The organism is Sulfurospirillum multivorans DSM 12446 (genome assembly GCF_000568815.1).
Classification (GTDB): domain Bacteria; phylum Campylobacterota; class Campylobacteria; order Campylobacterales; family Sulfurospirillaceae; genus Sulfurospirillum; species Sulfurospirillum multivorans.
Genome location: NZ_CP007201.1, coordinates 1,886,084 through 2,116,769 on the forward strand (window position 1 = coordinate 1,886,084; position 230,686 = coordinate 2,116,769).

The 230,686-nt window shown below is 41.1% G+C and carries 240 protein-coding genes and 1 pseudogene (2 of these 241 cut by a window edge); 107 read left to right on the forward strand and 134 right to left on the reverse strand.

Annotated elements, in window-relative coordinates:
- The 8 genes from yidC to glmS all read right to left on the reverse strand — a co-directional run.
- A protein-coding gene (gene yidC / locus SMUL_RS09825) for a membrane protein insertase YidC (protein ID WP_038533978.1) crosses the window boundary here: on the reverse strand, positions 1-1,009 show its 5' portion. The gene continues 554 nt to the left of window position 1, outside the view; only the first 1,009 of its 1,563 coding nucleotides appear in the window; its start codon is at positions 1,007-1,009; its stop codon lies off the left edge, out of view.
- A 34-nt stretch (positions 1,010-1,043) separates the two neighbouring features.
- Complete coding sequence (yidD, locus tag SMUL_RS09830; RefSeq protein ID WP_025345099.1) at positions 1,044-1,382, reverse strand: membrane protein insertion efficiency factor YidD; 339 nt, start codon at positions 1,380-1,382, stop codon at positions 1,044-1,046.
- Positions 1,379-1,717, reverse strand: coding sequence for a ribonuclease P protein component (gene rnpA, locus SMUL_RS16980; protein ID WP_084613117.1), 339 nt, complete (start codon positions 1,715-1,717; stop codon positions 1,379-1,381). The genes yidD and rnpA overlap by 4 nt, the downstream gene beginning before the upstream one ends.
- Positions 1,705-1,839, reverse strand: coding sequence for a 50S ribosomal protein L34 (gene rpmH, locus SMUL_RS09835; RefSeq protein WP_014769624.1), 135 nt, complete (start codon positions 1,837-1,839; stop codon positions 1,705-1,707). Before rpmH ends, rnpA begins: the two co-directional genes overlap by 13 nt.
- A gap of 103 nt (positions 1,840-1,942) precedes the next feature.
- On the reverse strand, positions 1,943-3,517 hold the full coding sequence (locus SMUL_RS09840; protein WP_025345100.1) for an AMP-binding protein: 1,575 nt from the start codon (positions 3,515-3,517) through the stop codon (positions 1,943-1,945).
- Positions 3,518-3,605: 88 nt separating this feature from the next.
- Complete coding sequence (locus tag SMUL_RS09845) at positions 3,606-4,799, reverse strand: glutamate mutase L (RefSeq protein WP_025345101.1); 1,194 nt, start codon at positions 4,797-4,799, stop codon at positions 3,606-3,608.
- The gene (locus SMUL_RS09850) at positions 4,796-6,160 is read right to left on the reverse strand and encodes a methylaspartate mutase (protein WP_025345102.1); all 1,365 of its coding nucleotides are present in this window, start codon (positions 6,158-6,160) and stop codon (positions 4,796-4,798) included. The genes SMUL_RS09845 and SMUL_RS09850 overlap by 4 nt, the downstream gene beginning before the upstream one ends.
- Positions 6,157-6,576 (reverse strand): methylaspartate mutase subunit S, encoded by a 420-nt coding sequence (glmS, locus tag SMUL_RS09855; protein ID WP_025345103.1) that lies wholly within the window; start codon positions 6,574-6,576, stop codon positions 6,157-6,159. The genes SMUL_RS09850 and glmS overlap by 4 nt, the downstream gene beginning before the upstream one ends.
- A gap of 203 nt (positions 6,577-6,779) precedes the next feature.
- On the opposite strand from glmS, the gene SMUL_RS16690 reads away from it, so the two are divergent.
- The 19 genes from SMUL_RS16690 (at position 6,780) to SMUL_RS09930 (ending at position 16,828) form a co-directional block, all read left to right on the forward strand.
- On the forward strand, positions 6,780-7,739 hold the full coding sequence (locus SMUL_RS16690) for an IS110 family transposase (RefSeq protein ID WP_025345104.1): 960 nt from the start codon (positions 6,780-6,782) through the stop codon (positions 7,737-7,739).
- Positions 7,732-8,052, forward strand: a complete 321-nt coding sequence (locus SMUL_RS09865) for a hypothetical protein (protein WP_025345105.1) — start codon at positions 7,732-7,734, stop codon at positions 8,050-8,052. Before SMUL_RS16690 ends, SMUL_RS09865 begins: the two co-directional genes overlap by 8 nt.
- Before the next feature lie 175 nt (positions 8,053-8,227).
- The gene (locus SMUL_RS09870; RefSeq protein WP_025344220.1) at positions 8,228-8,422 is read left to right on the forward strand and encodes a hypothetical protein; all 195 of its coding nucleotides are present in this window, start codon (positions 8,228-8,230) and stop codon (positions 8,420-8,422) included.
- Positions 8,419-8,958, forward strand: a complete 540-nt coding sequence (locus SMUL_RS09875) for a hypothetical protein (RefSeq protein WP_025344221.1) — start codon at positions 8,419-8,421, stop codon at positions 8,956-8,958. The genes SMUL_RS09870 and SMUL_RS09875 overlap by 4 nt, the downstream gene beginning before the upstream one ends.
- A 131-nt stretch (positions 8,959-9,089) precedes the next feature.
- Positions 9,090-10,481, forward strand: coding sequence for a hypothetical protein (locus tag SMUL_RS09880; protein ID WP_148295267.1), 1,392 nt, complete (start codon positions 9,090-9,092; stop codon positions 10,479-10,481).
- Position 10,482: 1 nt separating this feature from the next.
- Positions 10,483-10,677 carry a hypothetical protein gene (locus SMUL_RS09885; protein WP_025344223.1) on the forward strand — a complete coding sequence of 65 codons (195 nt, stop codon included), beginning with the start codon at positions 10,483-10,485 and terminating at the stop codon, positions 10,675-10,677.
- 9 nt (positions 10,678-10,686) lie between these two features.
- The gene (locus tag SMUL_RS17100; RefSeq protein ID WP_148295268.1) at positions 10,687-10,938 is read left to right on the forward strand and encodes a hypothetical protein; all 252 of its coding nucleotides are present in this window, start codon (positions 10,687-10,689) and stop codon (positions 10,936-10,938) included.
- A gap of 17 nt (positions 10,939-10,955) precedes the next feature.
- Complete coding sequence (locus SMUL_RS17185) at positions 10,956-11,123, forward strand: hypothetical protein (protein ID WP_158506019.1); 168 nt, start codon at positions 10,956-10,958, stop codon at positions 11,121-11,123.
- 29 nt (positions 11,124-11,152) lie between these two features.
- Complete coding sequence (locus SMUL_RS09890) at positions 11,153-11,956, forward strand: DNA cytosine methyltransferase (protein WP_025344224.1); 804 nt, start codon at positions 11,153-11,155, stop codon at positions 11,954-11,956.
- Entirely contained in the window at positions 11,957-12,124 is a 168-nt protein-coding gene (locus tag SMUL_RS17190; RefSeq protein ID WP_158506020.1) for a hypothetical protein, read from the forward strand.
- A gap of 3 nt (positions 12,125-12,127) precedes the next feature.
- A complete protein-coding gene (locus SMUL_RS09895; RefSeq protein ID WP_025344225.1) occupies positions 12,128-12,505 on the forward strand; it encodes a D-Ala-D-Ala carboxypeptidase family metallohydrolase in 378 nt (125 codons plus the stop codon).
- Positions 12,506-12,515: 10 nt separating this feature from the next.
- Complete coding sequence (locus SMUL_RS09900) at positions 12,516-12,836, forward strand: hypothetical protein (protein WP_025344226.1); 321 nt, start codon at positions 12,516-12,518, stop codon at positions 12,834-12,836.
- A 10-nt stretch (positions 12,837-12,846) separates the two neighbouring features.
- Complete coding sequence (locus tag SMUL_RS09905; RefSeq protein ID WP_025344227.1) at positions 12,847-13,410, forward strand: hypothetical protein; 564 nt, start codon at positions 12,847-12,849, stop codon at positions 13,408-13,410.
- A 2-nt stretch (positions 13,411-13,412) separates the two neighbouring features.
- Entirely contained in the window at positions 13,413-14,324 is a 912-nt protein-coding gene (locus SMUL_RS09910; protein WP_025344228.1) for a hypothetical protein, read from the forward strand.
- Positions 14,321-14,443 (forward strand): hypothetical protein, encoded by a 123-nt coding sequence (locus SMUL_RS17685; RefSeq protein ID WP_280938036.1) that lies wholly within the window; start codon positions 14,321-14,323, stop codon positions 14,441-14,443. The genes SMUL_RS09910 and SMUL_RS17685 overlap by 4 nt, the downstream gene beginning before the upstream one ends.
- Positions 14,444-14,489: 46 nt before the next feature.
- Positions 14,490-14,702, forward strand: a complete 213-nt coding sequence (locus SMUL_RS09915) for a hypothetical protein (RefSeq protein ID WP_025344229.1) — start codon at positions 14,490-14,492, stop codon at positions 14,700-14,702.
- 138 nt (positions 14,703-14,840) lie between these two features.
- Positions 14,841-15,593, forward strand: coding sequence for a hypothetical protein (locus SMUL_RS09920; protein ID WP_025344230.1), 753 nt, complete (start codon positions 14,841-14,843; stop codon positions 15,591-15,593).
- Between the two features lie 10 nt (positions 15,594-15,603).
- The gene (locus SMUL_RS09925) at positions 15,604-16,473 is read left to right on the forward strand and encodes a hypothetical protein (protein WP_025344231.1); all 870 of its coding nucleotides are present in this window, start codon (positions 15,604-15,606) and stop codon (positions 16,471-16,473) included.
- On the forward strand, positions 16,466-16,828 hold the full coding sequence (locus SMUL_RS09930; RefSeq protein WP_025344232.1) for a hypothetical protein: 363 nt from the start codon (positions 16,466-16,468) through the stop codon (positions 16,826-16,828). Before SMUL_RS09925 ends, SMUL_RS09930 begins: the two co-directional genes overlap by 8 nt.
- 474 nt (positions 16,829-17,302) lie before the next feature.
- Here SMUL_RS09930 and SMUL_RS09935 read toward each other — a convergent pair whose 3' ends face one another.
- Genes SMUL_RS09935 through SMUL_RS09945 form a run of 3 tightly spaced genes read right to left on the reverse strand, consistent with a single transcriptional unit; the run spans position 17,303 to position 18,421 of the window.
- A complete protein-coding gene (locus SMUL_RS09935) occupies positions 17,303-17,500 on the reverse strand; it encodes a hypothetical protein (RefSeq protein ID WP_025344233.1) in 198 nt (65 codons plus the stop codon).
- A gap of 4 nt (positions 17,501-17,504) precedes the next feature.
- Entirely contained in the window at positions 17,505-18,104 is a 600-nt protein-coding gene (locus SMUL_RS09940) for a hypothetical protein (protein ID WP_025344234.1), read from the reverse strand.
- On the reverse strand, positions 18,104-18,421 hold the full coding sequence (locus SMUL_RS09945; RefSeq protein WP_025344235.1) for a hypothetical protein: 318 nt from the start codon (positions 18,419-18,421) through the stop codon (positions 18,104-18,106). Before SMUL_RS09945 ends, SMUL_RS09940 begins: the two co-directional genes overlap by 1 nt.
- A gap of 182 nt (positions 18,422-18,603) precedes the next feature.
- Here SMUL_RS09945 and SMUL_RS09950 point away from each other — a divergent pair, with 182 nt between their 5' ends.
- From SMUL_RS09950 to rraA, 5 genes are all read left to right on the forward strand, one after another.
- Complete coding sequence (locus tag SMUL_RS09950) at positions 18,604-18,963, forward strand: hypothetical protein (protein WP_025344236.1); 360 nt, start codon at positions 18,604-18,606, stop codon at positions 18,961-18,963.
- Complete coding sequence (locus SMUL_RS09955; protein WP_025344237.1) at positions 18,963-19,307, forward strand: hypothetical protein; 345 nt, start codon at positions 18,963-18,965, stop codon at positions 19,305-19,307. The genes SMUL_RS09950 and SMUL_RS09955 overlap by 1 nt, the downstream gene beginning before the upstream one ends.
- Positions 19,307-19,540, forward strand: coding sequence for a hypothetical protein (locus SMUL_RS09960; protein WP_025345106.1), 234 nt, complete (start codon positions 19,307-19,309; stop codon positions 19,538-19,540). Before SMUL_RS09955 ends, SMUL_RS09960 begins: the two co-directional genes overlap by 1 nt.
- A gap of 340 nt (positions 19,541-19,880) precedes the next feature.
- Positions 19,881-20,240, forward strand: a complete 360-nt coding sequence (locus tag SMUL_RS09965; RefSeq protein ID WP_025345107.1) for a hypothetical protein — start codon at positions 19,881-19,883, stop codon at positions 20,238-20,240.
- Positions 20,241-20,254: 14 nt separating this feature from the next.
- Positions 20,255-20,734 (forward strand): ribonuclease E activity regulator RraA, encoded by a 480-nt coding sequence (gene rraA / locus SMUL_RS09970; protein ID WP_025345108.1) that lies wholly within the window; start codon positions 20,255-20,257, stop codon positions 20,732-20,734.
- Here the strand turns inward: rraA and SMUL_RS09975 are convergent.
- Positions 20,715-21,155 carry a hypothetical protein gene (locus SMUL_RS09975; protein WP_025345109.1) on the reverse strand — a complete coding sequence of 147 codons (441 nt, stop codon included), beginning with the start codon at positions 21,153-21,155 and terminating at the stop codon, positions 20,715-20,717. The genes rraA and SMUL_RS09975 overlap by 20 nt on opposite strands.
- Positions 21,156-21,228: 73 nt before the next feature.
- On the opposite strand from SMUL_RS09975, the gene SMUL_RS09980 reads away from it, so the two are divergent.
- Positions 21,229-21,651 (forward strand): hypothetical protein, encoded by a 423-nt coding sequence (locus SMUL_RS09980; protein ID WP_025345110.1) that lies wholly within the window; start codon positions 21,229-21,231, stop codon positions 21,649-21,651.
- Positions 21,652-21,695: 44 nt separating this feature from the next.
- Here SMUL_RS09980 and SMUL_RS09985 read toward each other — a convergent pair whose 3' ends face one another.
- A complete protein-coding gene (locus SMUL_RS09985) occupies positions 21,696-24,269 on the reverse strand; it encodes an ATP-dependent Clp protease ATP-binding subunit (RefSeq protein WP_025345111.1) in 2,574 nt (857 codons plus the stop codon).
- A 239-nt stretch (positions 24,270-24,508) separates the two neighbouring features.
- Here SMUL_RS09985 and SMUL_RS09990 point away from each other — a divergent pair, with 239 nt between their 5' ends.
- The 10 genes from SMUL_RS09990 (at position 24,509) to SMUL_RS10035 (ending at position 33,850) form a co-directional block, all read left to right on the forward strand.
- The gene (locus SMUL_RS09990; protein WP_025345112.1) at positions 24,509-25,840 is read left to right on the forward strand and encodes a S41 family peptidase; all 1,332 of its coding nucleotides are present in this window, start codon (positions 24,509-24,511) and stop codon (positions 25,838-25,840) included.
- A 12-nt stretch (positions 25,841-25,852) separates the two neighbouring features.
- On the forward strand, positions 25,853-26,566 hold the full coding sequence (gene purC / locus SMUL_RS09995; RefSeq protein ID WP_025345113.1) for a phosphoribosylaminoimidazolesuccinocarboxamide synthase: 714 nt from the start codon (positions 25,853-25,855) through the stop codon (positions 26,564-26,566).
- 21 nt (positions 26,567-26,587) lie between these two features.
- Positions 26,588-26,833, forward strand: coding sequence for a phosphoribosylformylglycinamidine synthase subunit PurS (gene purS, locus SMUL_RS10000; RefSeq protein ID WP_025345114.1), 246 nt, complete (start codon positions 26,588-26,590; stop codon positions 26,831-26,833).
- Positions 26,827-27,498 carry a phosphoribosylformylglycinamidine synthase subunit PurQ gene (gene purQ, locus SMUL_RS10005; protein ID WP_025345115.1) on the forward strand — a complete coding sequence of 224 codons (672 nt, stop codon included), beginning with the start codon at positions 26,827-26,829 and terminating at the stop codon, positions 27,496-27,498. The genes purS and purQ overlap by 7 nt, the downstream gene beginning before the upstream one ends.
- A gap of 4 nt (positions 27,499-27,502) precedes the next feature.
- Positions 27,503-28,591 carry a hypothetical protein gene (locus tag SMUL_RS10010; protein WP_025345116.1) on the forward strand — a complete coding sequence of 363 codons (1,089 nt, stop codon included), beginning with the start codon at positions 27,503-27,505 and terminating at the stop codon, positions 28,589-28,591.
- 13 nt (positions 28,592-28,604) lie between these two features.
- The gene (locus tag SMUL_RS10015; RefSeq protein WP_223809818.1) at positions 28,605-29,258 is read left to right on the forward strand and encodes a lysophospholipid acyltransferase family protein; all 654 of its coding nucleotides are present in this window, start codon (positions 28,605-28,607) and stop codon (positions 29,256-29,258) included.
- Between the two features lie 145 nt (positions 29,259-29,403).
- Positions 29,404-31,275 (forward strand): molecular chaperone HtpG, encoded by a 1,872-nt coding sequence (gene htpG / locus SMUL_RS10020; RefSeq protein ID WP_025345118.1) that lies wholly within the window; start codon positions 29,404-29,406, stop codon positions 31,273-31,275.
- A gap of 412 nt (positions 31,276-31,687) precedes the next feature.
- A complete protein-coding gene (locus SMUL_RS10025; protein WP_025345119.1) occupies positions 31,688-32,248 on the forward strand; it encodes an HAD hydrolase-like protein in 561 nt (186 codons plus the stop codon).
- Between the two features lie 16 nt (positions 32,249-32,264).
- On the forward strand, positions 32,265-32,864 hold the full coding sequence (locus SMUL_RS10030) for a hypothetical protein (RefSeq protein ID WP_025345120.1): 600 nt from the start codon (positions 32,265-32,267) through the stop codon (positions 32,862-32,864).
- Positions 32,861-33,850 carry a DNA-processing protein DprA gene (locus SMUL_RS10035; RefSeq protein ID WP_025345121.1) on the forward strand — a complete coding sequence of 330 codons (990 nt, stop codon included), beginning with the start codon at positions 32,861-32,863 and terminating at the stop codon, positions 33,848-33,850. The genes SMUL_RS10030 and SMUL_RS10035 overlap by 4 nt, the downstream gene beginning before the upstream one ends.
- Positions 33,851-33,927: 77 nt before the next feature.
- Here the strand turns inward: SMUL_RS10035 and SMUL_RS10040 are convergent, their stop codons facing one another.
- The 7 genes from SMUL_RS10040 to SMUL_RS10075 all read right to left on the reverse strand — a co-directional run bounded on the left by SMUL_RS10040 (position 33,928) and on the right by SMUL_RS10075 (position 41,661).
- Positions 33,928-34,926, reverse strand: coding sequence for an IS110 family RNA-guided transposase (locus SMUL_RS10040; protein ID WP_025345122.1), 999 nt, complete (start codon positions 34,924-34,926; stop codon positions 33,928-33,930).
- 304 nt (positions 34,927-35,230) lie between these two features.
- Entirely contained in the window at positions 35,231-36,967 is a 1,737-nt protein-coding gene (locus tag SMUL_RS10050; protein WP_025345124.1) for a thioredoxin domain-containing protein, read from the reverse strand.
- 9 nt (positions 36,968-36,976) lie between these two features.
- Positions 36,977-37,369, reverse strand: coding sequence for a rhodanese-like domain-containing protein (locus tag SMUL_RS10055; protein ID WP_025345125.1), 393 nt, complete (start codon positions 37,367-37,369; stop codon positions 36,977-36,979).
- Between the two features lie 225 nt (positions 37,370-37,594).
- A complete protein-coding gene (locus tag SMUL_RS10060) occupies positions 37,595-39,625 on the reverse strand; it encodes an ATP-dependent helicase (RefSeq protein WP_025345126.1) in 2,031 nt (676 codons plus the stop codon).
- A 68-nt stretch (positions 39,626-39,693) separates the two neighbouring features.
- Entirely contained in the window at positions 39,694-40,230 is a 537-nt protein-coding gene (locus SMUL_RS10065) for a hypothetical protein (protein ID WP_025345127.1), read from the reverse strand.
- Positions 40,227-40,871: a CDC27 family protein gene (locus SMUL_RS10070; RefSeq protein ID WP_025345128.1), complete on the reverse strand. Its 645-nt coding sequence runs from the start codon at positions 40,869-40,871 to the stop codon at positions 40,227-40,229. The genes SMUL_RS10065 and SMUL_RS10070 overlap by 4 nt, the downstream gene beginning before the upstream one ends.
- Complete coding sequence (locus tag SMUL_RS10075; RefSeq protein WP_025345129.1) at positions 40,864-41,661, reverse strand: ATP-binding protein; 798 nt, start codon at positions 41,659-41,661, stop codon at positions 40,864-40,866. Before SMUL_RS10075 ends, SMUL_RS10070 begins: the two co-directional genes overlap by 8 nt.
- 123 nt (positions 41,662-41,784) lie before the next feature.
- On the opposite strand from SMUL_RS10075, the gene SMUL_RS10080 reads away from it, so the two are divergent.
- A complete protein-coding gene (locus SMUL_RS10080) occupies positions 41,785-42,153 on the forward strand; it encodes a NifB/NifX family molybdenum-iron cluster-binding protein (RefSeq protein WP_025345130.1) in 369 nt (122 codons plus the stop codon).
- Here the strand turns inward: SMUL_RS10080 and SMUL_RS10085 are convergent.
- From SMUL_RS10085 to SMUL_RS10095, 3 genes are read right to left on the reverse strand one after another with little or no spacing between them, the layout of a single operon-like run.
- On the reverse strand, positions 42,150-42,653 hold the full coding sequence (locus SMUL_RS10085; protein WP_025345131.1) for a hypothetical protein: 504 nt from the start codon (positions 42,651-42,653) through the stop codon (positions 42,150-42,152). The genes SMUL_RS10080 and SMUL_RS10085 overlap by 4 nt on opposite strands.
- Before the next feature lie 11 nt (positions 42,654-42,664).
- The gene (locus SMUL_RS10090; protein WP_025345132.1) at positions 42,665-43,177 is read right to left on the reverse strand and encodes a hypothetical protein; all 513 of its coding nucleotides are present in this window, start codon (positions 43,175-43,177) and stop codon (positions 42,665-42,667) included.
- 32 nt (positions 43,178-43,209) lie between these two features.
- Complete coding sequence (locus tag SMUL_RS10095; protein ID WP_025345133.1) at positions 43,210-44,538, reverse strand: ATP-dependent DNA helicase; 1,329 nt, start codon at positions 44,536-44,538, stop codon at positions 43,210-43,212.
- A 60-nt stretch (positions 44,539-44,598) separates the two neighbouring features.
- Here SMUL_RS10095 and SMUL_RS10100 point away from each other — a divergent pair, with 60 nt between their 5' ends.
- Positions 44,599-46,605: an SH3 domain-containing protein gene (locus SMUL_RS10100; RefSeq protein ID WP_025345134.1), complete on the forward strand. Its 2,007-nt coding sequence runs from the start codon at positions 44,599-44,601 to the stop codon at positions 46,603-46,605.
- Positions 46,606-47,133 (forward strand): cysteine hydrolase family protein, encoded by a 528-nt coding sequence (locus SMUL_RS10105; RefSeq protein ID WP_025345135.1) that lies wholly within the window; start codon positions 46,606-46,608, stop codon positions 47,131-47,133. It begins immediately after the preceding gene.
- Positions 47,134-47,153: 20 nt separating this feature from the next.
- On the opposite strand, the gene SMUL_RS10110 is transcribed toward SMUL_RS10105, so the two are convergent.
- On the reverse strand, positions 47,154-47,342 hold the full coding sequence (locus tag SMUL_RS10110) for a DUF1737 domain-containing protein (RefSeq protein WP_025345136.1): 189 nt from the start codon (positions 47,340-47,342) through the stop codon (positions 47,154-47,156).
- 36 nt (positions 47,343-47,378) lie between these two features.
- Entirely contained in the window at positions 47,379-48,380 is a 1,002-nt protein-coding gene (gene rhuM, locus SMUL_RS10115; RefSeq protein ID WP_025345137.1) for a virulence protein RhuM/Fic/DOC family protein, read from the reverse strand.
- Between the two features lie 182 nt (positions 48,381-48,562).
- On the opposite strand from rhuM, the gene tpx reads away from it, so the two are divergent.
- Positions 48,563-49,123 (forward strand): thiol peroxidase, encoded by a 561-nt coding sequence (tpx, locus tag SMUL_RS10120; protein ID WP_025345138.1) that lies wholly within the window; start codon positions 48,563-48,565, stop codon positions 49,121-49,123.
- Positions 49,068-50,306, forward strand: coding sequence for an NnrS family protein (locus tag SMUL_RS10125; RefSeq protein WP_223809689.1), 1,239 nt, complete (start codon positions 49,068-49,070; stop codon positions 50,304-50,306). The genes tpx and SMUL_RS10125 overlap by 56 nt, the downstream gene beginning before the upstream one ends.
- Positions 50,307-50,353: 47 nt before the next feature.
- Here the strand turns inward: SMUL_RS10125 and SMUL_RS10130 are convergent, their stop codons facing one another.
- From SMUL_RS10130 to SMUL_RS10160, 7 genes are all read right to left on the reverse strand, one after another.
- Positions 50,354-50,560: a heavy-metal-associated domain-containing protein gene (locus SMUL_RS10130; protein WP_025345140.1), complete on the reverse strand. Its 207-nt coding sequence runs from the start codon at positions 50,558-50,560 to the stop codon at positions 50,354-50,356.
- 22 nt (positions 50,561-50,582) lie between these two features.
- A complete protein-coding gene (locus SMUL_RS10135; RefSeq protein ID WP_025345141.1) occupies positions 50,583-52,742 on the reverse strand; it encodes a heavy metal translocating P-type ATPase in 2,160 nt (719 codons plus the stop codon).
- Positions 52,743-52,835: 93 nt separating this feature from the next.
- The gene (locus SMUL_RS16695) at positions 52,836-55,208 is read right to left on the reverse strand and encodes an HD domain-containing phosphohydrolase (protein WP_025345142.1); all 2,373 of its coding nucleotides are present in this window, start codon (positions 55,206-55,208) and stop codon (positions 52,836-52,838) included.
- Positions 55,209-55,305: 97 nt separating this feature from the next.
- A complete protein-coding gene (locus SMUL_RS10145) occupies positions 55,306-56,613 on the reverse strand; it encodes a DNA recombination protein RmuC (protein WP_025345143.1) in 1,308 nt (435 codons plus the stop codon).
- A 34-nt stretch (positions 56,614-56,647) separates the two neighbouring features.
- Positions 56,648-56,932, reverse strand: coding sequence for a hypothetical protein (locus SMUL_RS10150; RefSeq protein WP_025345144.1), 285 nt, complete (start codon positions 56,930-56,932; stop codon positions 56,648-56,650).
- Positions 56,932-57,849 carry a 16S rRNA (cytosine(1402)-N(4))-methyltransferase RsmH gene (gene rsmH, locus SMUL_RS10155; protein ID WP_025345145.1) on the reverse strand — a complete coding sequence of 306 codons (918 nt, stop codon included), beginning with the start codon at positions 57,847-57,849 and terminating at the stop codon, positions 56,932-56,934. The genes SMUL_RS10150 and rsmH overlap by 1 nt, the downstream gene beginning before the upstream one ends.
- Positions 57,850-57,876: 27 nt before the next feature.
- Positions 57,877-59,181: an adenosylmethionine--8-amino-7-oxononanoate transaminase gene (locus tag SMUL_RS10160; RefSeq protein WP_025345146.1), complete on the reverse strand. Its 1,305-nt coding sequence runs from the start codon at positions 59,179-59,181 to the stop codon at positions 57,877-57,879.
- Positions 59,182-59,285: 104 nt separating this feature from the next.
- Between SMUL_RS10160 and SMUL_RS10165 the strand changes: the two genes are divergently transcribed.
- From SMUL_RS10165 to ftsZ, 3 genes are read left to right on the forward strand one after another with little or no spacing between them, the layout of a single operon-like run.
- Complete coding sequence (locus tag SMUL_RS10165) at positions 59,286-60,746, forward strand: peptidylprolyl isomerase (protein WP_025345147.1); 1,461 nt, start codon at positions 59,286-59,288, stop codon at positions 60,744-60,746.
- Complete coding sequence (gene ftsA, locus SMUL_RS10170; RefSeq protein ID WP_025345148.1) at positions 60,747-62,123, forward strand: cell division protein FtsA; 1,377 nt, start codon at positions 60,747-60,749, stop codon at positions 62,121-62,123.
- 15 nt (positions 62,124-62,138) lie between these two features.
- Positions 62,139-63,257 carry a cell division protein FtsZ gene (ftsZ, locus tag SMUL_RS10175; protein ID WP_025345149.1) on the forward strand — a complete coding sequence of 373 codons (1,119 nt, stop codon included), beginning with the start codon at positions 62,139-62,141 and terminating at the stop codon, positions 63,255-63,257.
- A 55-nt stretch (positions 63,258-63,312) separates the two neighbouring features.
- Here the strand turns inward: ftsZ and SMUL_RS10180 are convergent, their stop codons facing one another.
- Genes SMUL_RS10180 through SMUL_RS10190 form a run of 3 tightly spaced genes read right to left on the reverse strand, consistent with a single transcriptional unit; the run spans position 63,313 to position 65,871 of the window.
- Positions 63,313-63,783, reverse strand: a complete 471-nt coding sequence (locus SMUL_RS10180) for a DUF4149 domain-containing protein (protein ID WP_025345150.1) — start codon at positions 63,781-63,783, stop codon at positions 63,313-63,315.
- Complete coding sequence (prmC, locus tag SMUL_RS10185; protein WP_025345151.1) at positions 63,780-64,601, reverse strand: peptide chain release factor N(5)-glutamine methyltransferase; 822 nt, start codon at positions 64,599-64,601, stop codon at positions 63,780-63,782. The genes SMUL_RS10180 and prmC overlap by 4 nt, the downstream gene beginning before the upstream one ends.
- On the reverse strand, positions 64,591-65,871 hold the full coding sequence (locus SMUL_RS10190) for a M48 family metallopeptidase (RefSeq protein WP_223809690.1): 1,281 nt from the start codon (positions 65,869-65,871) through the stop codon (positions 64,591-64,593). Before SMUL_RS10190 ends, prmC begins: the two co-directional genes overlap by 11 nt.
- A gap of 158 nt (positions 65,872-66,029) precedes the next feature.
- On the opposite strand from SMUL_RS10190, the gene SMUL_RS10195 reads away from it, so the two are divergent.
- On the forward strand, positions 66,030-67,640 hold the full coding sequence (locus tag SMUL_RS10195; protein WP_025345153.1) for a methyl-accepting chemotaxis protein: 1,611 nt from the start codon (positions 66,030-66,032) through the stop codon (positions 67,638-67,640).
- 93 nt (positions 67,641-67,733) lie between these two features.
- Positions 67,734-69,692 carry an ABC-F family ATP-binding cassette domain-containing protein gene (locus SMUL_RS10200; RefSeq protein WP_025345154.1) on the forward strand — a complete coding sequence of 653 codons (1,959 nt, stop codon included), beginning with the start codon at positions 67,734-67,736 and terminating at the stop codon, positions 69,690-69,692.
- 14 nt (positions 69,693-69,706) lie between these two features.
- Here SMUL_RS10200 and SMUL_RS10205 read toward each other — a convergent pair whose 3' ends face one another.
- From SMUL_RS10205 to purH, 6 genes are all read right to left on the reverse strand, one after another.
- Positions 69,707-71,296, reverse strand: a complete 1,590-nt coding sequence (locus SMUL_RS10205) for a methyl-accepting chemotaxis protein (protein ID WP_025345155.1) — start codon at positions 71,294-71,296, stop codon at positions 69,707-69,709.
- Positions 71,281-71,604 carry a hypothetical protein gene (locus tag SMUL_RS10210; RefSeq protein WP_025345156.1) on the reverse strand — a complete coding sequence of 108 codons (324 nt, stop codon included), beginning with the start codon at positions 71,602-71,604 and terminating at the stop codon, positions 71,281-71,283. The genes SMUL_RS10205 and SMUL_RS10210 overlap by 16 nt, the downstream gene beginning before the upstream one ends.
- 83 nt (positions 71,605-71,687) lie before the next feature.
- Entirely contained in the window at positions 71,688-71,984 is a 297-nt protein-coding gene (locus tag SMUL_RS10215; RefSeq protein WP_038533292.1) for a metal-sulfur cluster assembly factor, read from the reverse strand.
- 3 nt (positions 71,985-71,987) lie between these two features.
- On the reverse strand, positions 71,988-73,250 hold the full coding sequence (locus SMUL_RS10220) for a hypothetical protein (protein WP_025345158.1): 1,263 nt from the start codon (positions 73,248-73,250) through the stop codon (positions 71,988-71,990).
- A gap of 4 nt (positions 73,251-73,254) precedes the next feature.
- A complete protein-coding gene (locus SMUL_RS10225; RefSeq protein WP_025345159.1) occupies positions 73,255-73,611 on the reverse strand; it encodes a hypothetical protein in 357 nt (118 codons plus the stop codon).
- Between the two features lie 136 nt (positions 73,612-73,747).
- Complete coding sequence (gene purH, locus SMUL_RS10230; protein ID WP_025345160.1) at positions 73,748-75,280, reverse strand: bifunctional phosphoribosylaminoimidazolecarboxamide formyltransferase/IMP cyclohydrolase; 1,533 nt, start codon at positions 75,278-75,280, stop codon at positions 73,748-73,750.
- Positions 75,281-75,383: 103 nt separating this feature from the next.
- Here purH and SMUL_RS10235 point away from each other — a divergent pair, with 103 nt between their 5' ends.
- Both SMUL_RS10235 and SMUL_RS10240 read left to right on the forward strand, forming a co-directional pair.
- On the forward strand, positions 75,384-75,818 hold the full coding sequence (locus tag SMUL_RS10235; RefSeq protein ID WP_025345161.1) for a disulfide oxidoreductase: 435 nt from the start codon (positions 75,384-75,386) through the stop codon (positions 75,816-75,818).
- A 2-nt stretch (positions 75,819-75,820) separates the two neighbouring features.
- Positions 75,821-76,447, forward strand: coding sequence for a DsbA family protein (locus SMUL_RS10240; protein ID WP_025345162.1), 627 nt, complete (start codon positions 75,821-75,823; stop codon positions 76,445-76,447).
- Positions 76,448-76,456: 9 nt separating this feature from the next.
- On the opposite strand, the gene SMUL_RS10245 is transcribed toward SMUL_RS10240, so the two are convergent.
- Entirely contained in the window at positions 76,457-76,939 is a 483-nt protein-coding gene (locus SMUL_RS10245) for an acyl-CoA thioesterase (protein WP_025345163.1), read from the reverse strand.
- A complete protein-coding gene (locus SMUL_RS10250) occupies positions 76,940-77,692 on the reverse strand; it encodes a DnaJ domain-containing protein (protein ID WP_025345164.1) in 753 nt (250 codons plus the stop codon).
- A gap of 76 nt (positions 77,693-77,768) precedes the next feature.
- On the opposite strand from SMUL_RS10250, the gene SMUL_RS10255 reads away from it, so the two are divergent.
- From SMUL_RS10255 to SMUL_RS10265, 3 genes are all read left to right on the forward strand, one after another.
- Positions 77,769-78,908 carry a MalY/PatB family protein gene (locus tag SMUL_RS10255; protein WP_025345165.1) on the forward strand — a complete coding sequence of 380 codons (1,140 nt, stop codon included), beginning with the start codon at positions 77,769-77,771 and terminating at the stop codon, positions 78,906-78,908.
- 64 nt (positions 78,909-78,972) lie between these two features.
- On the forward strand, positions 78,973-79,593 hold the full coding sequence (locus tag SMUL_RS10260; RefSeq protein ID WP_025345166.1) for an NlpC/P60 family protein: 621 nt from the start codon (positions 78,973-78,975) through the stop codon (positions 79,591-79,593).
- Positions 79,590-80,363 (forward strand): NlpC/P60 family protein, encoded by a 774-nt coding sequence (locus SMUL_RS10265; RefSeq protein ID WP_025345167.1) that lies wholly within the window; start codon positions 79,590-79,592, stop codon positions 80,361-80,363. Before SMUL_RS10260 ends, SMUL_RS10265 begins: the two co-directional genes overlap by 4 nt.
- 61 nt (positions 80,364-80,424) lie before the next feature.
- Here the strand turns inward: SMUL_RS10265 and SMUL_RS10270 are convergent, their stop codons facing one another.
- From SMUL_RS10270 to SMUL_RS10280, 3 genes are all read right to left on the reverse strand, one after another.
- A complete protein-coding gene (locus tag SMUL_RS10270; protein WP_025345168.1) occupies positions 80,425-80,676 on the reverse strand; it encodes a CPCC family cysteine-rich protein in 252 nt (83 codons plus the stop codon).
- A 96-nt stretch (positions 80,677-80,772) separates the two neighbouring features.
- Positions 80,773-82,974, reverse strand: a complete 2,202-nt coding sequence (purL, locus tag SMUL_RS10275; protein ID WP_025345169.1) for a phosphoribosylformylglycinamidine synthase subunit PurL — start codon at positions 82,972-82,974, stop codon at positions 80,773-80,775.
- Positions 82,975-83,035: 61 nt separating this feature from the next.
- Entirely contained in the window at positions 83,036-84,922 is a 1,887-nt protein-coding gene (locus SMUL_RS10280) for a putative bifunctional diguanylate cyclase/phosphodiesterase (RefSeq protein ID WP_025345170.1), read from the reverse strand.
- Between the two features lie 145 nt (positions 84,923-85,067).
- On the opposite strand from SMUL_RS10280, the gene tatB reads away from it, so the two are divergent.
- The 15 genes from tatB to SMUL_RS10350 all read left to right on the forward strand — a co-directional run bounded on the left by tatB (position 85,068) and on the right by SMUL_RS10350 (position 95,987).
- On the forward strand, positions 85,068-85,493 hold the full coding sequence (gene tatB / locus SMUL_RS10285; protein ID WP_025345171.1) for a Sec-independent protein translocase protein TatB: 426 nt from the start codon (positions 85,068-85,070) through the stop codon (positions 85,491-85,493).
- Positions 85,493-86,254, forward strand: coding sequence for a twin-arginine translocase subunit TatC (gene tatC, locus SMUL_RS10290; RefSeq protein WP_025345172.1), 762 nt, complete (start codon positions 85,493-85,495; stop codon positions 86,252-86,254). The genes tatB and tatC overlap by 1 nt, the downstream gene beginning before the upstream one ends.
- Before the next feature lie 3 nt (positions 86,255-86,257).
- Entirely contained in the window at positions 86,258-87,277 is a 1,020-nt protein-coding gene (queA, locus tag SMUL_RS10295) for a tRNA preQ1(34) S-adenosylmethionine ribosyltransferase-isomerase QueA (RefSeq protein WP_025345173.1), read from the forward strand.
- 346 nt (positions 87,278-87,623) lie between these two features.
- On the forward strand, positions 87,624-88,070 hold the full coding sequence (locus SMUL_RS10300) for an HNH endonuclease (protein WP_025345174.1): 447 nt from the start codon (positions 87,624-87,626) through the stop codon (positions 88,068-88,070).
- 2 nt (positions 88,071-88,072) lie between these two features.
- Positions 88,073-88,588 (forward strand): SMI1/KNR4 family protein, encoded by a 516-nt coding sequence (locus tag SMUL_RS10305; RefSeq protein ID WP_025345175.1) that lies wholly within the window; start codon positions 88,073-88,075, stop codon positions 88,586-88,588.
- A 332-nt stretch (positions 88,589-88,920) separates the two neighbouring features.
- Positions 88,921-89,919 carry an IS110 family RNA-guided transposase gene (locus SMUL_RS10315; protein WP_025345177.1) on the forward strand — a complete coding sequence of 333 codons (999 nt, stop codon included), beginning with the start codon at positions 88,921-88,923 and terminating at the stop codon, positions 89,917-89,919.
- Between the two features lie 436 nt (positions 89,920-90,355).
- Positions 90,356-90,634: a hypothetical protein gene (locus SMUL_RS10320; RefSeq protein WP_025345178.1), complete on the forward strand. Its 279-nt coding sequence runs from the start codon at positions 90,356-90,358 to the stop codon at positions 90,632-90,634.
- A complete protein-coding gene (locus SMUL_RS10325) occupies positions 90,591-91,793 on the forward strand; it encodes an IS256 family transposase (RefSeq protein WP_025343245.1) in 1,203 nt (400 codons plus the stop codon). The genes SMUL_RS10320 and SMUL_RS10325 overlap by 44 nt, the downstream gene beginning before the upstream one ends.
- Before the next feature lie 37 nt (positions 91,794-91,830).
- On the forward strand, positions 91,831-92,691 hold the full coding sequence (locus SMUL_RS10330) for an IS110 family RNA-guided transposase (RefSeq protein WP_084613120.1): 861 nt from the start codon (positions 91,831-91,833) through the stop codon (positions 92,689-92,691).
- 56 nt (positions 92,692-92,747) lie between these two features.
- Positions 92,748-92,882 (forward strand): hypothetical protein, encoded by a 135-nt coding sequence (locus tag SMUL_RS17690; protein WP_280938037.1) that lies wholly within the window; start codon positions 92,748-92,750, stop codon positions 92,880-92,882.
- Complete coding sequence (locus SMUL_RS10335) at positions 92,882-93,325, forward strand: hypothetical protein (RefSeq protein WP_025345180.1); 444 nt, start codon at positions 92,882-92,884, stop codon at positions 93,323-93,325. The genes SMUL_RS17690 and SMUL_RS10335 overlap by 1 nt, the downstream gene beginning before the upstream one ends.
- 25 nt (positions 93,326-93,350) lie before the next feature.
- On the forward strand, positions 93,351-93,518 hold the full coding sequence (locus tag SMUL_RS17195) for a hypothetical protein (protein WP_158506027.1): 168 nt from the start codon (positions 93,351-93,353) through the stop codon (positions 93,516-93,518).
- Between the two features lie 2 nt (positions 93,519-93,520).
- Positions 93,521-94,042, forward strand: coding sequence for an RNA 2'-phosphotransferase (locus SMUL_RS10340; protein ID WP_223809691.1), 522 nt, complete (start codon positions 93,521-93,523; stop codon positions 94,040-94,042).
- A 355-nt stretch (positions 94,043-94,397) separates the two neighbouring features.
- The gene (locus SMUL_RS10345; RefSeq protein ID WP_025345182.1) at positions 94,398-95,183 is read left to right on the forward strand and encodes a transporter substrate-binding domain-containing protein; all 786 of its coding nucleotides are present in this window, start codon (positions 94,398-94,400) and stop codon (positions 95,181-95,183) included.
- 135 nt (positions 95,184-95,318) lie between these two features.
- Positions 95,319-95,987: an amino acid ABC transporter permease gene (locus SMUL_RS10350; protein WP_084613121.1), complete on the forward strand. Its 669-nt coding sequence runs from the start codon at positions 95,319-95,321 to the stop codon at positions 95,985-95,987.
- Positions 95,988-96,081: 94 nt separating this feature from the next.
- On the opposite strand, the gene SMUL_RS10355 is transcribed toward SMUL_RS10350, so the two are convergent.
- The 9 genes from SMUL_RS10355 to SMUL_RS10395 form a co-directional block, all read right to left on the reverse strand.
- Positions 96,082-96,363, reverse strand: a complete 282-nt coding sequence (locus SMUL_RS10355; RefSeq protein ID WP_025345184.1) for a flagellar basal body rod C-terminal domain-containing protein — start codon at positions 96,361-96,363, stop codon at positions 96,082-96,084.
- A 70-nt stretch (positions 96,364-96,433) separates the two neighbouring features.
- A complete protein-coding gene (locus SMUL_RS10360; RefSeq protein WP_025345185.1) occupies positions 96,434-97,120 on the reverse strand; it encodes a substrate-binding periplasmic protein in 687 nt (228 codons plus the stop codon).
- Positions 97,105-98,136, reverse strand: coding sequence for an HD-GYP domain-containing protein (locus SMUL_RS10365; RefSeq protein ID WP_025345186.1), 1,032 nt, complete (start codon positions 98,134-98,136; stop codon positions 97,105-97,107). Before SMUL_RS10365 ends, SMUL_RS10360 begins: the two co-directional genes overlap by 16 nt.
- On the reverse strand, positions 98,129-99,442 hold the full coding sequence (locus tag SMUL_RS10370) for a response regulator (RefSeq protein WP_084613122.1): 1,314 nt from the start codon (positions 99,440-99,442) through the stop codon (positions 98,129-98,131). The genes SMUL_RS10365 and SMUL_RS10370 overlap by 8 nt, the downstream gene beginning before the upstream one ends.
- Positions 99,346-101,037: an ATP-binding protein gene (locus SMUL_RS16700; protein WP_025345188.1), complete on the reverse strand. Its 1,692-nt coding sequence runs from the start codon at positions 101,035-101,037 to the stop codon at positions 99,346-99,348. The genes SMUL_RS10370 and SMUL_RS16700 overlap by 97 nt, the downstream gene beginning before the upstream one ends.
- A gap of 128 nt (positions 101,038-101,165) precedes the next feature.
- Complete coding sequence (locus SMUL_RS10380) at positions 101,166-102,560, reverse strand: MBL fold metallo-hydrolase RNA specificity domain-containing protein (RefSeq protein WP_025345189.1); 1,395 nt, start codon at positions 102,558-102,560, stop codon at positions 101,166-101,168.
- A gap of 61 nt (positions 102,561-102,621) precedes the next feature.
- Positions 102,622-104,514: an AMP-dependent synthetase/ligase gene (locus tag SMUL_RS10385; protein WP_025345190.1), complete on the reverse strand. Its 1,893-nt coding sequence runs from the start codon at positions 104,512-104,514 to the stop codon at positions 102,622-102,624.
- 59 nt (positions 104,515-104,573) lie between these two features.
- Positions 104,574-105,134, reverse strand: coding sequence for a hypothetical protein (locus tag SMUL_RS10390; protein WP_025345191.1), 561 nt, complete (start codon positions 105,132-105,134; stop codon positions 104,574-104,576).
- On the reverse strand, positions 105,134-107,101 hold the full coding sequence (locus SMUL_RS10395; RefSeq protein ID WP_025345192.1) for a TonB-dependent receptor plug domain-containing protein: 1,968 nt from the start codon (positions 107,099-107,101) through the stop codon (positions 105,134-105,136). The genes SMUL_RS10390 and SMUL_RS10395 overlap by 1 nt, the downstream gene beginning before the upstream one ends.
- 111 nt (positions 107,102-107,212) lie before the next feature.
- Here SMUL_RS10395 and SMUL_RS10400 point away from each other — a divergent pair, with 111 nt between their 5' ends.
- The 6 genes from SMUL_RS10400 (at position 107,213) to SMUL_RS10425 (ending at position 112,609) form a co-directional block, all read left to right on the forward strand.
- On the forward strand, positions 107,213-108,232 hold the full coding sequence (locus SMUL_RS10400) for a sensor histidine kinase (protein ID WP_025345193.1): 1,020 nt from the start codon (positions 107,213-107,215) through the stop codon (positions 108,230-108,232).
- A complete protein-coding gene (locus SMUL_RS10405; protein ID WP_025345194.1) occupies positions 108,229-108,936 on the forward strand; it encodes a response regulator in 708 nt (235 codons plus the stop codon). The genes SMUL_RS10400 and SMUL_RS10405 overlap by 4 nt, the downstream gene beginning before the upstream one ends.
- Positions 108,933-110,264: a TrkH family potassium uptake protein gene (locus SMUL_RS10410; protein WP_025345195.1), complete on the forward strand. Its 1,332-nt coding sequence runs from the start codon at positions 108,933-108,935 to the stop codon at positions 110,262-110,264. The genes SMUL_RS10405 and SMUL_RS10410 overlap by 4 nt, the downstream gene beginning before the upstream one ends.
- A complete protein-coding gene (locus SMUL_RS10415) occupies positions 110,261-110,923 on the forward strand; it encodes a potassium channel family protein (protein WP_025345196.1) in 663 nt (220 codons plus the stop codon). Before SMUL_RS10410 ends, SMUL_RS10415 begins: the two co-directional genes overlap by 4 nt.
- A gap of 131 nt (positions 110,924-111,054) precedes the next feature.
- Positions 111,055-111,420, forward strand: a complete 366-nt coding sequence (locus SMUL_RS10420) for a methionine-R-sulfoxide reductase (RefSeq protein WP_025345197.1) — start codon at positions 111,055-111,057, stop codon at positions 111,418-111,420.
- Positions 111,421-111,532: 112 nt separating this feature from the next.
- Positions 111,533-112,609 (forward strand): CNNM domain-containing protein, encoded by a 1,077-nt coding sequence (locus tag SMUL_RS10425; protein WP_025345198.1) that lies wholly within the window; start codon positions 111,533-111,535, stop codon positions 112,607-112,609.
- Between the two features lie 29 nt (positions 112,610-112,638).
- Here SMUL_RS10425 and SMUL_RS10430 read toward each other — a convergent pair whose 3' ends face one another.
- The 10 genes from SMUL_RS10430 to SMUL_RS10475 form a co-directional block, all read right to left on the reverse strand.
- The gene (locus SMUL_RS10430; RefSeq protein WP_025345199.1) at positions 112,639-113,220 is read right to left on the reverse strand and encodes a histidine phosphatase family protein; all 582 of its coding nucleotides are present in this window, start codon (positions 113,218-113,220) and stop codon (positions 112,639-112,641) included.
- Positions 113,213-114,319 carry a DVU_1551 family NTP transferase gene (locus tag SMUL_RS10435; RefSeq protein ID WP_025345200.1) on the reverse strand — a complete coding sequence of 369 codons (1,107 nt, stop codon included), beginning with the start codon at positions 114,317-114,319 and terminating at the stop codon, positions 113,213-113,215. The genes SMUL_RS10430 and SMUL_RS10435 overlap by 8 nt, the downstream gene beginning before the upstream one ends.
- Positions 114,320-114,322: 3 nt before the next feature.
- Positions 114,323-115,357 (reverse strand): XdhC family aldehyde oxidoreductase maturation factor, encoded by a 1,035-nt coding sequence (locus tag SMUL_RS10440; RefSeq protein ID WP_025345201.1) that lies wholly within the window; start codon positions 115,355-115,357, stop codon positions 114,323-114,325.
- Positions 115,354-116,658, reverse strand: coding sequence for a DVU_1553 family AMP-dependent CoA ligase (locus SMUL_RS10445; RefSeq protein WP_223809692.1), 1,305 nt, complete (start codon positions 116,656-116,658; stop codon positions 115,354-115,356). Before SMUL_RS10445 ends, SMUL_RS10440 begins: the two co-directional genes overlap by 4 nt.
- Positions 116,655-117,992, reverse strand: coding sequence for a radical SAM (seleno)protein TrsS (trsS, locus tag SMUL_RS10450; protein ID WP_025345203.1), 1,338 nt, complete (start codon positions 117,990-117,992; stop codon positions 116,655-116,657). The genes SMUL_RS10445 and trsS overlap by 4 nt, the downstream gene beginning before the upstream one ends.
- 4 nt (positions 117,993-117,996) lie before the next feature.
- Positions 117,997-118,443 (reverse strand): DVU_1555 family C-GCAxxG-C-C protein, encoded by a 447-nt coding sequence (locus SMUL_RS10455; protein ID WP_025345204.1) that lies wholly within the window; start codon positions 118,441-118,443, stop codon positions 117,997-117,999.
- A complete protein-coding gene (gene trsM, locus SMUL_RS10460) occupies positions 118,436-119,167 on the reverse strand; it encodes a DVU_1556 family methyltransferase (RefSeq protein ID WP_025345205.1) in 732 nt (243 codons plus the stop codon). The genes SMUL_RS10455 and trsM overlap by 8 nt, the downstream gene beginning before the upstream one ends.
- Position 119,168: 1 nt before the next feature.
- Positions 119,169-119,375: a DVU_1557 family redox protein gene (locus SMUL_RS10465; RefSeq protein WP_025345206.1), complete on the reverse strand. Its 207-nt coding sequence runs from the start codon at positions 119,373-119,375 to the stop codon at positions 119,169-119,171.
- A 1-nt stretch (position 119,376) separates the two neighbouring features.
- Positions 119,377-121,740: a pyridine nucleotide-disulfide oxidoreductase/dicluster-binding protein gene (locus tag SMUL_RS10470; protein WP_025345207.1), complete on the reverse strand. Its 2,364-nt coding sequence runs from the start codon at positions 121,738-121,740 to the stop codon at positions 119,377-119,379.
- 81 nt (positions 121,741-121,821) lie between these two features.
- On the reverse strand, positions 121,822-124,542 hold the full coding sequence (locus tag SMUL_RS10475; protein WP_025345208.1) for a molybdopterin-dependent aldehyde oxidoreductase: 2,721 nt from the start codon (positions 124,540-124,542) through the stop codon (positions 121,822-121,824).
- A gap of 479 nt (positions 124,543-125,021) precedes the next feature.
- Between SMUL_RS10475 and SMUL_RS10480 the strand changes: the two genes are divergently transcribed.
- Positions 125,022-126,911, forward strand: a complete 1,890-nt coding sequence (locus tag SMUL_RS10480; RefSeq protein WP_025345209.1) for an FIST N-terminal domain-containing protein — start codon at positions 125,022-125,024, stop codon at positions 126,909-126,911.
- Positions 126,908-127,576, forward strand: a complete 669-nt coding sequence (locus SMUL_RS10485) for a response regulator transcription factor (protein ID WP_025345210.1) — start codon at positions 126,908-126,910, stop codon at positions 127,574-127,576. The genes SMUL_RS10480 and SMUL_RS10485 overlap by 4 nt, the downstream gene beginning before the upstream one ends.
- A gap of 91 nt (positions 127,577-127,667) precedes the next feature.
- On the opposite strand, the gene SMUL_RS10490 is transcribed toward SMUL_RS10485, so the two are convergent.
- The 6 genes from SMUL_RS10490 to SMUL_RS10515 all read right to left on the reverse strand — a co-directional run bounded on the left by SMUL_RS10490 (position 127,668) and on the right by SMUL_RS10515 (position 131,335).
- Positions 127,668-128,123, reverse strand: a complete 456-nt coding sequence (locus SMUL_RS10490; protein ID WP_025345211.1) for a hypothetical protein — start codon at positions 128,121-128,123, stop codon at positions 127,668-127,670.
- Between the two features lie 10 nt (positions 128,124-128,133).
- Positions 128,134-128,646 (reverse strand): cytochrome b, encoded by a 513-nt coding sequence (locus SMUL_RS10495; RefSeq protein ID WP_025345212.1) that lies wholly within the window; start codon positions 128,644-128,646, stop codon positions 128,134-128,136.
- Between the two features lie 11 nt (positions 128,647-128,657).
- Positions 128,658-129,101 carry a hypothetical protein gene (locus SMUL_RS10500; RefSeq protein ID WP_025345213.1) on the reverse strand — a complete coding sequence of 148 codons (444 nt, stop codon included), beginning with the start codon at positions 129,099-129,101 and terminating at the stop codon, positions 128,658-128,660.
- Between the two features lie 87 nt (positions 129,102-129,188).
- A complete protein-coding gene (locus SMUL_RS10505) occupies positions 129,189-130,409 on the reverse strand; it encodes an ATP-binding protein (RefSeq protein ID WP_025345214.1) in 1,221 nt (406 codons plus the stop codon).
- Positions 130,399-131,058, reverse strand: a complete 660-nt coding sequence (locus SMUL_RS10510) for a response regulator transcription factor (protein WP_025345215.1) — start codon at positions 131,056-131,058, stop codon at positions 130,399-130,401. Before SMUL_RS10510 ends, SMUL_RS10505 begins: the two co-directional genes overlap by 11 nt.
- Positions 131,059-131,062: 4 nt before the next feature.
- Positions 131,063-131,335 carry a metal/formaldehyde-sensitive transcriptional repressor gene (locus SMUL_RS10515; protein WP_025345216.1) on the reverse strand — a complete coding sequence of 91 codons (273 nt, stop codon included), beginning with the start codon at positions 131,333-131,335 and terminating at the stop codon, positions 131,063-131,065.
- Between the two features lie 69 nt (positions 131,336-131,404).
- Between SMUL_RS10515 and dmeF the strand changes: the two genes are divergently transcribed.
- Positions 131,405-132,325, forward strand: a complete 921-nt coding sequence (gene dmeF, locus SMUL_RS10520; RefSeq protein WP_025345217.1) for a CDF family Co(II)/Ni(II) efflux transporter DmeF — start codon at positions 131,405-131,407, stop codon at positions 132,323-132,325.
- 47 nt (positions 132,326-132,372) lie between these two features.
- Here the strand turns inward: dmeF and SMUL_RS10525 are convergent, their stop codons facing one another.
- The 8 genes from SMUL_RS10525 to SMUL_RS17695 all read right to left on the reverse strand — a co-directional run bounded on the left by SMUL_RS10525 (position 132,373) and on the right by SMUL_RS17695 (position 141,341).
- Complete coding sequence (locus SMUL_RS10525) at positions 132,373-132,864, reverse strand: hypothetical protein (protein ID WP_025345218.1); 492 nt, start codon at positions 132,862-132,864, stop codon at positions 132,373-132,375.
- Positions 132,861-134,450 carry a PepSY-associated TM helix domain-containing protein gene (locus SMUL_RS10530; protein WP_025345219.1) on the reverse strand — a complete coding sequence of 530 codons (1,590 nt, stop codon included), beginning with the start codon at positions 134,448-134,450 and terminating at the stop codon, positions 132,861-132,863. The genes SMUL_RS10525 and SMUL_RS10530 overlap by 4 nt, the downstream gene beginning before the upstream one ends.
- On the reverse strand, positions 134,443-134,742 hold the full coding sequence (locus tag SMUL_RS10535) for a hypothetical protein (protein ID WP_025345220.1): 300 nt from the start codon (positions 134,740-134,742) through the stop codon (positions 134,443-134,445). Before SMUL_RS10535 ends, SMUL_RS10530 begins: the two co-directional genes overlap by 8 nt.
- A gap of 14 nt (positions 134,743-134,756) precedes the next feature.
- A complete protein-coding gene (locus SMUL_RS10540; protein WP_025345221.1) occupies positions 134,757-136,772 on the reverse strand; it encodes a TonB-dependent receptor in 2,016 nt (671 codons plus the stop codon).
- A 123-nt stretch (positions 136,773-136,895) separates the two neighbouring features.
- Positions 136,896-137,882, reverse strand: a complete 987-nt coding sequence (locus SMUL_RS10545; RefSeq protein WP_025345222.1) for a helix-turn-helix transcriptional regulator — start codon at positions 137,880-137,882, stop codon at positions 136,896-136,898.
- A gap of 128 nt (positions 137,883-138,010) precedes the next feature.
- Positions 138,011-139,078 carry a mechanosensitive ion channel family protein gene (locus tag SMUL_RS10550; protein ID WP_025345223.1) on the reverse strand — a complete coding sequence of 356 codons (1,068 nt, stop codon included), beginning with the start codon at positions 139,076-139,078 and terminating at the stop codon, positions 138,011-138,013.
- Positions 139,075-140,952 (reverse strand): glucosylglycerol-phosphate synthase, encoded by a 1,878-nt coding sequence (ggpS, locus tag SMUL_RS17470; protein WP_280938038.1) that lies wholly within the window; start codon positions 140,950-140,952, stop codon positions 139,075-139,077. Before ggpS ends, SMUL_RS10550 begins: the two co-directional genes overlap by 4 nt.
- Entirely contained in the window at positions 140,925-141,341 is a 417-nt protein-coding gene (locus tag SMUL_RS17695; RefSeq protein ID WP_280938039.1) for an HAD family hydrolase, read from the reverse strand. The genes ggpS and SMUL_RS17695 overlap by 28 nt, the downstream gene beginning before the upstream one ends.
- Before the next feature lie 160 nt (positions 141,342-141,501).
- On the opposite strand from SMUL_RS17695, the gene SMUL_RS10560 reads away from it, so the two are divergent.
- Both SMUL_RS10560 and SMUL_RS10565 read left to right on the forward strand, forming a co-directional pair.
- Positions 141,502-141,870 carry a nucleotidyltransferase family protein gene (locus tag SMUL_RS10560; protein WP_223809694.1) on the forward strand — a complete coding sequence of 123 codons (369 nt, stop codon included), beginning with the start codon at positions 141,502-141,504 and terminating at the stop codon, positions 141,868-141,870.
- Positions 141,863-142,234 (forward strand): HepT-like ribonuclease domain-containing protein, encoded by a 372-nt coding sequence (locus SMUL_RS10565; protein ID WP_025345225.1) that lies wholly within the window; start codon positions 141,863-141,865, stop codon positions 142,232-142,234. The genes SMUL_RS10560 and SMUL_RS10565 overlap by 8 nt, the downstream gene beginning before the upstream one ends.
- A gap of 69 nt (positions 142,235-142,303) precedes the next feature.
- Here the strand turns inward: SMUL_RS10565 and SMUL_RS10570 are convergent, their stop codons facing one another.
- The 6 genes from SMUL_RS10570 to SMUL_RS17765 all read right to left on the reverse strand — a co-directional run bounded on the left by SMUL_RS10570 (position 142,304) and on the right by SMUL_RS17765 (position 148,824).
- A complete protein-coding gene (locus tag SMUL_RS10570) occupies positions 142,304-143,152 on the reverse strand; it encodes an IS982 family transposase (protein WP_025344064.1) in 849 nt (282 codons plus the stop codon).
- Positions 143,153-143,302: 150 nt separating this feature from the next.
- Positions 143,303-143,677: a HepT-like ribonuclease domain-containing protein gene (locus SMUL_RS10575; protein ID WP_025345226.1), complete on the reverse strand. Its 375-nt coding sequence runs from the start codon at positions 143,675-143,677 to the stop codon at positions 143,303-143,305.
- Entirely contained in the window at positions 143,670-143,981 is a 312-nt protein-coding gene (locus tag SMUL_RS10580) for a nucleotidyltransferase family protein (protein WP_025345227.1), read from the reverse strand. Before SMUL_RS10580 ends, SMUL_RS10575 begins: the two co-directional genes overlap by 8 nt.
- 169 nt (positions 143,982-144,150) lie before the next feature.
- Positions 144,151-144,714, reverse strand: coding sequence for an SIR2 family NAD-dependent protein deacylase (locus SMUL_RS10585; protein WP_223809820.1), 564 nt, complete (start codon positions 144,712-144,714; stop codon positions 144,151-144,153).
- Positions 144,715-144,919: 205 nt separating this feature from the next.
- A complete protein-coding gene (gene nosZ, locus SMUL_RS10590) occupies positions 144,920-147,514 on the reverse strand; it encodes a Sec-dependent nitrous-oxide reductase (RefSeq protein WP_025345228.1) in 2,595 nt (864 codons plus the stop codon).
- Between the two features lie 26 nt (positions 147,515-147,540).
- A complete protein-coding gene (locus tag SMUL_RS17765) occupies positions 147,541-148,824 on the reverse strand; it encodes a c-type cytochrome (RefSeq protein WP_025345229.1) in 1,284 nt (427 codons plus the stop codon).
- A 344-nt stretch (positions 148,825-149,168) separates the two neighbouring features.
- Between SMUL_RS17765 and SMUL_RS10600 the strand changes: the two genes are divergently transcribed.
- A complete protein-coding gene (locus SMUL_RS10600) occupies positions 149,169-150,017 on the forward strand; it encodes an IS982 family transposase (RefSeq protein ID WP_025345230.1) in 849 nt (282 codons plus the stop codon).
- A gap of 52 nt (positions 150,018-150,069) precedes the next feature.
- Here SMUL_RS10600 and SMUL_RS10605 read toward each other — a convergent pair whose 3' ends face one another.
- The 6 genes from SMUL_RS10605 to SMUL_RS17700 all read right to left on the reverse strand — a co-directional run bounded on the left by SMUL_RS10605 (position 150,070) and on the right by SMUL_RS17700 (position 158,601).
- A complete protein-coding gene (locus SMUL_RS10605; protein ID WP_025345231.1) occupies positions 150,070-150,765 on the reverse strand; it encodes an SIR2 family NAD-dependent protein deacylase in 696 nt (231 codons plus the stop codon).
- Positions 150,766-150,778: 13 nt separating this feature from the next.
- Complete coding sequence (locus SMUL_RS10610) at positions 150,779-151,570, reverse strand: alpha/beta fold hydrolase (RefSeq protein ID WP_025345232.1); 792 nt, start codon at positions 151,568-151,570, stop codon at positions 150,779-150,781.
- 29 nt (positions 151,571-151,599) lie between these two features.
- Positions 151,600-155,016, reverse strand: coding sequence for a methionine synthase (gene metH / locus SMUL_RS10615; protein WP_235674120.1), 3,417 nt, complete (start codon positions 155,014-155,016; stop codon positions 151,600-151,602).
- A gap of 140 nt (positions 155,017-155,156) precedes the next feature.
- Positions 155,157-155,942 (reverse strand): formylglycine-generating enzyme family protein, encoded by a 786-nt coding sequence (locus SMUL_RS16705; RefSeq protein WP_025345234.1) that lies wholly within the window; start codon positions 155,940-155,942, stop codon positions 155,157-155,159.
- Between the two features lie 234 nt (positions 155,943-156,176).
- Positions 156,177-157,295: an ABC transporter substrate-binding protein gene (locus SMUL_RS10625; RefSeq protein ID WP_025345235.1), complete on the reverse strand. Its 1,119-nt coding sequence runs from the start codon at positions 157,293-157,295 to the stop codon at positions 156,177-156,179.
- A gap of 124 nt (positions 157,296-157,419) precedes the next feature.
- On the reverse strand, positions 157,420-158,601 hold the full coding sequence (locus tag SMUL_RS17700; protein ID WP_025345236.1) for a methyl-accepting chemotaxis protein: 1,182 nt from the start codon (positions 158,599-158,601) through the stop codon (positions 157,420-157,422).
- Positions 158,602-158,801: 200 nt separating this feature from the next.
- On the opposite strand from SMUL_RS17700, the gene SMUL_RS10635 reads away from it, so the two are divergent.
- Together SMUL_RS10635 and SMUL_RS10640 are read left to right on the forward strand one after the other, a co-directional pair.
- A complete protein-coding gene (locus tag SMUL_RS10635; protein WP_025345237.1) occupies positions 158,802-159,422 on the forward strand; it encodes a LysE family translocator in 621 nt (206 codons plus the stop codon).
- 12 nt (positions 159,423-159,434) lie between these two features.
- Positions 159,435-160,310 carry an EamA family transporter gene (locus SMUL_RS10640; RefSeq protein ID WP_025345238.1) on the forward strand — a complete coding sequence of 292 codons (876 nt, stop codon included), beginning with the start codon at positions 159,435-159,437 and terminating at the stop codon, positions 160,308-160,310.
- Positions 160,311-160,336: 26 nt separating this feature from the next.
- On the opposite strand, the gene SMUL_RS10645 is transcribed toward SMUL_RS10640, so the two are convergent.
- On the reverse strand, positions 160,337-162,274 hold the full coding sequence (locus tag SMUL_RS10645; protein ID WP_025345239.1) for a sulfatase-like hydrolase/transferase: 1,938 nt from the start codon (positions 162,272-162,274) through the stop codon (positions 160,337-160,339).
- Between the two features lie 170 nt (positions 162,275-162,444).
- On the opposite strand from SMUL_RS10645, the gene SMUL_RS10650 reads away from it, so the two are divergent.
- Positions 162,445-163,761: an ammonium transporter gene (locus tag SMUL_RS10650; RefSeq protein WP_025345240.1), complete on the forward strand. Its 1,317-nt coding sequence runs from the start codon at positions 162,445-162,447 to the stop codon at positions 163,759-163,761.
- Between the two features lie 12 nt (positions 163,762-163,773).
- The gene (locus SMUL_RS10655) at positions 163,774-164,112 is read left to right on the forward strand and encodes a P-II family nitrogen regulator (protein ID WP_025345241.1); all 339 of its coding nucleotides are present in this window, start codon (positions 163,774-163,776) and stop codon (positions 164,110-164,112) included.
- A gap of 36 nt (positions 164,113-164,148) precedes the next feature.
- Here SMUL_RS10655 and SMUL_RS10660 read toward each other — a convergent pair whose 3' ends face one another.
- The 10 genes and pseudogenes from SMUL_RS10660 to SMUL_RS10700 form a co-directional block, all read right to left on the reverse strand.
- Complete coding sequence (locus tag SMUL_RS10660) at positions 164,149-165,402, reverse strand: McrC family protein (RefSeq protein WP_025345242.1); 1,254 nt, start codon at positions 165,400-165,402, stop codon at positions 164,149-164,151.
- Positions 165,399-166,040: pseudogene (locus SMUL_RS17825) on the reverse strand (McrB family protein); the annotation flags it as partial. The gene SMUL_RS10660 and the pseudogene SMUL_RS17825, both read right to left, overlap by 4 nt.
- A gap of 859 nt (positions 166,041-166,899) precedes the next feature.
- Complete coding sequence (locus SMUL_RS17200) at positions 166,900-167,052, reverse strand: hypothetical protein (protein WP_158506028.1); 153 nt, start codon at positions 167,050-167,052, stop codon at positions 166,900-166,902.
- Positions 167,053-167,057: 5 nt separating this feature from the next.
- Positions 167,058-167,783: a hypothetical protein gene (locus SMUL_RS10670; protein WP_025345244.1), complete on the reverse strand. Its 726-nt coding sequence runs from the start codon at positions 167,781-167,783 to the stop codon at positions 167,058-167,060.
- Positions 167,780-169,525, reverse strand: a complete 1,746-nt coding sequence (locus SMUL_RS10675; RefSeq protein ID WP_025345245.1) for a molybdopterin-dependent oxidoreductase — start codon at positions 169,523-169,525, stop codon at positions 167,780-167,782. Before SMUL_RS10675 ends, SMUL_RS10670 begins: the two co-directional genes overlap by 4 nt.
- A gap of 44 nt (positions 169,526-169,569) precedes the next feature.
- A complete protein-coding gene (locus SMUL_RS16710; RefSeq protein ID WP_025345246.1) occupies positions 169,570-171,243 on the reverse strand; it encodes a bifunctional diguanylate cyclase/phosphohydrolase in 1,674 nt (557 codons plus the stop codon).
- A gap of 71 nt (positions 171,244-171,314) precedes the next feature.
- Positions 171,315-173,366, reverse strand: a complete 2,052-nt coding sequence (glyS, locus tag SMUL_RS10685; RefSeq protein WP_025345247.1) for a glycine--tRNA ligase subunit beta — start codon at positions 173,364-173,366, stop codon at positions 171,315-171,317.
- An 89-nt stretch (positions 173,367-173,455) separates the two neighbouring features.
- The gene (locus tag SMUL_RS10690; RefSeq protein WP_025345248.1) at positions 173,456-173,659 is read right to left on the reverse strand and encodes a hypothetical protein; all 204 of its coding nucleotides are present in this window, start codon (positions 173,657-173,659) and stop codon (positions 173,456-173,458) included.
- 73 nt (positions 173,660-173,732) lie between these two features.
- Positions 173,733-174,665: an endonuclease/exonuclease/phosphatase family protein gene (locus SMUL_RS10695; RefSeq protein WP_025345249.1), complete on the reverse strand. Its 933-nt coding sequence runs from the start codon at positions 174,663-174,665 to the stop codon at positions 173,733-173,735.
- A complete protein-coding gene (locus SMUL_RS10700; RefSeq protein WP_025345250.1) occupies positions 174,665-175,312 on the reverse strand; it encodes a carbonic anhydrase in 648 nt (215 codons plus the stop codon). The genes SMUL_RS10695 and SMUL_RS10700 overlap by 1 nt, the downstream gene beginning before the upstream one ends.
- Positions 175,313-175,428: 116 nt before the next feature.
- On the opposite strand from SMUL_RS10700, the gene ppnP reads away from it, so the two are divergent.
- Positions 175,429-175,740 carry a pyrimidine/purine nucleoside phosphorylase gene (ppnP, locus tag SMUL_RS10705; protein ID WP_025345251.1) on the forward strand — a complete coding sequence of 104 codons (312 nt, stop codon included), beginning with the start codon at positions 175,429-175,431 and terminating at the stop codon, positions 175,738-175,740.
- Here ppnP and SMUL_RS16715 read toward each other — a convergent pair.
- The 11 genes from SMUL_RS16715 to SMUL_RS10760 form a co-directional block, all read right to left on the reverse strand.
- Positions 175,712-178,318, reverse strand: a complete 2,607-nt coding sequence (locus tag SMUL_RS16715) for a bifunctional diguanylate cyclase/phosphodiesterase (protein WP_025345252.1) — start codon at positions 178,316-178,318, stop codon at positions 175,712-175,714. The two genes, ppnP and SMUL_RS16715, sit on opposite strands and share 29 nt — an antisense overlap.
- A gap of 44 nt (positions 178,319-178,362) precedes the next feature.
- Positions 178,363-179,508: a BaiN/RdsA family NAD(P)/FAD-dependent oxidoreductase gene (locus tag SMUL_RS10715; protein WP_025345253.1), complete on the reverse strand. Its 1,146-nt coding sequence runs from the start codon at positions 179,506-179,508 to the stop codon at positions 178,363-178,365.
- An 18-nt stretch (positions 179,509-179,526) separates the two neighbouring features.
- On the reverse strand, positions 179,527-180,228 hold the full coding sequence (locus tag SMUL_RS10720) for an SIMPL domain-containing protein (RefSeq protein ID WP_025345254.1): 702 nt from the start codon (positions 180,226-180,228) through the stop codon (positions 179,527-179,529).
- A 13-nt stretch (positions 180,229-180,241) separates the two neighbouring features.
- On the reverse strand, positions 180,242-180,721 hold the full coding sequence (locus tag SMUL_RS10725; RefSeq protein ID WP_025345255.1) for a tRNA (cytidine(34)-2'-O)-methyltransferase: 480 nt from the start codon (positions 180,719-180,721) through the stop codon (positions 180,242-180,244).
- Between the two features lie 2 nt (positions 180,722-180,723).
- The gene (gene purU, locus SMUL_RS10730; RefSeq protein ID WP_025345256.1) at positions 180,724-181,566 is read right to left on the reverse strand and encodes a formyltetrahydrofolate deformylase; all 843 of its coding nucleotides are present in this window, start codon (positions 181,564-181,566) and stop codon (positions 180,724-180,726) included.
- A gap of 3 nt (positions 181,567-181,569) precedes the next feature.
- Positions 181,570-182,694 carry a tRNA nucleotidyltransferase/poly(A) polymerase family protein gene (locus SMUL_RS10735; protein WP_025345257.1) on the reverse strand — a complete coding sequence of 375 codons (1,125 nt, stop codon included), beginning with the start codon at positions 182,692-182,694 and terminating at the stop codon, positions 181,570-181,572.
- Positions 182,691-183,068: a CiaD-like domain-containing protein gene (locus SMUL_RS10740; RefSeq protein WP_025345258.1), complete on the reverse strand. Its 378-nt coding sequence runs from the start codon at positions 183,066-183,068 to the stop codon at positions 182,691-182,693. Before SMUL_RS10740 ends, SMUL_RS10735 begins: the two co-directional genes overlap by 4 nt.
- Before the next feature lie 4 nt (positions 183,069-183,072).
- A complete protein-coding gene (locus tag SMUL_RS10745; RefSeq protein WP_025345259.1) occupies positions 183,073-183,321 on the reverse strand; it encodes a tetratricopeptide repeat protein in 249 nt (82 codons plus the stop codon).
- A gap of 1 nt (position 183,322) precedes the next feature.
- Positions 183,323-184,396 carry a 3-isopropylmalate dehydrogenase gene (gene leuB / locus SMUL_RS10750; RefSeq protein WP_025345260.1) on the reverse strand — a complete coding sequence of 358 codons (1,074 nt, stop codon included), beginning with the start codon at positions 184,394-184,396 and terminating at the stop codon, positions 183,323-183,325.
- Positions 184,393-184,881 (reverse strand): 3-isopropylmalate dehydratase small subunit, encoded by a 489-nt coding sequence (locus tag SMUL_RS10755; protein WP_025345261.1) that lies wholly within the window; start codon positions 184,879-184,881, stop codon positions 184,393-184,395. Before SMUL_RS10755 ends, leuB begins: the two co-directional genes overlap by 4 nt.
- A gap of 192 nt (positions 184,882-185,073) precedes the next feature.
- Entirely contained in the window at positions 185,074-185,862 is a 789-nt protein-coding gene (locus SMUL_RS10760) for an ABC transporter ATP-binding protein (RefSeq protein WP_025345262.1), read from the reverse strand.
- 101 nt (positions 185,863-185,963) lie between these two features.
- Between SMUL_RS10760 and SMUL_RS10765 the strand changes: the two genes are divergently transcribed.
- Positions 185,964-189,080 carry an efflux RND transporter permease subunit gene (locus tag SMUL_RS10765; protein ID WP_025345263.1) on the forward strand — a complete coding sequence of 1,039 codons (3,117 nt, stop codon included), beginning with the start codon at positions 185,964-185,966 and terminating at the stop codon, positions 189,078-189,080.
- On the opposite strand, the gene SMUL_RS10770 is transcribed toward SMUL_RS10765, so the two are convergent.
- A complete protein-coding gene (locus SMUL_RS10770; RefSeq protein ID WP_025345264.1) occupies positions 189,060-189,692 on the reverse strand; it encodes a LysE family translocator in 633 nt (210 codons plus the stop codon). The genes SMUL_RS10765 and SMUL_RS10770 overlap by 21 nt on opposite strands.
- Positions 189,693-189,800: 108 nt before the next feature.
- Between SMUL_RS10770 and SMUL_RS10775 the strand changes: the two genes are divergently transcribed.
- The 3 genes from SMUL_RS10775 to SMUL_RS10785 all read left to right on the forward strand — a co-directional run bounded on the left by SMUL_RS10775 (position 189,801) and on the right by SMUL_RS10785 (position 191,608).
- Positions 189,801-190,121 carry an ArsR/SmtB family transcription factor gene (locus tag SMUL_RS10775; RefSeq protein ID WP_025345265.1) on the forward strand — a complete coding sequence of 107 codons (321 nt, stop codon included), beginning with the start codon at positions 189,801-189,803 and terminating at the stop codon, positions 190,119-190,121.
- Positions 190,118-190,882 (forward strand): exodeoxyribonuclease III, encoded by a 765-nt coding sequence (locus tag SMUL_RS10780; protein ID WP_025345266.1) that lies wholly within the window; start codon positions 190,118-190,120, stop codon positions 190,880-190,882. Before SMUL_RS10775 ends, SMUL_RS10780 begins: the two co-directional genes overlap by 4 nt.
- An 81-nt stretch (positions 190,883-190,963) precedes the next feature.
- Positions 190,964-191,608 carry a LysE family translocator gene (locus SMUL_RS10785; protein WP_038533315.1) on the forward strand — a complete coding sequence of 215 codons (645 nt, stop codon included), beginning with the start codon at positions 190,964-190,966 and terminating at the stop codon, positions 191,606-191,608.
- Here the strand turns inward: SMUL_RS10785 and SMUL_RS10790 are convergent.
- Positions 191,605-192,048, reverse strand: a complete 444-nt coding sequence (locus SMUL_RS10790; protein WP_025345268.1) for a PAS domain-containing protein — start codon at positions 192,046-192,048, stop codon at positions 191,605-191,607. The two genes, SMUL_RS10785 and SMUL_RS10790, sit on opposite strands and share 4 nt — an antisense overlap.
- A 192-nt stretch (positions 192,049-192,240) precedes the next feature.
- Between SMUL_RS10790 and SMUL_RS10795 the strand changes: the two genes are divergently transcribed.
- The 10 genes from SMUL_RS10795 to SMUL_RS10840 all read left to right on the forward strand — a co-directional run bounded on the left by SMUL_RS10795 (position 192,241) and on the right by SMUL_RS10840 (position 202,075).
- Positions 192,241-193,854 carry a methyl-accepting chemotaxis protein gene (locus tag SMUL_RS10795; protein ID WP_025345269.1) on the forward strand — a complete coding sequence of 538 codons (1,614 nt, stop codon included), beginning with the start codon at positions 192,241-192,243 and terminating at the stop codon, positions 193,852-193,854.
- An 87-nt stretch (positions 193,855-193,941) separates the two neighbouring features.
- On the forward strand, positions 193,942-194,754 hold the full coding sequence (gene nudC / locus SMUL_RS16720) for an NAD(+) diphosphatase (RefSeq protein WP_025345270.1): 813 nt from the start codon (positions 193,942-193,944) through the stop codon (positions 194,752-194,754).
- 55 nt (positions 194,755-194,809) lie between these two features.
- Positions 194,810-195,727 (forward strand): protein-methionine-sulfoxide reductase catalytic subunit MsrP, encoded by a 918-nt coding sequence (gene msrP, locus SMUL_RS10805; RefSeq protein ID WP_025345271.1) that lies wholly within the window; start codon positions 194,810-194,812, stop codon positions 195,725-195,727.
- Positions 195,724-196,269 (forward strand): ferric reductase-like transmembrane domain-containing protein, encoded by a 546-nt coding sequence (locus tag SMUL_RS10810; protein WP_025345272.1) that lies wholly within the window; start codon positions 195,724-195,726, stop codon positions 196,267-196,269. Before msrP ends, SMUL_RS10810 begins: the two co-directional genes overlap by 4 nt.
- A gap of 271 nt (positions 196,270-196,540) precedes the next feature.
- The gene (nrfH, locus tag SMUL_RS10815) at positions 196,541-197,068 is read left to right on the forward strand and encodes a cytochrome c nitrite reductase small subunit (protein ID WP_025345273.1); all 528 of its coding nucleotides are present in this window, start codon (positions 196,541-196,543) and stop codon (positions 197,066-197,068) included.
- A 10-nt stretch (positions 197,069-197,078) separates the two neighbouring features.
- Positions 197,079-198,623, forward strand: coding sequence for an ammonia-forming cytochrome c nitrite reductase subunit c552 (locus tag SMUL_RS10820; protein WP_025345274.1), 1,545 nt, complete (start codon positions 197,079-197,081; stop codon positions 198,621-198,623).
- 39 nt (positions 198,624-198,662) lie between these two features.
- The gene (locus tag SMUL_RS10825) at positions 198,663-199,784 is read left to right on the forward strand and encodes a cache domain-containing protein (RefSeq protein WP_025345275.1); all 1,122 of its coding nucleotides are present in this window, start codon (positions 198,663-198,665) and stop codon (positions 199,782-199,784) included.
- Between the two features lie 81 nt (positions 199,785-199,865).
- Positions 199,866-200,711, forward strand: coding sequence for a sensor histidine kinase (locus tag SMUL_RS10830; RefSeq protein ID WP_025345276.1), 846 nt, complete (start codon positions 199,866-199,868; stop codon positions 200,709-200,711).
- A 3-nt stretch (positions 200,712-200,714) separates the two neighbouring features.
- Positions 200,715-201,407 (forward strand): response regulator transcription factor, encoded by a 693-nt coding sequence (locus SMUL_RS10835; protein ID WP_025345277.1) that lies wholly within the window; start codon positions 200,715-200,717, stop codon positions 201,405-201,407.
- 68 nt (positions 201,408-201,475) lie between these two features.
- Positions 201,476-202,075: a LysE/ArgO family amino acid transporter gene (locus SMUL_RS10840; protein ID WP_025345278.1), complete on the forward strand. Its 600-nt coding sequence runs from the start codon at positions 201,476-201,478 to the stop codon at positions 202,073-202,075.
- Positions 202,076-202,116: 41 nt separating this feature from the next.
- Here SMUL_RS10840 and SMUL_RS10845 read toward each other — a convergent pair whose 3' ends face one another.
- The 3 genes from SMUL_RS10845 to SMUL_RS10855 form a co-directional block, all read right to left on the reverse strand.
- Positions 202,117-203,727: a methyl-accepting chemotaxis protein gene (locus tag SMUL_RS10845; protein WP_025345279.1), complete on the reverse strand. Its 1,611-nt coding sequence runs from the start codon at positions 203,725-203,727 to the stop codon at positions 202,117-202,119.
- 245 nt (positions 203,728-203,972) lie between these two features.
- On the reverse strand, positions 203,973-205,583 hold the full coding sequence (locus tag SMUL_RS10850) for a methyl-accepting chemotaxis protein (RefSeq protein ID WP_025345280.1): 1,611 nt from the start codon (positions 205,581-205,583) through the stop codon (positions 203,973-203,975).
- A gap of 75 nt (positions 205,584-205,658) precedes the next feature.
- Positions 205,659-206,246 carry a DUF2179 domain-containing protein gene (locus SMUL_RS10855; protein WP_025345281.1) on the reverse strand — a complete coding sequence of 196 codons (588 nt, stop codon included), beginning with the start codon at positions 206,244-206,246 and terminating at the stop codon, positions 205,659-205,661.
- A gap of 150 nt (positions 206,247-206,396) precedes the next feature.
- Here SMUL_RS10855 and SMUL_RS10860 point away from each other — a divergent pair, with 150 nt between their 5' ends.
- Genes SMUL_RS10860 through SMUL_RS10870 form a run of 3 tightly spaced genes read left to right on the forward strand, consistent with a single transcriptional unit; the run spans position 206,397 to position 209,515 of the window.
- Positions 206,397-207,257, forward strand: coding sequence for a phosphate/phosphite/phosphonate ABC transporter substrate-binding protein (locus SMUL_RS10860; protein ID WP_025345282.1), 861 nt, complete (start codon positions 206,397-206,399; stop codon positions 207,255-207,257).
- A complete protein-coding gene (locus SMUL_RS16725; RefSeq protein WP_025345283.1) occupies positions 207,241-208,713 on the forward strand; it encodes a GGDEF domain-containing protein in 1,473 nt (490 codons plus the stop codon). Before SMUL_RS10860 ends, SMUL_RS16725 begins: the two co-directional genes overlap by 17 nt.
- Complete coding sequence (locus SMUL_RS10870) at positions 208,703-209,515, forward strand: phosphate/phosphite/phosphonate ABC transporter substrate-binding protein (RefSeq protein WP_038533320.1); 813 nt, start codon at positions 208,703-208,705, stop codon at positions 209,513-209,515. The genes SMUL_RS16725 and SMUL_RS10870 overlap by 11 nt, the downstream gene beginning before the upstream one ends.
- 20 nt (positions 209,516-209,535) lie before the next feature.
- On the opposite strand, the gene SMUL_RS10875 is transcribed toward SMUL_RS10870, so the two are convergent.
- From SMUL_RS10875 to SMUL_RS10895, 5 genes are all read right to left on the reverse strand, one after another.
- Positions 209,536-209,733, reverse strand: coding sequence for a YwbE family protein (locus SMUL_RS10875; RefSeq protein WP_025345285.1), 198 nt, complete (start codon positions 209,731-209,733; stop codon positions 209,536-209,538).
- A 164-nt stretch (positions 209,734-209,897) separates the two neighbouring features.
- Positions 209,898-211,688: a DNA helicase RecQ gene (gene recQ / locus SMUL_RS10880; RefSeq protein ID WP_025345286.1), complete on the reverse strand. Its 1,791-nt coding sequence runs from the start codon at positions 211,686-211,688 to the stop codon at positions 209,898-209,900.
- The gene (locus SMUL_RS10885; RefSeq protein WP_025345287.1) at positions 211,689-212,192 is read right to left on the reverse strand and encodes a PaaI family thioesterase; all 504 of its coding nucleotides are present in this window, start codon (positions 212,190-212,192) and stop codon (positions 211,689-211,691) included. It abuts the gene before it with no gap.
- Positions 212,189-212,662: a hypothetical protein gene (locus tag SMUL_RS10890; protein WP_025345288.1), complete on the reverse strand. Its 474-nt coding sequence runs from the start codon at positions 212,660-212,662 to the stop codon at positions 212,189-212,191. The genes SMUL_RS10885 and SMUL_RS10890 overlap by 4 nt, the downstream gene beginning before the upstream one ends.
- Positions 212,663-212,677: 15 nt before the next feature.
- The gene (locus SMUL_RS10895) at positions 212,678-213,991 is read right to left on the reverse strand and encodes a DEAD/DEAH box helicase (RefSeq protein ID WP_025345289.1); all 1,314 of its coding nucleotides are present in this window, start codon (positions 213,989-213,991) and stop codon (positions 212,678-212,680) included.
- Positions 213,992-214,174: 183 nt separating this feature from the next.
- On the opposite strand from SMUL_RS10895, the gene SMUL_RS10900 reads away from it, so the two are divergent.
- Together SMUL_RS10900 and SMUL_RS10905 are read left to right on the forward strand one after the other, a co-directional pair.
- Entirely contained in the window at positions 214,175-215,008 is an 834-nt protein-coding gene (locus tag SMUL_RS10900; protein ID WP_025345290.1) for a PhnD/SsuA/transferrin family substrate-binding protein, read from the forward strand.
- The gene (locus SMUL_RS10905; protein WP_025345291.1) at positions 215,008-216,945 is read left to right on the forward strand and encodes a diguanylate cyclase domain-containing protein; all 1,938 of its coding nucleotides are present in this window, start codon (positions 215,008-215,010) and stop codon (positions 216,943-216,945) included. The genes SMUL_RS10900 and SMUL_RS10905 overlap by 1 nt, the downstream gene beginning before the upstream one ends.
- On the opposite strand, the gene SMUL_RS10910 is transcribed toward SMUL_RS10905, so the two are convergent.
- The 7 genes from SMUL_RS10910 to SMUL_RS10945 form a co-directional block, all read right to left on the reverse strand.
- Complete coding sequence (locus SMUL_RS10910; protein WP_084613125.1) at positions 216,942-218,222, reverse strand: ArsS family sensor histidine kinase; 1,281 nt, start codon at positions 218,220-218,222, stop codon at positions 216,942-216,944. The genes SMUL_RS10905 and SMUL_RS10910 overlap by 4 nt on opposite strands.
- A complete protein-coding gene (locus SMUL_RS10915) occupies positions 218,158-218,829 on the reverse strand; it encodes a response regulator transcription factor (RefSeq protein WP_025345293.1) in 672 nt (223 codons plus the stop codon). Before SMUL_RS10915 ends, SMUL_RS10910 begins: the two co-directional genes overlap by 65 nt.
- Entirely contained in the window at positions 218,826-219,200 is a 375-nt protein-coding gene (locus SMUL_RS10920; protein ID WP_025345294.1) for a Spy/CpxP family protein refolding chaperone, read from the reverse strand. Before SMUL_RS10920 ends, SMUL_RS10915 begins: the two co-directional genes overlap by 4 nt.
- A complete protein-coding gene (locus SMUL_RS16985; RefSeq protein WP_025345295.1) occupies positions 219,201-220,304 on the reverse strand; it encodes a cytochrome b/b6 domain-containing protein in 1,104 nt (367 codons plus the stop codon). It lies immediately after the preceding gene.
- On the reverse strand, positions 220,301-220,756 hold the full coding sequence (locus SMUL_RS10935) for a diheme cytochrome c (RefSeq protein ID WP_025345296.1): 456 nt from the start codon (positions 220,754-220,756) through the stop codon (positions 220,301-220,303). The genes SMUL_RS16985 and SMUL_RS10935 overlap by 4 nt, the downstream gene beginning before the upstream one ends.
- A gap of 9 nt (positions 220,757-220,765) precedes the next feature.
- On the reverse strand, positions 220,766-221,182 hold the full coding sequence (locus SMUL_RS10940; protein WP_025345297.1) for a DUF1924 domain-containing protein: 417 nt from the start codon (positions 221,180-221,182) through the stop codon (positions 220,766-220,768).
- 90 nt (positions 221,183-221,272) lie between these two features.
- Entirely contained in the window at positions 221,273-222,223 is a 951-nt protein-coding gene (locus SMUL_RS10945; protein ID WP_025345298.1) for a hypothetical protein, read from the reverse strand.
- Between the two features lie 158 nt (positions 222,224-222,381).
- On the opposite strand from SMUL_RS10945, the gene SMUL_RS10950 reads away from it, so the two are divergent.
- The 6 genes from SMUL_RS10950 to SMUL_RS10975 all read left to right on the forward strand — a co-directional run bounded on the left by SMUL_RS10950 (position 222,382) and on the right by SMUL_RS10975 (position 228,945).
- Positions 222,382-224,292, forward strand: coding sequence for a propionyl-CoA synthetase (locus SMUL_RS10950; protein WP_025345299.1), 1,911 nt, complete (start codon positions 222,382-222,384; stop codon positions 224,290-224,292).
- A 2-nt stretch (positions 224,293-224,294) separates the two neighbouring features.
- Entirely contained in the window at positions 224,295-225,176 is an 882-nt protein-coding gene (gene prpB / locus SMUL_RS10955; RefSeq protein ID WP_025345300.1) for a methylisocitrate lyase, read from the forward strand.
- 55 nt (positions 225,177-225,231) lie between these two features.
- Positions 225,232-226,359, forward strand: a complete 1,128-nt coding sequence (prpC, locus tag SMUL_RS10960; RefSeq protein ID WP_025345301.1) for a bifunctional 2-methylcitrate synthase/citrate synthase — start codon at positions 225,232-225,234, stop codon at positions 226,357-226,359.
- 13 nt (positions 226,360-226,372) lie between these two features.
- The gene (gene prpD / locus SMUL_RS10965; protein WP_025345302.1) at positions 226,373-227,827 is read left to right on the forward strand and encodes a 2-methylcitrate dehydratase; all 1,455 of its coding nucleotides are present in this window, start codon (positions 226,373-226,375) and stop codon (positions 227,825-227,827) included.
- 240 nt (positions 227,828-228,067) lie between these two features.
- Positions 228,068-228,550: a hypothetical protein gene (locus tag SMUL_RS10970; RefSeq protein WP_223809696.1), complete on the forward strand. Its 483-nt coding sequence runs from the start codon at positions 228,068-228,070 to the stop codon at positions 228,548-228,550.
- A 56-nt stretch (positions 228,551-228,606) separates the two neighbouring features.
- Complete coding sequence (locus SMUL_RS10975; RefSeq protein ID WP_025345304.1) at positions 228,607-228,945, forward strand: zinc ribbon domain-containing protein YjdM; 339 nt, start codon at positions 228,607-228,609, stop codon at positions 228,943-228,945.
- On the opposite strand, the gene SMUL_RS10980 is transcribed toward SMUL_RS10975, so the two are convergent.
- The 4 genes in view from SMUL_RS10980 to flgG are tightly spaced (at most 23 nt apart) and all read right to left on the reverse strand, a layout consistent with a single transcriptional unit that may run on beyond the window.
- Positions 228,942-229,265: a branched-chain amino acid transporter permease gene (locus tag SMUL_RS10980; protein ID WP_025345305.1), complete on the reverse strand. Its 324-nt coding sequence runs from the start codon at positions 229,263-229,265 to the stop codon at positions 228,942-228,944. The two genes, SMUL_RS10975 and SMUL_RS10980, sit on opposite strands and share 4 nt — an antisense overlap.
- Positions 229,255-229,929, reverse strand: a complete 675-nt coding sequence (locus tag SMUL_RS10985; protein WP_025345306.1) for an AzlC family ABC transporter permease — start codon at positions 229,927-229,929, stop codon at positions 229,255-229,257. Before SMUL_RS10985 ends, SMUL_RS10980 begins: the two co-directional genes overlap by 11 nt.
- 23 nt (positions 229,930-229,952) lie before the next feature.
- Complete coding sequence (locus SMUL_RS17260; protein WP_169730526.1) at positions 229,953-230,123, reverse strand: hypothetical protein; 171 nt, start codon at positions 230,121-230,123, stop codon at positions 229,953-229,955.
- Positions 230,124-230,129: 6 nt separating this feature from the next.
- Positions 230,130-230,686: the 3' portion of a flagellar basal-body rod protein FlgG gene (flgG, locus tag SMUL_RS10990; protein WP_025345307.1), read on the reverse strand. 232 nt of this gene lie beyond the right edge of the window; 557 of the gene's 789 nt are visible here — the last part of the coding sequence; the start codon falls outside the window, past its right edge; the stop codon is at positions 230,130-230,132.

Genomic DNA, 230,686 nt, shown 5'->3' on the forward strand with positions numbered 1-230,686 from the left:
TCGTCATACCTACAATTGCCCAACCCCAGTTACCAAAAATACCATGAAGGAATGCAAGCAGTGAGAAGAGTGGTTTTGAGATAAACGTAAAGAAACCGTACTCAATAACATCCGTCAGTTCAGGGTTAATCGCATGAAGCTTGATATGCTCTTTGGGTCCTAGGTAACCACTGAGTTTAAAATCGTCATTGCCTTTGACAAATAAAAGAGGATCTTTATCTTTGCCCACAGAGACAACACTCTCTAAGCCTTTGTCTAACTCATAAAAAAACGTCGTGTAGTATTTATCCGCACCTGCTACGATTTTAGCATTTGCAAAATGCTCATCGCCTTTTGCACTACCATCATCAATCGTCTTAATACTGCCATCTGCTTTTTTAATCAATGCGCCATGGAAGGTATAACTATCAACCGCAAGGCTTGGTCTAAAACCAGGAGAGATGAAGTACTCTTTTGGCGTTGAAAGCTTTACATGTAAATCATATCTGCCTGATGGAAAGAAGGTAATCGTTTTTGTCACAACAACATTACTGAGTGTTTGTGTTAAAACAATACTACCACCATTTTCATTCACATCGACAGTATCTTTGTCTGCGCTGTACGACATAACAAACGCATCTTCGTTAACAGCTTTGTCACTAAATCGAATTTCAAGGGGTAAAAGTACTTGAGAAGCATCGATAAGCTGAAAACGCCCACCGTTATCGTCTTTATATTTGCCCTCTTCAAGATAAAACTTTGCAATTCTGCCAAGTCTGTCGATCTGAACCTCATACCCTGCCGCTTTAATCGTTGCAATCGTCTCGCCCAATTTTGATGGGCTCGTAGGCGCACCTGCAATATCAACGCTGCTGGCAGATTTTACATCAGCAGGTGCACTAGTTGTAGTGGTTGGCGTTGCATTTTGTTCAAGTGAAGTGGTTTCAATCGGAGGATTTTTGGGGATAAAAAAATGATCATACAGAGCAAAAAATAAAAATGATAGTACAGTGGCAAGTATAATGCGCATCTGAGGAGTAAGTTTATCTGTCACGAGATTCCCTTTAATTCGTTGTTTTAAAAGCTTTTATAACATAAAAACTTTGCTTGTTTTTTGGCACAAACCAAAAAGTAATACGATGCGCGTGTGGTTGTTTGAGAGAAAGAGGAAGAGGAGATGCAAATTTTTTAGTCACGACTGGATAGTCGATTCCGCCAGCAAAAAGCTGATTACACCTCAAAATGCGTATAAAACTATAAAAGATAGCTTTTAAAAAACTATTGTGTAGAAGTTGCTCTTTCGCATATTGCGAACACGTAGGATAATACCTACAACTTCCATAGCCAATCAGTGTAAAAAACTTCTGATAAAGCTTTATCAACATCAGCGCTAAAGAGTTCATTCTTTAACACAGTTTAATTTTTTCACAGACCATAAAATGCCTTTTTTTAAAACATCATACGGAATGTGATTAATCTTCTCTTTTGCTACAAAAACATACACGCCATTTTGTAAAGTGTGTTGAATTTCTAAAAAGATAGCCCGAAGTCTTCTTTTGGCTAAATTTCGCTTGATAGCATTACCGACTTTTTTACTTGCCGTAAAGCCAACTCTTTTTGCTGTATCGTTATTGTAAAAGACTAAGGCACCATCATAATGCCATTTTTTTGCATGGTTGTAAACGTATGAATACTCTCTCGTTGCCTTGAGAGTTTCATAATCCTTTAAACGGCCAATCTGCTTCTACCTTTAGCACGACGTGCTGCGATAACTTTACGTCCGCCCTTAGTTTTCATTCTAAGTCTGAAGCCGTGAGTGCGTTTTTTAGGTGTACTATGTGGCTGATACGTTCTTTTCATCAAAAGTTCCTTTACCAAAAAATAATTTTAAGGTATGGATTTTACCTTAGCTTTACTTAAAATTGCATAAGCTTCGATTAAGCCCTGCCTTACATGTAAGCCTTTAGCGTAGCTCCATGACCATTTTTTTCAAAACCTCTTTATCAATTTTTGCTTCACTGGGACTGGTTTGAGGAAGCTTCTCTTTATAAACAATAATAGAAGGAATCATGTGGTTTGGCAAATGTTTTTTCAATTCAAACACAATCTCATTTTTAGAAATTTCTCTCGCAGCGCTGTAAACCATCACAATCTCTTCTTCTGTTTTTTCATTTTCAATGGAAAAAACAGCGCATTGTGCAATTAACGGCAATTTATCATGAACAACACTTTCAATTTCATAAGGGCTGATTCTAAAACCACTGACTTTGATCATATCATCCTTGCGCGAAACAAAATAGAGATAGCCCTCTTCATCTCTGTAAACAAAATCACCGCTGGCAACGACGATCTCATCGGTCAGATCACCCTCTAAATTAACGACTTTATCTAAAATTTCAATACTTTTATAACGTTTTTGCGTATCTTCTTTGGATTTCCAATACCCTTTATAGATGTAGCCACCACGATGAATCAACTCGCCAATTTCACGAGGCTTACACTCAAGCCCTTGCTCATTAATCACATGAATTTCAACTCCAGGAATCGGCTTGCCAATCGAATTGGGGCGAATTTTAAGTTGTGCAGGATCAAGATAGGTTGAACGAAACGCTTCAGTAAGCCCATGCATAGAGTAAAACTTAGCACTTGGGTAGCGCTCTTCTATATCGGCAATCATTTTAGGCGTAATTTTTCCACCCGAAGAGGTCACAATGCGTACATTGGCTAAAAGCTTTGCATTGGGAATACGCTTAGGATCGCTTTCAAACATTTGCGTAATGTGAGGAGGCATCAATGGAAGAACGGTGACACCATCATTGATAAGATGGTTGAAAAAATCTGCTGGAAGCACTAAAGAATGAAGCGCTAACGTCGCATGATTATAAATGGAACAAAAAAGTTGGTTAAGACCATAATCTAAGATAAACGGCAATGTCCCCGAAATAACATCATTCTCTTTAAGTTCCAAATAGTTGGACGCCACTCTGGCACTATCGATGAGATTGCGGTGCGTAATGACAATGCCACGAGGAAAACCCGTCAAACCAAAACTATAGGTAATTGCCGCATTTTTATAGTCGCCAATATTACATGTAAACGCATCACTGCAACATTTATAGATCTCTTCAAAGGAGACAATGTCGCGCTCACTGGCTTCATACGTGATAATTTTTCCTTGAAAGTTGATCTCATCAATGCTTTTGATCTTCGATTTATCGGTAATAATACATGCCATACCACAATCATTGATGATGTGTTCCACTTGCTCTGGTTTCAAAAGTCTTGAAATAGGTACGAAGATATATTCGGTTGAAAGAAGTGCCAACATTGCAATAATCTGTTCACTGCTTTTATGCGAATAAATACCGATGCGCGAACCACTTGGAAGGGCAAGTTCACTCAGATAGCGCGCGATTTGATTGACTTTACGAAACAAATCAGAATAAGTTAGTTTTTTAGTGCCATCAATCACTGCGACTTTATCAGGACATGTCACAGCCGCTTTTTCAATCAGCGCACGAATACAATTTATAGACATTTTGGCTCCTTTGATTCATAATTTTTATACGAGGTAAAAGCAAAGCTCTTACCTCTACGTTCGCCACTGGGGCACTAAAGCTTGCCTCTTAGGAGGCAGAATTTTCATTATTTTCCATTCCCAATGTCCAGATTGCGTAGTCGTAATCCATAACAATATTGGGAATAGCATGAAGATTCATCACTTTTTTATAGAAAAATTGCATAATGATCTGAACTTCCTCATAGGAGAGCACTTTGGTAATACCGCCTGTTAATACGATGGTATTGAGCAGTTCAAGATGCAGTGTCACATACAAAGGATGAAGTCTTGAGACTTTATACAGTACCAAAAAGATGGAAAGTTGCATCAAAATGCGCAATGACTTCTCGCTCTCCTCTTCTAAAATATTCTCCGTCACATTCAGATACGCCAATAACTCATAAACAAACTCATTGTTTTTAGCTGCAAAAATAAGCGTTTCACGAGACTTAAAGACACCAAGTTTTTTAAAGACTAAACGGTCATAACCGCTTTCACTGACAATGTTATCGCGCACCAAATCGCGACTGTAATGAATGTCTGTCGTAGCTCCACCGATGTCTACGACAATGAACGGATTGACCACTTCAAAGTTCGCATCAATCAGTGGCAAAGAACGGTTCACAATGTACGGTGTTGAGTAGATTTGATTGCCGGTGATTTCGTAGAGATGTTTGATGTCTTCTTTACCCACAATGTCCGCTTGATAGAGGTTTGTGAGGTACTCTTTTAGCTCGCCACCGTTTACATGTAACTTTTCCGTGATGATATTTCCAATCATTTTAAGCTCTGGAATGTGCGCACTTAAAAAGGAGGCGTCTTGTTTGGTTCCCACATAAACAATGTTGCTGTACTGAACGTTTTTGAGGTAGTCAAATAGCTTTTCATCAAACACATTGCCAATGCCATCAATTCCACCCACGATAATCACAACATCTACCAGTTCACTAGGCGCTCTGCACTCTTCAATTTTACTGTATAAAATCGTATCGATGATGTTAATGCCCGAATTAAACGCTATATTTTTAGCAAACTTCAAACTAAACGAGTTCGTAAGCCCAATAATCAGTGTACTTAAACCACCATTAGCAGAAGAGCAGATAAAAATATCCTCTTTCTTATAGTTTGCAAAAATATTGCCACATTTGGTGATCAAATCATCGTAAATATCTTTCTTAAAATCCCTAAAATACTGGCTAATACCGCTTGTCTGGCAGACTTTAAAGTAGGTGCTCCCTACATCGATGAGAAGTTTACTCATAGCATCGCCCCTATGTCATGGATAATTTTATTAATCACTTCCGTTTGGCTTTCAGGCAGATTAACTTTTGATTTTTCATAGGCAAAACAGCGATCAGGCAGTGGGAGTTTCCCTTTTTCAATGATGCGGATATTACCAGAGTCATCGCGAATCGTGATCACTTCGTTGTGATTGATAATATGCGGTGAAAAAGGTACATCGATCAAACCGTTTTTGATGGTATTGAAGACTTTACGCCACAAGGTATCGGCAGGGTCATTAAAAACAGCGTCCATAATGGCACGCACTTCAAGCTCCAAGTTCTCCTCTTCCTCAGCATCATGAACAACAGGCAATCCTTTAAGCGTGCGAAGCGTGTATTTAGTATTGGCAACCGACTGGGCATTGCACTGCATGGTCGGAATGCCAAAGGCTTCATCACGGGTTTTAATAATGATCTTATCGGCTCGCACCATCGCGGCTATCACGGTATTGGTGTTGATAAGCGAATCGGAGAGGTTTTTATCTCTTGGAAAAGCACCCATCCATTGATGGTACACAAGGTTAATGATAGCGTCACTTCCACCAAGCATATCGGCATATTCGCGTGCTAGCTTTTTCAGAACATTAGAAGTCACAATGTCTTGCATCATGGAGCCATTTTGAGAGAAGCTGACCGAAAATGACTTTACGCCCTCTTCGATGGAAAGGAGCATTTCGATGAGCTGAATGACGATGACAATGCACGGAGGAACGAGTGTCGCAGTGAGTGGTCCAAAAGACTCACGATTGATTGGCTCATTGAGCGTTGAGTACTTTGCGCAGACTTTATCGACATACTTCCAGTATAAAAAAGCTTTATCAAGCGGGAAATTTTTTGAGTACGGGAGCATATAGGTAATCGGGCCTCCTTCGATCTCGAAAATGCCCGAAGCGAGCGCCGTTTCCACTAAAAGCCTCGCATCAGGTGTGCCGTGACGAAGACTGACGGGTTTGTTAAAGTGCGTCATCATTTTACGTGTCGTGCGGTAGCCGTGATTGACCAATGGGTAGCCGTTGAGCATATCCATCTCGTTCTCTTCGGAGAGTGTAAGCATCTTTTTTGCCATCGCGTAGTCATTGAGTCTCGTGTTACTGTCAATCGTAAGAGGCAGAACATCGATGTCCGCTTTCATAAACTCTTCATAAAGTTCAAACATCTTTTTATAGGTTGGAAAACCGCCACGAGGCTGAACCAAAAGCCTGTCGCGCTTTTTAAAATGATGGGAGATAAACATCTCTTTATTGGCATTGCGAATAAAATCTTCAATTTCATCAAAATCAAAACTATCGGCATACTCATTGCGGGTGATGACATCACGCTCTTTTTGGAGTAGGCTCATGCTCGCTCCTTCGCAAAACGCTCTATCTCATCGAGTCCCGTATTGAGATCAATTTGATGAAAGACAAGATCAAATCCATACGATTTATACTTGGGAATGATGTCGCTTTGCGCTGCTTCACCCACAGCTAGATTGCCCCCAATCACAAAAATAACCTCTTTGAGATCATACTCGGAGCGCAAAAATTGCAAATCACGACACCAGCCCTCCGCTTCACCATTGAGCGAAGAAATCAGCAGTATGTCTGCATCTGTTTCGACAACAGCGTCAATAAACTCTTCTAATGAAGTATTGACACCAAGGTTAAACACCTCAAAACCTCTCGCTTGTAATGATATATCGATGAGCCTGTTTGCGACAACATGGATATCATTACCCACCACACCTGTGACTACTTGTAAGATACGTTTAGACATTTAATTTAATACCTTTTATTTAAACTGTATTATTTATTTGTTGTTTGTCGATTTTACACGTTCAACCCCTTGTGACTACTTAGTGCTTTGACACTTTATGAAAGATAGGGGTTTTCGTGTACTAACTTTTAATAATAATCTAGTGACTAGATCACGTTTACAAGTATAAAGAAGTACACATTATACATAAAAAAGGATTTACCATGCGTAAAGTTGTTTTTGTTGGTGTAGATGTTGCCAAGGATAAGTTGGATATTTCTTTTACATGTGATGGTCAAAAATATGACTCTCTCACGATTCTAAATAATGAGGGTTCAATATTAGGCTTTTTTGATTATTTAAAAACTACTTATAAAAAAAGTGAGTTTTTCGTTGGCTATGAGGCAACCTCCAACTATATGCACTTACTTCAAAAGCTTCTTTGCCAACAAGATTTCAAGCAGATTATGATCAATCCTTATATGATGAGTCATTATCTAAAACATTTAAACTCACGCACTAAAAGCGATCTCGCAGATAGTAAAGGTATCGCTAAATTCATCCAAACCCTAGATCAAGAAGATTTTAAAACAATCTTCAATCAAAATGATAAAACACTCCGTAAATACACATCATCAATTAATCTTCTCCGTAAGCTTGATACTCAATTAAAAAACTTTATCCATTCCCAAAAAGAAAACCCTATTGACTCCTTAGATTTGTTTCTCGTCTCTTTAAAACTAACAATCAAAGAAACAAAAAAAGGTTTAGAGAAAGAAGCCGAAAATGTTTTAAAACAACTTTTCCCTCACGTTATTGAACTTAAAGAACAGATCAAAGGCGTAGGCTACGCGCTCCTTTTAGAGTTAGTTCCTATTTTCCTAAAATCTGAAAATTACACCTTAAAACAACTTCAAAGCTTTGTAGGTCTTAGCCCTCGTATTTTTCAGAGTGGTACTTCTGTTCATAAGAAAGAATCAATGAGTAAACGTGGTAGCTCTTTAGTCCGAAAACTTTTATACCTTTCTGCTATGTCTGCCGTTCGTTATAACGACATTATCAAAGAAAAATACAATCGCCTAGTTGAAGGCGGTAAAAATAAAATGGTCGCCTTAGTTGCATGTATGTCTCACCTCTTCCGTGCCGTTTATGTCAAATTTCACCAAGGATTAGTAAATGTCTAAATGTATCCTTTTCAACCGAATCCCACGCCAAATGGCACATTTCTCTCTTTGCCCTGAGAGTTACGATTTTTGTATCCCTCTCGACAAATTGAGGCTTAAATTCGTAGCGATCAATGATTTAAAAGTACGTAGAGTTGAACTTTTTCTACGTCACCAAGATAGGGATTTACCAATAGGCAAAATTGAACTTTACCATTCAGGAACGATTCATAACTACGAGCACACCTTTGAAAGTGCCAAATTATTAGCCGAAGAGATTGTCATGCGTTTTAATAGTTTTGAGCCTAACGGTCAACAACAATTTCAATTTTAAAAAGGAGTCAACAATTTTTAAAGTCATTATGAATAATAACATCATGGACACATGCAGAACGTATTCTCAGGCGCTTAGTAAAGCTAAAAAGATCAAAGCTCTTTTTTGTAAAAACCATACTTTTGAGGTTCTCGTTGAGGATTCCAAAGGTTCCATCTTGGATAGGTTTTAGTGTATGAAATTTGAAGTATCAAAAACAGATTATCAAATTTTGGTTTCTGTTTTAAGCTTATTAAATAGAGGAGGTTACGGCACCACAATTACACGTGAAGATATTATTAGGGAAAGTGGCGTTTCACCATCAATGGTGACAAGAAAAATACACAATCTATATTTAAAAGAAAAACAACTAAAGGAAAGAATCGTATGAAAACAACAGAAAAACAAGATAGAGATTTTGACAAAAAATTTGACCTTGAGCATGAGGCTTTTTTGGCTTCAAATGGTAAAACAATCCCAGTAACCATTCACAAACCAGTAAACAATGGAGAAGCAGCCAACAACGTCGGTCTCAAAGACATGTCACCAAAAATCGGTGAAGATGAAATGACGATGGATAAATTTAACGAAATGATGGCTCTTTACAATGCAAGAGTAAACGCAAATCAAGTCACTCTCTCCGCTCAGATTAGCGCACGTGAAGTTCAAAAAGGTAAAGAACGTTCAGATAAAGCAACGGGTGCTCCAATCCTTGACAGTGAAGGCAATCAAACCTTTTATCCTAGCCGTTACAAAATCACACTCATTTTTAAAGGTGGCACTCTCGTTCAAAACGTCTCTGAGGCAATGTATAACGAGCTAGAACTCAATAGCACGTACATGTTTAAAGGCTCACTAGGCTTTGTTAAAGACTTTGGTCAAGATGTTCTCTCACCTATTTGGCAATCATGGGAGAAAGTAGCGTAATTCAGAGGGCTTAGCGCCCTCTTTTCGTTTCTTGAAACTCTAGTGTAGAGCTTCAAAAAGCGAAAACAAACTTCGCCCCCACAATGGTTTATCAAGGGGGGTTAGGTGCGACAAATATCAAAAGGTCTAAAATGCAAAAACTGGTCAAACTTTGGCAAAATATCGACACCCTAAAATATCACCTCTACCCGTCTCTACTCTTGCAAGGTAAAGACGTTACAGCCTATAACGCTCTACTCGATACATTACTCTCCACAAAGCTCCAAGCACAAAGCCAAAAAAACGAGAATAAAAGCTTCTCCCAATACCAACACTCCTTTGGCGGTGACTTTTTTCAAATTATGCCCTCTACGGTGCGTGGATTTAGTGTATCCATTAAAAACCACGACATTACAATCCACTTAAAAAAGATGGTAACCACAATAGACCCTAACCCATTCTGTAAAGTAGAATTTCGTGCCTCATTCCTCCAACGTTACGGTTATATCTCCGCTATTCAAAAAGTCAACAAGTTTTTAAGAGATTTTATAATCTCCCACTACACAATCAAGATCAGCGAAATACATTTGCAGTGTGATATACAAGGTCATAACTTCACCGTCTTAGACTTTCACCGTACCAAATCAAAAACACGCAATAATCGTTACTACGATGATGAAATAGGCTGTGATAGCTTCTATTATTCAGGACGTAACTTCCAAGGCTTTATGAAAGGCGGTGGCGATTATTTAATGCGTGTCTACAATAAAACTAAAGAGATTAAAAAGTTTCCAAACAAAGGCTTTATCGAAGGATTATGGCGCACAAACAAAGATTACGACGAAACAAAAGAAGTCTTTAGAATCGAATTTCAGATCAGAAGAGAAAAGCTTAAAAACATGGTCATTGACGGTCAAATCCTAGACGGCTTTGAAATAATCCTCAATAACCTTAACAATCTTTGGGGTCGTTGTCTAGAAGATTTTAGCCTCCGTGACATTAGCGATCAAGATACAACCGAAATAATGTTAGGTTTTAAAACACTTAAAAATGGCACTCAAAAAATGCTCACCACTGACGCAGTACGTCAACGCTTTACACGTAGTGAAGTGCATCCTCTTTGGGCTGTTATTGGCACGTTTAACGGTCATTATCAAACTGCAAAAATTGACACTTTTGTCAAACCGTTTACAACTGATTTTATTTACGTTCATAACGCATTTAAAGCGTTCCTTTCCACATCACTTTCACACTTTGGCGATCTTCGTCCAGCTACGATTGAAGAGGCATTAACTAAAGTTCAAGAGTACACACAATCTAAGCATGAAAAGACAGTCTTAGAAGACGTTTATAGTAAACGCCTTGATCGTTTCAATAAGCTTGAAATTTACAATCCTGACGATGAGAAACTATACGCAAATAAACACTACTTTGTTAATCGTGTATTTGACACCATAGATCAAACGTATAACGCTCTGCATGATGTTGGTGTAGGGCAAAATGATGAATTTATTGAAAAAATATCCCAATGTTATGGAGCTTAAAATGAGTTTTAAAATTGGTTATAAATTAAGTTTTCGAATAAAAGGTTCTGATGATTTTTCTGTTATATATATGTTTCATTATCCTTCTGACCCATTGCCTGTTTCTAATTTACTTCATTCTGAATTAGATGAATTAAATTTTGTTTCTGACGAACTCAACAATATATTTTTGAGTATGAATAAATTATCAAAGTAGTTTAAATAAATGAAATGTCTAGTTTGCGGTAAACCTATTATCTTTAACGATAAATGCTATCGTTGCTCCTTTGGACGTCCTAAAACTTACTGTTCAGATCATTGCAGAGATTTTACAAAATACTTTAACGCTATGGTCAAACACTTAGATCAAATCGAATTAGACGACGAACATAAACGTAAAATAAGAGGCGATATTTCTAGGGTAGGTAATTCCCTTAAGTTTCCAACGATTGTTGATTTTAGTACCAAAAGACCTTGAGAAGAAATGGAGCATCTATGATTTTTCTAACAAAACAAAAAAATCGGTTAAAACTCTCTTTTTACCGTTGGCTACGTAACTATCTTTTAGTAAGTTACTTTCAAAATGTAGGTGCAAATATCGAACGATTTTGCTTGATCTGTGATCTCTCTGATGAGATCGAATTTTTAGAAGGAAGGATTTAAATAATGATTTTAATTGTAGGGTGTGCACAATGAAACTAGTTTTATCTCTATGCTCAGGTATCGGCTTACTAGATCGTGCATTCAAAGAAGCAGGCTTCTGCGTCGTAAGTTCAGGTGACATTATTCTCGGTAAACATTATGACATCCGTAACTTTACAGGTGTTAAAGGTAAATTTGATGGAGTGATCGGCGGTCCACCATGCCCTGACTTTTCACCCTTAAAACGTGACCGCCCTGTATTGGAAGAGTCTTACGGTTTTGAAATGCTTATGGAATATAAAAGAATCGTTTTAGAGTGTGACCCCTTCTGGTTTCTTTTAGAAAATGTTTCAGGTGTACCTAACGTTAAAATAGATGGATACTCACATCAAAGATTAGACATTAATCAATCTTGGTATGAAAACGTGACTCGGCTGCGCCACATTCAATTCGGTCACAAAGATAATAAATACCTACAAATTGAAAGAAAAATTGTGACTGATCGATCACATAAATTACAATCATGTGCTTTAGCAAATGATAGCCGTTCTTTTAGAGAGCTTTGTAGATTGCAAGGCTTAGAAGATGACTTCGACTTAAAAAGTTTTAATGTGCAAGGTAAAAAACGTGCAGTTGGAAACGGTGTTCCACTTTGTATTGGTCGAGCACTTGCAAAGGCTGTGACTGATCTGGAAGAAATAAGTGTGACGCAACAGGATAATAAAATCTGTGCATGTGGTTGTGGTCGTATTGTGACCCATCGAGGTGGTTATTATGACTATTCATGCCGTAAACGAGCCCAAAGAAATAGAAATAAATTTGCTGTGACTGATCAACAACAAATAGGAGCATAAATGACTTACCTAACAAAACAAAAAAATCGGTTAAAGCTTTCTTTTTACCGTTGGCTACGTAACTACCTCTTAATTAGTTACTTTCAAAATGTAGGTGCAAATATCGAACGATTTTGCTTGATCTGTGATCTCTCTGATGAGATCGAATTTTTAGAAGGAAGGATTTAAATAATGATTTTAATTGATTGGTCAAAATTAAAAAATTTCAAAGAAAGTGAATTTACATGTAATTGCGGTTGTGGTCTAAATAATATCAATGATGATGTTGTTCTAATGTTGGATACTGCTCGTGAGTGGGCACATATTCCTTTTAAAATTAATAGCGCTTGTCGCTGTGAAAAACATAACAAAATGGTGGGAGGTGTAACAGATAGTGCACATTGTAAAGGATTGGCGGTGGATATTTCCGCTCGTGATGATAGGTCTCGATTTATTATCGTTTCGGCTCTTATGAAAGTAGGTTTCACTCGTGTTTTAATTTATGACACGTTTGTTCATGTTGATATGGATTTGTCAAAACCAAATCCTATTTTAAAATTAATGAAATAAAGGAAAAAAAATGAAATTAAGTGATATTCAATGGTCAACGGTTCTTAAAAATGTTGGTGGTATTGTTACCACTTTTAACCCTGCAATCGGTAGTGGTTTGGTGGTAGCTAGTGAGGTCGTAGACAAGCTTAACGGTGATTCTATGCTATCAGATAACGAAGTCTTAAGAAACAACGTTGTTGGGCTTTCAGCATGTGCTGATATTATTGCAGATTACCTACAAAAAAAAGAGTTAAATCAAGAAGTAAATGACGATAACCTTAAACTCGTTATGGTCTCTCTACAATCGCATGACGTTCTCTTTGATAAAATCTATGCGATTATGAAGTAAGGATGGTTTTATGTCATATTTAATTAGGGTGCAATATTTTTCTAAGGATACGGTTTCCCCTATCGATAATCAAACGCATTTTGCTGGTTCTTTAGGTTGTTTTGTTCAAGATGGTTCCAATATGGAAAGTCCAATTTTTGTTTTTAGTGCTGATTTTATGAATGAAGATGGTTCATTGAAATATACTTTTATTAATACTTTCACTATTTCTGATGTAAATTATACTCTTAGTGTTGTATTTGATGATGCTTATGGATTTCAATGTGTTTTTGATTATCCTCATTATTTTCTTGTTGACAACTCAGCTCTTGTTTTTCTTGCTGGTCTGTTAGGTTCTAGTGGTGGCACAACCGATACCTCTCTCTTAACTTCTCTCAACGGAAATTTTGGAAGTTATCCTGATGGCGCTCAGGTTGTTGTGCAAGGTCTTACAACAAGAACCTATACAGTCCAATCAAGCTCTTTAGGTTGGGATTCACCATCAACGGGTAGTTTGATCATTACATACCGTTTAAAGGACGCTGACGATAACTTCCTAGAAGCTCCTCATGTCCTTTTAACTTTAAAGGCTTAGTCATGTCTAATGCTTATGCAAAAGATGTACTTTTTAATGGTAATACTGGCGGTGGCATGGTGGCTGGTGGGGGTTCTTCCTCCTCCGCTAATAATGCTTCTTATCAGGGGCGTTATACTGCCTCTAACAACGTTTCCTATGCTCGTTCGTCTTCTGTTTCGCCTTTGACGTCTTCTGAAACTACTGTTGTTTCTCAATCAGGTACTGGCGTTGGTACTGTGAAACAATATTCCTCTACTAATATTACTAATTTTAATGTTGCTGATTATGTTAAAAATTTAACTAATGCTAGTGGTGGGTCGTCTTACACGTATTACACTGATGAACAAAAAGCACAAATGTCTGCACCTGATCGTTTGCTTATTGAACAATACGAAGCAATGCAAAAAGTTTCAGAAGATCAAAATAAAAATAAACAAGCTGTAAAAGATCAAACTAAAGAAGTGGTTAACGGTATTAATTACCAACAAGGCGATACTCTTCCCTCCGTTCTCTCTCAAAACGCTAAAGCATTAACGCAAGCTATTAACGCTTTAACGACTACGTTTACAGATCAGTTCACTTTGCTAAATAACTACATGATGGGAGGTCTCATTTATCAACAACAATTCTTAGATATTAAAACGGCTGAAAGTGGTCTAAAAATTGAATCTATGGAGTACAACAAAACTCAACAAACGGTGTATGATCTTGATGGTAATGCTCTTGGTCAAGCTACACCTAGAGACCTTGGTGTACAAAAAGATGCTGTTGTCGGTATTGATCACACGGATAAAATCAATTTTGAGATACCTGATGAGCTTGAATCTGATTTGTCTTCTGATGATCTTGATATTTCTACTATTTTGGGTTATGATGATGGTGCTGATATTTTTAAAGAATTTTATACTCGTATGGGAGGTACTGGTCTATGATTAGTAATAAACAAAAAAATAAGTTTTATTCTTTTCTTGATTGGATTGGTGTTATTATTGTTGTTGTTGGCTTGGCTTATATTCTTTTTTCTAAGGGTGGTTTTTTAGGTGGTTTTTAGCCTATAAAATAATTTCACATAAGTTTTATTTGTCAAGGATTGTAAGATGTTGCAAAAGATTAAAGAGCAGTTTTTTGGTTGGTTATATGTTTTTGTCTTTTTTTCTTTGTTGTTTACAGTTTTTTTTGGTCGCGATATTTATGATTATTATTTTGCACCAAACCCAGTTCAGCAATATGTTGATTCTTATGAAAAGGCTTTTGGGAAAAAAATGCAAGTTCCTGAGCTTTTAAAACAATACGTTAAAGATAAGCAATAAGCCATTAATTTGGCTTTTTGTTTTTTCTTAAAATTTACACCCACCCTCTTTAACCTCCCTATTTTTCATACTTCCCAATTTGTGTTAGTCAATTTTCCAACTTAATTCTTAACATTCTCGAAAAAAAGAGGTGTTAAAATGGGTCAAGTTAAAAACATTGGTCAAAATACAGCTGAGGAGTTTTTTGAAACAATTCTTTACATGACTGCGTATCAAGAAACGCGCACGATTATGCAAGAATATACCAAGGATATTGATAGTCCTGTTTTAAAAGAGGCTATCGAATCTGCTATGTCTGTAGCTGTTTTTGGTGCTGTTTTTTTTGCTGTACAAAAACAAGAACAAATGATTGCTTGGATTTTTGATAAAGCTGAAGTTCTTATGCTTGTTCTTATTGGTAAAGCGCGCAATTTATTATCTAAAGTTAAAAAATTTAAAGGTACTAAGCTTTATCGTTTGCTTAATTTTATGCAAGGTAATAATTCTGAAAATTTAATGACTGCTCAAATTGTTGCTACTCATCAGGGGTTTAAGTCTAATGCTCGTGTTCATTCTAAATATGCTACTAATCCTATTGGTGCATATCAAATGCAAACCGATACTAAAAATTCGTTGTATCAACGCGAAAACCTCCATATGAATTTCGGCAATGCTATGGCCTCACGCTACAATCAAACTCTCCTATTCAAACTCTTCACAAAGTCATTCACTGCTCAGGATGAACTATTGATTAAAAAAATCCTAGGCAGAGAAACGGGCGCCGCTGTATCTATCGAAGATTTAAACCAAGTCGGTGATTTCCTTTTTGTCAAAGACACCAACGGCAAAGTAACTGGGCTTTCTGAGGCGTTTTTACAGCTTGTTAATACTCTTGGTTATGTGAATAAGTAAGGATATTTCCATGAATTACGTTGAAACTATTTCACATGAGAGTGAATTTGTTGGTTTTTTTAATGGCATTCCTCTTTATGGTAATGCTAGTCAAGGTTATTATTTTCCTCTTTTTACTATTTATCCTTTTGTAGATTCTGAGCAGGGTTCACAATTTATGGTGTCTGGTATTCGTTCCGACCCTTATGATGTGGTCAAAAATTATCATGTTATTGAATTAAATGGCTACGCATGTATGTATAATTTTCGTGGAGTTCAGAGTGTTACTATTTATTCAAATGATTCAAGGGGTTTTTTTTCAAGTTTTATGAATCTTGAAGATGGTCTTTTTTATGCTGATAGAAATTCTCAAATTTTAGCGGATGATTTTTCATATCCTTTTTTAACTCTTGAAGAGGCTTGTAATTATTTTTATTATAATGCTCCTTTTGTTCAATATAATAGTATTAAACAAAAGGTTTCTCGTTCTGATATTTATTCTGTTAGTGATAGTGTTTCTGCTTACGACATTCATTACAATCATTTTTTATATGTTGGCATTCTTTGTTCGCCAATATGTTGTTACCCTAATTTCATCCCAATCGTCCAATCCCTTGGCGGTATCCCCGTGACAGATCAACTACAAAACCTAAAAATTATTTGCCAGCTTTTAGGAATTGACATAAATACAACTTTGAGTGATTGTGATGCAATGAAAGAATATTTAAAGCGTATCGTAACCGTTCTCGGAGGTACTTCCTCTATTGAACCAAACGAAAACCTAAAATCAATCTGCTATCTTCTTGGCGTTGATACGGCTGAAAATGGCTTAAGTGATTGTGCATTAAGCAAAGATTATGTGAAACGAAATGGAATAATGTTAGGAGCTGAAAATGCCTAAATATAGAGTACAACTTAAACAAGGTTCACGAACTATCGTTAACCACGTTGAGGCTAGCAGTTCATCTGCTGTCTTAGCTTTTTTTGAGTCTGTTTCCACTATGCAAGTAAGCGAAATTTTAAAAGTTGATATGAAAAATGATACCATTCCCCCTGCGGACGATTTTGGCTACTACCCCGTCTTCAAAGGCATTATGAAAACAGATACACGCCGAGCTAAACAGATCATAATTAATAATGTAAAACTCGGAAAAAATGAGCAGGAAATAGCCATAGCATGTAAAACATTTTTAGAAATTGAAGGCACAAAAGTTGACAGTCTTTACTGTGCACTTTTTAAACAAGATCGAAGTTAGCAGTTTTGAATATTCCATTTTTCCTCAAAAACCACTTTCAAAACTCCTCCCTAATCAGCGCGTTTTCGCTCTCCTCTGCGCTCTTTCCTGCACCGCAGGTATAGGCATATATATGGTAACGTGGGACTGTGTCCCATCTTACCCTATACAGAATGCCGTAGATAAAAGTGCGCTTAGCGCCCTCGCTCCCTTGTCAAGCTTCAACACCGATTCGAACGCCAAAAACCCTATAAAAACCTAAAAATTTTCGAAACTCCACCCTAAGCAGGCCGCTCTCTGTTCTTCCACCCCAACAAAGGTTAAGTAACAAAAACAGAGGAGCGTGAGCTCCCTCTCTTTCTGTACCAAATCTCCTTAAGTATAAAATTGATTTTCTGTGACTTTGCAGCAAAGAAAAGTGTGACGCAACAGGATAGAAAAAACGTGACTTATCTGTCACAAAAAAGAAGGTGAGAATGTGCAAAGCACACTCTCTTAAAACGCAGTATTCAAAGAAGTATTAATCTCATTCTCTTCTTGCTCAGAAACCAAAATCATATCATCATCAACACTCTTAAAATAACCAAACGCTGTATCAATATCATTCTCCCGTTTGATTAAAACAACACCATGCCCAACCCCATTAACTGCGATTCGATAATCCTGTTCATCTTTCATTTTGTACATGTACATCTTTTTATCCTTTTGTGTAGTTTAAAACAATTTTTGCGTTATATGTTGAGTAGTTGTAGAAATTTACTATTCTTATTGTTTCATTTACTATTGCAATATTTATGTTCGTAGCTCCGTTTTGATTTATTCCAACATAAGGTAATGGCATTATTGTTTTTTCTTTTAGTGCATAACTTCCCGATGCATTAATCCAATAATTGTAGTTTATTTCATAGTTTGGGATTGTAATGTTTTTTGTCGTCGCATTTGGCAACGCACCACAATCAACTTCAATTCCAAAAACCTCTTTACCCCCTCTTAAATATCCACACTTATATTTACTACTCGTTACGTCATAAATATTTTGTTTAGCGCTCAATAATTCGAGTGTTTCCGCTTGCGAATAAACACTAAAATCCTCCAAATTGATCGTAACGGTGCTTAACGGTTTCCATTCAATCGGTTCAACACTTTTTAACGAATAATACGAAAACGGACCATTGACCAAACAGATCAATTTTAAATCTTCCAAACTTGGAATAAACGCGTCTCTTTCCACGATCGTCTCAAACTCATAATTGTGAATTTGATGTATGTTCCCTAATCCTACGTTTTTATGTTGCATTACTTAATCCTTATCACTTGTTTATTATCAAACAATATTTCATTGCCTACATGTAATATTGTCGATGGTTCAATAACTTTCTTTTGAAAAGTCATACCGCTTATGTCCGCATTGTCAAACACATCTTTAAGCATGTTTGAATAAGTTGTCATATATTCCAAATAACCTATCACATGCTCATTCAAACATGTTAGACCGCTCTGATCTCCTAATTCCTCCATCCTCTTCCCACATTTAAAACATTTCAGTTCACTTACCTCAATAACATCATAAGCAACCTCAAAAAATGTCATAAAGTCCTCACGATCAATAATCACATTTGACCCCTTTCTCTACTTCTTTGATGTTGAAATGATATTTTGTTCATTGCAAAATTTACACCCACCCCTTCCAAATGTCCTGTTTTTGGTATTTCAAAAGTATGTTTAGTCAATTTTCAATTTCTTTTTTAAACTTCTCTTCATGTTTTGCAAAACAAAAAACACAAAAGGATTCGTGAATGATTAAACAGATTATTGGCGGTGTTACTAAAAAGACCGTCTATGCTGAGATGTCCGCAGGTGATCTCACTGCCGTTCAAGCGTTAATGGAAGGTAAGCTAGAGATTTATGATAAAAAGTTTGAGGGCGGTACGGCTTCCGTTATGCCTGCTCAAATGAACTCTATCCGTTGTTCATGCGGTAAAAAAATTAGCAAAGGTGTCTATCAAACTGCTAGTTTTAGTGTTCCTCACATTACTCAGGGTAAATCTTTTGCTGATGCAAAAGCTCTTATCATTGGTGCGTTTGACGCTGGATACGACATTGACACGAAATGTGATTACAGTAACCTTATCGGTTCAAAAAGTGAGGTAGCATAATGGCAAAGACTCTTGTATTGAATACTCTTGGTAGTACAACAAAAGGTTTTTCTCTTCCTGCTTCTGATACTGCGGCAAGTGCATTTTGTGCGGCTATGTTGGATGGTGAATACGTAGGTTATACAAAACAAAGTGAGAGCGGTTCTGATTCAGGAATTACAGCATATCATGATGTAAGTATTCAAATTGCTTCTTCAACGGGTTCAAAAACATACTTTGGCTTTTTAGCTAAAGCAGGTGTCACCGATGTTGAGATTCAAACGGCTCTCGTTGGTAAAACAATCAACGGTGTTAAGGCTGATACGGTTTTCGTTACCATGCGTGAAGTTGCGGTAGGTGTCTAATGTCAGTTTTTGAGTGGATTTCTTTAGCTCTTGCCATTTTTGGCTATGTGATCGCTTTTGGTTCTGTTATTCTCTCTCTTAGAGAACGAGTAAAACGTAATGAGGAAGATATTCGAGAATTAAAAGAAGCACAAAAAGATGCTACAGAAAAACACGAGCTTTTAGCAGTTCTGAACACTAAGCTTGACATGGTTATCAAACAACTTGACGCTAAAACAAGGTTAGAGGCTTAAACGCCTCTTCCCTCTAAAAACTTCAAAAAAATCACAATCTTTCAAAAAAACCGCTTTACCTCTTGACAAATCATCATATAATCTTTCATGGACTGACCTACAATTTGAATAATTTTGCATGAGACTTTTTTTATAGCTCTTGAAAAGATAAAGAGTATGCTCAGAGTGCGTTAATTTTCAAAACTCAAAATTGAGTCATAGCCGAAGCTATGGCGACGTTTTTAGTTTTGAAAAGTGATGTGCTATGGGCATACTCTTTTTTCAATGGGTTATAAAAAAAGTCTATTTTATCTTAACGTTATTAAAGGTATAATTAACACAAATTTTCTAAAGTGGATTCATGTCAAAAAAAGCCTTTTTAGTACTCATTCTTCTCATTTTGAGTTTTCAGAGTTTTTTAGTTGCGTGTGGCGGAAGCTGTTTGGAGTGCCATTCAAAGCTTCGACCTTACATCAACGACCAAAACCATATCGTATTAAATGAGTGCATTACCTGTCACAATAAACCCTCCGAGCAAGGGCAATGTGGCAAAGACTGTTTCGATTGTCACTCGCGTGAAAAAGTCTACGCTCAAAAAGATGTAAGTGCTCATCAAGAGCTTAAAATCTGTGGAACATGCCACAAAGAGACCGTTGATTTTACGCTTCCCAAACGTTCTCCGATTTCTAATCAACAAAATCTAATACAACTCTTCAAATAAACCTAGGAGCAATTATGAAATTTTACACAGCCGATCTTTGCGACAAATACCCAGAACACGTTCACGTCCTAGCCCCCATTTTAAAATCTTACGGTGGCGCGAAACGCGTTATGGGTCAAATTGTCACCGTTAAACTTTCAGGAAGCAATAAAACACTCATTGAGCTACTCAAAAGCGAAGGGGCTGGGCAAATTGCGGTTGTCGATGTTGAGGCTAAGTTCACCGCTGTGGTTGGGGATAATCTGATGAAATTTGCTCACGAAAATAACTGGGCTGGCATTATCATCAACGGATACGTTCGTGACACTAAAAACACCAAAGAGATCGATGTAGGACTTTTTGCCCTTGGAACCTGCCCAAAAAAGACGATGGAAGCATGCGAGGGATCTTTACATGTAAGGATCCATTTTGGAGGAATTGACTTTAACGAAGGCGATTATCTCTACGCAGATCGCGATGGCATTATCGTGAGTGCTACGCCTTTGGAGATGTAACCAAACAGGCTTGCATGATCATTTTCCAGCTCACATCGAAGTGTTTGTTTATGTACGCTTTGGTGTGAGGAACACTGCACGCGGAGCAATCCAGATGTGCGACATTTTCGTACACAAACACCCCACTTTTCTTTGAATGGATGGAGCACACACTTTTACATGTAACGCCCTCTTCCACATTCAACCCTGCATCATTAAAACGAAAATGCGGACACGCACACAGATAACAATTCAGCGCTTTTAGGTCGTGGCATTTTTGTTTGTTAGCATAAAGCAGGCAAAAATCAGGCTCTTTTTCAACCATGTTTTCGAAGAGAAAATAGTCAATGATCCTCTCTTTCGTATACTTTTGCGCGCATAATTTTTGAACAATGGCGTGATGTTTGTTAGCATGTGTTTCAAACCACTCTAAATAGCTCATAAATTTGATTTTCCTTCCAAAAATTGGCATCGATCTTAAAGATTTTATTGTAAAATTCCGACAAAGGAATGATATGAAACGATTATTGATTATTTTAGCACTTATTTCAAGGCTCGTTGCTGAGGATGCAAACGATTTGGACGAAATTAAGGAAGAGGACATCCCAAAAATTCTCTCCATTATTAAAGACGGAACCAAAGATCATTTGCCGATGATGTTAGATGACTACACGACGCTCGTCGACATTGTCAGTGTCAATAATGCCATCGAATACCGAAACCGTATCAATTCCTCAAATGAACACGTCAAAACAATTTTAAAAGCCGATAAAGGCACGCTAATTAAAACAACGTTTGAAAACAATAAAAGTTACCTCTGCAGTGATTATGAAACCCGCTTACTGTTGAAAAAAGGAGCTGTGTTTGTCTATGTTTTCTACGATCTTAACGACGCTGAACTGTTTAAATTTTCGATTCAAGATAAAGATTGTCAGTAACTTCTTACATGTAAAAAGATTTACATGTAAGAAGTGTTTGTTCCTTAGTGTTGCTGTATAATGATTTCACCGTTCTTTGCATCGATAACGATGCTCTCGCCCTCATGCAATTTCTCTTCCAAAATAAGTTCCGCTAGTTTATCTTCCACAAGCTCATAAAGTGCCCTTTTAAGCGGACGCGCTCCATACACGGGGTCAAATCCAGCTTCGGCTATCAACGCTTTTGCTGCGACCGTAAGTTCAGCTTTAATCTCTTTGGCGGCAAGTTTCGTCTCAATCTCTTTGAACATAATGCTGACAATCTCGCGCAAACCATCTTCGCTTAACGGATTGAAAATAATAATATCATCCAGTCGGTTCAAAAATTCAGGTTTAAAATGCGTTCGTAGCTCTTTCATCACCTCTTCGGTGCGTTTTTCGCCCTCGTACATCATAATCTTATCGCTGGCAATATTAGACGTTAGAATAATAATCGTGTTTTTAAAATCAACCGTAATGCCCTTATTGTCCGTTAAACGCCCTTCATCCAGCACTTGAAGCAAGATATTGAAAACATCGGGATGCGCTTTTTCAATCTCATCAAAAAGAACGACACTGTACGGTTTTCTTCTAACTGCTTCGGTAAGTTGTCCACCCTCATCGTACCCCACATACCCTGGAGGCGCACCAACCAAACGACTGACAGAATGTTTTTCCATGTATTCACTCATATCAAAACGTATTAACGCTTTGGTTGTGTCAAACAAAAAGTTAGCGAGCGCTTTAGCACTTTGAGTTTTACCCACACCCGTTGGACCTAAAAAGAGAAAACTACCAATTGGTTTATTTTGCTCACTGAGTCCCGCTTTATTGCGCTTAATCGCTCGACCAATCGCCTTAATCGCCGCATCTTGCCCTATGACCTCTTTTTTTAGATGCTCTTCCACGGCTAAGACTTTAGCTTTTTCGCCTTGAAGCATTTTAGTCACAGGAATGCCCGTCCATTTACTTACAATAGTCGCGATCATCTCTTCATCCACACTGTTTTTAAGCAGTGTTCCGCTCTCCACCATCTTTTCCCATCTGGCTTTAAGCTCCTCTTCTTGTTTGAGAAGTTCAGGCAATTTACCGTATTCAATCTCAGCGGCTTTGTTAAAGTCACTGTTCTTTTTAGCAGTTTCCGCCTCACGACGCAAGGCTTCGGATTGTGTCTTAATCGAAGCAATATCGTTAAAAACACTTTTTTCTGTTTCAAATTGAATTTCAAGCGCGTTGCGTTTCTCTTTCGCATCGCTAAGCTCTTTTTCGATCATCTGGGTGCGCTCTTCATTTTTCTTATTTTTTTCCATCAAAAGCGCTTCTTTTTCAACCATCAACGTGCTCATGAGACGTTTGATGCGACTGAGCTCCGTAGGTTCACTCTCGATTTGCATCTTAAGCTCCGCTGCTGCTTCATCGATAAGGTCAATCGCTTTATCGGGTAAAAAACGATCACTGATGTAGCGTGAGCTCAGCTTCGCTGCTGCCACTAAAGCCGAATCCATAATGGTCACATGATGGTGCGCTTCCAAGCTCTCTTTAATACCACGTAAAATTTGCAATGCTTCGTTGATGCTAGGTTCATTAACCGTTACAGGCTGAAAACGACGTTGCAATGCCGCATCTTTTTCAAAATATTTGCGGTACTCTTTGAGTGTGGTAGCACCAATTGTATGCAGTTCACCGCGCGCTAAAGCTGGTTTTAAAATGTTGGCAGCGTCCATACTCCCTTCACTCGCTCCTGCCCCCACAATGGTGTGAATTTCATCGATAAAAAGAATGATATTGCCACTTTTTTTCACTTCATCGATGACCGCTTTGAGTCTGTCCTCAAACTCACCACGGTACTTTGCCCCTGCAATGAGTGCACTCATATCTAAAGCAATCACACTTTTATTTTGAAGACTGAGTGGCACGTCGTTGTGGGAAATTTTAAGCGCCAATCCCTCAGCTATCGCCGTTTTACCAGTTCCAGGTTCACCAATTAAAATCGGGTTGTTTTTGGTTTTACGAATTAAAATCTGCATCATACGGTGAATCTCTTCATCGCGCCCAATGACAGGATTGAGCTTGCCCTCAGAGGCTAGTTTCGTTAAATTGATTCCGTATTTATCAAGGGATTCAAGATTTTCATCGCTACTTTGTTTGTCAATCTTTTTGTTACCACGCAACGCTTCAAGGTTTTTCTTAAACTGCAAAAGATCAAGGTATTTTCCCAGAATTTTTTTGAGTGGATCACTATCAAGACTTGAAAGTAACCATGTATCGACGGATAAATAGCTATCGCCTTTTTGCTTCATCAAACCTTCAGCTTTTTGTAAAGATTCTACCAAAGAGCGTGAAATCGAAATATTTTCCTTACTGACATGAGACACAGTTGGAAGTTTTTGGACTTCACTCTTTACTTCAAGCTCTATCGCACTCTTATCAATATTCATTTTGTTAAAGACTTGATTGAGAATAGAAGCTGAATTGGTGATGAGTCCCCACGTTACATGTAAAGGGGTTGCTTCACTGTTTTTTGAGTGCAAAGCAAGGCTAATGGCGCTTTCGATCGCTTCGCGCATTTGATTGGTGAGTTGTTCAAAAAGTGAGTTCATAGGTCTCCTCCTGAGGTATTTGTATTTTCATATAATTTTACAACTTTGAGTGCATTAATGTCAAGTTTATTTAGCATTATGGCATTATATTTACTGTTTAAAAGCCATCATTTCAAGTCTTGGGTTACTTAAAATTTCGCTTGATTACCCAAGCGCCTTCATAGAAAATTTAGGGAACCTGCACTATAATCTTTGATCTCAAACTATACGCAATATCATGCGAGGAGCATACACACGCTATGAAACACTTACCATTTGCTACCGTTGGCTTTATTGCCACGTTTGTGGGGATTACAACCTTTTTTTCTTCAACCCTTTTTGCGGCTGATAATGCTGAAGGCGAAAAGAGCCGTCTGGCCTCTTTGGCAAAATTTACGCGCGTTTTAGCAACGATTGAAAAATATTATGTTGATGACATCAAAATTGATGACATCGTTAAAAAGTCAATTGAAGGACTTTTAACCAACCTCGATGCACACTCTTCGTACCTCGATGAAAAACACTTTAAAGATCTCAAGATTCAAACCGATGGCGAATTTGGTGGTCTTGGTATTACCGTAGGTCAAAGAGATGGCGCACTGACGGTTATTGCCCCGATGGAAGGGACACCTGCCGATAAAGCAGGTGTAAAAGCAGGCGACATCATCCTTAAAATCAACAAACAATCAACGCTCAATATGACCATCGATGAAGCGGTCAACATTATGCGTGGAAAACCCAATACGAGCATTGAACTCACATTGGTGCGTGAGGGAGAAAATAAACCTCTTACGATCTCGATTGTTCGCGATATTATCAAAATCGAATCGGTTTATTCCAAGATTATTGAAAATGAAAACATCCTCTATGTGCGTGTTGTCAATTTCGATAAAAACATTGTTGGCGATGTTCAAGAAGCCATCAATAAACATAAAAACGTCAAAGGTATTGTTTTAGATCTTAGAAACAATCCTGGTGGACTTTTAAACCAAGCTGTAGGCTTAGTCGACATCTTTGTGGATGAGGGCATCATCGTCTCCCAAAAAGGACGTGTTGAGTCTGAAAATGCGGAATACAAAGCAACCAAATCAGGGACCAATACCAAACTACCTCTGGTTGTTTTAGTCAATGGTGGCAGTGCGAGTGCGAGTGAAATCGTCAGTGGCGCATTGCAAGATCATAAACGTGCCATTATTATTGGTGAAAAAACCTTTGGTAAAGGAAGCGTTCAAGCGGTTCTTCCTGTTGTGGACAATGAAGCGATTCGTCTGACCATCGCACGTTATTACCTTCCAAGTGGTCGCACCATTCAAGCAGAAGGTGTTACACCTGATATTACTGTTTATCCAGGTGATGTACCGACAAAAGCCAATGAGCAAACCCTTAAAGAGAAAGATCTGAAAAAACATTTAGAGGGTGAACTGAAAAAAGTAGATGAAAACAAAACAGAAGTAAAAGAGACAAAACCAAAAGCAAAAACCAAAGAAGCAATGAAAGCCGATAAAGAGATTGTAAGTCAAGAGAATTTGTTCAAAGATTTACAACTTAAAAGTGCTGTTGATGCGATCAAAATACTTGCTATAAAAAAATAAGAGGAGAATCAAGTGAATAAAGGTGAATTGTTATACGAAGGTAAAGGTAAAAAACTGTTTTTGACAGACGATGAAAATCTTTTAGTTTCAGTGTTTAAAGATGATTTGACAGCATTTAATGCAGAAAAAAGAGGCAATGAAGCAGGCAAAGGCGCACTTAATTGTAAAATTAGTACCCAATTGTTTCACCTTCTTGAAAAACATGGCATTCAAACACACTTGGTCAAAACGCTTAACGATACAGAGCAACTGATTAAAAAAGTAAAAATTATTCCTATTGAAGTGGTTGTTCGCAATATTGCAACCGGCTCTTTAGCTAAACGTCTTGGTATTAAAGATGGTACGGTACTTCCTTTCACTTTGGTAGAGTTTTACTATAAAGATGATGCACTTGGCGATCCTATCATTAATGATGAACACTGCTTGTTGTTGAATCTTGTGAAGAGTGAGTCTGACCTTGAAGAGCTTAAACGCCTTGGTCGTGAGATTAACGTTATCATGAAAAGCTTTTTTGCAGAACGCAAGCTTAAACTCGTTGATTTTAAAGTTGAGTTTGGTGTGGATAAAGAGGGTAACATCCTTCTTTCGGATGAGATCAGTCCTGATAGTTGCCGTTTTTGGGATATGGATACCAATGAAAAATTGGATAAAGATCGTTTCCGTCAAGGCTTAGGCGATGTCAAAGTTGCTTATGAAGAAGTCCTAAAACGTATTCTATCTCACTAAAATCAAAGGAAAAGATAAACAATGAAAGTTATTGTCAACATTCAACTCAAAAATGGCGTTTTAGATCCACAAGGAAAAGCCGTTCATCATGCACTCTCTTCTTTAAAATTTGACGAAGTGGGTGATGTGCGTATTGGGAAGCAAATCATCCTTGATATCGCTGAGAGCGATAAAGCAAAAGCACACGAGAGAGTGACCATCATGTGCGATGAGCTTTTGGCCAATACCGTTATTGAAGATTACACCATTGAGTTTCCAGCATGCTAGTAGCCGTTGCTGTATTTCCAGGCACCAACTGTGAAATCGACACCAAATACGCTTTTGAAAAACTGGGACAAGAGGTTGTCCTTGTCTTTCATAAAGAAGAAAAACTACCAGAGGGAACCGATTTAGTTGTGCTTCCAGGTGGTTTTAGCTATGGCGATTATTTACGAAGTGCGGCTATTGCTAAATTTTCACCGATTATGAAAGCGGTCATTGACTTTGCCAATCAAGGTGGAAAAGTGCTTGGTATCTGCAATGGTTTTCAAATGCTGGTTGAAGCAAGACTCCTTCCTGGTGCGATGAAACGTAATGAGAATGTTCATTTTATCTCTCAGTTTCACCATCTTAAAGTGATTGCCAATGACAATACTTTTTTACAAAAATGCTCTATGGGTGAACTTTTAAATGTGCCTATCGCGCATGGTGAGGGAAGTTTTTACATTGATGAGGCGGGTCTTAAAGAGCTGTATGCCAACCATCAGGTACTCCTTACCTACACCAACGAAAAAGGCGATATTCAAAACCCTAATGGCTCAGTAGATTCGATCGCTGGTATTTGCAATAAAGCAAAAAATGTCTTTGGACTTATGCCGCATCCTGAGCGCGCTATTGAAAAGATTTTGGGCTCATCCGATGGTGTGAAAATGCTTGAGGGCTTTTTAAACTAACGTGATGAAGCAATTTTTCACACTCCTTGCACTCTTTTTAGCCTTCTTTACTTCTGCTTTTGCTGCTGAAGAGAGTGCTTTTTCAGGAAACTCAAAATCGCTGTTTATCTCTGTTGAAGAATCTCCTTCCAAAGTCTATGTGGGACAAATTTTTCCTGTAAAGCTCAAAGCTATTGTTGCAAACGATACCATTGATGGTCTTGGAAATACATTTTCAGGTGCCACCGGTGTCGAAGTGATTAATCCCCAAAATACGTGGGAACGCTCACGTGACAATACCTACTCCAATACCTTTTATTTTAAGATAAGCTCCAAAACAGCGGTTATGCCGCGACTGAGCGTTTCATTGATTCAGCGTCAAGAGGCATTGGAGAGTGAGGTAATTGCCTTCAATACTCCTCAATTGATTCAACTCAAAACCGATCCTCTCTTTAGCAATGTCATCGCGCAGAGCCTTACCATTAATAAATACAAAACAACCACGTTTGATGCAAAAAATGTGATTGTCGTCTTAGAGATTGAAACGACCGGTGCAAATTTAAAAGACTTTGCCTTAAGTGGCATTGCAAAAAGCGGTATAGACTCTTTCTCCGATACAGGTACGAGCCAAAAGATTTACTATTATGCCATTGTGCCGAACTATCAAAAAAGTTTTGACTTTACCTATTTTGATCTCACAAGCAATAAATTCAATAAAATCACGCTTCCTATGACGATTGAAAACGATGAGGTAAGCACTCAATTAGGGCTTAACCCAAAAGAGAGCATCTTTGAGTTTTACAAAACAATTGGCTATGGTGTACTCTCTTTTATCTTTTTTATTATTCTTATTAAACGCCGAAGATGGTACTATCTTCTGCTCTCATTGATCTTTTTAGCCCTCTTTTTCTTGGATCAAAACCCGCTCAATAACGCTAAACTTAAAAGCAATAGTAGCATTATGATCCTCCCAATGGAGCGCTCAACGGTCTTTTTTACGAGTGATAAAATCTTAGATATTGAAAAATTAGGTGATCGTGAAAATTACATTAAAATCTTGCTTCCTGATGGAAAAATTGGATGGACAGACCGTGAAAATATTATCAAAAATTAGAGGGTTTTACGTGATGGTAGAGTTTGTCATCACCGTACTGATCATCATTGTTTTGATGTACGCTTTTCGCAACCACACGCATCCGATTAGACGTACGTGGGGACACTTGCAAACCTTTTTAATGGGCTTTCGCATCAAACAAGTGGGCGAGGCAAGTCCAACCACGACGCTTTTAGTCCTGAACCATCAAAGCCTTGTGGATATTGTCGCCCTTGAGACCATTTATCCTAAAAATCTCTGCTGGGTTGCTAAAAAAGAGATTCAAGATATTCCACTTTTTGGGCATATTATCCCCGCTCCTCGTATGATCTCAATTGATCGTAAAGATAAACGCTCGATCATTAAGATGATCAAAGAAGGCAAAGAGCGTGTCAGTGAAGGTCGCGTGCTTGCCATGTTTCCTGAGGGCACACGCGGACGCGGTGATAAGCTTCTCAAATTCCAAAGTGGTGCTAAAATTTTGGCTGAGAAGTTAGAGCTTATCGTCCAACCTGCTATTATCGTAGGTGCGCGTCATATTTTTGATTCTAAAAACATTGATGCGCATGGCGGAGAAGTTCAGGTTATTTACCTTGATCCCATCAATCCTAAAGAGGATGAACAGTGGTTTGAAAAAATGCACGCAGCAATGAGCGAAAAATTAGCACTTGCGTTGGCTGTCCACTAAAAAACTGTTTTGAAAGTCACAAAAGTGGCTTTCAAATGCTTCTGATTTTGCTAAAATAACGCGAATTTTTTGAATGTGTCAAAAAACTTTCTTTACATGTAAAGCTTTTTGACACATTCAAACTACACATATTAAAGGATAGATTATGTCAAAACATCAATTTCAAACCGAAGTCACTCAGCTTTTAGACCTGATGATTCACTCGCTCTACTCCAACAAAGAGATCTTTTTACGTGAACTTGTCTCCAATGCTTCCGATGCACTCGATAAACTCAACTACCTTACCCTCACGGATGAAACGTACAAAGCGCTCTCCTATGTGCCACGTATTGACATTGCTATCAACAAAGAGCTCAAAACACTGAGCATTAGCGACAGCGGTATTGGTATGAATGAAGAAGAGTTAATCGAAAATCTAGGAACCATCGCTAAAAGTGGTACCAAATCATTCTTGCAAAACCTCAGTGGTGACAAAAAGAAAGACTCTAGCCTGATTGGTCAATTTGGTGTCGGTTTTTACTCAGCCTTTATGGTCGCGAATAAAATCGAAGTCATTAGCCGTAAAGCAGGTGAAGAAAAAGCGTACATGTGGAGCTCAACTGCAGGTGCTGAGTATGAGATCGCCGAAGTTTCCAAAGAGAGCCACGGAACATCCATTACGCTTTATCTCAAAGACGATGAAGATGAATTTTTAGAATTTTACCGCATTCAAAACGTCATTAAAAAATACTCAAACCACATCCAATTCCCTATTTTTATGGACAAAGAGGTCAAAGAGTATGACGATGAAGGCAAAGAAAAAAGCACTGAGATGAAAAACGAGCAGATCAACAAAGCCAGTGCGCTTTGGACAGTTGCCAAAAGTCAAATCAAACCTGAAGAGTACAAAGATTTTTACCAACAAATCTCTCATGATAGCACCGATCCACTCCTTTGGAGCCACACGAAGGCTGAGGGAAAATACGAGTACACCACCCTCTTCTACATCCCTTCCACACCTCCAATGGATCTGTTTAGAATGGACTATAAACCAGGTGTTAAACTCTATGTTAAACGCGTTTTCATTACCGATGATGAGAAAGAATTACTTCCTACCTACCTTCGTTTTGTCAAAGGTATTATCGATGCAGAAGACCTACCACTTAACGTCAGCCGTGAGATTTTACAGCAAAACAAAGTATTAGAGACGATCAAAAAAGCTTCGGTTAAAAAAATCTTGAGTGAACTCAAATCACTTAAAGAAAAAGAGAGTGAAAAATACCTTGAGTTCTACAAAAACTTCGGTCGTGTCGTTAAAGAGGGACTTTACAACGACTGGGACAACAAAGAAGCGCTTTTGGAACTTGTACTGTTCAAATCGTCCAAACGCGATGGATTTGTAAGCCTTAAAGAGTACAAAGAGGCGATGAAAGAAGATCAAAAAAGCATCTACTACATTACGGGTGAAAATGAGAAATTACTACGCAACTCTCCACTCATTGAGCAGTTTAAAGCTAAAGATATCGAAGTCTTATTGCTTGATGAAGAAGTCGATGCCATCGTCTTCCCTATGGTCGGCGAGTACGATAAAACACCTATTAAGCCAGTCAATAACTCAGACATTGACGAAGAGATCAAAGAGGACAAAGCCAAAGTAGAAGAGGATGAAAAAACCTACAAAGAAATTTTGGTCAAAATGAAAGAGATCCTCAAAGACGATGCCAAAGATGTCAAAATTTCGAGTCGTTTGAGTGACTCGCCATCATGCCTCGTGTACGATAAAAACGACCCAGATTTCCAAATGCAACAGATGCTCAAACAGATGGGACAGGATAATCTTCCTGCTGTTAAACCTATCTTAGAGATCAATCCTGAGCATGAGATTTTCAAAAAACTCAGCGCTAAAGCGGATCTTTTAGAACTTAATGACATCGCATTTTTATTGCTTGACCAAGCCAAGCTTCAAGAGGGAATGAAAATCGAAGATACCGCCGCTTTTGCTAAACGATTGAATCGTTTTATTGCAAAAGCACTTTAAAAAATAGCGTTACATGTAAGGATTTTTCCTTACATGTAAAAAATTGTACTTACCTTTCCAAACTACATTAAACCTCATTTTCATAAAACATCACATATGACTCAAATAGCGTAAAAGTTAAAAGTTTAGCCCCGACCCCTATAAAGGATTTTTCCTTACATGTAAACGATAACTGCCTTTACCTTTCCAAGCTTCATTAAACCTCCATTTTCATAAAACATCACACACGACGTCCAATCTTTGTAACATATAGACAGAAATTACAAAAAGTTAAAAGTAAAGCCCTGACCCCTATATCTTTTGTTTTTTTCGCTATATTTTGCTTTTTATGTTCATTTATTTAGGCATATCAGACTGTTTTGTATATAATGTTCGTTGAATAAATAGTTATACACAAAGGTAATAATACATTGTGGAAATATTAAATGAAAAAGTTTTTTTGATTTTTGACCTAGATGGAACTTTAATTGATACAGATGAGGCTAATTTTTTAGCTTATAAAGAAGCAATTCAACAAGTTAAAAATTTGAATTTACCGTCATTGTATCAAAGCACTGAAAGATTTACACGAGAACAACTAGAATCAATCATTCCAGATTTAAAGCTTCACGAATCTGAAGAGATAATTGATATAAAAAACAATGTATACAATAAATATTTACAAAAGACAAAAATCATTATTTCTACTTTAGAAATTATAAATAAATATTCTAAAACTCATCAGATTATTTTAGCTACAAATAGCCATAAACAGAAAGCAAATCTACTTCTAGAATATCATAATTTGTCAACTATATTTAAACATAAGTTTTTTAAAGAAGATTATAACAATCAAGAAATTAGTAAATTTAAATATGCGATGGATTATTTGAAAATTAGTCCAAATTTAGCGGTTATTTTTGAAAATGATAAATTAGAGATAGAACAAGCTCAACTCGCAGGTATTCCTGCTAAAAATATAGTTAATCTATAAAAAGGAGAATAAACTTATGAATAAATTTACAATTTATGCAAATGAATATTTAAGACAAAATATTCAAGGTTTTTATCACACGGACTATACTAGATATAGAAATCAAGGTAATCCTGATTATTTGAATGATTTAAAAAATACTTTCAATAATGATTCAAAAGAAAAGTTAGACAATTCCATAAACCCACTATATATAGCATTAAAAACTGATTTAACTTTATTTCCTAGAAACTTAACTATTTGCATAGTCCCAAGATCAAAAGCAGAAAATACTTATAGTCATAATCAGCTGTTATTTAAGAAGGTAGTGCAACATCTTATACATGAATTAGCTTTTCAAGATGGCTCTGATTATTTATTTAGACATACTGATACAAGAACAACCCATTTAGCTCACTCACCAAGAGCAGCCCAATATGCGGGAAATGGTGATATGCCATATCCAGGAATCACAAAAAACACATGTAATATTTCAAATGATGTAAAAGGTAAAAATATTTTATTGATTGATGATATTTACACAAATAATGTCAATATAGATGAAGATGCTATTCAGTCACTTTATGACAATGGTGCCAATTCCGTTATTTTTTATGCAGTGGGAAAAACAGTATGACATATTCAGAAAATGCGATAAACATATTAACAGTAAAAACTTATAAAGGGATTGGTACTGCTTGGATTGTAAAAAATTTAAGAGGGAATGAAAGTACAGAGACAATTGTTTCATTGCTAAATAATAATTCTAAACAAAATGAAATAATTACTATTGATGATTTTGAATTTAGTAAAAATCATATAAAAGAAAAATTAAGTAATTTTGAAGACAGTTGTGATGGTTTAATAGCAATTGGTGATAAGAATTTCCCGCGATATAGAGGTGATGTTAAAGAAAGCGAACAGCCTATTTTTCTTTTTTACAAAGGAGATATTGACTTATTAGATATTGACAACAATAATATCACTGTAATAGGTTTGCTAAATCCAGATGAAACAATCGAAACAAGAGAAAGAAAAATTGTTGAAGAAATTGTCAAACGAGATATAACAATAGTAAGCGGATTAGCTTTTGGCTGCGATAGTATTGCTCATCAGCAAGCTATAATTGGAGGTAAAACGATTGCAATTTTGCCAAGTCCACTTAATGATATATTACCTACCAAAAATAGAGATTTAGCATTTGAGATTGTAGAAGAAGGTGGTTTATTAATAACCGAATACTATGAAAAATTTAAATCAAAAATGGAATTAAGTAGTCGCTATAAAGAGAGAGATAGATTACAGGCTTTATTTTGCGATACGATAATTTTAGCTGCTAGTTATGCACAGGATTCAGCAACTCGTTGGAATATATATAACCAAAAACTTGATAGTGGGGCAAGATTAGCAATGGAATATGCAAAAAATTATAATATTCCTCGCGCTGTTATGTATAACCAAGATACTGATATTGATAACCCCATGTTTGATTTAAATAGACAGTTAATTTTAGAAGAAAAAAATATTACGATTTTAACTCAAAAAAATTTGGAAAAGATGATTGATAAAATAAAAGAAAAAAGATTACATTATAATAAGCCATTAAGTTTATTTGATCAATGACAAAAAGATATAACAAAGAGAATAAAGGGGACAGTTTCCACCTTTCACCTCCCTTAAATTTTTAACTATTTTTAACTTCAAGCCACCCTTTTTTCATCCAGCTTTAGAAATCTATTGGTATCATAAATCTCTCTGTTTTTAAACAGTGAAAATGCAATGACTACCATTTTACGCATCACAGCAATTTGTGCCACTGTGCTTTGTTTGCCTTTTTCTTTAAGTCTATTATAGAACATTTGCATATGAGGGTTATGATTGATAGCGATGAGGGTTGGCATAAAGAGGGTACTTCGAACAAGGCGTGAGCCTTGTTTTGATATGCGTGATTTTCGTTTCAGTGAACTGCCTGAGCTAACCTCAATAGGATCAAGCCCACAAAATGCCACAATCTCTTTTGATGAAGCATCACCATAGCGCATAAACAAATCAAACAGCACTAAGCCTGAAATAGTGCCAATACCTTTAAGTGAAGTTATCGCAGAAAAATGCTCCTCGTAGGCTTTGTTTGCTTTAATGAGTTCAAGCATTGTGGTGATGATTTCCTTCTCTTCTGCTTTAAGTGCTTTAATCTTAACACGTAGCTTTCTAATGATAAAAAGCTCATCCTCTCTGTTCAGTGCTGCTTCGAGTTGATTGGTTTTTACCACACGCTCTTTCATCACTGTTTTATAGTAGCGTAGATAATTTTGTAGGGTTTCTAGCTTGGCATCATAATGGGGAATAGCAATCTCTTCGCTTGGTGCAATCTTATGTATTTGATAGAGCATTCGTGCATCTACCACATCACTCTTATTGCGATTTTTAATCGTTTTGGCAAAAGCAGCACTTTGAGAAGGTTTGATGATGTAGCACAATATGGCATGTTGGGCACAAAAGCGTTTCACTAAAGTGCTATAACTTCCTGTAGGCTCGTAAATCCAAACAACCTCTACTGATTTACCATACCGTTTTTTCACTTTAGCGTACAGTTGTTTTAACCCTTTGAGACTATTTTCCGCTTCAATATCTTCATTAAACGTGCCTAGATGAATTTGTAAACTTGCCTTGGAAATATCAATTCCGATATACTCATACACAAGAACCTCCTTGAAATAAAGAAGAGTTCGTTAGTGTCGGCATCGTACCGACATGATCGTCGAACCTAAACTCTGACTCGTACAATACGGTCTGCTTTATGCGACCTTGTTTCCACTCGGGCTTTTGGGTTCGACTGCTTAACTGTCCCTCAGACTCACTTTTCATGGTCTTGGCTAATTCCAACATGTCATTGAACTCTTTGTATAATACTATCCAAAAGCTCTTTTCGAGTGGATTTTGAATGATACGAGGCTACTTTAATGGAACTAGGCAATAAATCTTTTACATGTAAGGATTTTTTCCTTACATGTAAAGTGTGATTGCCCTCACCGCTTCGGGATACGCATGAGTGTACTTTTGAATACCTGAGCCAAAACTCTCCAACATATCTTTCGCGCGGATAAACAACGCTGTGTCATTTTCGATCTTCGCTAATTCAAAAAGATTTTTAATCATAGTTGAAAGCGGGCTTTTGTAGCTGTTATCTTCCAAAACGGCTTTGGCACGAAAGGCTTTATCGGAGAGATACCATGTCTCTTCTTTGTAAAATTTATGCTCTGCCTCATGGCTGAGTTTCTTTGCCAACTCTAAGTAGTTTGTCTCTTTCGTATGTGCGTAGCCACGCAATAAGCTTTCGATCACAAAAGCATAATCTTCCAATAACGCTTCCACTTTCAAACTGCCACCTAAGACGATTTGATGGTACAAAATGCCGTTTACATGTAAAGTATTTAGAAGAGAATCGAGCACGCTTTTCGCTTTCTCAATTTTTCCCGCTTCAAAAAGTGCAGTCACCATTAAAGCGTTCCATGCAGTTAAAATCTTTGTGTCAATAAACGGATACACCACCCGTTGACGTACCTCTTTTAACATCGCGATGGCTTCATCCAAACGAGCAGGTTTTTCGTTACATGTAAGAACAGGATTGGTGGTTTGGTGCTCGAAATTTCCAAATTTTGTGATGCCAAAATAGTCCATAACAGCCTTCGTTTCCACTTCACTTAGCCCACCTTTTAAGAGCGCTTCTTTGGCTTGAAGAAAGCCAAAAACAAAGTATTTGCCCTCTTCTCCTTCACTGTCTGCATCACTGGCACTCAGGTACAACCCCTCTTTTAAAAAACGCTCATCCATCGCTTCAATGGTTTTATCAACCACTTCATTAAACAACGGTTTTTGCGTAAGCGAATACAATTTGGCATAGACTTCGATCAGCTCAGCATTGGTGTAAAGCATTTTTTCAAAATGGGGAATCACCCAAGCTTCATCGACACTGTAACGGTAAAAGCCACCCTCAATTTGGTCGTTTATGCCTCCTTGTGCCATCGCAAACAGCGCATCTTCGCTCATATACAACGCTTCAAGGTTTTTAGTTTGGGCGTAAATATCCAAAAGTGCGTTCCATGTGGACGCATGGGGAAATTTAGGCGCACTTCCAATGCCTTTGGAAACATCATCAAAACTCGTTTTTACCTTGCTCACAAAAGCTTCAATCACCGCTTCGGTGTGAATACTCTGCTTTTGCTCAAAACTTCGCTCATACTGTTTGATCGCAGCTTCAATACTCTGCGCACTCTTTTGCACCTCTTCATACGCATCGTCAAACTTGCCCTTAATGAAACTCGTCAGCTCCCTAAATCCCATGCGACCCTGCGCACTTACTGGTGGTAGATACGTTCCTGCAAAAATAACTTGTTGCTGTGGCGTCATAATGATACTCAGAGGCCACCCACCGGAGCGTTTGGTGAGCAGATAATGCACATCTTGGTAGTATTTATCCAAATCTGGCATCTCTTCTCGATCGACTTTGATGCTGACATACGCGTCATTGAGTACCTTAGCGCTTACGTCATCTTCAAACGTCTCACGCTCCATCACATGACACCAATGACAGGTGCTGTAGCCGATGGAGAGAAAGATCAGCTTGTTTTCATCTTTGGCTTTGGCAAGCGCTTTATCGCTCCATGCCATCCAATTAACGGGATTATGCGCATGTTGCAACAGATAGGGAGAATCCTCATGGATCAGTTCATTTGTGTGCATCACAGGCTCCTAGGGGTTGTAAGGCGTCGGTGTGTAGCCTTTTTGAATCAGCGATTTCATACCGCCTTTGAGATTGACCACTTTGTAGCCTTGCTTTGAAAGAAGCTCCGAAACAGCAGAGGTTCGACTTCCCGTACGGCAAATAAGCGCAAACTCTTGATCTTTGCTCACATATTTATCCAATGTTTTCATGAAAGCTTCCGCGTCATAGCGTCCTTGCTCATCAAAAAAGGTTAAAGGAATGGCATTTTTGACGATTCCTGTCTCTTTCCATTCGGGCATGGTTCGAATATCGATGATTTTGATGCCACTGTTAACCACCGCTTCGCTTACATCCACATGTCGCAGTTCAGCAAATAAGAAGGTAGAAAAAAGGGCGATAAGCAGTAAAATTTTAGACATGAAAAACTCCTCACTTTTTAGGAGTTATTCTATCCCTTTTAAGTTAGCAAGACTTTAAAATTTATAGGCTTTTTCATAACCTATGAAAAGATAAAGAGTTCGCTAAGAGTGCGTTAATTTTTAAAACTAAAAATATCGCCATAGCTTTGGCTATGACTCAATTTTGAGTTTTAAAAAGTGATGTGCTATAAGTGATACTCTTTTTTCAATAGGTTATGAAAAAGCCTATTGTACCATTCCCGCTTCAACTAAAAAAGGTGAATGGGTGTAGCTGATCTTTTTGATCTTGTCATATTTGGCGTAGGAGAGGATCAGCATATCTTTCGCACGTGTGGTTGCCACGTAAAAAAGGCGTCGCTCTTCTTCTAAGCTTCCACCTTTTTGCATGAGTTTACGGTTTGGAAAGCGCCCATCCATGAGGTCGATGACATAAACTTCTTTAAACTCAAGCCCTTTGCTCGCATGAATGCTCAGCAGGTTTACACCCTCGCCTTCGCTCATTTCATTGCTTCCAAGCGTTAAAGCATTCAAGAAGCGTTCACTTGAAGCATACGAACTTGCCAAGTCTTTCAGTAAGTGACCTTTTCGAAAAATACGCGCACGTGCTTCTGTTTTTAATTTTTCATCGACAGTACCATCTTTTTTAATGGTACGCTTCACCGCTAAAATTTCAGCAATAGCACTAAAAACTTCCGAACTTAAAACATGATTGATAAGGCTTTGGGGCGTTTTAATGCGCGTAGCATGCTTCATAAACTTGTAAAATTGATGGAGAAATTTTGCACCATCGATGGACAATTTTGGGTGTTTTAAAATAGGACTAGAGAGAAAAAGTTCTTCAAACCCTAAACTGTAAAAACGGCTCACACTTCCAAGATCAATAATGTCATCAAAAAGCCCTAGTTGATGATTTTTAGCACGCTTTTTGAAAATATCTTCAACATCCGCTCGTGGATGAAAAAATCCTTGGTAAATGTTGCCATCACCCAGTTTAAAAAGCCCATCGAACAGCTCTTTGGAGAGTGAGCTACCCACACCTCTGGCGTATTCAAAACTATGAATAAACGCCATCATATCTTTGGGATTCACCACCACACCCACCAAATCGAGCATCGCTTTAACTTCGGCCGAGTCAAAAAAGCTAATGCCACCTTTTCGCTTACAGGCAATGCCCTGTTCACGAAGGGTGGCTTCAATGCCATCAGCGGTGGAGTTATTGCGAAAAATAACGGCAATATCTGAGGGCTCATGCGTAGAGTGTTTAATGAGTGTCGATATGGACTGATACTGCGAAAAAAGCTCATCGTAAATCAGCAACTTTGGTGCTTCAAATGCCCCATCGCGTGTTACTTCAAGCCTTTTTTCATACAACCGTGGATTTTTTTCAATGACACGGTTGGCTAAAGAGAGAATTTTATGCGATGAGCGGTAATTTTTATTGAGCGTAAAGACACTGGCATTGGGATAACGTGTTGCAAATGAACCGATGATGTCGATATTGGCACCATTAAACGCGTAGATACTCTGGTCGTAATCTCCCACGCAAAACAGCGACTTGGAGCGAAACGCATCAATGAGTGAGCCTTGAAGGGTATTGGTATCTTGGTACTCATCGATCAAAACTTCATCAAAGATCAACACATCAGTGGTCTTGAGTGTGTCACGCATCAAAATCAAAAGATCGTTAAAATCCACATACCCAAATTCGCGTTTGAGCGCTTGAAACTCTTCAAAAATATCTTCGTAAATATCAAAAAAGAGCCCATGTTCGCTGTCATTGGACTCTAGCCACTCGGAAAAACTCTGCGTTACAGTACTGTTTTGGTAGAGTGAGAAAATATCGTAAAGATACGCCGCACCATAGGCTTTTGCTGTGGAATCAATGTGATCAAATCGGCGTCTATCGTGGATGCTTTTAAGTAAAATTTTGAGATCTTTAGGCTGTTTTAAAACAATATTTCGACCCAGTTTTTTTAAAAGGCGGTAACTGACTGCATGAAAGGTACCTGATTCAATTTGGGAGGTGATATTTTTACCAAAGAAAACACCCACGCGCTCCAACATTTCTGCCGCCGCTTTGTTAGTAAAGGTCAGTAGTAAAATACGCGAAGGCAGAATACCTTGGTTTAAAAGATGGGCAATTCTCGCCACAATGGTCGAGGTTTTCCCCGTTCCAGCACTAGCGATGATAAGGTTATGTCCTGAGGGTGCAGTTGCTGCACTTCTTTGCTCAGTATTGAGTCGGCTAAGAGGCATTGGGTTCCTAGAGTAAAAAAATTAGAGGTGGGATTTTAGTCCAAAACACCCTAAAACAAAGTAAAGCCTCACAGATACCAGTGACGTTTAACCAACTTTCCATCTTTATTTTCATCGACATAGACTTTTTTAGGGTCATCATCCGAGAGCCAGAGCAGATAATTCATCTCAGGAGTGCTAATCTCAATGCGTTTTTCAACGATTTCATAGTTGCCTTTGGAGAGTTGCTCAAAGACGCGGGAAAGGACATGATCAGTACGAGGAAGTTTGAGCTCTTTAAGATTGATATTGTCGTGCATAAATTGATAAATCAGCTTTTTTTGAAGCACCAATGTTGCAAAATAAGAGCCACTTTCGCGGTACTCTTTGGTACTGATAAGATTTTTGGCAACATTGCCTAAAGGGTTGATCGAATCAACTTTAGCGCACGCATCGCCGATAGCCGTTAATATTTGCTCATTTTTATCATTTCGAATCAGAAAAACGGCACCATCGTTGCACACTTTTTCAAAATTTTTCGCCTCATAATCTTTCAAAAGATCGTTGTAAGAATAGGCGTACAGATAACTGCAAAAAAGACCCAATAATGCTAAAACAACTCTCATTCTTGTCCTTTATAAAAATTTAGTAGTTCGTGTGCTTCTTTAGAATTAATATAGCTTAAAAAAAGTTCCAAAGACCTTATAGCCTCTGCTCTATCTCCTAGGTAAAACTTTGCTTTGGCGTAGAGTATCCACGGTTTTTCAGAGCTTGAATTATATTTGCTTGCCTCTTTTGCCCACATGATTACTTCTGCATACGCTTTGCGCTCAAAGTAAAAATGTGCCAGTGCATAGGCGTTGTCAAACGTTGGAACGGTATTATGCGCTTTGAGCAACTGGTGTTCTTCACGTAAAGAGCGTGTGGCTTCTTCGGTCTCAACAACAGGTAGTTTTACCTCTTCTTTGTAAACATGCGGTGCTAAAAAGAGTGTTTCATCAAGTGACACTTCAGGTGTTATTGTTTCTAAAAGCGTCGTATTGCTCTCATTGCGATCACTAAGGCTTGGAATAACGATCATCGCCTTAGGCTCCTCCTTAGGTGGCACGGGCACAACAACGGGCACAATTTTGCTATGGTGTATCCAATAATATCCGCCAAATCCCCCTAAAAAAAGGAACGCTATTGTAAAAACAATACGTAAAATCCGTATCTTTTTAAGCCTCGCACACCGTTTTTCAAGCTCTTCAAAACGTACACTAGTCATGGATCAGTCCAATATCAAGTGCTGCCATCGTTAAAAGGCAACTGTTCAGTTTACGATACTTCGACAACCCCTTTTTCTGCGCATAATCGAGCAGTTTCATGAGCGTATACAAAAACTTTTTTATCATTCTAAAGTTGCCTTTGGCATATCGGGCAATCACACGTGCTTCATTTTTAGTAAACATCAGTGCGATTTCACCGTGCGTATGCCCCATAAACAGGGTGTGAATGTAACGTAATATCTCATTTTCTTCCAAATTTCCATACTCAATGACCAGTTTTGTACGGGTTTTAAACTGCTTTTTTGCAAGCAAAGCCCGCCCCTCATCTTTATGCATGGCAAGGACAAATTGAAAGAGTTTGGTGTCACTCAGGATACGCAGGAATTCAAACTGTTCATCATTGAGAAGTTGCGCTTCATCGATGAAGATCGTACAAAATGTGCCCACGTACGCTTCAAAAAGTTCATCCAAAAACTCACCTTGACTTTTGTTTTTATCAAAAGGCATTTCTCTGGCTTCATAGAGCTCTTTAAAAAGATCGCGTGGGTCAAAAAAAGGGTGTTCTATCAAAATACTCGCACCATTTCGCATCGCAGAGTAGTGCATGACACGCATGATGTGGCTCTTGCCAACACCGGGATCACCCATGATGAAAATAAGCGGAATAAGCGGATCGCCGATGGAAATGCTTAGTTTATTGCGAGCAATTTCGGCACTCATGCTATCAAAATAAAACGAAGGATCAACCGTATCTTTAAAAAACTCTTTTGCGGCTTCAAAATCTCTCATTTTTACTCTTTTAATCATACTTTTTTTTAACTTTTTGATTTTAGCATATTCTGTGACGTTTGCTTGTGACTTATTTAATCTTGCTTTAGATAAAATTATAAAATATTATTAAAAGGATAAGATATGACTATAATATTTCCAACCATGAAAGAAGATGGACTAGGAGCAAAACGTGGTGCACACTTTGGTAAAGCGACTTTTTATACTGCAGTTGATGTGATTGATGGTATTGTTCAAGAAGTGAGTGTCCATAAAAACCCTGGACATGTCACAGGAGGCTGTGCCAATGCTGTCTCCAATATTCAAGCGCTAGGTGCAAATACACTGGTTGTATCAGGAATTGGAGCAGATCCACTCAAAAAGTTTTTACATGTAGGGATTGATGTCTATTTTGATGACAAAAATGATACCGTAGAAGATGCGTTACGCGACTTTATAGCAGGCAAAACAGCCAAGATCAATCCTGATCATAGCTGTGAACATCATCATTAAAAATTAACCGCATTCTCTTCTGGAATCAAAGAACGTTTTGGAAGAGGAGGTGCTAGGTTGAGCTGTTGAGATTGTTGTTGTTGTTTTGGAGCGTTATTTTGTTGTTGCTGTTGTTGAAAAACGCCCTCTTTTTTAATAGCATCAACGATTTCTTTTGTTGATGGATTGGTTTTGACAGTGAGCTCTTTAATGTACACGGCATCAATCACTAAACCGTGTGTTTTTTTAGCATACGCAATCAAGGTTGCTTTGAAAAGCTCTTTACCGCGTGAGGTTACAAGATCTTCGGCAAAATAACTGCCAATGACAATGTTGAGCGCATCCACGACTTTATACTCATACAGTTTAACCTCTTTGCCCTCAAAAATGAGAGCAACCATCGCTTCAACAGGCTTTTTGTCGGACTTTGCAAAGACATTGGTTTTGAAATTCTCCAGCACCAACGTCTCCGCAAAAAGGCTTACATGTAACAGTAAAAATACGATGAAAATGCGTCTCATAGGAGCCTTTGTTATACGGATGTGTCGAGTACACTCCCGCCAAGTTCAGCAATACGTGCGTCGACTTTTTCAAGTGCTTTTTGCATCGTAGTATAACTAATTTCAGGTAATTTTTCACCCCACATCTGCTCCGCTTCCGCAAAACCTCTTAACATTCCCTCGCGACCGGCTTGGAGTTTTTCAAGGTCATCCCCTGCACCATTGACGACAAAATCAGCGATACGCTCACTGGTTTGGGTAATGCCAAAAAAGCCATCTTCTGAGACGAGTGCCGATGCCTCATCTTGCGTTAAATTAGCGATAGGTTTCCCCGTATAGCCAATATCTGCTAGACTAAACGTATTGGCTTGCTCACCAAACGTGGTGCTTGATTGTGCCATCATCTGTTTTTGATACTGCACCAAATACGCATTAACGATCTCTTTACCGCTCAGCTTATTTTCCTGCGCATCGTTTAAACTGATCGTGGATTTCGTGCTGTACGTCGCACTCGAAGTACTGTCATATTTTACATTAACTTCCATAGGTTGCCCCCTTGTGGTTTACATGTAAATCGTCAAAAGTCGCCAAAAAGTGAATCGCTTTTAACTTCTTCTATTTTTAAGATGTCCGATTTTTGGTAAAACTCCCCTACTTTGGGTGAGACTTGCACGCAGCGCGTCAAATGTTCATAAAAACGCTGATAATGGTAGTCAAGCAAAAGCTGTTTAGGGTAACGCGCACGGGAAATCGCCACATAAAACTGGCTTTTTTCAAAAATATTGTTAATGTTGCAGACCAAAGAGTCGATGCTCATCCCTTGTGACTTATGAATCGTGATGGCATACGCCAGTTTGAGGGGAAATTGCTCAATGGAAACGAGTGGTTTTTCTTTGACTTCGCCTTCCATAACGACATTTTCATGCAACGTGTACTCTTGGCGTTCCACTTTCACGAGCTCGCCCGCTTTTTCCACGATGACCTCATTTTCATCAATCGCTTTGATGATACCTCGCTCACCATTGTAGTATTTGCCCCATTTGTTAGTGCAAAAAAGCACCTTTGCACCCACTTTTAAGGTCAAGTCCACAGGAATGGGAAGAGCGTTTTTCCACCCTTCGATTTTGTTTACATGTAAAGACTGCTCGTGTACTTTTTCTTTGGCTTTAAGGACAATCGGCTCACTCTCAATCTGTGCTAATTTTTGGATGTTGAGCATCTCGGCTTCTTTATTTCTGCCAAACAAAACCGTTGGGTCATCATCCCACACACCTACATTCATACGCAGGGCTTCAAGGTATTCGAGTGTCTCATTATCAAGGATTCCTCGACGTATCTTGCCAAGATGTGCAAAGAAAAGATCATCGTGCGTCCGCTTGGTGATGGTAAGCTCCACCACCACAGGCTTAAAGGCATTCCATGAACTGCTCTCAAACGCATACTCAAAACCGCCCAACAGACTATTTTCCTTGCCTTTTGAAACAGGAGGAAGCTGGAAAAAATCGCCTACAAAAAGCACACTTCCTTCAAACCCCGCATTGCGCAACCGATAATAAATCATATCAAGCAGATCGGCTGAAACCATGCTAATCTCATCAATCACCAAAAGATCGCACCGTGTCAGCACTTTTTTGATCTCAACGAGCCTCGCTTTGGAGTAACGATCATGGCGACTTAATTCATCGAGGTGATTGCAAATGCCAAAGGCAAAAAAGCTGTGCAAGGTTTGACCGCCGACATTGACTGCACTGACCCCTGTACTGCCTAAAACGACGATTTGCTTGCCGACTTTTCGCAGCTCCGTAACAACTTCACCAACCAGGTAGCTCTTGCCAACGCCCGCACCACCCGTGAGCAGAACATTGTCCTTTTTTAAGATGTCGATGAGTTTTTGTGCTAAGTTCAAAGAGGCTTCCTAAGTTGTTTTTGGTATTATAGCACTTAGAAAAATGAAGGGGTTTAAACGATGTCAATACGAAATATTTTTCTTTTTACAGGGTGCCTTTTTATACTTACAGGTTGCGCCCAAAAAGAGCTGACACCCCAAACAGCCATTGCAGAGAAAACCGCTTCAAAAGAGATGCTGCTTTACCCTCAAAATGTGAACTTTTTAGCGCAAAACATTACGCCTCAGAGCGTTGCACAAGACGATTTTACCTACCGTTACTATTCACCATGGTTTCGAACCCATGTTAGCTCGAAAAAAGACGATGCGCTCTGGGCAAACAGGTCGTATGGACTGAAAAATCGTTATTACGGTGAAAACTTACAACTCATTGATGGTGATGAGATCGATGCCATCATCAACGCTACAAACATAGAATCTTATGCAAGCATCAATGCCCATGCAATTATGATTCAAAATGCGCAAATGCGCAACCTCCCCACCGACAAGCCTTTTTTCAAGAAAACAACCTTGCCAGGTGAAGGGTATCCATTTGATTACTTGCAAACATCGCGCATTCATGTGGCTGAGCCTATTATCATCTCGCATTACAGTAAAGATGGTGCTTGGGCGTTTATAGAAAGCTCTTTTGCCTCGGGATGGCTTCCTGTAGAGAGCTTTGTGCTTGTCGATGCCAAAGCGCGTACAGAGTTTCTGAGTACTGTAAAAATCGCCATCACGAAAGACAATGTGCCCCTTTACAATGGAAAACAACGCTTCATTACGTATGCCAAAGTGGGAGCCATCTTGCCTATCAGCAGTGAAGATGATGACTTTTTTTATGCTTACATGTACACACGAGACGCCGCATTTAACGCGCAAAAGCTAGAACTGCGCATCCCCAAAAGTTTTGCGCAAACCGTGCCTCTAAGCTTTAACAAAGAGAATCTCAGCCAAATCGGCGACGCGCTTTTAGGTGAAAAATACGGATGGGGCGGCTTTCTTGCCAATCGCGACTGTTCAGCCATGACGCGCGATTTTCTCTCGCCTTTTGGCATCTGGATTCCTAGAAATTCAGCCGCACAAAAGAGTTTTGGAGAGTATGTTTCACTGAAAGATTTAACACCCAAGGAGAAAGAAGCAATGATTCTCAAAAATGGCATAGCCTTTTTAAGCCTGATCTACCTCAAAGGTCACATTATGCTTTATGCAGGCGAATTTGAAGGTAAAGCCCTTGTAATGCAAAACATTTGGGGAGTAAGAACCATGGAAGATGGGAAAGAGGGGCGCAATGTCATCGGTAAAGCCATCGTTTCTGACCTTTATGTGGGTGCAAATCAAGAGAATGTACCTGAAAAAGGACTGCTGATTAACCGCGTTGAAGGCATCATGATCAAACCTGCCAATTCTAAAAGCAACAACCTAGTTTCCAAATACCCAAGTGTGAAAACCATCAAAGACAATACCGTCTTTTTTATGGATGGAAGCTCACTGCCTTATGATGATAAAAAAGTCAAAACGTTTGACCAGAAGCTTGAAAATACCGACATTGAAGATATGTTCACTCAAAAATACCCCGCCTTTGCACCGATTAGCGACCCCACTCTTAATGATGACCCCGGTCGTTTTCGCAATGATGCCTTTTTGAAAAAACTCTACGGCTCTAGTAAAAGCGAGATCGAAAAAAACCTCACGACGGTAAACTGGCTTCCTAACCACGGCGGAGTAAAACTGAAATTTAACAAAAATGAAAATGCAAGCGCACAACTGCAAAAAGTCTCTGATGAGCTTGATCGTTTGCCTGAAGAGTATATGAAGTACCTCAAAAAAGTCGATGGAACCTACTACTACCGCAAAATTGCCAAAACAGAACGTTTAAGTGCCCATAGCTACGGCATCGCCATCGACCTTGACACTCACTACTCACGCTACTGGCAGTGGGACAAAACGCACAATTTCCACAATGAATTTCCCAAAGAGATCGTCGATATTTTTGAAAAACACGGCTTCATTTGGGGAGGCAGATGGTACCACTACGACACGATGCACTTTGAGTATCGACCTGAGTTATTTGAGAGTATAGACTAAATGGAAGCGCTGCTCATCATCGATATGCAAGTAGGTTCGTTTCAAACCACACGTTTTGAAGCAGAAAAAGTCATCGAAAATATCAATTTGCTCTCAACATTTTTTAGGCAAAAGAATCAACCTGTCATTTTTGTGCAACACGATGGAACAAAAGAAAACTTTTTAGTTTATGGTAGCGATGAATGGCGCATTTTGCCTTCTTTGACTCAAAAAGCAAACGACTACTGCATTGAAAAAAAAGCCAATGACTGTTTTTATAAGACTAAGTTAGCAGCTCTTTTGAAAAAGCTAGGTGTTCAACAACTCTATATCTGCGGTTGTGCCACTGACTTTTGTGTCAATGCAACCGTTCATGGAGCATTGGTCAGAGATTATGCGATTACAGTCATCAATGATGGACACACAACAGCGGATCGTCCAATGTTAAAAGCAAGAGAAATTATCAACTTTCACAATTGGTTATGGGAAAATCTAACACCGACACAAAGCCGTATTGAAGTCAAAAGCACGCAGGAAATAGTCCAATAAGAGCTTTACATGTAAAGCTCTTATTTCGTAAACCCACACGCCTTGATGTCTTTTTCATCTTCTTTCACAATCGCTTGCGCCGCGATCACAGTTTGACCATTAAACGTCACAGCAGGGTTTCCGTGTAGCTTCCAACCATCATTTAAAAACTCCGTAATTCTCGTGCAAAAGGTTGAATCATCGGGTCCTGTGATAAGTTTGTACTGCATATTTTTTCCTTTAAAATTTTTACATGTAAACGTATTTTAGTCTGTTTCGCTTAAAATATTGACGATAAGTTTGACCATCAACTCTTTTTGGCTTGGCTCACTTGACGCCACTAAAAGGGCAAGAGAGACCAAAGCGTTATCGTTGATTTTTGGCTCACTATTTGACTTATAAGCAATGCCATTTTTATGTAAAAAGAGAATGAATAAAAATGAGCCAATACGTTTATTGCCATCGCTAAAGGCATGATCTTTGATAATATAATAGAGCAAATTTGCCGCTTTTTCTTCGATGCTTGGAAGCAAGTCAACCCCACCAAAGGTTTGATAGATATTCAGGAGTGCTCCTTTAAATTCCCCTGCTTTTTCATTGCCGAAAAGCTCTGTAGCATCGCCTTTTGACATCAAATCTTTTTTAATCTCGCTAATAGCATGTTTTGCCTCATCATAATTCAAAACAAACCGTTCTTCACAAGTCCCCTGCAAAGCATCAAGCTTATCAGAGTCGTAGCCTTGAAGGAGCGCCCATGTTTTAGCGTAGTTGTTGATGATGTCAAGCAAGCCTTTGGCTTCGTTACTGCTGAGTTCTTTTGTTTCGATGCTTTTTCGTACAAGCTCCATCGTGGCAGTAAGTTCATTTAGCCCTTGCTTGGAAAGACGTTGTTGGTTGAGGGCGTAGCCTTTGATAAGATACTGTTTTAAAACATTTGTCGCCCATTTTCTAAACTCTGTCGCTCGTTTTGAGTTGACACGATAGCCCAAAGAGATAATCATATCGAGATTATAAAATTCAACCTCTCTTATAACTTCTCTCAAGCCTTCAAATTGAACTGTTGCATTTTTTGCAACAGTTGAAATTTCTTCCAGTTCATTTTCTTTGTAGATGTTCTTAATGTGCCTAGAAATTACCGATTTATCTCTGTCAAAAAGTTCACATAGTTGCTTTTGACTCAGCCAAACCGTCTCATGCTCTAAGCTAACTTCTAAACTCACTTGCCCCAAATCATCAGTGTATAAAACAACATTTTGCGTCTCTTGCATCGTTGCTATCCTCTTTTTTTATATTTTATTATAGCCTTTTAATGAAAAGGCGATCCATTTCATTTCAAAATGAAATAACACTTTACATGTAAAACTTTTTCAAAAACCTAGATGTAGATCAAGGTTTTTTACTTTTAAATGGGATAAAATGACTCTCATATAAAACAATTGAAAGGATAACCATGACATTTACTGCAAAAATAGATAAAACTGCCCTCAAAAGCACACCCGTAAAATTGGAAGGAAACTTCCAAGAAGTGGGCAATAATGCACCCATTGTTACCGTTGTCACGCCAGACTTACAAGAAAAAACCATCGGTGGTGAGGGCAATAAAGCGCAACTCATCATCGTAGTACCTTCACTTGACACACCCGTGTGTGACGCGGAAGCGAGGCGTTTTAACCAAGAGGTTGCGAAGCATGAGAATATCGACACGACCATCGTTTCGATGGACTTACCGTTTGCAAGCGCAAAATTTTGCAATGTGGCGGGTATTGAAAATCTAACCGTTGGCAGTGACTTTAGGCACAAAGCGTTTGCGCGTGCTTATGGTATGCTTATCAGCGATGGCGCACTAGAGGGATTGTGTGCTAGAGCGCTTTTTGTGATTAGCAAAGATGGCAAGATTGTTTACAAACAGGTGGTTCCTGAGATTACGGAAGAGCCCAATTACGACGAAGCGCTAAATGCCGCTATCGATGCAGCTAAGGCAGGGGCTAGTTGTTGTGGTTTTTGTCAGTAGTTTAACCCCACCAGAGCCTCCAAAAACGACGGCTCTTCAAAACCTAGTCGCTCAGCCACACCGCCTCTTTTTCTTTACGGGCGTGGTTCAAGGCGTACTTTTTGTTGCTCTTTTAGGTCTGCATTACGCAGGGCTTTTGAGTTTACATGTAAGCGTGGGGTTGTACCATGCTTATGCGATGACGTTCATCGTCTTTACGCAGTTTTTTGCAGGCTTTTTGTTGACGACATTTCCACGCTATCTCTCGCGCCCATCGGCATCGCCAAAAGGATATCTGCCGATCGCATGGTTGATAAATGGTGGTGGACTCTTGTTTATAGCACTCTCATTTGTCTCGGAGATGGCACTTGTCGCCCCTATGCTTGTTATCGTGGCAGGCTATGTCAAACTCTGCTTGCTTTTGCTTGAGTTTCAAACCAAAAGTACGGTGAGCAACAAAGACGATACCACATGGATGCTCAGAGCGTTTGCACTCGGTCTTGTAGGGCAGCTACTTTTCATTGCAGATCTGTTTATTCCATCTTATGCAATCGCGCTTGGGGTGAGTTTTTACCTCTATTTATTCTTTATCGTGCTTATTGTCTCTCAAAAAATGATGCCTTTTTTCGCTGCCAATACGATCATCGGCTACACAATGAACAAAAGCAAACATTTTTTGCTCTTGGTCTTTGTAGCACTCATCCTCAAAGTGATTTTAGAAGCCTTAAGCATGAACGCGTTTGTGGCAGACAGTGCGCTCTTTGGCATTATCACGTATGAGCTTTTGAAATGGCGCCTACCGTTTCGTAAATCACCTGCCATTTTATGGGTACTTTTTCTCTCCATTTGGTGGGTTCCCGTAGGGTTTGGGCTTTTTGTGGTACAAGATTTTTCAGCATTAGTTGGTCACTCCATTTATCTGGAAAAATCGCCACTGCACGCCTTGGCATTGGGCTATTTTACCACCGTTCTTGTGGGTTTTGGAACCAGAGTGATCTTAGGTCATTCAGGGCGAACGCCTAAAGCAGATGCCTATGCCGTGACACTCTTTGGGCTCATTCAAGCGATGGCACTCATTCGTATCATCGCAGGCATTTTCCCGCAATTTGGGTACTTGCATGCAGTACTTACGGTGGCAGTTTTGTGGATTGTTATCTTTGGATTGTGGTCGAAGCGGTATATTCATATCTTATTTGAGAAGTAACGCAGAATGTGAGCCCAAATACAGGGCTCACCTCTTTACATGTAAACCTAAGATATTACTTCAAAGCCTGCTTCATCAATTGCTTTTTCAAACACACTTACATCAATCGGAGCATCATATTCAATAACTGTTTGACCACTAGCAAGGTCAACATTGACACTCTTCACACCTTTGATTCCCTCTAAAACGCCTTTGACGCTTTTGACGCATCCCCCACAACTCATCCCTTTAACCACCAATGTGATTGTTGCCATTGTTTATCCTTTTACTATAATTTTATTTCATTTTCCAACGTCTTAACAGCAGTGAATTACTCACCACCGAAACCGAACTCATCGCCATTGCTCCCCCTGCGACAATGGGGTTTAACATACCCAAAAATGCCAATGGAATCGCTAGAATATTATACACAAAAGCCAAAAAGAGGTTCTGCTTAATTTTTGACATCGTAGCGCGCGAAAGAGCGATGGCATTGACGACATAAAGTGGATCGTTTGCAATTAAGATCAAATCAGCACTTTCCACGGCAATATCCGAGCCATTGGACATTGCAATCGCCACATCTGCCACCGCAAGTGCGGGAGCGTCATTGATACCATCACCCACCATACAGACAAATTTGCCTTCATTTTTAAGCTTGGTGATCGCATCCGCTTTGCCATTTGGTAAAACGCCTGCAAAAAAGTGCTCAATGCCTAGCTCACGAGCGACTTTTTGAGCACAACGTTCATTATCGCCTGTGAGCATATAGACCTCTATGCCATCGTTTTGAAGCTTTTCAACCGCTATTTTAGCGCTCTCACGAATCGTATCGGCCAGCGCGATATAACCGATAATCTGCTCTTTTGTAGAGAGCGCTACAATACTGTTACCCTCTTCCAAAAACGTTTGCGCAACCGTTGAGGGTTGTAATGACGTGAACTGAGTAATAAACGCAGGCGAGCCTGCAAAGTAAACCACACCATCAATCTCGCCTGAAACGCCCAAACCTGAATAGTTCTGAAATGCTTGAACACTCTTTGATGCGCTTTGCGTTGAAGAGGCGATAATCGCTTTGGCTAATGGGTGTTTTGAGCCCTCTTCCAAGCTCGCAGCAAGGGCTAAGAATTGCTCTTTTGAAAGTGAATTTTCGATTAAAACATCGACCACCTGAGGGTTTGCATAAGTCAATGTTCCCGTTTTATCAAACACAACGGCGTTGATTTTGCCCACATTTTCAAGCACTTCGGCATTTTTAATGAGAATCCCCTCACTCGCACCCCTTCCAACACCAACCATAATCGCCGTTGGTGTCGCAAGTCCAAGCGCGCAGGGGCACGCAATGACCAGAACCGAGACCGCATTGATGATCGCCTCTTCAAAATCGCCCCCGATAAACCACCACGCACCCAAGGTAATCACCGCGATGCTCACCACAATCGGCACAAAAATACCTGCAATCGTATCGGCAAGGCGTTGAATCGGTGCTTTAGAACCTTGCGCCTCTTCGATGAGGCGGACGATCGAAGCTAAAAAGGTATCGGAGCCCACTTTGGTCGCTTGGCATTTGAGCATCCCATCACCATTTTTGGTCGCTCCCACAATCGTATCGCCCACGGATTTGAGCACAGGCAGGCTCTCCCCCGTCATCATTGACTCATCGACCATGCTGTTGCCCTCAACGACAATGCCATCGGTGGGAATGCTCTCGCCAGCTTTGACCACAAAAATATCATTTACATGTAAAGCTTCGATGCTGATCTCTTCGAGCTTTCCATCACGTTCCACAAACGCTTTTTTGGGCTGTAAATGGAGCAGTTTAGAGATAGCAAACCCTGTTTTGGCTTTCGCCCTTACCTCTAAAAGTTTGCCTAAAAGTACCAACGTTATGACCGAAACAGAGGCTTCAAAGTAAAGGTGCAATGGCACGTAAAAAAGTACAACACTGAGGCTTAAAAAGTACGCGGCACTTGTACCCAAAACGACCAGAACGTCCATATTGGCACTGCCGCTTTTAAGGCTTTTATACGCACCCACATAAAACTTTCGTCCGCAGTAAAACTGTACAATCGTCGCAAGGGTTAATTGAAGCATCGGAGGAAGATGCAGATGCACATTAAAAAGCATCGCCACCATTTCGACTAAAAACGGCAGGGTCAGCAGTGCTGAGAGGCTAAATTCTCTCAAAAGTTTTTGATAATCTTGCTCTTTATCCAGACTTTTTTGATCTTGATCGACTTTAGAAGATTCGGTAGCACCAAAACCTGTTTTTTCAATACTTTGGATGATTTCGGGAAGATTGATATTTGGGTTAGATGAGGCAACAAATGCTTTTTCCGTCGCTAAGTTGACATTGGCGGTGATACCTTCAAGCTTGCCCAGCACACGCTCGATGCGCGCGGAACATGCCGCACATGTCATGCCTTTGATGTCAAGCTCAAAATGTTTTTCAGACATTTTTTGTCTCCTATCTTTTTGTGACATTCTAACGCTTCGTTACTTGCGTCAAGATGAAACAAACAAAGTAGGAAAATCTTTACATGTAAAGAGTTATGACGAGAGGTATTGCGTTATATCGACATCATCGATCTGTTCAGGAGTCAGATACTTTTGCGCATACTGCAGATAAACGCCACTACGTAAAAAAAGATCAAAAAGGTCGCCATCGATGTGCTCATCTTTTTTGAGCATGCTTAAGATTTTGATCGCCTCAGAGATCGTTTTTGCTTTTTTATACGGTCGATCACTAGCAGTTAAGGCTTCAAAAATATCGGCAATAGCGATAATGCGAGCAGGTAGGGAGATCTGCTCTTTGGTAAGCTTCCTTGGATACCCAGTACCTTTCATCGTCTCATGGTGCGCACAGGCATACTCAGGAACATGTTTGAGATTGTCCATAAAGGGAAGTTCGCAGAGCATACGAATACTCATAATGATATGCTCATTGATCTTATAACGCTCCTCGTCATTCAAGGTTCCTCTGGCGATGCTAAGATTGTAAAATTCGCCTAAATTGTTGTAATACTGTGGTATCTCCATCTTAATGCCAAGACGTGCAAAGACCTTTGCATCGACCTCTTGCGCTCTACTAATGAGATGTTCTGGTTTATCTTGCAGAAGCGTTTCAACACACGGAAGGGGTTTAAAAGGAATGTCAAGCAACCGTTTTTTCTCCGCTTCGCTCATACCCAAACGATCATCAAAATGACGTGTCCACGTGATGGAAGCAATCTCTTTAAGGCGTTCTATTTTTTGGGCATCCATAAACTCACCACCGATGTTACACTCGGCTAAAAAGGCAAAATCATCGAACAATTTCGCTTCCGCCGCTGAGCGTTTTTGCATTAAGAGCTCTTGAGTGTCTTTGCCTTCCAAAAGTGCCTCTAAATAAGCAATCTGCGCATCTCTAAGCAACACTTCAAAACGGGTACGAATCTCATGAATACGGTTGTGAATGCTCTCCAGTTTCGTTGCTTTATCGACCACATATTCAGGCGTCGTTACTTTGCCACAGTCGTGAAGAAGTGCGGCTATACGAAACTCCCTCCACGCATTTTCATCGGTAAAATTGAACTTCTTAAAAATTCCTTCATGGCTGTTATTTGCCTCCTGCGCCAACATCGTGGCCAGTTCAGGTACACGCTCGCAATGCCCACCCGTATAAGGCGATTTATCATCGATGGCACTAGCGATCAGTTTAATAAACGACTCCATCAGGTTCTCTTGTGCTTTTTCATGTGATTTGATCGCACGTGCCATCAGTACCATTGAATGGCTGAGTGCGTAAAACTCTTTGATGCGCGTTCGAACATGATGCACCGCGTCGTACTGTTTGAGCGCCACACTGTCGCTCATCGTCTTGAGTAAATCAACAGGTGCAATGATAATGCGTCTTAAAAAAAGCCATGTCACTATAATGATCAAAAGCATGATAAACAGTGAAATCACAATGGTTTGAATCATAATCGCATCGATCTCTTGGGTCACTTTTTTCTCTTCCAAATAGGTACCAATGTACCACTGTTTTCCAAAATCAGAGGGAAATTCTGAAAAGGCGAACAGGTAGTTTTCATTCGCTTCATTGTGAACTCGACCACGCTTTGTTCCATTTAAAAATTGCTCATACGATGCTTGTATCTCTTTGGGAAGTTGATCCACAGTGATATTGGACTCTTTCGTTGGTAAGGAGCTTGCGATCACATCGCCATGAGGATTGACAATGACAATAGGTCCATCGATAACGAGACTTTGTTCTTGAAGCAATTTGGTGATCGAAGCAATGGTAAAATCAATTCCAGCTACTTTCACTTTTTCACTCATTTTGTTCATAAAAGGGTATGAAACGGTTATGCCAATCTCATTGGTTGAAGCAAACGCATAAGGTTCTGACCAGTAAAAATGCTCATGAGAAGTTGCTTTGTTAAACCACGTACGTTCACGCGGATCGTACGATAAGGGTCTATTTTCAATGCGTATGGTTTCAAATTCGGTATTTTTATACGCCCATTCATCCATACCTAGGTTGTTACGTGTATCGATGGTTCGCATGGCAAATTCGGGTGTGCGTCTGGCTTGAAAGAAGTTACCGTGTTGATCGGCAATGTAAATGCTCGCAATTTTCTCATCGGAGAGAAGTATCTCCCACATCATGCGCGTAAAAATTTCTCTTGAAGCAAAAAGGTCATCGTTTTGTTGGCTATGAATCAACACTTTAAGATGCGCAGATGTCTTTTGCAAAGAGACTTTGATGGTTTCAATGATATTTTTACGCACCTCTGCGTTGCGCTTTTGAATCATACTGTAAGAATTTTTGGAACTTTGCAGGTAATTATGACCAATCAACGAGATCGAAAGAAAGCTCGCAAGCCCTAAAATAAGGGTGATAATGCTAAACGTGAACGTATAACGTTTTGTCTTTTTCATAGTGATGCTCCTTACAACAAGAAAGGCAGGCGGATAAATACTATGGTTCTAAGAAATTGTAACACGATTTAGAGCAATCGACACTACTTTTATAAACCTAGTCTTCTCTTTTTTCCGCAAGAAGCGCAACTTCTTCAATGTCCGTACTAAAATCTTGATACTCAAGTTTGGCGTCTTTAAGATTTTTGGTCGCTTTAGCCCCTAAACGCTTCAAATTCTCCACACGACCTAAGATGTTGCCTGAGCCTTCACTGAGCTGTTTTTGAGCGCTTTCATAGCTGTTATTGAGCGTTTGAAGCTGAGTGCCGACTTTTTTGAAACTTTCCGAAAAACCTACCATTTTGTCGTACATCTTGCCTGCTTCATCAAACAGCTTCGTCGCAAGCGTACTGGACTGCTCACTTTGCCAGTAAAGATAAATCGTGCGCAGTGAAACGGTTAAAGTCGAAGGATTTACAATGGCAATATGTTTGCGAAGCGCGTATTCATACAGTTTTGGATCTTCGTTAATCGCCACTGAAAAGGCTCCTTCAATCGGCACAAACATAAAAACATACTGCAACGTTCCTTGTTTATAATGCGCATAATCTTTACTATCAAGCGTATCAATATGCTCACGAAAAGCCTGCATAAGCGCTTTGGAAGCAATGTGCTTATCCTTATCACTCTCCGCTCTTATAAACTCATCGTAACTGTTGAGTGAAACTTTAGAATCGATGATGATGGTACGATCTTGTGGAAGCTTGATGACAACATCGGGACGTTTCGTTCTTCCTTCTTCATCTTTGTAACTCTCTTGCGTTTCGTAGTGAACGCCTTTAACCAGCCCCGAATACTCCAAAACGCTCTCCAAAATCATTTCACCCCAACTGCCTTGGCTCTGTTTCTTGCCTTTGAGCGCTTTGGTGAGATTTTCAGCCTCTTTGGAGATATTCATGCCAGCCCTTGCGACCAGTTCGATCTCTTTGGAGAGTTCTGCAAATTTTTTCGTGCTGTTCTCTTGGGAATTTTCAACGCTTTTTTTGAAATGTTCTAAATTTTCTTTAAAAGGTTTAAGGAGTGTTTCAAGCGATTTGATTGAGGTATCGTCCAGTTTTTGAAGCTTTTTTTCTAAATGCTGCTCCATAATGGCATTGAGTTTAAGTTCAAGTTTTTTACCCTGCTCTTCAAAATCGAGTTTAAGCTTTTGATGGCTCTGTTGTTGCGCTTGAAGTTCGGCTTGGAGGGTCGCACTTCGCATATTGAGGGCTAGATTTTCCATGCTTAATTGCTCATTTTTAACTTTCATCTCAGCGAGCGTGTATGCTTTGTCTTTTAATACCGCTCTAATCCACAATCCAAACACAACCATCGCAACGATAAAAGTGATAAAAACAGCTAGCAATAGCATCATCTCTTGGGGCATAACAACTCCTCATATAAGCTTACATGTAAAACGATTATTCGATGTAAATGGTGTCTAAAATTTGATTTTTGAAGCGAATATTTTCCAAATTTTGTTTCAAAACGCGGTTCTCTTCTTTGAGAATCGAATACTCGCCGTAGAGTTTATTGATGTCACGGCTCATGTAATAGATCTGATTTTTGATGTAAATACGTGGCAAAATGACTAAAAAAGCGACCATCATCACCATATAAACGAGCAGTAAAAAACGAAAGTCAAGATTTCTCTCAACTTTTTGCTCGGCATCGTACTGGTCTAAAAGATCGTTTTTATCGTCCATTACGCCCTCTTGATCTCAAAAACACGAAGTTTGGCACTACGGCTTCGTGGATTTTTTTTCACTTCCGCGTTCGTTGCTTCAATCGGTTTTTTGCCGATAAGTTTGCCCAAAGCATGGTTGTTACCACACAGACACCGCATCACAGCAGGTGGGCAAATACAATTTTGTGACCAGAATTTAAAGGTCTGCTTCACAATGCGATCTTCCAAGGAGTGAAACGAGATGATGCCCACAATGCAGTGCTCAAAATTCGCATTTTTAATGCTCTCTAAAAGCTCTGTAAGCACACCTAGTTCGTTATTGACTTCGATGCGAATGGCTTGAAAAAGAAGCGTTGAAGGATGAATTGTCTTTTTTCCACCCACTTTCTCGGCTAATTTAGAAAGCTCTTTGGCACTGTTTAAAGGGGCTTTTGCTCTGGCTTCACAGATCACATTCGCCAGCTTTTTATACTCATGAATCTCGCCATACTCACGTAAAATAAACTCTAACTCCTCTTGGGAGTAGTGATTGACCACGTCATAAGCGCTCAGCTCTTGCTTTGGATTCATGCGCATATCAAGCACATCCGAATCAAACGCAAATCCACGCTCTTTTTTATCGAGTTGTAAGGAGGAAACCCCAATATCTGCAAGAATGCCACGAATTGGCAGATGCGCATACTTGGCGACCACTGAAGCGAAATTACCATGATGCAAACTCACACGATCGCCAAAGCGCTCAAGTCTTTTTCGGCTAAACGTGAGTGCTTCTTCATCTTGGTCACACCCAATGAGCTTGATGGTGGGATTTTGCTCCAAAAGAGCCTCACTGTGTCCACCGTATCCGAGCGTACAATCCACAATAATTCCCTCATGAAGAGCAGAAAAAGCCGCTTTAACCTCTTCTAAAAGTACGGGAATATGGGGAATGTTCACAGTGTATCCTTCTTCAAAATGACTCTATTATAGACTCTTTAGGCTTACAATCGCCTCATACGCCACATCCATCATCGTCTCAATCTCTTTACATGTAATGATAAAAGGAGGCATAAAATAGACAACATTGCCCAGTGGTCGCAAAATCACGCCCTTTTTCATGGCGTACTCAAAGATTTTAAGATTCACCCGAAAATCAATCGGATACACATCCAATTCTACAGCTGCAATCATCCCTGTTTGACGGACTTTCTGCACATTTGGGAGTGATTTAAAACGCTCTAACTTCGAAGCGATCAACGCAATTTTTTCGTGATTTTTCTCTAAAATATGCTCCTTTTCAAAGATGTCTAGTGTTGCATTGGCGGCACTGCACGCCAAAGGATTGCCCGTATAGCTATGTGAGTGCAAAAACGCCTTAAATTCGGAGTAATCATAATAAAAAGCATCGTACACATCTTGGGTTGTTAGTACTACCGAAAGAGGCAGATAACCGCCTGTTAGTCCTTTAGAAAGTGTCATAAAATCAGGACTAACATGGGCATATTCACACGCAAACATTTTACCCGTTCTACCAAAGCCAACAGCGATTTCATCGGCAATTAAATGAATCCCATACCGATCACACAGTTTGCGTGCCAGTGAGATATAAAGAGGATGGTACATGTTCATGCCACCCGAACATTGAACCAAGGGTTCGATGATAAACGCTGAAATTTGATCGGCTTTTTCTTTAAAAATTTGCTCTAGCGCATCAGCAGCTTTGATGGCACTCTCTTCGCTTTGATCTTTAGGTACAGGCGTTTGAATTGTTTGCAAGAGTATATCTTCAAACACTTCTTTGTACAGTTTGACGTCCCCAACGGCCAAAGCACCGATCGTTTCGCCATGATAGCTGTTCTCTAAGGAGACAAATAACGGTCGTTTTTGCCCTCTGTTTTTATGATACTGAAAGCTCATCTTAAGGGCAACTTCAATGGCACTAGAGCCGTTATCGGCATAAAAGCACTTCTCCAGCCCTTTTGGAGCCAATGCACAAAGCCTTTTTGAGAGCTTAATGATCGGTTCATGCGTAAATCCCGCAAAAATAACATGCTCCAACGTCTCTAATTGCTCTTTAATTTTTTGATTGATATACGGATTGCAATGCCCCAAAAGGTTAACCCACCACGAACTAACACCATCGATATAACGGTTATCTTCAAAATCGACTAAATAGACTCCTTCGCCTCTTTGAATGGGAATAATCGGAAGTGTCTCATGGTCTTTCATCTGCGTGCAGGGGTGCCATATATGCTTTAGGTCATCTTCAATTAACATTTTCGTGTTCATTGTTACTTTTTACCTTTTTTGTTAGGAGTTTCACGCGATTTATGGTTATTTAATAACTATATAGATAGAATTATAGCAAAATACAAAGTTCTCAAAGGGCATGAATGATTACCTGGATGCAACGTCACAAGAAATATTTGGTCATCACTATCTGGATTAGCACAATAGCGTTTGTAGGCGCTGGTTTTGTGGGATGGGGTGCTTATGATATGAACACAGATCGTGCCGCATCTGTCGCAAAAGTAGGTCATCGAACCATCTCTGTCCAAGAATTCCAATCCGCTTATGCAAGCCACTATAACTTTTACAACAACCTTCTCAGTGGTAAACTTACCCAAGAACAAGCTGATCAAATGGGTCTTGATAAAATTGTGATGAACACGCTGGTAAATCAAGCACTTCTTCTCAACTACGCTGATGAAATAGGTCTTGTTGCAACTAAAGACGATGTCAAAGAGCGCCTTATTAACACACCAACCTTTCAAACAGATGGCGTGTTTAACAAAGAACTCTATTATTCTATTCTTAAAGCCAATCGCATCAATCCAAGCGACTATGAAAATGGACTTGAAAAAGAGATTTTGAATGCAAAACTCGAAAACTTTTTTAAACTAACACCCACACCTAAAGAGATTGATCTTTTTGCATCTGCTTTCTTTATGGAAGATCGCCTTTCCGTTGCCGCTGTGACACTTGATGCCAACGAAGTGACACTCAATGAAGATGCCATTAAAGCCTACTGGGACAAGAACAAATCCAATTACCTTACGAAAAAAAGCTATACACTTGAACTGCTTAATCTTCCTGCTTCTCAAGTCAAATTTGATGATAAAACGTTAGAGGAGTTTTTCGCACTCGAGAAACACAACTACATTCATCCTGATGGGAAGCTGATGAGTTTTGAAGAGGCAAAAACAAAAGTTGCTGTTGACTTAAGACTTAAAAACGATAAAAAGAGTTCTTTAGAAGCCTATCTTGCTTTCAAAAAAGGTGAACTACCTGCAAGTGAGACTAAAACAATTTTTGATGATGACACCATCTACCCACTTGAAAAGATTCAAGTAGCAGCCAAAGATGAAGTGTTAAAACCTGTTGTAATTAAGGACAGTTACGTTATTATCAAAGTGAAAACGATTCAATTTCCTGAGCCTATGTCCTATGAAATGGCGAAGAAAGATGCCAGTCGTGATCTTTTAGAAGAGCTTAAAAGTGCAGCATTAGATAAGAAAGCTGTCACCAAACTTGAAAACTTCACAGGAAGTGACATTGGCTTCGTTAGTCGTGATTCTGTAAAATCAATTGCGGGGCTTAGTGAAGCAAAAAGTGCTGAATTTTTAAGTCACGTTTTTGATAACACAACCAAAAAAGGTTATAAAATTATCGACGGAAAAGCCATTGTATACGAGGTTCTGGAACAAAAGTTGCTTAACAAGGACAAGGCTAAGCAGTATGTTAGTATGATTAGTGAAAATGTTTTACAAGTGAAACAAGCTGAATTAAACCAAAATCTTATTAAAAAGCTCGCTACTGCATACAAAGTCGAGCAATACTACAAAGGAAAATAGTTGAGCACTACGATTTTAGGTATCGACATTGGTTCAACCAAGATTTGCGCTATTATCGCTCAAAAAAACGATGATGGCGATGTCAAAATCTTAGGGGCAGGTATTGCAAAGTCTCAAGGTCTTAAAAAAGGTATTATTACCAATATTGACCTTGCATCAAAGTCGATTCGTAATGCACTCAATGATGCAAAAAGAGTCGCAGGAACGCAGTACGAAAAAGTCATCGTTTCGATCTCTGGCGCGTACACAAAAAGTGTTGATAGCAGTGGCATTGTCAACATTCCTAACCGTGATATTGGCATCAAAGAGATCAATCGCGCGATGCAAATGGCAGATCACAATGCCAACATTCCGAACGAATATGAAAAACTTCACGTACTTCCTTACAATTTCAAAGTAGACGATCAAGAGTTTATTGAAGATCCTCTTGGCATGAATGGTGCGCGCCTTGAGGTGCAAGTCCATATTATTACCGCTCAAAAATCATCCCTGAGTAACCTTAGAAAAGCCGTTAAATCAGCAGGTGTTGAGATTGACAACATCGTTCTTGGCTGTTATGCCTCAGCAATTGCTGTTTTAAATCACGATGAGAGAGAACTCGGCGTTGCGGTGATAGATATGGGTGGCGCTACATGTAACGTGATGATCCATGCAGGTAATTCCATGCGTTTTAATGACTATTTAGGTGTAGGATCACTCAATATCACGAATGATCTCTCAACCGCTCTTCATACGCCACTAGGTGCAGCAGAAGAGATCAAAATTAATTATGGCTCACTCAAAAGCAATTCCAATGAACTGATCGAACTCCCTGTTATTGGGGATGACGGTTCAACCCACGAAGTCTCTCTCAATATTGTCTCTAATGTTATTTATGTGAGGGTTGAAGAGACGCTTATGATCTTAGCCAAAACACTTGAAGACAGTAGTTTTAAAGAACAAATTGGTGCAGGTGTCGTGTTAACAGGTGGAATGACAAAGCTCGATGGCATTAGAGAATTGGCATCTGCCATTTTCGACAATGTGCCCATCAGAATTGCCAAACCAAGAGAGATGGATGGACTTTTTGAGACACTCAGAGATCCAAGCTATGCAACAGCCATTGGTCTTGTTTTATACGGCGGAGGTCACTTCACACCATATGAGATCGATTCTAACAAAAAATTACGCTACAAAGATGAGACGATAGAACCAACCAAACACCACCACCAAGAGACATTTGATGATGGTGAAGAGGCTGAGGAAAATGAAATTGGAACACTTCCTGCTTCAGAGAGTAATGCAAAAGAAAAATTAAAAGATCTTGCAAATATCCAGGAAGAACATAGCGAGGGTTTTGGCTCAAAACTATGGAACAGACTGACACAATTATTTTAAAGAGGGGTAAGAGGTATGAACGGATTTAGCATAGAAGAATCAAAATGTGTATACGGAGCTAAAATCAAAGTTATCGGTGTTGGCGGTGGCGGTGGTAATATGATTAACCACATGGTAAGAGAAGGTATCGAAGGTATCGATCTTATCGCAGCAAACACTGACGCACAAGCCCTTGAAAATTGTTTAGCAAAGACAAAAATCCAATTGGGTAAAAAAGGACTGGGAGCTGGTATGCGCCCTGATATTGGTCGAGAATCTGCACTAGAGAGTTACGAAGAGATCAAAAGTTCTTTAGAAAAAGCGGACATTGTTTTTATCGCATCTGGCTTTGGTGGAGGCACTGGAACAGGTGCTGCGCCTGTCGTTGCACAAGCGGCTAAAGAGGTCGGTGCATTAACCGTTGCGGTTGTGACACGCCCCTTTATGTTTGAAGGTAAAAAAAGAGCTAAACTGGCAGAACTTGGCATCAATGAGCTTCGTAAAGAGAGTGATTCGATTGTAATCATCCCTAACGATAAACTTCTTGCGATTGTGGATGCCAAATTTGGCATTAAAGACAGTTTCAAAATCGTTGATGACGTCTTAAGCCGTGCTGTTAGTGGTATGAGTTTAGTTGTTCTTTCATCTGGACAAAGTGACATCAACGTTGACTTTGCTGACGTACAAACCGTTATGAGTCATCGTGGTATGGCACTGATGGGAATTGGCGAAAGTACCGGTGAAGATGCAGCGATGGAAGCGATTAAGAGTGCTATTGAGTCCCCTCTACTTGATAATCTCTCAATTAATGGTGCACTTGGCGTCTTGGTTCACTTCCAAATTCCTTCAAGCTATCCTATCACGGAAATCAGCAATGCAATGCAGCTTATTCTTGATTGTGCGGATGAAGATGCCGATGTTATCTTTGGTACAACCACCAGTGAAGATATGGAAGAAAACAGTGTCAAAGTAACCATTGTTGCAACAGGATTTGAAAATAAAGTAGAAGCTTCTAAAGAGCTCAAGATGCTTAACAGCAATCAAGAATCAATCAAAAAAGAGCGTATTTTACGCATGAAAAAAGTAAGTGGTGGCTATGAGGGACAAGATGACTATCTTGATATCCCTACGTACATCAGACACCAAATGGATTAATAAACCCCTGTATTCCCCCTCTTCTATGCAAGAGAAGAAGCCTTGGCTTCTTCTCCTATTTTTGACTTAACCAACCTCTTCTGATAAATAACCCAAATTGTGCTACCATCAAAGCTTTCATCACCCACTCACTCTGTTTGTGCATGGAAGCAAACGCTTCGGTTGTTGTTTCCATAGCGCCTAATTGTTGCGCGTGAACGATAAATGGCGTATAGTAAAAAAGAAAAAGCCCTGTTCCAACGACAATCACAAGTGATAAAAAGAATGAGAGAAAATCATAATTTTTACGCATCATAAAGACTTGCACTTCATAAATAATGCTGTAAAGTGCCGCAAAACCAATGACAAGGTTCATCTTTAAAAAAACTTGTGTCATTAAAATACCACTTTGAAAATGGCTCAAAACGCCCTCACCCAAATACTTTTGTGGGAAAAAGATCACAGGGGCAATAAATGCTCCCGCCGCAATTTCAACACCGATTGCAATGCCAAGCATCACCAAATAAATCACCATAAAACTTCTCATTGTTGCTCCTTAATCCAAAATCCACGATCTAGCCCTGCTAAATCTTTGTAAAACGCTACGTTCAAGCCTTTTTCTTTTACATGTAAAGCAATAGGCTCACGCTGGTCGTATCCCATTTCACAAACCAATGCCTTAACTTCTCTTTGTTTAAACAGATCAATAATTTGACACAACATCTCATCGCCCCTACTTCCGCCATACAGCGCTAATGAAGGTTCAAAAGAGAGCCCAATGCCTAAAGGCTCGTTATTGGCAATATAAGGAGGATTGGAGACGATCATATCAATCTTTTCTGTGACTCCATCCAAATAGCTCCCTTCCACAAAGTGAATGCGCTCATCCATGCCATGTTTTTTGGCATTGTGCACGCTTACATGTAAAGCATCACGGGAAAGATCAACCGCGGTTATGTTAGCCTTAGGAAGCAGGAGAGAGAGCATAATGGAGACAATGCCACTCCCACAACCAATCTCGACAATATGTGCTTCCTCTGGCAACGTTTTGGCAAGTTCAACGGCTTTATCGACCAGTAGTTCCGTTTCAGGTCTGGGAATCAGTACGCGCGAATCGACATCAAACTCCCTGCCGTAAAAACTAGCGTGACCTAAAATATACTCCAAAGGTTCATGGTTTGCACGACGTTTTAGAAGTTCCATAAACCGTTCATGTTCGCCACTTTCGTCATCACTATGCCCCATGATCCAACTGATCTCTTTACCCAACACTTCAGCCAAAAGGATCATCGCCTCTTTTTGAGGAATCTCTGTGACACCACGAAGTTGCTCTGCCCCTAAACGCACAAGCTCATTAATGTGCAAGCGCTTCTCCTTCATCAAAATCAAAATGCATTCCAAGCTTCTTAAGTCTTTGTGTAAGAGGTGGATGGGTAAAATAAAGTGCGATCGTTAACGGATGCGAAAGAGGAAAACTCTTATTTTCATCCGCCAATTTAACCAAGGCTGAAGCAAGGGCTTCTTTACTTTCACACTCACTGCCATACGCATCGGCTCTGTACTCATTGTAGCGACTCACAAGCCCAAAAAGAGGCATCAAAACAAACGAAAGGAGTGGCGAAAACATTAAGAAAAGTATCATCACACTGCCTGCGGATTGGTTTACATGTAACGCGTCAAAAAGCTCTTCGGGAAGGTTTCCAAAGAGTGCGAACATAAGCAACAGCATCAGCGCACTGGAGGCAATATTTTTAAGAATATCGTTGTGTTTAAAGTGACCCAGCTCATGCCCCAAAACAGCGAGCAATTCGTGTTTTTCAAGTTTTGCGATTAAGGTGTCGAACAAGACAACGCGTTTGGAACGTCCCAAACCCCCAAAATACGCATTGAGTCTGTTGTCCCGTTTACTGGCATCCAAACTAAAAACACCACTGCTTTTAAGCCCTGCTTTTTGCAAAAGTGCTTCAATGGAGCTTTTAAGACTCTCATCTTCAAGTGGAGTCAGTTTATTGAACAGAGGAACAATTACGATGGGATAGATCATATTGATAAATAAAATAACCACAAAAGCAAATAAAAATCCATAAAACCACCAATATTCATACGCCATAATAATCATACTCATCGCCCAGAAAAATGCCCCACCTAAAATCACAAACATCAACGCTGCTTTGATTTGATCGAGAATAAATGTCTTGGCATCAATCGTTGAAAAGCCAAACTTTTTATCGAGTCCAAAGGTCTGGTACAGATCAAACGGAAGCGATAAAAGATAATTAATCGCAATAAAGCTCATCACCAAAAGCACGGAACGCAATGCTTCGTTGCCCATAATGAGTGTTGCATCAAGCGTGGAGAGTCCAAACGTGATCCAACCAAAAAAGAGGATAAAATCAAACAATGTACTGACAATAGAGAATTTTTGTGAAGCGATTTTGTACTCAGCCGCCTTGACGTAATTTGCAGGGGAGAGAATAATCGCTTTGAAACTGCGTGCATTGATGACAAAACCTATCTCCATAAATGCCGCGTACAGTTTAATGAGAAGATAAATGATATAAAAGAGTGTTAAGAGTTCTAACATAGAGTCTTTTCCTTTGATAAATTGAAAGACATTATCATACCAGTTTTTCATCAATATTCCCTAAACAAATGCAACACATTTGCAACGCTAGGGTGCTATGATTTTCCAAGAAATAAGTTCTTTCTTTTTTTCTAGTAATACAACAGATAGTTTAAATATTTTATTAGGAAAATGAGTTTAGATAAACATACAACACAAAGGAGTCTCTTATGACAATTGGAAAACAACTCTTAGCCATGCTAGCCATCGCTATTGTAGGAGCCTGTACTATCTTTGGTATTAGCATCACCAAGATGGATGCTATTTACCAGGAAACGAATTATGCCAATGTAAATTCCATCCCGAGTATTGATCTTTTAAACGATACGATGCAAAACGGTTATCGATTGCGCCTCAACTTATGGGAACATATATCCAATGCCGACATGCAAGAGATGGAAAAAGCAGAAAAAGCTATCGTAAAAGTCAAAGAGAGTATTGAAGCCTCATTTAAAACCTATGAGACACTTATCACGGATGAACAAGATACAGACATGCTAGCAAAAGACAAAGAGGCACTGATCAAGGCTTTGGATATCATCGCCACTGTCATAAAACTCTCAAAAGAGGGAAAGAAAACGGAAGCAGCTGCCATCCTCAATAAAAATAGACCAAGTCTGCTTGCCTTTACAAAAGCATTGGATGCGCATATTACGTACAATATTGATGCTTCTAAAAAAGCAGCCGAGCACGCCGCAACGGTCGAGCAAAGTGCCAATATTTGGATGATTGTTATCATTTTAATCGTCGTAAGTTTGACACTTTTTCTTGGGCTGCTCATTCGTGCTAATATCATGCAAGGAGTGCATCTCATACGCGATAGCATTATCACTTTTGTTCGTACGAAAGAGCTTCGTTCGCGTATTCTTTACACTAAAAACAATGAGATCAAAGAGATCGTCGACAGCTTTAACGATCTGATTGTCACTTTGGAGCAAACTATCGTGGATGCGAAGAGTTCCTCAAACGAAAACGCCTCTGTTTCACATGAGCTCAGTACCACCAGTATGCAAATAGGTCGCAATGCAGAGCAAAGCTCTATCATTGTTGAGAATACGATACATGAGATTGAAGCTATTAAAATCTTTGTCCAAGAGACAGCAACACTCTCCGAAGGGATGAAACAAAGCATTGCCACAGCAGGAAGTCGCCTTGATAATGCCAAAAATGAGGTTATTTCACTGCGTGGAGAGATGGATCAAGCCAGCCACTCCGAATCTGCTCTGGCTCAAAAATTAGAGCAGATGAGCCATGATGCGGAACAAGTCAAACAGATCCTTACGGTCATCTCTGACATTGCCGATCAAACCAATCTTCTAGCCCTTAATGCTGCCATAGAAGCTGCACGTGCGGGAGAACATGGACGTGGATTTGCCGTGGTTGCGGATGAAGTACGAAAGTTAGCTGAACGTACACAATCTTCCCTTACAGAGATCAACGCCACCATCAATGTCATTGTCCAATCCATCGTCGATTCTTCAGAGCAGATGGGAAGAAACGCTAAAAATATTCAAAGGCTCTCCACGGTTTCCAGCGGTGTTGAAACAACCATTTTAGGAACTACACAGGTCATGGATGAGAGTGTTAATGCGGTTACGATCAGTGCTCAAAATTCTCGAAAGATTTCACAAGATACTGATAAGATCGTTGATATGGTCACCAATATCAACACCTTAACCTCACAAAATGCCAGAAGTGTTGAAGAGATCGCAGCAGCAGCAGATCACCTCTCTCGTTTGGCTGAAAATCTTAACAACAAACTCAACCAGTTCCAATCCTAGCTAAACTTCATGGGTAAAGTGTAAAAACTTTACCCTCCTTCGTTGTTCATCTTAATGGTATAATACGCGCAAAAAACGAAATGGGGCATTTATTTGGCACTTTTAGATTTAATTGGTATCAGCAAAGCCTATGAAACACAAAAAATTTTAACCAACGTTGATTTTTCTCTGCATGAAGGAGAACGCGTTGCCATCATTGGCAAAAACGGTGGTGGAAAATCAACCCTGATGAAGATCGTTTTTGGCGTGTTGGAAGCAGACGAAGGTAGACGAATTCTTCAAAAAAATGTCAAAGTCGGCATGTTAGACCAAACCCCTCGTTTTAAAGAGGGAATGAACGTCAAAGAGGCGATTGAAGAGGAGCTCAAAGAGCTCAAAACGGCGCGCCTTCGTTATGAAGAGGTTATTAAAACGTTAGAGCATGACTATCACAATGAAGCATTGCTAGCAGAACAAGCACAACTGGTTACCTTTTTAGATCTGCATGATGCGTGGAGTTTGGATGAAAAGATCGAGCAAGTTTTGCAAGAGTTTGATCTTAAACAGTTTGAACACAGCGATGTCAATCTTTTAAGCGGTGGCGAACAACGCCGTGTCACGCTTGCAGGTCTCATTCTGCAAAAACCCGATATTTTGCTTTTAGATGAACCAACCAACCATTTAGACGTTTATATGGTTGAGTTTTTAGAGCAGATAATTTTAAAGTCCAAGTTTACCCTTCTCTTCATCTCGCATGATCGATATTTTATTGATCATCTTGCCACGCGTACGATTGAAATCGATGATGGCAACGTACGAAGCTTCGAGGGAGGATACGAAAATTATCTTACATGTAAAGAGCTCTTGATCTTATCGCTGCAAAAACAGCATGAAAATCTGCTCAAATACCTCAAAGGCGAAGAAGAGTGGCTCAGACGTGGTGTTAAAGCGAGGCTTAAGCGTAACGAAGGACGTAAACAGAGGGTTTTTGAGTTGCGTGAGTCTTCCAAAAAGAACCCATCACTGGTTCGAAAACTCAAACTAGAACTTGAGCGCGAAAAGCATAATTTCAATGGTGAGAAGATCATCAACAAGCAAAAGATGCTTTTTGAGATGTACAACATCGATAAAAAGCTGGGCAATAAACTGCTGATCAAAGACTTTAGCACGCGCATTTTGCAAAAAGATCGCATTGCCATTGTCGGGAAAAATGGCGCTGGAAAATCAACCTTGCTTAAAATCTTACTGGGCGATATGAGTGTTGATGCGGGGAAATTTGATAAAGGCGAGTTTAAAGTCGGTTATTTTGACCAACAACGACTTATGTTAGATGATAACAAAAACCTTATCGAAACCTTTTGCCCCAATGGTGGCGACCGTGTCGATGTCAAAGGTAAAAACCTTCATGTTTTTGGGTATCTCAAAGACTTCCTCTTTCCCAAAGAGGATCTCAATAAAAAGATCGGCATCTTAAGCGGTGGGGAGAAAAACCGTGTGGCACTTGCCCTGCTCTTTTCGCAAGAGGTGGATTGTCTTATCCTTGATGAACCCACGAATGATTTGGATATTCCTACGATCAATATTTTAGAAGAGTACATTCAAAGCTTCGGAGGTGCGGTTATTTTTGTCAGCCATGATCGTTACTTTGTCGATAAAATTGCAAGCAAGCTGTATGTGTTTAAAGGTGAAGGGATCATTGAAGAGAGTTTTCAGGGGTATAGCGAATATTTAGAGATCGAAAAAGAGATCAAAGAGCTTGACGCCATGGAATCAGCTCAAGAAGCATCTTCTGCTGAAAAGGAAGAGCCAAAAGCGCAAAAGATGAAAGAGAGCGTGCCTACAAAGCTCAGTTACAAAGAACAACGCTCGCTTGAGACTTTGCCACTACAGATTCAAACACTAGAAGATGAAATCATCGCGATTAAAAAATGTCTTGAAGATCCTGAGTGTTATCAACAAATAGGACTTATGAAGCTGAGTCAAAATCTCGAAGAGAAAGAGGCACGCTTAGAGCCTCTAATTGAAGGGCTTTTAGAGATCGAAGAGAAAGTTGAGATGATGCAAAGAGGCTAAAAAACCTCACTGCATCAGGCTTTAAAGGTTGAAAGCGTCGTATCAAGACTCTGAGAAGACTCAAGCATTGTTTGAGAAATGCGAGAAAGTTCCCCTGCAATTTTTTCATTGTTATCGGATAAGCTCAGTGTTTTTTTCATCTGTTCCATCATTTGATTGGTCAGATGGGATATCTCAACCACTTTTTTAGAGGCTTTTTTAGAGACATCAATTGAGACTAATGTACGATTTTTGGTCTCTTCCGTCGCACTTTGAACGCCAAATGCGTTTTGGGAAATTTGGCTAATATTTTCAGCATTGACTTCCATGTTGGAACTGAGTTGCGTCACACCTTGAACAATTACCCCAATCGTCGCATCAATCTCAGCCAGTGATTTTTGGGTACGTTCAGCCAGTTTTCGCACTTCATCCGCCACAACCGCAAATCCGCGACCATGTTCCCCTGCACGGGCAGCTTCAATAGCGGCATTGAGGGCTAGCAAATTGGTCTGATCCGCAATATCTTTGATCATTGCCAACACGCCTTTAATCTGCTCAGTTTGGGCAACCACACTTTGGATCTGATGTGCCATCTCTTGCTCAGAATCACTCGCCGCATTGATTTTTTGCACCACTTCATTGAGCGATAGACTCATCGTTTCTAAAACACTAAACGAGGAGCTATTGTCTTCAACCGTATGAATCGCCAGCTCTTCGGAGAGGTCAAGATCGGCTTCAATGTCTTTCATCAAATCAAACGACATTTTAATCTGTTGAGCTTGTTCGATCACACCTTGAGAAAAGGCAACCGCATTGGAGTTGAGCATTTCACCCGTGTGTTCAACGTTTTGTGAAATTTTTTGTGAACTTAAAATGATTGATTGGATTTTCTCGATAAAAATATTGATGAACTGAGCAATCTCGCCCATTTCATCTTGACTGTTAATCTTCACGCGCGCCGTCAAATCGCCATTTCCACTTGAAAGATCACGCACACGCTCCAGTAAAATCTCCAAAGGATTGCCCACAACGCGTTTGAGTACCCACATCATGAGCACCGAAGTAATCAGCAACGAAAGGGAAAAGATACTTACCAATTTCCAACTCACATCACCAATGTATGCATCAATTTCGGCAAAAGAGAAAGTCATATCCATAACCCCTAAAACATCTCCTTTTTGAGATGTTGCATGACAGGCTAAACAATCAGGCTCAGCAATAAGAGGTTTTAAAAGTCGTAAACGGTGCCCTTTCTCATCATCAAGCGTTATATTGTGATGGGTTGGATTTTTAAAAATATTCACAACGGCGGTGTCGGTTGAAAGCTTGGCATCGATACCAAACGTATCAATCACCGCTTGTGATTGGTGAATCTTAAGCTCTTTAATCCCCTTCATCGCACCCGCTTCTTGCAATGATTTTTCAATCAAAGCACGATCTCCCAAGTTCATGGCAGCACGAACGGTCTGAAAAACCGATTGACTTAGCAAATTGAGATTATTTTCACTTTGCATTTGAGATGATTTTTTGAACTCACCAACGATGAAAAATTGTAAAACAATAAAACTACCCAATAAAAGAGGAATAAGCGTTAACCCTATTTTTAAACCTATGCCTTTGCGCATCTGTAGGCCTTTCGAACGTTCATCACATCAATTAAATTCATATCTTCGAGCATTTCATACAACTCTTCACTTCCAACATTTACATGTAAAGCAATTTTGTCCATTTCAATCGATTTAATGACACAACCGATGACGGATGACGTGATAATGAAAGAGTCTTTAATGACAAGATTGATGATGGTATCTGGATGTTGTTCATGCGTTTTTCGAATCGCCTCTTTAATCGCCTGTGCATTTGCAATTGTCTTAATCGTGCCCAAAACAGTAATATCAACATGTTCACTGTGCACTTTGGTCATTAAATCCATTACGCCTCCAAAATCAGAAATCAACCTTTATTATAGTATATTTCTCTGATTTTGGAATTAATGAATCCTTAGAATGACACAATTTAACCACATAATTCCTTTTTAACACATTCGCTCGCCATAGAGATGTTCCAAGCAGGTTCCCACACGATTTTGATCTCGCACATCTCCACCTCTTCTATCGTTAAAACCGCATCTTTCGTCCACTGCTGAATCAGCTCGTGCAGAGGGCAACCTTTGGTGGAGAGCGTCATCGTAACCAATACCTGGTTAGTGTCAATTTTAACATCGTAAATCAGCCCCAAAGCGACAATATCAAACCCAACTTCAGGGTCTATGACGGTTTCAATGGCAGCGTAAACCGCTTCTTTTGTTATCATTTTTTACTCCTTCATTTTATAGTTAAATGCGTAAAGTGCATTCAAAGCGACTAAGACCAGTGAACTTAACAGCAACACGCTTCCTAGGAAAAAAAGTCTCTCTATCTGAGTGGCAACACCACTGCACATAATCCCTACTGCAACAAACAGCATCCATGTTTGGCTGTCTGCCATCTTGGTGTGAATCATCTGATGCAACAAAGGTACTTTTTGCTTTCCAACTAAGGGTGAGAATTTCTCATACCAGATCAAAAAAGGCAAGATTTTATAGATATGCCCCACGATAAAGGAGAGTAAAAAGCCAAAGAAGAAAAGCACGCCTGAAAGGATGCCCAAATAGGCCTCTGTTAGAATAAAATAGAGCGTACATGTAAACACCGACGCGACCAAACAGACCAGTGCAAAAAGGAGATTTTTGACCCAATAATCATTCTGTTTGCGCACCCTTTGTTTTAGAATCACAGCGATTTGCACAACAAAAGAGAGCACCCCTAAAACCATGCACACAACAGCAATGCTTTGCACAAAAAGAGGAAAGGAGGCAATAAGTGCGATCATCATCAGCGTCACACCAAAACTGTGCAGATAAAATGCTCTGTTGATCCACTGCTCACTAAAGTTATGTGAGAGTGAAAACATCGGAATAAGCACCATTGAAACGCCCATAACGATCATCATCACAAATCCACCAAGGGTTCCTATGATGTGTGCTTTCACCCAAGCATCCATATCAATCGCTAAAAAACCGTGACCTAAATTAAGCCCGATCAATAAGCCTAAGCTCACCGAAATAAACAAAAAGATCGTACCCATGAGTAAAAACTTGCTTACTAAGGTGATCTTCTCTAAACGGTAAAAGGTGAGAAACACATTGAAACAAAAAATCAGCATTGAAAGGTAGGTAATAACTGCACCGTAAGGAATCAGCAGATGAAACTCAGCAAAGCTAAATCCGCTGACCATCAGTGAAAAGCCAATAACGTACATGTAAAACTGCACATAAGCAAAATCTTTGGAAAAAATGGGCGCTTCAAGCACGACAGGCAACAGCTGATACATTGCCCCAAAGATAATCATCATCACAAATCCCAGCAGATAAAGATGTGAAAATGCTGCAAGGGATGAAGAGATGATATAGCCTGAGATGTCAGAACTCATTGACAAAAGTGCCACACCACTGAGCGTTAAAAAGAGAATTCCTGCGATAAAAAAGTGCGCGACCAAGACAAACGGTGGTGCCATCTCCGTGGCAAGTGAGACGTTCATGCTCTCATCCTGCGCACTGTTTTTGGCTAAGATCTACTTTGTCACTCATACCCTCTTTGTATGAAAAGATAAGTTGGAGTTTACCACCATCAAGTTCGCTCACTTCAATGTCGTAAAAGGGTTGCACTTTGGCAAGCAAACCTACAGGAGAGCGGTGGTTGATCATCACCACTTTTTTCGTAGGCGCATCTAAAAGCTCAAGGGCGATCATCGCATTGACCATCGGTTCGGGTGGCACACATGTTGAAGTATCGAAGCTAATAAACTCTATTCCTTCTTGAAAATAGGTGAAAAAAGGAACCGTTGCATTGTTTACATGTAAAAGCGTTGCGTCGCTTGGGAAGCTGTTTGAAGTCATCATCGTTTCATCCTTTGTTTTGATGAAACTATAATGCAAAGCGAAGTTAATTTCCTTAATCTACATCAAGAAAAAGACAAATTATATCTGATTTAAAAAAGAAAGAGAGAGCCTTTGTTCAAGGCTCTTGTAGAAGATATTAATGTAAAAAGTGTCTCACACCTGTAAAGTACAGTGCCATACCATGCTCATTTGCCGCGGCGATGACATCCTCATCACGAATGCTGCCCCCTGGTTCAATGATTGCTTTAACACCCGCTGCAGCTGCGGCATCAATACTATCACGGAAGGGGAAGAATGCTTCACTCGCCAACGCTGCGCCACTCACATCAATGCCCATCTCCTCAGCTTTGCGAAGAGCGGCTTTGGCAGCATCCACACGACTCGTCATGCCCATACCAATCGCCACCATTGAACTGTCTTTGACATAAACAACACAGTTTGATTTGGTCAAACTTGCCACTTTATAGGCAATTTCAAGATCGCTAAGCTCTTGTTTGGAAGCGGTTCTGCTTGTCAAACATTTTGCATTTTTGATCTCATCGTCATTCACCATGTCACTCTCTTGGAACACAAAACCACCATCGACGTGTTTAAAGTCATACGCATCTTCGCTAAGAACAAGGTATTTGCTCTCTTGCGTAAAGATTTTGATGCGTTTTTTAGCATCAAACACATGCAATGCATCGTCATCGACATTGGCCGCGATGATGACTTCGACAAAAATTTCATTGATTTTCTCAGCTAATGCTTTATTGAGTGTTCCATTGATCGCCACAACACCACCATACGCTGAAACAGGGTCACATTTGAGGGCTTTGATGTAACTGTCTAACAGATCGCCACCAATGGCAAAACCGCAAGGATTGGCGTGTTTAATGATGCACACCGCAGGCGCATCGCCAAAGGATGCGGCGATTTTAACCGCACCGTTGATGTCCGTCATATTATTAAAACTGGCTTCGCCTTTGAGGGTTTTAAAATTATTGGTAAAGAAGTAGTCAAACTCGTACAAAGAGCCCTTTTGATGCGGGTTTTCACCGTAACGGGTATCGAACGCTTTGGTGCCTACGATGAACTGTTTCTCCCCAAAACCATTGTTAAAACGTTTGTTCATATAGTTGGCAATCATGCTGTCATACGCACCTGTGTGCTCGAACGCTTTGATCATTAAATCGCGTCTAAATTCTAATGTATTTTTGCCAGATTTTAGTGCTTCAATCACGTTGTCATAGTCCAAAACATCGGTTACGATCAATACATCATTAAAGTTTTTTGCCGCACTGCGCACCATCGCAGGACCGCCGATGTCGATGTTTTCGATAATCTCATCAAAATCTTCGGTCTTCGTAATGGTCTCTTTAAACGGATACAGATTGACACACACAAGATCGATTCCTTCAATGCCATGCTCTTTGGCTAGCTTTACATGTAAAGGTAAATCCCTACGGTGCAAAATGCCTCCGTGGATAAGGGGGTTGAGCGTTTTCACACGTCCGTCAAACATCTCAGGAAACTTGGTCACTTCACTGATCTCCAAAGCTTTCACACCCTCTTCGCTTAAAAGTTTATAGGTTCCACCCGTTGAAATGATCTCAAAACCCAACGTCACCAAATCCTTGGCAAACTCCACAATCCCCGTTTTATCGCTGACACTAATTAACGCTCTCACACTCGTCCTTTTTATCTATGTTTATAATTTATTGATGTTTTTATTTTACAATACGTTCCTTTTAGGACGTATTAAATACAATAGTCAAAATTTTGGAGTTTTAATGAATCAAACACAAAAGTCGTCAAACATGCTTTTTATACTGCTTTTTTTTGCATGGATCGTTTCGATGGTTGCAACACTTGGAAGCCTCTTTTTCAGTGAAGTCATGATGTTCCCCCCCTGTGTGATGTGTTGGTATCAACGCATTTGCATGTACCCATTAGCAATTATTTTTCTCGTCGCACTTTTCAGTAACGATAAAAATGTATTTAAATACGCTATGCCACTCGTCCTTCTAGGACTTTTCTTTGCCATTTACCAAAACTTGCTCTACTTTGGCATCATTCCAGAAACGCTCGCTCCGTGTTCTCAAGGGGTTTCATGCACGAGTGATTATATCAACTGGTTTGGATTTATCACAATTCAATTTCTCTCACTGGTCGCATTTGCACTTATTTTTGTTATCTTAATTTTCATCAAACGAAAGGCTTCTTAACCATGAAAAAACAGACCCTTATTATCGCTTCGCTCTTTGTTCTTGTGCTTCTTTTTGTTGGAGGAAGCTACGTTTATAAAAATGCTGACCATTCGGTTTCCAATGAAAAAACCTCGGCTCTTGTGAGACCTCACGCTTATGTTCTTGGCAATCCCAATGCCAAAACCACAATTGTCGAGTTTTTTGACCCCGCGTGCGGTACATGTAAAAGTTTTTACCCGTTTGTCAAAAACATTCTCAAACAAAATCCTGACAAACTCAAACTCGTATTGCGTTACGCGCCTTTTCATACCGACTCTTACTACGTCGTTGCGATGATCGAAGCGGCACGTTTGCAAGGCAAATACCTTGAAGCGCTCGAAGTCATTTACAAATACCAAGACAAATGGGCAAGCCACGGCACGCCCAATATTGGACTGATTTGGGGATTTTTACCCGAAGTGGGAATTGACATCGAGAAATTAAAAGATGATATGAAAAAACCTGAGATTGACGCGCTGATCAAACAAGATATAGAAGACACCAAAACCCTAGGCGTCAAAGCAACCCCAGAGTTTTTTGTTAATGGCAAGCCCCTGGTCAAATTTGGGAAACAAGAGTTAGAAGAGCTTATCGCCTCCGAACTCTAGAGATCACCCCTAATTTTGGGGTGTAATCTCATTGTAGCCATGAAGTCTGATGTCGCGACGACGTTTGCCATCATGGTAACGTCTCTTTTCCACATCGGTTTCTGGCACTAACGCAGGAACAGGTTTGGGACGTCCGTTCTCATCCACTGCGACCATTGTGAAAAAACAACTGTTCGTATGCGTTGCAATCCCTTTTTGGATGTTCTCCGCAATAACTTTAATGCCCACTTCCATCGATGTTTTGCCCGTAAAATTCACACTGGCTAAAAATGTCACCAGCCTCCCCACAGGAATCGCCTGTTTGAAAATGACCTGATCCACCGACATCGTCACAACGTACCCTCCACAATAACGTGCAGCACAGGCGTAAGCCACTTGATCGAGAAGCTTTAACAGGTCTCCTCCGTGCACATTGCCCGAAAAATTGGCTTTATCGGGTGTCATTAATACCGACATACTTAAGGTGTGCTTCTCAAAAGGGGTTGTTAGCATCTAATTTTTTTCCTTTTTTATCATCTCATACGCTTCATTAATTTCCTGAAGCTTCGTCGTTGCAGCATCAATGATGCTTTGATCTTTCCCCTGCCCCATCAAAATATCAGGATGGTACTCTTTGACCAAAGCGCGGTACTTTTTCTTAATGCTCTCCATATCTTCGCTTGGATCTGCGCCTAAAACGTCATAGGCATTTTTTATTCCCATCTGCGCTTTGGAGGCTTTATTGGCGTAAAATTGCTCAAACGCAGCGATAAGTTTTTCAAAATCAGCGCGTTTGATCATGAGTGCACCCGCGATATCTTCGGTGATCATCAGCTCCGCTTGCGAAAAACTGTTGTCGATGAAGGCAAGATTGAGCAGATACTCCATCACTTTGAGACGTTTGGTATAGTCATTTTGGGTGAGTTTGAGGTATTTTTGAGAAACTATAAGCGTGTTATCAAAGCTTTGCATCTCTTTTTCATAGATTACTTTAAGCGCTTCACGAATGCTTTCACTGTTTTCAAACACACGAGCGATATCACTAAACGTATGCTTTAAAAGCTCCGCTTCCAGTTCGCAAACCCTGCCATCCGCTTTCGCGACTTTTGCCATCAATGAAACCAAAAGCCCAGCCTCATGCTCAGCCAAATCGCCTTTAAGGGTCTGTTTTACATCAACATTGATGTGCTGATACGCTTCAGTTTGATAGTTTTTTGTTAACAAATAAAACACTACAATAACGACTGCAATAATGATATAGGTCATTTTTTCACCTTTACATGTAAAACGAAATTTTGGCAAATATGCTACAATCATTACACTAAAAATAAGGACAATTTGAATGTTTAATTTCGATGAAATCGTAGATAGGACTAAAACACCTTGCGAGAAATGGGACAAATACAAAGACCAAGACATCATCCCTGCATGGGTTGCCGATATGGATTTCAAATCGCCTCCGTGCGTTATCGAAGCCCTTCAAAAAAGAGTCGCTGAGGGTGTTTTTGGTTATACCGGCATTGATGATGAAACCTACGATGCGATCATTGCCTTTTTGAAACGTCATTACAACTGGGAGATCAAAAAAGAGTGGATTTTGTTTACCCATGGGGTTGTCAGCAGTATGAATGTCGCGTGCATGGCGGTGGAGGGACAAAGTGTGATGACCACAACACCCATTTATCCCCATTTTATCAAAGCACCTAAACATGCAGGAAAAGAGGTTTTAGCCATTGCAATGAAAGAGGAAAACAACCGCTGGGTGCTTGATTACGAGGCGATGGAGAGAGCGATAACGCCTACATGTAAACTCTTTATGCTCTGCAATCCTTACAATCCAGCAGGAACGGTTTTTACATGTAAAGAGTTGGAGAGACTTGGCGCTTTTTGTTTAAAACACGACCTTACCATCTGTTCGGATGAGATTCATGCCGATCTGCTTTTGAGTTCAGAGGCGAAACATATCCCCATAGCATCCTTAAGCGAAGCGCTTGCTCAAAAGAGCATTACGCTGATGGCGCCGAGTAAAACGTTTAACATTGCAGGTCTTCAAGCCTCTTTTGCCATCATCCCCAATGCTGAGCTTCGCAAACGTTTTCAAAAGACGATGGGAAGTATGGTCGGTGGTATTAATATTTTGGGTATTACCGTGCTTAAAGCCGCTTACCTTGAAGGCGATGCATGGCTGGCTGAACTTCGTGTTTATTTAGCTGAAAACCTCAAAATGGTTCAAGAGTTTGTCGCGCGCAATCCTCAGCTAAAACTCTTGGGTCAAGAAGCAACCTTTCTCGCATGGATCGACGCATCGGCTTTACATGTAAAGAGTCCGTACGCATTTTTCGTGCAACACGGTGTTGGGCTAAGCGATGGAGAACCCTTTGGTGATAAAAATTTTGTACGTCTCAACTTTGGAACTCCAAAAAGTGTTTTAGAAGAAATTTTAAAGCGAATGCAAAAAGCGATGGATAGCCTAAACATATAAAATGTATTCCAAGTTTTTAGGAAAAAATCGTTACTATAATAAAAGAACTATGATGAGGATTTGAATGAGACTGTATCTATTGGCACTGTGTGCCTGCGCATTTTTACTGAGCGGTTGTGCTCAAAAAGAGTTAACACAAAACGCTCCTGAACTTCCACAGGTTAAAGACGACACACCCAAACGCCAAGAGATCATCAAAACAGCGCTTAAATACCAAGGCAAACCCAACGGTGGCGACTGTTCAGGCTTTGTAAGCTTAGTCAATAAAGAGAGCACGCAGCCCTTCTTTAGCGCAGCAGAGCTCAATGATTATTTTGAAGATGCAAGACGTTCGCTTGCGATCTACAATCTTTTAGAAGATCAAAAGCGCCTCTACCACGAGAAACCCAAAGAGGGAGACCTGATCTTTTTTGCCAATACGATTAAGAAGTATGCCAAGGCGAAAAAAAGTGTCGATAATATCACCCACATCGGTATCATCACGAAAATTGACTCTGATGAAACCGTCCATTTTATTCACCATACCAAAGGAAAAAATTTGATTAGCCAAATGAATCTTAACTATCCAACGGTCACGATGAACGACACAAAAGTCGTCAACTCCTACATGGAAAAATGCCCCAAAGATGAAGGGCATAAATGTTTAGCGCCTGCTTATTTTAGCGCGTATGGGAGCATCAAATGAGACGCTGGATCGCATTGGGTGCTGTAGCGCTTCTACTCGCAGGATGTGCGCAACAAGCACGCATTGAGACACCCGCGCTTCCTATGGCTGAGATTCCTACTCCAACGGAAGAGAAAATCTACCTTGGTGAAAAACCTTCTAATGATTTTTTCTTAAAACAAGACCGTGAAGGTTTTGACTTGCGTCCCGTGCCTGAACTCTCTACGCGTGAAGCCATCGTGCAAAATGCCCTGTTGTATTTGGGCAAACGTGACGGAGGCGACTGCTCAGGCTTTGTGAGTCTTGTCAACTACAAAACAGGAACGCCTTTTTTCAACGACAAAGAGCTCAGCCAAAGTTTCGACAATGCCAGAAAATCACGCGCCATGTTCAACCTTATGTCTAAAAAAGGCAACGCATACGAAACACGCCTTCCCAACCTTGGCGACCTCGTCTTTTTTGAAAACACTGAGCGCAAACCTGCGGTAAAAACAAAAACTAAGGGAAAAGGTAAAGAAAAAGTAGCCGTCAAACAACCTGCAGTTCAGGTCGCTGAAAATATTACTCACGTGGGAATTGTCACGAAAGTCGAGCCCGATGGAACGGTTGAATTTATCCACCACTCTAATGGCAAAAATGTTTTGGATTATATGAACTTTAACTATCCGATGCTGACCAACAAAGATGGCAAAGTCATCAACACCTATATGAAACGCTGCCCCTCCAAAAAAGGCGCGGCACAACCTCAATGTATGAATATCGCCTTTTTCGTGGCGTATGGGACGTTTTAGGATTTACATGTAAAAAGTGGTTTTAATCATAAAACCACTTTATTTTCAAACTTTTTAAAAACTAATCAATCCCTTGCATTTCATCTTCCTTGGGTCGTCTAACATGTATAACCATTTCTTTTTCAGATGCTCCAAATAATTTGAAATTTCTTTGTGCTCTTAGTAAACTAAATTCATTAGCTCCAGCACCATAAGTAGAATCTTCTAGTTGCATAAAATCATCCTCCCAAAAACATACTGGGCAGATAACATAACTACCATTAGGCTTTTCACCAAAAGTATAATAACCACAACAAGGACATTTATATTTCATTGCAAATTTCCTTTTAAAGAAGCTTTCTTACATGTAAAAAAATTTGGGATAATTTTTCGGATAGAAAAGAGGTGTTTTCGCACCTCTTGAAGATTGTTAAATGTCTTGCTCGATCACTTCTTGGAAACGGTTAAAATACCGCTCAGAAATTGCTTCAACACTTTTTGAAATATCATTACATGTAAAGCTACTTCCTCCGATAGTTCCGATTTTTGTAACATTCAAACCAATGGTTTTAGCCATTGCTTCAAAGCCTGCTTCATCGTTGACTTCGACAAGTGCGCGAGAGAAACTCTCTGCAAAAATGTCTTTGGAATCGTTACATGGTAGTTTACATGTAACGCCTTTTCCACTTTTAGCGACCATTTTAGCCAGAGCAATAGCGATACCACCCACATTGACATCTTTGGCTGCGTTTAAATAACCTTTTTTATTGGCTTCGATGACCAATTCCCACAGTTTCAACTCTTTGTCATAATCAAGCTCCGAAAGAGTGCCTTCAACTTTGCCAAAAAGCTCTTTCATGTACAAGCTTCCACCAAAATCACTTTTGGTCTCACCGATGAGATAAATCGAAGCGCCCTCTTTTTGGAAACTTGAAGGAAGTGTTTTCGTCGCATCATCATTCAAGCCCACCATTACGATTGCAGGGGTTGGGAAAACACCCACGCCATTCGTTTCGTTATAAAGCGATACGTTACCACTGACAACAGGCGTGTTCAACTTCGCGCATGCCTCTTTGATGCCATAACAGCCTTGTGCAAACTGCCACATAACTTCAGGGTTTTCAGGGTTTCCGTAGTTCAAACAATCGGTAATGGCTAAAGGACGTGCGCCACTCATCGCAACATTTCTTCCACTCTCAGCCACCGCAGCAGCAGCACCCATTTTAGGGTCGATGTAGTTATAACGTGGGTTACAGTCACTGCTCATCGAAAGTGCTTTACCATTTTCCTTGATGCGAATCACACTCGCATCCAAACTACCTGGTGCTTTGATCGTATTGGTTTGTACCGTTGAATCGTATTGATCAAAAATCCATGATTTATCACTGACTTCGACGGAATTTAAAAGCGTATCAAACGCTTTTTGGTTGTCTACTTTTGCAAAGTCATTGATCGTTGTGTTTTTAATCGTTGCAAGATACGCTGGCTCTTTGGTTGGTCTGTCATAAATTGGCGCTTGCTCGCTGACAGGTTGTACTGGCATATCGGCAACTTTTTCACCATGCCAGAAAAGCTCCATGTTTCCAGTCGCCGTTACTTCACCGATGATTTCAGCGTTGAGATCCCATTTTCTAAAGATGTCAACAACTTTGTCTTCATACCCTTTTTTCGCACAAATGAGCATTCGCTCTTGAGATTCTGAGAGCATAAATTCAAAGGGTTGCATGCCCTCTTCGCGTGCTGGAACTTTGTCCAAGTGCATGATCATACCGCTTCCACTTCGTCCTGCCATCTCGAATGAACTTGAAGTCAATCCCGCAGCACCCATATCTTGAATACCCACGATGTAGTCTGTTTTAAAGAGTTCTAAACACGCTTCTAGAAGAAGTTTTTCAGCAAATGGATCGCCTACTTGAACGGTTGGGCGTAGGCTTTTGTTGGCTTCAGTAAAGCTATCGCTTGCCATAACCGCGCCACCAAGCCCATCACGACCTGTTTTTGAACCAACATAAACAACTGGGTTACCAAGACCTTCAGCTTTTCCGTAAAAAATCTCATCACTTTTTGCAAGACCTAGTGTAAATGCGTTAACCAAGATATTGCCATTGTAACTCTCATCAAAGAACGTCTCGCCACCGATGGTAGGAACACCCATACAGTTACCGTATCCGCCGATACCTGCAACAACACCACGTACGAGGTAGCGTTGATGATGCGATGTGTCGTCATTATTCGTCACATTGCCAAAACGAAGAGAGTTCATATTGGCCACAGGACGCGCACCCATCGTGAAAACATCTCTTAAAATGCCGCCAACACCCGTTGCTGCACCTTGGTAAGGCTCGATGAAGCTTGGGTGGTTGTGAGATTCCATCTTAAAGACTGCCGCCATGCCATCGCCTACATCGATAACACCCGCATTTTCACCCGGTCCTTGAATAACCCAAGGAGCCTTCGTTGGAAAACCATTCAGATATTTTTTACTGGATTTATACGAGCAGTGCTCACTCCACATGGATGAGAAGATACCGATCTCTAGCATATTAGGCTCACGTCCTAAAATGTTCAAAATATTTTCATATTCGTCTTTGGTTAACTTATGTTTTTTTAACACTGCGTCTAAATTTTCCATGGATTATCGCCCTATGTGATGTAATTAAAATGAGATTATTGTACAAAAAAGGAGCTAAAAGTTAGTTTTGATGCAAAAAGCTCTCCAACGCTTCCGCGCTCATGGGTTTTGCAAACAGGAACCCTTGCATGCTGTCGCATCCATTATCGATTAAAAACGCTTTTTGCTCCTCAGTCTCCACACCTTCGGCCAAAACTTCCAGCTCCAAGGTTTTACCAAGCGCAATGATCGCTTTTGAGATTGCTTGATCGTCTCTATCACGCGGTAAATCGCGTATAAAAGAGCGGTCAATTTTGAGTTTATGCAGGGGTAATTGTTTGAGATAACTGAGAGACGAATAGCCAGTTCCAAAATCATCAATCGAGATTTTATAGCCCAAATTTTCAAGTTTTTGCAATGTTTTGGAAGATTGCATCGGGTTGTTCATAAAACTGCTCTCCGTGACTTCAAGTTCAATGCTGAGCGCACTCACTTCTATTTTTTGGCGTATCGCCTCGATCTGCTCGATAAAATCTTCTTCTTCAATCTGAACATTGGAGATATTAATCGCGATGATGCCATTGAAAAAATTCTCGTCTTGCCATCGTTTCGCCTGCTCCAACGCTTTTTTGAAAATAAACAATCCAAGGGGGATAATAAGTCTGGTCTCTTCCGCCCTTGCAATGAAATTGTAAGGAGAGAGTAAGCCCTTCACAGGGTGTTGCCACCGAACAAGCGCCTCCATGCCAATAATGGCATTGCTATGAAGATTGATCTGCGGTTGATAATGCAGGATAAATTCATCGTTTTCAATGGCATGTTTGAGATCGTTGTCAAATTTTGAGATCGTTAAAAGGTGCTCCGTCATCGATGACATATAAAAAAGATAGTTTTTCGTGGGGTGAGTTTTAGCTTCATACATGGCTGTATCGGCATTTTTAAAGAGTGCTTCAAAACTTTTCCCATCATGGGGACAACACGCAACACCGATGCTCACACTAAGCTTAAACTGCTCATCGGAAATGGCAATGGGCGCATCCAACCCTTTGATGAGTTTTTGGCACAATGCCTCTACATGTAAAGCTTCATTGCTTAAGATGACAAACTCATCACCACCGACGCAGGCAATAAAATCAGAAGGATTCAACACTGATTTTAACCGTTCGGCTACTACTTGAATCACTTTATCGCCTATCGTGTGTCCATACATATCGTTAATGGTTTTGAAACGATCCAAGTCTAAAAACAAAAAGCACAACGACGACTCTTCCATTAAGCGCTGTTCGAGTTCTTGCCTAAGGTATACACGATTGGGAAGTTTGGTTAGCGTATCGTTATGGGCTAGAAAAAGCATGTCTCTTTGGGCATTTTTACGATCACTGATGTCACGATGGGTTCCTGCAAGGCGAAGCGGTGCACCTGTTTTTGCATTGCGTTCCACCACAGCACCAGACCCCTCGATCCAAACCCAATGCCCATCCTTGTGACGCATACGAAACTCTACCACATAAGGTTGATGGTGCTTTATGGTATTTTCAACCGCTTTATGGGTCAGCATACGATCTTCAGGATGAATGCGCTCCTCCCAATCGGTAACATCATCCTCAATATCTTCGCGTTTTAATCCTAAAAAAGAGAGCCATTGGTCGTTGACAATATGGTGTTGATGCACGTAGTCCCAATCCCAATACCCAAGATTGGCTCCTTGAATCACATATTCCAAACGCTCTTCATGCACTTGAAGCTTTTTTTGCATCATCTCCAACTCCGTCACTGTCGCACGAATCAGCCCGTAAAGCAGCAATGAAGTGACAATAATAAAAAAAAGCCCTTTGTAAGTCTGAATAAGCGTTAGATAAGCAACATTATCGATCAAAGACTCGACCAAACGATCAGAAAAGAGAATCCACAGTGTCGCGAAAAGTGCATAAATAAGAACAATACGTAACGGACTGATACGAATGTGCATTCTCTTACCTCTGTTGGGGAGTTTTTGGGCAAAGCTTGTCACTACTATTTGACTCTATTATATCCCACGTTCGTGACATTTATACTCTTTTGATCAAAATTCAGATAAAATCCAACTTCAATTTAACTTCAAGGCGGTGCCTTTCATGTTTGGTATGGGAATAGGAGAAATCCTTCTTATCGCAATTATTGCTATTATATTTTTAGGACCAGAGAAGCTTCCCGACGCTATGGTCAAAGGTGCAAAATTTTTCAAATCCTTTAAGAACAGCATCAATGATGTCAAAAGCAGTTTTGAGCAAGAGATGAAAATTCAAGAGCTTAAAGATGAAGCGCTTACGTATAAGAAAAAACTTGATGAAGCAGCGAGTAGTGTACGTAAAGTCATTACGTTTGATGAACTTGAAGAGATCAAAAAAACAACCCAAGGGGTTAATGACTCCTTAAAAGAGCTCGAAAGCAGTATCAAAGAGAGTGCTGCTCTTGAGACACCGTCACCTGTAGTACCTGAACCGATCCCCGTTCAAGTGATCGAAACACCCAAAGAGACAAAAAAAGAGGAAAATGTATAATGTTTGATGAGTTAAAGCCCCATTTAGCAGAACTTCGTAAAAGACTCTCTATTTCACTGCTCGTTATCCTTGTCATGTTTCTTATCTGCTTTGCATTTTGGCAACCTATTCTTGCATGGATGATAGCCCCGCTTAAAGCCGTACTCCCAGAGGGAAGCAATGTCATTTTTACCGGCGTTCAAGAACCTTTTTTCACCGCAATGAAAGTCGCTTTCTTTGCAGGATTTGTTCTCTCTTTGCCTGTTATTTTTTGGCAATTTTGGCTTTTTGTTGCCCCAGGACTTTATGACAATGAGAAAAAGTTAGTCATACCTTTTGTGCTTGCCGCAACGATAATGTTTGCCATAGGAGCCTCTTTTTGTTACTACATTGTTGTACCACTCGCCTTTGGCTTTTTAATCGGCTTTGGTAGTGCTCTGTTTACTGCACTTCCTAGCATTGGCGAATACGTAGGATTTTTTACCAAATTCTTAGTCGGTTTTGGTCTCTCGTTTGAAATGCCTGTTGTCATCTTTTTCTTTGCAAAACTTGGACTGGTAGACGACAAAGGATTAAAAGAGTTTTTCCGTTATGCCGTTGTGATTATCTTTGTACTTGCAGGTATTTTAACACCTCCTGATGTTTTATCACAGTTTTTAATGGCAGGACCACTGTTAATTCTTTATGGAATTTCCATCTTTGTTGCAAAAACAGTTAATCCGTACATTCCACCTGAAAATGATGACACAGAAGAAGAGCCTGAAACAAAGAGTGAGGAATAGACCATAGACCCGCTTTTAAAATCGACCTACGACTACACGCTTCCACCAGAGCTGATCGCCACACATCCGGTTGAACCCAGAGATGAGGCGAGGCTTTTGGTGTTTGATCGCCACAACGGACGCATCACGCACACACTTTTTAAACATCTCTTTGACTTTTTACCCTCAGACATTGCCGTCCTACTCAATGACACCAAAGTCATTAAAGCACGTGTTTTTGGCAAAAAGCAGAGTGGCGGAGAGGTCGAAGTCCTTCTCAATGCACCTTTGCAAGACAATCTTTATTCGGTATACATCAAAGGTCGTGTAAAAGTTGGAACAAAGCTCTTTTTTGATGAAAAAATGGAAGCAGAGATTAGAGAACTCAAAGAAGATGGCACGCGCGTCGTTGCCTTTTTTCAAGCAGAAAAAGCTCTGCACACCCAAGCGCTTTTTGATGTTTTAGAAAAAATTGGACACATTCCACTCCCACCCTACATCAAACGTGAAGACACAGACGAAGACAGTGTGGATTACCAAACGGTGTTTGCCAAAGAGCAAGGTGCCGTGGCTGCACCAACGGCTTCCTTGCACTTTACCGATGCAATGTTTGAAGCATTAAAAAAGCGTTACGAAACCCACTTTTTAACCTTACATGTGGGTGCTGGAACGTTTAAACCCGTCGAAGCCGAACACATTCACGATCATGTCATGCACTCTGAGATTTACGCCATTCCCTCTCTTACATGTAAACGCATTGAAAGCCCAAAAAACATCTTAGCCGTGGGAACAACGGTCACTCGAACGGTAGAGTATTTTGCCAGAACGAAAGAGCCCATGGGCAAATGCGATCTCTTCTTACACCCACAAAATCCCCCACTTCGCGTCAACCACCTCCTAACCAACTTTCATCTTCCTAAATCAACGCTGATCATGCTAGTCGCCTCATTTATAGGCATCGAAAAAACGCTTGAACTCTACGAAGAAGCTGTCAAAGAGAAGTACCGTTTCTTCTCTTATGGCGATGCAATGTTGATCGTTTAAAAAGGTTTTACAGCTCTTTTTCATTGAACATTTTTTTAGGGGTGCTAAACTTTTAACTTTTTGGTAGTTTCTATAAAAAAGTGTAATTTTTGGAGATAAATATCTTTACATGTAAAGGTTAAAAATTAAATGAGAATATGTTAGATAGAATTTTCTATCTAACATCTAAATAGATGTTTGCTGAGTCAAAAGTTAAAAGTTTAGCTCCGACCCCTATTTTTTAGCTCCGACCCCTATTTTTTACGATGCAAAAGAGATAAGAAACACGCTTGAAGACGTTTACGGCAAGGAAAATGTTACATCAACAACAGTTGTCAATGACCCATTACAACGAGTAAATTCAAATTTGGATAAAGGGGTAGAAGTCGTTACAGACGCCTATGGTAATAAAGCGGTTAAAGTTGATTATATTGATCCTACAACTGGAGAACTATCAAAAGCAAATATACCATATGATTCAACAGGGTTAGCGATATTTGATGATGTGGCAAAATATATCACAACCATCACAAAGCCTGAGGGATATGAAATGATGACTGATGCTGCTAGACGAACAGCTGAAATGAAACAAGCGACTTTAGATTTAAAAGATGCGATTAATAGTGGCAAGGTGAATGCAAATCAGTTTACAGCTCAACAGCTTTATGATATCCAATCAGGTAGTGACAGAATTTTTGGTTATACTTGGCATCACAATGCCCAATCAGCACCAAATAACATGCAGTTGGTGCCTTATGATATTCATAAAGAAGTTACACATATTGGTGAAGCAAGTTTAAGTAAAGGAAAATAAATATGAAAGATATAGCAGTTTATAGAGATTATGGAAAAATTGATTCTAAAGTTATTATTGATTTTGCGAAAAGTATGGATGTCATATTTCCTAATTCTTATATTGAGCTTTTATCACAGCATAATGCACTTACACCTTTAAATTCCTATGCTAGTTTTGTAGATATTGATGGGGGAGAAGGACTATGTGGCGTTTCATTTTTTGGTTTCGGATATCAAAAAATTGAAGTCTACGACGAAGAAAGTTTAGCATTATTTCAAAACTCATTAGGACCAAGCGCTGCGATAGAGAGGAGCCAACCAGATGAATATATATCCAAACATATTATTGCTATTGGATGTACAGGTGCTGGCGATTATATATGCTTTGATTACCGCAAAGACCCGACTTCATCTGAACCAGAAGTAGTATTTATGTATCACGACCTCTACATAAAAGATGAACAAGAAAATCCTAAAATGGCTATATCAAAAATAGCCAATAATTTTGAAGAGTTTATAGATATGTTGCATGAATAATATACAATTTATACAAAAAATTAATGCCATTTCTAAAGAGAAAACACTTTACATGTAAAGATAAAAAAAGAAAAAGTAGCCTCGTATCATTCAAAATCCACTCAAAAAGAGCTTTTGGATAGTATTATACAAAGAGTTCAATGATATGTTGGAATTAGCCAAGACCATGAAAAGTGAATCTGAGGGACAGTTAAGCAGTCGAACCCAAAAGCTCGAGTGGAAACAAGGTCGCATAAAGCAGACCGTATTGTACGAGTCAGAGTTTAGGTTCGACGATCATGTCGGTACGATGCCGACACTAACGAACTCTTCTTTATTTCAAGGAGGTTCTTATGCGTGAGTATATCGGAATTGATATTTCCAAGGCAAGTTTACAAGTGCATCTAGGAACGTTTAATGAAGATGTTGAGATTGAAAATAGTCTCAAAGGGGTAAAGCAACTTCACGCCAAAGTGAAAAAACGCTATGGTAAATCAGTGGAGGTTGTTTGGATTTACGAGCCTACAGGAAGTTATAGCACTTTAGTGAAACGCTTTTGTGCCCAACATGCCATTGCGTGTTACATCATCAAACCTTCTCAAAGTGCTGCGTTTGCAAAAACGATTAAGAATCGCAATAAGAGTGATGTGGTAGATGCGAGGATGCTCTATCAACTACATAAGATTGCACCAAGCGAAGAGATTGCTATTCCCCATTATGACGCTAAGTTAGAAACCCTACAAAATTATCTGCGCTACTATAAAACAGTGATGAAAGAGCGTGTGGTGAAAACCAATCAACTCGAAGCAGCACTGCACAGAGAGGATGAGCTTTTTATCATTAGAAAGCTGCATGTTAAGATTAAAGCACTTAAAGCCGAAGAGAAAGAAATCATAGCTACGATGCTTGAACTCATCAAAGCAAACAAAGCCTACGAGGAGCGTTTTTCTGCAATGACTTCACTCAAAGGCATTGGAAACATTTCAGGCTTAGTGCTGTTTGATTTGTTTATGCGCTATGGGGATGCTTCATCAAAAGAAATTGTGGCATTGTGCGGGCTTGACCCTATTGAGGTAAGCTCAGGTAGTTCACTGAAACGAAAATCACGCATATCAAAACAAGGCTCATGCCTTGTTCGAAGTACCCTCTTTATGCCAACCCTCATCGCTATCAATCACAACCCTCATATGCAAATGATCTATAATAGGCTTAAAGAAAAAGGTAAACACAGCACAGTGGCTCAAATAGCGGTGATGCGTAAAATGGTAGTCATTGCATTTTCATTGTTTAAAAACAAAGAGATTTACGATACCAACAGATTTCTAAGGGTGGATGAAAAAAGAGTGGCTTGAAATGAAAATAATTAAAAATTAAGGGAGGTAAAAGGTGGAAACTGTCCCCCTTTCCCTTCTCATAAAGGTTAAAAATTAAATGAGAAGATGTTAGATAGAATTTTCTATCTAACATCTAAATAGATGTTTGCTGAGCCAAAAGTTAAAAGTTTAGCTCTCGTATAATGAAAAAAGCCAAAAAGTTATACAGTTACTCATAGAGTTTGGGATGTCAAGATGCTGGGTTTAGCCCAGAGCAGTTCTCTTATCTTAAAAATAGAATTAGCTTGAGGATCAGTTAAGTGATTGCACTAAAAACTTGAGTGGTAACAAAGTCAACTTTGAGGTTAGACTGTATTGTACGAGGCGAAGTTAATGTGCAATAAGGTTGAATCATCAGCAAGAGGAATTATCCTCTTGCCTACCAAACTCTCCAATCATGTCATGGAGGTTTATCATGGATAATTTTATCGGATTGGATGTCTCTAAGTCAACAGTAAGTGTGTTTATACCTCAAGGTGGTATAGAGATAGAAATAGCCAATACGGTTAAAGGCTTTACGCAGTTATTTTCCAAATTGAAAAAACTTTATAAAAAAGAACACGATTCCCTCGTGTTTGTCTATGAGCCAACGGGACCGTTCAGAATTCTGTGTCAATCGGGTAAAATAACAAATACCCAAGGACACAGATATGAAGATAGAAATAGACGTAGAGCAATTTGCTCAAGATATTAAAGCCGGCAAGAGTATTGGTGGCTCAAATGGAGCCTTAGGATCACTCATCAAACAGCTAACCGAAGCCGCGCTAGCAGCTGAGATAGATTCGCACCTCTCCCAAGACCTCAATAGAAATCGAAAAAATGGCTATAGTTCAAAGACTATGAAAAGCGATCATGGTGCCTTTGAACTTGATGTTCCAAGAGACCGTAACGGTAGCTTTGAACCTGAAATCGTAAAGAAAAACCAGACCAGCATGACGAGTGAAATCGAAGAGAAGATTCTTTCTCTCTTCGCACTTGGCAATAGCTATTCCCAAATAGCCAAACACATAGAGGATTTTTACTGCGTAGGCTTCTCTAAAGCCACTATAAGCGCCGTAACCGACAAGATAATACCAATGCTTCAAGAGTGGAAAACAAGACCCTTAGAAGCTGTGTATCCATTTATATTCTTAGATGCCATTCACTACAAAGTAAAAGAGGATGGTCGCTACATCTCAAAAGCATTTTATACAGTGCTTGGTGTTCGAGTGGATGGCAAGAAAGAAGTCTTGGGACTTTACCTCAATGAAAGTGAAGGCGCCAAATTCTGGCTACAGGTGCTTACCGATTTGCAAAACCGTGGCGTTAAAGATATCCTCATTGCTTCGGTAGATGGGCTTAAAGGCTTTCCAGAAGCGATAAACTCAGTCTTTCCAGATACGGAGGTGCAACTCTGTGTAGTTCACCAAATACGCAACAGTCTCAAATATGTGGGCTCTGCTTATCAAAAACAATTTGCTAAAGAACTCAAAGCCGTCTATCAAGCTTTTACCAAAGAAGAAGCAGAATTTGAGCTTGATAAGTTGGAAGAAAAATGGGGTAAAAAATACCCTATCGTCTTTCAATCTTGGAGAAATAAATGGGATAATTTATCTGTCTACTTCCAATATCCAGAAGATATACGTAGAGTTATTTACACAACTAATATCATCGAATCAGTCCACCGCCAGTTTAGAACTCTAACGAAAACCAAAGGTGCTTTTCCCAATGATGATAGCCTGCTAAAACTACTTTATATGGGGATTCAAAATGCCCAGCAAAAATGGACTATGCCAATTAGAAACTGGAGCTTAACAATCTCTCAATTAGCCATTCACTTTGAGGGACGGCTTGATGACGCTTTAAACTTATGATACAATTTTAGGAATTATCCGATGTTGACACAGAATCTTGAACACTACCGAGCCAACATCAAGTTATAGTAGCACCTTGGAGCTTTTTTGTGCTAATAAACAGATTCGAGTCTTTAAGATCAACCCAAAGGCTTCTCATAACTTTGCTAAAGCGCTATCGATTCGTAATAAAACTGACAAAGTAGATGCTAGAATGCTCTGCCAAGCAGGAATACTGGCAAAAGAAGAAGAGATTCATATTCCTGTGATGGATGTGATTGTAGAGCAAATCAATGACTTGATGAGTTACTATCAACTGTTGGTAAAACAAAGAGTCCAAACAAGCAATCACTTAGAGAAGTTGCAGCATAAAGAGAGTACCTCTTCTTTAAAAAAAGCTTTGGAAAAAGAGATTCAAGCCTTTAAACAAAAAGAACAGCATACGATTGATGAAATAAAAAGACTCATCACTAAAGATAGTAAATTAGCGTTGAAATACCAAAGTATCCAAACTATCAAAGGACTTGGCGATATTGCAACGATTGCATTAATCCATCTTTTTCTAAAATATCCCAATGCCAATCAAAAACAGATTATCTCTTTAGCAGGACTTGACCCAATTGAAAAAACCTCAGGTACTTCGGTTAGAGGAAAAACACGCATTTCAAAAGCGGGTAATAAACTGTATCGAAGGTCATTATTTATGGGGACAATGGTAGCGATTCGCTTTAATGAAGAGATGAAATGCTTTTATGACAGGCTTAAAGAAAAAGGTAAACATACGACTTTGATACAAATTGCTGTTATGAAAAAACTGATTATTATTGCTAGAGCACTCTTTCATTCCAACCAAGGTTATTCAAGTGAAATCTATCAGGCTCATTGTGGGATGGTGGCTCAAAATTCCAATGTTGCTTAAAGCAAATAATAGAGAAAAACAGTTATGATTTATTAAGATTTTTAGGGTGTTTTAAGGTGGTAACTGACCCCTATTTTGTTGAAGTTCCGAATATGGGTGGAAAAACATTTAATGATTTAGCACAAGATCAACTTAAAAAAAGTGACTTGCCTCTAGACGGTACTTCAACACCCCCCAAAGGAGCTAAATAATGGAGTGTTATACAACGATTTTCGATAGTTATGAATGGTTACCCCCTTATGGTGAGAATCATGTTAGTGTGGATGCAAATGTAGTGACTATACATTATGACAACCCACATGATGAAACGAATAAGGAATATCCTTTTGCCAAAAGAAGTTATATATTTGATGGCATTTCAAGTTTTTGTAAAAGTGCTTTTCCGGGTGTTGCATGTTCAACATTTGATTGTGATACTGACGAAAAGATGTCATTTGATGTTTTATTTGAGATAACTCACAGTGAACAAGCAAAAAAATGGAATGAATATTGGCAAAAAACGAGTTTTACTTTTATGTATAAAAATAGGCATTTGTGTCAATTTTTTACCACTGCAAATACTGCAATTAATGTTATATGTACAGGCGTAACATTAAGTGATGAAGTTTTACTTAAGACGGCAGAATGGCGATAAATTACTTCCTATAGGGAACTACATAATGGAGTGTTATACAGTAATTTTTGATAGCTTTAAATGGCTACCACATTATGGGGAAAATTCTATCGTTATTCACCCTAGAAAAAAGGGATGCATTATTATCGATATTATCTGTAAAGATGTCGAGCTCACCGATGAAATTTTTCTTAAAACTGAAGAAGGCGAATAAACGTGGATATAAGTCAAATATCAAAATACCTCAGTTATATTTTAAGGCACAAGCCTGACAGTATAGGTCTTATACTTGATAATAACGGCTGGGCAAATATTGATGAACTGATCAGCAAAACAAAAGAATTTGTTTTAACAAAAGAGATACTCAATGAAGTTGTCAAAACAAGCGATAAGCAAAGATTTATTATCAAAAATAATACCATCAGAGCAAATCAAGGACATTCAATTGATATTGATTTAAATGTATTGTCTACGAATCCGCCTAGTGTTCTATATCACGGTACTGCAATAAAGAATCTAGATAAAATTATGCAAGAGGGCATTAAATCGATGAGTAGACAATATGTTCATTTATCTGCCGATAAACAAACTGCTATCAATGTTGCTCAAAGACATGGTAAGCCTATAGTCATGCGAATAGATTGTAAAGCTATGTGTGAAGATGGATATAAATTTTATTTGAGTGAAAATAATGTTTGGCTAACAGATTATATTCCTCCAAAATATATCGTCATATAATGTGTCAAAGGCTAATTTAAGTTAGTAAAGGGGACAGTTTCCACCTTTATTAGTACAAATTTTTACCTTTTCTAAACCTTAAAAATTTATCATTGCAGTGTTCCAATACAGATAAGCAAAGCACAATGCTTTTAAGGGTTGATCGTATCAAAATGAGCATTTTTTTGAAAAGTGATGGTAAGTGTTAGAAGAAAACAGCGTAAGATTGGCACAAGAAGGCACTGGCTTTTTAAGTAGGGAATATCTTTACATGTAACGTTAAAAGCCAAGCCATGACGTTTTTTTTCTTGGATTCCCTAACCAATACCTAAGAAAACTCTTAATACAATAGAGAAATTTCTTAAAAAGGAAAATGATGTTTAAGCAAATTATCAACGCTCTCATTGGGCTCAGTCTTTTTACAACGTTTGTAAATTCAGCAGAAAAACCACTTATCGTTGGTATGGAATTACAATATCCGCCCTTTGAAATGAGCGATAAAGATGGAACGCCAAGTGGCGTGAGTGTTGATTTGGCAAAGGCTTTGGGAAAATATCTAGGGCGTGAGGTCAAAATAGAAAATATCGCTTGGGATGGGTTGATCCCCTCTTTGAAAACTGGGAAAGTTGACCTTGTCATCTCTTCGATGACGATTACGGATGAGCGTCAAAAAACGATAGATTTTTCGATTCCCTACGCTCAATCAAACTTGGCGATTTTAACCAACAAAACAAGCGGTGTTAAAAGTATAGATGATTTAAATCAAAAGGGCAAAAAGATTGCTGTTAAGAAAGGTACAACGGGGCATATTTATGCAAACCAATACCTCAAAAATGCCGAACTTTTAGTCTTTGATAAAGAAAATGCCGCGGTATTGGAAGTGATACAAGGCAAAGCTAATGGTTTTTTATACGACCAACTGACTGTTTATAAAAATTGGGCAAACCATAAAAGCACGACCATTGCACTTTTGAAACCTTTTCAAGAAAAGCCTGAATACTGGGGTATGGCGATCAAAAAAGGCAATGATAAGCTCAAAGAGCAAATCGATGCTTTTATCAAACACGCTAAAAGCGACGGTACGTTTGATGCATTATCCAAAAAATATCTCACAGAGGCTAGAGCTACGTTTGATGAGCTTGGCATTGTATTTTTCTTCTAAGGCAAAACGATTTTACATGTAAAAGATTTTTTCATACAAGAGATTGACCAAAAAGAGAACGTAAAACTAAAGAAAAGCGTTTATATCTTTAATTTCTTAGTTCTCTTTTGTATCATCACCGCCATCTGCTATGGTATGTTTACCTCTATCTCTTATGAGTTTCATTGGGATACGATCTATGCATACAAACAAAAATTTATAGATGGCTTTTTCATGACGATAGGTATCTCCTTTTTTGCCTTGATTTTAAGCCTTATCATAGGGATTATCTTTGCCTATGGGCAGAACTCACAGGTGATTCTTTTGCGGTTTTTTTCGCGTTTTTATATAGAGCTTATCAGAGGAACGCCTCTTTTGGTACAAATTTTGATATTTTTCTATGTTTTTGCAAACAATCTTGGCTTTAACAATCGCTATATCGTAGGAACGGTTATCCTCGCTATGTTTTCAGGATCCTATGTGAGTGAGATTATCAGAGCGGGTTTACAAAGTATCCATAAAGATCAATACGAATCAGCAAAATCACTGGGGTTTACCTCTTTTCAAGCGTATCTCTATATCATTTTTCCACAAGCCTACAAAAGAATTATCCCTCCTCTTACGGGTCAATTTGCTTCCATTATCAAAGATTCATCCTTGCTTTCCATCATCTCGATTAGTGAACTTACCATGAATGCCCAAGAGGTCAATGCGTACACCTACTCGACATTAGAGAGCTACATACCGCTTGGCATTGGTTATCTCATGCTAACATACCCCATCTCGTTTTGGGCAAAAAAGCTTGAAGAGAGGATGAAAGACTAGGGGAATTTTGCAGATAAAATCTTTACATGTAAAGAAAATAAGGGATGAGAAGAACCATCACCATCTCGTAGAGCGATGCGATGGTGATGGGGTATTAAGCTTTCATATCCAAAAGGCTGCCGATCATCTCATCTTCGGCTTGGATGGGTTTAGTATTGGCTTCAAAATTCGTTTCAAGTGCGATTTGATCAGTAAACTCGGTTGCTAGATCGGTACTATTTTCGGTTTGACTGCTTTGCGCAACTACCGCGTTACCTTGGTTGGAGATGGTCGTTTGTGTAGCATTATAGTTATCGGTGTTGACATTGGCGACATTTTGAGCGCTGTTGTTCATCCAGTTGGACATGGCTGTCATAGACGTAGCATTAATATTCATGATCGCTCCTTTATACTTTTTTGAACTATACTCTACTTCTCTTGAAAAAATTCTAAAGAAATTTTTGGTGCTATTTTAAGAGGGTTTTGAGTGTTGCATTGAGTGCGGTGATGGTTTGAGGATGGGTCTCTTTGTTAAAAGCAAAATAAAGATCGCTCTCTTTGAGCAAATAGACCACTTCGTAATCATTGGGGTCATAGCCCATCTCTTCAAGTATGCTAAACGTTCCATCCACACTGTATGCAATGGCGTCCACACGGTTTTGCGCCAGCTTTTTGATTTGGGAAGAAACCTGCCCAAATCGCTCTAACACTGCTTCATCAACACCTAGATTGATCAAAAGTTTCTCAGAAGCTGTATCTGGAATCGTCGCAATTTTATAACGTTGCAACTGTTCAGATGAAGCGATACGAATATGCGTTCGTTTTTTAGCGACAATGCCCAGTGTCATCTTTCCGATGGGACCAACCCATTGAAAAAGCATTTCACGTTCAGGTGTTCGAACGGTACTGTAAATCACACTGTTGTTTACATGTAACGCTTCATGATATGCTTGAACCCATGGCAAAAACCAAATACGCTCCCCTTCTATCTGATGAGAGCACTGTTGGAAAAGGGCTTTCAAAAGCTTGGTGGAGCGTCCCGTCACTGTACCATTTTCCATAAAATTATACGGTGGGTTCTGCTCCGTGTAGACTTTAAAGACTTCGGCATACACACAAAGAGCAAAAAGTGCGAGGATTAAACCATGTCGCATCGTTTTCCTTTGGGTCTTTTAAGCGCTTTCCATGTGTAAAGAAACATATCAAAATTTTCCAGCAAAATGTCGGTTATATGCGGGTCAAATTGGCTTCCACGCATCATCACAAAATAGTCTCGTACGGCTTTTTCTTCCCAAGGATCTTTGTAAACGCGTTTGTCTAACAGTGAATCAAACACATCAGCCACCGCGCAGATACGCCCAATCAATGAGATGTTTTCACCTTTCTTTCCATGCGGATACCCTTGCCCATCCCAACGCTCATGATGTTCAAGCGCAATTATCGCAGCGTGTTGCATCAGCTCAAACTCAGAGTCGATGAGCATCTCATAGCCAAGCAGTGAATGATTTTTCATAATCTCCCACTCATCATCATCCAGTTTTGCAGGCTTATTCAAAATCTCATCGCTAATGCCCACTTTACCGATGTCATGAAGCACTGCTGCCATTTTGATCTTTTCGCATTCGGCTTCATCTTTGCCTAAAAACTTGCAAAAGAGGTAACAAAACTCCGCGACACGTCTTAAATGCTCGCCTGTTTCTTTAGACTTGAGCTCTGCAATCGAAGCGGAGAGATAGGTCATTTCATGGTTGAGCTTGCGAATCTCTTCGGTTTGATTTGCCACTTGGCTTTGCAGGTTAGATTGCAGTTGGTATAACGAGACGTGCGTCTTGACTCTGGCTTTTAAAAGTCCTGCATGAAACGGCTTTGCTATAAAATCGACCGCACCTAAATTGAACCCGATCTCTTCATAATCACTGCCCTCATTGGCAGTGAGAAAGATGACAGGAATTGCGCGCACTTTCTCCATTGTTTTAAGCCTACGGCACACTTCATACCCAGTCATTAGAGGCATATTGATGTCCAGTAAAATGAGATCAGGCATCACCGTTTCTGCCAAACTAAGCCCTCGTTTGCCCTCTTTCGCGGCATACACTTCATGCTCGCTCAAAAGAGAACTGAGCATTTCAAGATACTCTGGCGTGTCATCGATGACTAAAATTTTAGCCATTGATTATCTCCTCACTTAAACGCTCTACATGGTGTAAGGCTGCTTCAAAATCAAACTGTTTACATGTAAAAAGGAGCTCTTTAAACGATGCCTTACCTGCTACTTCACCATGGGAAAAAAGTTGTTCCAACAAAAACGTCACTTTGGAGACATTGGAGAGTTCCAATGCCGTTTGAAGCTCTACCAAAAGAGACTCTAAAACCTTTTTCTCTTCAAATGAAAAATGGATTTGCTTCAAAGAAGAAGGTGTGCTTAGCTTTTCATACTCGCTTCGCAGAACGCTCATCAGCGCATGATGCTCTTTTAAAACTGTGTCTAAAGGAAGATTTTCAAAGCTATTTTTTTCTTTGACTGAACGCTCTAATGCCCCAAGGCTCTGCTCCAACTGAATCAATCCAACCGTGCCACTAAGCCCTTTGGTGGTATGCACATAATCCAACAAGGTGATTCTGTTTTCTGCTGCAATCAAAGCGTGCAATCGCTCAGGTAATTGAAGATAAGTCTCAAAAAAGCTTCTAAAAAGCTTCCCCCACAGCGCCTCTTTTCCACCTAAACGTTTAATAGCCTCTTGCTTTGCAAAAAGAGTTTTCGCACTTTTGGGAGCAATAAGTTGCGGTTTTGGCTTCATGGCAACGGTTACATGTAAAACCTCCAAGAGCGTACCATAAAAGTCTCCCACTTCAAAAGGTTTGCCAATGTGCGCGTCCATGCCGACCGCAAGGCATTTTTCAATATCATGGATCATCACATTGGCTGTCATCGCAACGATAGGAGTTAGGAGATTGAGCTCTTTGCGAATGATACGTGTGGCTTCATACCCATCCATCAATGGCATCTGGACATCCATCAAGATGAGATCAAACGGGTGAACTTGCTCTTGAATGATCTCCACCGCCTCAAGCCCATTGCGCGCTACTTCAACGTTGGCATGTGTCTCTTTGAGCAGATACGTTGCCACTTCAAGGTTGATGTCGTTGTCTTCTACCACCAAAATACGTTTGGAAGAGAGGTTGATCTTGGAAGGGTCAAACAGTGGCACTTGCGCTCTGAGCGCGCATAATGAGACGGTTTCATCGTAGAGCATTGAAGGATTGATCGGTTTTTTGAGTAACGCTTTGATGCCTGTGCACAAAATGCGCTCTTTGAGCTCCGCATCATCATTGCTCGCCACCATTAAGAATGGAGGAAGTGCCTCCATGCCGACTTTGTCTACCAATTGCCTGTAAAAATCAACCCCATTGGCTTTTTTAGCCAGCTCATAATCCAAAATAGCCAGATGGAAGCTCTCATCTCCTTTTTGAAGCATGCTACTGACATCATCACTGCTTTTGCAAACGGTGACAAAAACCCAAAAGAGCGAATAAGCTCACTTAACGCTTCGCTGACTTTTTTCTGATCGCTAATCACTAAAAGATGCAACGGTTCATAATCAAGAGAACTGTTTTCATGCTGTATATCAATGCCTTTGGCAAGCGGAAGTGTGAGTGTAAGGCTAAAAAGACTTCCTCTGCCCTCCTCACTCTCCAAAGAAATGCGCCCGTGCATCATATCTGCAAGCTGTGTGCAGATGTACAGTCCAAGCCCCGTTCCACCGTATTTTCGTGTGATGGAAGCATCTATTTGAGCAAAGGCTTTAAACAGAAGTGACTGTTTCTCTTTGGCGATGCCGATGCCACTGTCTTTGACATGAAAGGTAAGCGTGGCGGTCTGCTCATCATGGATCTGCTCTTCCACGCTTAATACAACAGCGCCCTCTTTGGTAAACTTAATCGCATTGCTTAAAAAATTGTTGACAATCTGCATAATCTTGCACGGATCGCCCTTGAAAAAGCGATTGGTTTCCACAAAGTCACACTGAAAATCGATCCCTTTCTCTTTGGCAAGCACAGAGAAGATCGAACAGCTTTTTTTAAGCTCTTTGTGCAGATCAAATGCGATGGATTCAACATCCATTTTCCCCGCTTCGATCTTTGAAAAATCCAAAATATCGTTGATAATACGAAGCAGAACCGAAGATGCCTCTTTGATTTTAGCCACATACCCCACTTGCGTGCTGTTCATCGCTGTCTTGCTCATCAAATGCGACATTCCCATGATAGCATTCATCGGTGTGCGAATTTCATGGCTCATATTGGCTAAAAATTCGGACTTATAACGACTCGCATCTTCAAGCTCTTTGGTGCGCTGTTTAACTTTTTCATCGAGTATCTCATTTTCATGTTTGAGTGCTTCAAAAAAGCTTTTGAGCTTGATGCGTGTCTTATCTAGCGCAAAACCAAGCGTGCCGATCTCATCGTTTTCATCCCATAAAAAAGGCTCATCCAGTTTCTGCTGTGCCAAAAGAGTGGAGTGCCCGACCAAACGGCGAATCGGACGGATAATTTTGTAGTAGTAAATCCATGAAATAACGGTAATTAAAAAGAGCAGTTGTAAAAAGATCATGCCACCAAAAAGCGTCATATCAGAGAGTATGGAATCCACAAGGTCTTGGCGTTTAAAGCCCATTTCCAATGAGCCAATCATAACGCCCTCTTTTTCCAATAATTTGTTCAAAAAAAGTGTGTCATCGTTGTTGGAAATTTTCGCTTTGTTTTCCCATCCCAAAAAGAGCTTTCCCTCGTTATCTTTGACATAGACAAACTGCACACTCGGATCAAGCAGGAGTTGATCGAGCATCTTTTGACCCAGTTCGGGGTAAAAATTCCATAACGATTCGCTAAAAATAGCAGAAGAGAGATTGAATTTTTTAGTATTGAGCGCGGTAAAAGCTTCTTGTTTATTTTGGTAAGTACTGTTGACATACGTTAGCACAACAAGGGGGAGAGGTAATAGCAATGCGATAATAATCATCACGGCTAAAGCCTGCAATAAGGAGACACGGTACAGCATTGCTTTAAACATTTTCAAAGACTCTTTCTAAAGCTATTTTACGACATCAGCAACAAAGGCATTAAGCTTATAGACCCTACGAGGTAGCAATAAACGAAGTCAACATAAACTATAACATTTTCAAATCGCCCTTGTCAATTTTAAAGGTAAATTGTTTCTGCTTTTTTGACAATATGCACCTTACTGTCGACATTTTCTTTCAAATAAGCTTTAAAAAGCTCCATTTTGTCTACTTCACCGTGAATCAGATGGATCATCGCCAAGCCTCCAATGTGTTTAATCCAAGCGAGCATATCCGCTCTATCGGCGTGGGCTGAGAGACCATTGATCGTATAGATTTTGGCGCGCACCTTAATATCTTCACCGTAAATGCGAATAAAAGGCTCCCCATCGATAATATCGCGCCCCAACGTTCCTTTCACCTGAAAACCGACAAAAATAACGGCATTTTTAGGATTCCAAATGCGTTGTCTGAGATGATGCAACACACGCCCACCCGTGCACATGCCACTTCCTGCGATGATAATGGCGCGTTTATCGACATCATTAATGTTCATAGAATCTTTACGGCGTGGCGTATGTTTGAGTTGTGGGAACGCAAAAGGGTCATCGCCTAAGCTTACATGTAAACCCACCGTTTGGTTCATTTGCGCAGGGTATTTTTGGTAAATTTTGGTCGCTTCGATCGCTAGAGGACTGTCTAAAAAGACATGACAATTATGCAAAAGCCCCTCTTGGTGCATCTGATGCAACAGCCATAAAATCTCTTGCGTTCGCTCTAGTGCAAAGGAGGGAATGACGATATTTCCACCATCATTTAGGGTCGAAACGACGGCGTCTTTGAACTCTTGAATGCTCTGCTTAAGTGCGCGGTGTTCTCGATCGCCATACGTCGATTCAATAAAAAGGGTATCCGCATGGGAAATCGGGGCAAGGTCATTAAGAAGAAGACGATTTTTACTGCCTAAATCTCCTGAGAAGACAACGGTTTTGGAGACACTCTCTTCTTCATAATTAATCTCAACAAACGCACTTCCCATAATATGTCCTGCATTATGAAGGCTTAGCTTTAAAAAAGGGGCAATGGTGATGATCTCATCATACTGCACACGACGTATTTTGTGGGTGAAAACCTGTTCGACATGCTCTTTGGTGTAAAGAGGCTCAATCACACTGGCCTCTTCCCCTCTGCGCAACGCTTTGCGAAGCTGTGTCTCGTACTCTTCTTGCAACAAATTGGCGCTGTCTAAGAGCATGATGTAAGCAATATCCAACGTCGCTTCCGTGGCAATAATCTCGCCATGAAACCCCTCTTTGACGAGCTTAGGAACCCGCCCAATGTGATCGTTATGCGCATGCGTTAAAATGAGATAATCAATCGAAGAAGGATCAAACCCAAAAGGCTCATAGTTGCTCTTCCACAGCTCCCCTTGAATCATCCCACAATCCATCATAATTTTGATGGAGTTAATCTCCAAGAGATGACACGAACCCGTAACCATGGAAGCGGCACCGTATGATGTGACTTTTGCCATTTGTTCTCCTTCGTCAAAAACGCCTTAAAAAGGCTTTGATGCCATTATGGCACGAAATGCTTTAATGTATAAATTTATCGATGATTTCTTTGTACTTTTTCTCGATGACGTGGCGTTTTTTCTTAAAGGTGTTGGTCAACTCTTCGCCTACGGTAAACTCTTTGTCCAAAAAGTGGATATTTTGCAACTTTTCAAAGGGCTTAAATCCTTGTCCTTGATGTAATAGATCGTTCATCTCACTTTTGATTTTCGCCACGATCTGTTTATCGTCCATCACTTGCTCAATGCTGTGCACCACTTTGTTGAAATTTAAAGCAACATACTCTTTAAGCTTTTCAAAATCAGGCACGATGAGCGCACCCAACCCTTTTTTGGTGTGTCCCACTAAAATCGCATCGGTAATGAAGGGTAACATGGAGAGCGTTGATTCGATGCGCGTCGGATCGACATTTTCGCCACTGGCTAAGACAATAAGCTCTTTGGAGCGTCCTGTGATGACCAGCTCGCCTTTGAGTGTCAATTTGCCAAGGTCACCTGTTTTAAAGAAACCATCTTCACTGAAACTTTTGACATTCTCTTCAGGATTGCAGTAGTAACCTTTAAAGACCTGCTCGCCTTTCACCCAAATGTCACCTATCTCACCTGCGCTCAATGGAGCACCCTCTTTGTTCACGATTTTAAGCGTTGTATTATGAACAGCAGGACCGAGTGTTGAAAAGGTATTGCATTGAAGAGCACGTCCTGAGATCACAGGAGCACACTCCGTCATGCCGTACGCATTGACGATGCGAATACCGATGGCATCAATCCACGCATCTAAAAAATCAGGCAAAGCACCGCCACCACTGACGGCAAGGCGTAGTCTTCCCCCAAATTTTTCCTGAACGAGTGCCAGCTTTTTTTGAGCAAAAATATAGAGCGGATAAAGCGCTAAACGGGTCACAAACGCAATGGTTTTATCTTTACATGTAAGCATTAATGAGGGCTTTTGATAACAGGGAAGTTCATCGTTTAAAACGCGATCCGCATGTCGGTAGGCGGCTGAAATGGCAACGAGTTTGTTAAAAAGCTTGGCTTTTTTAGGGTCTTTCTTCTCCAGTGTGGTCATGATGCGTGTGTACATCGACTCCCACAGTCTTGGCACGGTCGCTACAATGGTCGGTTTGTACTGCTCCAAATCGGCTGCAAAGGTTTTAATGGTCGAATAAACCGTACAGCACCCTTGCGAAAGAGCTACGTATTCGGCCGCACGTTCGAAAATATGCCACGAAGGAAGAATCGAAACCCACACATCGTCACTTTGAAGCGCAATCAATGGCGGAATTTCGCGCACGTTGTACATAATGTTTTTATGACTCAGCATCACCCCTTTAGGTGTGCCCGTCGTGCCTGAAGTGTAAATAAGTGTGACAGGATCTTCCTCATCGAGCGCATCTTTACCTTGGATAAACACCTCAACCTCATCTGCATGAATCGTGCGATCTTTTAAAATATCGTTGTACGAGTAGAGGTTGCTTAAAAGGGAGTGAACATTGGGAGCTTCGACAATGAAAATGGCTTTGAGTTTAAACGCATTTAGCATCGCTTCATGTCTTGCATACACACTCTCATTTTCAATGATTAAAAATTCGGCACCTGAATGGGAGAGAATATACTCTAGCTCTTGCGTTGGCGTGTCACAGCCTCTAGGAATGCCGATGGCGCCAAGTGCAATCAACGCCTGATCGGTGACCATCCACTCATAGCGGTTGTCACACAAAAACATCACCTTGGAACCTTTTGTGACCTTCTTGGCTTTTAAAGCACGTGAAAGAATTAAAACATCTTCAAATAATTTCTCGTAACTGACTTCAAACTCTTGATCGCCTATTTTATAGACAAAGGCTTTTTTCTCTTTATACTGCTCATAGCTCGCAATGAATCTATGAAACAACGTGTTCTCTTCACGATGCAAGCACAATCCTTAACATTTCAAATTAATGAATTGTAATCATAAATTCCTGAAAGAGAGGCTCAACGCGGACGAAATGCCTTAAAAACAAGAAAAATAATGACGATTTGAATAACCAAAAGTCCTACATGTAAAGCATACACCTGCTCTTGTTTATCACTTATGCCACACCACTCAATGTCTTTGTAAAACAGATACGAAAGCACCATACCGATCAAATAACCCTTTTGCTTGAGCACATCCGCAAAGGAGAGCAAAATGGTACGTTTCAAAGCCAGTGTTTCAATGCGCATCAGGTAATTGCCAAACACAAATGTCAGTTGGTACGAGATATAGATAAACAAAACACTGCTATAGCTGTAGCGAAACAGAAGAAAACTCACCACAATCAAAAGCGCTAAAAACTCTACAAAAAGTGTCACACGGTAAAAAACGAGAAGATTCATCATCTTCTCGTACACTTTTGCCACCACGAGCAAACCAATGGCAAGCCCAATGCCTCCGAGTGAAAACACCGAAGGCTCAAGCGGCGTGTAAAGCACAAAAACACTCCCCACCGCAAGCCCAAAAAAGAGGGAATTGAGCAGTTTATACCACAGGTAAGGTCGTAGGTTTAGCTTCATTAAAATCTCGCCTCAACGCCTGCATAATAGCTTCGCTCAGCCGACGCGTAACCGTACACGGTTTGGTAGTAACGATCAAAGAGGTTATTGACTTTGAAATAAACATCTAAGTTTTTGCTAGCATGATAGGTTACTTTGGTGTTGGCAACAAAATAGTTGCCTGTCTCTTCGGTTGAAACATCTTTACGAGATCCAATATATGAACCATTGACATTCACGGCTAATTGTTTCATTGGTAAGTAGGTTGCATAAAGCGTTGACTGGTAACGTGGTCTGTTAACCAATCTATTGCCATCTTCATCTTTGGCATCCACATAGGTGTAGTTTGCACCTGCCAGTAACGATTGGAAGAGTTGTTGTTCATAGGAGAGTTCAATACCTTTTAATGTTGATGTTCCATTAATGTTTTCATTCATGTACGTCGTATTGTTCCAACTAATCATATCTTCAATTTCATTTCTAAAGAGATTAATGTTCAATCCAGCATATTGCATACCAACATTTAAACTCTTAATGTTTTCAGGTTTTAAATCAAGGTTACTGGTTCCCCAGAGATTGATCATATCAAAAATAGCAGGTGTTCTATAGGCTGTTCCATAATTAGCATACAGATTAAAATCATTGCTAAAGAGATATTTGGCACCGACTTTTCCTGTTACTTTATCTTCAAAAGCGCTGTACTTATCATAACGAAGTGCCTGTGTTAAAACCACATTGCCCAGTTTATTGGTATTGTTCACAAAAAGTGCTTTTGCATTTTCATCATAGCTCTCTTCATCAACACCCACTTGCGTATAATCAAGCTCTCGTTTTTCATAACTTCCACCAAAAACAAGCGCACTGTTATCATCATATTTCCAGGTATCTTTCACTTCGATGGACGGCACTCTGCCTTCATACTCTTTCACACCCGATGTTGCATTTAACTCTTTTTTATTGACTTGGTTTTGAGATAATGTTGTTTCAATGGCATGATTGGCTATAAAATATTTATACGTTAGATAGCCAGAACGTTGATGAGTGTCACTTTGTTCTATCGAATTAGGATCTGTTGCACTTAGTGCGTAACTATATCCATCATAATTATTCAACGCATTAATATCGTGATAGCCCGCTTCTATGCGATTATATTCATCTATCCAGTAACCGACTTTTAAATTAACGGTTGTATTTCGATACGAATCATCTTCGTACTGGTCTATATCTTCTCCATTAGGAGCATACGTTGTAAACCCATCTTCTACCACTCGTTGTACAGAAAGCATAACGTCAAATTTATCAGTTTTATGTGAAATGGAAGTATTCATACTTTTATGCCCGTAACTTCCAACTTCAACCCCAGCACTTCCATGCGTACCATTTTGAGCATTTTTGGTGATAATGTTTATAACACCCGCAGCCGCGTCCGCGCCCCACACACCACTTTGCGCTCCTTTGATCACTTCAATACGTTCAATATCACCGACTAAAAGATGACTAAAATCAGCCCCTGAAATACTATTGAGATCGTTGTATCGAACACCATCTACCATCAAAAGCGTATATTTATTGGACATACCTTGCATAAAAATACTTTTGGTCGCACCAAGTCCTCCACTGGAGGTTATACTAATACCAGGAATCGTGTTAAGCGCTTCAACAACGGTGGTGATGCCTTTGAGAGAGAGTTCTTCGGAGGTGATAATGCTAACATTATCGGTGACATTGGTCGCACTGACCAAGGATTTAGAAGCGGTGTAAACTTCAGACTTTTGAGCTTTGATCTTCTTCGAGATCACCACAACAGGCGCGCTGCTCTCTTCGAGCACTTCTGTTGTTTCTGAGGATGCTTCAGCTTTTGGCGTATAGAGTTGCTTTTCAGTGTCTACAGCACTTTGGACATCACTTGCCAAAGTAAGCGTAGCATTTAAAGCAAGTATCGCTGCTAGGCTAAAATACTTTCCTCGAAAACCTTTGAGATGTTTCATTCATTCTCCTTGAAATTTGGGAAAACTATTTTATCCTAAAAGTCACTATTTTGATAACTTTTTGATGGATTCTGCTCTATAATAATCCCAAATAGACTATGAGGATCAGGCGTGTTTCATCGCTACAATTACATTTTAACTGCTTTAGGTGTCTTGGGGGTCATTACGCTGATTAGCGTTGTGTTTCAAGACTATTTAGAGCTCGTGAACATCGCACTGATTCATCTTATTCCCATCATTTTCGTAGCGCTTCGTGGTAACTTTTCTGCCACGGCACTTATTGCTTTCATCGCTATTTTACTCTTCAATGTTCTGTATGTTCCACCCGTTTATAGTTTCAGTGTGCATGACGCGATTTATCTCTGGAGTTTTGCCATTTTTTTACTGGTGGGGTACATCATCACAGCGCAAGCCAAAAAAATTCAGACCAATGAGATACGAGATATTTTGCTCAACACGCTCTCGCACGATCTTAAAACGCCACTCTCTTCCATCTTGGGTTCCATTACACTGCTGTTGGAAGACCGAAAAATGAGCGAAGAGACTCAAAATACGCTACTTCAAGAGATCAAAAATGGTTCTGAACGAATGAACCGCCTCATCAATAACCTTTTAGACAACGCTCGCCTGAAAGACAAACACCTGGAACTGAAGATGGAATGGTGCGATCTAGAAGATATTTTAGGCGTTGCTTTGCAAGATTTTGATGAAGCCCAAATACAGCGCTCATTGCGTTTACATGTAGACGCGCATTTGGAGCTTTTCTGGGGCGATTACAACCTTTTGGTGCGGCTTTTTGCCAATCTTTTAGACAACGCGTTTAAATACTCCAACCAAACCAAGCAGATCAGTGTCACGATCAAACAAGAAGACAAAAGTGCTCAGATTACATTCTTTAACGAAAGTAATCCGCTTAAAGAGCAAAATTTAGAAACCATTTTCGATAAATTTTACCGCCTTGAAAACGCGAAAGATATTTCAGGCAGTGGCATTGGTCTTTTCATCTGCCAAAGCATCGTCGCCGCACACCATGGAAAAATCAAAGCGTACAACCACGAAAATGGCGTCTGTTTTGAGATAACCTTACCAAGGCTCAAACAGCTCAGTGCGCTTCAAAAAGAGGCTGAATGAAACCCAATGAGCTGATCTTAATCGTAGAAGATGACGATGCCATCTCCAAACTGTTAACCATTTCGCTGTTTGAATACGGCTATAAAACACGCTATGCCAATACCTTAGCACTTGCAAAACGTGAATACATCAGCCACAATCCGATGCTGATCATTTTAGATCTTGGACTGCCCGATGGCGATGGAAAAACGCTGATCAAAGAGGTGCGCAAAGAGAGCAAAACGCCCATCATTGTCCTCTCCGCACGAAGTGAGGAGAAAGAGATTATCGCGGCTCTTGATTTGGGTGCGGATGACTATGTGACGAAGCCCTTTTCTGCGAGTGAACTGCTTGCACGTGTACGCTCAACACTCAGGCGCGTGCATCATGACATTGCGCCCCAGCGGCTTACATGTAAAGATCTCAGCGTCGATTTTACCAAGAAAGAGGTCATGCTAAACGGCACTCCTTTAAAGCTCACGCCCACCGAATACACACTTTTGCGCTACTTGATGCAAAACGCTAACAAAGTCCTTGCGCATCAGCAGATTTTAAAAGCCGTTTGGGGTGTCGGGTATCAAAACGAGATGCAGTATCTTAGAACCTATATCAACTCCTTGCGTAAAAAGATTGAAAAAAGCTCGACCCGACCGGAGTACATCACAACCGAGTCCAGCATTGGGTATCGTTTTTGCCAGTGTGACCACGAAAAAGGAGATGAATGAATCAAAAAACCTTAAGGATCATCCTTTTTAGCTATTTAGCGGTTATCTTTTGCGGTGCCATTGTCTTGATGCTTCCGTTTGCCCATGTGGGGAAACTCGCGTTTATCGATGCACTTTTTACCTCGACATCCGCAACCTGCGTGACAGGGCTTATTGTCAAAAGCACCTCGGAGCATTTTACTTTTTTTGGGCAATGCGTTATTTTGATTTTGATGCAAGTGGGTGGTGTGGGCTACATGAGTATCGTCACCCTCTTCTTCTTGTTTATGAAAAAAAACCTGACCATTCATGAAAAGAACATGGCAAAAGATTCGCTCAATTACGCGCACAATCTTGACATTCAAAGCTTTTTAAAAAAAGTCTTTTTATTTACGTTTATCATAGAAGGGCTGGGCATTGGCATTTTAACCGTACGTTTTGGTTTCGATATGTCTTTTAAACAGGCGTTATGGCAAGCCATTTTTCATGCGGTATCTGCTTTTAACAACGCGGGTTTTTCCCTCTTTACCGATAGTTTTATCAGCTACAACCATGATTTCACCGTGATTGGAACGATTGGAGGGTTAATTATCTGTGGGGGTATTGGCTATTTGGTTTTGGTGGAACTTCACGCCAAAGCAGTCCATAAACGTTTCATGCTCTCTGCGCACACGAAAATCACTCTTTTGGGTACAGTGATTTTACTGATCTCAGGCATTATCCTCTTTTTAGCCATTGAGTGGGACACGAAAGGTCTTTTTGCGCACATGTCGCTTTATCGCAAGCTTCTGAATAGTTTCTTTCTCTCTGTCAACTTTAGAACCTCTGGTTTTAACAGCCTTGATCTTTCACTTCTCAGCGACGCATCGCTTTTTTGCTCGACCATTTACATGATGATCGGAGGAGGGGCAGGCAGTACCGCCGGTGGTATTAAGATCACGACTGTTGCTGTGCTCATCATCGCAACCATGCACACGATGAAGATCAGCAATCAAGCGCCACATGCCTTTAAGCGCACCATCTCGCAAGAGATCATCAACCGCTCTTCTGCGATCATTTTAGTCGCTTCGTTTATTACAATCACCGCCACCATTGTTTTAGTCGAAACCCAACACTCTAACTTTATGAAAACACTCTTTGAAGTTGTATCGGCTTTTTGTACGGTGGGAGTTTCAGCTGGCAATGGCGATATTTTAAGCCTCTCAGATACATTTAACCCTTTTGGCAAATCCATTATTATCGCCCTTATGCTCATCGGACGAATGGGCATTTTTGCCTTTGGATTTCTCATCATCGGCAGAGAAAAAATTAAACACGTACAATACCCAGAAGGAAGGATTTTATTATGAAAACATACGCCGTTATAGGTCTTGGAAAATTTGGCTTTCACATCGCCAAAGGTTTAGCCGAGCAAGGCATGGACATCATCGCCATCGACAATGACCCCCACAAAATTCAACTCATCAGCGACTACATCGAAGATGCGCTCATTTTAGACAGTACGGACATCAAAGCCCTTCAAGAAGCGGGCGTTGTGGGGCTTGATACGGTTATTATCAGCATTGGCGAGAACATTGAGGCGAGTATTTTAACCCTGATGGCGCTCAAAGAGTTGGACAATAAAACCATCATTGCCAAAGCGATCACGCTCACGCATGGTGAGATTTTAGCACGCTTGGGGGCGTTTAAAGTCATCTATCCTGAGAGGGAATCGGCTAAAAAATTAGTTGAAAACCTTGTCGGAAACGTGGTCATCGATCAGATTGATTTTAGCAGTACGATCAAAATTGCAAAATTCACCGTCACCAAATCACTGATAGGTAAAATGGTGCAAGAGATCGAACTTATGTTCGAAAATGAGATCCACCTTGTTGCCTGCAAAACCAGAGATACATGGACGTTTGATGTCGATAAAACTTACAAAGTTCGCGAAAACGACATGCTCTCCTTTATCGGTAAAAAAGTCTTCATTGAGAAGCTGAGAAACCTCACCAAAGCGGAGAGCTAATCTTTACATGTAAAGCCTCTTTTAGCACAATGGTGTTATAACGGTTTACATGTAAAGAGGTTTTGACTCACTTTTTAACGATTTTGAAAACCTCAGTGCACTATTTTTCATCACACCCTAAAGGAGTGCGTATGCAGCTTCGTTCCCTTAGCCCAGAAGAAGAGCGTGTCATCCTTCACAAAGGTACAGAAATGCCCTATTCTGGGCAATACAACACCTTTCACGCGCAAGGCATTTACCACTGTAAACAGTGCAATGCGCCACTGTATACCTCCCAAGACAAGTTTGATTCAGGCTGTGGCTGGCCGAGTTTTGATGATGAGATCAAAGGGGCAGTCAAACGCGAAACAGACAAGGATGGTAGACGCACCGAAATACTCTGCAACGCCTGTGGTGCGCACTTAGGACATGTGTTTGAAGGGGAGAGATTGACTGAGAAAAACACACGTTATTGTGTCAATTCTATCTCGCTCACATTCGAGCCTGTAATCAAGTAGTTTTTACTTTATGCTATAATACGACACAAATTATTTTAAAGGAATTCTGTATGACCCAAAGCGAACCGGACTCGTGTAGCTTTAACCTTGCTTCTTCTATAGGGGCTCTTCTATGACGCTATTGATTACGTATCTTTCTATCGCGCTTATTATCTCATTTATGTGCTCGATCCTTGAAGCTGTTTTGCTCTCAAGTACGCACTCCTACATTGAAACCCTTCCCAAAGAGACGCACGAAAATGCTATTGTCCTGCTCAAAGAGCTCAAAGCAAACATCGACAAACCGATCTCTTCGATTTTAACGTTCAATACCTTCGCACACACCATGGGTGCTGCAGGTGTGGGTGCACAAGCACAAATCTTGTTTGGACAAGAGTGGCAAACAGCGGTTGCTTTTGCTATAACACTGCTTATTTTGTATGTTTCGGAGATTATCCCTAAAACCATCGGTGCACTTTACTGGAAAAAACTCTTGATTCCCTCAGCGTACCTGATCTCATTCTTAGTCACGGTCACCACGCCATTTACATGGGTTTCATCGCTTTTGACCAACTTTATTTCAAAAAACAAAAAACACCAAAACAATTTCTCGCGTGATGAGATCATGGCAGTTGTTGCGATGGGTGAAAAAGAGGGATCGATTCTCAGTAAAGAGAGTGACCTCATTGAAAATCTTTTAAAACTTAAAAACATTAAAGCCAAAGACATTATGACTCCTAGAAGCGTTGTGTTTGCGCTTCCTGCTACAACGACCATTGAAGATGCGATTGAAGATGATCGTATGTACATTCATTCACGTATTCCTGTTTTTGGTGAGACGCTTGATGATGTCGTGGGCATCGTCTTTAACCAACGCATCTTAGAGGAGAGCGTGGAAGACCATGATACAACAACGCTTGAACACATCGCGCACGAAGTGCATATGGTTTCTGAAAATCTTCCTGTGCCAAATTTGATCGACCAATTCATCAAACGTAAAACGCACCTCTTTGTGGTGTTTGACAGCTACGGACAAACCGCTGGTGTTGTCACACTTGAAGATGCGATTGAGACGCTTTTGGGTGTTGAGATCGTGGATGAGATGGACGAAGTCGAAGACATGCAACTCTTCGCCAAAGATCGTAGTAAAAAATTCCAAGACCGCATGAAAGTCGAGCGTAAAAAGCTCGAAAAAGCAAAGGTTTACTAGTGTAAAGAGGCTTTACATGTAAAGCCTCTTTACAAAATGTTTCGATACTCCCACTGCAACCGTTCACAATCCCACGTTAATTCATTGATACATGAAAAAGGCTGGACGATGCTAAACATATCGTTGATCTCAATGCCAAAGAGGTGTGAGAGGATCATGCGATTGACCCCTGCGTGCGCAACGATGAGTATGGTACCTTCTTCACTCTGTACGATTTTGGCAAACGCCTGCCTCACACGCTGTGCCATCATATGAAAACTCTCGCCATTGGGTGGGGTAAAGTACTCTAAATTTTCACCTCGTTGCGCGTACAGTTTGGGGTAGAGTGACTGAATATGCGCCATTGGGACATTTTCCCAATCCCCCATATCGATCTCGGACAATGCCTCAACAACCTGATACGTCTTAGAGATCATCTCTGTTGTTTGCACACAACGATGGAGGGGACTGGTAAAAATGGCATCAAAGTGGATCGCCTTAAAATAATCACTCAACGCTTGCGCTTGTTCTACTCCTAACGCATCCAGTGGCACATCAGTACGTCCCAAATACCGCTTTTCACCCCCATTATCAACGCTCCCATGACGAAGCAGATAGACTTTTTCAACCATAAGGAAACACCTTACATGTAAGCTTTTCGATCTTGGCAATAATCATGCGTGTGGCGTTTAAACGTTGGGTGATGTTGCGTTGTGCTTCGAGGTTTCCTTCGCATTTTTGAAATGCCCGAGTAAAACGCTTTTCAAAACCGCACACCTCATCTTCATCCACCAATTTATCGGCTAAGAAGAGCAGTTCGTTGGCAGTTAAAGGCACATTCTCATCGATTTCAATATCCATATGTGTTGCAACAATCTCACCGATGGCACCATAGCCCATCGAGCGAAGCTTTTGCGCACCCACCAACGCATGATTTTTCTCTTTACGAGCGATGTCGTGCACCCATGCCGCCGCACTTAAAGCATTTTTGTCGATTCCAATCCCAAAACAGACGATCTGTTCATGCAGATTGGATGCCATTTTTTCCACCGCTTCGCAATGCTTGATAATGTGGGGTGGCACCTCGTTTTGAAGCATCATTGCCAAACACTCTTCTTTATTAGGAGCACCCAGCGCTTCGTAGCGCAGGAGATTTTCATAATCTTCCTTCGTATCCATATCCATTAAAACCGACTGCTCGCAGACGTTTACATGTAAAGCATCCGCATGAAACGCTTCAAGCACTTTTTTCAGCCCACCTTCGCCGTTACTAGCAAGAATCTGCGCTTTATACTTCATATCAATCAGCGGTGGATGCCCTTTATGCCCCAAAAAGGTCGGGTAAATCACGCCCTTTCGTGTGCTTGCATACGCCTCATACAACCGCTCAAGGCTTTGAGTTTTGATGAGGGGAATATCCACAGGCTGCATGTAAAACGCATGGATCATTTCATCCATCGCACGAAGCCCTTTTTGAATCGAGCTAAACATCCCTTTATCGTACTCCTCATTGTAAACGATCGTGACATTTTCCTCTTTTAAAACCTCTCTGATCTCGTCTTGGCGATGCCCAACCACCACGTAAATATGTTCTAGCCCATGCGCTTGGTAGGTTTGAATGAGTCGTTTTAAAGCGCTCGTTTCTCCAAAAGGCAACAGCGGTTTAAAGTCGTGCATACGCGAAGAGTACCCTGCGGCGATGATAAGAACAGCCATATCGCTTTTTGTCATTGTCTAACTTCTTTTGACTTGGGTTAATTCGGCAACGATGCTAATGGCGATCTCCTCAGGTGTTTGCGCATTGATAGAGACACCGATAGGACAATGCACAACGTCTAACTCTTTTTGCGCAAAACCCTCTTTCAACAGCTCCGCATACACATAATTGCGTTTGGTTTTACTCCCAATCATCCCAATGTATTTGGCGCGCATACGAAGGGCTTGCTCAAGCACAACTTTATCAACGCCTCTGGTCACGATGGCAATGTAACTGTTGGGAGGAATACCTACCTCTTGGAGTAATCCCTCATACGTCGAAGAGACCACATGAATTTCATCGGCGGAGGGAAATCGCTCTTTATTGGCAAACGCTTCTCTATCATCAATGACAACCGTGTAAAAACCAAGCGATTTAGAGAGTAAGGCGATTTGCTGAGAGACATGCCCAGCCCCCACGATGTAGAGCCGATCCATCGCGTAAAAAGGCTCGATCATGTACCGATTTTTTCCTACATGTAAATGAAACTTAACATGGTAAAAATTCTCCCGAAGCTCACGTACGATGCCTTGTACCTCTTTGTCCTCTTCGCCAAATAGCTCCGTTTCAGTGCATATCCATTTATGCTTGCCACTCATACGCCTGTTCGTCTGCGAAATATTCGTAATCATGATAAAATCCGTACCCACGGTTTTAAGCTCTTTGGCTTTATGGTAGATGTTGAGTTGCGAAATATCGAGCGCATCGATGTGCTCTAAAAGCACGCTAACTTCGCCACCACACACCATACCAGCAGCTCTTGCATCATCATCGGTCAGTTCAATATCTTCGATGGAACTCTGTTTGGTTTTAAACACCTCTGGGGCTAACTGCATCGCCATGGCTTCAAGTGTACCGCCACCGATCGTTCCTTCAATGGAGGTATCTTTGCGAATCACCATCTTCGTGCCCGCTTCTCTAGGGGCTGAACCGCTTTTGTGTAATATGGTTGCTGTAACGATTTCATGTTGTTCATTTAAACTATCTACAATGTGTTCTACAATGGTTTTCATACCGTTGCTCCTTGTCTGTTATCGTGTAATTTTCGTTTGATCATGCTATGGATTACTTTGGGGGAACGATCATCTTCTTGGGCGTCAATCCGAAGCGTAAACTCAAAAGAAAAATGCTCTCTGATACGCCGAATAATCTCCTCTTTAAGCGCCACGGAGCGCTCTTTGTTGGCAAGCATCAGCTTTACATGTAAAGTGTCATTTTCCTCCACACGCAGCGTATAATCTAAAATAGAATCAAACTGTAAAAGAATCTCATCTAACGCGCGTAAATGAATCTCATGCCCCTGAATACAGACGCTGTTTTCCATGCGCCCCAACACTTTTTCCATTCGGCGCAAAAAGGTACCGCACCCACAAGGCTTCGTTAAAAATCGCGCCCTATCGCCCGTTTTATAACGAATCAGCGGCATCGCTTGACGATTCAGCGTGGTAAAAACCACTTCACCGTACTCTCCGTCTTGCACAGGCTTGCCTGAAATCGGATCGATAATCTCAAAATAGAGATCGTTCTCCCGTAAATGATACCCATCCAAACACGCGCACTCAACGCCTCCACCATAGCCCATCTCTGTCATACCGTAATGGTTAAAAACTTTACATGTACCCTTAAAACTCAGTGCTTCGACCAATGCGTCAGGTACATAGTCGGTGCTTAAAAGCACTTTTGTGATATGGCGGTAAAAAAGTTCTGGCTTAACACGACTGAGGTAAAGCACTTGCATTGGTATGCCTACAATGCAGGTAATGTGATTTTTCTCAATACACTGCGCCGTTTTTTTAACATCGCTAAGAACACCATGCACGATGCACGAAATGCCGCTTTTTGCCAACGCTTTGTGAAGCAAATCCCCGATGCTTCCATAAGCAGGGCCTGGAAGTAAAACCATCACCGTATCGCTTTGATCCACCAGACACTTCATCCCGTACTGAAAAAAGTCAATGGTCGCTTCCAAATCTTCGTGCGTAAAAAAGATGCGTTTCTCATCGCCCGTCGTACCAGAGGTATTTAAGGTCACAATACGCTCAATGCCAGAACTGGGAACACAAGCAAAATCAAGGCTGTTTTGTTTCATCTCCGCAGGTGTCGTAAACGCAATGCGCTCAAAATCTTTCAGCGACGTGATTGCACCGAGGTCAACCGCTTTGAGTCTTTCGTGGTAAAACCGACTCTTCTCTTTGGCATACGCTAAGGTCTGAATGATCTTTTCAAGCTGATACGCCCTCAAAGCGTCTTGACTTTTTGAAGCCAGTTGTGTTCGCTCAAGTATCCAGTTTTCCAATGGTGTTATGGTCATCATGCCCTCTTTGCGTCTCGATACAGAGACTTCCCATCCATGTTGGTGATGTTGTACATGCAAAACGGAATCAGTTTTCCTTCCACGGTAGAGACATGAATACAACAATCCCGAATACGCTCCAAATTGACATTCCACGCATCTTGAAATGCCATGCCTGAGAGGCTAAACGCATTGTTGGCGATGGCGCTTAAGATTTTGTCCCAGTCGGAAAGTTTCTCTTCGTGAATCTGCTTTTGATACGACCAGTTACGCGCTACAAAGGCTTTGGCTTTATTCGCCCCCTCTTCTGCTTTTTCACTTTCACTCGAACAACATGATCGTTTGGTCACAGGCTTTAAGCTGCCCTCTTCGATCAGATAATTACCATGAAACGAACAGAGCGCATTTTCGCAACCGGGGGGTTTCATACTCTGCATATCTACCATGTGATCGGTTTGCTCGCAAATCTGCTCCATCACTTCAGGTAATGTGATGCGATCATCATCTTTAGGAGCTTCAGGAATACGCCCAAAATAACTCACAGGCTGAAAATGCACCCCTCGGACGGTAGGCGTTTGGCTTATGCCAAAACGGACAATGTCACCAATACTCTGCACATTAACATTGGGAACGATGGTAGGAACCAGCACCACACCAATGCCGTATTTGCGGCAGTTTTCAATCGCTTGAGCCTTAATATCAAAGAGCGCACGACCGCGCAGTTTTTCATAAATCGCATCATCGATGCCATCAAATTGTAAAAAAATCGAGCTAAGCCCTGCCTCTTTTAAAGCTTTCACATACGCTTCATCTTTTCCCATACGAATACCATTCGTATTGACCTGAATAAACGGGAAACCAAGGTTAACACCGATGCGAATAATCTCTGCTAGATCATCCCTTACCGTTGGCTCACCGCCTGAGAGTTGGATATTGCACTTTCCTGAGGCTTTCAAAATGCTCTCAAACTGAAACCGCACCTGCTCCAAGGTTGGGTCGGTACTTTTCGCATCCAGCGCATCCGCAAAGCAAAAACGACAGTTAAGATTACACCGTGAAGTCACTTCAATCAGTGCGGTGCAGGTGCATTGTCTGTGCGCACTGCACAAGCCGCAATCAAACGGACACCCTTTGTCGATCTCGGTCATAGGGTTTTTAATGGTCGCTCTCTCTTTGGTGCGTATCCATTCACGCATCGGCGTTTTGCTTCGCCATAAAACCGTCTCAAACGATCCGTGTTCTAGGCAGGTTTTCAGCATCAGCGCATGATCGTTTTCTTCGACGATAAACGCCTCAAGTACGCGCAAGCAGACAGGACATAAACTCTCCGTGTGCATCAAAGATTCATGCGTCATCGCATTACGCTCTATTTCCGTAGTCGTAGCCATGCTCTAACAAAATCTCATAGACTTTGACATACGCTTTTTGAATAATTCCTGCGCAAATGGGTTTGAAACTTTGGTCACCACTGTGAAAATCTCGCACACCAATCAGCGTCGCACACTGTGTTGAGCCAAATTCCGTTTTGAACCATTCATGAAACGCCTGAACCATCGGTTCAAAATCTTCATGAGCACTCTCTTCATTTTTTGCTTTTGCCGCATACAATCCTAAAACGCCAATGCCGCCACTGAGAACACCACAGGTTTGTTGCGTATCGGCGATGCCACGGCAGAGTCCTTGTGCCGAGCGCACTAAGTCATCATTGCAAGCGCCTTCGTCTTCAAGGGCGAGTTTGTACATGATTTGCGCACAGCAAAATCCTGCTGATGAGAGTTTAAATAAACGTAGTGATACATCATCCATTGTTTGCTTCTCCTTTTTTAGCGATTAACATAAAATAACCCGGTTTGCACTGTTTAATGTTTTGATTAAAAGAGCAACTCGTGTGAGCTGCTTCGCCTTCGATGGTTTTACCCCAAAAGGCACCCATAGAGCCGTGTGAAAAGATGATTTTGACCATAAGCTCTTTCAGCAGTTGGCTGCAATCTTCTACAAGCATGATCTCAAAGCCAATCTTCTCCAACATCTCTTTTAAAGAGAGCAGATCGTGCATTCCACGCATACACGATGTCATGGAAAAATTATCCATCGAACTAAGTGCCTCAGGGATTTTTGCATACACATCGTTAATCACGAACCAACCGCCATTTTCGAGCACTCGGTAGACCTCTTTAAGGCTTACATGTAAATCATTCATCAAGGACAAAGTACACTCCGCCAAGACACACTCAAACTGATTATTATCAAACGGTAGCGCATCACCTGAGCCTTTCACAAAGGTCGCAAAAGGGTTTTTCGCTTTGGCGATGTCGAGCAATTTTGGGGAGGGATCAATGCCGACTAGCTTTATTCCATACATTTGGTAAAGATACGCAGCCGTCGCACCCATACCACACCCAAGATCAAGTATGCGCATCTGTTTATTTAAAGCGCAAAAATGAACAGCCTGTTCGGTCAGTTTAAATCCTCCCGGACGCAAGGTTTCACCGGTGGCTTCTTGCATGCAGCTGCTCTCATAGACATTCACGCTACTTGTCCTCCAAGCTTTTTTCGACTTCAAGAATTTTCCCTAAAGCCAAATCTTCACTGATAAAGACCATGTTACAGGTAGGGCATTTTAAAAGCTCGACTTCAAAATTTCCTTCCAAATAGCGCACTTTAACCTTTTGTGACACCAATGCTTTTTGGCATTTATCGCACATCCATGGGCTTGTTGTATCGATTTTAGTTTCCATCTTAGTCCTCCACCACTTCCATGCGATGGCTGTAGACATCTTTCACCGTGATGTCACTGCCGCTTTCTTCGTACTTCACCCAAAAGGTCACATTGTCAACTCTAAGGCGTGCAAGAAAATCCAAGGTTTCAGGATTGTAAAATCGCTCTTTACATGTAAGGGAGTGTTCCACCACTTTTTCAACATCACTGAGCAAAATAAATCGTTTTTCCATAAGGGCGGTGATTTCATCGGAAACATGCAGGGTAAAATCATAGGTCTTGCTCATATCGCTCTCCTCTTCGTTCCAAATCTCTTTAAGCAACTGCTGTTTGAGGTGTTTTCGATTGTTTTGGCGCTCGGAGAGTGTGGGCATTTTTTGAGGGGTATCGTGGTTAACTTCATTGCCATAAATGATGTCCAAAATGTGATACGCCCGTTTATTGCCTTTGACCAACATATCCTTGCACATCGCGCAATACACCAGCACATCGTGCTCGCTCTCATCAATGCGGTCTTTAACAAAATCCTCCGCCTGCTCAGGATTGGCGCAAGCAACCAAACCACCATAACCGCAACATTTCGCTTTTTCTTTGGCGTATTCAAGCTCTTGGATGGTATAACCTAACGTTTTCACAATGCTTCGTACACTTTCATGAATCGCCGAATTATGCCTCGTCGCGCACGCATCGTGAATGCAAAGCTCACGCTTACCTTTTTTAATATCCACCTCAGGCAAACCGAATGAGGCAAACACTTCCCATAACGAGATGGTTTTGATCATCGGCAGGTATTTCTCAAACGTCGAAGCACAGCTCGAACAGGCTAAAATGAAGGTCGGCTGACCCATCTCTTCCCATGTTGTGTGAATTTTTTCAACACTCTCAGGCATCAGATCAAGCCGTCCTGCCCAATCCGCAGGAGCGCCACAACAGCCTAAATAAAGCCCCACATCGTTATCGGCATCTTTCTCTTTGATGACGCCCACCAAATGTTTGTAAATAGCGCCAATATAATCGGTGTGTGTGGAGCTGAGCTGACAGCCTGGGTAAAAAAGATAACCCGTTTTTCCAGAGCCTTTGTACAAACCTCGTGCGTACTGAGAAAAAGCAATGACGGGGTAATAAAAGAGATTTTTGGATTGCTCTTTGCTCGGTTGTTTGCGCACTAAGGAAAAGTAATCGCTATGGCTAAACTGCATATCTTTAAGGGCAAAATCATGCGCTGAGATGGGCATTTTTTTACGCTCTACCATACTTTGTCTCGTAGCGTGAATAATATCTGCCATACCAATGCCAATAGGACACACCTCTTTGCACAAGCCACACTGTGTACAAGAGTTAATCATCAAATTGGCGCTTCTGTTTCCTAAAACGATACGTTCATTATGATTGATACTTCGGATATAACGATCAGGAGTGATGTTGAAGCGTTGCATATGCACACAGGCTTTAATACAGGCATCGCATTGGCATTTAAGACACCTGCTTGCTTCCTCTTGTGCTTCATTTTCAGAGTAAAGAGAGGCTCTTTTTACCACGGTCTGAGTCGGTTTTACCGTATCAATTTTATAGTCTAATTTCGTTTCAAAAACACCCTCTCTCTCCCTAGAAGCAAGCATGGAAGTTTTCGTAATGTGGCGATCTATCGAAACCGCTGCTCTTTTGCCTGAACTCGCCGAAAAAATAAGCGAATGGTTTTGTAGTTGAAGTTTTCCACCGATAAACAAGGAAGCATCATTGACTTGAAATGTTTCAGGATGGATAGCATACGCTTTGCTCCAAACCCCAGTCCCTAAATAAACAGCATCGTATGTTTCACTATAATTTTTCAGATTTTCTTCAGTCACTTCCGTGTTATAACAAACCGTAATCCCTTTTTTAGAAATAATGGAGAGCTCTTCTTCGATGATGGCGGTCTCTAACCCTTTACCTTCATAATCCCAAAGGCTTCCACCTAAACGGTCTGTTTTTTCATAAATGGTGACTTTGTAGCCTTTTTTATCCAGTTCAATCGCCGTCACACAGCCACTAAGTCCCCCGCCAATAATCGCAACGGTGCCTTTATTTTTAGGCAAAAGCAGTGGTTTTTTGGGAGTTGTGTAGCCTAAATCAATCACCGTTTTTTCCAGTTCGCTGATGCGAATACTTCCACCCACCTCTTTTCGTACACAGCGACTCTCACAAGGATGGTCGCAGATTTTCCCCATAAGTCTGCTAAAGGGTATTTTGGTTTCCATCACCTTATACGCTTTAGCAAAATCACCTTGTTCAATTTCGTGCGCAAAAGCAATCACATCCATATGAACGGGACACGATGCTACGCATACGGGAGGTTCTGAATGAATACAGTGATTGCTAATCTCTAATAATGCGTCTAAATCCATTCTTATTTCCTCAAAATATCGTGTTAAAAGCAAAAACAGGCGTGAGATACACACGTATCCCACGCTTTACATGTAAAGCGATTACGCCATCGCTGCTAAAACTTTCTCAGGGCGTGCTGGTAAGTGTGTCACTCTCGCACCACACGCATTGTAAATCGCATTGATAATCGCTGCATGAGGCGCAGCAAGAGGCATTTCACCCGCACCTGAAGCACCTAATAAGCTGTTTGGTCTTTGGTATTCTGTGTAGATAAGATCCAAAGAATCAGGAACATCTTTGATTTTAGGAATACCGCACCCTGTCAAGGTGGTATGTTTTTTAAGATCATCAAAGTCTTCAGTAAGCGCTAAACCAATGCCTTGCACCAAACCGCCGTACATTTGCCCATCAACAACGAGTTTATTGATGATCGTACCGACATCCGAAGCGAGTGTCATTTTTTCAACATTGGTTTTACCCGTTTTCGTATCGACCTCGACTTCCGCGATACAAACACCGTACATGTAAGCCGCAAATGGGTTACCTTGACCATCCGTTGGTGGTGTATCGGTGCATGGTGCTGTCCATTTACCCATGTATTTGAGCTCTCTTCCTTCGGCTACCATCTCATCATAGGTTCGGTATGTGCCATCTGTTTTTTTCATCGCTTCAAGCAAATTGCGGCATGCCACAACGGTTGCATTACCCGTAACCACATTGGAGCGACTTCCACCTGCTGGGCCACTGTTCGGTGTTTTGGTCATATCATTCAGTACCAAATCAATTTGCTCTGGCTTAAGATGCAGAGGTTTTAAGGTTTCATGTGCAAACGTAAGCGTGCCAATATCAGCACCTTGACCGTGATCTTCCCATGAATTGCCGACTGCGACACCGTTTTTGGTCAGCTCTGCCCACGCTTCGGAAGAGTCAGGGCCATCTAAGCCACACCCGTAGATATTGACCGAAACGCCCACACCGTATTTTTTATCTGCTGCTGCATTGGCATTCTTTTTCGCCGCTGTCTTTTTCGCTAATGTGTACACTGGTCGGCTTTTATCAAACAGCTCTTCTAAACAAAAAACATCGGGAGAACATCCTGTTGGGGTTGTATCGCCTGGTCTGTAAATATTTTTGAATCTAAACTCAAACGGATCCATGCCGACTTTTTCAGCCAACTCATCAATAAGCACTTCGGAAGGGAACATGATCTCAGGTGAACCATATCCGCGAAATGCTGAGCCCCAACCATGGTTCGTACAAACGGTTCGCCCATTACCACGAATGTTAGGGATCATATAGCCCGCTCCACCAAATTGGAAACCGCGTTGTGTTAACAAGTCACCAAATTCAGAATATGGTCCATGATCCACACTCCAATCAGACTCTAACGCTAAGATTTTGCCATTTTTGTCTGCTGCCATTTTCATCGTTGTCCAAAAAGGTGATCGTTTACCCGTATAGGTGATCTGTTGTTTCATATCAAACTCAAGGTACACAGGTCTTCCCGTAGCAAGGGTTGCAACCCCAAGTAAACCTTCCATCGTCGGGCTAAATTTATAACCAAACGTAGCTCCCGTATTGTTTTGAACGATGAAAACGTCTTCGGCTTTCATACCCACACCCTCTGCAATCATCAACGCATGAAAGTGAAGCGCAATACTCTTAGAGTGAACAATCAATTTTCCCTCATCATTAACATACGCAAAACCAACATCGGGCTCTAAGGGTAAGTGAGGTTGTCGTTGTGTATAAAAGCTATCTTCCACAACATAAGGTGCCTCTTTCATGATAGAGCTGGTTTCGGCTCCTTTGCTGATGTGGTTGGTAAAGTAAACATTCGGAGTACCTGGGTGAATCTCAATCGCATCATCTGCCATCGCGTCAGGTGCATTCATGTACGCAGGTAAGACTTCAAGTTCGACTTTGACTTTCTCGACACCCGCATGCGCCGCTTTTTCATTTTCAGCCAAAACAATTGCAATCGCATCGCCGTATTGAAAGATTTTTTTATCATTTAATATTGGTCGATCTAAGCCATCACCCTTATTGGTAGGAAACGCCAAACCATTGATGCGGTTGGTTCCCTTGACATCTTTATAGGTAAGAACGGCAACAACACCCGGAACTTTTTTGGCTTCTTCAGTATCAATCGATAAAATATTGGCATGAGAAACTTCGGCTTGAACGAGTTTGGCATGAAGGGTATTGGATGGTAGTTTTAGACCCAAATCGGCACCAAAATCCCATGTTCCCATGACTTTTGCCAGTGCGGAAGGACGGATAAACTCTGAACCCACCAACGAAGCACCCTCTGGAAGCTCTTTCCAAATATCTTTGATCGTGATTTCACCGCGCATTAATTTAGCAGCGTCCATCACCGCGTCGACTAAAGGAATATAGCCTGTACAACGGCAGAGGTTTTTGTTTTTTTGGAACCAATCACGAACTTCTTCGCGTGTTGGGTTGGTGTTTTGATCTAAAAGACCTTTAGCTGAGACGATAAAACCAGGCGTACAATAACCGCATTGCGCCGCGCCATGCACCATCCATGAAACTTGAAGTGGGTGAAGTTTATCTTTTGTACCCACCCCTTCAATCGTGATGATCTCATCATTGTCTACAATTTTTTTCATTTTCAAAATACACGATCTCACGACCTTGCCATTGTAAATAACGGTACACGTACCGCATTCACCACTATTACAGCCTACTTTTGTGCCTGTGAGTCCTAGCTGTTTTCGCAGCACATCGGATAGTTTCTCTTCGGCGTCTGTCACCAAAGTGGTTTTAACGCCATTAATGATTAAAGTTCTTTTTAACATGTGTTTCCCTCTTAAAATAGTTGTCAGCACTTTCTTACATGTAAGAAATATGCAAAATGTGCACATTTTGATACATAAGCTTTTTGAAAATCTCACTTTAAATGCCTTCAATATGCTTCTTTTGCATATTCACCACCATGATTTATCAAAAAACTCACCCCTAAAACCCACCATGAAGCACGTCGATACGTTTTGTATTCATGTTCTATAGAATTTTTTGGCCTCCCATAACTTATGTGTTTTTATTAGATTTACTTTTTAACTATCTGTGAAGATTATATAGTAGGATTGTAGCATGAATATAGCAATGGCATTGATTGTAAAGTGTCGTATCAAAAAAAAATTTGGGAGGAGTAAATCGGTAATCTATTGACATGTAACGCTCTTATTTTTGGGCTTTGTATTAAAAAATATCTTCCTTATAAGCTGCTATTGGGTATCTTTCAAACACGTGAAAATGCGCTTGGGAGAAAAGGTTTATGAAGACATACAATTTTTGTTATGAAACAGGTTCGGTGCACAGCATCATTGATTTTTCGCTCTTTGAAACGGAAAAAAATGTTTTAGTCCAACTCTTTTGTGGGCAAGGAAAAGCTGTACTGCAAGAGATCAGCGACATTATCCTCACCCAAATTCCCCATGCCATTTGTATCGGAACGACCACCGATGGAGAGATCTTTGGTGAGGCGATCACGACACTTAGAACCGTCATCTCCATTAGTATTTTTGAAAATACTTTCATTAAAACGGCCTACAGCAACCATGAAGACTCTTTTCAATGCGGTGTGAACATTGCCTCTGATTTGGTGAGCTCCAACACAAAACTCCTCATTCTTTTCTCCGATGGCACACGTATGAATGCCGAAGAGTTTTTAAAAGGAGTGGAATCGTATGATGCGACCATACCCATTTGCGGTGGCATGGCAGGTGATAATGGGAAGTTTGAGCAAACCTATATTTCATCCCAAAAGACCCTTTTAGGCGAAGGTGTGGTCGGGATTTCATTAAATTCTGATGCTTTACATGTAGCGACCGATTATAAGTTTGATTGGAAACCTATCGGGCTTAAGCATACCATTACGAAAGTAACAGAAAATAGAGTTTACCTGATCGATGGCATGAAAGCGGCTGAGTTTTACGATAAATACCTCGGCGGTAACTTCTCACAAACAGAATTTCCCCTCATTCTCGAAAAGTATGGCGTCACCATGGCAAGAGCCGTCATCGCCAAACATAACGATGGAAGTCTGAGTTACAGTGGCAATTTTAGCGAAGGTGACAAAGTCCGCATCGGCTTTGGCGACGCTGAGTCGTTGATGAAAGATCCCATAGACGTTTTAGAAAACTTGCACACGATCAACGCAGAAACGTATTATGTCTTCTCCTGTATGGCACGAAGACGGTTTATGCCGTTTTTAATTAAACTGGGCATTGGCTCGTTTTCAAAAACAGCGGCAACCTCAGGGTTTTTTACCTACTCAGAGTTTTACCACCAAAACGGCCACAACAAGCTGCTCAACCAAACACTCACCGTCGTTGCCCTCAGCGAATCCATCACAAATACAGCTATGGCAACCTCTTCAAACAAAGAGGAGATTAAAAAGAAAACCCCCTACTCTAAAACGATTGAATCGTTAACCCACTTGATTGAGCAGAGTGCGCGCGATTACGACGAGCAGTCTAAACGCTTAGAGAAACAAAGACGCTACTCCAACACACTTTTAGCATCCCACAAACAGTTTTTGCGCTACACCGTTCATGAGATGAACACGCCTCTGAGTGTCATCATGAACAATATTGAACTGCATGAGATGGAGTTTGGGAAAAGTACTTACTTGGAAAATATCGAAGTTGCGGCGAAAAGCATCTTTTCGATGTACGATGATTTGAGTTATTTGGTGAAAAAAGACCAAATCAACTATGTGAAGCGTCCCATTGATTTGATCGATTATATCCGCTGTCGCATCGACTTCTTTGCGCAAGTAGCGGACAAAGCCAAATCCATGTTTCTCTTTGAAACCAATTGCAATGAAGCGATGATCTTCTTTAATGAGACCAAATTACAACGCATCATCGACAACAATCTCACCAATGCGATCAAATACACCTTTGAAAATGAAAAAATTGTCATCTCTATCTACAAAGATGCGGACAGCTGTCATTTTTGCATCGCGTCGCATTCGCGAAAAATTCAAAAACCCGAGAAAATCTTTGAAGAATTCTACCGTGAAGAAGAGGCACAAGACGGCTTTGGGCTCGGACTCAATCTCGTTAAAAGAATCTGTAAGGAAGAAAACGTGAAAATTACACTGCACTCCGATGAAGCCATCACATCCTTTTCATACCAATTTAAAATCGAGGACGCATGAAAATTTTACTCCTAGAAGATGACATTCTCCTGAACGAATCAATTACAAAATACCTCACTACCATCGGTCATGCCATGACATCGGTGCGAGATGGCAATGCCTGTTTAAGCATCTTGGAAAAAGAGCGGTTTGACCTGCTTGTTTTTGATATTAACGTACCCAACATGGATGGACTTAGCATTTTAGAGACCTTGCATGCGCAAAAAAAAGTCATGCCCGTCATTTTTATATCAGCACTCATCGACATTGAAGACATCTCACGAGCGTTTGAGCTGGGCTGTTTTGATTATCTGAAAAAACCGTTTCATCTCAAAGAGCTCAATATCCGAATCGACCGCATTTCAAAAACCTTAAAAAAAGAGAGGCATCACAAAAGACTCTCCACCTCTTACAGTTTTGATTGTGACGCGATGACGCTCTATTTTCATGAAGAGCCCCAAGTTTTATCCAAACGACAACTGCAAATCATCCAATTCCTCACCCATAACCGAGGATTTGTCTGCAGTTACGACATGTTTCGAGAAAATGTATGGAATGATTTTGATATGGACGTCGACGAAGCCACCATCCGAACAGAAGTAAATCGCCTGAAAAGTCATTTGAAAGAAGATTTTATCACCAATATTAGAGGGATCGGGTATATGGTAAAAACCCCTTCGATGTAGCGACATCCATACCGAATAAATTATTATTGTATTTTAGTGTTATCAAAAAACATGTAACATAAAAAAAGAAAAACCTTACGAAAAGTAAGGTTTATTTCATAACGTATTTGACATGATCTTTATAGGCTAAATGGCATGAAATACAGCTGTTTCCTAACTCTTTAACATTATCATACGCACCAATCCAATCTTTTTTTTGGACCGCTTTTTCAATCAAAGCAACATCCTCATCCATCTTTTCATCATGATACACCAGCATGGCTTTAAACCCTTCTTGGCTATCTTTATCCATAATGAGCCATGGGTTTTGTTTAGGCGCTGGATGGGTTCTGATAAAATCAATACCACGATCGACGAGGAGTTTATTCATAGTAATGACACCTTTTTGAATGTTATCATACGCCATACCCATACCGCTCATCAGTTGTGCGTAGGTAATATCCTCTTTTTTCATACTTTTTACAAGATCTTCAGCACTTTTTTCTTGCGCCACCAATGTCAATCCTGCACACACTAAAAGTGTGCCTATTTTTAATAATTGTCTCATCATTGCTCCTTTAAAACCACATGCGTTTGATAATATTGTTCTTACTTTTAATGGCATACGAGACCACACCTGCAACGTGCATAACGATTAAGAAGAGAAGCACTTTGGTTAAAAATCCATGGACAATGCCCACGCCAAAATCTTTAAAACTACCGTAAAGCTCTTTTTCTAATCCGAAGAAAATAATCTGCCCTAAAGAAGCACTTTGTGCAAGCACAAATCCACTCACCCCAATCGCAATAATGACACCATAGATGGCGATATGATTGGCTTTCATCATCATGGCTCTAAAAGGGCTCATGGAAAGGGCTTCTGGCTTTGGCGCTCTTACAATCACCCAGATACGAATCAGGCTTAAAAGCGTTGCAATAATGCCTAAAATCATATGGATTTTTAAAGAACCTAACTTTTCAACCGTATTGGGCATGTTTGACAAAACAAATGTTCCTGTCATCAAAAGAAAAATAAGCAATCCTCCACTAAGCCAGTGAAGGATAACAGAGCGTGATGTGTAGCGTGTCATAATCTCTCCTTTTAAATTGCAAGTTTAGTGGCTAAGGTTTTGCGTTGTTCGGTTGTCAAAACACTCAAAACTTTTTCAATGCTCTTGGCTTGAACATCGATCATCTCTTTAGACAAAGAAGCTCTGTTTTTGACAAAACCCTCTTTATCAAAGGTGCCATCTTTGTTGATGATAACGACCGCTTCTTTGGGTTCGACTTTGTCAAAACGCTGTTCACGTAGATCAAACATCACTTTTCGAATCTCATTCCATTGTGTTTTAGACAAATCCATATTGGAGAGTGTCATCATAACCTCTTGCATACCATTGCCACTCATTGCCATCTGCTTTTGAAAAGGCATTTTTCTAGATTGGCTATCGCAGTCCATAAAACCTTTTGGTCCTCCAAAAGCGTAAACTGAGCTTGATGCCACCATAAGCGCTAGACTAAGTGTGATGAGTTTTGTTGTTTTCATCGTGAATCCTTTTTTTGATTTGTGATGAAAGTATAAGAGACGAAGGTAATCCTTAACCCAAGCGAAGGTAAACAGAGGTAAATAAGGTTATTTTGGGGAAATTATTAAAGTGACATGAGCGTTCTCATAAGTATAGTCTATCGTATAGCCATTAAGATGGACGGTTTTTTGAATGATAAAAAGACCAAATCCATACCCCGTTGAGCTCTTATGTCTTTGTGTTTTATCCAATTTCCAACTGTGTAAATTCTGAGAAATATCAATAGGAAGCGGTTCTCCTACATTGGAAATGTAGAGTTTATTTTCCTTACATGTAAGAGATACTGTATGGTTTTTGGAATATTGCAAGGCATTGTCGAGTATATTTTTTAAACAAACCAACCACAACTCTTTATCTCCGTACAGCGTATAGCCTTCACACCCCTTTGTTTGTATAGCGTCCGTATCCTTTACATGTAAGGTTTGTGAAACTTCTTCTAAAAGGGAGTTTAGCGCATGAGGGTGAGGCAGAATCGTTTCATTTTTACCAATAAGCTCTTCTAAGGTCTTAAAGGTGTTGAGCTGAGTGTTAATCGCCTCAAACACCGTGTGGATTTGTTCATGTGTTTTGAGCGAGGGCTCATTTTTAAGGTAAAACATTCCTTTTGCCAAAGGTGTTTTCATCTCATGCATAAATATTTTATTAAACATCTCGCGCGTTTCTAATAGGTAGCTAATGTGACGGATGGCTTTGTTGTAGGAGTGGGTGATTTGATTGATTTCTTTATACTGCGAGGTGATTGCCACTTCAGAATAATCCCCACCTTCCATTCGTGTAAAGTGTCGCTCCACATCCATAAGCGGTGTGAGCATTTTTTTTGAAACCATAAATAAAATCGTTTGAAGTCCCAACAAGATAGCAAAAATGGAGTGAATCAAAATGAGCGCATAATCCTCTTCTAAATCTTCCAAATAAAGGGAGCCTATAGGATTGTACACATACATCACCTTTTTCCCTTGGTACGAAAAGAGGCTGAAGCCTTTAAATTCATCTCCTTTATGATAGAGCATTTTTGCTTCGCTCGAGGGCTTTTGGGTGAATATTTTAACGTTATACTCTTTCAAATCTTCATCACTCACACTAAAAGATTGAAGCAGTACGGGTTGCAGTGAGCTTGCGATACTAAAATAACGCGCCATATTGTGTTCGTCTTGCAGGTGTTTTTGGCGAATATAAAAAAATCCCCACAGTCCAAGAATGACCACAAGGGAGATCACAAATAAAAGCCTGATTTGTACGATTAATGAGGTTTTGATATTACTCCACAAGGCGGTACCCTCGACCACGAAGGGCGATGATGTGCTCTTTAGGTGAATAGGGTTTGATTTTCCCACGAATTTTGCTGATAATCATCTCTAAACTTTTCCCATCCATCGAGGATATAGCGGGTGAATCGTAGAGGAGTTGCTCTTTGGAAACCACATTGCCATTATGTTTGACGAGCTGTGAAGCAACTTCAAATTCTGCTTCGGTGAGCAACAAAGGGTGTTCCAAGTAGAGCACATCATGGGCTTTAACATCCACAACAAATACTTTTTTGGGTTTATCATCGGCAAAGGCACGGACTCTGCGCAACAAACTGCTAATGCGTGCATACAGCTCATCAGGGTCATAAGGTTTTGGCAAGTAATCATCCGCACCGATTTGAAGTCCCATCACTTTGTCGCTGGTACTGTTGCGAGCGGAGGAGATAATAATAGGAATCTGGCTTTTTTTGCGTAGTTCACGACACACTTCAAGCCCATCCATCCCTGGAAGCCCCAAATCCAAAAGTACTAAACTGTACGCATCAAGAGATGTAACGATAGCGTTAAAAGGGTCATCGCAGATATCTACATGTAAGCTTCTTTGCTCCAAAAACGCTTGAATCAAAGAGGCAAACTCTTCATCATCTTCAATCAATAAAATCTTTTGCATCGCCTTACCTCAAATACGTTTTTAAAAGACTCGCAAGGTTAAGTATCTCTTTTTCACGATCAGCTTCACTGACGTGATTTCCAAGATGTTCTTTAATATGCCCATCAAGTACCTCGCTCATTAACGAGTGTATTGCACCTCGTGCCGCGCTGATTTGCTGTAATATTTTAAAACACTCTTTTTCGTCTTCCAAAGCTTTTTCAAGACTGCTCAATTGCCCTTTGATTTTTTTAACCCGCAAAAGCAGTTTCTCTTTATTGGCGATCGTATGAGACATTTTTGACCTTTAGAATTTTATTAGATATACTGGGGTATAGTATCAAAAAAAAATTTAAAAAGGTCTAAAATGAACACGCTAGAATCGCTCAAATGTCTTGCACATTCGCACAATTTCGATACCTCCAATCCGATCGCACAGAAAAATACGCTTTATGCTACTCTGTTGACGTTTGCTATGATGGTCTTTGAAATCGTCGGCGGTCTTTATTTTAACTCAATGGCACTTTTAGCGGACGGATGGCATATGAGTTCGCATACTTTGGCACTTGGCATGGCGTTTATAGCGTACGTTATGGCACATAAATTCGCGAAAGACTTTCGCTTTAATTTCGGAACGTATAAGATAGAAGTGCTAGGTGGCTACACCAGTGCGATTTTACTTTTGGTCGTCGCTTTTTTTATGGCATTCCACTCGTTTGAACGCCTTTTCAATCCGGTGCAAATTGCCTATCAAGAAGCGATCGCCATAGCTGTTCTCGGATTGATCGTCAATCTTATATGCGCATGGCTTCTCCAAGACGATCATCATCGTCACCACGGACACGAACATCATGAACATCATAACCACCGTCACGATATGAATCTTAAAGCTGCTTACCTTCACGTTCTCGCCGATGCGATGACGTCGGTTTTAGCGATTGTCGCACTTTTAGGCGGCATGCTATGGGGTGCAAATTGGCTTGATCCGGTTATGGGAATCGTCGGTTCAATCTTGGTTTTCGTATGGGCGATAGGGCTGATCAAACAATCGGGGAAAATACTTTTAGACGCAACGATGGACGAGCCGATCGTTCAAGAAATCATCGACGTTATCAATACTTTGGAAGAAAAAATTTCGATTAAGGATTTGCATGTATGGCAAGTCGGCAAAGGCAAATATGGCTGCATTCTAACGCTTTACGCTCAAATGACCCTTAACATCGAACGTATCAAACACGAGCTTTCCATTCATGAAGAGCTGGTACATGTATCGATCGAACTCGCATAAAAAGCTTCCTTAAAGGTGCCAACACACGTTATCGGCACCGTAGAACATTATGATTTAGCAGAATTTAGCTTTTTAAGCAGTCTATTTGTGTTGTAAATACTGATAAACAACGTCGCGCCCAGAAGCACAAATGCCAAGCCAAGGCAAACACTGAGTGCGAGTGGTACGCTTTGGCTCATCGCTTTTGCGGGAGAAGCTGGCTCATTTTTGATTGCTGTTTTTTCAAACCCATCTTTGGGAGCGATGCCTTTACGACTAACTTGATGACCAGGACCTCCATCTAAAATTACCTCGTACGGCACTTTAGGGATGCTCAAAATAAGTTCACTGCTATCGGGCAGTCTTTGTTGGAGCAAAATCTCTTGGCTTCCTAAGGCTTGCAGTTTCACCAAAGCTCCAGGAGCGCCCTCACCTGTGCTAAATTCGCCTTTGATGTTGATCGTGTCATCGTCATTGTCGCTTACATGTAACAACAACGTATGCGCGCACATCAGCGTTGGCAACATCAATCCCATCATCCACACCATCAATTTTTTCATGCTCTCTCCTTTTTTCTAATCCAAAATGATTGCGCCTCTTCAGGCATACGTGGCAGTTTTCGTGCACTCCAAAGCAATACGCATCCCAACACCAAAAGCCAAATATCGACCCCTAAAATAGAGCTAAAAGGGAAAAATCCTAGCATAAACCAGTGCAGCAAAACGGAGCCTGTAAACAACGCACCGCCCAAGGCTAAAAACTCTTTGGCGGCTTGGTAGGTGTTGAAGCGGTAAAATGCCCAGAAAAGCGTTGCCAGCCACGCATTGTAAAAGAGTCCTTTTTGCCATAAAAGCCGATCACTCAGATCAAACGGCAAAAGCCATTGCAACACAAAAAGCACGCCTGTTGCAGGAATGACGCCAACCATGATGCTTAAAGAGAGTTTTGCCATCCAGTGGTAAAAAGGAATGCGTTCATCAAACTTTTTCGCCTGTTTTTCAAGCCACAACATCACGCCAAAGCCAATCGCAAAGGCAGATGCAACCATCACCAACGCAATCAATGTTCGGCTAATCATATCCACGCCTGCTAAGAAGTGCAGAAAAAAGGTCGCTTCCGCAAAGAAAACGCTCCACGAACGATCCAGTGCTTTTTGCTCTGAGATAAGCGAGCCATCGACCGCACTGAGGGTTAAACTCGGCTTATTAAAGGCACCTCCGTTTAAAAATGGCTTGGTAACATCGTACCCTTTGAGCTCGATCTGGGCATTTGTAGCGTTCCAGTTGACCAGCTTTAATTGCTGAAAGTTGATCTGCGGATTGAGGGTTTGCGCTTTTGCGATTAATGTCTTAATCGGTAGCATCGGCGCTGTTTCACCAGAAGCGATACGCGCCTCTTCTTTGGGAAACAGCACAGGACCGATGATCGCATCGATGCGGCTCTCTTTGCCGCCACTTGCTAGTTTTGCCATCGGGACGGAGCTCAGAAGCGAGAGATTCATAAAAGCGCCGCTGAGTGTAATCAGCAAAAAGATAGGAAAAATCCACGTAAAAATCTTTACATGTAAACGTGAAAAAAGCGCTTGCGGCGTTTTGGGTTTGTTCGTGTAGGAGAAGATGATGATCAAAATAACGCCTGAAATAACGATACTCATCACGCCCACAGCCATAAATCCAAAGAGCAAACGCCCAAAAAAGCTAAAGGCGACTCCAAAAAGCTCTTTGTCAAAATCCAGCACTTTGCCGTAATGAAGCTTGTTTAAAAAACTTGCTAGCTGCGACTGCGCTCCTTCATCCTGAATTTTCGCTCCACTCAGGGGATTGAAAAAAAGTGGGGCACTAAAACGGTGCGAAATGCTCAACGCCGTCTCCCCTTTTGTACCGGGAAGCGTGATAAGCAGATTATTTTTGGGACAATTGGGGTCTTCTAAAACCCGATTGAGCATCATTTCATACTCAATCTGCGTCACATCTGCCATTTCAATATGACGCGATGGCTTTTCCCACACCTGAAGATAAGGCAGAAAAATGGCAAAAATGCCAAAGAAAACGCTGATGTACATGACCAGCGATACGACCATACCAAGAGCTACATGAAGCCTTAAAAGACGTTGTTTCCATAATTTGGATGCGTTGATCTCATTCATACAGCCATCCTAAAATACCCACAATGATCAGCGTTGGAAGCACAAAACGAAGCAGTGCGCCAAGTTTGGTAGGAGCTAAGGCGATCCACAAAGCGACCGCCGCCCACGCCAACGTGTTGTACAAAAGAGCGATCACGGCGAAATCGTTTTTGAAAGGCGAGTCAAAAGCAACCAAAACACACAGACTAAGATACGAAAGCACCAAACCGCCAAAGATGGCGGTGATGATGCGAAAGAGTCCAATTTTTTTACCATTGGGCTCAGGAGTGGCTAAATAGCGATAAAGGCTCATGTGTACGACTTCCCTTAAAATCGGTAATCAAACGTCACGCCAAAGGTGCGCGGTTGACCCACTTGCAAGTTTGTTCCTCGATACGAATAAAGCACATCTTCATCCAACGCATTTTTGACGTAAGTGCGAATCGTATAGCTTTTGGTTTCATAGCCAAAATTGGCATTGACCAGCGTGTATTTGCCTGCGGTGTATGCTTCGTTGTTATCGATGCCTGAGTAGTATTCACCCACATACGAGAGGTCGCTTCCAAAGAAAAAGCCTCCACCAAAGTGTTGCGTAAAGCCAACATTACCCGTAAAATGAGGCGCGTAATTGAACTCATTTCCTTTATAACTCGTACCCGTTGGCGCTTCGGTGATTTCAGATCGTAAAAGACCAAACCCGCCGTGTAGCTCCAAATCAGAGCTCAAACGGTAACTCGCTTCGGCTTCAAAACCGTAACTTTTACCCTCAGGAATGTTGGTAATACGATTACTTAACAAGCCTTGGTAACCATCATAATCGTTGTAGAAAAGGTTGGTATTGAGCGTTAGACTTTTATTGAGCATTAACGAGCGCGTTGTCGCTTCATACGTCCACACCTCTTCTTTATCAAACTCATAGTAGGTGTAAGGCACAGCACTCACATAGATGGAGCCACCTCCTGGTGTGTAGCCTTTGCGAATCGTAAAACCTAAATTGTGTTCTGGAGTAAGTTTGTAGTTGATGCCTACTTTTGGCAGGAAAATCGTTTCAGCCGTATCGGTATCGGTGGAGGCCATATTGGCCCCTCTTTGATACGAAACGTCTCTTTCTTGTTGCTCTCTCTCAACACGTCCACCAAAAATTACATCTAAAGAGTCGCTTACATGTAAAGACTCTTCAGCAAATAAAGCGGCCGTTTTGATCTCATCATCACCACTCAACAGTGTGATACCATCGGTTGCAATATCTTGCGTACGGTTGTAAAAATAAAGCCCCACCATGCTCGTCAACAACCCACCTTTGGGGTCATGCACCAAACGCGTTTCAAGGGTATTGCTTTTTTCATCCAAGTCCAAAGGCATCACAAGTGTTGCTTGTTCAAACGAGGCTTGATAATCGCTATGACCGAGTAACGTATAAAGCTTTAGATCATCATTGATCGCGTATTCGACATCGACACTTACGGTTGTGGTGGTGGTATCGGTGTAACGCACAGGGTTGGAAGATGTGACGACATCTTGGAATAATGAAATATCAGGGTTGCTGATTTCATTCATATATTCGCCCTCTTGGCTACGATGCGATACGGTCGTCTTGACGATCAACCCTTCAATATCTTTAGGAATCCAAAGCATTTTTCCCCGCACACTGCCTTGCTTGATCTCTGAAGGGTCCCAAGGCGTACTCGCTCCCGTATAATTGATAAATCCATGTCCGTAAACGCCCTGCGCAGCAAGTCGTAATGCCAACTCATCCTCTACGATGGGGCCTGAGATCATCGCGGCAAGCAGCGCTTTGTCATCTTCGTTTTCATAACCAACGCGCACAGCACCCTCAGGCTCAAACGTCGGATCTTTGGTATTGATGACAACCGCACCACCGATGCTATTGCGTCCTTGTGTGGTCGATTGAGGGCCACGAAGCACTTCGATCTGTTCAATATCCCAAGCGCCAATGTCCAAATAACGCTGTCCGCTCCAACTCTCACTCAAACCATCCACACTCGTACTAATGCGTGGACGCGCCCCCGAGATAAACGCGTGCATTCCCGATGCAGGGCCTGCGCCACTGACACCACGAATGACGGGAAGATCTGAGGGATTATTGATCATATTGGGTACTTGCGCCGCTACATCGTACGCCGATTTTGTTTGTGAAGCATCAATGGTATCGCCCTTGAAAACACTGACCGCAGTTGTTGTCTCTTGCAAAGAACGCTCAATTTTTTCGCCCGTAACGGTTACTTCTGAGAGTTCCACCGTGGTAGTGTTTTCTGAAAATGCAAGTGACGGTAGCAGTAAACATACAGCCAAACTCATTTTCCACAATTTTTTGTCTAACATCCATCGTCCTTTTTGTATCATGTTTGTTTTGATGGTGGAAGTGTGCCATTTATGAGGATGATTATCAATAAATAAAGAGTCACGAAAGGGAAAAAAAGAGATGAAAAGAGGAAAAAATGCGATTTATAAGAGTTGTTTACGATAAACGCTCGGAGATATGCCAAAATGCTCCACAAAACGTTTGCTAAAATTGCCCGTATGTTTGTAACCGACTTTAAACGCCGCTTCTTTCACACTGAGATTTTTTTGAAGCAAGGTCTTTGCCACATCTAAGCGCTGCTTTTGAAGCATCTCATACACGGTCATACCGTAATACGCTTTAAAATCTTTTTTCAAATAGCACTCATTAATTGCCGAACGATAGGCAATCTGCTTAATCGAAAGCTCTTTATCGTACTCGTGCAAGATGATATGTCTCGCCTTTTCAAGTGAATGAATCGTCTTAATATCCAACGAAAAATCGGCAATCTTGTGCATCGTGCTCATCATACGTTCAATCGTATAGTGCGCCAAATACATAATATGCGCTTCCAAATAGAGCACATTCAAAAGATTTTCATCCATTGCGTGTTCATCAAACGCCTTTAAAATCTCCAGTTGCCGCAGGTCAATCTCACCACCTTCTAAAACGGCATAACCATTCTGTTGCGTCTCCTCAGCCATCTTTGTGTACACCTCTTGATAATTTGAGATGAGATGAAATAGCAGCTCTTCTTTGATGCCAATCGTAATCGTACGGTAGCGCTTGTCTTTTTGCATCTGCATCTCCATACAAAACGCATGCGATGAAAAACCGATAAAAAAGCTGTTTTTCTTGATGAGGTATTGTGTCTTATTTTTAAACACGTGCGTAAAGTCATCGCCAAGGTTGAACACCAACACAGCCCCAGGAATATCCGAAGAGAGCGATGTTATCGTGTCTTGATGCAAAACATACGCATACGTATACGCTGCCACACCGTTTCCAAGGTTATACCAAATAAACGTCCCATCACCCAGTTCGGGTTTGACCTTTGCTAAAAAATTTTCACGCGAAAAAGGGTACTGCTTTGTTTGAGCGATCTGCAACAGATCATAAGCATTGATACGTAAAACAGAACTTTCGCTCACCCTCTTCCCCTAAAATAAAGTTACCATTAGTTGATAAGCATTCTCAAACAAAGGTATTTTATATTGTAGCAAATCTTCGCCTTAAAATATAAAAGGTTCTTACATGTAAAGCCTACATCTTTCAAAAATCACGCTTCTTCTGCATTTTTACGGATAAAAAGTGTGTGTGTTGGGTAGGCAAATTCGATCCCTTCTTTGCCAAAAGCTTCAAATATCGCCATATTAATCGACTCTTGAATATCCATATAGATCGTGTAATCATCGCTATTGACGTAGTACACAAATTCAAAATTCAAACTTGAATCGCCATAGCTTGCAAAATGCCCTCGATCATACGTTGTCGTATCTATCATGGTAATAATCTCTTTCACAATGGTCGTGATTTTTTTGAGCTGTTCTGGCGCAATCTGATACGTCACTCCCAAGGAAAACACAACCCTTCGTTTTTCCATTCGTTTATAATTATGCACGCGTGAATTCGTCAAATCGGTATTGGAAAAGACAAGTTGTTCGCCACTGAGTGCGCGAATACGGGTCGTTTTGATGCCAATATGCTCCACAACCCCTATTTTATCGCCAACCATGATAAAATCACCCGACTCAAAAGGTTTATCAAAAAAGATGACAAAATAGCTAAAAAGATCCCCAAGAACGGCTTGAGCGGCTAACGCAACAGCAATACCACCAATGCCAAGACCTGCCACCACGGCTGATATTTTTACCCCAAGATTATCAAGGAGAAACATGATGGCAATCATCCAAATAGCAAAACTCACCAGTCCACTAATCCCTTTGAGTTGATCTTTCTTTTGTATCGAATCAACCGATGTTTGTAAATAGCGTTGCAAACTATAATGCGCAATAGCAATCACAATACGAACAGAGAATAGGGTAAGCACCACAAAGATCATCACATCAAGGATATGTTCAAATTTTGAGGACAACACAAGAAATTTGAGCGACAGATAAAAGATGGAAAAGTAAAAAACAGGAATAAAATAGGTCTCGATGACACTGATGATTAAACCACTCACGTGTGTGGGAATCGCATTGATCCATATTTTCAGCTTTGTCAAAATGTAATATTTAAAGATAAAAACAGATAAAGAACCTAATGTAAAAAAGCCAAAGGCAATGCAATAGTCCAAAAATGGATTGCCCATAATCGTATAATCTAAGAGTAAATTGATCGTCATGTTATCGTACGATTAGGAATCACCGCACGCATGAATCCTTCGCCCCATGTGTGAACATCGTTACTTCGCACAATCGCATTCATACGCGTCATTCGGTACGTTCTATCATCTTCACCTAATGTTAAGGCAAGATACAACACCTCTTCCATACTTTTCGCATCGTAAGGATTGGTCAGCAATGCACCATGAAGCTCAACCGCCGCACCTGCAAACTCAGAGAGAACAAGCGCACCATTTCCCCCTAAATGCCCTTGTGTTGCCACGTACTCTTTGGCGACAAGGTTCAGTCCATCGCGCAACGGGGTAATCCACGCCACATCTGCCATAGCGTAATATGCAATCACCTCTTCATAAGGAATGGAGCGGTAAAAGTAACGCACAGGCGTCCAATCCAGCGTTGAAAAGCGACCGTTAATGCGCCCAACCAAGGTATCAACTTCCACTCTAAGTGCCTCGTACACTTCCATACCAGGCGCTGCGGGAGTGACAAAATTGAGCAAAACCAACTTTCCAACAAACTCAGGGTGCTTCTCAAGTAAAGTTTCAAACGCCAAAAGTTTTTCAAGCGCACCTTTGACGTAGTCCAGTCGCTCCAACGAGAGAATGGCACGTTTACCCGAAAATTGAGCGCGAATATCTTCGATTTTATGACGCACTGTCGTTTTGTGAAGCAAACGATCAATCTGCGCACAATCAATCCCCACAGGATGCGCACCCAACCTCACCCTCTTTCCTAAAACCTCAATCTCATCGCTCATCAAATCCACCCCAAGCGCGCAACCATAGGTCATAAACCGTGGAGCGCAGGGGACGTGGGAAAGTATTTTTGTTGGGGCATAACTGCGCACGACATCGACAAAATTTTCCACATAACGAGGAATATGAAAGCCTATATAATCGCATTGCAACAGACTTCCGATGATCTCACGACGCCACGGAATGATATTGAAAATATTGGAAGGGGGAAAGGTTGTGTGGTGAAAAAAGGCGATTTTCAGATCGGGGCGTAACATACGCAAAAACGCAGGCACCATCCATAAATTATAATCATGAATCCAAACCAAAGCGCCTTTTGAGGCTTCAAGGGCAGCTTGTTTGGCAAAAATTTCATTAATCTCAAGGTAATGTTCCCAGTGTTCTTGCTTAAATTCCGCCTTATCGGGAAAGGAAAAGATGATGGGCCAAAACGCCTCTTTGGAAAATTTCTTATAAAACAGATCCACATCTTTGGCTAAAAGAGGAATGCGTGCGGCTTTTAATTTGGGGTATTTTTCCACATCCACGTCGACATGCACTTCAAAGTTTGAAGGCTCGCGCGAACTTTGTTGCGACCACGCAACCCATGAGCCCTCAACGCCTGAGGAGAAAAAATTTAACAGTGTTGGCATAATGCCATTGGGACTTTTAGGTTTTCTCCTCTCTCCATTTGCCAGCTCATCAAAAGGTAAGCGATGGTACACCATGACCAAATCCGACGTTCCCTCTTCATGCACCACACTTGGCTTCTCACTTTTCAAAAATTGATAATGCGCAAGCCCCTCAATAATCCCCGCACACCCCTCGCCCGATGAAAGATAAACCCCTTTGTCATCACGAACCGCGTGAACAAGGGCTGGCTCTGCTCCACCCACAACGATGCTAGAGAAGCCTTCTTGAAACATCGACAAATCATTCATCGTGTCACCCGCAGTCACAACCGTTTCGTGAGCAAATTCAAGATGCGCACACAGCTTCCGCAAGGTCGCACCTTTTCCAACGCCTTTGGGCAAAACATCAAGGTATTTTCGTGCGGAGAAAAGAAGCTCGCACCCCAAAGAGGCAACAACGGCTCTTAATGCATCATCGATCATCGCTTCATGCACCAAAACGAACACCGACGCTCCTGTGGAACACTTTGGCGCTCTAAATAGGAAAAAGATTCCAGTGCATCTACCACCGATTGCGTGCCAGGCCAAAGATCGGAAATCTCTTGTTGCAACGGAAAAACAGGCAACAACGTATCACCATAAACCACTGTTGCCCCCACATCCGCGATAATATAATCAGGTCTGGGAACCATCGGGTCATTTAAAACAGGCAAAATCGACTCTAAGCCTCGTCCTGTGACAAAAACAAGTTTAGCATAAGGAATATTTCCGCTAAAAAGTTCACGTAAATGCCGTCGTGCGGACAGTGGACCTGCGAGTAAAGTACCATCCAAATCCGTTGCTAGAACAACGCTTGAGTTTGAATGTAAAGAAGAAGAAAGTAATTTTTTAAGCATCTATGCCTCCATTGCATTTTGTTGTGCAAAACCCTTTGGTGGGGCAACATTTATGTAAAAACACCTCGTCATGTTGAATTAATAGCCATATAATAGCTTCGTATGTCAATCTATTGTAGCTAAAACTTTTACATTCTAGCTTAGGGGATGCGGTGTAAATGTGTGTCGTAAATCTTTACATGTAATTCACAAAGCGCTCAATCTTCGCTATAATTTTTTTATGAAAAAAGAAACCATTCTTCAACAGCTTAAAAGCATGAAAAATAATTATTTACCTGAAGGCTTTGTTATAGAGGGCTTATTTGGCTCTTACGCTCGTGATGAAGCCGATGAGACAAGCGACATTGACATTCTCATCGAAGCCAAACCCTCCTTTGTCGAACGCTACGGCATTAAGTCTATTGAGCGTATCGAAGAAATCAAAAAAGAGATGAGTTCTGTTTTTGGAATTTCCGTTGATTTGGCTGATAAAACAGGGATGGGTAAAACCGCTCAAAAATTTATTATCGATAGAACAATTTATGTCTAAAGAAAGCATTAGTAAAATCTATCTCATTCTTGAAAAAATAGAGTATATTGAAGCAATTGTTTCAAATGCTGGCTCTATTACCAACGCTTTGCATGACTTAACAACCTATCGCCCCGCTATTTTGATGCACCTTACTTCCATTGCTGAACAATTTGACAAACTCCGTAAATCTTCCAACAATACATTTCTTGAATATTTTGAAGCTGACGATCTTAAAGGCATTTACGATGTTAGAAATTATATCGCCCATGATTACGAAGGCGTTAACCTTGCTATTATTGAGTGGATTATAAGGCATATTTTGCCGAAATTTAAAGAGCAGTGTTCGAAGATTATTGAAAAAAGTTCTAAATTTTACATGTAAAGACTTACAATAAGTCACTCACAACTTTTGCTTCACAACTTTTGGAAAACATTAAAATTACCCAAACTGCTAGTTAAACAGAAGAGCTTTTTTGTCATCACTAAGCTTCAAAAAGCAGTTGATAGCATACGCAGTGATGAAAAGTCTAAGCTTTGTTAAAAAGCCACCAATGGTTGTAGCCTTAATCACTTTACCAAACTTAGCAGTGATCATAGAAAAGGCAGTTTCAACACCTTTTCTAATTCTACGCTTGGTAAAATACTCTTCTTTGTTTTCTTGTTGCATGTTGTTACGCCCAATGGGTGAAAGTACAATCTCAAACTGTTTTAAAAAAGCTTCTAACTTTGATGAAACATACCCTTTATCTCCAATCGTGATTGATTTTTGGGGTAGATAGTGCATAAATTGATACCCCGCCGTAACATCGTGTATGGAGCCTTCTGAGATATGTACCATTACAGGCTCTTTATCGGCTGTGACTACCATATGGACTTTAAGCCCATAAAAGAATCTTCCTTTGGATGCATTATACCCCTTCAAAGATGGATCACTCCACAATCTGACTCTGCTTTGCCTTGTGATTTGGCACAATTCAACAGGAAAAGAATCAACAGAGTAAATCTTTGCACCGTTTAATCGCTGAAACAATGAGCCTAAAAACAAAAAAAGTGTGGACAACACGTCATTTATTTTTACTAAGCGGCGCAAAAATCTCGTGTAGTCAATCTCTTTCACCAAGTGCATCATCTTAACATACTGATGTGCTTTGAAATAGTTGCCATTAAAATCATTCACTGCCATATACCCGATAAGCAGCACTTCTGCATTACTAATCTTAGCTCTAACATCATCTTTTATCCCTGATACCTTCAAATACTCATCAATTAAACAATAAACGGTTATAATATCTCGCTCCATAATCTCGCCTCCCACGGCTTTTTATGGAGTTTAAAGCAACTTTCAAACCATCTTCTCAACTAGCAGTTTGGGTTATAATAGTATCTTCATATGCGGTTATTTCTAAATTTTGCATTACTTCTCTCAATGATTTTTTAATAATAGGCTTCTTTATTTTTTACAATTACCTCTAATATCCAACAAATCATCCACGACAGCCTTGATTTTAGGGAGTTTTATTCTAATGACCATTTCGATAATGGGTAAGTTTACACCCTCATAGTCATGCGCTATAAAATTTCTAATATCATAGCTACCTTTGAGGTCTTCTTTATCAAATTTTGAGAGTATGTCAAACGAACTGTTGTCTTTGAGTCTATTGAACTGTTCTGACATGGAGAGCAGGTGCATCATTATTGAAGGTTTTCCGCTCTTTTTATCTTTAAGCGCACTTTGTATTGAGCCAAAATCATTGGTGATTTCGTTAATAAGATTTATTTTTTCTGCAATTCGTTCAAGTTTTTGAACATCTTCAGGATTAAACATAGATAGCTTCTTTTTGTATTTGAGACAAGTAAGGTGAGTCACTTTGCTCATCGACGATATCTACATGTAAAGCAAAATAGCTTGATACATCGTTTTTTATATGTGTCAATGTATTAAAATAATCCCAAGGGTCACATGAATTTATGTAGTCATTTTCAAATTTCAAAACCAAATCTATATCACTGCTAAAGTGCTCGCTATCGTGTGCATAAGAACCAAAAAGCCCTATTTTTTCAACATGATATTCTTCTTGCATTTTTCTTTTATGTAATTTGAGGTAGCTAAGTACATCTTCTTTTTTCATGATATATCCTAAAAGTTCTTTGCGTACGAAATGATTATATCACATTTATGAACAGAAGAAGAGGCTGGATTTACTTTTAACTTTTGACGCTTTTTACATGTAAAAGCTCAGCTCTTTCTAAAAACCTCTCCACATCCCCAACTATCTCATCCACAGCCTCAGTAGCCTTTTAATGCAACACTTTCGTATAAACCCGCTCATTTATGGCATCACTTGGCTCTAAATTATTGAGGATGGAAACTTTTACATGTAAAGCAAAATGATCCATTGCAACGACGTTTCCGCTTGAGCCGATGATGACTAAAAATTGGCACTCTTCCATCGCTTCATAGAGGTGTTCGTACATGGGAGCGGGTTCGCCGAAGAAGACGATGTCGGGGCGAAAGGAGCCACCGCAGTTTTTACATGTAAAGGTTCGATCTTGTTTGGCGTAACCGATAAGCTGGGTTGTACCACACTGTTCACAGCGAAGGCGTGGTAAAAAGCCGTGCAAATGTAAAATGTCCTTGCACCCTGCTCGCTCGAAAAGATCGTCGACGTTTTGGGTGATGAGTGCGATGTCGTTGGGGTATTTTTCTTGAAGTTTAGAAAGAGCGTAGTGCGCGGCATTGGGTGTGACGGAGCTTAGTTGTTCGCGCCTTGCGTCGTAAAATGTTAGGGTGTTTTCACGGTTCCAAGAAAGACATCCCGCTTGACAGATCTCTTCGATGCGGTACTTTTCCCTTTGCTGTATCCTAGACTGCTTTGTATTATAACGTCTTTGCTATGTTTTATGATACAGAAGCTAAACTTTGAGAAGTTGACTTTTTATGTCTTTACATGTAAAAAAATGAAATTTCAAAAATTAAAAGTTTAGCTCCGACTCCTTTTATATGGCTCTCGTTCATATCCATTTTGGGAAGAGAAACAAAAAAATCAATGTTTCTCCTCTCTTATATTTAGAAAAAATCAGCGTTTTTGTCTACCCATTTAAAATACTCAATAATATCTGTAATCTCTTGATCGTTCATATTTTGGTTCGGCATTTTAAGATTGAAAAATTCGATCAGCTTTTTCATATAAGGCTCTTGAAATTTGCTCTCAGGATTTTTGACATATTCGGCAACCCATTGTTCCGCATTTTTGTGACGTTTTAACACACCCGTTACGTCTGGTCCGGAACTCACTTTCCCGACGACATGACATCCCGAACACCCGCCTTCTTTAAAAGCGCCCTCTCCTCGTTTAGCGGCGGCAGATTTGGGAGAAGCCAAGGTGTTAACCAACAGATCTTTCGCTCTAATTGCCGAGTCTGCGGTTTTAATGAGGTACTGCCATGCCATATTCTCAAGAAGAATCGCATTTTCAAAATTATTTTCTTTATATGCTTTTGTCGCTTTCTCTTTCTCCGGAAGAATTTTCGCATATTGGTCTTTCGCGTCTTCTAGTAAGTTATTCACGGTTGGATACTTCGAAGCTTGGTTCTCTTTTAAAAATGCAAAAAGAGCATCGACGACTCTTTGAGTCGCTTCGTTATTGGCCGTAATTTTTTTATACTCTTCTTGCAGTTCTGCTGGGGAAAGATTTTTGATTTTTGATTTTTGGCTCCAATCATAATCTTTTTTCGGATCTTTGACTAAAAAATACCCCATCATTTCCAGATGTAACGCCGAACAAAATTCCGTACAATAGTAAGGGAAAACGCCTTCGATATCGGCAACGAAATCGATCTGCGCCGTTTCACCCGGTTCGACGGAGACGTGAATATCGTGATGGTCGATCGTAAAGCCGTGCGTTTCGTCTTCGGCACGTTCGACGTTGGTAATATACATCGTAACTTTATCCCCTTTGTTGACGGTAATATGCTCGGGATTGATATGTGAGCGCACCATCGTCGCATAAATATACATATGATCTCCTTTGCGAACGATATGCTCCTCTCCCGCAAGCGTTTTACCTATATGCGGTTGATTCGTTTTCGGGTTCGTTCCCATAGGGTATCTGACTTCGGGGTGTATTTTACTTGCGCGAATGGATGCGGCTTGATGCGGCTCGCCTAAAGGTATCGGCAAGTCGTATAAGAGTTCCATTTTCTTATCGCCGATATCGATCAGCTGATTATTTTGCGGGTGCAACGGGCCTACCGGTAAAAATCTATCGATCGCTAATTTATTTAAAGCGATCAGATATTTTCCTTGCGGATCGGCGGATTTACCCTCCATCGCTTCGAGGTGACCGACATTGTAGTGAATATTGACCCTATCGTATATCTTCAAGTTTTTATAGTCCCATTTGACGATTTGAGAGTCGACGTATAAAGAGCTGTACACAATCCCGTCTTCTTTTCCGAAGCTGTTATGAAGATGCCCCAATCCCAATTCCAGTTGACCGTGCAATGATTTCTTTAAATCGAGGATTGGTATACCGTAAGAATCCTTGCCGACGAACTCTTTATTGTCTATTTGTTGAAGAATTTTTTTAAAGTCATAGACGGACGCATGCGTATCGAGCTTTCCGGAAACGATAATGTATTGACCGTTTGGATTCACGTCGACGCCGTGCGGAGATTTATTTTCCGGAATCAAAAAAAGTGCATTATTTTTAACTGCCACATCAATAGGAATTACTTTGTGATTATTAATGATTTTTACATTTTTTGCATCTTTTGCAAGCTCAGCTAATTTTTTCCAATTGTAAACATGCAAATAATCTGTATCGCTACGACTACATCCCGCTTCGAAGGGAGGGAACCCTTTTTCAATTCCTCCCGTATAAAGTTCGGAATTAAAAGAATTAGTAAATCCCCACCCATCTGAGATACCTTTTCCAGCATCTGTCAAATCTTGCATATAAGGAGGAAGTTCTAACGTAAAAGATTCTTCTGGCAAAATTCTTCCTTTTTCTTTGTCAAATTTCCAAAAAGTCACTCCCCCTCTATAAGTATCTTGATAAGCTTCCATAGGATAATAATCGTTTGTTAAAGGTGCGGCATATTGACATGATTCGAGAATGTATTCGGTATTTGGCGTTACGAATGCACCGCCATGATCTGATTTAAAAAGAGGATTAACGACAATTTGCGAAGTTTCAAAATACTTCAGGTTAATCACGGCAATTCTCGCATTGGCTTTATCGTTAATAAAAAGGTATTGCCCGTCATACACGCCGTTGGTTTCGGAAAGTGCGGGATGGTGCGTATCGCCCCAATTAATTTCACGACCTCTTACATTGCCTTCGCGTAAAATTTCTTTTGAATCTGTATCAAAACCGTATCCTTGCCACGGTTCGGGAGTAAAAACGCTGATATATTTCAATATCCGCATAGAAGGAACTCCATAAACCAACACTTGCCCCGATTGTCCGCCGCTGGCAAACACATAGTATTCATCATGCTTACCGCTTGGCTGATAAACTTTTAATGCTGCAATCGCGTCTTGTTCGGAGAGTCCGCGTTGTTGCATCACGTCTTGAAATTTTGATTGAGCCTCTATAGATTGTGCTAAAAACAGCCATCCCGCTATCATGCTATACATCAGCCATACGTACTTTTTCATCGTTTCTCCTTTCTAGTGAACCCGACTTACCTGTCTTCAAACCGACTAATCTCGTCGATAACGCTTTGTATCTCTTCTTTTGACATGTGATCAAGCACGGCAATATGCATCTCTTCTTGTTGTTGCTTATAGTCCAATAGCTTTTGCACCATAGCGTCTTGTTTTAACCCAAGCAATTTTGTTCCCATCGCTCCTTCTCCGTTAACGCCATGGCAGGGAGCGCAATTGCTTTTATAGAGTTGGCTGACTTTAAACTTTCCAAGAGAGCCTGCTCTGTCTTCTAAAGCTTTGACTTTGAGCGCTTGTTTTTTTTGTTCGGCTTCTCTTTCTTTTTCGATCGCTTCTTGCGTATTCACGGACGGGGTTTGAACGATCACTTCCGTTACGGGTTTTTGTTTCGTAGTACCGACGATAGCGGAAATTTTTGCCAAGATATTGACGTTAATATCCGTAATTAACATATAAAGCCCTGCCGATAAACTCGCTATCACGACAAATGCCGCCAAAACATGGCGAAGAAGCGTCGCTTTACGATCGACTTGGTTTTTGCATGCTTTGACTTTAAATATCCAAGCCGCTAAAGACAATGCGCTAATAGACGCCAATGCCCAAAAACCGATAACGGGATAGGCATGTGTCGTAAATTGAGCAACTTTTCCGTCTCCAAGCAGTATAGGCATAAACGGTTTTATCGTAATCGCGCCGTTTTGAAGCGTATGCCCGAACCAATAAAGCCAATACCCGTAAATTCCCATAAACAAAAAAGGCAAAAGTACGGGAATCGCCATCAAAAAATCAATCCATTTATAATCGTAAATCATAAATAAGGCAAGCAACAGCGCCAGCATAATCAAAGCGTAAGGAGCAAGCGCACGTTCGTAAATGCCGCCTCTTTCCATATGCGCCATACCGACATAGTGGTTAATCGTATTCATCTCGTGTACCTCGCCGCTGAGTCCATCAAAATGAATAAAGACGGGTAGCCCGTAAGGGAAAGCTTCTTTGGGATAGTTCGGGGCTTCAAGCGAAAATTTCCATACCGGCATAGACGGGACACCGATCTCTTCGGATATCTCTATCATTTTTTTAAGATCGCCTCGTACTTTTTGAGGTGTATTGATACTGATATACCGATCTTTTTGATAAAAATTCCACAACGGATAGACGTAAGCGGGGATATCTCCGACTTTACCGTCTTTGATACGCTCCAAAGTTCCATGAAAACCTACCGAAGGAACGACAAATCCGTACATTAAAACGATCAAAGCCAACCCCGTCAGTATTTTTGATAGCCAATACGCTACTTTCATAATGAGCTCCTTTTGACTTATTATAAAATTTTTTTAATTTTATTTTTTAATTTTATAACTTCATTAGTTTCTTTTTGGTCGCTAATAAGAAAAAATATAGAAAATTATTTTAATTATTTATATTGATGGAGTGAAAACTATCTTTAAGAAATATTGAAATGTATTAATCAAAGCCAAGACACTTATTAATATCGAATGCTTGCTATTATCGAGGAAGGAAATAAGAAAAATAAGAAAAGAGAGCTAAACTTTTAACTTTTTTATCATTTAACTCAAACTACTAGTTAGAAAAGATGGTCTAAAAGTTGCTTGAGACTCCATAAAAAGCCGTTGGAGGCGAGATTATGGAGCGAAATATTATAACAGTTTATTGTTTAATTGATGAGTATTTGAAGCTAGTAGGAATAAAAGATGATGTTAGAGCTAAGATTAGTAACGCAGAAGTGTTGCTGATTGGGTATATAGCAGTGAATGATTTCAATGGAAACTATTTCAAAGCTCATCAGTATTCCATGATGATGCATTTAGTGAAAAGTATTGATTATACGAGATTCCTAAGACGTCTAGCAAAAATCAATACTGTATTATCAACACTTTTTGGTTTTCTAGGAACGTTATTTCAAAAGCTCAATGGTGTAAAGATTTATTCTGTTGATTCATTTCCTGTTGAGTTATGTCAAATTACAAGGCAAAGTAGTGTCAGATTGTGGAGTGATCCATCACTTAAAGGTTACAATGCATCAAAAGGAAGGTTCTTTTATGGATTCAAAGTGCATATGATAGTGACAACGGATAAAGAACCTGTGATGGTTCATATCTCTACAGACTCTATCCACGATGTTACTGCTGGGTATAAATTCATACACCATTTACCCAAAGAATTGATTGCTATTGGAGATAAAGGATATGTTTCATCAAAACTCGAAGCGTTCTTAAAACGATTTGATATTTTACTATCACCTATTAGGCGTCATAACATGCAACGAGAAAATAGGGAAGATTATTTTACCAAACGTAGAATCAGAAAAGGTGTTGAAACAGCTTTTTCTATGATAACTGCTAAATTTGGTAAAGTAATCAAGGCTACAACCATTGGTGGCTTTTTAACAAAGCTTAGACTCTTCATCACTGCTTATGCTATCAACTGCTTTTTGAAGCTTAGTGATGACAAAAAAGCCTTACTGTTTAACTAGCAGTTTGGGTTATTTAACCTTTTATATATGAAGACTCAACATTACTAAAATATCACCCTTGCATAAATCGCTCAATATCCTCAACGATTTCATCCACCGCCTCAGTCGCTTTTTGATGCAACACTTTCGTATAAACCCGCTCATTTATGGCATCACTTGGCTCTAAATTATTGAGGATGGAAACTTTTACATGTAAAGCAAAATGATCCATTGCAACGACGTTTCCGCTTGAGCCGATGATGACCAAGAACTGGCACTCTTCCATGGCTTCGTAAAGGTGTTCGTACATGGGAGCTGGCTCGCCGAAGAAGACGATGTCGGGGCGAAAGGAGCCTCCGCATTCTTTACATGTAAAGGTTCGCTCTTGCTTGGTGTAGCCGATGAGATGGGTTGCGCCACACTGTTCACAACGCAAACGAGGCAAAAAACCGTGTAAATGCAAAACATCTTTACACCCTGCTCGTTCGAAAAGATCGTCGACGTTTTGGGTGATGATCGCAATATTATTGGGGTATTTTTCTTGCAGTTGAGAAAGAGCGTAATGCGCGGCATTGGGTGTGACAGAACTCAGTTGTTCGCGCCTTGCGTCGTAAAATGTGAGGGTATTTTCACGGTTCCAAGACAGACACCCAGCCTGACAAATCTCTTCGATGCGGTATTTTTCCCACAGTCCATCCGTATCACGAAAGGTGGAGAGTCCACTCTCCGCGCTGATGCCTGCTCCTGAGAATATTACAACCCGTGCCATGGCTTACACCTTTTTAAAGTTTTGCTAAAAATGCTTTGATTGCCTCGTTGCAATCTACGGGGTTTTCAACCACGCTCATGTGTGCCGCGTTTTTGATGAGCACAAATTCAGCATTAGGTATCTTTTCAGCCATCGCTTTCACTTTAGCAGGTGGCGTTATGGTGTCGTGTTCACCGCACATGACTAAAGTTGGAAGGTTGATGGAAGGAAGAAATGATGTCATGTCATTGCGCGTCAATATCGCAAACAGACACCCTTTAACGCCGATGGAGTTAAACTTTGTCGACTTGGCGATGCGTTTATCGACCACCTCTTTGTGCGCTTTTTTATAGCCATCGCTGAAACAGTGTCCGATGAAATTTTTGGAAAACGTGGTCAAGCCTTGCGCATTGATGCGTCTGATGACATCGGAGCGGTTGAGTTTTCCTTCGTTATCATCGGCATTGGAAGCCGTGTCACATAAAATGACCGCGGAAAAAGCATTTTCCATCCGTTCAAGTGCGCGAAGGGTAATGTAGCCACCCATTGAAAACCCGCACAAGATCGATGGTTTTTCGATCCTCAACTCGTTGATCACCAGTTCAAGATCATCGACAAACGACTCCATCGTAAACTGTCCATCACCAACAGAAGAGCCACCGAGTCCTCTGATGTCGTACGCCACACAGTAGTAATTTTCACTCAGCGCTGCAATTTGCTCATGCCACATGGTGTGGTCATACGGGAAACCGTGTAAAAAAATGATTGCTGTATCTTTTTGATTGCCTTCTACTAAAACCGATAATCCGCCGATATTTTTTTTCATAATGTGTCCTTTGTATAGCTCATTATACATCAGACATTAAAATATAAAGCCTCCCTGTGATGCATCACGATGGCAGTGGTACTTTGCTCGGGGTGAATCTGAAATGTTTCACTAAGATTTATGCCAAATTCCTCAGGTTTAAGCAGATCAAAAATGATTTGCGTGTCTTCCAAGGCAGGGCATGCTGGGTAGCCAAACGAGTAGCGACACCCAAGGTAGCGCTTCATCTGCACATCACGCAGACTATGCCCTTCAAGCTCTGCAATGCCAAGATCGAGGCGTATCTGTTTATGCACGATCTCAGCTAATGCTTCAGCCAGTTCAACGCCCAGCCCATGCACAAAAAAATACTCGGTAAAATTGCCCGCGTCGTAAAGTTCTTTCTCATACGCTGAAAATTTTGAACCCGCACTCACACACGTCAAAGCCAAAACATCGTGACGATCAGGGTGAATAAAATCGCTTAGACTTCGGTACGGATTTCTGTTTTGACGTGGAAAATCAAACGTCTTGATGGCGCGATCTTTGATGGCGTCGATGTTTTCACGATTGACCTGTGACTCACTAAAATAGCCTTCATTCTCGTCAAAAAGATAAAGGTTGTTTTCGCTTGATCGTGCAGGATAATAGCCGTAAATCAGCGTCGGCTCAAAAAGTCCCAGTCGTTCGATGTCCGCTTTGATACGCTCGTAAGTTGGCCACAAAACCTCATCAAGCTGTTTTTGTTTCGCTTCTTTGCTCTGCCCTTTGCCACTGTAACCCCAACGTTGCGCAAAAAGGATTTTGTGGTTGATCCACGAAAATGCTAACTCTTTGACATCGGTTTTTAAAACACGTCTGCCCCAAAAGGGCGGTGTCGGAATGGCAATGTCACGGCTTGGCATTTTAAGCTCATGAAACGGTGGAATTTCTTTAGCTTCTTTAGTGGCGCGATTGACACTGTTTTCAAGAACGATGCGACTAAACGAGGTGTCATAATTTTTCGCTTCGATGCGCGACATTGCCGTTATGCCCTCAAAAGCATCTTTGCAGTAATAAATCGGTCCATCGTAAATCGGACGGCAAAAGTCTTCCACAAAGTTGTCCGTAAGTGCGGCACCGCCTAAAATAACAGGGATGGTGATGCCCATTTTCTGCATCGCTTCTAAATTTTCTTTCATCACATTGGTCGATTTCACCAAAAGTCCGCTCATACCGATGGCATCAGCGTTGTGCTCTTTTAAAGCTTCTAAAAATTGATCCAAATCCGCTTTAATGCCAATATTGATGACTTTAAAACCGTTGTTGCTTAAGATGATGTCCACAAGGTTTTTACCGACATCGTGTACATCGCCTTTGACGGTTCCGATGATGAGCGTGGTAGTGGTGTTCTTTTCCGTCTTTGGAAGGTAAGGTTGCAGATAATCCACCGCAGCCTTCATCACTTCAGCCGATTGTAGCACAAACGGTAACTGCATTTTTCCACTGCCAAACAGCTCACCCACGACTTTCATCGCATCGATTAATATCTCATTGACGATGACTTCTGCGGCTATTTCATCTTTAGCGGTGGGCAGAAGCACCAACATACGCTCTTTATCGCCATCGATGAGCAAGGTTGAGATCTTCTCTTTGGTATCCATCGCAAGATACGCCGCGTCACTCTCGTCTTTGTTCTCCACAACCCCTTCAAAATGGTCAATGAATTTAAAGAGTGGATCGCCCTCTTCACGGTGGTTAAAAAGTAAATCTTCACAGATTTTTTTATCAATGTCACTGATCTTGTGCATCGGGAGCGTATTTTTAACATTGACGATCGCCATGCTAAGCCCTGCTTCGACACAATGGTGTAAGAAGACCGAGTTTAGGTATTCACGAGCGTGTTTTGCCAAACCAAAGGAGATGTTTGAAACACCCAATACAAAGCCCACTTCGGGGTGCAGTGCGTGAAATTCACGGATCGCTTCGATGGTCTCAATCGCCGCGGTATGGTACTCAGCATCGCCACTGCCCACGGTAAAAGTTAAGAGGTCAAACACCAAATCTTCAGGGTGAATGCCGTGTTTCTCTGTCGCTAATGTATAAATGCGCTCTGCAATCGCTACTTTTTGCTCTTTACTTTTTGCCATGCCCACTTCATCGATGGTCAGACAGACGAGTGCGGCGCCAAAGCGTTTCGCTAAAGAGCAGACTTTGTCGAACTTTTCGATGCCGTCTTCTAGGTTCACGGAGTTGATGATGGGCTTTCCACCGATGAGTTTGAGGGCGACTTCAAGGGCTGGCACTTGCGTGGTGTCAGGCATGAGCGGCAAGAGAATTTTTTGCACATAACGTCCCATCACCGCTTTAGTGTCTTTGTGCTCATCACGCCCTGCAAAACCAACACTCACATCAATGCCATGCGCGCCACTGCGTACTTGTTGTTGCGCAACGCTCAGTGTACCATCGTAGTCTTCCGCAAGAAGTAACTCACGAAACGCTTTGGAACCTGTGGCATTACTGCGCTCACCAATCAAAAACGGTGCTGGGTCTTGTTTAAGGGCTCTTGTTTCAAACAACGAGGCGATGCTACGAGGCATCTCACCTTTGGGAGCAAGGGGCTTTTTACCTTCGACACGTTTGGAAAGTTCCAAGATATGCTGAGGCGTTGTACCACAACATCCTCCAAGAATCGCAACGCCTGCAATTTCGGTGAATTTTTCTTGAAGTTCGGCAAATTCACGAGGTCCCATCGGATAAAAAGTATAACCACCACGGTTTTGAGGAAGTCCTGCATTGGCGTGTACACTAATGGGTTTTGACCAAACGGAACTGAGCGTTTTAACATGCTTTTCAACCTGTTCTGGACCTGTGCCACAGTTAAAGCCAAGGCTTAGGATGTCAAAGGGTTCCAAGATCGCAGCAATCGTTGTCGCGTCGGTTCCAATGAGCATCGTTCCACTGAGTTCAATCGTGACAGAAACCATGATGGGAAGTTTTACATGTAAAGCTGTTTGAGCATCGGTGATGGCATGCAAAGCGGCTTTGATTTGGAGTGGGTCTTGTGCCGTTTCAATGAGAAAAAGATCGCATCCACCTTCAATCGCGCCGCGTGCCGCCTCTTTGTAGCCCTCAAACATCTCATCGTAACCGATATGCCCTAAGGATGGTAGTTTCGTCCCTGGACCAAACGCAGCGGCGGTAAAACGTGGCTTTTCGGGCGTTGAAAACGATGCACACGCCTCTTTAACGATCTCAATACCTGCTCGGGCGAGTTCATACGCCCTCTCACCGATACCGTAATCGTCCAAAACCCACGGCAATGCGCCAAAGGTGTTGGTCTTGATGATATCCGCACCTGCTAATAAATAGCCACGATGAATTTTTGAAATTTCATCTTTACATGTAACGTTTAACAGTTCGTTACATCCCTCTTTACCTTCCCATTTTTCCGAAGGAATCTGCAAAGCTTGGATCTGCGTACCCATCGCACCGTCGATGACTAAAATTTTTTCTTTGATAAGTTCTTGAAGTGTTGCCAAATGATATTCCTACTCTTTTATAACATAAAAATATCATATCAAAACTCTAATAAAGGAAGACTTTACGGGAAGAACTCCCGTAAAGTTTAATTTTTGGTTACAACAACACGAAAGCCAACAGGGAAGTAACGATAGTTTGAAGAGTAGTTAAAACGAAAAATCGCATTACATTCATCCGAGAGATTAACCCAACAACAGGTTGTACATTTTGGCTCATCACTTAAAGAAGCATCACTCTTTTTCATTGAAGTCGTTGGAATGTAACAATCCTTTGTCCACTCCCACACATTGCCTCGCATATCGTAAATTCCCCAATCATTAGGTATGCCACTGGCAACGGGCGACGTAGGATTAATATTTTTTAAATTTAAGATATTCACACAACGATCAGAGTCCTCTTCGCAACTGTATTCAATGGATTTACCTGCACAAGAAACATACTCCCATTGCGCTTCTGTTGGAAGGTCATACTTCGTTGTGTTCTCTTTCTCATTCAAAAGTTTGATAAATTTTCTTGCCTCATTAAAACTAATTTGCTCGACGGGCATAGAAGGATTTCCCGTTTTAAATTTTGAAGGGTTTGTTCCCATAATTTCATACCACTGCTTTTGAGTAACTTCCGTGGTTTGCATATAAAAGCTTTTAAGATGAACAACATTTTTAGCTTTTTGATCCTTTTTAATCGCATCTAAACAAACCTGTTGTTCATTGACCTCAGTATACGGATTGTCTTTAGGACATGTTGCAGCTTGATTTCCTGTGGAAAACTCACCCTCAGGAATCTCGATAAATGTCATACCAATCGAATTGGTAAAACTATCCCCAAAAAGCATACTGACTAAAACGCACCCTGAAAAAAGTATCTTTTTCATTTTTACTCCTTTTGATTGAGATTTTTGAATTTAAAATTATAATTTTTACTAAAAACTATCATCTTATTTTCTTATAATATTTAGATGCTATCACTAAATATCATAGCTGTCAATATTTGGAAATAAAGGAGTAAAAAAATAGACGGAGAAACAAAAAAACAGAAGAATTGTAACACGTAGAAACAGACCTACACAAAGAGGCAAAAATGCCTCTTTGCTTTTTACGTGTAACGATTAAGGATTGACCGTTGATTTGTAAACGGCTTTGCCATCTTTAATCTCTTTGATAATGGCTGAGCGAGTTGCATTACCTTTATCATCAATGGAAATAAAACCTGAAACACCTTCGTATTTGGAGGTTTTACGAATTTCTGTGTTGATACACACGCTGTCTTCTGCATTAACACAACGGTTCATTGCATCCACCATCACGTTATACGCATCTGCACCAAGTGCAGTAAAAGAGTTCAACTCTTTTTTGCCTGTTTTTTTCTCATACGCAGCGATAAAGTCTTTTGATTTTTGAGTTGGAGGTGCGCTGTGATCGAACGCATCAGTAAACATATATCCCTCAACCGCGTCCCCACCTAAATCGATAAAGGTTTGATTGGCAACACCATCTCCTGAGATAAACGGTTTATTGAGGTCAATCTGTTTAGCTTGACGTTTAATCATTGATGCTTCTGTGTGATAAAGTGGGAGGAATACAAAGTCCGCATTCAGTGCTTTGACTTGAGAAACGACCGCTTTAAAATCTTTATCGCCTGAGCTGATGCGAATCTCTTTGAGCACTTTACCACCGTTTTTAACAAACGCTTGCGTAAAGGCTTTGGAGAGTCCTAATGAATACACTTGTGCTTGATCGGTTACGATAACAGCTGTTTTTAGACCTAAATCTTTGGAAGCATAATTGGCAACGACCGTTCCTTGAAACGAATCACTAAAGCAGACGCGGTTTGCGAACGCTCTCTTTTCGGTCAATTTATCATTGGTCGCAGCAGGTGCGATGACGGGAATTTGCTTTTTATCGGCAATGGAGATAATCTGAGCCGTATTGGTGCTGATCATCTCACCGATAATGCCAACGACTTTATCGGAAGTGATAAGTCTGGTTGCCGCGTTGGCAGACTCGACTTTATCGCCTTTGGTGTCGACTAAAATGAGCTTGACGCTATCGCCATTTTTGAGTTTGGGTTGAAGGGCATTTGCAAGCTCAGCTCCCTCATACGCCACTTGCCCGTACCCTGCAAGGGTTCCACTCATCGGTAAGATAAGACCTATATTGATCTCTTTCGCTAACGCACTTGTCGCCATAAGGACGGCAAGACTTAACAGTGTCCTAAAAAAACGCATCGTTTCTCCTTTAAAAGATTACGGCAAAAGTTTAACACACTCTTGATTATGATCGGCTCAAAGGAGGAGAAAAATGCAGCAAAAAGAAGCGTTTTGAGGGCTTCTTTCGTTTTACATGTAAAGATTATTCGGGGTGATTTTCTGCGACATTAAGCGCTTCGGAGACATCGACAATGACTTGAAGCTTTTTGATGATCTCACTCATCGCTCGGCTCTCTTCTTGAGCAGCGAGGCTAATACGCTCCACTTCGGCTTGTGTTTTGATGATCTCATCTACGGTGCGTTGCAGTGCAGGGACGATTTGATCAACGACCTTTTGGACATCCATGATGGAGATGCGAATGTTATCGGTTGATTTATTGCTTTGATCGGAGAGTTTGCGCACTTCACTAGCCACCACGGCAAACCCACGTCCATGATCTCCTGCGCGCGCTGCTTCGATGGTGGCATTGAGCGCCAAAAGATTGGTTTCACTGGCAATGTATTTAATCGCGGTTGTGATGTTGCCGATCTGCTCAACCGCCTCACTGAGCTCTTTTGCCATACCGTTGGTCACTTGAACATTTTTAACTTCAGCGGCGAGTTTGGTGTTGACCACTACGATCGTATTGGCAGTGTCTTCGATGGACTGAGAAGCGCTTTGGGTGATGAGTGAAATCTCTTTGGTCTGCTCCGCCAATTTTTTGGAGATGTCGCGCGCCTCTTGGAGTGCTTTATCGCTGTTAATCGCCGTGACAATTTGCGCCAAACCACTCACACTCTCCGCCGTAGCAGAACGTGGAGGACTTGGCATCACGTGCACATCAGGGCGCAAAAGATGGCTGTATTTGGTGTAAAGCGCTTTGCCTGAAGAGACATAACCATCGGTTCCGATGATGTATTTTGCATTGCTTAAAGCCTCTTTGGTTTCCGTGTCACTGCATTCATCAAATGGGATCACTTGGTAGGTGACGTGACCCAGTTTGTAAAATTTTAGAAATTTTAACAGGACATTTGCCCCCGAAGTACTGTTATTAAAAATAATGACATTTTCGCCCTCTGGGATGCGACTCACCCCCACGAAAAAGTCGGTCGGTGGCACAAATTCAACGGCAACCACTTTTTCTTTGCCATATTGTTTCACCATTTCGTCATAGCGGTTCGTAAAACAGACGATGAGATCATAATTAGCAGCATCATAATTGTGATAGTTACTTAAAGTAGCTTTTTGATAAACAGCGGTGGTCGAAAGTGTTGCATCCACCAAAGAGACAAGCTCCGCCGTGGTGGCATCATTGGCCCCGATTAACAGTAGATTAACGCTCATGTACTTCCCCTTGCCCCGTATTCGTATCGATGAGATCGTATTCGTTGTTTTATAGTACTCGCATTCTATGCCATTCTTGATAAAGTCACGCTTTATTTGGACATTATAAGAAAAACACATGACAAAAAAAGGACGAAAAAGAGGCAACACTTTTTTTTGAGTCGTAGTATAATGAGCGCAATTTTCAATAAGGAGTCTGTATGTTTGAAATTCAAAACTATTACAGTTTTATTGTGGCGATTGTACTTTTTCAACTTATCCCTGGAGCTGGAACCATCGCGATCTTAAATGCCACGGCGCGCAATGGCGTAGGAGCGGGAATGGGCGCCGTTTTTGGCACACTCTTGGGTGATTTTGTTTTTATGATCGCAGCCCTTGCGGGACTTGCCGCCCTAATGCAGCAAAATCCTTTTTTGTTTGAGCTGTTGCAATACTTCGGTGCGGCGTATTTGGTCTGGTTAGGTATTGGATTAGTGCGTGCGAAAATCGAACCTGATTCTGGAAAAATTGAGCCTAAAAAATCGGCTTTGGTTTATTTTAAACAGGCGTTTTTTGTAAGCATCACCAACCCTAAAGTCATGCTGTTTTTTGTGGCGTTCTTTCCACTCTTTTTGCGCCCCGATGCAACCAACGTGACCTTAATCGCGATGATCTTACATGTAAGCCTTATCAGTCTTATTTACCAAGCCCTTTTGGTTCTTTTGGGCAATAGCTTAGCACGCAAACTTAAAGCGTTTCCTCTGGCGCGCACCATCGCGACACGCCTTGCAGGCGTCGCACTGGTTGGCTTTGGCATCAAACTTGCTAGTAGCAACCGTTAAAAGTGAGCATTAATGCCTCTTAGACATATTTTACTCGCCCTTGGTGTAGTCGTCATTTGGGGAGTCAATTTTGTGGTGATTCAAGTCGCACTCACAGAGATTCCTCCCCTTTTGCTAACGTTTTTACGCTTCTTTTTTGCGACATTCCCCGCAATCTTTTTCTTCAAAAGACCTACAAATACCTCGTGGAAAATGCTCTTTTTCTATTCACTGAGCATGTTTGTTCTTGATTTTGCCTTCCTGTTTTCAGGAATGTACGCAGGAGTGAGTTCAGGCATTGCCTCCCTCGCCCTTCAAACCCAAGTCTTTTTTACTGCCATTTTAGCGGTCATTTTCATTAAAGAGAAGATGACGATTGCTAAAACACTCGGAGCCATCATTGCATTTTCGGGCATTGTCTTTGTAGGGTTTCATGCAGGAGGCGATGTCAATCTTTTGGGACTTTTTTTGGTGGAATGTGCCGCCCTTTCATGGGCGATTGGCAATCTCGTCTCCAAACAGATTGGCAAGGTGGATATGCTCAGCCTCGTGGTGTGGGGAAGTCTTATCTCGCTTCCTTTTTTACTGGCACTTTCCTATATCTTTGAGTCGCATCTGTGGAGTTTTGAGATCTTTACGCACCTCTCGGGTAAAAGTATCGGTGCCATTGCTTATCTTGCGTATCCAGTTACGTTTTTTGGTTTTGGTATTTGGAGTTGGCTACTGAGTCGCTACCCTGCAACAACCGTAGCCCCTTTTACACTATTAGTACCTGTGGTTGGATTTTCCTCTTCGGCTCTTTTAGTAGGCGAAGCACTACCCACTTGGAAGCTTTTTGCAGCGTTTTTAATCGTTCTAGGACTGATCATCAACCTCTACGGCGATCGTTTTTTCAAACGTTTCACCTAGCGTTACATGTAAAGAGAAGTAAGCGCTTACTTCTCTTCGATCTTCATCAAATTTTCCCGTCTTTTCACTGCTTTTTCATCTTCATACGGAAGGGTGAGCGTTTGGTTTAAAACCTCTAAACTAATCTTTTTAGGAGCATTTAAATTCTCTAAGCGTATATCCGCACCCAATTTTCCAAGCGCGTAACAATACTTACCTTTAGCACTGACATTACTCTCAGACGCTAAGGCACTCAGGCGAGAACATTTATCGACCCATAAAAAGGCATCATTCGCATGGTAATCGTACAGATAACCAAAGAGTTTAGCCGTCTCAAAAAACTTGAGCTTGACCTCAAAGAAAGGACTCACTTCCAAGTTGTCACTCAAACGTAATAAAATAGGAAATTTATAGAGCGTTTTGCCAATTTTGAGGTTATTTTTCGTTGTGTCCAAAACCAACTCCTGCTCTATTTTTGGAAACTCCCAAAAACGGCTTAACTCTTTCAACCAAGCACTTAAGATTTTATCAAACGCATCCAAGGAAGCCTCGAGCGAATCTTCCTCGCCTAAAAGATCGCGCCCCAATCCTAGTGTTGCTTTATAGCCTAAAAACGGCAGAAGCGTTGCTCCAATATCCAGCGTTGTACCGACTTTATCCACCGTTTGAGCACTGTCTAAACGAGGATCGATAATCATAAATTGATTACGACGCTCACCCTTCATCAGTGTCTCTATCGCCATATTGTGCATCGCAAGATGGTCTGAAGCAACCACAATAATCGTATTTTTGCCGTACGGAGATTCACCAATTTGCTTGATAAATTTTGCGATCAACTCATCCGAACACGCCACAGCATTCAGCATCGAGTTACTGCCATCTTGATACTTTTGTGTTTTGCAACTTTTAGAGACATGCCCATAAGGGTGATGCGTGTCCATCGTGGAGAGAAACATCGCAAATTTTTGTCTGCTTTTGGAGAGCTTTTTAAAATCATTCATCGCAATCCCTAAAAGCGTATCATCGTACAATCCCCACGGTGTTTGATAGTTAGAATGGGTGAGGAGAGGTTTGAGCTCTTTAATGCCTTTGATGTCATCAAAGTGGTGGGTACGGTACAACTTATCGACACCTGCAAACTCCAAAGGGGAGCCGCTACGGTAGATCAATTTGTAGCCCTCTTTATGAAGCATATCGCTCATGCACACAGCCCCTGAGTAAAACGTACTCATCTTGGACATCGAGTTTCCCTGCAGTGAATGCGCGTTTGCTGAGGGTGTAACCAAAGGAATACCACACTGCACCGCCGTCATCCCCGCGATCGTCCAACTGGTGCCAAGGGCTTGCTTTATCTGTGTAAAAGCAATGCTTTGCTCCCTGATAGAGCGTAAATTCGTTACAAGCGAAGGAAAGAGCGCCTCATCATAATACGTCTCTTCGAAACTCTCAGCAAAAATATAGACCAAATTGGGATGCTCTTCGCTTAAAGGTGTTAACGCTGGGTCTTGGTAATAGTCGCTAAAACGATACTGAAGGCTTAGTGGATTTTCAATACCAATGGCTTTAAGCGCACTTTCGCCCAAAAAACGCACCGTAGGATGCAACACTATAGAAAGGGCTAATGCGCTTAGAGAAAGTGCGTATTTTAGCTTCTGATGATGCTCGAAGACATCATTTTTGACCAAGCGATAGTAGAAAATTGAGAGGGCTAAGCTAGCGATTAAGAGTCCAAAGCCGATACCAATGATTAAATAATAATCACCAAACCCTGAACCTTCTAACCCGTAGCGTAGGTGAAAGATCACAGCATCGTTAATGCCTTCTCCGGTAAAATAGTTCGAGATAATGTAAAAAGCACTGAGTAACATATAAATGAAAATGGTTCCCGCACCAATGAGCGCACTCTTGCGTGTACGCGTTCGATTTTTAGATGTAAACAAGGCAACGAGAAAAAGTCCTGCAGATAGCCATAGCATGTAATTCATTGATATTCATGTCCTCTTTTATTTTAGGATAGTATTATAGCTTGTTGTTAAAAGTTTGAAGAAAAAGGGTCTCTTTTTTCAAACTGATTAAAATTTAATCAGTGGTATGCGTAGATTAAAATCCGTGAAGTGATACAATTTCATCAGTTCAACATTATTAGGAGGAATTCATGAGAAGTAAACTACTCTCTCTCGCAACTTTGTTGCCGTTATCAACATTGTGGGCTGCTGAAGAAGCGGCTGCCGAGGTCGCAGAAGCGGCTCCAACACTTGACGTAGGAAACACGGCATGGGTTTTAACAGCAACTGCGCTTGTTATGTTTATGACCCCAGCGGGTTTGGCACTTTTTTATGGCGGTATGTCTCGCTCTAAAAATTTACTCAATACTATTGCGATGAGTGTTATGGGATACATTGTTGCATCCATTGTATGGGTAATTGCTGGCTACACGTTAGCGTTTGGTACCGATATTGGTGGCATCATCGGTTTTGACAGCCTCTTCTTAAGTGGCATCAAGGTGACTGACCTTTGGGCAACGGGTAACATTCCTGTGCTTCTTTTCGTAGCGTTCCAAATGACCTTTGCGGGTATCACCGTATCGCTTGCAAGTGGTGCAGTGATTGAGAGATTGAAATTTTCAACATGGCTTATCTTTGCAGCACTTTGGATCTTAGCGGTTTATGCTCCTGTGGCTCACTGGGTATGGGGTGGCGGATTCCTTTCAAAACTTGGCGTTCTTGACTTCGCTGGTGGTACCGTTGTTCACATCAACGCAGGTGTTGCTGGTCTTGTTATCGCACTTATGTTAGGTAAACGTGCCGATTACGGTAAAGCGATGTTCCCTTCATCTGTAACACTTACAGTACTAGGTGCTAGTATGTTATGGTTCGGCTGGTTCGGATTCAACGCAGGTAGCGAATTGGGTGCGGATGGTATTGCTGCGAGTGCATTCCTTGTAACCAACACAGCAGCGGCAATTGCAGCGCTTTCTTGGATGACAATCGAGTACATTACGTATAAAAAATTCACCCTTTTAGGTATCGCTTCTGGTATCGTTGCAGGTCTTGTTGCGATCACTCCAGCGGCAGGTTTTGTTGATACAGGTGCTTCATTGATTATTGGTGCGGTTGCTGGTATCGTTGCATTCTATGGCGTAAATGGCTTGAAAAAAGCACTTAAATACGATGACTCACTTGACGCATTTGGAATTCATGGTGTTGCTGGTATCTGGGGCGCACTTGCTACGGGTATTTTTGCAAACCCAGAAGTCAATGAGCTAGGAACGGGTTTACTCTATGGTAACGCGGATCAAGTCATGATTCAAATCGAAGGTATCATCGTAACGATTGTCTATACAGCGATCGCTACAGCGATTGTCTTTAAAATTGCTTCTATCTTAACCGGTGGTGCAAGAGTAAGTGCGGATGCAGAGTCTCAAGGTTTGGATGAAGTAGAGCACGGCGAAAAAGCCTTCAACTTAAGATAATAAGGATCTAAAATGAAAAAAATCGAATCAATTATCAAACCATTCAAACTTGAAGACGTTAAAGACGCTCTTGCAGAGCTTGACATCACAGGTATGACAGTAAGCGAAGTCAAAGGTTACGGAAGACAACAAGGACACTCAGAGCTTTACAGAGGCGCTGAGTATGTCGTTGATTTCTTACCAAAAATTAAAATCGAAGTGGTTGTTGTTGACGAACTCGTTGACAAAGTCATTGACGTTATCGTGAAAAGTGCACGCACGGGCAAAATCGGTGATGGAAAGATCTTTGTTTCCAACGTTGAAAAAAGTGTTCGCATCCGAACCGGTGAGCTTGATAACGAAGCGGTTTAATTCTTCTAGGTGGGGATTTTTCCCCACCTTTTTTCCTTATACTTTTTCGATTAACTCTAAAAGTCTATATTCTTTATCATTCTTCACAAAACATTTCTTTTCTACATCAAAAAAGAGAGTATTTAACACTAAAGAACCCTCCTTCTCTTTATTAAAGACGAATCTTCTAGTATTAATGTCATTATCTTTTGGATAGATAAGATACATTTCTTGACATGCTTCATACTTTGTACCATACGCATAAAGCTGGTACATATCAGGTTGAGATATGCCTTCATTTGTCTTTTCTTTTGAGAGTATTTTCCATTTGGTATCGGCGATTAAAAGTTCTTCTTCATCGTAAATGAGTATATCTGGTTTAAGCCTAAATCGACCGCTTTCATTTTCATACGCTAAATGGTGTTTTGCATCTTGCAGCTTTACATGTAAACCTTTTTTCTTGAGATAATCTCCCACATAGCTCTCAAAAAGCAGGTTCATATCAAACAAAAGTGCAAAAGCAATATCGTTACCTTTATAAGGGCTAAATGAGTTTTCTAGTAAAAAAGTTTTACACCATAAAAGTACGTGTTCATAGTCTTTCATCTGACGATTTGGCTTTACATGTAAGAAGTCATTTTTTATATCTTTGCACACAGAAATTTCATCGAAAACAAATAAAAACTCTCGTATGCGTTGTTGATTGGCGTTGAGTTTGGATTTTTTATAAAGGTATTGAAGGGTGGTTTTAATCAGCCTGTTTTCGGCTCTATCACTCAAAAATTCTTGGAACTCCACAAAAAATCGTTCTTTATGGATGGTGTTTTGTTTGATTTGCTCGCCTATCTTGAGTTTGCCTTTTAGGAATTTAAGATTTTCTTCTTTGGTAATATAGTCGCTTTTGATACCTTTACGAACAAGAGCTGCTAACTCTTCCAAAAACATCGTAATAAATATCTCTAATAAGGGCATTTTTGCGCTTTTAAGATGTGCCATATTGCAGTTTTTAAAAGGAGATTTTTTCAGAGTTTTAAGCATTTTTATCAAAATGTCTTTTGATTTTTCTTCGCTTATATTTTGAATTTTGGGCAATATTTCTATGGTCGTTCCATCTTTTGTTTGAATAACACCGACATAATTTTGAGCTTGAAGCACTTTCCCAAACCCTTTTTTGGTGGTTATTTTGAGGTACTGCGCTGTTTCTTCATTGTCTAAAACAAACTTTTCAATGGCTAAAAATGTCTCTTCTTTGATAAAATGAGGTTTTGCTTTATCTTTGTACTGAAGTGACTCATACTCTTTTAAAATCATGCGTAAAACGTGCTAAAATCAAAACTGTCTTTGATGGTATATTTTGATTTTTCCTCTTCAATATACTCTGTATTTCTAAACTTTTCATCAAAAATATCAGATTTTATTTCACTTTTTTCAATAAATCCATCGCCCAATACCATCACTATTTTTTCCCAATCATCATAAAAATACTCTTGCAATAGTGGAATGATTTTATTTCTAAAGATATATGATACTGTCTCAAGCGTTTGTTTATCTGGCTCTTTCAACTCCATAAAATACGCATGTCCGATGGTGTGGTCACGGTCGTAAAGATACTCAATGCGTTTGTTAATCGCCTCAAGCATACTCTTTACATGTATGCCCTCAATACTAAAATCTAGTAACTCAGTACGAGGCATCATTTCTGTAAAATCAAACCTTCGTCTCAGCGCAGTATCCATCAAAGCAATGCTTCTATCGGCGGTATTCATCGTGCCGATGATGTAGAGATTTGAAGGAACGCCAAAACTTTCATTAGAATACGGAAGTCTAACATGTAAAGATTCCTCCGCTCCTATACGCTTACTTGGCTCGATAAGCGTGATAAGTTCTCCAAAGATTTTAGAGATATTGCCACGGTTGATTTCGTCGATGATGAGGATGTAGTTTTTTAATTCATTGTTTGGAAATCTTTTATGGATATCTTCAACTATAAATTTTCCATAAGTGCCATCAGGTTTGCTTGATAATTTTCCATCATTTATTTCTATCAATTTATTGATACTAAAAGAATGATTTGTCTGTGTAGTTATGCCAGAATCACTTTTCGATAACTTAAAAGGAACGCCCGTAATAGTTTTTAAAATTATCTCTTCATTCTGTAATAATTCACGATGTTTTTCGATTTTTTCTTTAAAAGAAAAACTTTTATCGTTTGTCTTTTCACAAAGATTTTTAAAAATACCACTGACAACTTTATAAATCATTTCAAGACCATTTTCATTCCCTTTTTCTTTGGGAGGTATGGCTTTTATCCCTTCCACAAACTCCTCATAGCCATAGCTTTGATGAAAGGTGACAAATTCAATCTGTCCTGCTTGTTTGTAAACTTCAAACTTTGCTTTTAAAGATTTTCTATTTTCAGGTGTTTCTTCTCTGTGCCTTTCAAAAAAATCATTATCGATAATCTCAATCGCTTTAGTAATAGTATGGTACGTTTTGCCTGTGCCTGGAGGGCCATAAAGAATTTGATTTAGAGATTGTAGTTTTTTCATATTCTCTCCTAATTCACCGTAAATGACTTTTATGACATAGTTATAGAGCTTTTCATTATTATTAAGAATATAGTTGATGGTTGATGGTTTTAGTCCATTTTCGACCAATTTAACATAAGTCAATCGTTTTCTTGTTTCTTCATCTAATTTTTTGACTAATTTTAAATCAATCGAGTCTTCATAAACATTTACAACTTGCATGATATATTGAATTTCTCGTACACTTTTTGAAATGTAGATTAAAGCTAATTGGTCAATTTCAACATTGATCGCTTTCCCCCCAACCTTTATACAATCCTTGTTCTATTGTATCTCGAACATCACCCCATTTTCCCTTGGGATTGTGTGTTAAAACGATAATTTGTGATTTATGTATTGATGCAAAATTTTCATTTTGTTTAAATTCACTCATCGCCTCTACTCCTCATTTTCCAATACATTATCCTGCTCTATTACTCTTTGCTCTTCTTTCATACGGTACGTCATCACCAAGTTAAAACAGAGCTCGCTTAGCATCAAAAGATCCCACATCGTAAGTATCTCTAAAAAAGGCATTCCTTCTTTAAGGCTTTCAAAATCAATCTTACATGTAAAGACATACGCATCGTTGGGAGCGCCTAGTTCTGGGAGATTGAGGGAGTATTGAAACGCAAAGCTCATGTCAGCTTTTCGCCCCATGCGGCGAATGCGTTTGAGTGTGCCATCAAAATCTTTTTCATTGAGACGAATCTCGGAGTGAATGTTATGCGAAAGGACATTGCGCACAAACGAGACAATATCAAAAAAGTTTTCGTACTGTTCGCCAAAGAGTTTTTGCATAAAGATTTTAAACGGACTCTCGAAACGAAGGCTCTCCACCATCGCCATGCAGATGCCGCGAAAAGCGTTAAACTCAACAAAATACTCAAAGAGCGAAATGTCCTCTTTTTTGGTTTGGCGCGCATTGATCAACAACTCTTGAATGATCTCGGCATTGAAGTAGTACGCTTTGTCATCTTCGTACTTTTTCACCACAAACAGACTGCGATCACTCAGGTCTTCCGTTTTGGTAAGCTTGCCTAAAAACTCGCCCATGTGTAAAAAGTAGAAGTTTTGCTCCACGAGCAAAAGGGCATCATCGAGTAAAATTTCCGTATCGTTCATGTGACTTTTTCCAATTTCACTTTCATCTCTTGATAAATGGCACACTGTCCCTTTTGACTCATCGCGTGCGGGGTGAGTTGGTTCGCATTTTTAGCACCGCTATACAGTAACAGACAGTCATTGCGCAGTGTATCGCTCGGCATCACGGAGTATTCACAGCTTCCATAACGATTGGTCAGTCTGACGCGATCTTCTTGCACGAAGCCTAAAGAGCGTGGAACATAAAGGTAGTCATCGGTAACAAACTGTGAATTGAGCGACTTATTTTGTTTCGCAGCAATCAGAAAAAAGCCCTCCTCTTCCAGCGGTTCATCCTCATACTCATCTAAAAATTCAAACTTTCCACTTGGTGTGTAAAAGGTTTTTTCATAGGGCAGATCTTCGTAGGTTTTCGAGATCAAAAAACCCTCTTTGAGGGTGCTATTAGAAGCAATAACACCCTCAATAATGCTCTCCTCACTCTGCAATGCTTCATGCCCAAACGCTTTAAGCATTGCCTGAGCCAACCCGTACTCACTGATGCCCAGCGCACTTTCAACCAGCTTTGGCATTCGTCCAATAAAGTGATGCCCGTAACTCAGTTTCAAATCCTCTTTTTCTAAAAAGCTTTTGGCAGGGATGATGAGATGCGCTTTTGCTGATGTCTCATTTTCATGCAAACCAAAGTAAACAATGCATTTGGCTTTATCCAGCCCTTCTTTCACTTTTGAAGTACAGGGCATTTGACTCAGAGGATTGCCTCCTTGAATGAAGATGAGATCGTACTTACCAAAATTAGCAATGGGCAGAGGCTCTGTTTTAGCGCTTACTTTAAAAGGAGCGTTAAAGCCAAAACCGCTGTTGGAGAGATAGCTCACGCCACAGCCCACTTTTCCAAACAGTCCAAGCATCGCACCAAAAGCGTCGATAGCACGTAAAACACTGTGACCAAAGCTGTATTTTTGCACACCAATGCCAACCAAAATAGAGACTTTTTTACCCTGAATCAAGCGCAATAACGCACCCACATCGTCTAAATGAACCTCAGATTTATCGAGCAGTTTTCGCATCGGAATACCACTAATGTACTCTAAAAAATCTTTAGGATTAAGCGTGCGTTCGTTTAAAAACGTTTGATCTTCCATATCTTCTATCGCGATCAAACGACAGAGTAAGAGGGCTAAGTAAAGATCTCCCTTGGGTTTGATTTGGATGTGAAGTGCGGCATTTTGAGCAAGATCAATCTTAATGGGATCGATCACGATTAGAGTTTTACCTTTGAGGGCAGGAAGCATGTGTGAGTTGGTCACCGTAGGGTTTCGACCCCATAAAATGACAACTTCAGCTTCTTTTACATGTAAAGGTGACAAGCACAAATTTGCCCCTCTGCTCTCATTTACCCCAGCGTCTCCTGCTTCATCGCAAAGAGACCCGGAAGCGAGAACTGCCTTATGCTCAGCAAAAAAGCGCTTGGTGACACCTTGCATCACGCCAAGATTTCCACTGCCTTTAAAATAGAGCGTTTTGGAGGGTTCATGTGCTCTTAACTTCTCTTCTAAAATCCTCAAAGCCTCTTCCATGCTAATGCTTTGCCCCAAATAACGTGGCTCTTCAATGCGTTCAAAGGTATGGTAGTGATTCAAGTGGTGGCAGAGGTAGCCTTGCGTGATGGGATGGTTTTTGTTGCCTTTGAGTTTGAGCTCTTCGTTCACAGCGATGCTGCACCCATCAAAACAGTCCAATGGACAGGTTGTAAAACGCATTCAAAGCCCCTCTTCGTAATTGATATGTACAATTATACCGCGTTCTATAAATGAAGTAGTTTATCTTCCAACGTTTCTAATGTTAACGTTTCATCGATGCCAAAGGCAACATGTTGATACTGCATCACCAAACCATGTTCGTGCATCAAACTATCAAGGTGTGTGTAATCCATGGGCTCATTTTCATTTACATGTAAAACCAAAAAATTGTCACTGTGAACACGTACGATAATCGCGTCAGGATAGATCGTAGAAATCGTTTTTGCGATCAAACATAGCAATTCATCGCCTTTTTTCCAGCCGTGCTTTTTGTTATACACCGCAAAATCCGTGCAGTTAAGATGATCCATTTGAAAGACTTTTAGCTGATAATCTTGGGCATGGTTGAAGATAAATTTGAGGTAATTGACATTGTAAAAGCCGGTCAGTTGATCGCGAAAAGAGTACGAAAACCGCATCTCTTCGAGAAGATCTTTTGGCATTTGGGTTGTGTTTTCAGGAAGAGTTGCCTTCATAAAAATCTCCTGAGCAATATCGACAATGAGTGGATGAAACTGTTTTCCTCTCTCCTCATTTAACACAGCCAAAGCCGCCTCACGGCTTAAACTTTTACGATACGCTCGATTCGTTGTCATCGCATCAAACGCGTCTGCTACGGCAATGATTTGTGAGAAAAAGGGGATCTGCTCCGCTTTTAGCCCATGCGGATAACCACCGCCATCGTAGCGTTCATGGTGCGACAACACCACTTCGGCAAGAAGCGTAAAAGGTTCACGTGAGAGTAACTCATAACTTGCCGTCACGTGGCGTTTGATCAGGGAGTACTCAATGTCTGTGAGTTTATCGGGTTTAAGCAAAATGGCATCGGGAATTTCAATTTTTCCGATGTCATGCAACATCCCTGCTTTATAGATAAAATCCGCCTCATCACTGCTATAGTCCATGGCAAGGACAATCATTTTGGCGTATTCGGCGACGCGTTGACTGTGACCTGCGGTGTAGCTGTCGCGCTTTTCCATCATGTCGACGAGTGCATACATACTCTCTTCATACATCTTAGTTTTTTCATTGAGATAGTCACGACCACGCGCATGAATCCACCAAATGGCAAAAAGTCCTAAAAGCCATGTTCCAAGGTACGTCACAACGAGAAAATAAAAGGTTTGAGGATTGGCTTCTTTAAACGTCGGCACTTTCATCTGAAGCGTCGTATAGCCCATCAACGATCCCACCGTGTATTCATGGTGAACATGACACGAGATGCACGCACTGTTCGCTAACATCGGTTTGACATAAAAGAGGTGTTTCTCCCCTGCTTTTTCAAAAACGATATAGCCATCTTCTTTATGCTCTTTGACTTTAAGCACAGTATCTAAAGCTGAGGGTGAAAGGTTAAGTGTTTTTGCGGAAGAGGAAATATCAAGTTCCATATCGCTGTGTTTTGCAAGAACGGCAAGAAGCTCTTTGAGGGAAAAGTTACTGCGAATGGTGTACTTTTGCTCATCACTCAACGCGTTTGCTTTTTGCTCATACGCCCAATAAATAAAGGCAACCGACTGTTCTGCAAATCCTTTGATTTTCTCTAATGAACTCTCTTCAATGTGTTTTTCTTCGTTGTAAAATTGATAGATCACAAAACAGGTTGTCAGCAGTGTCCAAAAGATGGTGAGTAAAATGGCGAGCTGTTTAAAGTATTTGATGCGTTTACTGACTGACATTTTTCTCTTTTTTCGCGTTGTGAAGGAGTAAAAGAGTCTAAGTCCCTTTGGATTTAGACTCCAAACATGGGTTAAATGCTAATTTCTTTAATATCAGCAATGGCTTTGAACGCATTGTAAATCGAAGCAATCAGATTGTGACGATTGGCTCGGACATTTACATCTTCCGTGTTGACCATGACATTGTTAAAGAAGGCGTCGATTTGAGGTTTGAGCGCGAAAAGTGCATCCAAATTCTCTTCAAAAGAGGCATAGTTTTTAGAGACAACCGCGGTAAAAGCAGCATAAAGCTCTTTTTCGTAGGTGGAATCAAAAAGTGTTTCATCTACAAGCGCTTGCTCTTTTACATCCATATTTTTAATGATGTTGGCAACGCGTTTGAAGGTTGAGAACATCTCTTTAAAACCATCATCTTGAACGATGGATGAGAGTGCTTTTATCTTTTGAGACATCTTCACAATCTCACGCTCGCCACTGCTAATAACCGCAGTGATAATCGAAGGATTGACATCAAAGAATTGATACATACGCTCTAAGAAGAAGGTCTCAAGCACGTTAAAATCAAAGCTTTTGTACGATTGACTCAGCGCAAAAAGATCGTTTTTAATGTCAAACGCGATGCCTTGATTCAATACAATTTTAACAATGCCATTGACCGCACGGCGCAATGCGTACGGGTCTTTATTGCCCGTTGGAATTTTGTCGATGCTAAAAAGTGCGATCAAAGAATCCAGTTTATACGAAAGCGCTACAATCGCGCTAAAAAGCGTACTTGGAAGCACACTCTCTTCCGAATTTGGCAGATACTGCTCTTTGAGTGCGAGGGCAAAAAGTTCATCTTCACCCATTGCCGTCGCATAGTAGTAGCCCATCAAACCCTGAAGTTCAGTAAACTCATAGACCATCTCGCTTAAAAGATCGCTTTTGCTGTACATCACCGATTTATCCATCAGCGCTTGTAAACGTTCAAAGGTCAAGCGCGTGTTTTGAGACAGAAGTGTGCTTTGGTATTTGTTCGTTAAGTACGTTGCAATCGCTTTTTCGCGAAGCTCTTTATCCAGAAGTGAGCCTAACCCATCCAGATAGGTGATGTCTTTGAGCCCTTCGTAATGAAGTCCATTTTTAAGGTCGTTATCTAAGAAGAAAAGTGCGTCAGAAAGTCTGGCGCGAAGTACTTTTTCATTGCCTCGAACGATCAGATCATAATCATCGCTGATTGCATTGGAAACAACGATAAAACGGCTGGTGAGCTTGCCCTCTTTAAAGACAGGAAAATAGCGTTGATTCTCTTTCATTGAAGTGATGATGACTTCGGGTGGCAAACGTAAAAATCGCTCTTCAAAACTGCCGATCAGCGCTTTTGGATGCTCCGTAATCGCCACAACTTCGGCTAAAAGATCTTCATCGATTTCGATATGCACGCCCTCTTTTGCCTCAATCGCTTTAAAATCATTTAAAATAATCTCTTCACGTTTAGTCGGATAAAGCACAACGCCACGCTCCGCCAAACGCTCAAAATAATCCCCTGCAAACATATACGCAAATGGTTCATACGAAATGGTGCGATGTGGATACGAAAAAGGGGTGGATTCTACGCCAAAAAGAGAGAAAGGCACATGTTCATCCCCCATCATACAGCCAATCCAACGAATGGGACGAATGAAATGCTCTTCTAAAAAGCCCCAACGCATGGACTTTCCAAAGTTAAGCCCTTTGATAAATTGCTCGACCATCGCTTGAAGAAGGTTTTTTGAACTCTGCCCTGCAATGGTTTTTTTATAGTAAAGAACCTCTTTGCCCTCTTTCATCGCGCGGGAAATTTCACTAAAATCAACACCGCATTTTTTAGCAAAACCAAGTGCAGCAGGCGTTGGAACGCCCTCTTTAAGTGCAACAGAAAGCGGTGCTCCAAAAAACTCCTCTTCACGCTCATTTTGCTGCGTTGGAAACGCTTCATGCCAGAGCACTAAACGACGTGGCGTGTAGTAAAAGTTAAACGCGCATGCTAGAGCATTTTTCTCTAAAATATCAAGCCAGAGGGTTTCAATATGGGGAAGTTCTTTCAAAAAAGGGATTGCGGGGAGCTCTTCAACGCCTATTTCTATCAAAAGGGGTTTGATCATTGATCGACCTTTACATGTAAATAATTTGATCTCATTTTAACCAAAGAGAGGTTAAATCGTCCTTTTACATGTAAAGGGATTGAGTGCGCTTAGTGGCTACGTTTGCAGTGACCTACCAGCTTTGAAAAGAGCCAAATGGAAGGACAAAAATCGGTAATCGCCCAGACAACTGTCATTGCAATGACAAATCCTAGCAAAATCGTACCGTAAATTGAGCCAACACTCATCAAACAGCATGCAATAAACAAGACAACTGCCATCAGTAAACGTTGAAGTTTTTCAGCACACATCATTTTAAATCCTTTATGATAAATATAATGGATAACTATAAAAATAAAGGGCTTAAAAAGGTGTTATTTTTGTGACTTAATCCTTTAGCGTATGGAAAGTTGCAGTTATTGGGAAGTGATCTGAGAAGCCAAAACCTTGGTGTTCGCCACGTCCTTTGTTACTGATTTGCCATCGATTGGGGTTGCCATTTTCATCCAGCATGTAAGGGCGGATAAAGACACCAAACGATGAAGGCGTGTACTCAATGCCTTTACGATCCATCAGCGATTTGGGAATAATAATATGATCTAACGCATTTTTTTGCTTCCCATAACTGTGAGAATAACGCCTGTTTTGCGGCAGTTCATACCACAGGTTATACAAAAGAGCCTTTTGATCGCCTGCTTGCAAAAAAGTGACCAGTCCCATACCCCAGTGCCCTTTTTGCTCTTGGTACGGGGAGTTAAAATCGCCTAATAAAATATATTCACGCCTGCTCGCTTTTTCCAAAATCGTATGCAGTGTTTTAGCATAGACTAACCGCTCATCCTCTTTTTCGATGTACGCAGGCCAATGGTTGATGTAAAGATCCAGTGGTTTAATATCCACCGTTACGCTAACACGGTGAATGCCTCTGGCTTGATTGGGCAGAGAAATTGTAGAGCTTTTTTCGATAGGAAAACGTGAAAGAAGCGCTGTCTCAATGGAAACACGCTCTTTTTTGGTAGGGTAAAAGAGGTAAGGATAGGCTTTTTCTCCAAGCGCGGCGTTGAGTTTTTGAAGAACGGCTCTGTTTTCGACTTCGGCTAAAACGATGATATCAGCATTGATATCGCCTATAACGCGGGCGAGATTGTTTATTTTTATCTGCAACATCGCCTCAGTCCAACCATGCTTGTTATAGGGCTGATATTCTTTGTATTCGCTACCATTTTTGGTTGCATCAAAGAGATTTTCGACATTGTACGTTGCGACTTTAAAGTCGAGTGCTGAAAGTAAAAACGGAATAAAAAGCAGACTCCAACGCATCAATTTTCACTACCGATCATGGGCTCAAATTCACCCGATTCGGTGTTAAAATACTCCAGTTCACCCGTCTCTAAATGATAATACCACGAACGAATAAAAAGCTCACCTTCATTAACACGACGCTCGACATCGGGATACGTTAAGAGATTTTTGGATTGAAACAGAAGTGAAATTTTCTCCGTAAGCTCTAGCCTCTCCGATTGTGTCACATCTTGGCTGATAAGCTTTTGTGTCACGTAGTTTTTAGCATCCATCCCTAGTTCTAGCCACTTTTTGACATGGACTAAATTAATATCGGTGATCTTGGTGTACATCGTCTCAATCGCCCCACAATGTGAATGTCCGCAGATAATAATGTCCGTGACTTCTAAAACAGAAACCGCATACTCAATGCCCGCCGCCGTCGCGTGGTAATCATTATCGGGAGCAAAGGGAGGAACAAAATTGCCAATGTTACGTAGGACAAAAAGCTCTCCTGGAGCTGAGTTGGTGATCAAGGCAGGATCGACACGCGAGTCACTGCATGCGATAAATAAAACTTTTGGATGTTGCCCATTTTTAACAAGGTCCAAAAATTTGTTTTCGTATTTTTTAAACTTGGTATCTTTAAACTTTTCATACCCACTAATTAACTCCGCTATTTTCATCATTAAGCACGCTCCAAAGTTTTAGATGGCTAATTATAGTGAATCAGAATGAAAAAGAAATTACAAGCCAAAAATCATTATAATATTGCCATCTCTAAACCCTATAAAGGAAAAAAATGGAATTTAAAAACGTTACCGTTACGAAAAAAGCCAATGTCTATTTTGATGGCAAAGTGGTCAGTTATACCCTCACCTTTGATGATGGCTCCACCAAAACACTCGGTTTTATGCAAGTAGGTGACTACACCTTTAACACAGGCGTAGCCGAAGTGATGGAGTTTTTAAGTGGTGAGCTGAGCGTGGAGCTTCCAAACCAAAAAGAGCCTTTAATCATTCATGAAAAAGCAATCTTTGAAGTGCCTGCTAATGCCTTGTTTACGTTACATGTAAAGACATGTGCTAGTTACTGTTGTTCTTACGTAAAATAATCTCAGGCGCTCTTAAAAGCGCTTCTATGTCCGTTACGTTCAAGGGTTCACTAAAATAGTACCCTTGAGCTTCATCGCAACCATTTTCTTTTAAAAAGTCTAACTGCTCTTTGGTTTCAACGCCCTCCGCGATCGTTTTAAGCCCCAAACTTTTTCCCAAAGCAATGATAATTTTAACGATCTCACGATCTTCTGGATCAATGCCAATATCACGAATAAAGCTCTGATCGATTTTGAGTTTATAGACTTTAAAACGTTTCAAATAACTCAAAGAGGAGTACCCTGTACCAAAATCATCAATGCTAAGACGTATCCCTTTTTCAGAGAGTTCATTCATCGTCTCAATCGCATGAAGTGGATTTTGAGCAGCAGCACTCTCGGTCAACTCGATTTCCAAAAACCATGGCGGAAGCTTCACTTCATCGATAATCGTACTCACCAATTTGGAGAGATGCGCATGATGAAACTGCACAGCGGAGAGATTTACCGCCACACTCATCGCAGGAAAGCCCATATCCATCCACTGTTTCATCCTCGTTGCGGCGGTGCGCATCACCCATTCGCCGATCAACAAGATCTGACCGCTCTCTTCTGCAATCGGAATAAACTCCACTGGAGAGATCATTCCAAAATCAGGGTGATTCCAACGAATCAATGCCTCAACACCTACAATTTTGCCATCGCTGAGCGAAATTTGTGGCTGATAATGAAGACTCAACTCGCCTCTGGTATGCGCATAACGCAGTGCATTTTCCAAGCTTAAGATGCGCGCTGACCTGCTTTGAATCTCGGAGGTAAAGAAACGGTAATTGTTTCTGCCATTTTGTTTTGCCAAGTACATCGCCGCGTCCGCACTTTTAAAGAGCGTGTCGATGTCAGCGCCATCATTAGGATACAGTGCAATTCCGATGGAAGCCGTTACGATCAGTTCATTGGTATCCAACTTAATTGGCTGTTCAATCGCTTGAAGCAAGCGTTTTGCCATATGCGCGGCATCATCCACACTGACCCCTGGCAAGATCACGACAAACTCATCGCCACCTTGACGTGAGAGGGTATCGACTTGGCGTAAAAGTGGTTTGAGGCGTTTTGAAACCTTGACCAAAAGCTCATCGCCTGTGGCATGTCCTAAAGTATCGTTAATATTTTTAAAGTGATCAAAATCAATAAAAAGAACCGCTAACTGCTCATTTTGGTGCTGAACGATTTTAAGATCATGCTCCACACGAAGACGCAGTTGAAGCTTGTTGGGTAACGATGTGAGTGGATCAAAATACTCTAATTTTTGAATTTTTTCTTCATCTTCCCTGCGTGCCGTAATGTCACGCGAAACACCCAAAACGCCTAAAAGTTCACTGTTTTTATCATACACAGGCGTTTTAATCGTCTCAAAAAGCCCGTTGTAGTCATCTTCTTTAAAACTCAGCTCTTCTTCATTTCGCACAGGCTCTTTGGCATCCATTGCGATAATATCGTGTGTTCTAAAGAAATCCGCTAATTGAAAATCCACAAAATCATAGTCACTTTTTCCCACGATCGCATGCTCTTTGGCTCCATAAAGACGCTCAAACGCTTTGTTACAAAAAAGATAGATGCCATTGGGGTCTTTGAGCCAAATCAGATCGGGAATTGCATTTAAGAGTACCTCAAATTGACGCGCCAACACATTTTTTTCGCCTGTTGTTTGAAGCACCTGAGACTCAAGCGCCACTTTCGTAATTTTGAGCTCAACCACTAATTTTGCCATATAGGCTAACATCAGCGCAAACATCAATGCCATCAGCACGCGCACCATAAAAAGAACCGGACTCCCCCACCCTTTTTCAGGCGATATAGCAATCGTCCATGTGCCATTTGGCACATCAAACGTATAGACCACAGGATCGATAAGTGGTGTGCGTGTGGAGCTTAAAATGATCTGCTTCTCTTTGCTATCAGGATGGATACGCCATATTTCATACATCAACGCTTCTTGGTCAAGTTGCGCAATTTTTGCAGTATCAAAAATTTCAGAGATGCGAATCACCGCAGCGACAAATCCCCAAAAATGCTCTTTATTATCCCTATCTTCAAAAATGGGCAGACGCCCCACAAGACCAATGCCCCCTTGTGTCAAATCCAATGGTCCAGCCAAGGTCAGTTTACCGCTCTCGCGTGCTAAAAAAGACTCTTTATTTTGGGTTTTGGCTTCAAACAGGTTGAGCCCCAGTGCTTTTTCGTTGCCTTGAAGTGGAGCAACTTGTTGGATGATGCCACGTGGGGCAATCGCAAGCTCAATCACACCAGGATAAGAAGGTAAAATCTCCTCGGCAATCTCTTCAAAATTGCGAATAAATCCACCATCATTTTGAGTCAGCAAAGCTTGGAGTGTGTAGGTTGACGAGAGCGCTCGATCGAGGTTAAATTTGATGTCATAACTGTAATTAGCAGCGATTGTATAGACTTTTGCCCGTTCTTTTTCGGACTCTAAGGTATGAAGGTTGTAAATGCCCAAGGTTAACAGTACAAAAGAGAGCACAAAAACGACGACCAAGACAGTTCTAGGATCGCGCAAATGCACACGTGCCGTTCGATTCACACCACACCTCTTCTCTTTTCTTCGCTTAAGTTACCTTTATTGTATCAAAAAATGAAACCTTTTACAAAGCGCATAGCCGACGCAAACGCCCACTGGAAGTTAAAACCACCTAGTTCGCCTGTCACATCCATCACTTCTCCAAGAAAATAGAGATCTTTACATGTAAGACTTTCACACGTTAGTGGATTGATCTCAGATGTGCTGACACCGCCTCTGGTCACTTCGGCTTTGGTGTACCCAAAATTGCCCGCAGGGGCAAAGGTATAGGCTTTGAGCGAAGAGAGCAGTTCACGCTCTGAGGCGGTGAGTTTTGAGAGCACTTTATCTTCCATGCTAATGGCGTCTAAAAATGCTTTGGTAAAGCGCCTTGGAAGCCCAAATGCAGTGATAATCTGCTTTTTGCTCTGCTCTTTAAAAAGCGTTTCCATGCTTTGGATGTGTGGCAAAAAATCGATCGTCATGTTCCCTTTTTTCCAGTACAATGACCCACTCAAAACAGAGGGACCGCTGATGCCTTTGTGCGCAAAAAGAAGATTTTCGCTAAAACGTTTTCCCTCTACATGTAAAATAACTGGTAGTGCAATGCCGCTAAGTTCCTTCATCCAAAACTGCTCTTTTTGAAGGGTCAAACCAACCAGTGCAGGCGAAGGAGAAATGATCGTGTGCCCAAAAGACTCCGCGATTTTATAGCCTATGTCGCTCGCCCCAATGCTGGCATAACTTAGCCCTCCACTGGCAACCACCACTTTTTTGGCGTGAATTTCACCCTTATCTGTCGTAACAACAAAGTGGTCATTTTTCTTTACATGTAAAACCTTCGTGGAGAGATAAAACGTACCATAAGCGCTCAAACGACCAAAAATAGAGACCAACTCTTTCGCACTATTGGCGCAAAATACCTGCCCATGCTCACGCTCTTCCAGACTTAAGCGGTGTTTTTTGACAAAGCAGAGTGTTTCAGAAGCATCAAACGCGTCCAGAATGGGCGCAATAAATGTTGGATCACCCAAATAATTTTCAGCCGTTGCAAAACGGTTGGTCAGATTGCATTTTCCACCCCCTGAGATCAGCAGTTTCATGCCTATTTTTGGGTTTGCATCAACGAGTGCGACATCGTGCCCTTCAAGATGACTCGCCGCCATCAAAGCACTCGCACCCGATCCAATGAAAAGAATATCGTGGATTTTCAAACTAACGCACTTTCACGTCTATTTTTCATTCACGCAGGTGTAATTGACCGTCGCATCCAGAGTGAGCGTTTCATCGCGCAGTATGGGCGCTTCGGTAGGAGCAGACTCCTCCTTCAAAGAGGCATTTGAACGAGAAAGCATGCCTTTCATCATCACGGGTTGAGGGGACTGTGTCCCTTCAAAAGCAACGGCACTGACTTCACAACGCATCTTCATCTCTTTTGAAAAAAAGACCGCTTGTTCCGTTGCCATGTGCAATAATGAAGTACGCATTGCAAGACGCGCGCTATTGCGAGCTTTGAGGCTCACATCCCACGTTAAAGCACTTTGATTGATCAAAACACTGGACACTTTGATTTTATTGATCGCGGACAAAAGGGCATTATAATGATCAATGGACTTAAAATCACACCCAAACGAGAGCGTTCCACCATAACCGTTAAAAATCTGTTTTTGATCTTTGTAATTGTAACGAGGAGCGAGGTAATAACCACCGCCACGGCAAAATTCGCCTTTTGGATCAAACTGTTTTACGGAGACGACAATGGCATTGAGATGCTCTTTAATCACATCGGCACTTTTATGTTCCTCTTCAAAACCAATCTGAGCGCGCAAAACATCCGGTGTCAATGCCTCGGAAACATGCTCATTGGTCGTAATGCTCATCTGAGCCGTTGCCAAAAGAGGAACGAGACTTAAAAATAGTAAGGATTTTTTCATGGTAAACTCCTTTTTAGGTTAAAGACGTCGCCTTAAATGTTTCAAAATTCTGGCGAATCGCATCATACAGTATAATACCCGCTGATGTGGCTTGGTTTAAACTTCTGCCAAGTTTTCCCATCGGAATCGTGATGGCATTTTCCCATTTGAGTTGCATCAATTCCATCGGAAGCCCGGTGGATTCGCCACCAAAAAAGAGAAAATCACCCGGTTTAAACGAGGCTTCAAAATAAGTTTTTTTCGTTTTGGTTGTGGCAAAAAAGAAATGATCTACTTTGTCTTTATGCGCCTCTAAAAAAGCGTCTAAATTTTCCCAAACCGTAACGTCTAAAAGATGCCAATAATCAAGCCCTGCCCTTTTTACGGTCTTATCGCTGATCTCAAACATCGTGGGCTTGATGATGTGCAATTTGCAGTCGGCATTGACGCACATGCGCCCAATGCTACCCGTATTTTGTGGGATTTGTGGGTGAACTAAAACAATATTGAACATGGTTAAAAAATGATCGTTTTATTATCATGAACAAAAATACGCTCTTCAAACACCAAATCAAGGGCATTGGAGAGCACGTTTTTCTCAACATTTCTACCTGCACGTTGCATATCTTTCCATGTCATTTCGTGATTAACGTGAATGACATCTTGCGCGATGATCGGACCTTCGTCAAGATTATTATTCACAAAATGCGCCGTGGCTCCGATGATTTTGACACCGCGCGAAAACGCTTGTTTGTACGGATTTGCCCCGATAAAGGCGGGTAAAAATGAGTGGTGAATGTTGATCATTTTCTCTTCATAATGTCCGACAAATTCGCTCGATAAAATGCGCATGTATTTAGCTAAAACGATGTAATCCACGGTATAAGCGCTTAACACTTCCAGCACTTTTGCTTCGTGTTCGGCTCTGTTTAACCCTTCATGGCTGACACAATGAAATGGAATGTTGAATTTATCGCTTAGACCTTTGAGATCCTCATAGTTGGAGACAATCGCTAAGATATTGGCATTGAGATCATCGCTGTCATGTTTGAGCAAAATGTCGCCCAAGCAGTGCGTCTCTTTCGTACCCATCAAAATGATGTCTTTTTTGCGCGCTTCGGCGACATAAATGTCCGCATGGGCAGGTAACATCGCCTCAAGGGTACCTTTAAACGCACTCATATTCATTTCACCACTGAGTTCGGCTCGCATAAAAAATTTACCGTTATCACGGTCAACAAACTCGTCGTTTTTGATGATGTTCAGTTGATACTTAAACACCACATCCGCAATGCGGTAGATCAGACCCTTCTCATCGGAACAATCAATTTTTAAAATATAATTTTTACTCTCTTGCATTCGTTATGCCTCACACTGTTGTTTGATTTTTTCTATTCGTCTTCGTTTTAATTCATATCGGATAGCTTCTTTTTCAAATCCATCCGCAATTACCTCTTGAACACTCACATCGCCTGTAAATAGTTCATCCCAAATTCCAAGCGTTTGAGCCCTCTCTTTAACACCGCTTCGATAATTGCCAAGCCACTGCGAAATAGGCATTTCAAGGCTTACATGTAGAAGTATCTCATCGCTGATCTCGCCTTCAAAAAAAGGCTGATGTTTGAAGGTTTGCAGGTAATGATTGGGCGCTTCGAGTTGCTTCAACCACCTCAAAGGCTCTTGGTTCAGACGATTGGCGACGATATAAACAAAATAGTAAGGACGAAGGGCCTCTTCAAAATTTTGCTTGTATCGTAGCAATTCATGCGCGATCTCAAAAAAGCGATTTTCCACCTTACATGTAAAGCATTTCTCAAAAAGTCCCAGCTCGTACATGTAAAATAAACCGTAGTGCAAACAAGAGGCGCGAAAGAGTTTTTCAAACTCCCACAAAATGCGTGGCTTGCTCAGATCAGAAAGATCAATGCCACACATCAACTCCAAGCTTTTTCGCTCGATTTTAAAGCCAAGGCGTGCGCTAAATTGCATCGCTCGAAGCACTCTTAGGCTGTCTTCTTTAAAACTTTGCTCATCAATAATCTCAAGCGTTTTGTGTGCAATCGCCTCTTTGCCACCCCAAAAATCGAGTAATTCACCCGTAAAAATGTTCCGCATCATCGCATTCACACTAAAATCACGCCTCTTAGACGCCTCTTTTTCATCTTGACACACTTCAACGTCAAACGCCCTATGCCCGACGCCACTTTTGCGCTCAACGCGTGGGAGCGAAAAATCAATATCGCCAAGCTTATACACAAAAAAACTTTTCCCGACACCAATGGCGCCCACTCGCCTCATCAGCGACTCAAACGCTTTTGGCTCGATGTCATAGACCTCAATATCCAAATCGTGTAAAGGTTCACTCAAGCAGAGATCGCGCACACTGCCGCCGACCAAATAAGCTCGTTTCGTATAAGGTTTTAAAAACGCAATCGCTTCGGAGATTTGCTGTTCAAAATGCGCAGGAAAAACGCACTCTAGCTTCATTTTTTAGAGGCTTCCATCTGCTCCAATTGCTCATCAATCGTCGCTAAAAGGTACTCTAAAAAGTTAAGCGTTAAATCGAGTTTGGCTTCAATGTTTTTATTATTGGGAGATTGAAACCCTTCAAAAAGCACCAAGATGCGCTCCCTGAGGTTCGTATAAAACTGTTTGGGGCTCTCAGCACACGTGTCGTCATCTTCGTGAGAAATCGCATACGCTCGAATCGTGTTGATCTCTTCGGTGATCTCTAAAAGAGGCTCGGGTTCAAACTCAACCTCTTCACGCTTGCGAGGGGGTTGCAGTGGTTGTTGTTCTTCCTTGGGTGCTACCTCTTCAAGCTCTTTCAGCGTTGAGAGAATCATATCTTTTAGTTCCATATTTTCACTTCCATAATTTAACGAGCCAACGCTCAAACTCTAAAAATTCCACTTCTGAATTCATCGTCAAAAAAAACTTCTTCATCTCTTCATCGACCCCTAAGTACTTTTTGCGAATGCCTGAAAGTCGTTTGATAGCAATTTTTGCCTCTTTGTTATCAGGATTTTCGCGCAAAAGCTCTTTGTAAATCTCCAAAGCCTCATTTTTGAGACCTTGAAGTTCATAAATCGATGCAAGAGTGAGTGTTTTCATATTATACTTTAGCGGTGTAATCTGCAATAATGGAGCCAATTTGGGTCGTTGAACAGACCTCTTTTGCCCCGTAATTGGCTAAGTCTTTGGTACGATACCCATCATGCAACACTTTTTTAATCGCCAGCTCAATGCGATCCGCCGCTTTGGTCTCACCAAGGGCAAAACGAAGCATCATAGAGGCACTTAAAATGGTCGCCAAAGGATTGGCGATGCCTTGACCTGCAATGTCTGGAGCAGATCCGTGAATCGGCTCAAACAGCCCTACTTTTCCACCAATGGAAGCCGATGGAAGCAGACCAATGGAACCACTGATCATACTGGCTTCATCGCTTAGGATGTCACCGAAAATATTGCCCGTTAAGATCACGTCAAACTGACGCGGATTGCGCACAAGCTGCATTGCAGCGTTGTCAACGTACATATGAGAGAGTGTGACTTCGGGGTACTGTTTGGAAACTTCGATGACCGTATCGCGCCAAAGTTGAGAAACCTCCAAGACGTTGGCTTTATCAACGGAACAGACGATTTTACGGCGTTTCATCGCGGATTCAAACGCCATATGCGCAATGCGCTCGATCTCAGGCTTGGTGTACACCATCGTGTTGTAGCCTTTGAAACCGTCATTACCACGAGGCTCACCAAAGTAAATTCCACCGATCAGTTCACGCACCACTAAAAGATCAACCCCTTTAAGCACTTCGGGTTTCAGTGTACTCGCATCTAAAAGCTCATCAAAAATAGCCGTTGGGCGAAGGTTTGCAAACAATCCAAGCGCTTTGCGAAGCTTCAAAAGTCCTGTTTCAGGGCGAAATTCACGAGGTAAACTGTCCCATTTTTCACCACCGATGGCGCCAAATAAAACAGCGTCACTTTTCAAACAGCCCTCAATCGTCTCATCGGGAAGTGGCGTGCCTTTAAAATCATACGCCACACCACCCATAAGGTAGTCTTCATACTGTAGTTCAAAATCCTCTTTGGCACAGACACTGTCTAAAACTTTGATCGCTTCATCCACGATTTCAGGGCCAATTCCATCGCCTCTAATAACCGCTATTTTATAGATTTTTTTCATTTCATGATCTCTTTTTTTGCATAATTCATCAATCCACCGCATCCAATAAGCTCTTGCATAAACGGAGGAATCGGGGTAAATTTATAGGTTTTTGCACCGTTTTTCACTTCGCCACTCTCCATAGAAATCGAGATGCTTTCGCCCTCTTGAATGGTGTCAGTCTCAGCGAGTTCAAAAATAGGAAGCCCTGTGTTAAACGCATTTCGGTAAAAAATACGCGCAAAACTTTTCGCAACAACCGCACTCACACCTGCAGCTTTAAGAGCGATGGGAGCATGTTCACGACTGCTTCCACAGCCAAAGTTTTCACCCGCAACGATGATGTCACCCGCTTTGACTTTGTTCACAAACTCAGGATCTTTATCTTCCATAACATGCTTTGCCAGCTCTTTTGGATCAGACGTGTTTAAATAACGTGCCGCAATGATTAAGTCAGTGTCGATATTATCGCCAAAACACCATACTTTTCCGCTAATCGTACTCATTGATTATCCTTAGTACTCTTGATTTAATAGACTCTTCATACGCTTTTAAAGCAAAGCTTCAAAAGCTACGTTAACACTGGGTTTTCCTCGGCAGAAAGCCCACGCACCATAGGTGCTTTAACTTCGTACAAATTTACTTTTGCATGATTTCAATAAAATATTTTATCTAAATGGGGTTGTAAAAAAGTTTAATCACCCCGCACTTTGAACAAAATAGCGTCCTTTCTCACACTTTACATGTAAAGGCAGATCAAAAACCTCTGAGAGATGCGCGTCACTTAGCAGTGCCTCTTTTGCCCCTTGCGCTAAAATTCGCCCCTCTTTGATCAGCACCACATGCGAAATCTCTTCAAAAATCTCCTCCAAATGATGCGTCACCAAAATGATCGTTCGATGTGCTGCAATCTTGCGTATCATCTCTATAAAGTTGAGTTGCGCCTTGATATCAAGCCCCACAGTGGGCTCATCAAGTATCATCGCTTTAGGTTCATGCACCAAAGAGCGCGCTATGATGCACTTTCTAAGCTCCCCAGTAGACATCTCAGAAATGCGTTTAGGACGTAAATGGCGTATGCCTAAGAAGTCCAAAACCTCTTCCACTTTCTTTACATGTAACGGTGAAAATTCTTGATGCTCGTAAATGTGAAAACTGCTGTAAAAGCCTGAAAGTATCACTTCAAACGCGTTTAGATCGGGTGCTCGCTCGCTAAATTGGTAGTGCAGATCGTTGGTAATGATGCCCAAATGCTTTTTGAGCTCCCAAATATCCCACACCTTTTTGCCAAACACCTCTTTGGTTGTCGTTTCGCTAAAACGCGGATAAAGATCGTTGGAAAAGAGCTTTAAAAGCGTCGATTTTCCCGAACCATTTCCCCCTAAAATCACCGTATGTTGTCCCTCTTTAATGCTTAAATTGATGTCATGCAAAACATCCTCTTCATCATACGCAACATTCACATGCTCAAAATGAATAATTTCCATTCGCTAACTCCTCTTACAATGCTACGATTATAGCACATCATTATTCACAAAATTTGGTTAAAATGTGACATTTGTAACCTCGCTAAAGGCAGTGCATCCAGATGTTTTCTAAATTTTTTATCAATCGACCCAATTTTGCTATCGTTGTTTCACTTATTATCATCATCGCTGGAGTTATGGCGATTCGTACGTTGCCAGTTCAAGAGTATCCGGATGTTGTGCCTCCGCAAATTATCGTCTCTACGACCTATTCGGGTGCGGATGCCATAACCCTTGAAAAGTCAGTAGCTTCTGTTCTTGAAGAGAAAATAAACGGCGTTGATAATATGCTCTACATGATGTCAACCACGTCGCCCAGTGGGCTTCTTACGATGAATCTCTATTTTGAAGTGGGCACGGACATGGCGCAAGCAAAGCTTGATGTCAACAACCGTGTGAGACTGGCGGAGAGTAAACTTCCTGACGCGGTCAATCGTCAAGGCGTTGAAGTGGCAGAACGTTCCAACGATACCTTGCGTGTGTTAGCCCTCACCTCAGAAAACAACCGTTACGATACTATTTTTATGTCCAACTACGCTATTAACAACATCTTAGAAGAGTTCAAACGCATTCCTGGTGTTTCTGAAGCTGTGGTTGTGGGGAACCAAGAGTACGCCATTCGCGTTTGGGTCGATCCGCAAAAACTCTCGTTTTACAATGTCACAACCACCGAAGTCATGAATGCGATTAAAGCGCAAAATGAGCAGTATCCTATGGGGCAAATCGGGCAAGAGCCGATTCAAAACGCTGTTGCGTTTACCTACACGGTCACATCAACGGGCAGGCTTAATTCGCCTGAAGAGTTTGAGCAAATCTTGGTCAAATCCAACCCCGATGGCTCGGCGTTAAGGCTTAAAGATGTAGCAGACCTTGAACTAGGCTCGGAGCGTTACTTTTTCAAAGGACTCTTTAACAAAGAACCCACTTCGATGATACGCATTACGCTGACCTCCAAAGCCAATGCGCTTGAAGTCTCTGACTTGCTCGATAAAAAACTGGAAGAGATCAAAAAAAGTTTTCCTGAGGGGCTGAAAATCGGCACGACTTACGATCCAACGCTGTTTGTTAAAGCCTCGATTAAAGAGGTCATCGTCACCCTTTTAGAAGCGGTTGCGTTGGTTATTTTTGTGGTTTACCTCTTTTTGGGCAATATTCGAGCGACGATCATTCCCGTTCTTGCCATCCCCGTTTCCATCATCGGCACCTTTGCAGGCTTTTATGCCACAGGCTTTTCCATCAACCTTTTGACACTTTTTGGACTCACTCTTGCCATTGGTTTGGTTGTGGACGATGCGATTATCGTCATTGAAAATGTCGAGCGCATTTTGCGCAAAGAATCCCTTAGCGTTAAAGAAGCGACCATTAAAGCGATGCAAGAGATCACGGCGCCTGTCATTGCCATTGTCTTAGTTTTATGCGCGGTTTTCATTCCTGCCTCGTTTATGGGAGGGCTCAGTGGAACGATGTCACGGCAATTTGCCATTACCATCGTTATCTCGGTCACCATTTCGGGTCTTGTAGCACTGACGCTCACCCCTGCACTGTGTGCTTTGCTTCTGAAAAAAGAGGAAGAGGAGCCGTTGTGGATCATTCAAAAATTTAACGCGCTGTTTGATTACATCACGCACCATTTTGGGCAAATTGTTCAAAATGCGATTCGTTACGCACTTTTCAACCTGCTTCTCTTTGGCATTATGATCTTTGCGATTGTCAAACTGATGAGCATTATCCCATCAGGTCTTGTTCCAAAAGAGGATAAAGGGGTCTTTTTTGCGGTCACAACCCTGCCAGCTGCGGCTTCACTTTCACGCACCCATGCGATCAATATCGCCGTAGGTGATGTCGCACTTCAACATCCTTCTGTCGATAAAGTCGGTGGTTTTTCAGGCTCTGATTTTAGCTCAAAAGCCTACACCACAGAAGCGGGATACAGCTATGTACGCCTTAAACATTGGGATGAACGCAAAGATGCCAATCAAAGTGTGAATGCAATTTCTAAAGAGATTATCCAAAAACTTTCCACCAATAAAGAAGCACGTATCGTCGCCGTTGCTCCCTCTGCCATCAGTGGTCTTGGCGTTTCAGGTGGTTTTGAGATGTACGTTCAGAATAAAACAGGCGGCACGTATGCCTCATTAGAAAATTATGCCAAAGAGATCGTAGCCCGCGCTTCCACACGTGAAGAACTTCGCTCGGTGCGCAGTACCTTAAGCACCAACACACCTCAATATCGCATCGAAGTGAATAACCAAAAAGCGCAAGCGTATGGCATTGATATTGCCGATATTTACACCACGATTCAAACCACGTTTGGAAGTGTCTATATCAACGATATTAACCTTTTTGGGCGCAATTACCGTGTAAATATTCAAGCCAAAGGTGATTTTAGAGAAGGAACACAAAATTACAGTGATATTTTTATCAAGTCCAGCGATGGAGATGCCATCGCACTAAGCGACCTTGTTACCCTAAAACGTGTCATCAATCCCAACATCACAAAACGTTTCAATATGTTCCCATCGGCTCAAATTTTGGGTGAAACCAATGCAGGTTACTCTTCAGGCGAAGGGCTGAAAATCATGGAAGAGATCGCAGCAGAAGTCTTGCCGGAAGGCTACTCCATCGCATGGGGTGGCGCATCATTGCAAGAGAAAAAACTCCTAGAAACTGGTAATCTCTCGTTTGTTTTCGCGATTGTGTTCATCTTTTTGATTCTTGTGGCACTTTATGAAAGCTGGATGATTCCTTGGGCGATCGTTTTAGCCGTTCCTTTTGCGCTGCTTGGAGCAGAACTCTCCATCTGGCTTCGAGGGCTTCAAAATGACATCTACTTCCAAATAGGGCTCATCACCCTTGTCGGGCTTTCGGCTAAAAATGCGATTTTGATGGTGGAGTTTGCCTTGCAAAAAATGGAAGAAGGGTACAGTTTAATCGATGCAACGATCGAAGGAGCAAAGATTCGTTTTCGCCCTATCATCATGACCTCATTTGCCTTTATCGCAGGAACCTTACCACTTGCCCTAAGTTCAGGAGCAGGTGCGAACAGTCGTCATGTCATCGGCACCACCGTTGTAGGTGGCATGGTTACGCTCACCCTCATCGGCGTCTTTTTTGTACCGCTTTTTTTCTATCTTATCATGAAGATTAAAGAAAAAACGTCACTTGCGTTCAAGTCCTAATAACCCCAAACCAAGAGCGATGAAAATCGCTCCGCTCACACGGTTAAACCATAACGCTCTTTGATGGGTCAAAAACCACGACTTGAATCGTTTCGCAAAAAAGGCATAGCACATCAATGTGCTAAACGAAAGAATCATAAATGTCAACGTTAAAATGAAAAACTGCTCTAAAAGCGGTGCCTCTGGATTGAGAAACGGTGGAAAAAGTGCCGTAAAAAAGATGATCGGTTTGGGATTGGTGATGCAGACTAAAAACCCTTTTTGGAAGATCTTTGCGTAATGCGCAACGCTTTTTTTACGCCCAAGATCCACCTGTTTAAAGATGCTTCCCAAGGCGCGAAACTGCTTAATTCCAATGTAAATAAGATAACACGCCCCTAAAATTTTAAACGCCAAAAACAACACCAATGACGTTTTCAATACCACACCAAGACCTAACATCGCAGCACTGGAGAGCACAAAAAGACCGATGGCATTGCCAAGCGATGAAAAGAAAGTCGCTTTAAGGTCATAACTCACAGAGTTATTGATCGCCAAAAGTACCGCGGGACCTGGGCTTGCTATCGCGATAAACGCAACCATTGCATACAAAAGCCATGTGTGAAATTCCATTCTGCGCCTTTTCGTTTTTGGGTATTATAACGCATTTTATTAGATCAATATATCTTGATGTGAAATCTTCTATGCTATACTACGTTAATTAAAGACAAAGAGAAGCTCATGGAAACTTTTTTAAAAACCGTTGGCGCACTGAATGACGAAACGCGCTTGCAAATCCTTCATTTTATTCACACAAACGGCGAAGTGTGCGTGTGTGAGCTCGAAGAGGCGTTTTCGATGATCCAGTCGCGCGTCTCGCGCCATCTCAAAATCCTCAAAGATGCGGGCTTTTTACGCGTTGATCGACGTGGAAAATGGGCGTATTATACGGTTCGCTCGCCGTTGGATCGTTTTAGACTCGAATGTTTAGAAGAGATCAGCTATCTTGAGATGCCCGTGCCACGTGATATGCTTACATGTAAAAAGGAAAATTCACTATGAAACTTATCTCTTGGAACGTTAATGGCATTCGCGCCGTTGCCAACAAAAACGCGTTTGCGTGGGTGGATGAGTTCGCTCCAAATGTCTTGTGCTTGCAAGAAATTAAAGCGGAAGCGGAGCAGATTCCTGAGCCTCTTTTTAGCCATACCTTTACATGTAAACATGTCAACTCGGCTTCTAAGAAAGGCTATTCGGGTACGATGAGTTTTTCAACGCTTCCTTTTGAGAAGACCGACACCGCGTGGCACATCGACCATACGCATGAAGGACGCATCTTGGAGCACCATTTTGGTGATGTGGCGCTGTTTAATGTCTACTTTCCTAACGGTCAGCAAAGCGAAGAACGCCTTGCACATAAGCTGAAATTTTACAGTGATTTTTTAGCACACACCGAAGCGTTACGAAAAGAGGGAAAAGGCATTATCATCTGTGGGGATGTCAACACTGCGCACCGCGCGATTGATCTTAAAAACCCTAAAGCCAATGAAGATACCTCAGGCTTTTTGCCGATTGAGCGCGCGTGGATCGATAGGCTGTTAGAGAAAGGCTACATCGACACGTTTAGACATATCCACGGCGACATCACAGATGCTTACTCGTGGTGGTCGTACCGCTTTGGTGCGAGGGAACGTAATGTGGGGTGGCGGATTGATTATTTTTTCATTTCCAAAGAGCTGGAACCTCGTCTGAGAGATGCGTTTATCCTCAGTCACATCGGAGGCTCAGATCATTGCCCTGTGGGCATTGAGATCGATTTGTAAGCTTTACATGTAACACTTTTTAATCACTCTTTTTTTCAATGCTATGGTATGATTAAAATTATTTTTATAAGGAAGTGGATTATGGATTTTTTATCACTGAGTTCAAACGCCCTCTTAGCCTATAGTGCGTATGCCATCGGTACAGCAAGCCCTGGTCCTAGCAACCTTGCTATCATGAGTATGGCGATGCACACAAGCCGTAAACAGGCGTTAATTTTCGCGTTAGGCGTTGCTTTTGGCTCAGCATTTTGGGGTTTTTTAGCAGCCCTTGGACTCTCGACTCTTCTCATTCAATACGCAGAAGTGCTTATCGCGATTAAGATTCTTGGAGGACTTTATCTTTTTTGGCTTGCGTATAAATCGGCGCGATCTGCCTTTGCAAAAACGCACATTATTCCTCACCAGACGCACGCAGCCTCCTCCTCCACACTCAAGCTCTTTTTCCAAGGAGCACTCATGCACCTGAGCAATCCTAAAGCAATTTTTGTATGGCTCTCCATCGTAGCCCTTGCATTGCCTGCAAACACACATACAAGCGATGCACTTTGGATTGTTGTAGGCTCACTTCCTATTGGCATCTTTGTTTTTTGCGCTTATGCACTTCTTTTTTCAACGCCTACTGCCAAAGCGTTCTACCTGCGTACAAAACGATATTTTGATGGCACCCTAGCAACACTCTTTGGTTATGCAGGCTGGCAGATGCTTACCTCCACATCTAAAAACTAATGCTTTTTTTGTGCAACAACGTAGCGATCAGCATTGGTTTGTTGACTTAAATTTTTATGAAATTCGAGTGCCGCTCGAAGATCGTGAATATCCGTGTGCGTTCCGACAACTTTGGTCGGATACCCATCCTCATTGTACGCAATGACTTTGGCTTGATCGAGCACCCATTTGTAACTTCCATCATGACACAACATGCGGTGCTGATGCTGGTAATGCTTGATTCTACCACTTAAAAGTGCTGTAAGTTCATTGAGACAGTAATTCAAATCTTCAGGGTGAATGAGTGACATCCAACGCTCTTTGGTCTGCTCGAACGCCTCAAATTCGTACCCCAACATCGTGACCCATTGCGGTGACAATATGATGCGATTGCCAAGTGGATTCCACTCCCAAAACCCGTGCCCTACGCATTCTAAAATTTTTAAGTACTCTTTTCTCATCGCGCATAGCCTTTAAGATTTTTTGATAAGCGATTATACATTACAAGTGTGATATTCGCGTTATATCCACCTTTACATGTAAAGGTTTTAGAGCTCAAAAGATCATCCATCTTTCCTGATATTTTCTTATAAATTTACATATAATTTACGCAAGACCGCTACTATACGCACCAAAAACTTTAAAGGGGCGTTATGTATTTAGCTTCCATCAAAAACAAGCTTGTCTTTTTGCTTGTCATTATTTTCCTAGGTTTCAGTGCCATTGGCGTTGAAATTATCAAAGAAGCCAACGATGCCAAAATGGCTGCCATTCGTTTGACGACTATTGCAGATATTGAAAATTCGATTTTAGAACTTCGCATTCAACAGCGTGATTATCAGATCTATTTTAAACAGACCAATCTAGATCGTTATGAAAAAATCTATCAAAAATTGATCGCTGATTTAGAAGCACTCAAGCTGATTTTGATGAGTCCACAAAACCATCAACGCATCGAAAGTCTTAAAAATGTGCTCATCCAATGGAACGATGTCAATGTTCCTCGCATGCAGCTGTTTGGAAAGTACGGCGCCACAATGCACGAGCCAAGCTTTGCGCAAACCTATCCAGAAGACGCAAAAAAGCTCAACGAATACTACAAAAAAAGTAGCCAAGGGTTTGTCGTCATTACCGAGAAACTCGATGATTTAGCACTCAGCGTGAAAACCAATAACTTCAATCGTTTGGATACCAATAAACTCATATCGCAAATATCGCTTGGCGTGATTTTTCTCTTTGTCTTTACGATCTTTTTTATCGTCACACGCTCTATTAAAAACTCTGTGGCACATGCTAAAACAGCGTGTGAGAAGATGCGCCAGAGCAAAGATCTCAGCGTGAGCATCACCACAGGCACGAAAGATGAGATCAACGACATTGTCAGTTCCATCAACGCACTGATCGCCGATGTTGCGCAGGCCCTTAACCAAGCAAAAAGCAACGCGCTTGAAAATGCTTCCGTTGCCGAAGAGCTCTCCAGTACGAGCCTTCAGATCGGCAAGCGCGCCGAAGAAGAAGCCAAAGTTGTTTTTGAAACCACTAACGATGCCAAAGAGGTTGCCAAAGCGATTGGAGAGGCAAGCGTGCAATCTCAAAATGTCAAAGAAATTACAACCGATGCGCAAAAAAGCTTACTAGGGGCTCAAGAGCTGCTCAATGAAACGCTCTCGCAACTCAGCCAAACGGCAGAGGCAGAAGCGGCGATCAATGAGCGCCTCAATCGCCTCTCAAGCGAAGCCGAACAGGTCAAATCGGTACTGGATGTCATCGGCGATATTGCCGACCAGACCAATCTTTTAGCACTCAATGCCGCCATTGAAGCGGCACGTGCGGGAGAGCATGGTCGTGGATTTGCCGTGGTGGCAGATGAAGTACGAAAACTGGCAGAGCGCACCCAAAAAAGCCTCATCGAGACCAATGCCACGGTCAATGTCATCGTTCAGTCCATCAGCGACATCAGCGGTGAGATGAACCACAACGCTAAACGCATCCACGAGCTTTCCGAGTTTTCTAACCAAGTCACGACTCAAACCAATGACGCCGTTGGCATGTTAGAACAGAGTGTCAACGCAACCGAAGAGGTCGTCACTAAAGCCAATGGCAACGTCAAGCTCATCAAAACAGCCGTCATCGAAAAAATTGGTGAGATCAACACGCTCTCAAGCTCCAACGCCAGAAGTGTTGAAGAGATCGCAGCAGCAGCCGAGCACCTCTCCAAGCTCTCTTCCACGCTCAGCCACACCCTATCACAATTCAAAACCGCGTAACGTTTTGCCCAAAGAGACCACCTCTTTGGGCATGCTTTAACCAGAATTTGCTATCATTTTACACTTTACATGTAAAAAGGTTTTCGTATGCAAGAAGAGATAATGTCACATAAACTCACCCCATTTTTTATGCCAGCGGACGACAAAAAAGGGACGGTCATCGGCTTTTGTGGGAGCGATATTTTGATGAGAGAAGACGGCACATTGCCCTCCATGGAATTTTTTGCCCTTTTGGGAGAGCCCAAACATCGCTTTCACATCGGCTCCTTTGATGAAGAGTTGTACATCCTTTTTGCATGGGAAAAAAACACGCCCCTTCCTGAGAATTTAGTGAAAACCAATTTACGCCATTTTTTAGGACTTTACCCACCGCACCTTTTTGCGATGCTCGCACGCGCCAAACAACTTGCACACTGGATCTACGACAACCAATTTTGCGGTCGCTGTGGCGCACCTGTAGGGTATACTTCAAAATTTTCATCACTGGGCTGCTCCTGTGGCAACTACATCTTTCCACGCCTTTCGCCCGCGTGCATCACCCTCATTACAAAAGGCGATGAGATACTTTTAGCGCGCTCACCCTACTTTAAAGAAGGCGTCTACAGTCTAGTAGCAGGCTTTGTCGAAGCGGGCGAAAGTGTCGAGAGCGCCCTTCACCGCGAAGTGTTCGAAGAAGTGGGCATTCGCGTGAAAAATCTTCGCTACTTTGGCTCGCAATCCTGGCCGTTTCCCCACTCCTTGATGCTTGGTTTTTTTGCTGAGTACGACAGCGGTGAGATTCACATTCAAGAAGAGGAGATCGAAGATGCACAGTGGTTCAACAAAGATGCCCTTCCACCTTTGTCGCATGAGACATCTATCGCTCGAATGATAATCGAAGAGTGGCTTAAAAATCATTGATTTTTTGTTGATATTTTTCTGTTAAAATAAGGCAAATTCACGCGAGGAGTTTGCCATGAACATCACCCCTGAAGCACTTTTTGAAGCACGTCGCCATTTTTTAAAACTAGGAGCGGGTGCACTGGTGAGTAGCACTGCTATTTCACAGCTTTTAGCCGAAACGCCCTTAGATATGAGCCTCACCTACACACCCGATCCCAACCCACTCAAACTCTCGCCCAACACCCTTGAGCAGATCACCAACTATGTCAATTTTTACGAATTTTCAACCGACAAAACCGCCCCCGTCAAACTTTCCCAAAAGATGAAAACAGATCCGTGGAGTGTTGGCTTTTTCGGCGACATCAAAACCGAACAGATGCTTAGAGTGGATGAGCTCATCGTCAAATTTGGACTAGAGGAGCGGATTTACCGTTTTCGCTGTGTCGAAGGCTGGTCGATGGTCGTTCCGTGGATCGGCTTTCCACTGTACAAACTGCTCGACTACCTAGAGCCAAACAGCAAAGCCAAATACGTCAAGTTCACGACACGCCACGACCCTAGCCTCTTTCCCGACCAAAGCAAAGGCATTTTTGCTTCCATTCCACATCCCTACGTTGAAGGCTTGCGCATGGACGAGGCACGCAACCCACTCACGTTCATCGCTGTGGGCATGTACGGCAAACGCCTGCTTCCGCAAAATGGTGCACCGATTCGTCTTGTCGTGCCATGGAAATACGGCTTTAAGTCCATCAAATCACTCGATCTCATTGAATGCGTGGAAACCGAACCGCTTAACACATGGCAAGCCATTGACGCTAAAGAGTACGGCTTTTACGCCAATGTTAATCCTGCCGTTGACCACCCAAGATGGACACAATCCAAAGAGCGATTGCTCGGAAAACTGACCAAACAAGCCACCCTGCCCTTTAACGGTTACGAAAAAGAGGTCGCCTCACTTTACGCGGGAATGGACTTAAGGAAATTCTTTTGAAAGCCCTCCTCGTCCTTCTTGCGCTGCTTCCACTGGGGCTTGCATACTACAAACTCGAAAGCGCTATCGACCCAATTAAAATGCTCTACAACACAACGGGCATTGGGGCGATAACGCTACTTTTACTTTCGCTTGTACCCTCTTCTTGTAAACGAGTTTGTGGACAAAACTTCCTTCGTTATCGCAAAACCATCGGGCTTTTGAGCTTTGCCTACGCCTTTTTACATGTAAGCGTTTTTGTCGCACTCGATAGCGAATTTGACTTCATCACCATCTTTGAAAAAAGTCTCAAAAAACCGTTCATCTATATCGGTACTATTGCGTTCATCATCCTTCTTTTCATGGCGCTCACCTCGTTTAAAAAACTCTTTGCCAAGCTTTCAAAGTACCATAAAGCGGTCTACCTCGCTTTGGCACTTGCACTGCTTCACAGCTTCTGGGCGCAAAAAGTGGCTGGGATGTTTGAGTATAGCGTGGTCGCCGTTGGGTTGGTGCTTTTAGGGGAGCGTGTTTGGGCGTGGCAAAATAAAAAACCCCTATAAGAGGTAACCTTTTATCATTACTTTAATGACCTAATACTATGCAACAAAACTACCAATCAATTCCACACCTCTATAACCAACTCTTTTCTGCATATAACCTATAGACGTATCCATTCACCAACTCTTTAAATTATTTATACTTTTTTTATACTTTTCTTATAAATTTTCATAATTAGTTTTGTATATAAAGGAGTTAATAATGAAAAATTTATATTGCATATCCTGAAGTTAACATTGCCTATATATCTGTAATTAACTACAAGGAGGGATTGTGGATTTATCGAAAATTATGAAGATAGGTACGCTTAGTGTGGCATGTATTGGTATTGTTTTGATCGCTTATACAATACACATATCCAATGCACTCAGCTATCTTACTAACGATCCAAAAGCATGTATTAACTGTCATGTAATGAATACGCATTATGCAACATGGCAACATAGTTCCCACGCAAGAAATGCTACGTGTGCGGATTGTCATTTGCCTAGAAATAATTTTGTTGATAAGTATATTGCAAAAGCAAAAGATGGATTACACCATGCTTTTGCGTTTACATTTAATCTATATACCGATGAAATTAAAATTACAAAGGACGGTGCAGATCGAGTCCAAAAGAATTGCATCGAGTGTCATCCAAGACAATCTGAAACGGTTGTTCATAATAATGACCTTAATCATCAAAATATGAGCGAAAAAGGGGACTACTGTTGGAGGTGCCATAGAGATGTACCTCATGGCTTGGTAAGAGGTTTAAATTCTGCACCTAATAATTTAGGTGTCAAAGAAGCTATTAAATAGAGGAGGATTTATGCGAAAGTACATAGTTTTTATTTCAATCATCTTTGCTGTTTTTTCATTAGGGTTACTAGCAAGTAGTATTGAAAAAAAAGAGGCAGAGAAGAAATCTTTAAATCATGTAAGTGGTGTACCAACAGAACCGGGCAAAAGTTCTGATTGGAAACCATTTTATCCAAGACAGTACGAAACTTGGAAAAAGACAAGTGAAAAAAAAGAGTACGTGGATATGTTCGATGTTAAGCCTAAGGTTGCTATTCTTAGAGCAGGAGAAGATCCAACGGGTGCATGGTGGGGTCATGGTAGAGGACACTGGTATTCTAATATTGATATGATGTTTAATATTATTACAGGTGCACCAAACAATCCTCAAGACTTAGAAGAGTGGCCACCAGCACGATGTTTGTCATGTCACTCAGGCGATACAATAAGACTAATGGAGAGAGATGGCAAAATGGAGTTTTACTCAAAACCACTCTCTTATTATGCACCTGAAGCACAAAATCCAATTGGATGTCAAGATTGTCATGATCCAAAAACCGCAGAGCTAAGTATGAAACGGGATTATTTGGATAAAGGGCTTCTTTCAGCAGGAATGAAAGATTTTAATAGCTCTACTCATCAAGAAAAACGCTCTTTACTCTGTGCCCAATGTCACGTTCTTTCATACACAGGTAAAGAAGAATGGACAGATAAACAAGGTAATAAACAGCTTGCTAGAACGATTGTTCTTCCTTGGGCAAAAGGACTTTCAATGGAAGAGACTGAGGCATATTATGATGATCCTAAAAACTTCCCAGATGGAAAACCTGCTGTTCATATTGAAAATACATTTTCAAAAGCACCAACAATCTTAGCAGAACATCCAGATTATGAGTTGTACCAAAAAGGAACCCATGCTAAAAACAATGTTGCGTGTGCAGATTGTCATTTACCTTATACACAAGAAGGTGGTGTTAAGTTCTCACATCATAAAATTGGCAGTCCTCTTGAGAATATGGATAAAACCTGTTTAACATGCCATAAAGGTAAAGAGCAAGAGTTAAAAAGCATTGTCAAAGATAAGAAAGGAAAAGTGACAAAACTAACCCATACAGGACTTGAAAATCTTTCAAAAGCGCACTTAGAAGCTGCTAAAGCATGGGAAGTTGGCGCTAAAGACAAAGAGATGGAGCCAATTCTAAAACTTATTAGAAAAGCTCAATGGAGATGGACATATGTTGATTCAAGTTTTGGAGCGTATATGCATGCAACAGATGAATCGTTGAGAATTCTTGCTGAAGCGAATGACTATGCACAACAAGCACGAATTGAGCTTGTTAAAGTTCTTTTAAATCATGGGGTTAAAAATTATGTAGCACCTGATTTCAAAACAAAAGAAGAAGTATTCAAATTTATGAATGTACCTGAGAGAGAAGCTCTAATCAAAGAAAAATGTGATTGGATCAAATCAACAGGTAAAAAATGGCTAAAAGATGCTAAAGCAAATGGAACTATCAGTGAAGATGTTGAGAAAAAAGACGATGTCTTTACATGGTTTGACCATATGTGTAAATAAGCATTAAATCTATAAATTCCACAGAGAAAAGTTTTCTCTGTGGAAAAATACATCGTTAAGAAAGAAGAGATGATACAAACAAAAAAAGCTCATATTATTACCATCACGGTATGTATCATATTATTTTTTTATTTATCGCTCATTTGCATCAATTATAGCTCCAATAAACACGTGATGGAACGCCTCACCCAAATCAATCAGATCAATATGGTCAAATTTTTCAAACAACGTGTTGATGAATGGCTTTTATTTAAGAAGAAGATTGTTTCATCTACGGCTGTTTCTCTTGAAGACTTGGATACAGCTATGGATTACAAAGAGATCAAAAAAATCTTAGACAATGCAAGTTCGATAGGTAATTTTGACAGTGTCTCTATCGGGTATGACAATAATCTTTTTATTTTAAATACAGACGAAGAGATTCCAAAAGACTACGTTGCTACAAAACGCGATTGGTACACTATGGCATTACAAGCTGGCGAGACAACCGTAACACTACCCTATCAAGATGCGTTTGTAGATAAAAAAGTACTCTCTGTCGTTGCTCCTTTAAAACATAAAAAGACAGATATGACAGCAGTCGTTTCAGCTGATTTGAATTTAAACACAATTCAACAAGAGATTCTTAACATTAACGAACGACTCCAAGGATTTGCTTTTTTAATTACACAAGATGGTAGTTTGATCGTAAGCCCCAAAGGTTTTGATGCAGCACCATGTGAAGAGTGCCAACCCGCTATTGAAACTATTATGAAAAATAAAGACAAAATTGAACTTCAAACCTATATCTATAAAGACCAAAAATATATCATTTTTTATGAGCCTCTCAAAAATAGTGATTGGATTTTTGCGATGACACTCAATGAAAATCAGATTTTTGCAGAATTGAATCAATCGTTTTTCCACAACATGATTCTAACCATTGTCTTTACTGTATTTGGAATCATAAGTTTTTATTTTTTTATATTTCTCACAAAAAAAACAACTTCTTATAAACGCTTATTAGATTGGTTTGCGCATAGTCCAACGCAAGCTGTTGCTATTGTTGATGTACACTATCGTATTCTTTTTTTAAATTATCTTTTCCAAGACCTTATTCCATTAACTCGAGGTAAAATTTTTGATGTTTCATTTGACTTTAATCAAAAAGCACAAGATTAAATCATACTTTTTAATAGCATCACAAAGAGTTTAGAAGAGGTTTTAACCACATCAAAAAGCCTTAAAAATGAAAGAGTATTGTTGCCTATTTCGTCACGATGCTTTTTGATTCAATATACCCCGATTATCGTCAACTCATCCCAAATCGAGGGATGTATTATTACGATCAATGACATCACTCAAGAATACCTTTTAGAGCAGCAGCATAAAACCCATGAGCAAATCATGCTTCAACACAGCAAAATTGCTTCTATGGGAGAGATGTTAGTCGCAATTACACATCAATGGAGACAGCCTCTTTCCGCACTTCTAATTTTAATAGGAATGATTAAACTCAATGTGCAAAATTCGGATCATTCGGATGCCGTTGTAGAGAATAAAATCGAAGAAATCATCAAGATTATTCACTTTATGGAACAAACACTTCATTCATTTAAAGTGTTCTATCAGCCAAATAATGAGCAAAAGAGAGTCGATCTTGCAGAAGTATTAGATGAAGTTGTGTTAATCATGAAGCCAATTGCGCAAATTAACACCATAGAGTTATCATTTAAATATGCAAAAAATCTTGATTACACCGTTGTGCTGTATCCTAATTACTTAAAGCAAATTATCATTAACTTAGTTTCTAACGCAAAAGATGCCCTTGGTGAAAAGAGTGATCTTACTCAAAATAGTTATATTAAGATTTTGCTGGATCAAAATGAGCAGTGCTATGTGATTAGGGTTGAAGATAATGGTATGGGCATTCAAAAAGAATTTATAAGCAAACTCTTTTGCGAAATGCAAACCACTAAAGGTGAAAATGGAACGGGGAATGGATTGTATTTGTGTAAGCTTTTGGTAGAGAATAAATTAAATGGTACAATTGAGATAGTTTCATTTGCAAATCCTACAATTTTTGAAGTCACCTTGAAAAAGGAGTGAATCATGAATAAAGATGTATTGAAGCTTTTAAAACAACTCAATGTACTTTTAGTGGAAGATGATCCTTTTTTAGGGCAAACCATTTTTGATGCTTTGAACCCATACTGTGGACACGTAACATTGGATTGTGATGGTGAAGCAGGTTTGGATAGCTTTTTTCAAGGCACTTTCAATGTAGTCATTACAGACATTAATCTACCTAAAAAAACAGGAATTTCTCTTGCTGGGGAGATTCGACGAAGCAATAAAGAGATTATTATCATCATCTTAACAGCGCATGATACAGAGCACAATATTCATTCTGCAATTGACATTGGTGTTTTTGCTTTTTTACATAAACCATTTCAACTCGAACAACTTTATAATACATTGTTGATGTCGCTCAGTAAGATTCAAGCAGATCATAAACTGCTAAATTTGGGCAAAAACCACATCTACAATGTTAAAACAAAAGAGATTTTTTGTGGTGATGAAATGATACGTTTAACACGAACAGAATCCCTTCTTTTACAAATATTGGTAAGTAATATGGGGCAAGTAATTACGTTTGATAGCATAGAAAGAAGTGTTTGGTATGAGAAACAAGCAACACCTGATACCATTCGAATGTATATCAATAAGTTAAGAGCAAAGTTATATTATGAGCTCATAGAAAATGTTCAAGGCTACGGATATAAACTTGTACCAAACATATAATATACTAGGTGCTTTTTCGCTTTTGAAAAAGCTTTTGATTGTCATAAAATTTAATTAAAAGAGAGTATATGAACGCATTTATTTCAGGTTTTAGTCTCGGTTTTTCACTTATCTTAGCCATAGGGGCGCAAAATGCTTTTGTGCTGAAGCAAGGCATTAAAAAAGAGCATGTCTTTGTCATCTGTTTTGTCTGCGCACTCTCTGATGCTATCTTAATTTTCGCTGGTGTTTCGGGGTTTGGGTATTTGGTGGAGCAGTTTCCCTCTTTGCAAACGGTGGCGAAGTATGGTGGTTTTGCCTTTTTGTTTGTCTATGGTTTGAAAAGTTTTTACTCTGCGTGGAGCATGTCGCATGAGCTGAGTCCGCTCGACCAACCTACAACGTCACTGACAAAAACCATTCTGCTTGTACTCGCCTTTACGTGGCTGAATCCGCATGTGTATCTTGATACCGTCATCTTACTGGGCTCCGTTTCGACCAAGTTTGGCTCCCTTTCACCGCTGTTTGGCTTTGGGGCGATGACTTCATCTTTCGTGTTTTTCTTCTCTTTGGGTTATGGTGCTAGGATTTTAACGCCTATTTTTCAAAAGCCAATTTCATGGAAGATTTTGGAAGTGCTTATTGGCATCGTGATGCTCTCTTTAGCATTTATGCTACTCGGATTGTAAAAGGGTGGAGATAAAGAACGTGCTTTATCTCCGTAATACCGTTACGACTTAAATTGGTTCAATTTACCATTAAGATTTTCAGCCAATTTAGAGAGATGATCCGCCGCAGAGGCGATCTCTTCAACACTTCTGGCATTTTCACTCGTCAGAGCGTTTATGTTCGTGACCATTGTGACGATTCTATCCGTGTCGCTAGCGATGCGAATCGAATTTGCCGCACTCGTAGTGACAGAGACAACACTTTCTTGCATGACCGTTGTGGTGCCAAGAATGGTCGATTCCACACCTGTTGAGACATCGGAAAGGCGTTGAATGTTTTTCGCATTTCTGCCCATTTGATCGGAAGAATCAACGATGGACTGGACAATAACGTTAATAGTCGCATTGATCTCAGTGAGTGAATTTTGCGTCCGCTCTGCAAGTTTTCGCACTTCATCGGCAACAACGGCAAATCCTCGTCCATGTTCCCCTGCTCGTGCGGCTTCGATGGCGGCATTGAGAGCAAGAAGATTGGTTTGATCGGCAATGTCTGAGATAACCGTCAAGATCTGTTTTACCTGCTCGGCATCATGACTCATCTGCTCTAGTTTTTGAGCCAAAGCTGTTTCGGCTTCACTGGCAATGCCTACTTCATTACGAAGAGTGATGACTTCATTTTTAGCATTATCCAGTCTTTGTCCTGCATCGGTGATGCTTTTTTTCATCTGTTCTGAAAGCGTTGCCGTCTCTTGTACAAACGTTTTAATCGTTGCAATCTCTTGAATTGTATTTTCGACAATCGTCGTACTTTTTTCAGCATTGCGCCCTATTTGCATACTGGTTGAACTAAGCTCATGCGACACGGAAGCATTTTCAGTCGATGATTGTTTGGCATCGACAATCGTCTGCTCTAAGGTTGTCACTAAAGCATTAAAACTCTCAACAATTTCTTTAAATTCGTTCTTTTTTTCATAGGTAATTCTAAATGTCAGTATTTTATTCTGTACAAAAGAGACCATGCTATCGCGGATAAGATGAACACCTTGAAGGATATTGCGACGAATGATGATGCTCGTAATGATGACTAAAGCGATCACCAATAAGGAAAGCCCTATCATAAGCGCACTGGCTGTATCTTTGGTCTGAGATGCTTCAAATGCCATTTTCTCGGACAACTCTTTATTGTAATTCATATGACCACGAAGGGTATCGCCTATTGTTGCTAAAAACGGTCGTTTAGCAAAAGCAAGCGTACGTGCTTCCTCTTTTTGATTGGCTTTCGAGAGTTCTAAAAATTGATCTAACAAGGCATTGTACTGTTTTAAGATTTCTTTGTCTTTTTCAAAAAGCTCTTTATCTTTGGCATCTGATATTAAATTGACATAGGACGCCACTTTGTTGTCCAATTTTTCTCTAATTTCTTTAATCATCGATGCAGATTCGTCCATTGATTTTTGATCCGTAGCGGAGAGAAACTCAAAAGCATACACGCGTAAATAATAATAATCTTCCATGATCTCGTTCATAATCAAAATACTTGGCACAACATTCACATTGCCATAATTTGTATCCGTATACACCTGATCCATCTTGGAAATACTGATGGCAAAAACAGAACAAATGCCCAAAATTGCAATGCTCAACATCACGATAAGCTGTCTTGAAATACTCATAATAACTCCTTTTCTTTACGATGCACGCATCATAACGCTCGTGTGTTGTAAATGCGTTGTATTTGAGAAAAGACGCTCATGTTCGTTTACATGTAAATATTTTAGAGTACTTACATGTACCTAGGTATTACCATTTTACGTGGACAATTTCATGGAAGATGGCATACTCTTTGATTTGAAAAAAAGAGGGGATAAAGTTTTCACTTTATCCCCAGAAAAACAAGGAGTTTAGAGGGAAAATACCGTTACGACTTAAATTGGTTCAATTTACCATTAAGATTTTCAGCCAATTTAGAGAGATGATCCGCCGCAGAGGCGATCTCTTCAACACTTCTGGCATTCTCACTCGTTAGAGCGTTTATGTTCGTGACCATTGTGACGATTCTATCTGTATCACTGGCGATGCGAATCGAGTTTGCTGCACTGGTGGTGACAGAGACAACACTTTCTTGCATCACGGTTGTAGTCCCAAGAATGGTCGATTCCACACCTGTTGAGACATCGGAAAGGCGTTGAATGTTTTTCGCATTTCTGCCCATCTGCTCGGATGAATCAACAATAGACTGGACGATAACGTTAATCGTTGCATTGATCTCGGTCAGTGAATTTTGAGTTCGCTCGGCTAGTTTTCGCACTTCATCGGCAACAACGGCAAATCCACGTCCATGTTCCCCTGCTCGTGCGGCTTCAATGGCGGCATTAAGCGCTAGCAAATTCGTTTGATCAGCAATATCAGAGATAACCGTCAAAATCTGTTTCACTTGCTCAGCGTCGTGACTCATCTGCTCTAGTTTTTGAGCCAAAGCTGTTTCGGCTTCACTTGCGATGCCCACTTCATTGCGAAGGGTAATGACCTCATTTTTAGCGTTATCCAGTTTTTGACCTGCATCCGTGATACTTTTTTTCATCAATTCTGAAAGTGCTGCGGTCTCTTGTACAAAAGTTTTAATCGTCGCGATCTCTTGAATCGTATTTTCAACGATGGTCGTACTTTTCTCGGCATTTCGACCGATTTGCATACTCGTTGTACTTAATTCATGTGACACAGAGGCATTTTCGCTCGAAGAGTGCTTGGCATCGACAATAGTATGCTCTAAGGTCGTCACTAGAGCGTTAAAGCTATCGGAGATCTTTTTAAGCTCATTTTTCTTGTCATAGGTGATTCTAAAGCTAAGTGCTTTGTTTTGCACAAAGGAGACCATCCCATCGCTAATAATTTTAACACCTTTGATAATATTGTGTCGAATGGAAAGACCTAACAATAGAAGCGTTATCATCGAAGCCATAGAGACAAAGATCATTATATAAATAGCCTTTTGTTTTTCATCCATCGCATGATCGGCTTCATTTTTTGCAAGTTCAAAATTGTATTTCATATGCTCTTCAAAGACATGGGTTAAGTTTTGAATAATCAGTTTATTACTACTTACCATTGCATTAATTTCAGTTTGTTTCTGCTCTCGTGACAAGATTGTTAATGTTTCTAACAAACTAAAATAGCGCTCAACTGCCTCGTTATCTTTCGAAAAAAATACCTTATCTTGATCATTTGAAAACAAAAGTTCATACGCTTTCAAACTCTCTTTAAGCGATATTTTTGCTTTCTCAATATTTCCCTCGACTCGTTCCCACTCTTTCTGATCGGATTGAGATATGTGCTCCCACACATACAATCTTAAACGATACGCCTCTTGCATGGCATTATTCAACACAAATACGCTCGGAAGAGAATTGACATTACTGTAATTTGTCTCCTCAAATACTGTATTCATTTTTATAAAACTAATTCCAAAAATCGTAAATGTTGCAAGAATAGCAACCGTAAGCATGACTAAAAGTTGTTTTGAAATATTCATGGCGAGACTCCTTTGTTTGTGTTAAGGAATCATAACGATCATGTGTTGTAAATGCGTTACATTTGAAGAAAAATTTTACTTGCGTACACCTCTTATAAATTGTGAGAAACGTGAGCGCCTTGTAATAATCGTTGGAAAATTTGGATCGCTCGCATGTCTCACATCTTCAATAGAATAGACCGCTTGAGGGTTATAGTGCAAAATAAGCGGTGTGATGACTTTAATATTGGAGCGTTTAATCAGTGTAAAAACAATGCTGACAGCACCCGTATTTCCATCCGCATCCACAACGGTGACACTATACCCAAGGTCACGCAAAACGGCTACTAAAGCTTGAGAATCACGCTTGGTAATGATACGTACAACGACCATACCAATCGCTAAGCGATTCTCGATGTACATACCAATGTAATTTCCCAGTGAAAAACCAATGGCATAGGCAATATAATTAATAGGATTGGTCAGATTTTCCATCACTTTAGAGATGGCTAAAAGCCAGATAGTAACTTCAAAAAAACCTAAAATAGGTGCCCACAGTCTAAGACCTTTGGAGACAAAAATAATGCGAAGTGTGCCAATGCTCACATCGGCAATACGCGCAAGAGCAATTAAAACGGGAATGCCGTACAGTGTAAACCACTCTTGTTGAAATAACTCACTCATGTTTCATCCTTTGGATCATTTGACGCATAAAGAATCTATCATAACACCACTTCTTTAAAGCTTACAAAAGAATTACAGAAATATTCTCTTTAATTTTTATCCTAGGATATTATGCTAAAATTTAATTAATCCATCTGTATTGGGAATTAAATGCTTCTAAGATTCTTTCTTTTCTCTTTTTTACTTTTTACTACCTTAAGCGCTAAAGAGTATACATTCGCAACCTACCCTTCCAACACACCTGCAAAGATCATACAAGCACTTACCCCTTTAATGGAGTACTTAAGTGCGCAAAGTGGCGATACATTTAAGCTCATTGTGACAAAAGACTACGAAGAACTCACAAGGCGCATTGAAGAAAAAAGCGTTGATTTTGCATGGGTCAATACGAAAAATTTTGTGCTTCTTAAAGAAAAAATCCCTTCCCTTCGCTACCTTGTCACCTACTTGGAACACTCTAAAAGTGGTAAAATTACCCCGTATTATCAATCCTTTATTGTAGCGAGGAAAGACGCTAATATTACTTCATTGGAAGGTGCACAGGGTAAACACTTCGCCTTTACTGACAAAGAGTCAACCTCTGGCTATGCGTACCCCATGATGATTTTTGAAGAGCATCACATCAACCCCTACACCTTTTTTCAAAAAGTCTTTTTTCTTAAAAAACACGATAAAGTCGTTGAAGCACTGATGAGCCACTCCATTGAAGTTGGCGCTATCTCGGATGGAACCTACTACACCGCTTTGGAAAAATACGGTGATCGTCTTACCATTCTTGCCACGTCTGAGCCCATTCCGCTTGATGCCATTGTAGCCTCCGCAAATGTCTCCTTAAAAGAGAGTCAACGCATTGCGCATATTCTTGAAAACATCCCTTTAGATGCGCCCTCCAACAAAGCGTTTGAAGAACATCTTGGATGGGCCAGTGCTGGCTTTGTGAAAAAAGATGAGCACTTCTACGAAACCTTTAAACGAACTCTCAAAGTGCCTCTGTATGAAACTCTACAATAAAATCCTCTTTCTAACGATCATGCAGCTTGCTGCCATTTTACTTTTTGGTATCTACCAAATTCAATCCCTTTACCTGACCCAAAAAACAGCTTTTGATCAAAAAAGTCTGATCCAATCGGAGATGATTCAAAAGCGCTTTGAAGAAAAACTCGAATCATTACAAAAAACGGCGCAAATCCTCATCAATTCCCAAGAGGTCATTACGGGCATTATCAGCAATGACACCGATATGCTCTACAATTGGAGCAAACTCTTTCTCTCCTCTTCCATCGATAAAATTCATTTTATCGATTTGGATGGCACCATCATCAGCCGAGGTGAGCTGGAATTTCGCTTTGCCGATGATGTTTCAAAGCGTTTCTACGTTCAACAAGCCCTTCAAAATGACACGTTCCTAGGCATCGATCTAGTCGATGGAGAGGAGTGTTTAGTCTACGCAAAGCGCGTTAAGCAGTACGGACAAAAGCCCATCGGCATCATCAGTATTGCACTGATTATCGATGACGCTTTGCTTGCTTCTATGGTGCAAGGTACCACGATGAGCATCGCTTACCACTCTGAGCATCAAACCCTCTCTACAACGAAAGAGCAAAAACTTACCAACGCCTCATCTTTACATGTAATGCTCCAAGCAGGAAGCATTAAAGAGGCAAGCTTTAACATCGGACTGACTTCGGCAGAAGAGCTCAGTGCCCTCAAAGAGGCGCGTACTAACTTTTTTGTGGGTATTGGGTTTGCCCTCATCATACTTGTTCTTGCCCTTCATTTTACATTGCTGAAGCATCTTAGAGAGTATAAAGCGCTTGCGCAAGTCCTCATTGACTTTTACGAAGACCGTTTGGATATCAAGGAGGTTATTGCTACCATCAAGCAGGTAACCAAAGAGCGTACCACGCCTGAGGTGAAAAAAATTGCCGAAGCACTGTTTAATATGAGCCAAAAAGTCGCCGACACCCAAAATGCACTTGAACTCTTAAGCAGTACCGACCAGCTAACCAATCTTTCCAACCGACGCAAACTAGAGGAGTGTTTGGAGCAAAAACTCAAAGAGAGTGAGCGAGGAAGCTTCTTTTCGATTGTTATGATCGACATTGACCGTTTTAAAACCATCAACGATACCTACGGACACGAGATAGGCGATCACGTTTTGATTCATACCGCACGTCTGATGCGTGAATCCATCCGAACCAGTGATATACTCGGACGTTGGGGTGGAGAAGAGTTTTTACTGATTTTACCCCAAACAAGCCTTGAAGGAGCGCTGGTTATGGCAGAACAGATGCGCTCAACCATTCACCATTTCACGTTTGAGCACTACCCACAACGTGTCACGATGAGTTTGGGCGTCTCCATACACCATGTGGGCGACACACCCAATAGCATTTTAAGGCGTGCCGATAACGCACTGTACCGAGCCAAAAACAGCGGAAGGAACAGGGTTGAACATGAAGATTAAAAACGTTTTGAGCATTGTGCTCCTCTTGTGCATCTCACTTTTTGCCACTGAAAAACAAAAGCTTGTCTTTGCGGTTAACCCGTATAAAACCACTCCAGAGCTTCAAATGATTCACGCGGAGTTGATTGATTACCTTGAAAAAGCATTAGACAGTGAGATCATTTTTGTGGTCTCCAAAGATTACAATCATCTCATTACCTTGATAGAACAAGGCAGTGTCGACATCGCCTCTATTTCGCCTAAACTGTTTGCCACACTGCGTCTTCAAGAGCCAATGATTCCCTATTTAGCGAGCATTAAATTTGCCGATGAGCGGGGAACTGCCAGAAGCTCGTATCATAGCTTGATTATTACACTAAAGGATAGTTCCATTCAAACCTTTGCCGATTTGAAAGGCAAAAGCTTTGGATTTACCGATGTTGATTCAACCTCAGGGTACCTCTATCCACAGTTTATGATGCGCCAAAATGGGATTGATCCTGCGAAAGAGCTTGGCAAGATTTATATGCTTAAAAAACATCCTAAGATCATTCAAGCTTTATTTGAAAAATCAATCGACGCAGGGGCTGTGTACGATGGTATTTACCGCGCACTTCCCAAAACAGATCAAGAAAAAATTCGCATCCTGTCCACGTCAGAAGAGATCCCTTATGATGCAATGATCGCTTCAAAACAGATGGATAAAGCCTTTAGAACAAAGATCAGAGCACTTCTTTTGGCATTTCATTCAAAGCATGGAAGAATTGCAGGATTTGAAAACAAGTCACTCGCGCTCTACGATAGATTACTCGATTTGGAGTAGTGTAACCTTTACATGTAAGCTTAGAGAATGATCTCTTTCACACGCCCAACATCACCACTCTCAAGGCGCACTTTGATGCCATGGGGATGGTTCGCTGAATTGGTCAAAATGTCTTTAACCACGCCCTCGGTGAGCTTGCCACTGCGTTGATCTTCTTTTAAAACGATCAATACTTTAACCCCTTTTTGAATGTTACTTCGACTCTGTCCTGCAGTCATTTTTTGTCCTTTTTTATATTTGAGTTCTTGCAAAACTCTTGACACGTTTTTAAAGCAAAGCTTCAAAAACTACGTTAACACAGTGTTCTCTTCGGCAGAGAGCCCACGCACCCTTGGTGCTTTTTACTTTTTGTAAGAAGTTTTGTATCGTTTACATGTAAAGACTAAGCAAGCTTGGCGCAGAGCTCTAAAAAAGCTTCGCCGTAGCGCTCAAACTTAACTTCACCCACGCCACTGATATCCAGCATCGCCTCTTTATCATGCGGCAATTTCTCCGCCATCTCTTTGAGGGTTTTATCACTAAAGACGACATACGGAGGAATACCATTTTCTTTGGCGATCTCTGATCGAAGGGTTCGTAAGCGCTCAAATGTGGAGAGTTCAAACGCTCCAGTAACCACCTGCTTAGCTTTTTTGGAGGCTTTTTTGCGCTCTTCCAAACGCTTGGCATGAATGCTTACATGTAAACGTTGTTTGATGATTTGCGCACCGTATTCACTCAGGCTCACCACACGGTATTCACCCACTTTGAGCGCATCAAGTTCCATCAGTCTATCACCGATGCTGAGCCACTGCGCTTTGGTTTTATCGCTTCCAATGCCGAAAACTGAGAGGCTTTGGTGTCCGTTTTGCGCTATTTTTTCATTGGTTGAACCCATCAAAACATCGACCACGTATTGCAGTCCAAAACGCTGCCCCGTGCGGTACACGCTTGATAACAGTTTAAGTGCCTCATGCGAAATGTCAACACTCTGTTTCTCACCATCCACACAGTTGTCACAACGTGTTTTACATGTAAGAATCGCATCGTCAAAATAGGTCGCGACCTGTTGGTGGCGACACACTTGCGACGTTGCAAATTTAGCGATGGCATCGAGTTTTTCGTAGGCTACTTTTTGGTACTCGGAAGCGGGTTGTTCACCGATGCGACGTTTATGCTCTACAATATCGGACGTTGAGAAGAGAAGCAAGGTCGAAGAAGGAAGTCCATCACGCCCCGCACGTCCGATCTCTTGGTAATAGTTTTCGATGGTTTTAGGCAAAGACATATGCGCAACAAAGCGAATATTGCTCTTATCGATGCCCATACCAAACGCCACCGTTGCAACAACGACCTCGATCTCATCGTTTAAAAAAGCATGGTAGGTCTCATTTTTCTCTTCGGTGGAAAGTCCTGCATGGTAAGCACGCGCTAAAATTTTATGCGTGTTTAAAAACAGTGCCAAACTCTCCGTCTCTTTACGACTAAGCGTGTAAATAATGCCACTCTCGTTTTTAAACGCGCTCAAAAAACTCAAAAGCTGATCACGTCCATTGCCATTTCGATAGTCCGCTTTGATCGTGAGATTGTCTCGTTCGACTTTCGCACGAATGATTAAGGGATGAGAGAGATTGAGCTGATGAAGAATATCGTGTTCAACAAGCTTTGTTGCCGTCGCGGTAAACGCAGCAATAGGTGTTTTGGGAAAGTAGTGTTTGAGGCGAAAGAGTTGTCGGTAATCTTCTCTAAATTCATGCCCCCACTCACTCACACAGTGCGCTTCATCGATAACAAAAAAGTTGAGGGAAAGGGTTTGTAGGAAGTTTAAAAATGACTCCCCTTTTAAGCGCTCAGGTGCTACATACAAAAGTTTGAGCTCGCCTTTGCGACATGCTTGCATCGTCTCTTGTATCTCTTGGGGAGATTGCATCGAAGAGATCATAGCAGCTTTAATACCAAAAGCGGAAAGTGCGGTGATTTGGTCGTGCATCAAGGCTAAAAGCGGTGAAATGACCACTGTGAGACCTTCCATCACTAAGGAAGGAAGCTGATAACACAGAGACTTTCCAGCCCCTGTTGGCAAGATCATCATGATGTCTTTGCGCGCTAGTATCGCATTAACCGCCTCTTCTTGATTGGCTCTAAAATGGTGGTGCCCGAAGACACTGTGAAGGAGTTGGTATTTTTTATCCACTTACAGTTCTATCTCGTCTCTGTCTTTTCCATCACTCTCAAACCACTCATCTTCGATAAAATCACTCTCAACGATCTGCGTAACATCGCGTTTCATATAGCGACCTGACGCGGTGACGGCGACTTCACCACTCGGAAGTATCAGCTCACCTGTGCCTTCAAAAATGCGCCCTTTATCGCTCGTCATGCGCCCAACGACTTTGAGTTCTTCATCTAACGGTACAGGTTTTTTATATTTCAACGTAAGTGCTATCGTCACGCCAAAGCTCTCCATCCCATAATGCGCCATAATCGCTCGCCCAATCGTCTCATCAAGAATCGATGCAGAGATACCCCCATGCAAAATGCCAGGGTAACTTTGTAGGTACGTATTGGGTGTAAAGTACGCCACAACCTCTTTGTTTTCAAGCTCGTAAAATTTCGTCTTCAAACCAAAAGGGTTTTCGATGCCACATACCAAACAGTTTTTGGAAATGTGCTGTTTCCCCGTTACTTTAAATTTCACTCCCCTACTCCATGCACCTTTTCAAGCTCTTTGCGCATTCTCGAATAGAGTTTCAAATCGACGATTTTATAGCTTTTCAAAAGCGCATCTAAAAGTGCGGCTTCAAGCTCATTATGATCTTCTTTATTTTCTGGAACAATTTTATCTTTGACGGTACAGTTGTTATAAAAATCATAAACATATTTCAAATCGACTTGATAATCCAAACGGTGTGTCAGCTCATTTTTAAGCTTTCTCGTCTCATTCATAATGACAAACTCTTGCTCATTGATGACTTTTAAAGCTCTCAACTCTTCCAGCAATTTAAACTGTGTCATACTGCGTGAAGTACCAGGGATGAGGACTTCTGCCATAAACTCATAGTACGCTTCCACTGCCAATACCATCACATAAAGGTTCTTCCCGATGGGGTTTTCCTCTTTCTCAATAAACTCTTTAAAATAGTGCAATTTTTGCATTTCAACCATCATATATTCGCCTTTTACTTATTTTACTTTACAATTTTTAGCGCCAATGCCACATGCTGTTTTAGCGGCTTTTTTAGCTTTATTGGTTTTGATCTCTTCGCGTTTTTTACGAAGACTCATCGGCTTTTTATTGGCTTTTTCACGATCAATTTTGGCTTGAATCGTATGTTTTTTTGACTCTTTATCGACCCACTCTTTGGTCTCAAAACCGGGGTAGAACTCTGTTTTAAGCGTGTATTTTAAGATCTTTTCGATCTCTTTTAACCTTAACTTCTCGTCTTGGCAGACAAACGAAATGGCACGCCCCTCTTTGCCTGCACGACCCGTTCTGCCCGCTCGGTGCAGATAATCTTCCGCGTCTCCTGGGAGTTCGTAATTGATGACATGCGGCAAATCTTCGATGTCAAGACCACGTGAAGCGATGTCGGTAGCCACTAACACGCGAATAGAATTTTCTTTAAATGCCGCAACCGCTTTGGTGCGCTGAGAGTGCGCTTTATCGCCATGCAAGACCAGCGTTTTCAAGCCACTTTTACTGAGGTAATCGCCTACTTCATCGGCACTCTGTTTCGTTTTGGTAAAGACCAAAACCTGATGCCAATTTTCGGTACCGATCATAAACGAAAGCATCTCGCACTTGCGTTCTTTGTCCACCACGTAAATGGTTTGTTGCACATTTTTGGCAAATTCACCTTGATTGTTAATAGCCACCGTGACAGGTTTTTTCAAACTCACTTCGGAGAGGCGTTTAACGGACTTGGAAACACCGACGGAAAACAGCAAGGTTTGACGTTTTTTAGGTAAAAGGGAAAGCAATGTCTCCACCTCATCCCAAAAGCCCATATCGAGGATTCTGTCGGCTTCATCAAAGACGAGCATCTCCACACGAGAGAGATCAACATTGTCCAGTTTGATATGCTCAAGAAGCCTTCCCGGAGTGGCGATAAGAACATCAATGCCCTTCTCCAATTTTTTCACTTGCGGTGTAAACTTCACACCACCGTAAATCGCCCCGATGGTTAACTCAAGGTTCTTGCCATACTCTTGCACGTTGAGATTGACTTGTGACGCAAGCTCACGTGTGGGCACTAAAATAAGCGCACGTACGACTTTTTTTGTGGTTGATTTTTGTGTTTTTTTAGCCAATATTTGTAAAAGTGGCAGTGCGTAAGCGGCCGTTTTTCCCGTGCCCGTTTGCGCCGTTGCCATAACATCTTTTCCCTCTAACACCAAAGGGATGACCTTGTTTTGCACAGGCGTTGGTTTTGTGTACCCAAGTTCAGTGACTGCTTCTTGTAGTGGTACAATCAAGCCTAGCTTTTCAAATAACATCTCGATCCTTTATTTATCTTAATGCTTTATTGTATCTAAGTTTTATTTAAAGAATTTAGTGAAGCACTTTGAGCTATCTCTTATTCACGCATTTTCATCCTAAGAAGATTAACGATACCTTAAGTCCGTTTTTATGCTTTCTTCTATATCATTGGCGTGATAAATTTGTTACAAAGAGAGTTAATGATGCGGCATTTCTTACGCCTTTTTCTCATATTTTCTCTCGGTCTTTGCTTAGAAGCACGCTCTCTCGTCTTTGCCCCTATTCCTTTTTTTAACGCCAACAAAGTTCTTGAAGATTTCTTCCCTATGGTGAATTACCTTGAACACGCATTGGATGAAAACATCACCATTCATTACGAAAAAAAGTACGATGACCTTATCGCCGCGTTTAAAGCCAATCAAGTGGATATTGCCTACTTTGGACCGTTGCCCTTTTTGACATTGCAAAAGAGTTTTCCCTATGCGCTTCCGATCATCACCTTTCATGAAAGCGATGGAAAAAACGGTTACCGCTGTGCATTAGTCAAATTTGGAGGCGATACCCTTGTAAACATTCCCCAAAGAGAGCTCAAAGTTGCACTGACTCAACCTCTTTCAACCTGCGGATACACCAATACCAAAAACCTCATAGAGAGCTCTTTTCATCTTAATTTAGACACCCTGCTGTACCGTTATGTTGGAACACATGATGAAGTAGCTCTCTCGGTCGTTCGAGGCGAATTCCACATGGGAGGCATTAAAGAGAGCATTGCACATGAGTATGCCTCGTTGGGGTTGGAGATTATCGACACAACACCTCTAATTCCAGGTTTTTCACTGGTGGTTAACACCCAAACGATCAGTGCAGAGAAAATCGCTAAGATCAAATCTATTTTGCTTTCTACGCCCAAAGAGGTGTATGAAAAATGGGGCAAAGATATCAACTATGGCATGAGTGAGACGAACACCGATATGTTTCAAAACCTCAAGCGCGACATGGAAACTATGAACGTTCCCCTAAGTGGAAGCTTTTAATGCGTAAAGTTCTCTTAACGATCCTTAGTGTCAGCATCACATACGCTGTTTTTTTCAGTTATGTTCACTCCAAAATGAAAGAAGAGCGCGATGTTCTCCTCTTGAATGAACATAAAATTATAGAAACCTCGTACAAAGCAGTGACGCAGATGTACAGCATCTCCATCGAGAACTATTTTCGTTATGCCATTATGCAACCTCCCATTCTTAAGATTTTAAATGACGTTGTAGATACGAATGATACGCACGAAAAAGCGCTTCTCCGAGGCTCCTTATACCGCCTTTTATACCCTTTTTACAATGATGAGCTTAAGAGGCTTGGCATCAGACAGTTTCATTTTCACACACCTCAAGGCGAAAGTTTTTTGCGTTTTCATGCCCCTGCTGAAAATGGTGACAACCTGATGGAAGTACGTCCTTCCATCAAAAAAGCCAACATTGAAAAAAAGTTTGTTACGGGATTTGAGGGTGGTCGTATCTATCCTGGATTTCGCTATGTTTTTCCCATTATTCAGGAAGGAAAACATTTAGGCAGTGTTGAAGTCTCTTTAGCGTATGAAAACATTGAGTTTGAGCTTTCAAAGCTTTTGAGCTGGAAAGATCATCTGCTGTTGCTTAAAAAATCAGTCACAACCGATATGGTCTTTGAAGGACACAAACACCATTTTATGCCTTCACCTTTGAGCAATGATTTTGTCATCGAAAACCAAAAAATTTCCAATATCACCGCACCTTCCATTGAATCGGAACTGACCAAAAAGATCAATGCGATACTCAAAGATCACTATAACATCGATGCCAAACTCAAAGAAGGCAAAAACTTTTCCATTCCTGTGCTTCAAGATGATGACGGTTATGTTGCTAATTTTTACGCTGTTTACGATCTCACAGGCACTCTTGCCGCTTACGCCGTTACCTACAGCCATTTAGATGATCTTGTCAAAATCCAACATAAATACATTGCATCGCTTCTTTTTGGCTTTTTAACCTTTGTGCTTCTGGGCATTGTCCTTTATCTGCTCATTGAGCAAAGTCACAAAACGCTTAAAGAGAAGATTTTTTTTGAAACCATTGTCGCTAAAACGATTAATGGGGTGATTCTCCTTAACACCAAAGGGCAGATCACGTTTATCAATAACGCCGCAACAACGCTTTTGGGCTACTCTCTTAAAGAGGTCATCGGAAAAGATTCGCACGAGCTTATTCATGTTCATCCGCATGACACCACCAAAGAAGAGTGCCCTATTTTAAACTCAATGCGCTATCAAAGAACCTACCTCGGCGAAGAGGTTTTTCGTAAAAAAGGCGGAGAGCATTTTACCGTCCATCTCAATGCCACCCCTTTTGTACAAGATAACAACAACATTGGCTCGGTCATTATCTTTAGAGACATTAGCACAGAGAAAGAGGCGCAAAAAACCATTGAGCATTTGGCGTATTATGACTCACTCACAGAACTTCCCAATCGTAAACTCCTACTCGACCGCCTGAGTCATACGATTGCCAGTACCAAACGTGACCCTGAATATTGCGGACTTTTATTTATCGATCTGGATAATTTCAAATTTCTCAACGACACGAAAGGGCATGAATACGGTGACATGCTTCTGAAAATGGTTGCCAAACGGTTATCCAGTACGCTTCGTTTATGCGACACCGTTTCTCGATTTGGCGGCGATGAATTTGTCGTTTTAGTCACAAAACTAGGAGAAGACCCTTACGAAGCTAAAACGAAACTCAGAGAAATTGGGTATAAGCTTCTTCATGCAATTAATGAACCATTTCGACTGATAAACGTTGATTACACCTGTACAGCAAGCATTGGGGGAACGCTCTTTCATGATACCAACAAAACGATCAATGACATTTTAAAAGATGCCGACATCGCCATGTATGAAGTGAAAAAACAACATAAGAATGAGATCAAAATCGTTTAATATGAAACGCTAAAACTATTCCAGCCTTTTTTACATGTAAGGCTCAGTTTAAATCCATGCTTCTGCACTATCTTTTTAACAATGCTCAGCCCCAAACCAAAGCCCTCAACGCCTCTAGCATCATCACCTTGCGCAAACGGTTCACAGTAGTAATCCAACGCGTATTCAAGTGCTTCGCCTCTGCTTTTAACGCTGATGGTGCGCTCTTTTACTTCGATGAGAATGGGCTTTTGTGTTGTGTATTTGAGGGCATTATCGATTAAGTTTTTAAGCGCAATGCTAAGGTAATTGAGATCACCTTTGATCTCAAAAAGCTCATCCATGTGAAGCTCCACCAAGCTTTCATCATCAATGAGTGCGCGTGAAAGCGACTCAGAGACGAGCGTTTCGGCATTGAAACGCGTAAGGCTTAGTTGCTCCATATTAGCATTGAGCCTCTCTATATCTAAAAGCTCTTTGGTCAGTTCATCGATCTGTGAAATCGCTTTTTTAAGACTCTGCTGATATTTACTCTCTCCTAGCATTTCTAACGCAAGCTTGGATTTGGCAAGTGGCGTTCTTAGCTCATGCCCGATGTCACGAAGTAAGCGTTGACGCGAGAGAATGAGCGCTTCAATGTTAGAAGCCATAGCGTTAAAGGTATCCGAGAGTTTTCCAAGCTCGTTGGAACCAAAGTATTTCATCCTTACATGTAAAGCGCCCTCTCCAAATTCTTTGAGCGTTGAGGCGATCTGTTTGAGGGGAAAAAGAAGCTTCACAATCAGTAAGAAGATCACCACCAGTACAAAAATATCCGCAAAGATCAGGTAGGTCACCATGCCTTGCTGTAAAAAACTCTCGTCTTGTGCCCTATCTTGCACGAGCAAACTTTCATCCAAATAACGCATCAGCAAAAGATACCTGCCTTTTGCATCCATCAAAATTTTCACTTCACCAAAAGAGCTGCTTTTTTCATAAATACTCTTGGAGTGTTCCAGCACATGTTGAGTCTCAGTAATCACTTCAAAATCAAACGCCTGAAGTCTTTTTGTAAGGGCAGTTGAATCATTATTAGAAAGGTCACGAAAGAGTTCTGTTGAGGCTTGAAGGTATTTCTCTTTTAAGAGCATCTCTATTTTGGCTTGGGTGAGCTGATTGGTTTCGCGTGAGACAAACAGCATCAACGAAAGACTAACTAAAAAAAGTAAAAAGAGTTTGGTAAAAATGGACATCTTAACCGACCATTTTGTAGCCAATACCCCAAACGGACTTGATGTATTTGGGATTTTTGGAATCATCGCCTATTTTAGCTCTCAAATTGCTGATGTGCATATCGACCGTGCGGTCTTTGGAGTTGTAACCAATGCCATTAATCGCGTTGAAAATCACCTCACGCGAAAACACTTTGCCTTGGTTGGAGAGCAAAAGAAGCAAGATGTCAAACTCAATTTTGGTGAGATCCAAAAGATAGCCTTCCAAAGAGACTTCCATCTTCGCTTCATCGATCTCAAAATCCCCCACTCTCTTTTTTGAGAGGGTATTTCTACGCAAAAAGGAGTTAATTTTTAAGACTAATTCTCTGGGTTCATACGGCTTTGCAAGGTAATCATCCGCGCCCACGCCGTAGCCTAAGATTTTATCGCTGAGTTCATTGCGTGCCGAGGAGATAATAATATGCGCATCACTCATGGAGCGAATTTCTTTACACACATCAAAACCATCCATTTGTGGAAGCATCAGATCGAGGACGATTACTTTGTACTGTGTCGGGTCGGCTTTAAGATCGACAAGCGCATCTTTGGGTTTATCGTAAGCTTGAACCTCAAAGTCGTAATTTTGCAGGTAATCACTAATGAGCGATTGCATCTCCAAATCATCTTCGATGAGTAAAACTTTCTCGCTCATTCGACTTCCCACTCTTCAAGGTTATGGGCGAATTTTTGGCGTTGTTCAGGGGTTAAAAGGGTGTGCATTTGAAGTAAAAAGCGGCTCTCTACTGTACTGGCTTTTTGGCTGATCGCTTGGTTGATTTTCTGCAAATCCTCTTCGTTTAAAACCTCACGCGTCACTAAACGCTCTTTTTCATCTTCCATCTTCTCTTTGAACTCACGAAAGGCTTTGATATCGACTCGAAACTGCTTAATAATGCTTTTTGCAACCTCTTTCTGCTCAGAGGTTAACTCCAAAGAAGAGAGATCTTTGCTAAGGTGATGCTCTTTTTTACCATCACTGGCATACAATGAGAATGCAAGTAAAAAGATAAGAAGTAACTTCATTTAAAGCCTTTTGATGTCTCGATTGTTGAGTAAGCCATTTTCAATAGTATCATGGCATGCCTTACAATTGGATGGTTTTCCGATCTCTTTTTGCTCATAAACCGCTTTATCAATCTTTTTGTGGCGATTTTTCCAAAAAGGTGTTTCGGTGATGGCAAGATAGGTTTTCTCTTTTTCCAAGCTTGCTAGAATACGCAAGGAAGACTCTTTCGTAGAAGACTCTGCGCTGTTTTTCACTAAAAATGCTTTGATCGACTCTGTGGTTGCAGCGTCCAGTGAGGCATCATCGCCAAAATGGTTTTCCAATGTGTCCATCATGCTCACCCACGATTTTGAAGGGAGTAAAAAAGGAGGAAAGAGTGTATGGCAACTGATACACTCTTTGTAAAAGGCAGGATTCTCTTTGGCATAGTCCATTTTAGGATTACCATCGGCGATCAAAAGACTATTGGGTGCTACAAGCATATAAACAAATGCGAAAATGGAAATAGAAATAGCAGCAATGCCAAAGGCTTTTTGCACCAATGTGAGTTTGATACCCTCTTCGTTGCCCATTTTATAGCCATCGACCATAGACTCCAACACGCGTGATTTATGAAAAAATTTATCGAGTAAAACGCCTGCAATATGCGCGAAGATAACCGCCATTAAAACATTGGAGAAAAACTCATGCACCTCTTTGAAAAGCTTCATATCGCGAAACATCGTGTGGTTCATAAAGGAAAACACGCCCATGCCCTCTTTGACACCGTATGTTAACGCTCCTGTTATAACGGCTAAAAAAGTCAAAACAATCATCGCGATAATGGCATAACTCGAAGCTGGATTGTGTCCAATGTACTCTTTTTTGTTTCCAAAAGTGGAGAACATATACTCTTTTAAATCGCTAAGATTGAAGTTAAAATCTTTAAATTGAGAGTATTTGACATCCATAAAACCCCACAGAATTCTAAAAAGAAAAAGCAGTGCGAGTGTGTACCCCAGCGCTACATGTAACGTGAGCAGACGTTTGACTTCGGGGGTTAAAAACACCGCTAACATCATGACCATCAAAAGAGCATGTGAGGCTCTGGTGTAAAGCCCCCAGACTAAAATCTTTTTCATTCCCATCTCCCGTAATTTGGAATGACAATAGCACGTTCGCTGTAATTGCCTTTATCCGCCGTTGTATGACAGGCTAAACAGTTTGAAAGCGAGCCAACCTCTTTTTGGGTGATCACGTTTGCAGGAATTTTGCGATGCTCTTTGATGAAATAAGGCGACTTCGTAATCTGCATCGTGCTGTTGTTAGCAGTCATCTTACCACTTCCTGCATTACTTACAAGATAGTTTAAAATCTGCTCACTTTCAACCTTGCCTAAAGAAGCATCGGTGCCAAAGTGATCGCTTAGATTTCCCATCACTTTTCCCCATGAGGCTTTGTTTAAAAGGGCTGGCTGATACCCAAAATGGCAACTCGCACACTCTTTTTGATACTGTGCGTTATCGGCGGGTGCGACACTGCCTGCAAAGGCAAAGCTCAGTCCAAGTGCTGTTATTAAAAGTGTCTTTTTCATCGTATCTCCTTATTGGTTAATGATGTAGGTGAGCACGTCACCTTTTTCAAGCGCACTTCCCTCACGCGCAAACACATCGTTAAAATTACGTCTCAGCCACTTTTCGACCTCAGCAACATCGGTAAGTCGTGCAGGATTTGCAGAAGGTGCAAGGGCGGTGATAGGCTTGTTGGTATTGACATTTTGCCCACCGTTTTTGAGATTGATTGTATGACAGGTGGTGCAACTCATCTCGCTTCCTTTTTTTCCCGTCTGTTTGGAGAAAAAAAGTGTTTCGCCTCGCTTGGCATCAAAGCCCGTGAAACTTGGGTTTGCAGCTTTTGCTTCGGCACTCAAAGTATCCATATAGGTTTTCATGGGGGCATTGAACTCTTTAGCATTGAGTAATGTCAGTGTCAGTAGTATAAAACAGAGTGTTTTTTTCATGGTTAACTCCTAAATTGATACTGAAATCTTAGGACAACAGTGTCAATTTAGGGTTGACGTTTCCTTTACACTTTCTTTACATGTAAAGAGTTAGAGCTGATCCGTTCGTGGCTCAAACGGTGAGATATTGTTGAGAAACAAAGCTCCATATGGTGTCTGTTTTTCGATGTCATAGTAGCAATCAATCAGCGTTTTATCCGAAACTATGGCGCCTTTAATGATGCGAAGAATCTTAGCAGCATCGGTGCGGATGATGTGGCTTGGCGCTTGGGAAGCAGAAGTAAAGTAGCGGTGCATGCGGTAGATCAATTTTTTGTTTTGAATCTCAACAATCAAAGAGTCAATCGGCATTTTGAAAAACATAAAATTTTGCTTGACGTTGATGGAGATGTACGCCGTATCCATGCCGTAGATCTTCGTGGAATGCGAGTCAAAAAAGTAGAGGCTTTTGTTGTAGTTGTCATAAAAGGTGTCGTGCATGAGCTCTAAGATTTGTATTTTTTCACTCTTTGTGTAAAAATTGCCTATATGTGAAAAGGCAAAACGCAACAACGATTCGATGGAGTACCACTCGGTTGATTCAAACGCATAATTGGAAATTTGTTCATAGCGCAGTTTTTTAAGCGCCACTGCTTCGGCGGAAATCACCCGTTTGTAGGGTGTAGGAACCACTTTGTCTCGATATGCGGGGCCTGGAAATTGTGGATGAATGACAAATCGATCTTGCGCCTCTTTGTCCAAAATGTACCGAAGTCCACCCTCATACCCTTGATCGATAATGCGTATCTCATCTTTTGGTATATGCTCCAACATATCTTCAAAATCAACCCCATTGCACTCACTCTCCCAAATCGTAGGAGGATAACGAAAGAATTTTGAGATGGAAGTTTTAACCTCAGAGGAAGGTTCTTTGGTGACCAGTTTGTCGATCCATGCAGTGAGGGTTCTGCGGTCTTTGTTGATGATGGAGGCAAACTTGGAGATGCTAAGACCCGAGCGATTGTAAATCGCAACAATTTTCTCGATGGCGTTATCGTACATGAAGCTCACCTTAGTACTTTTTAACTACATTATGTATAAAAACTGTACGAGTCTAGCATCTATGTCTGAAAATTGTCTTAAAAAATCAAAACTAGTACACTGAACTCAACCTTAAGTCGTTATATAATTGTTCAAAATTTGTACTACAGGAGATGTCAGTGTCATTGAAGTATGAGTCAACTTACAAAGAGTCCATTGAGAACCCAGAGAAATTTTGGGCACAAGCGGCGACGAAAGTGCATTGGTACCACCAATGGGACAAAGTCTTAGATGTCGTCGACAACCATTATCGATGGTTTGTTGGCGGGTGCATGAACAGCTGTTACAATGCGCTGGATTTGCACATTGACAATGGCAGAGGTGACCAACTGGCGATCATTTATGACTCACCTGTTACGGACACCAAAAAAACCTACACCTACAGGGAACTGCGCCAAAGAGTCTCCAAAACCGCTTCCATTCTTGTGAACAAAGGTGTAGTGAAGGGAGATCGCGTTGTTATCTACATGCCGATGATTCCCGAAGCCGTCATCGCGATGCTTGCATGTGCGCGCATTGGGGCGATTCACTCTGTTGTGTTTGGTGGATTTGCAGCGCACGAACTCGCCACACGCATCGACGATGCGAAGCCTCGTGTCATCATCAGTGCGTCATGCGGTATCGAGATCAGTAAGCTTATCAAATACAAACCGCTTTTGGATGAAGCAATCAAACAATCGACCCATAAACCTACCACCTGCCTTATCTGGCAACGTCCGCAAGAGCGCGCCAATATGCTTCCATGGCGTGACATCGACTGGGAAGTTGAAGAAGAAAAAGCAGGCTTGGTTGAGTGCGTTCCTGTTGATGCAACCGATCCGCTTTACATTCTCTACACCTCAGGAACCACAGGCAAACCCAAAGGCGTTATCCGCAGTAATGGCGGTCACTCCGTTGCGATGAAATGGTCGATGGACAATGTCTACAATGCAAAACCGGGTGATGTTTTTTGGGCGGCGAGTGATGTGGGTTGGGTTGTCGGACACTCGTACATCGTCTATGGTCCACTGATGAACGGATGTACCACGGTTGTGTACGAAGGAAAGCCTGTACGAACACCCAATCCTGGGGCTTTTTGGAGAGTGTGCTGTGAGCATAAAGTCAATATCCTCTTTGCCGCCCCAACCGCGTTTCGTGCGATCAAAAAAGAAGATAGCCAAGGCGAATGGGTTAAAAAATATGACCTCAGTGCGCTTAAAAGCATCTTCCTAGCAGGCGAGCGTTGTGATAGCGATACGTTAGAGTGGATCACCAAAATCACCAATAAACCAGCGATTGATCACTGGTGGCAAACCGAAACAGGTTGGGCGATTGCTGCTAATCCGATGGGACTTGACCCGATGCCGATTAAAGCGGGTTCTCCCACCAAACCAATGCCTGGATTTAACCTCAAAGTACTCGATGAACAAGGCAATGAGTGCAAACCAAGCCAACTGGGCAACTTGGTACTCAAGCTCCCTCTTCCACCGTCATGTTTGATGAGCATTTGGTCGGATGACACGCGCTACAAAAAGTCCTACCTTAGCTTTTACCCAGGCTATTACCTCACAGGCGATAGCGGCTACATCGATGAAGATGGCTATGTATGGGTTATGGGCAGGATGGATGGCGTTATCAACGTCGCAGGACACCGTCTCTCTACAGGCGAAATGGAAGAGGTTATCTCCAAACATCCCGATGTGGCAGAGTGTGCTGTTATTGGCGTGGATGATGAACTTAAAGGTGAAGTACCGATGGCGTTTGTCGTTTTAAAAGATGGCATTGAGCGCGATCATCGCTCTATCGCCGATGGTGTGGTACAGTTGGTGCGTGAGGAGATCGGCGCGGTTGCGGCCCTTAAGCTAGCAACTGTCATCGAAAAATTGCCTAAAACACGTAGTGGTAAGATACTCAGAGCCACCATGCGATCCATCGCAGATGGTAAAGAGTGGAGTATACCTTCTACCATTGAAGATGAAAGCGTGTTAGCAGAAATTCAAACATCCATCGGAAAACTGGGATACCCCATCCCTAAAAAAGGAAAAAAATGAGTATGAAGAGCGCAGGTGCACAGTTTAGAAAAGCCGTTAAAGAGAATCATCCGCTTCAAATCGTCGGTGTCATCAACGCCTACAGTGCGATGCAAGCAGAGCGCGTGGGTCATAAAGCCCTTTACCTCAGTGGTGCAGGCGTTGCGAATGCGAGCATCGGGCTACCCGATCTGGGTATGACCAATTTAGAAGATGTCTGCATCGATGTCAGACGCATCACCAGTGCGAGTTCATTGCCTCTGTTGGTTGATGCGGATACAGGCTGGGGAGGTGCGTTTAACATCGCGCGTACCATCAAAGAACTGACCCGTGCAGGTGCGGCGGCATGTCACATCGAAGATCAAGTCGCTCAAAAACGTTGCGGTCATCGTCCCAATAAAGAACTCGTGAGCAAAGAAGAGATGTGTGATCGCATCAAAGCTGCGATGGACGGCAAAATCGATGACGAATTTGTCGTCATGGCACGCACCGATGCACACGCCATGGAAGGTCAAGCAGCAGCACTTGAACGTGCTCAAGCGTATGTTGAAGCAGGGGCTGATATGATCTTTGCCGAAGCGATCCATACCCTCGAAGAGTACAAACAATTTACAAAAATCATTAAAGTACCTGTGCTTGCCAACATCACCGAATTTGGACAAACACCCTACTTTACATGTAACGAGTTGGAATCCGTTGGAATCGCTATGGTGCTCTATCCACTCTCAGGTTTTCGCGCGATGAATCAAGCCGCCTTAACCGTCTTTAAAGACATCTTAAAAAATGGCAGTCAGAAAAATTCGATTCCACTCATGCAAACGCGTACAGAGCTTTACGACATGTTGAACTACCACGCTTTTGAAGAGAAGATTGACGCTTTGTTTACATGTAAAGATCAAAATTAATTCAGCCACTTGAGTGCCCTCGTGGCTAATGTTACAAAAGTATAAAGGATAAAAAATGGAAGCAAAAGAGACAAAAAAAACGGGTGGACTCGCAGGTGTTGTTGCAGGGCGTTCTGCAATTTGTACCGTCGGAACAGGGCATGGACTCAATTATCGAGGTTATGACATCTATGATCTGGCAAAAAATGCAACCTTTGAAGAGGTCTCCTACCTCTTAACCAAAGGCGTTTTACCCACACAAAGCGAGCTTGAAACCTATAAACAAGAGCTTATTAAAGCGCGTGCATTACCCGATGCACTCAAAGTGGTGCTTCGCACACTGCCTAGAAACGCTCACCCAATGGACATTATGCGCACTGGCTGTTCAACACTAGGATGTTTAGAACCAGAAGCCGATAATTTTAGCGACCAAGCTTCTAAGATTACCCGTTTGATGGGCATTTTTCCCTCCATCTTACTCTACTGGCATCATTACCATGTTAATGGCAAAGAGCTTGACACGACCAGCTCCCAAGATACGATTGGTGGTTATTTTCTAGAAAAACTGCACAACAAACAACCCAGCGAACTGTGGATCAAAGCGATGCACGTCTCGTTGATTCTCTACGCGGAGCATGAATTTAACGCGTCAACGTTTGCTGCACGCATTGGAGCGTCTACGCTCTCTGACATCTATTCTGCTATCACCGCGGCAATTGGTGTGCTTCGAGGGCCTTTGCACGGAGGGGCGAATGAAGCGGCGATGGAGCTTATTTCAGAATATAAATCCGTGCATGAAGCAACGCGTGGCATTTATGAAAAACTAGAGAATAAAGCCAAAATTATGGGCTTTGGGCATCGTGTCTATGTGAGTAACGACCCACGCAACATTGTCATCAAAGAGTGGTCACGCAAACTAGCAGACGATGTGGGCAATACAAACATCTTCCCCATTTCTGAGGTCATTGAAAAAATCATGTGGGATGAGAAAAAACTCTTTCCAAATCTTGATTTTTACAGCGCTTCAACCTATCATTTCATGGGCATTCCAACGGCCTATTTTACGCCAATATTTGTGATGAGCCGAACAGCAGGTTGGGCGGCACATGTGGTCGAACAACGAGGCGACAACAAACTCATTCGCCCCAATTCAGAGTACATAGGACCCGAAAATCGAGCCTATGTTGACATCAAAAACCGATAATAAAAGGAACAGTATGAGTACAGATATGGGTATTTTAGATACCAAGCGACCCGAGTTTGACCCCCTTTTAACCGACATTGCACGCTATGCCTCAGAGTTTGTTATTAAAAGCGATGATGCGTACGACACCGCACGTTACTGTTTGATGGATACGCTAGGATGTGGACTGTTGAGCTTAAAATTCCCGCAATGCACCAAGCTTTTAGGTCCCGTCGTCCCTGGTGCTTCTATGCCACACTTGGGGGCAAAAGTGCCAGGAACTTCGTATCAGCTTGATCCTGAGCGTGCCGCGTTTAACGTAGGGACGATGGTGCGATGGCTTGATTTTAACGACACATGGTTAGCGGCGGAATGGGGACATCCTAGCGATAACTTAGGCGCTATCTGGGCGGTGGGCGATTACATCAGCCGTCGCAATATCAGTGAGGGAAAAGCGCCCCTTAAAGTCAAAGACATTTTAACTGCAATGATCAAAGCGCATGAAATTCAAGGTATTTTAGCGCTTGAAAACTGCTTCAACAAAGAGGGAATGGATCATGTGCTTTTGGTGCGTGTGGCTTCCACGGCGGTGGCTGCTGCCATGCTTGGAGGCACATTTGAAGAGATTCGTAATGCTGTCTCACACGCATGGGTCGATGGGGGAGCACTTCGTTGTTATCGCCATGCACCCAATACAGGTTCGCGTAAATCATGGGCGGCAGGCGATGCGAGCAGTCGTGGTGTGAATCTTGCGCTTAAAGCACTCGCAGGAGAGATGGGTTATCCCTCAGCGCTGAGTGCGAAATTTTGGGGGTATGAAGATGTTAAGATGGGAGGGAAGAAACTTACCATTCCACAACCTTTTGGAAGCTATGTCATGGAGCAAGTCCTTTTCAAAATCAGCTTCCCAGCCGAATTTCATGCTCAAACAGCGGTTGAGTGTGCCGTAAAATTGCATGATGAAGTCAAAGAGAAGCTTGATACCATTGAAAAAATCATCATTACCACCCAAGAATCCGGTCATCGCATCATCAACAAAGTAGGTCCTCTTGCCAATCCAGCCGATCGTGACCACTGCATTCAGTATATGGTTGCCATTCCGCTGATTCATGGTAATTTGATCGCAGAACACTACGAAGATCTGTATGCCAACGATCCTCGTGTTGATAAACTTCGCGATAAAATGGAAGTCGTGGTCGATGCACGTTACACCAAAGAGTATCTTGAAGCCGATAAACGCTCCATCGCCAATGCCGTGCAAATCTTCTACAAAGATGGTACAAAAAGCGAGAAAGTTGAAGTCGAGTACCCCATAGGACATAAACGAAGACGAAAAGATGGTATTCCTCTTTTGATCTCAAAATTCAAACACAATCTAGCAGGAAGACTCAGCCCAAAACAGTGTGCGACAATCGAAAAAGCATGTGAAAATCAAGCAAGCCTTGAAGCCATGAATTTCAACGAATTTAGCGACCTCTTTGCACTTTAAACATTAGACTTCTTACAAAACTCATTTTGTAAGAAGTCTAAAGCACCAAAGGTGCGTGGGCACTCTGCCGAAGAGAACTCAGTGTTAACGTAGTCTTTAGAGCTTTGCTTTAAAGACGTGTTTAGAATTTTGCAAAATTCTATTCAAAAGCCCTTTTCAAAGGGGCTTCTTCTTCCCAAAGTCTTATTAACATTTCTAATGTACAATAGCATATCTCGTTTTTACATGTAAGGACTTTTTATGCGTACATTGATGATGACCATTCTTCTATTCGCAACTTTTATATTCAGTGGCTGTGCCCCAAAAGTAGTCGATTTAGCAACGATCAATCCCGTTTTGAGTCCCATGCCAAACCAAATTATTGCAGTTTACGATCCTGATCGTGACACCATTATGTTTCATGAATTTTCACTGAAAAACAGTGTTTTAGTGGAGCAAACGTGGGGAAAAGTCTTGCCATTTCGGGTTGAATTTATGGATTTGTGGGTGACGGGTTTGGGTCATGATATTCGTCGTCTGACCAATGGAAACGCAGAAACGATCAAGGAAGCATTGCTGTATGACGCGGCATTGCAAGGGATGCAAACTTTACATGTAAACCAAAAAGATTATATTATCGACTACGAATTTGCCCGCGATATGCAAAGTGCGATTGATCGTTACGAAGAGAAGATGAAACGCTATGAAAGAGACCGCGAATTCCCACGTATCTTCAATCACTAATCTCTTTTTGAGACGAGTTTTGGCATACTGCTGCAAAACAATAAAGAGAGATTACGATGCAATTACCTGCTTGTCCAAAATGCAATTGTGAATATACCTACGAAGATGGCGAGATGATCATCTGTCCTGAATGTGCTCATGAGTGGTCTAAAGATGCTACGACAAACGAAGAGTCTGCGGCAATCATCAAAGATGCACACGGCGCTATTTTGGCTGATGGCGACACCATTGTGCTCATCAAAGACCTCAAGCTCAAAGGCTCTTCTGCGGTTATCAAAGGTGGCACCAAAGTTAAAAACATCCGTTTAAATTACGAGAGCGACCATAATTTGGACTGTAAAGTCGATGGCATTGGCGCGATGGGGCTTAAATCGGAGTTTGTCAAAAAAGCTTAAAGTACTTTTTGAATTAAAATCATATACGTTAGTGTTGCGACAAAAATGCTCAAAAGGGCGTTTTTAAACTTTACATGTAAAGCAATCGCAACACCGACGCCAATGATTTCTGCTAAACCATACGGATAACTTTCCCACTTCACATCTTTCAGCGCGTAAAAGACCAAAATGACCATAATCATGAGCGGCATATTGAGTTCGATGTATTTAATCAGCGGCGAAGGCTCGCGTGTACGAAAGAGTAAAAATGGGATGATGCGCGTTACATAGGTTAAAACAGCCGCAACAGCGATACTTCCGATGATGTAACTACTTTCCATTTTCCATACTCCTCTTAAAAACGATCAACACAAAAGCGGCGGCGCACAGCGATAAAATCAGCATTTTCTGCGGTGGAAATAGCACCATGCCAAACAGCCCGATAATCAGTGCCACAAAAAAAGGCTTATGCAGTCTGTTTTTCTTATACAACTCAATGGAGAGCACTACAAACAGAGCCGTTAAGGAGAACTCAATGCCTTCGTAATTAAACGGCAAAATGTTGCCAAGCATGGCACCCACCACACTGCCGACAATCCAATAACATTGATTTAAAAAGGTGATCAGCAGGTACACTTTCTCACGATTCGCTTCAGGCACTTCGGTGGTTTTTAACAACGCAAATGTCTCATCGGTCAATCCAAAAATGAGGTAGTGCTTTTTCCATGAAAAATTTTTAAACGTCGAAATCATCGAAAGTCCGTAAAACGTATGGCGCAAATTGAGTAAAAACGTGGCGATGCCAATTTCTAAAATCGTTGCTTGTGAGGCAAAAAGCGTGAGCACTAAAAACTGACCCGAACCCGCGAAGATAAAAGCACTCATAAAAAAAGCATAATACCACGGAATAAGAAGCTTTGAAAGCAGCAGACCAAACGCCATGCCAAGGGGAATGTAACCCATCATAACAGGAATCGTGAGTTTAAAAATAGCCAAAAAATTCATACGTCTTCTTTTACATGTAAAGATTATTTTTTGATATAGCGATCCAAATACTTTTGGGTGGCATTCGCATCGCTTGACTTTTGCTGTAGCACTTTTTTAGACGCACTCTCTTTAGGTGTTGCATCACTAAAATAGATTTGATCGATCGCGACAATGAGCGCGATTACGATCAAAAATGGTATAAAAATAAGCATCGTATATTATGATTTGAGTGCGTTTACAGTTTGAAGCATCTCGTCACTGGTCGTAATAGCTTTTGAGTTCGCCTCATACGCCCTTTGCCCGATGATAAGATCGGTCATCTCTTCGACAAGTTCGACATTACTCATCTCAACAAATTGTTGTCTGACTTGTCCAATACCGTTTAAGCCCGGAGTATCCAAGATAGGATCGCCTGAAGCGGTGGTGTTGATGTAGTTGTTATCGCCCAAAGAGTGAAGACCTGCGGGGTTGATAAAGTTAGCAAGCTCGATCTGACCAATCTCCGTTGTTGCAGTTTGACCCGATTGTAGAACCGAGACAATACCATCAACGCTGATATTAATCTCCGTGGCATCTTCAGGAATGACGATATTTGGGATAAGCTGATACCCATCACTGTTGACGATATTTCCATCGGCATCGAGTTTAAACGAACCATTTCGTGTATACCCTGTCGTGCCATCAGGAAGCTCTATTTGAAAAAAGCCATTCCCCGTAATTGCCATATCCAACGAGTTACCAGTCTCTTTAAAGTTACCTTGGGTAAATTGCTTTG

Excerpts from the sequence above, each read along its gene's own strand:
- yidD (WP_025345099.1), bottom strand. The coding sequence starts at position 1,382 with ATGAACTCTTTAGCGCTGATGTTGATAAAGCTTTATCAGAAGTTTTTT.
- rpmH (WP_014769624.1), bottom strand. The coding sequence starts at position 1,839 with ATGAAAAGAACGTATCAGCCACATAGTACACCTAAAAAACGCACTCAC.
- SMUL_RS09840 (WP_025345100.1), bottom strand. The coding sequence starts at position 3,517 with ATGTCTATAAATTGTATTCGTGCGCTGATTGAAAAAGCGGCTGTGACA.
- SMUL_RS09845 (WP_025345101.1), bottom strand. The coding sequence starts at position 4,799 with ATGAGTAAACTTCTCATCGATGTAGGGAGCACCTACTTTAAAGTCTGC.
- SMUL_RS09850 (WP_025345102.1), bottom strand. The coding sequence starts at position 6,160 with ATGAGCCTACTCCAAAAAGAGCGTGATGTCATCACCCGCAATGAGTAT.
- glmS (WP_025345103.1), bottom strand. The coding sequence starts at position 6,576 with ATGTCTAAACGTATCTTACAAGTAGTCACAGGTGTGGTGGGTAATGAT.
- SMUL_RS16690 (WP_025345104.1), top strand. The coding sequence starts at position 6,780 with ATGCGTAAAGTTGTTTTTGTTGGTGTAGATGTTGCCAAGGATAAGTTG.
- SMUL_RS09865 (WP_025345105.1), top strand. The coding sequence starts at position 7,732 with ATGTCTAAATGTATCCTTTTCAACCGAATCCCACGCCAAATGGCACAT.
- SMUL_RS09870 (WP_025344220.1), top strand. The coding sequence starts at position 8,228 with ATGAAATTTGAAGTATCAAAAACAGATTATCAAATTTTGGTTTCTGTT.
- SMUL_RS09875 (WP_025344221.1), top strand. The coding sequence starts at position 8,419 with ATGAAAACAACAGAAAAACAAGATAGAGATTTTGACAAAAAATTTGAC.
- SMUL_RS09880 (WP_148295267.1), top strand. The coding sequence starts at position 9,090 with ATGCAAAAACTGGTCAAACTTTGGCAAAATATCGACACCCTAAAATAT.
- SMUL_RS09885 (WP_025344223.1), top strand. The coding sequence starts at position 10,483 with ATGAGTTTTAAAATTGGTTATAAATTAAGTTTTCGAATAAAAGGTTCT.
- SMUL_RS17100 (WP_148295268.1), top strand. The coding sequence starts at position 10,687 with ATGAAATGTCTAGTTTGCGGTAAACCTATTATCTTTAACGATAAATGC.
- SMUL_RS17185 (WP_158506019.1), top strand. The coding sequence starts at position 10,956 with ATGATTTTTCTAACAAAACAAAAAAATCGGTTAAAACTCTCTTTTTAC.
- SMUL_RS09890 (WP_025344224.1), top strand. The coding sequence starts at position 11,153 with ATGAAACTAGTTTTATCTCTATGCTCAGGTATCGGCTTACTAGATCGT.
- SMUL_RS17190 (WP_158506020.1), top strand. The coding sequence starts at position 11,957 with ATGACTTACCTAACAAAACAAAAAAATCGGTTAAAGCTTTCTTTTTAC.
- SMUL_RS09895 (WP_025344225.1), top strand. The coding sequence starts at position 12,128 with ATGATTTTAATTGATTGGTCAAAATTAAAAAATTTCAAAGAAAGTGAA.
- SMUL_RS09900 (WP_025344226.1), top strand. The coding sequence starts at position 12,516 with ATGAAATTAAGTGATATTCAATGGTCAACGGTTCTTAAAAATGTTGGT.
- SMUL_RS09905 (WP_025344227.1), top strand. The coding sequence starts at position 12,847 with ATGTCATATTTAATTAGGGTGCAATATTTTTCTAAGGATACGGTTTCC.
- SMUL_RS09910 (WP_025344228.1), top strand. The coding sequence starts at position 13,413 with ATGTCTAATGCTTATGCAAAAGATGTACTTTTTAATGGTAATACTGGC.
- SMUL_RS17685 (WP_280938036.1), top strand. The coding sequence starts at position 14,321 with ATGATTAGTAATAAACAAAAAAATAAGTTTTATTCTTTTCTTGATTGG.
- SMUL_RS09915 (WP_025344229.1), top strand. The coding sequence starts at position 14,490 with ATGTTGCAAAAGATTAAAGAGCAGTTTTTTGGTTGGTTATATGTTTTT.
- SMUL_RS09920 (WP_025344230.1), top strand. The coding sequence starts at position 14,841 with ATGGGTCAAGTTAAAAACATTGGTCAAAATACAGCTGAGGAGTTTTTT.
- SMUL_RS09925 (WP_025344231.1), top strand. The coding sequence starts at position 15,604 with ATGAATTACGTTGAAACTATTTCACATGAGAGTGAATTTGTTGGTTTT.
- SMUL_RS09930 (WP_025344232.1), top strand. The coding sequence starts at position 16,466 with ATGCCTAAATATAGAGTACAACTTAAACAAGGTTCACGAACTATCGTT.
- SMUL_RS09935 (WP_025344233.1), bottom strand. The coding sequence starts at position 17,500 with ATGTACATGTACAAAATGAAAGATGAACAGGATTATCGAATCGCAGTT.
- SMUL_RS09940 (WP_025344234.1), bottom strand. The coding sequence starts at position 18,104 with ATGCAACATAAAAACGTAGGATTAGGGAACATACATCAAATTCACAAT.
- SMUL_RS09950 (WP_025344236.1), top strand. The coding sequence starts at position 18,604 with ATGATTAAACAGATTATTGGCGGTGTTACTAAAAAGACCGTCTATGCT.
- SMUL_RS09955 (WP_025344237.1), top strand. The coding sequence starts at position 18,963 with ATGGCAAAGACTCTTGTATTGAATACTCTTGGTAGTACAACAAAAGGT.
- SMUL_RS09960 (WP_025345106.1), top strand. The coding sequence starts at position 19,307 with ATGTCAGTTTTTGAGTGGATTTCTTTAGCTCTTGCCATTTTTGGCTAT.
- SMUL_RS09965 (WP_025345107.1), top strand. The coding sequence starts at position 19,881 with ATGTCAAAAAAAGCCTTTTTAGTACTCATTCTTCTCATTTTGAGTTTT.
- rraA (WP_025345108.1), top strand. The coding sequence starts at position 20,255 with ATGAAATTTTACACAGCCGATCTTTGCGACAAATACCCAGAACACGTT.
- SMUL_RS09975 (WP_025345109.1), bottom strand. The coding sequence starts at position 21,155 with ATGAGCTATTTAGAGTGGTTTGAAACACATGCTAACAAACATCACGCC.
- SMUL_RS09980 (WP_025345110.1), top strand. The coding sequence starts at position 21,229 with ATGAAACGATTATTGATTATTTTAGCACTTATTTCAAGGCTCGTTGCT.
- SMUL_RS09985 (WP_025345111.1), bottom strand. The coding sequence starts at position 24,269 with ATGAACTCACTTTTTGAACAACTCACCAATCAAATGCGCGAAGCGATC.
- SMUL_RS09990 (WP_025345112.1), top strand. The coding sequence starts at position 24,509 with ATGAAACACTTACCATTTGCTACCGTTGGCTTTATTGCCACGTTTGTG.
- purS (WP_025345114.1), top strand. The coding sequence starts at position 26,588 with ATGAAAGTTATTGTCAACATTCAACTCAAAAATGGCGTTTTAGATCCA.
- purQ (WP_025345115.1), top strand. The coding sequence starts at position 26,827 with ATGCTAGTAGCCGTTGCTGTATTTCCAGGCACCAACTGTGAAATCGAC.
- SMUL_RS10010 (WP_025345116.1), top strand. The coding sequence starts at position 27,503 with ATGAAGCAATTTTTCACACTCCTTGCACTCTTTTTAGCCTTCTTTACT.
- SMUL_RS10015 (WP_223809818.1), top strand. The coding sequence starts at position 28,605 with ATGGTAGAGTTTGTCATCACCGTACTGATCATCATTGTTTTGATGTAC.
- htpG (WP_025345118.1), top strand. The coding sequence starts at position 29,404 with ATGTCAAAACATCAATTTCAAACCGAAGTCACTCAGCTTTTAGACCTG.
- SMUL_RS10030 (WP_025345120.1), top strand. The coding sequence starts at position 32,265 with ATGAATAAATTTACAATTTATGCAAATGAATATTTAAGACAAAATATT.
- SMUL_RS10035 (WP_025345121.1), top strand. The coding sequence starts at position 32,861 with ATGACATATTCAGAAAATGCGATAAACATATTAACAGTAAAAACTTAT.
- SMUL_RS10050 (WP_025345124.1), bottom strand. The coding sequence starts at position 36,967 with ATGCACACAAATGAACTGATCCATGAGGATTCTCCCTATCTGTTGCAA.
- SMUL_RS10055 (WP_025345125.1), bottom strand. The coding sequence starts at position 37,369 with ATGTCTAAAATTTTACTGCTTATCGCCCTTTTTTCTACCTTCTTATTT.
- SMUL_RS10060 (WP_025345126.1), bottom strand. The coding sequence starts at position 39,625 with ATGCCTCTTAGCCGACTCAATACTGAGCAAAGAAGTGCAGCAACTGCA.
- SMUL_RS10065 (WP_025345127.1), bottom strand. The coding sequence starts at position 40,230 with ATGAGAGTTGTTTTAGCATTATTGGGTCTTTTTTGCAGTTATCTGTAC.
- SMUL_RS10070 (WP_025345128.1), bottom strand. The coding sequence starts at position 40,871 with ATGACTAGTGTACGTTTTGAAGAGCTTGAAAAACGGTGTGCGAGGCTT.
- SMUL_RS10075 (WP_025345129.1), bottom strand. The coding sequence starts at position 41,661 with ATGAGAGATTTTGAAGCCGCAAAAGAGTTTTTTAAAGATACGGTTGAT.
- SMUL_RS10080 (WP_025345130.1), top strand. The coding sequence starts at position 41,785 with ATGACTATAATATTTCCAACCATGAAAGAAGATGGACTAGGAGCAAAA.
- SMUL_RS10085 (WP_025345131.1), bottom strand. The coding sequence starts at position 42,653 with ATGAGACGCATTTTCATCGTATTTTTACTGTTACATGTAAGCCTTTTT.
- SMUL_RS10090 (WP_025345132.1), bottom strand. The coding sequence starts at position 43,177 with ATGGAAGTTAATGTAAAATATGACAGTACTTCGAGTGCGACGTACAGC.
- SMUL_RS10100 (WP_025345134.1), top strand. The coding sequence starts at position 44,599 with ATGTCAATACGAAATATTTTTCTTTTTACAGGGTGCCTTTTTATACTT.
- SMUL_RS10105 (WP_025345135.1), top strand. The coding sequence starts at position 46,606 with ATGGAAGCGCTGCTCATCATCGATATGCAAGTAGGTTCGTTTCAAACC.
- SMUL_RS10110 (WP_025345136.1), bottom strand. The coding sequence starts at position 47,342 with ATGCAGTACAAACTTATCACAGGACCCGATGATTCAACCTTTTGCACG.
- rhuM (WP_025345137.1), bottom strand. The coding sequence starts at position 48,380 with ATGCAAGAGACGCAAAATGTTGTTTTATACACTGATGATTTGGGGCAA.
- tpx (WP_025345138.1), top strand. The coding sequence starts at position 48,563 with ATGACATTTACTGCAAAAATAGATAAAACTGCCCTCAAAAGCACACCC.
- SMUL_RS10125 (WP_223809689.1), top strand. The coding sequence starts at position 49,068 with ATGCCGCTATCGATGCAGCTAAGGCAGGGGCTAGTTGTTGTGGTTTTT.
- SMUL_RS10130 (WP_025345140.1), bottom strand. The coding sequence starts at position 50,560 with ATGGCAACAATCACATTGGTGGTTAAAGGGATGAGTTGTGGGGGATGC.
- SMUL_RS10135 (WP_025345141.1), bottom strand. The coding sequence starts at position 52,742 with ATGTCTGAAAAACATTTTGAGCTTGACATCAAAGGCATGACATGTGCG.
- SMUL_RS16695 (WP_025345142.1), bottom strand. The coding sequence starts at position 55,208 with ATGAAAAAGACAAAACGTTATACGTTCACGTTTAGCATTATCACCCTT.
- SMUL_RS10145 (WP_025345143.1), bottom strand. The coding sequence starts at position 56,613 with ATGCCCCAAGAGATGATGCTATTGCTAGCTGTTTTTATCACTTTTATC.
- SMUL_RS10150 (WP_025345144.1), bottom strand. The coding sequence starts at position 56,932 with ATGGACGATAAAAACGATCTTTTAGACCAGTACGATGCCGAGCAAAAA.
- SMUL_RS10160 (WP_025345146.1), bottom strand. The coding sequence starts at position 59,181 with ATGAACACGAAAATGTTAATTGAAGATGACCTAAAGCATATATGGCAC.
- SMUL_RS10165 (WP_025345147.1), top strand. The coding sequence starts at position 59,286 with ATGATTACCTGGATGCAACGTCACAAGAAATATTTGGTCATCACTATC.
- ftsZ (WP_025345149.1), top strand. The coding sequence starts at position 62,139 with ATGAACGGATTTAGCATAGAAGAATCAAAATGTGTATACGGAGCTAAA.
- SMUL_RS10180 (WP_025345150.1), bottom strand. The coding sequence starts at position 63,783 with ATGAGAAGTTTTATGGTGATTTATTTGGTGATGCTTGGCATTGCAATC.
- SMUL_RS10190 (WP_223809690.1), bottom strand. The coding sequence starts at position 65,871 with ATGAAAAACTGGTATGATAATGTCTTTCAATTTATCAAAGGAAAAGAC.
- SMUL_RS10195 (WP_025345153.1), top strand. The coding sequence starts at position 66,030 with ATGACAATTGGAAAACAACTCTTAGCCATGCTAGCCATCGCTATTGTA.
- SMUL_RS10205 (WP_025345155.1), bottom strand. The coding sequence starts at position 71,296 with ATGCGCAAAGGCATAGGTTTAAAAATAGGGTTAACGCTTATTCCTCTT.
- SMUL_RS10210 (WP_025345156.1), bottom strand. The coding sequence starts at position 71,604 with ATGGATTTAATGACCAAAGTGCACAGTGAACATGTTGATATTACTGTT.
- SMUL_RS10215 (WP_038533292.1), bottom strand. The coding sequence starts at position 71,984 with ATGATAACAAAAGAAGCGGTTTACGCTGCCATTGAAACCGTCATAGAC.
- SMUL_RS10220 (WP_025345158.1), bottom strand. The coding sequence starts at position 73,250 with ATGAACGTCTCACTTGCCACGGAGATGGCACCACCGTTTGTCTTGGTC.
- SMUL_RS10225 (WP_025345159.1), bottom strand. The coding sequence starts at position 73,611 with ATGATGACTTCAAACAGCTTCCCAAGCGACGCAACGCTTTTACATGTA.
- SMUL_RS10235 (WP_025345161.1), top strand. The coding sequence starts at position 75,384 with ATGAATCAAACACAAAAGTCGTCAAACATGCTTTTTATACTGCTTTTT.
- SMUL_RS10240 (WP_025345162.1), top strand. The coding sequence starts at position 75,821 with ATGAAAAAACAGACCCTTATTATCGCTTCGCTCTTTGTTCTTGTGCTT.
- SMUL_RS10245 (WP_025345163.1), bottom strand. The coding sequence starts at position 76,939 with ATGCTAACAACCCCTTTTGAGAAGCACACCTTAAGTATGTCGGTATTA.
- SMUL_RS10250 (WP_025345164.1), bottom strand. The coding sequence starts at position 77,692 with ATGACCTATATCATTATTGCAGTCGTTATTGTAGTGTTTTATTTGTTA.
- SMUL_RS10255 (WP_025345165.1), top strand. The coding sequence starts at position 77,769 with ATGTTTAATTTCGATGAAATCGTAGATAGGACTAAAACACCTTGCGAG.
- SMUL_RS10260 (WP_025345166.1), top strand. The coding sequence starts at position 78,973 with ATGAGACTGTATCTATTGGCACTGTGTGCCTGCGCATTTTTACTGAGC.
- SMUL_RS10265 (WP_025345167.1), top strand. The coding sequence starts at position 79,590 with ATGAGACGCTGGATCGCATTGGGTGCTGTAGCGCTTCTACTCGCAGGA.
- SMUL_RS10270 (WP_025345168.1), bottom strand. The coding sequence starts at position 80,676 with ATGAAATATAAATGTCCTTGTTGTGGTTATTATACTTTTGGTGAAAAG.
- purL (WP_025345169.1), bottom strand. The coding sequence starts at position 82,974 with ATGGAAAATTTAGACGCAGTGTTAAAAAAACATAAGTTAACCAAAGAC.
- SMUL_RS10280 (WP_025345170.1), bottom strand. The coding sequence starts at position 84,922 with ATGCACATTCGTATCAGTCCGTTACGTATTGTTCTTATTTATGCACTT.
- tatB (WP_025345171.1), top strand. The coding sequence starts at position 85,068 with ATGTTTGGTATGGGAATAGGAGAAATCCTTCTTATCGCAATTATTGCT.
- tatC (WP_025345172.1), top strand. The coding sequence starts at position 85,493 with ATGTTTGATGAGTTAAAGCCCCATTTAGCAGAACTTCGTAAAAGACTC.
- SMUL_RS10305 (WP_025345175.1), top strand. The coding sequence starts at position 88,073 with ATGAAAGATATAGCAGTTTATAGAGATTATGGAAAAATTGATTCTAAA.
- SMUL_RS10315 (WP_025345177.1), top strand. The coding sequence starts at position 88,921 with ATGCGTGAGTATATCGGAATTGATATTTCCAAGGCAAGTTTACAAGTG.
- SMUL_RS10320 (WP_025345178.1), top strand. The coding sequence starts at position 90,356 with ATGGATAATTTTATCGGATTGGATGTCTCTAAGTCAACAGTAAGTGTG.
- SMUL_RS10325 (WP_025343245.1), top strand. The coding sequence starts at position 90,591 with ATGAAGATAGAAATAGACGTAGAGCAATTTGCTCAAGATATTAAAGCC.
- SMUL_RS10335 (WP_025345180.1), top strand. The coding sequence starts at position 92,882 with ATGGAGTGTTATACAACGATTTTCGATAGTTATGAATGGTTACCCCCT.
- SMUL_RS17195 (WP_158506027.1), top strand. The coding sequence starts at position 93,351 with ATGGAGTGTTATACAGTAATTTTTGATAGCTTTAAATGGCTACCACAT.
- SMUL_RS10345 (WP_025345182.1), top strand. The coding sequence starts at position 94,398 with ATGTTTAAGCAAATTATCAACGCTCTCATTGGGCTCAGTCTTTTTACA.
- SMUL_RS10350 (WP_084613121.1), top strand. The coding sequence starts at position 95,319 with ATGTTTACCTCTATCTCTTATGAGTTTCATTGGGATACGATCTATGCA.
- SMUL_RS10355 (WP_025345184.1), bottom strand. The coding sequence starts at position 96,363 with ATGAATATTAATGCTACGTCTATGACAGCCATGTCCAACTGGATGAAC.
- SMUL_RS10360 (WP_025345185.1), bottom strand. The coding sequence starts at position 97,120 with ATGCGACATGGTTTAATCCTCGCACTTTTTGCTCTTTGTGTGTATGCC.
- SMUL_RS10365 (WP_025345186.1), bottom strand. The coding sequence starts at position 98,136 with ATGGCTAAAATTTTAGTCATCGATGACACGCCAGAGTATCTTGAAATG.
- SMUL_RS10370 (WP_084613122.1), bottom strand. The coding sequence starts at position 99,442 with ATGCTTCAAAAAGGAGATGAGAGCTTCCATCTGGCTATTTTGGATTAT.
- SMUL_RS16700 (WP_025345188.1), bottom strand. The coding sequence starts at position 101,037 with ATGTTTAAAGCAATGCTGTACCGTGTCTCCTTATTGCAGGCTTTAGCC.
- SMUL_RS10380 (WP_025345189.1), bottom strand. The coding sequence starts at position 102,560 with ATGGCAAAAGTCACATCATACGGTGCCGCTTCCATGGTTACGGGTTCG.
- SMUL_RS10390 (WP_025345191.1), bottom strand. The coding sequence starts at position 105,134 with ATGAAGCTAAACCTACGACCTTACCTGTGGTATAAACTGCTCAATTCC.
- SMUL_RS10395 (WP_025345192.1), bottom strand. The coding sequence starts at position 107,101 with ATGAAACATCTCAAAGGTTTTCGAGGAAAGTATTTTAGCCTAGCAGCG.
- SMUL_RS10405 (WP_025345194.1), top strand. The coding sequence starts at position 108,229 with ATGAAACCCAATGAGCTGATCTTAATCGTAGAAGATGACGATGCCATC.
- SMUL_RS10410 (WP_025345195.1), top strand. The coding sequence starts at position 108,933 with ATGAATCAAAAAACCTTAAGGATCATCCTTTTTAGCTATTTAGCGGTT.
- SMUL_RS10415 (WP_025345196.1), top strand. The coding sequence starts at position 110,261 with ATGAAAACATACGCCGTTATAGGTCTTGGAAAATTTGGCTTTCACATC.
- SMUL_RS10420 (WP_025345197.1), top strand. The coding sequence starts at position 111,055 with ATGCAGCTTCGTTCCCTTAGCCCAGAAGAAGAGCGTGTCATCCTTCAC.
- SMUL_RS10425 (WP_025345198.1), top strand. The coding sequence starts at position 111,533 with ATGACGCTATTGATTACGTATCTTTCTATCGCGCTTATTATCTCATTT.
- SMUL_RS10430 (WP_025345199.1), bottom strand. The coding sequence starts at position 113,220 with ATGGTTGAAAAAGTCTATCTGCTTCGTCATGGGAGCGTTGATAATGGG.
- SMUL_RS10435 (WP_025345200.1), bottom strand. The coding sequence starts at position 114,319 with ATGACAAAAAGCGATATGGCTGTTCTTATCATCGCCGCAGGGTACTCT.
- SMUL_RS10440 (WP_025345201.1), bottom strand. The coding sequence starts at position 115,357 with ATGAAAACCATTGTAGAACACATTGTAGATAGTTTAAATGAACAACAT.
- SMUL_RS10445 (WP_223809692.1), bottom strand. The coding sequence starts at position 116,658 with ATGATGACCATAACACCATTGGAAAACTGGATACTTGAGCGAACACAA.
- trsS (WP_025345203.1), bottom strand. The coding sequence starts at position 117,992 with ATGACGCATGAATCTTTGATGCACACGGAGAGTTTATGTCCTGTCTGC.
- SMUL_RS10455 (WP_025345204.1), bottom strand. The coding sequence starts at position 118,443 with ATGGATGATGTATCACTACGTTTATTTAAACTCTCATCAGCAGGATTT.
- SMUL_RS10465 (WP_025345206.1), bottom strand. The coding sequence starts at position 119,375 with ATGGAAACTAAAATCGATACAACAAGCCCATGGATGTGCGATAAATGC.
- SMUL_RS10470 (WP_025345207.1), bottom strand. The coding sequence starts at position 121,740 with ATGGATTTAGACGCATTATTAGAGATTAGCAATCACTGTATTCATTCA.
- SMUL_RS10475 (WP_025345208.1), bottom strand. The coding sequence starts at position 124,542 with ATGTTAAAAAGAACTTTAATCATTAATGGCGTTAAAACCACTTTGGTG.
- SMUL_RS10480 (WP_025345209.1), top strand. The coding sequence starts at position 125,022 with ATGAAGACATACAATTTTTGTTATGAAACAGGTTCGGTGCACAGCATC.
- SMUL_RS10485 (WP_025345210.1), top strand. The coding sequence starts at position 126,908 with ATGAAAATTTTACTCCTAGAAGATGACATTCTCCTGAACGAATCAATT.
- SMUL_RS10490 (WP_025345211.1), bottom strand. The coding sequence starts at position 128,123 with ATGAGACAATTATTAAAAATAGGCACACTTTTAGTGTGTGCAGGATTG.
- SMUL_RS10495 (WP_025345212.1), bottom strand. The coding sequence starts at position 128,646 with ATGACACGCTACACATCACGCTCTGTTATCCTTCACTGGCTTAGTGGA.
- SMUL_RS10500 (WP_025345213.1), bottom strand. The coding sequence starts at position 129,101 with ATGAAAACAACAAAACTCATCACACTTAGTCTAGCGCTTATGGTGGCA.
- SMUL_RS10510 (WP_025345215.1), bottom strand. The coding sequence starts at position 131,058 with ATGCAAAAGATTTTATTGATTGAAGATGATGAAGAGTTTGCCTCTTTG.
- SMUL_RS10515 (WP_025345216.1), bottom strand. The coding sequence starts at position 131,335 with ATGTCTCATACGATCGCCAATAAAGAGAAACTGCTTTTGCGGGTTAAA.
- dmeF (WP_025345217.1), top strand. The coding sequence starts at position 131,405 with ATGAACACGCTAGAATCGCTCAAATGTCTTGCACATTCGCACAATTTC.
- SMUL_RS10525 (WP_025345218.1), bottom strand. The coding sequence starts at position 132,864 with ATGAAAAAATTGATGGTGTGGATGATGGGATTGATGTTGCCAACGCTG.
- SMUL_RS10530 (WP_025345219.1), bottom strand. The coding sequence starts at position 134,450 with ATGAATGAGATCAACGCATCCAAATTATGGAAACAACGTCTTTTAAGG.
- SMUL_RS10535 (WP_025345220.1), bottom strand. The coding sequence starts at position 134,742 with ATGAGCCTTTATCGCTATTTAGCCACTCCTGAGCCCAATGGTAAAAAA.
- SMUL_RS10540 (WP_025345221.1), bottom strand. The coding sequence starts at position 136,772 with ATGTTAGACAAAAAATTGTGGAAAATGAGTTTGGCTGTATGTTTACTG.
- SMUL_RS10550 (WP_025345223.1), bottom strand. The coding sequence starts at position 139,078 with ATGACGATCAATTTACTCTTAGATTATACGATTATGGGCAATCCATTT.
- SMUL_RS17695 (WP_280938039.1), bottom strand. The coding sequence starts at position 141,341 with ATGCTTAAAAAATTACTTTCTTCTTCTTTACATTCAAACTCAAGCGTT.
- SMUL_RS10565 (WP_025345225.1), top strand. The coding sequence starts at position 141,863 with ATGTCTAAAGAAAGCATTAGTAAAATCTATCTCATTCTTGAAAAAATA.
- SMUL_RS10570 (WP_025344064.1), bottom strand. The coding sequence starts at position 143,152 with ATGGAGCGAGATATTATAACCGTTTATTGTTTAATTGATGAGTATTTG.
- SMUL_RS10575 (WP_025345226.1), bottom strand. The coding sequence starts at position 143,677 with ATGTTTAATCCTGAAGATGTTCAAAAACTTGAACGAATTGCAGAAAAA.
- SMUL_RS10580 (WP_025345227.1), bottom strand. The coding sequence starts at position 143,981 with ATGAAAAAAGAAGATGTACTTAGCTACCTCAAATTACATAAAAGAAAA.
- nosZ (WP_025345228.1), bottom strand. The coding sequence starts at position 147,514 with ATGAAAAAGTACGTATGGCTGATGTATAGCATGATAGCGGGATGGCTG.
- SMUL_RS17765 (WP_025345229.1), bottom strand. The coding sequence starts at position 148,824 with ATGAAAGTAGCGTATTGGCTATCAAAAATACTGACGGGGTTGGCTTTG.
- SMUL_RS10600 (WP_025345230.1), top strand. The coding sequence starts at position 149,169 with ATGGAGCGAAATATTATAACAGTTTATTGTTTAATTGATGAGTATTTG.
- SMUL_RS10605 (WP_025345231.1), bottom strand. The coding sequence starts at position 150,765 with ATGGCACGGGTTGTAATATTCTCAGGAGCAGGCATCAGCGCGGAGAGT.
- SMUL_RS10610 (WP_025345232.1), bottom strand. The coding sequence starts at position 151,570 with ATGAAAAAAAATATCGGCGGATTATCGGTTTTAGTAGAAGGCAATCAA.
- metH (WP_235674120.1), bottom strand. The coding sequence starts at position 155,016 with ATGGGTACGCAGATCCAAGCTTTGCAGATTCCTTCGGAAAAATGGGAA.
- SMUL_RS16705 (WP_025345234.1), bottom strand. The coding sequence starts at position 155,942 with ATGAAAAAGATACTTTTTTCAGGGTGCGTTTTAGTCAGTATGCTTTTT.
- SMUL_RS10625 (WP_025345235.1), bottom strand. The coding sequence starts at position 157,295 with ATGCGTTTTTTTAGGACACTGTTAAGTCTTGCCGTCCTTATGGCGACA.
- SMUL_RS17700 (WP_025345236.1), bottom strand. The coding sequence starts at position 158,601 with ATGAGCGTTAATCTACTGTTAATCGGGGCCAATGATGCCACCACGGCG.
- SMUL_RS10635 (WP_025345237.1), top strand. The coding sequence starts at position 158,802 with ATGTTTGAAATTCAAAACTATTACAGTTTTATTGTGGCGATTGTACTT.
- SMUL_RS10640 (WP_025345238.1), top strand. The coding sequence starts at position 159,435 with ATGCCTCTTAGACATATTTTACTCGCCCTTGGTGTAGTCGTCATTTGG.
- SMUL_RS10645 (WP_025345239.1), bottom strand. The coding sequence starts at position 162,274 with ATGAATTACATGCTATGGCTATCTGCAGGACTTTTTCTCGTTGCCTTG.
- SMUL_RS10650 (WP_025345240.1), top strand. The coding sequence starts at position 162,445 with ATGAGAAGTAAACTACTCTCTCTCGCAACTTTGTTGCCGTTATCAACA.
- SMUL_RS10655 (WP_025345241.1), top strand. The coding sequence starts at position 163,774 with ATGAAAAAAATCGAATCAATTATCAAACCATTCAAACTTGAAGACGTT.
- SMUL_RS10660 (WP_025345242.1), bottom strand. The coding sequence starts at position 165,402 with ATGATTTTAAAAGAGTATGAGTCACTTCAGTACAAAGATAAAGCAAAA.
- SMUL_RS17200 (WP_158506028.1), bottom strand. The coding sequence starts at position 167,052 with ATGAGTGAATTTAAACAAAATGAAAATTTTGCATCAATACATAAATCA.
- SMUL_RS10670 (WP_025345244.1), bottom strand. The coding sequence starts at position 167,783 with ATGAACGATACGGAAATTTTACTCGATGATGCCCTTTTGCTCGTGGAG.
- SMUL_RS10675 (WP_025345245.1), bottom strand. The coding sequence starts at position 169,525 with ATGCGTTTTACAACCTGTCCATTGGACTGTTTTGATGGGTGCAGCATC.
- SMUL_RS16710 (WP_025345246.1), bottom strand. The coding sequence starts at position 171,243 with ATGTCAGTCAGTAAACGCATCAAATACTTTAAACAGCTCGCCATTTTA.
- glyS (WP_025345247.1), bottom strand. The coding sequence starts at position 173,366 with ATGATCAAACCCCTTTTGATAGAAATAGGCGTTGAAGAGCTCCCCGCA.
- SMUL_RS10690 (WP_025345248.1), bottom strand. The coding sequence starts at position 173,659 with ATGATGTGTGCTGAAAAACTTCAACGTTTACTGATGGCAGTTGTCTTG.
- SMUL_RS10695 (WP_025345249.1), bottom strand. The coding sequence starts at position 174,665 with ATGCGTTGGAGTCTGCTTTTTATTCCGTTTTTACTTTCAGCACTCGAC.
- SMUL_RS10700 (WP_025345250.1), bottom strand. The coding sequence starts at position 175,312 with ATGAAAATAGCGGAGTTAATTAGTGGGTATGAAAAGTTTAAAGATACC.
- ppnP (WP_025345251.1), top strand. The coding sequence starts at position 175,429 with ATGGAATTTAAAAACGTTACCGTTACGAAAAAAGCCAATGTCTATTTT.
- SMUL_RS10720 (WP_025345254.1), bottom strand. The coding sequence starts at position 180,228 with ATGAAAAAATCCTTACTATTTTTAAGTCTCGTTCCTCTTTTGGCAACG.
- SMUL_RS10725 (WP_025345255.1), bottom strand. The coding sequence starts at position 180,721 with ATGTTCAATATTGTTTTAGTTCACCCACAAATCCCACAAAATACGGGT.
- purU (WP_025345256.1), bottom strand. The coding sequence starts at position 181,566 with ATGCAAGAGAGTAAAAATTATATTTTAAAAATTGATTGTTCCGATGAG.
- SMUL_RS10735 (WP_025345257.1), bottom strand. The coding sequence starts at position 182,694 with ATGAAGCTAGAGTGCGTTTTTCCTGCGCATTTTGAACAGCAAATCTCC.
- SMUL_RS10740 (WP_025345258.1), bottom strand. The coding sequence starts at position 183,068 with ATGGAACTAAAAGATATGATTCTCTCAACGCTGAAAGAGCTTGAAGAG.
- SMUL_RS10745 (WP_025345259.1), bottom strand. The coding sequence starts at position 183,321 with ATGAAAACACTCACTCTTGCATCGATTTATGAACTTCAAGGTCTCAAA.
- leuB (WP_025345260.1), bottom strand. The coding sequence starts at position 184,396 with ATGAAAAAAATCTATAAAATAGCGGTTATTAGAGGCGATGGAATTGGC.
- SMUL_RS10755 (WP_025345261.1), bottom strand. The coding sequence starts at position 184,881 with ATGAGTACGATTAGCGGAAAAGTATGGTGTTTTGGCGATAATATCGAC.
- SMUL_RS10760 (WP_025345262.1), bottom strand. The coding sequence starts at position 185,862 with ATGGAAATTATTCATTTTGAGCATGTGAATGTTGCGTATGATGAAGAG.
- SMUL_RS10765 (WP_025345263.1), top strand. The coding sequence starts at position 185,964 with ATGTTTTCTAAATTTTTTATCAATCGACCCAATTTTGCTATCGTTGTT.
- SMUL_RS10770 (WP_025345264.1), bottom strand. The coding sequence starts at position 189,692 with ATGGAATTTCACACATGGCTTTTGTATGCAATGGTTGCGTTTATCGCG.
- SMUL_RS10775 (WP_025345265.1), top strand. The coding sequence starts at position 189,801 with ATGGAAACTTTTTTAAAAACCGTTGGCGCACTGAATGACGAAACGCGC.
- SMUL_RS10780 (WP_025345266.1), top strand. The coding sequence starts at position 190,118 with ATGAAACTTATCTCTTGGAACGTTAATGGCATTCGCGCCGTTGCCAAC.
- SMUL_RS10785 (WP_038533315.1), top strand. The coding sequence starts at position 190,964 with ATGGATTTTTTATCACTGAGTTCAAACGCCCTCTTAGCCTATAGTGCG.
- SMUL_RS10790 (WP_025345268.1), bottom strand. The coding sequence starts at position 192,048 with ATGAGAAAAGAGTACTTAAAAATTTTAGAATGCGTAGGGCACGGGTTT.
- SMUL_RS10795 (WP_025345269.1), top strand. The coding sequence starts at position 192,241 with ATGTATTTAGCTTCCATCAAAAACAAGCTTGTCTTTTTGCTTGTCATT.
- nudC (WP_025345270.1), top strand. The coding sequence starts at position 193,942 with ATGCAAGAAGAGATAATGTCACATAAACTCACCCCATTTTTTATGCCA.
- msrP (WP_025345271.1), top strand. The coding sequence starts at position 194,810 with ATGAACATCACCCCTGAAGCACTTTTTGAAGCACGTCGCCATTTTTTA.
- SMUL_RS10820 (WP_025345274.1), top strand. The coding sequence starts at position 197,079 with ATGCGAAAGTACATAGTTTTTATTTCAATCATCTTTGCTGTTTTTTCA.
- SMUL_RS10835 (WP_025345277.1), top strand. The coding sequence starts at position 200,715 with ATGAATAAAGATGTATTGAAGCTTTTAAAACAACTCAATGTACTTTTA.
- SMUL_RS10840 (WP_025345278.1), top strand. The coding sequence starts at position 201,476 with ATGAACGCATTTATTTCAGGTTTTAGTCTCGGTTTTTCACTTATCTTA.
- SMUL_RS10845 (WP_025345279.1), bottom strand. The coding sequence starts at position 203,727 with ATGAGTATTTCAAGACAGCTTATCGTGATGTTGAGCATTGCAATTTTG.
- SMUL_RS10850 (WP_025345280.1), bottom strand. The coding sequence starts at position 205,583 with ATGAATATTTCAAAACAACTTTTAGTCATGCTTACGGTTGCTATTCTT.
- SMUL_RS10855 (WP_025345281.1), bottom strand. The coding sequence starts at position 206,246 with ATGAGTGAGTTATTTCAACAAGAGTGGTTTACACTGTACGGCATTCCC.
- SMUL_RS10860 (WP_025345282.1), top strand. The coding sequence starts at position 206,397 with ATGCTTCTAAGATTCTTTCTTTTCTCTTTTTTACTTTTTACTACCTTA.
- SMUL_RS16725 (WP_025345283.1), top strand. The coding sequence starts at position 207,241 with ATGAAACTCTACAATAAAATCCTCTTTCTAACGATCATGCAGCTTGCT.
- SMUL_RS10870 (WP_038533320.1), top strand. The coding sequence starts at position 208,703 with ATGAAGATTAAAAACGTTTTGAGCATTGTGCTCCTCTTGTGCATCTCA.
- SMUL_RS10875 (WP_025345285.1), bottom strand. The coding sequence starts at position 209,733 with ATGACTGCAGGACAGAGTCGAAGTAACATTCAAAAAGGGGTTAAAGTA.
- SMUL_RS10890 (WP_025345288.1), bottom strand. The coding sequence starts at position 212,662 with ATGATGGTTGAAATGCAAAAATTGCACTATTTTAAAGAGTTTATTGAG.
- SMUL_RS10895 (WP_025345289.1), bottom strand. The coding sequence starts at position 213,991 with ATGTTATTTGAAAAGCTAGGCTTGATTGTACCACTACAAGAAGCAGTC.
- SMUL_RS10900 (WP_025345290.1), top strand. The coding sequence starts at position 214,175 with ATGATGCGGCATTTCTTACGCCTTTTTCTCATATTTTCTCTCGGTCTT.
- SMUL_RS10905 (WP_025345291.1), top strand. The coding sequence starts at position 215,008 with ATGCGTAAAGTTCTCTTAACGATCCTTAGTGTCAGCATCACATACGCT.
- SMUL_RS10910 (WP_084613125.1), bottom strand. The coding sequence starts at position 218,222 with ATGATTCCAAAAATCCCAAATACATCAAGTCCGTTTGGGGTATTGGCT.
- SMUL_RS10915 (WP_025345293.1), bottom strand. The coding sequence starts at position 218,829 with ATGAGCGAGAAAGTTTTACTCATCGAAGATGATTTGGAGATGCAATCG.
- SMUL_RS10920 (WP_025345294.1), bottom strand. The coding sequence starts at position 219,200 with ATGAAGTTACTTCTTATCTTTTTACTTGCATTCTCATTGTATGCCAGT.
- SMUL_RS16985 (WP_025345295.1), bottom strand. The coding sequence starts at position 220,304 with ATGAAAAAGATTTTAGTCTGGGGGCTTTACACCAGAGCCTCACATGCT.
- SMUL_RS10935 (WP_025345296.1), bottom strand. The coding sequence starts at position 220,756 with ATGAAAAAGACACTTTTAATAACAGCACTTGGACTGAGCTTTGCCTTT.
- SMUL_RS10940 (WP_025345297.1), bottom strand. The coding sequence starts at position 221,182 with ATGAAAAAAACACTCTGTTTTATACTACTGACACTGACATTACTCAAT.
- SMUL_RS10945 (WP_025345298.1), bottom strand. The coding sequence starts at position 222,223 with ATGTACGATAACGCCATCGAGAAAATTGTTGCGATTTACAATCGCTCG.
- prpB (WP_025345300.1), top strand. The coding sequence starts at position 224,295 with ATGAAGAGCGCAGGTGCACAGTTTAGAAAAGCCGTTAAAGAGAATCAT.
- prpC (WP_025345301.1), top strand. The coding sequence starts at position 225,232 with ATGGAAGCAAAAGAGACAAAAAAAACGGGTGGACTCGCAGGTGTTGTT.
- prpD (WP_025345302.1), top strand. The coding sequence starts at position 226,373 with ATGAGTACAGATATGGGTATTTTAGATACCAAGCGACCCGAGTTTGAC.
- SMUL_RS10970 (WP_223809696.1), top strand. The coding sequence starts at position 228,068 with ATGCGTACATTGATGATGACCATTCTTCTATTCGCAACTTTTATATTC.
- SMUL_RS10975 (WP_025345304.1), top strand. The coding sequence starts at position 228,607 with ATGCAATTACCTGCTTGTCCAAAATGCAATTGTGAATATACCTACGAA.
- SMUL_RS10980 (WP_025345305.1), bottom strand. The coding sequence starts at position 229,265 with ATGGAAAGTAGTTACATCATCGGAAGTATCGCTGTTGCGGCTGTTTTA.
- SMUL_RS10985 (WP_025345306.1), bottom strand. The coding sequence starts at position 229,929 with ATGAATTTTTTGGCTATTTTTAAACTCACGATTCCTGTTATGATGGGT.
- SMUL_RS17260 (WP_169730526.1), bottom strand. The coding sequence starts at position 230,123 with ATGCTTATTTTTATACCATTTTTGATCGTAATCGCGCTCATTGTCGCG.